Here is a 227,957-nt window from a genome sequence, read left to right as displayed (position 1 = left end):
ATGTCGTCGTTCCTCATCGTGACGACCCTCGTCATGAACTGGATCGCCATCGCATACGGAGACGCATTGCTGGCGGCGATGGGCGTCGCCCTCCGCATCGTGCAGCTGCCGGAGATGATCTGCATGGGCGTGTTCATGGGAGCCATACCGCTGTTCGCCTACGCATACGGTGCCCGCAACCACGCCAGGCTGCGCGGCGCGATCGTCGGCAGCGCGGTGGCCATCGCCGGGATCACGCTCGTGTTCTCGTCCATCGTGTTCCTGTTCCGCGACCAGGTCTTCGCCCTGTTCAGCGCGGACCCGTCCGTGATCTCCGACGGCACGCTCATCCTCACCGCCATGCTCATCTCCACCCTGTTCAACGGGTTCACCGGTCTGGTGATCGCAGTGTTCCAGGCGACGGAGCAGATCAGGAACGCGACGATCATGGCCGTGTCGCAGGGCATCCTGTTCATCCCGGTGGTGCTGGTCGGCAATGCGGTCTTCGGGCTGAACGGCGTGATCTGGGCGATGACGGCGACCGAACTGCTCACGTTCGCGCTCGGCGCCGTGCTGTTCCTCGGGTCGCGGAAGGCGCTGGCTTCCGCGCCGTCGCAGGATGCGGTGGCCGCGGCGAGCGCTGCGGTGGCGGAGGAGGGCGCGGCGGTGACGGCGTAACCGTGTACCGCCTGATTGCCTGACCGCGACGGGCCGCCTGGACATCCGGGCGGCCCGTCGCTAGTGTGGACGGACCACATGGTCTGACCACACGAGGGAGAGCGCGATGACCACCGAGCCCCGCGCCTGGGAGGGCGTGCTCGCCTCCATCGAAGCTCGGCTCGTCGACGGCGAGCTGCGCGTCGGCGACCACCTCCCGCCCGAGCGCACCCTCGCGGCCGAGCTGGGCGTGGCCAGGTCGAGCGTGCGCGAGGCGATCCGCGTCCTCGAAGCGATGGGACTGGTCCGCACCCAGACCGGCTCCGGTCCGAGCTCCGGCGCGATCATCGTCGCGCGTCCCGTCGGCGGGATGCAGGCCCTCATGCGGCTGCAGGTCGCCGCGAGCAACTTCCCCGTCGCCGACGTGGTGCGCACCCGTCTCCTGCTGGAGACGGCCGTGGCGGTCGACCTCGCCGAGCGGCCGTCCGGCATCCGGCTCGACGATGCAGAGCAGCTGCTGGATGCGATGGACGACCCGACGCTCACGCCCGAGGAGTTCCTGGCGCTCGACGCGCAGTTCCACCTGGCGCTCGCCGACGCATCCGGAAACTCCGTGGTCGCCGCGATGATGGCCGGGCTGCGCACCTCCATCGAGAGCTACGTCGTCTCCGGGCTCGGCCGCATCCAGGACTGGGAGGCGATGGCCGCCCGGCTGCGCGGCGAGCACCGCGCGATCGTGGATGCGATCACCTCCGGCGACAGGGCCGGTGCGCAGTCCAGGATCCACGACCACATCAGCGGCTACTACCGCGACGCCTCCTCCGTTCTCCCCGTTCCCGTCCACCACGAACCCCGTTAGGCAGCATCATGGTCACTCGCCAGGTCCCCAAACCCGCCGAGCTTCTGGAGCTCATGAAGTTCAAGAAGCCGGAACTCGACGCGAAGAAGCGCCGCCTGCAGGGCGCGCTCACCATCGGCGATCTGCGCACGATCGCCAAGCGCCGTACCCCGAAGGCCGCGTTCGACTACACCGAGGGCGCTGCGGAAGGGGAGCTCTCGCTCGCCCGTGCGCGCCAGGCGTTCGAGGACATCGAGTTCCACCCGTCGATCCTCCGCGACGTGTCGACGGTCGACACGTCGTGCACGATCTGGGGCGGCCCGTCGTCGCTGCCGTTCGGCATCGCCCCGACCGGCTTCACCCGGCTGATGCAGACGGAGGGCGAGACGGCCGGGGCGGGGGCAGCTGCCGCCGCCGGGATCCCGTTCACGCTGTCGACGCTGGGCACCACCTCGATCGAGGACGTGAAGGCCGCCAACCCGCACGGCCGCAACTGGTTCCAGCTGTATGTGATGCGCGACCGCGAGATCTCCTACGAACTCGTCCGCCGCGCGGCCGCGAGCGATTTCGACACCCTGTTCTTCACCGTCGACACGCCGGTCGCCGGCGCCCGCCTCCGCGACAAGCGCAACGGCTTCTCCATCCCGCCGCAGCTGACGCTCGGCACGATCGTCAACGCGATCCCGCGCCCCTGGTGGTGGTACGACTTCCTCACCACGCCGAAACTCGAATTCGCCTCGCTCTCCGCGACGGGCGGCACGGTCGGCGACCTCCTCAACGCGGCGATGGACCCCTCCATCAGCTTCGACGACCTCGCGATCATCCGCGACCTGTTCCCGGGCAAAATCGTCATCAAGGGCGTCCAGAACGTCGAAGACTCCCGCCGCCTGGTCGACCTCGGCGTCGACGGCATCGTGCTCTCCAACCACGGAGGCCGCCAGCTCGACCGAGCGCCCATCCCGTTCCACCTGCTCCCCCAGGTGGTGCGCGAGGTCGGAGCAGACACCGAGATCGCGATCGACACCGGCATCATGAACGGTGCGGACATCGTGGCGGCCTACGCGCTCGGCGCGAAATTCACCCTGATCGGCCGCGCATACCTCTACGGCCTGATGGCCGGAGGCCGCGGCGGCGTCGATCGCACCATCGAGATCCTGCGCGACCAGATCGTGCGCACGATGCAGCTCCTCGAAGTGGCGAGCCTGGACGAGCTGAGCCCGAAGCACGTGACTCAGCTGCGACGCCTGGTGCCGGTCGCGGCGCCGGATGCGGGGGTGCGGGCGGAGGGGTAGGGCTACCGCTTCGAGGCCTGCTCCTCCTGGGCGGCCTCGACACCTTCGAAACGGGCGACGAAGTCCGGTCAGAACGCGTGGTTGTCGAGGGTGGTGGTCGCCTGGCGCAGGACGCGGATCGCCGTGGCGATCTCCGCGGGGTCGATGCCGTCGAGGGCGACGGCGCGGACGTCGGCGAACGGGTCAGGCACGGTGTTCCACAGGTCGTGCCCTGCGGCGGTCAGGGTGAGGAGTCTCTGGCGCTGGTCACGGGGGGAAGGGGACTGCTCGACGAGACCTTTGCGGACGAGCGTTGTGACGATTCCACTGAGGCTCGCGCGCTCCAGGTGCAGGGCGCGGCCGAGTTCGCTCTGAGCCATGGTGCCGTTGCCGGCGAGTTCGTAGAGCACCGCCCACTGGGTGGAGCCGATCCCGTGAGTGCGCAGTACCGCGTCTACGGCCGCCCGGTTGGCGTAGTAGTAGCGTTTGGCCCACGAGCCGAGCGTCGGCTCCCCGGTATCCGTCATGGGCCCAGTATTCACCAGGGGATGGGCGTGTTCTCCCAGCGGGTGAATGTGCCGCTCGGCCCGTCAGGACCGAGCAGACACACGCGGACCACCTCGCGCGAGCCGTCTTCGAGCGATTCCGTGCCCGCGAACCCGTTGAGATTGGTCGCCGTGAAGGCCGGCGAGACGAGGTTGATCTTGATGTCGGTGGACTCGAGCTCGACCATCATCGCCAGCGTGATCGCGTTCTCTGCTGCCTTCGATGCGGGATAGACCGGGCCGAACATGGAGTGATACGGGTAGGAGGGATCGGCGTTCGCGGTCAGTGACCCCACCCCGCTCGAGACGTTCACGATGCGTGCATCCTGCGACTTCCGCAGGAGCGGCAGCATGGCCTGATACACGGCGAGCGTGCCGAAGACGTTGGTCTCCCACACCGTCCTGATCTCTGCCAGCGATGCGGTGCTCGCCCTGTTCCTGGTCTCGTAGTCCGCCAGGAAGTCGCCTTCGGTCTGGACGGCGCGGGAGATCCCGGCGTTGTTGACGAGCAGGTCCAGCCGCCCGAACTCGTCCTCGACCCAGCGCGCCGCCGCCGCGATGGAGTCGGTGTCGGTCACGTCGATCTGGACGGGGATCGCGCCGTCGCCGATCTGAGCTGCGGCGGCCTGCCCGCGCGCGAGGTCCCGCGACCCCAGCAGGACCGTGACCCCTGCGGCGACCAGTTCTTTCGCAACCTGGAATCCGACGCCCTGATTGGCGCCGGTGATGAGCGCGATGCGTTCGTGTGACATGCCTGCTCCCGTCTGTTCGGTACCGTACTATTTTCATTCGGTACCAAACGTCTGTCAAGCAATCTTCGCCCGAATGCCTGGTCGGGCGCCGTCCCGGGGTCGCCACCACGGCCCGTGCAGCGAGCCCTACCGCCGCAGCGCCTCCGGCCGCGGCAGGCCCAGCTCTTCGAGCAGGTCGCCGAGCATCCTGTCGAGTTCGAAGCCCGCCTGGGTGATCTTGTTGTTGCCGAGGCTGACCAGCTGCGAGCTGGGCTGGTCGACGGTGAGGATGGTTCCTCCGTCGCGGCCGGCGTGCAGTTCGAGTCTGGTCGGCGTGTAGAGCATCGCGGCCGGGTCGTGCCGGAAGACTCTGGATGCCGTGATGTAGTCGCCGATCAGGTAGACGGCACTCGGGATGTCCGCACCGCCCACGCGCATGATCGGCGTCGGGTAGTTGCGCCAGAACGCGACGAACCGGTGGATGCCCGCGCCTTCCGCCTCCTGCGCGAACCGTTTCCACTCCGCCCCGGATGCGACGAGCTGCTCGAACCGGGCGGCGTCGACGAGCGGCACCTCGGCCTCGAACGCGTGGCGCAGCGTCTCGAACGGGATGTGCGCCGTGATCTCGATGCGGTTCACCGTGACGGGCACCACCCGATCGGAGGCGTGGAAGGTCATGCCTCTATTGTGTGTCCCCCGGCCGGAAGCGATGGGCCACAGCGGACCTAGCCCGCGAGCACCACCCTGCGCACCCGCTGGCGCTGCGTTCCGAGCCCGTCGATCGTCAGCTCCATCGTGTCCTCGTCTGCGAGGTACGGGAAGCGTCCGGAGAGCGCGACGCCCTGCGGGGTTCCCGTGTTGATGATGTCGCCCGGGTCGAGGACCATGAACTGGCTGAGGTGCCAGATCAGGTGCTCGACGCCGAAGATCATGTCGGCCGTCGTCGAGTCCTGCCTGGGCGACCCGTTCACCGAGGAGCGGAGGCGGAGTGCGCGGTGGTCGACCTCGTCCGGGGTGACCAGTTCCGGGCCGAACGGGTTGAACGTCTCGCTCGACTTGCCCTTGGACCACTGGCCGCCGGAGACGTCGAGCTGGTATTCGCGCTCCGACACGTCGTTGGAAACGGCGAAGCCGGCGATGTGGTCGAGCGCATCGGCGGGAGAGGAGAGGTAGCGCGCCCTGCGGCCGATGACGACGGCGAGCTCCACCTCCCAGTCCGCGCGCTGGGCGCCCGGCGGCAGCAGCACGTCGTCGTCGGGGCCGACGAGCGTGTTGGGGTGCTTGAAGAAGACGATGGGATGCTCGGGCGGCTCGGCCCCGGACTCTGCGGCGTGCGCCGCGTAGTTCTGGCCGATGCAGACGATCGCCGCCGGGCGGGCGACGGGCGCGCCGACGCGGAGATCCTGCCAGCCGGTCGCGACGGGGAGCTCCCCGGCCTGCAGCGCGGCGCGGGCACGGGCGACGCCGTCCGCGGCGAAGAACGCAGGGTCGATGTCGTCGGTCACGCCGCTCAGGTCGTACACGGTGCCGTCCGTGTCACGCAGGTGGGGGCGTTCGGCGCCGTGGTCTCCGAGTCGCAGGAAGCGCATCCGGTTGTCTCCTCGTTCGAGCGGGTCTGGCGGGCGTTCAGCGCACCGGCTGCGCGGCCGCCGCGTTCACGACGGCGGGCACAGGACGGCCTGCCCAGTGGTCGATGATGTTGTTCGCTGCGTGCACCGGCAGGTCGGCGAGCGCCTGAGGAGAGTACCAGGCGGCGTGTGGGGTGAGCAGCACGTTGTCGAGCATCCTGAGCCTGCTGCTGGACGGGAGCGGTTCCGTCGCGAAGACGTCGATGGCCGCCCCGGCGAGCCTGCCAGCTTCGAGCGCGTCGGCCAGGGCCTCCTCGTCGATGAGCGGGCCGCGGCAGGTGTTGACGATGACGCTTCCCTGCTTCATCGACGAGAGCGCCGTCTGGCCGATCAGGTGGTGCGTCGCGGCGGTGAGCGGGGCGTGCAGCGTGAGCACGTCGGCCTGGGCTACGGCGTCGGCGAGGGTGACGGGCTCCAGTCCGTCCGCCAGGATGCGCGCGGCAGGGACGACCGGGTCCGCCACGATCACCCGGAACCCGAGCGCCCGGCAGCGGAGGGCGACGAGGGAGCCGATGCGGCCGTAGCCGACCACGGCGACGGTGGTCGCCGACGGGCGCATGGCCATCGGGGATGCGGCGACGGCCGACCATTCGCCGCTGCGCACGGCGCGGTCGTAGCCGACCAGGCCGCGGCCGAGCGTGAGGATCATCGCGATGGTGTGCGTCGCGACCTCGTCGATGCAGTACGCCGGGGTGTTGGCGACGAGCACGCCGCGCTCGCTCGCCGCTGCAACGTCGATCATGTCGTAGCCGATGCCCAGCCTGCTGATGAAGCGCACGGAGGGGAGGCGGTCGAGCAGGTCGGCGGTGACCGGCGCCCACTGCACGATCAGGGCGGATGCGTCCTCTGCCGCGGCGACGATGTCGTCGGCGGAGGCGGAGGCGGCCCGGCGCGCTGTCAGGCCCGCGGCGCGCAGCGTGTCGTCCGCAGCGCTGCCCGGCAGGTCGTAGTCGGTGATCACGACAAGGTCGGAAGTCATGTCAAAACGCTATAGCATCTAGCGTTTTATCGCCACATCCCCACGCTCTTCGCGGCAGATCCGGACGAAATGCTATAGCGTTCTGGGTATGAATCCTCGCCGTACACTCGTCACAGGGGCCAGCTCCGGAATCGGCGCGGCGACCGCCGTGCAACTCGCCACCGACGGCAACGCCGTCTGGCTCACGTACACCTCGGGAGAGGCGGCAGCGCTCCGCGTCGCCGAGCTCTGCACCGCGGCGGGCGCACCGGAGGTGCACGTCAGCAGGCTCGACCTCCGCTCCCCCGCATCCATCGACGCGCTCGTGGCGGAGGTCGCGGAGGCGTGGGGAGACCTGCACGTCCTCGTCAACAACGGAGGCGTCTGCCCGTACCGCCACTTCGACGACATCGACATCGACGAGTGGGATGCGGTCATGGAGACCAACGGCCGAGGCACCTTCCTGCTCACCAGGGCTGCCCTCCCCCTGCTGCGCGCGGCCGAGGGCGACCGCTCCGTCATCAACCTCTCCTCCATCGCCGGCCAGGTCGGCGCGCTGCAGACCGGGATGCACTACGCGGCGAGCAAGGGCGCCATCCTGGCGATCACGCGCAGCTTCGCCAGGCACCTCTCCGCCGAGGGCATCCGCGTCAACGCCGTCACCCCCGGACCCGTGACGAGCGCGATCACCGACCAGCTCTCGGACGACGGGCACGACGCGCTCGAATCCTCCATCCCGCTCGGCCGCTTCGGCGCGCCGAACGACGTGGCCTGGATCATCGGCACCCTCGCTTCACCGAAGGCGGGCTTCGTGACCGGCGCGACCTACGACGTCAACGGCGGCGTCCGCATCGACTGACCGACAGCCGACGACCGCGCGACCCGCACACAGAAGGAGACACCGGATGACGGCACTCGCCGCGCTTCAGACCGTGACAGCACAGGTGGATGCGTTCAACGCGCACGACCTCGAGGCCTTCGTCGCCACGTACGCCGACGATGCGGTGGTGACCGGCGTCGCCGACGCGCCGCTGGTGGGCAGGGAGGCCATCCGCGCGTTCTACGCCGGACGCCTCGACAACCCGCTGCTGAGCTGCAGCATCGACGCGACGGCCCTGTTCGGCGACCGCTGGGTGGTGGCCAGGGAGAACGTGGTCAACGACGGCGTCGGCACGGAGACCATCGCGACATTCGACGTGCACGGCGGTCTGATCCGCCGCGCCTCCATGCTCAAGGCCTGAGCCCGAACCGTTCCGCGATGGCGGCGTCGGCCTGCGGTGCGCCGAACGCCGCCGTCCAGGCGCCGTCCACCGCGATCGACTGGCCGCTGAGATACGACGCCTCGTCTCCGAGCAGGAACGCGGCGAGCGCCGCGACCTCCTCGACGGTGGCGATCCTGCGCATCGGCGGCCCGTCTGCGAGGGCGCGCTCCTCGGCGGCCGGGTCGGCGGCCGCGGCGATCTGCGCATCCAGGTGGGGCGTGCGCACACCGCCGGGAGCGACGGTGTTCGCACGGATCCCGTACGGCCCGTAGGTCACGGCGACGCTACGGGTCAGGGCGTCGATGCCACCCTTGGTGAACTCGTACGCCGCGTGGTCGACGAAGCTCGCGCGGCCGTGGATGGAGCCGACGTTGACGATGGCGCCCGGCGTGCCCTGGTCGACGAATGCGGAGACCGCGGCCGAGCATCCCCACAGGTAGCCGAGGCCGTTGATGTCGACGAGCTCGCGCACGGCGGCCTCGTCCAGGTCGTGCAGCGGGGTGCGGCGGGTGATCCCGGCGTTGTTGACCCAGCCGCCGAGCGGCGCGAGAGCTCTCGCTTCGTCGGCCGCGCGCAGGTGGGTGGCCCTGTCCGCGCTGTCTCCGATCACGACGGCAGCGCAGACGCCGTCCTCCACCGATCGGGACGCGCTCCGCTCGACCCCCACGACGGTCCAGCCGTCCGCGGTGAGCCGTTCCGCGATCCCTCTGCCGATGCCTTTGCCGCTCCCGGTGACGACGACGCTGCGATTCATGCGTTCCTCCCGAAGTCGAAGGTACCCGGCGCGAAGGAGAACCCGAGGCCGGGCTCCGCCGTCGGCCGCGCCGTGCCGTCCGCGAAGACCGGACCGCCGACCACCAGCTGCGGCGACGGGTCGTACGGGTTGCCGCCTAGCCCGCGCCCGAACGTCTCGACGCCGACGCCGTGGCCGAGGTGCACGCTCGTCTCCGGGCTGATGTGACAGGACACCGGGAGCCCCCTGTCCTCCGCCCACGCGGCGAACTCGAGCGCAGGGGTGATCCCGCCGATGGCGACGACGTCGAGCCGCGCCAGGTCGATGGCGCCGCCATCGGCGAGAGCTTTGAGGACGCCGGGGTCCGTGACCTCGTCACCGACTCCGACGCGGAGGCCGGTCGCGCTGCGCAGGCGCGCACATCCGGTCACGTCCTCCGGCAGCAGGGGGTCTTCCAGCCAGGCGAGTTCCGGGTCGCCCCACTCGGCGACCTCGGCGATGGCCGTGTCGGCGTCCGGCCAGCCGAAGCCGACGTCCACGACGATGCCGGTGGTCGCCGGCAGTTCCCTGCGCAGCGTGGAGAGCAACTCGCGCATCAGCGCCGTGTCCGGCGAGCGCGACAGCTTGACGAGCGGCCAGCCGTCGGCGGACTGCGAGACGACCTCGTCCACGAGGTCGTTCACAGTGCGCCCCGGTGTCGGGTACGCGGCGACCAGCATCGCCTGGCGCGGGCTGTCGTCTGCGCCGACGAGTTGCCAGACCGGGCGTCCGCTGCGGCGTCCGAGCAGATCCCAGAGCGCGATGTCCACGAGGCCGATCGCCCGGCGCACGAGTCCGACGCGACCCACGATGGCGCTCCCCCGCAGTGCGCGGTCCCAGAGCGCCGGCACATCCAGCTCTCCGCCGACGACGTGCTGCGCGATCAGCCGTTCGACCAGCTCGGCCATCGGAGCCTCGCGGGTGAGCCCGTACGCGATCCCGGTGCTGCCCTCGCCGTCGGAGATCCGCACGGCGGCGTACTCGCGCCGGGTGACGGTCATCGCGCCGAGGTGCAGGGGCCGGGCGAGCGGCAGGGAGACGGTGGAGGTGCGGAGGTCGCGCACCACCGCATCCGGTGCGGAGGAGACGACGGTGCTCACGGCTTCGGCACCGAGGCCAGCGGCACCCCGTAGTCGACCATGAAGCCGCCGTCCACGTAGATGGTCTGGCCGTTCATGTACGACGCCTGATCGGAGACGAGGAACGACACCGCCGCCGCGATCTCCTCGGCCTGGGCGAGACGGCCGGCCGGGATGCGCGCGAGGATCGTCTGCTCGTTCAGGGTGCCAGCTGCCACCCCCTGGCGGAAGACGCCGGTGTCCACGTAGCCGGGCGCCACCGCGTTCACCCGGACTCCGCGCGCCGCCCACTCGGCGCCTGCCGTGGCCGTGAGGCCGATCACCGCCGCCTTCGTCGCCGCGTACGGCGCGCGCCCGGCCGAGCCGCGCGACGAGATCGAGGAGATGTTGACGATGCGTCCGCCTCCCGCCGCGAGCATGTGCCGTCCGGCCGCCTGCAGGCTGAGGAAGACGCCGTGCAGGTTCACGTCGACCACCGCGCGCCACTCGTCCCAGGCCAGGTCTTCGATCGCACGGTGACGCTGGATGCCCGCGTTGTTCACGACCACGTCGATCCTGCCGAACTCGGCCGCGATCCCGTCGAAGACTGCTGCGACGTCCTCCGGGTCGGTCACGTCGAGCCTGCGGTGCACGATCCCGTCGACCGGCGCAGACTCGGTGAAGCCGGGCACCAGGTCGCCGGCGACCACCGTGTATCCGTCCGCTGCCAGGCGGCGGCCGATCTCCCAGCCGATCCCGGCCGCCCCTCCGGTGACGACGGCGACGGGGGTGGATGCGGGGGTTGCGGTCATGGTGATCCTTTCTGGTGGAGCTGATGTGCTGGTGCGTGCCGTGCTGGAGCCGGTGCCGGTCAGACGGAGATGTTGCCCGCGGTGATGACCCGGTCCGAGTCGTCGGGGAAGCCGACGCGCTTCACCGATGTCTCGACGTTCGCCGTATGCAGGAGGGTCGATCCCGACCCGAAGCCTGCGGCGGACAACTCGAGCTTGCCACCGTCGAAGCGGCAACCGGATGCGCGGTAGTGGTTCGTCCCTCCGGTCAGCGACACGTGGGCACCCCCGTTGTCCGAGCGGGCGAAGGTGCTGTCGGCGAAGAGCACGGTGACCGCTGCGCTGCCGCCGCGGCCGATGCCCGTCCCTCCCGCACCGGACACGCGGCTCCCGCCGACGACCTCGACGGTCTGGGCGGCGGTTCCGGCGGCGAGCACGGAGACTCCGTCGAGCACGGTGCCCTCGAAACGGGTGTTCGCGGAGGAGGTCTGCAGGGCGTCGGCACCGGCCGCCGCGCCGAGCCTGCTGTCGCGGAAGGTGATGTCGCCCGCGCCGAGGATCTTCACGCCGCCCACGTTCTCGAGCGTCGTCGCGTCGAACAGGACGGGAGCCTTCACGCTGGCGTCGGTGAGGTTGCCCGGCGCCGCGAACCGGAACCAGGAGTCCCGGATCACGGTGGGCCGCGACGACGCGGACGACGACTGCGTGATCACCAGCGTGCTGTCCGCCGTGCATCCGGTGAGCTGGGCGCCGTCTGCGTTGATCCAGAGCATCCCGGATCCCGCGAGCGACGGTTTGCCGATGACCTTGACGTCTTCGAGGGTGAGGTCGGTGATGCGGACCCTCGCGACGAACCAGGAGCAGACGTGCTTGCGCACCGTGATGCGCTTGGCCGCCGAGCCCCAGGCCGCTCCCGAGTTGGCGAACGTCATCAGCCCGGAGTTGCCCGTGTACGTGAGGTCGTGCTCGTACTGGCCGTGGGTGACGAACGGGCCCTGGTCGTCTCCGTCGCCGTGGCAGTTCTCGACCATCGAGTACGCGCTCGCGGTGAAGTCGTTGAGGTGCCTGGCGTTGGAGGTGTGGCAGTTGGCGACGTAGCCGTAGAGGCAGTAGATCTGCTGGGTCAGGTAGCCCGCCCCGCCGTACGTCACGGATGTGGGGTTCGAGAGGGTGCACTCGATGGTCGAGTAGAAGGTGTTCCAGCGCCGCATGATCAGCGGCCAGAAGGTGAGGGAGCCGACCACCCTCTCCACGTCGCAGCGCACCGCGTACTCGAACGCGATCGGGTGCGAGCCGGTGTACTGGTCGGTGCCCTTGCCCCGGAAGACGAGGTTGCTGATCCGGATGTTCTGCACGGGCTCGACGCGGGTCCAGGTGATGGTGCGGCCCTCGGCGAGCGGCCAGCCGTTCTTGTAGTTCACCCGGATGTGGGTCTGGTCGACGATCTGAGTCACCTGGACGAGCTTCTGCAGCTCTTTCTCCCAGCGCCCGCTGAGCGCGTTCACGTCGGCGGCGTACCAGGAGTCCACGGCGAACCAGCTGGCGTCGGCGACCGGGAAGATGTCGCCGAGATCGGGCACGGCCTCGGCGAGAGTGGCCACCTGGACGTCCTTGGTCACCACCCCGGAGAAGAACATCACGGCGCCGAACGGGTTGTCGTACGTGTTGGCGGCGATGCCCTCCGTGGTCATCAAGTGATCGCCGAAATCGAGTTCGAGTCCGGAGCGGGTGAAGATGTGCCTGCGCACGAAGTTCAGGTCGGTGTGCGCCTCGATGCGCGAGACGGCCGGGTCGCCGACCATCGCATCCAGAGCGTCGTCGGCGGGCTTGTCCGGCCCGAAGACGCCGAACTGCCGGAAGTCGACGGTGCCGGAGTGCTGCAGCAGCCAGACCGTGCCGTTCTTGCCCGCGATGACGGTGCCGCCGTTGGGCTTGCCGTCGAAGCGCGACGCTCCGCGGTAGACGAGATCGCCCGCGTCCCCCGGCACGCTGTACCCGGCGACCGCGATCAGCTCGCCGTCGGACGCCTTGACGCCGGCGAGGTCGCGCACGAGCCGCACCTGGCGGATCGAGCCGGAGCCGCTGCTCTTCGCCGCGACGGCCGCGTCGGCCGGGGTGGCGGCACCGATCGCGGTCGCGCCGCCGAGCACGACGGCGCCGAGGCCGACGATCAGGCCGCGTCTCGTGCCGGACGCCGGGGCCCCTGCGGTGGATGCTGCATCGGTGGTGGTGCCCTGAACACTGTTCATCCGTGGATTCCTTTTCGTGTCAGTCGGCGACGATGCTGTCGCCGACGATGATGCGTTTCGTCTGTTCGGGAACTGTTCGCTCCACGCCGCGCTCGATCGCCGCGTCGTAGAGCAGGGTGGATGGTGCCGCGAAGCCGGCGTCCGGCAAGTGGAGGCGTCCCCCGCCGAACTGGGAGCCGACGATTCTGGCGTGGTTCACGCCGGACTCGATCGCGAGGTGCGGGGTGCCCGTCGGCGCTGAGGAGGTCACGCCGTCGATCCGCCAGGTGACCACGCCGGCCCCCGCCGCCCTGCTCAGCGTCGCACCGCCGGTGCGGTCTGTGCTCAGCCGGGCGCCGTCGACGGTGACGACCTGATCCTTCGCCGCCGTCGCGACCAGCGCGACCCCGGTGAGCGTCCCTCCGCGCACGGTCACCTCCGCTCCCGCGAGCTGGAACGGGTCGCCCTTCGCCGGGCCGCTCAGGTCGCAGTCGTGGAAGCGGACGGCCCCGCTCCCCCTGGCGACGGTGCCGTCGATACCGTCGATGCGGCAGCGCACGAACGAGACGGTCGCCGTCACGGGCGTCTGCACCAGCACCTGCCCCTTCGGCAGCGAGAACGTGCAGTCCTCGATCACCGTCGGGCGGGTGGAGCGCGCGCTGCGCTGGCCGACGGCGAAAAGCCCTGCCGTGCATCCACGCAGCTGGGCGCCGTCCGCGTTGATCGTGAGCGTCGCCTGGGGGTCGAAAGTGGACCGCCCGATGACCCGCACGTTCTCGAGGGTCAGGTCGGTGATCTTGGTACCGGCGACGAACCAGGAGCAGACATGGTCGCGCACCGTGATGCGTTTCGCCGACGTGCCCCACTGCGCTCCGGAGTTGGCGATGTCCATCAGCCCCGAGCATCCGATGAACGTGAGGTCGTGCTCGTACTGGCCGTGCGTGGTGAACGGGTTGCCGCCCTGGTCGTCGCCGTCGCCGTGGCAGTTCTCCACCATGCAGTATGCACTCGCGGTGAGGTCGTTGAGGTGCCTGGCGTTCGAGGACGTGCAGTCGCGGACGTGCCCGTAGAGGCAGTAGATCTGCTGGGTGAGGTAGCCGGCGCCGCCGTAGAAGACGGTCGGCGGGTTCTCGATCGAGCAGCGTTCCGTGACGAAGTGGGTGTTCCAGCGGCGCATCACCACCGGCCACCAGGTGTGCGTCGCGTGGATGTCGGACACGTCGCAGTGCACGGCGTACTCGAAGGCCGTCGGGTGCGATCCGGTGAGTTCGCGGGCGTCGGGGAGCGAGCCGTCCGTCGGCCCGGTGTACGGCCCCGACCCCACGAAGCGCATGTTGCGCACCCGCACGCGCTCCACCGGCGCGACCTTGCGCCAGCTGAGGCTGCGGCCGGCTTCGAGTGGCCAGCCGTTCAGGTAGTCGACCCGGATGTGCGTGGCGTCGAGCTGCTGTGTCACGCGGACGAAGCGCTGCAGCTCCCGCTCGTCCCCTCCTCCGCCCGCGACGGGTGCGCACTGCACCGCCCACCAGCTGTCGACGGGGAACACCGAGGCGTCCGGCACGGAGACCGCGTCCGTCAGCTCCGGCCACGCCTCCGCCAGCGTGTACTGCACGGCAGCACCCTCCGGCGTTCCCGTGAAGAAGAGGACGGCACCGAACGGGTTGTCGTGGCTGTTCGCCGCGATGCCCTCCGTGGTGATGAGATGGCCGCCGAAGTCGAGTTCGATGCGGGAGCGGGTGAAGACGTGACGCCGCACGAAGTTGAGGTCGGTGTGCGCCTCGATCCGCTCGACGGTGGGGTCGCCGACCATCGCGTCGAGCGCGTCGTCCGCCGCCCGGCCCGGCCCGTCGATGCCGAAGACGCGGAAGTCGAGGGTGCCGTCGTGCTGCAGCACCCAGACGGTCCCGTTCTTGCCGGGGACGACGGTGCCGCCGTTGACCTTCGTGCCCTTCGCGCTGGCGCCCCGGTAGATCAGCCGTCCTGCGTCGCCAGGCGTGCGGTATCCGGCCGCGATGGCGAGCTGGCCGTCCTTCGCCTGGATCCTGCCGAGGTCGGCGACGGTCCTCGCCTGCTGCACCTCCCCGGACGCGCCCGGCTTCTGCGGTGCGGTCGCCTCCGCCGGAGCGGCGGCGTTGAGCACGCCGACGCCGCCGAGCGCAGCGGCGCTCAGACCGACGATCAGCCCACGACGCGTGCTTGCGGGGGTGCGAGGTGGAACGGGTGACGCTGTCATTGCTGCTCCTCGATGATCGTGCGGATGGCGGACACGGCTGCCTCCTCGAGCCTGTCGAGGGAGCCGGGGGCGAGCGGGGTCTGCCAGGCCTGGTACGCGCCGCGCTCGTACGCGTCGCGCGTTGGGAGGTAGACGAAGCCCGGCCCGTTGGTGAGGTTCATCACGACGACGGGGCGGCCGGGGAACGCGGAGCGGAGCGTGCGCTGCAGCCGCGAGTACGCCTCTCCGGGATGCGCGACGACCACAGCGTCTCCGAGCAGCCACGTCCACACCGGATGCTCGACCCGGTCGCCCAGGACGTAGCCGTCGCGCAGGTTGCGCGCCCTGCCGAGCCGTTCGGCCCTGCTGCGCGGGTCGATGTCCGCCCACCGCTCTTCCAGTTCCTCGATGGTGGGGAGGGGCGCGAGGTCGAGGAGCACCGCATCCCTGCTGGTCGCGATGGCGTCGCTCCGGGTTTGCCTGGTCTCTGTCCACATCGCGAGCGGGGCGCCGGACTCGACCACCGCGGACAGTTCGAGTTCGTGCGCAGGCGCAGGGAGGAGGTCGAGGGCGGAGAGCACCGCGTGCCCGAGCGCCCTGCCGTGCCGGTCGGCGACGCCGAGGTCTCCCGTGTACTGCTCGCGCGGGGCCAGCTCGCCGGATGCGCCCTGCAGGAAGAGGCAGGCCGCCCCGGTCTGCTCTTCGACGAGTTCGCGCATCGCGCCGACATAGTCCGGAGACACCAGCCTGTTCTGCCAGGCCAGCGTGGTCGGGTGGCAGGCGTAGTTGACGATGGTCGCGAGCGCCGTGCCGTCCGCCGCGCTGACCCTGCCCACCAGCACCGTGTCGTCAGCGGTCTCCGCGTCGGGGTTGAACCCGACGAGCGCGCGTCCGTCGAGGTCGAGTTCGCGGTCGGCCGCGAGCGAGCACCGTCCGGTGGTCCAGTCGATGCTGGCGGGCTCCGCGGACTGCAGCGCCTCGCGGCCGGCGTCCGTGGCGGCCTCGGCGAGCCCGTCCAAATAGCCGGGGATGAGGTCGCCGCCGTCGAGGTCGGCGTCTGCAGAGCAGAGCACCGGACCGGCGTGCGTGTGCGACAGGGCGATCATCAGCTGGTCGTCGCGGAGCCCCAGCGCGTCGAGCACCCGCGAGCGCACCGACCATTCGTCGTCGACCCTGCGCCACCACGTCCCGTCGACCGCGATCAGCAGCACGGGCTCTGCGTCGCCCACGGCGAGCGCCGTCAGCGTCATCGGACGGTGCGCTCCCTCCGAGCGCTCCCAGTCCGCCGGTCCCCAGTTCTTCGCCCTGATCCCGGCCGGGGGCGTGATGTCGCGCCGGGCGATGCCGATCGCGGCGTCCGTGTGCGGCACAGCCTGCCGTGCTCCGAGTGCTGTCACAGGTAGTCTCCCGTCCAGTGGTGGGCCGATGGATGCTCGGCCGTGGCGAGCGCGTCGGCGAGCGTCCCGTCGAGCGGGTGGATCATGCCGGTCCCGTCCGGCTGCCAGACGGCGTCGCCGCTGACCGCATCCACGAGGGCGTCGAACGGCTGGCCGCCCGGCAGGTCGAACTCGATGGTCGCGACTCCTCCGGCCGCCGCGAGATCGGAGCGCACCGTGCGGCCGATCGCGGAGAGGGCCTCGACGCTGCCGCCCGCTTCGAGCACGGCAGCGTCGGCGCCGCCGTGCTGTGTGCCCGCCGTGCGGACGATCGCGTACGCCGCCTCCCTGGCGTCGCGTCCGGTCGCGAGGTAGACGTCGGCGCCCGCATACCAGCCGTATGCGCGCCGCCAGCCGAGTTCGTCGCGCACCGCACTGAGCGGCAGCGCCGCCGTCGCCGCGTCATGGATGGTGGAGAGGCGTTCCGGCGCGAGGCCGGAGATGGGCCGTCTGCCGATCCCGCCCGGGCGCCCGCCGTCGCCATCCGGGGATGCGAGCGACCCGATCCGGCGCCTGCGCTGCTGGAAGACCACGAACCCCGCACCGCGATAGACGTGCGGAGTCCCGGTGAAGAGGAGCGCCCAGTCGTAGCCGGTGCGCCGGCCGTACGCCACGGCCTCGTCGGTCAGCATCCGCGCGACGCCCCTGCCGCGTGCCCGCGTGGCGACGGCGACATTCGCGAGCCCGAGCACGCGCGCGATCCGTCCGCCCGCGCTGCGCAGGCCGTGATCGAGCAGATACACGCTCCCGATCACCCCGCTGCCGTCCTCGGCGACGATGGTGGAGGCGTGCCTGTTCGGATCGAGCTCCCACTGGGCGAGCATCCCCGGCTCCGCGAAGGCCTCCGCCCAGAGCGCAGCGATCGCCGCGTCGTCCGACGTGGATGCGGTCCGCAGCGTCACCGTGCCCGTCATGCCCGCGCTCCCACGGTCTCCGGCAGCGCGCCGCGTGCGACGGCGGCCGCCAGGAGGGCGGTGCGGTACACGGCGAGCGTGCGCTCCCGGACGACCGGCGTATCCCCGCCCGCCGCGAACCGGACCACCGCCGCGGCGAGCGCCGCGTACCCGAGGTCGGACGCGTCGCCGAGCGCGAGCGTGTGCACACCGCTCTCCGCCACGATCCGCACGCTGTACTCGTCCGGGCCCGGCACACCGCTCACCGAGACGGTCACCGGCACACCGCCCGACGTGCGCGCCCAGACCAGGCCGGCCGACTCGGAGCGCGTGTCGAGCGCGCCGCGCTCCACCGTGCCGCCCACGATCTCGATGCCGTCGCCGCCGGTCACCAGGTCGAGCAGTTCGAACGCGTGGATGCCGATGTTGAGCAGGGTGCCGCCCGCGCCGTCGTGTTCGTCCTGCCAGCGACGCTCCGGCGTCAGGAACCCGCCGATGTCGTGCTGCGCGGCGACCTGGATGGACAGCGGGCGCTCTGCGCGCATCCGGTAGCCGAACGCGACGGCCTCCGGCGCGAACCGGAGCACGGAGGAACTGGCCCAGCGCGCGGCGCCTCGCAGCTCCTCGAACCTGCGAAGGCCGGCCGCCGAGGTCGCGATGGTCTTGTTCAGGAAGACCGGCACCCCGGCGGCCGCGCAGGCGCTCGCCACGTCGGCCGCGCGGGCGGTGCGCGGGGTCGCGACGACCACGTCAGGGCGGAGGGAGAGCAGCGCGTCGAGGTCGGCGACGACGGGCGCGCGGAAGCGCTCGGCGAACGCGGAGAGCCGGTCGGCGTCGTCCGCGTCCCAGACCCCGGCGACCTCGGCGCCCAGGGCGGTGAGGTTCGCCGCATCCGTGAAGGGATGCGAGTGCGCGACTCCGGCGAATGCGACGCTCACGCTCACGCCCGTTCCCTCGCCTGCGCCCACGCCCTCACCGCCGCCGCTCACGCTCACGCTCACGCCATCCGTTCCAGGTCGGCGGCGGAGACCGCGTGCAGCAGGCTCTCCCCCGCGCAGAACCGGCCGACCTCGTCGACCACGATCCGTCCCTGGCGCAGCCGCCCTTCGACTGTCCCCGCCGCCTTGTGCGGTACGAGCAGCACGTTCGGAAGCGTTCGCAGTTCGTGGCCGGCGGGCAGCGGCTCGTCGTCGAACACGTCGAGGGCGGCATCGATCCTGCCCGAGCGCAGTTCGGCGATCATGGCGTTCTCGTCGACCAGCCACGACCTGGCCGTGTTGACCAGTGCTGCGCCATCCGGCATCGTCGCGAGCTCCGTCGCGCCGATCATCCCCCTGGTCTCGGGGAGCGACGGGGCGTGCAGCGCGACGATCCTGCTCTCCGCGAGCAGCGTGGACAGGGGAACGAGGGTCGCGCCGAGCGCCTCCGCCTCTGCATCGTCGATGGTCGGGTCGGCCAGCAGCACGCGGGCGCCGAGCGCCCGCAGCATCCCGAGGTAGGCACGCCCGGTGCGCGATGCCCCCACCACGCCGACCGGCGCATCCAGCAGCTCGTGCCTGGCCGGCGCGTCCTCGGCGTCCGCCCACTCTGCGCCGGCGTGCAGCGCGTGGTCGAACCGCGGGATGCGATGCAGCAGCGCGAGCGTGAACGCCAGCGAGACCTCGGCGACCGACCTGGCCATGCCCGCGCCGGCCTGCGTCACGGCCACGCCGCGCTCGAAGCACGCCTCGGACACGAACGGCTTCACGCTCGCGCCGGTGTGCGCGATCAGCCGCAGCGACGGCAGCCGGTCGAGCAGTCCGTCGTCGAAGCGCGGTGCGCCCCAGGCGATGACGACCACCTGCACGGCGGCCAGGTCGAACCGGGCTGCGGCGTCCTCGACGGACTCGGCGACCGCGAGACCGTCGCCGGCCAGACCTGCCGCGGCCGCACCGAGCAGTGCGAGGTCGTCCTCCGTGAAGAACTCGGCGCGGAGCCCGGAGGGCACGGCCACGATGACGGACGGGGATGCGGTCATCAGCGCAGCCACTCGTCGCGGTGCTCCGCGATGAACGCGTCGTCGTTGAGGTGCGGGTACTGCCGCCGCACCCGTTCGATCTCCTCCGCCTGCCCCGGCGACAGCGTCTCGTGCTCGTCGAGGCACCAGATGCCGTCGAGCAGCCCCTGCTGGCGCAGCATCTCGTGCACCCCGGCGATCACTCCGGCGAACCCGTTGGCCGGGTCGAACACGGCGGAGTTGAGGTCGGTGAGGTCGGCGGCGAGGCCGCTGAGCTCCGCTCCGGCCTCGCGGTCGCCGTCCGCCGCCCGGTGGGCGAGCGCCAGCACCTGCGTCGCCGCACGCGTGCCAACCGCCCACTGCCCGAGCAGCCCTCCGACGAAGCGCGCCTCGCGCATCCCGGACGGCGTCTCGACGTGGTGGACGGCGGTGAGGTCGGCGACGATCGCGTCGTCGTTGCCGGTGTAGAGGCTCACGGCGTCCGCACGGTCGGACTCCGAGACGCCGCGCACGAGTTCGGCGGTGCGGTACCGGTCGAACGGAGCGGCCTTGACGGCCACCACCGACGGCAGATCGGCGAATCTGCGCCAGAACGAGCGCGAGAGCACCGGCCCTCCGATGGCCTCCTGCAGGTAGAAGCCGACCACCGGCAGCACCTCGCCCACGGCGCGCGCGCGTTCGATCAGCGCGTCGTCGTCCGCCCCGGCGACCCGGGGGCTGAGCAGCACGGCGTGGTAGCCGAGCCCGGCGGCGAGCTGCGCCTCCCGCACCGCCTGGGCGGTGTCGCCGACAACTCCGGCGATCCTGACCAGCGGGCGGTCCGCCTCCCTGTCGAGCACGTCGGCGGTGAGGGCGAGCACCGGTTCGAGCAGTCCGCGCTCCGGTTCGTGGATCTCGAACTGCGTCGTGTGCACGGCGATGGCGATGCCGCCCGCTCCGGCAGCGAGATAGTAGCGGGTGAGCGCGCGCTGGCGGCGCTCGTCGAGCCTGCGGTGCGCATCCAGAGCCAGTGGATGCGCGGGGACGACCGTGCCGCGCGCGAGCAGCGCCGCGATCTCCTCCGGGAGGGCGGGAGCGGTGAGCGGAGTGGACAGCACCTCAGAACCTCCCGTCCCTGACGGCCCACTTGGTGGGTTTGCCGGAGGTGGGGAGCCCGCGGGAGAGCCAGTCAGCCTGCCACTCGACGAGTGTGCCGGCCGGAACGGACGGGTAGCCGAACAGCTCGAAGCACCTGCCGGCGTTGTTGAGCAGTGCTGTCGGCGCCTCCGTGCCGTCGAACTGCACCTCGCGGTCGAACAGCTCCCCGAAGCGCTGCGCGACCGCCCGCACGGAGAGCTGCTCCGGCCCGGTCAGGTTGACGGTGAACACCGACTCGCTCGCGTGCCGCATCGACCGGAGGACCACCTCGTTGGCGTAGCCCTGCCACACCACGTTCGCCGTTCCCGTCGTCAGCGACACCGGCTCCCCGGCGAGCACGGTCGACGCGATGTCCGCCAGCACCCCGTAGCGGAGGTCGATGGCGTAGTTGAGCCGCACGACGGAGACCGGCGTCGCGCGGGTGAGCGCGGCGAACTCGAACACGCGCTCCCTGCCAAGGCACGACATGGCGTACTCGCCGACGGGAGCTGGCGCATCGGTCTCGACCGACCCTCCGCTCGCCGGCGACACGAACGGATAGACGTTGCCGGTGGACATCGCGGTGATCGCGCTGTCCCTGTACCGCCTGGCCACCCGGTCGGGAAGCGCGGCGTTGACCGCCCACGCCCAGGATGCGTTGGTCGCCGCCCCGAACTTTGCACCGACCATGAACACCACGTTCTGCGCATCCGGCAGCGCAGCGAAGTCGTCGTCGGAGAGCAGGTCGAACGGCACCGTCGTCACCCCCTTCTCCTCCAGGCCGCTGCGCGCCTCCTGGTTCGAGAACCGGGAGACGGCGTAGACGATGTCGGACGAGCGGCCGGCCTGGTCGAGGGCGTTGCGGGCGAGCCTGGACAGGCTCGGGCCCATCTTGCCGCCGGCGCCGAGGATGACGATGTCGCCGGACGACTCCGCCAGGTCGGCGACCAGCTCGGGGCGCGGGGTGGCGAGGGCGTCTTCGAGCTCGATCTCTGAGGTGAACATGGCTGCCTTTCCTGCTGGACGGCCGGTCATCCCTTGATGCCCGCCGATGTGACGCCTTCCTGCACGTAGCGCTGAGCCACGGCATAGGCGAAGAAGATGGGGACGAGGGCGACGACCGAGCCGGCGAGCATCACGCTGAGCGGGACGTTCTGCTGCTGCAGCGACGCGACGCCGACGGTGAGCGTCCACATGTCGGAGCTCTTGGCCATGATCAGCGGCCAGAGGAAGTCGTTCCAGTGCCAGAGGAAGATGAAGACGCCGAGGGTGGCGAGCACCGGCTTGCAGAGCGGGAGCACGATGGTGAGGAAGATCCGGAACTCGCCTGCGCCGTCGATCCTCGCCGCCTCGAACAGCTCGTCCGGGAGACCCTGGATGAACTGTCGCATCAGGAACACCGCCTGCGCGTTCGCGAGCGTCGGCAGGATCAGGCCCCAGTACGTGTCCACGCCGCCGAGCTTCGCCAGCACGATGAACGTGGGGATGAGGGTCACGTGGAACGGCACCATCACCATGGCGAGGAACGACCAGAACATCGTCTCCTTGCCCCGGAACCGCTTCTTCGCGAACGCGTAGCCCGCCATCGCGGACAGCAGCAGCACGGCGACGACGCTGACCAGGGCGTAGATCAGCGTGTTGCCCACCCAGACTAGGATGTTCTGCCCGCCGAGCACCTGCTCGTACGACGCGGTCGACAGGTTCCACGGCATCAGGCTCGCGGGGAAGTCGACGGCGAGGCCGGGCTTCAGGCTGAGGATCACCATCGCGTAGAACGGGAAGAAGCACACGACGGCGGCGATCGTCAGCCAGATGTAGCGCACGACGAGGCCCATCCTGCTCGGCTCGAGCGCCCGGTACGCACGCCTGGTGCGCGGGATGCGTTGGGTCGCGGCGGTCATTTCTGCCTCCCGATCACGCGGCGCTGGATGAGCGCGACGACGAGTGTCATGACGAACAGGGCGACGCCGATGGCGGCGGCGTACCCGTAGTCGGTGTACTTGAAGCCCTGGTCGTAGAGCATGTAGACGAGCGAGTAGCTGCCGTGCGCCGGTCCGCCCTGGGTCATCACGTAGACCAGGTCGAACACCTGGAACGACGCCGTCGTCTCGATGACGGCGAGGAAGAACACGGTGGGCTTGAGGTACGGGAGCACGATGAACCTGAACCGCGCCCACGCGCTCGCCCCGTCCATCAGCGCCGCCTCCTCCAGCTCTCTCGGCACGTCCTGGAGCGCGGCGATGACGATGAGCATCCCGTAGCCGAACCGGGACCACACGCCCACGATCACCAGCGCGGGGATGACCAGGACGGTCGAGTTCAGCCACGAGCCGCCGAGACCGAGCGGCGTCATCAGCGTCGACCACGGGCCGTCGCTGGAGAAGATCCACTTGAAGATGGCCCCCGCGAGCACCAGCGAGGTGATCACCGGGAGGAAGAACACCGAGCGGAAGATCCGCGAGCCGCGGAACGCCCTCCGAACACCGAGCGCCATCGCGATCGACAGGGCCACCGAGATCGGCACGGCCAGCACGGAGTAGATCAGCGTGACCCGCAGCGCCTGCCAGAACACCGGGTCGGCGAACATCCGCTGGAAGTTGCCGACGCCCTTCCAGTCGAGCTCTCCGGAGATGTCGTAGTCGAAGAAGCTCAGGCCGACGCCGGCCAGCGCCGGTCCGAAGCGGAACGCCAGGAACAGCAGGAACGCGGGAAGCACGAAGAAGAGACCGATGCGGGCCTCACGCCTGGCCAGGATGCGCTTGGTCAGGCCTGGCGGTCGCCCGGCGTCTCTGCGCTGCTCACGCTGCTCGCGCTGCTCCGGGGGTCTGGACGCCGCCGGGGCCGGTCTGGTCGTTGTCACGGGGATTCCTCCTCCTTCTCGGGGCGGGGATCGCTCCCCGCCCCGAGCAAAGGGCTTGTTACTTGATGAGGGGCTGGGCGGCGGCTGCCGCATCCTTCAGCGCCTGCTTCGGCGTCTTGGTGCCGAGGAGCGCCGCCTGGATCTCCGGTGCGAGAACACCCATCACCGCACGAGCACTCGGCTGCAGTTCGCCGACCCTGCTGGTCGGGATGGTCTTCTCGATGGCGCTCTGGATGGGGTCGTCCGCGTAGAGCTCGCCCGTGGACTTCAGCGGGGAGAAGAAGTTGGACGCCAGGTCGAACTTCTTGGAGTTCTCCGCGTCGGTCGCGTACGCGGCGAACTCGCCGGCCGCATCCTTTGACGTCGCGCCCTTCAGCATCGCCAGGGAGCCGACGGTGCCGTACGAGACCGACTCCTTGTCGGTGAGCGGCGGGAGGATCTTGATCGCGTCCTCACCCCAGAACGAGGTGACGTCCGCCGGGCCGGACTGCCAGGTGCACGCGACCTTGTTGCTCGCCAGCGCGGTCTGCTCGAGGCTCGGCATCGTGGAGATGAGGTCCTTCTCGATGTAGCCGTCCTTGGCGAAGCCGGAGATCAGGCTGAGCGCCTTCTCGCCCGCCGCGCTGTCGAAGGCGACCTTGCTTCCGTCCTTGTTGTAGACGGAGCCTCCCGCCTGCCAGAGCAGCGGGTAGAAGGTCATGTTGAGGGTCACATCCGGCGAGCCGAAGTAGTTGGTGACGTAGATGCCCTTCTCCTTGAACTTCGGGGCGAGGGCTTCGAGGTCGTCCCAGGTCTTGGGGTACTCCGTGATGCCTGCGGCGTCGAACGCCTTGGCGTCGCACATCAGCGCGTTGGCACTGGTGAGGATCGGCGCCCCCATCAGCTTGCCGTCGATGGTGATCGACTTCGTGACGTTGTCGAGGATGTCCTTCTTCTGTGCGGAGGGAAGGTACGCGTCCATCGGCTCGATCGACTTCTGGTACGTGGAGAGCTGGTCCGGGATGAGATACACCAGGTCGGGCCCCTTGCCTGCCGCGATCGCCGTCGCCAGTGACTCGTCGCGGTTGGCCCAGGGGTAGATCTCGTACTTGACGGTGATGTTCTTGTGCTCGGCCTCGAACGCCTTGATCGTCGAGTCCCAGAAGGTCTTGTGCGCCTTCTCGTCGGCGATGACCGGGTAGATCCACATCGTGACGGTCTTCTTGGAGGTGTCGGACTCGCCGGACCCTCCGCTGCAGCCCGCCAGAGCGATCGCTGCCGTCGCTGCCACGGCGGTCGCCGTGATCATTTTCTTGTACCGCATGCTGCTCCTTCTCGGTGGCGCGACACGGATGTCGCTCGGGTGGGGTGGAACGCTGTCAGGCTCGGGGAACGGACTCCACGGTGCCGTGGTGCCGTGACCGCTCTGCGGCGAAGACGGCGAGATGGCTGTCGAGCGACTCGCGCGGTCCTGACCGGATGTACGACGGGTCGCCGGTGGCGACCGCTGCGACGAAGGCGTTCATGACGCCGCCGTCTCCTCCGCCGTGGTCTCCCCCGGCGTTGGCCGCACCCGTCGGCGCCGTCTCGTAGACGGCGGACTCTCCGGTGCGGAAGTCTGTGACGGTGACCCGCTCCCCGTCGCCGTCGAGCATCCCGTGCGAGCCGAAGAGCTGGGTCTTCCGGTGCTCCTGCTCGCTGAACGCGGTCATGACGAAGGTGCCGGCTGTTCCGTCCTCGAACTGCAGGGCGACGACCTGGTTGTCGACGACCGTGTTGTCCGCGGCGTAGACGCAGACGCCGTACGGACCGGTCCTGAGTGCCTCGATCACTCCGGCCTCCGTCGCGTCGTCGGTGATGACGGTCACCGGCCAGACCGCTCCCTCGTCGCGCACGACCGGGAGGTAGAGCTTCTGCGCCGCATACGGGCAGCTGTTCTGGAGCGGGCAGTCGAGGCACCGGTCCGCCGCTTCCGCCGGACGGTTCTCGTGGCGGAAGTGGTGGCGGGAGCCGAAGCTCGCGACGCCGGCGATGCGCTTGCCGGTGACGTACCTGATCCAGTCGAGGTCGTGGCTGGACTTCGCCAGCAGCATCGGGGCCGCCAGGTCCTCCCTGCGCCACGGTCCGCGCACGTACGAGTGGGCCATGTGCCACCAGCCGACGGGCTCGAGGTGCTGCACGTTGATGATGTCCCCGAGCACCCCGGTGTCCACGATGCTCTTCACCAGATCGGTGTACGGCATGTACCGCATCACGTGACAGACGCCGAACAGCACTCCGCTCGCATCGACGGCATCGACGATGCGCCTGCTCTCCTCCTCGGTGGGGGCGAGCGGCTTCTCCATCAGGATCGCGTAACCGCGCTCGGCGCAGGCGATGGCCGGTTCGACGTGCTGCCTGTCCTGGGTGGCGATGATGACCGCGTCCGCGATCCGCTCCGGCAGAGCGAGCAGCTCACGCCAGTCGTCGAACTGCCGGATGCCCTCATTCCCCTGCGAGACGAGCTCGCGCTGGAACGCCCGCGGGTCTGCGACGGCGACGAGCTGCGCCCTCTCGGGGTTGGCGTGGATCCAGCGCGTGTACGACTGCCCCCTGTTGCCGGCGCCGATCAGTGCGATGCGCACCGGTCGTGTGCTCTCTGGGGTGTTTTCCATCGCTCCTAGGCCTTCTCTTCATCGCTGCGGCTGTGCCCGGGAGGGTTCGCCGTCGAACGCTCCCACGATAGCATTATTGCTATAGCATGTAGCAAATGAAAAGGTCGGGAAGCAAGATTTACCCGCTCGAAACATTGAGAAGGCGCAGAGAGAGATGGCGCGAATCCATCCTCGCGTCCTATAGCTTGTAGCAAAGCATAATCACGGTGGTTCGCAGGAACAGGCCGTCGGCCGGCGTCCGCCAACGGAGGAGAACGATGACACTCGGGAGCGTTTCCGACAGGAACATCTCGGCGAAGGTGGCCGACGAACTGCGCGAGGCCATTCAGAACGGCACGTTCGAACCCGGCGAGAGACTGGTCGAACGCAAGCTGGCCGACCGGCTCGGCGTCAGCCACATCCCGGTCAGGGAAGCCCTCGCGAAGCTCGCCGAGGAGGGACTGATCGAACGGACGCCCCGCCGGGGAGCCCGCGTCGCGCTGCTCACGGACAAGGAGCTCGCCGAGATCTCCAGCCTCCGCATCGTGCTCGAACAGTACGTCGCCCAGCGCGTGCAGCAGACCTGGACCCCGAAGACGGAAGCGCAGCTGCGCAAGGTCGTCGATTCGATGGTCGCCGCCGCGGAGCGCAAGAACATCGACACGATGTTCGCCCTCGACCGCCGCTTCCACGAGACGCTCTGGGAGATGGCGGACAACCGCACGCTCCTCACCATCGCCTCCCAGCTCCGCAGCAGGATCAACGGGTTCCTCCGCGCGGCGAACGCCAGCCTCGCCCCTGACGAGCTCGTGGCCCACGCCCGCTCGCACGACGCCCTCGTGGATGCGCTGGCGAGCGGCGACACCGACCGTGCGGCCCAGGCGATGGCCGACCACGTCGAGATCGCCGCGCGACGCATCACGACGAGCGTGGTGGACGACGAGGGAAATCCGGCGAGCTAACCGTGGGCCGGCCGGCGCCGCTTGCGCGCCGTGCGCGACTTCCGCAGCGCCTCGATGTCTGAGCGCAGCGCATCCATCCGCTGCTGCCGCCCACGCTCGTCGCCGCCGACCGACTGCACGCGCACCGTCTCCTCCACCACAGACGACAACTCCCGCCAGGCGTCCTGGCGGGAGTGCTCGACGATGTCTGCGAGGTAGTCGGGGTCCGCTGCGCGTGAGCGGAGGGCCCGCGCCGTCGCCTTCGCGAGGGCTTCGCGCCTGCGGAGGTTGAGCGAGTCCGCCGTGCGGTAGTCGTGGGTGTGCTCCGCACGGCCGTCCTGCACCTCCGCCCACGCCTGCTCGCGCACGATCCTGGCCTCGGAGGCGTCCGCCTCCTCCGCCAGCCGCAGCACGGCCTCCGCTGCGACCTCACGGTAGTGCTCGGCGTCGAAGGCGCGGTCGGTGGTGAGGAGTTCGGTCATCATCCGGTTGCGGACGGCCATGCGCACCGCGTAGTCGGCGATGAGCAGCCCCTCCTCGAGCGCGTGCTCCAGGGTGGTGGGCCGCGGCGATTCGATGGCTGCCGCATCGAACGGCCGCATGTCCACCCGGCGGCCCCGGCGGAAGATGCCCATCGGAACCCCCTTTATCGCTGCATCCAGTGTGGCACCGGATGCGCGACCGGCGTCAGGCCGCCGGGACGAGCTCCTGCTCCTGCTCGGGTGCGTGCTGCGCCGACCCCGGGATCCCCTGCGCCGGCTCCCCGGCGATCGGCGCGGCAACCGCCGCGTGATCACCGACGGCCGCCGCGATCCGCGATGCCCGCATCAGCACGATCGCCACCACGGTCACCACGAGCGCCCCGGCGGACAGCAGCCCGGCCACGACGAAGCCGTCGCTGTACCCGGCCTCGGTCGGCAGTCCGTCCGCCGCCGTCGACCCGGTGACCAGCGCGGTCATCACGGCAGCGCCGATGGCGGAGCCGACCGTGCGCAGGTTGGCGTTCATCCCGCTGGCCACCCCGGTCTGGGTCGCAGGGACGCTCTGCACGACCACGCTGGTGATCGCCGCGTAGACGAGCCCGAGTCCGATGCCGAACACTCCGGATGCGACGGCCACCTCGGCCAGGCTGCTGTGCAGCAGGCCGAGCGACACCGCGGCCACGGCCATCAGCCCGGCGGCGATCACGATCTGGGCGCGGAAGCCCACCCACCGGGCGAGCGGTCCGCTGAGGAACCCGGTGACGGCCATCGTGACGAGCATCGGGAGCATGAGCATCCCGGATTCGGCGACGGATGCGCCGAGCCCGTACCCGGTCGAGACCGGCGTCTGCACGAAGCGCGGGAAGAAGGCGAACACTGCGAACATCGATGCACCGACGAAGACGGCTGCCGCGTTCATCGTCCACACCCCGTGCTCGCGCATCAGGCGCATGTCGACGAGCGGCGTGCGGGAGCGCAGCTCCACGAGGATCCAGGCGGCGAGCAGCACGGCGGCGAGCACGAGCAGGCCGATCACGGCCGGCGATCCCCAGCCCCACTGCGCTCCCGTGCTGAGCGGGAGCAGGAGGGCGACGAGCCAGCCGGACAGCAGCACGGCCGACCACGGGTTGACCCCTCCCGCTGCGCGGGTGGGCGATTCGGGGATGAACAGCATGGCGAGCACGGCGCCCGCGACGGTGAACACCGCGGGGACCAGGAACAGCCCGCGCCAGCTCAGGACGTCGGCGAGCGGCCCGGCGAGGACGGTGCCGAGCCCGCTGCCGATGGCGATGATGGAGGCGATCGCGCCGATGGCGGACGGCAGCCGGTGTGCGGGGAACTCGTCGCGGATGATGCCGAAGGCGAGCGGGAACATGGCGCCGCCGAGGCCCTGGATGATGCGGGCGCCGATCAGCACGCCGATGGTCGGCGCGACGGCGGCGACCACGCTTCCGAGCGCGACGGCCAGGAGGGCGAGGACGAGGATGCGGCGCTTGCCGACCATGTCTCCCACCCGGCCGAGCAGCGGGGTGGCGACGGCGGCGGAGATGAGCCAGGCGGTCATCGTCCAGGTGACGCCGGAGGTGGTGGTGCCGAGGTCGGTCTGGATGACGGGCAGCACGGGGACGACGAGGGATTGCAGAGTGGCGAAGGAGCCTGCGCTCAGCGCCAGCACGGCGAAAGTGAGGCTGGGGCGGGTTCGAGACATTGAGTTCTTCCGTTCTCGAGGGATGTGCCGAGATATCGGCTAGAATGGAGGCTGGCTCCGATCGGAGGCAACCTCCGCTTTAAGACATTAGCGGAGGGCCCCTCCACTTTGCAACCCTCCCGGAGGAGAAATTGGCCAGCACCACCCCGACCGCCGTGTCGAACCGCCCGCTCAGGGCCGACGCGCGCCGCAACTTCGACGCGCTGCTCGCCGCCGCGCGTGAGGCGTTCGCGGCGAACGGCACCAGCGCATCCCTCGAAGACATCGCGCGCAGGGCCGGGGTCGGCATCGGCACCCTCTACCGCAACTTCCCCACCCGCGACGCCCTCGTCGAGGCCGTCTACGTCGACGAAGTGGATGCGGTCGTCGCCGCGGCGGAGGCCACCACCTCCCTCGAACCGTGGGCGGCCGTCGAGACCTGGGTGCGCAGGTTCGTCAGCTACATCGGCACCAAGAAGGCCCTGGTCGACGGCCTGAACAAGGACTCCCCCGTGCTGCTCACCTGCCGCACGTCCCTGTACGACGCCGGCGAGCCGCTCCTCGAACGCGCCAAGCAGGCCGGCGAGATGCGCGACGACGCGCAGATCCAAGATGTGGTCCGCATGCTCTCCGGGATCGCGAGCGTCGCGTTCGACGACGACGAGCAGCGCGACCGCGTGATCGCCATCGCGATGGACGGCCTCCGACCCCGCTGACCCCCTCCGCGGGCCGTCGGCCGCTGAGGTGACCCTCTAGGATTGGATATATGGAACTCGGCTTCTACGCGGTCATTGCCATCTCAGTGATCGTCGGTGTCGCCGCCTTCGCCAGAAAGCTCGGCGTCGCCGCGCCGATCATCCTGGTCCTGGTGGGTGTCGGGCTCTCCTACCTGCCCGGGGTGCCGGAGATCGAGGTCCCGCACGAGATCATCCTCGACGGACTGCTGCCGCCCATCCTCTACGCGGCGGCGATCAGCGTGCCGCTCACCGATTTCCGGCGCAACCTCGCGCCGATCGCCGGGCTCTCCGTGATCCTGGTGATCATCACGGCGTTCGCCTCCGGCTTCCTCCTCTACACGATGCTGCCCGACCTCAACCTCGCCGCCGCCGTGGCGCTTGGTGCGATCATCAGCCCTCCGGATGCGGTGGCCGCGACCTCGATCGGACGCAAGCTCGGGCTCCCTCCCCGCCTCCTCACCGTGCTCGAAGGCGAGGGACTGGTCAACGACGCGACGGCCCTGGTGCTGCTCCGCACCGCCATCGCCGCGGCAGTCGGCGCACTGGCGACGCCCTGGGCCGGTGTCTTCGACTTCTTCTACGCCGTGGTGGTGGCCCTCGTGATCGGCCTCGTCGCCGGAATCGTCTCGGTCTGGGTGCGCTCCAAGCTGAACGACCCCGTGCTCGACACGGCGCTGTCGATCGCCGTGCCGTTCGCGGCGTTCATGCCCACGGAGGCCGCGCACGGCTCCGGCGTCCTCGCCGTGGTGATCGCCGGCCTGTACACCGGCCACTCCGCACCGAAGCACTTCACCGCCCAGGCCAGGATCACCGACCGCATCAACTGGCGCACCATCCAGTTCCTGCTGGAGAACGGCGTCTTCCTGCTCATCGGCCTCGAGATCCGCACCCTCGTCGCCGACGTCGAGCACCCCGAGATCCTCAGCGTCTGGGATGCGGTGGGCATCGGCCTGCTCGCCACGCTCGCCCTCGTGATCATCCGGTACATCCTGATCGGTCCCCTCGTGCTCGCGCTCCGGCAACGCGCACGGCTGGCGGAGAACGCCACCTTCCGGGAGTGGCTGATGATCAGCTACTTCCGCGACCATCCGGTGCGCACCAGGCGCGAAGCCTTCCGCAAGCAGCGCCTCGAAGCCCGGTACGCGCGACGCCGCGCCGACCTGGAACAGCTCAGACAGGAGGACATCGACTGGCGAGGCGGTGTCGTGCTCGGCTGGTCCGGGATGCGCGGAGTGGTCACCCTGGCCGCTGCGCAGTCCCTGCCGGACGACGGCAGCATCCCGTACCGACCCCAGCTCATCCTGATCGCGTTCACAGTCGCGGTGGTCAGCCTCGTGGTGCAGGGCGGGACGCTGCCCTGGCTGATCCGCCTGCTCAAGATCGAGGGCATCGACACCAAGTCGGACCGCCAGCAGCTCGCCCGTCTGCTCGACGACCTCAGCAACGACGGCCTCGCGGTGCTCGACGACCCGGAGGGCGCCGCCGGCGTCGCAGACCCGATCGACCCCGAGGTGGTCGAACGCGTGCGCCAGTCCTCCTACCTCCGTGCGGAGTCGGCCTGGGAGCGCATCCTGATCAACGACGTCCCGGCAGACAGCCGCCCGCACCAGCTCTACCGCACCCTGCGCCTCGCCGTGGTCAACGCCGAACGCGACAGGCTGCTCGAAGAGCGGACGCGCGGCGCATACCCCTCGCGCATCCTGGAGGAGGCAGAGTCGATGCTCGACCTGGAGGAGACCAGGCTGCAATCCCGCAATGTGCGCCACTGACACGCGCGACAGGCGCGCCCAAGCTCTCGTCACGGTAAACGGTAAAGCTCGCACTAGGGAAACGGGAAACGATTTCCTCGGTAAAAGGGAAGCTATTTATTCGGTAAACGGTAAACTAAAGACTCGGTGAACGGTAAAGTAGAAGCAGTGAGGAGGTGCGGGATGGCGTACGCACGGCGAATCATCGACGACGAGCTGGACGAACTCTTCCCCCACCTCGCGGCCATCGCCATCGAAGGCCCGAAAGCTATCGGCAAGACGGCGACGGCGAGTCAACGCGCCGCCACCACCCTCCGGGTCGACGATCCGGCCGTGCGCGACCTGCTCCGTGCATCCCTCAGCGGGCTCGACCAGTTGCCGACGCCGATACTCCTCGACGAGTGGCAGAACGCACCGGAACTGTGGAATCACGTCAAGCGCCTAGTCGACGCCGACGCGACGGGCGGGCGATATCTCCTCACCGGGAGCGCTGCCGCCACGGGCGGCATCGACCTGCATTCGGGCGCCGGCCGGATCGACATCAGAAGGATGCGCCCGCTCGCGTTCTCCGAGCGCGGCATCCAGGCGCCGACGGTCAGACTCGGCGACCTCCTGGCCGGCACGGCCGAGCCGGACGGCGTCACGGACGTCGACACGGTGACGTACGTGGAGGAGATCCTCGCGTCCGGCTTTCCCGCCATCCGCGAGCTCGCACCTCGCGCGCGCAGATCACAGCTCGATTCCTATCTCACTCGGGCCATCTCCACGGATTACCCCGAGCAGGAAGGAACGGCGCTGCGCCGGCCGGAGGCGCTTCGGCACTGGATGACTGCCTACGCCGCCGCGACCGCCACGACGTCCTCGATGAACCAGATCGCGAGAGCCTCCCAGCCGGGCGAACCTGCATTACCTTCCCGCCCGACGATCGCCCGCTACCGCGACATCCTCGCCGAGCTGTGGATTCTCGATCCCGTTCCCGCGTGGCTGCCGAACCACAATGCGTTCAAGCGTCTCGCCCAGGCCGAGAAGCACTTCCTCGCAGACCCGGCCCTGGCCGCGCGGCTCCTGAAGCTGAATCAGGCCAGACTCCTCGATCTGTCAAGCCCGGCGGAACTGCGCCCCCATGACGGCACGGCCATCGGCGCCCTCTTCGAAGGGCTCGTCGCGCTCAGCCTCCGCACGTACGCTCAAGCGAACGACGCGGAGGTGTTCCACTACAGATCACCCAACGGCGACCGCGAGATCGACTTCATCGTCGTGGACGACAACGGCGCGCACGTCGCGATCGAAGTGAAGCTCGCACGAACGGTCGAGCCGAGACACGTCAAACACCTGCTCTGGCTGAAGCAGCAGCTCGGCGACGATCTTGCGGACATGGTCGTGCTCAACACGGGGCCGTACGCATATCGGCGCGACGACGGCGTCGCCGTCGTCCCGCTGGCGCTCCTCGGCCACTGACCTGCGCGGCACTGACACGCGCGACAAATGCCAACATTTTTTGAATCATTCAAAACAGGCTAGGCTCGTCCGCATGGACACGGCACAGCTCGAGAGCGCACTGCGCGCCTCTGGGCTCCGGGTCACGGCGGGCCGCGTCGCGGTTCTCGGGACCCTTGCCACTCACCCCCACGCGAACGCCGATACGGTCTTCCGCAGCGTGCTCGACGCGCTGCCGGGGACGTCGATCCAGAACGTGCACAACGTTTTGGGCGACCTGACCGAAGCCGGACTCGTGCGGCGCATCGAGCCCGCCGGCTCGCCGGCGCTGTACGAGCGGCGCATCGGCGACAACCACCATCACGTCGTCTGCACCTCGTGCGGAGCCGTCGCCGATGTGGACTGCGTCGTCGGCCACGCGCCGTGCCTCACCCCGTCGGATGCGTCCGGCTTCGCGGTGAGCACGGCCGAGGTGACGTTCTGGGGACTGTGCCCGTCCTGCCAGGAGCGCGCGGCGAAAGCCCCGTCGCGCGTCGAGTGACGAAGGAGATTGCATGTCGGAGAACTACACGACCACCCAGACCGGTACCCCGGTCGGCAGCGACGCACACTCGCTGACCGCAGGAGAGAACGGCGTCACCGCGCTGCATGACCGCTACCTGGTGGAGAAGCTCGCGCAGTTCAACCGGGAGCGCATCCCGGAGCGCATCGTCCACGCCAAGGGCGGCGGAGCGTTCGGCACCTTCGTGGTCACCGGGAACGTGTCGCAGTACACCAAGGCCGCCGTGTTCCAGCCCGGCACCACCACGGAGACCGTGCAGCGGTTCTCGTCGGTCGCCGGCGAGCAGGGCTCCCCGGACACCTGGCGCGACGTCCGCGGCTTCTCGGTGAAGTTCTACACCTCCGAGGGCAACTACGACATCGTCGGCAACAACACCCCCGTGTTCTTCATCCGCGACGGCATCAAGTTCCCCGACTTCATCCACTCGCAGAAGCGCCTTCCGGGCTCCGGGCTGCGGGATGCGGACATGCAGTGGGACTTCTGGACCCTCTCCCCCGAGTCCGCGCACCAGGTGACCTACCTGATGGGCGACCGCGGCATCCCGCGCTCGTGGCGGCACATGCCCGGCTACGGCTCGCACACCTACCAGTGGATCAACGCGGCCGGTGAGCGCTTCTGGGTCAAGTACCACTTCCACGCCATGCAGGGCAACGAGGAGATGCACGGTGCGGAGGCCGAGGCCATCGCCGGCGCGGACGCCGACTACTACCGCCGCGACCTCTACGAGGCGATCGAGCGCGGCGAGTTCCCCGCGTGGAAGGTGTCCGTGCAGGTCATGCCGTTCGAGGACGCGAAGACCTACCGATTCAACCCATTCGACCTCACCAAGGTGTGGCCGCACAGCGACTACCCGCTGATCGAGGTGGGCGTTCACACGCTCAACAAGAACCCGGAGAACTTCTTCGCCCAGATCGAGCAGGCGGCGTTCTCGCCGGCCAACACGGTGCCCGGCATCGACATCAGCCCGGACAAGATGCTGATGGCTCGCGTGTTCTCCTACCCGGACGCCCAGCGATACCGGGTCGGCACCAACTACAACGAGCTGCCGGTCAACGCCCCGGTCGCCCCCGTGCACAACTACTCACAGGACGGCGCGGGCCGTCACGGCTTCAAGGCCGCGTCCGCCCCGGTGTACGCGCCCAACTCGAAGGGCGGACCCGTCGCCGACGCGGACCGCGCCGGTGAGGGCTCGTGGGAGTCGGACGGCGCCCTGGTGCGTGCGGCGGCGACCCTGCACGCCGAGGACTCCGACTTCGGCCAGGCGGGAACCCTCTACCGCGATGTCTACGACGCCGCGGCCAAGGAGCGCTTCCTCGAGACCATCACGGGAGCGGTCGGCGGCGTGAAGAGCGCCGAGATCCGCGAGCGCGCCATCCAGTACTGGACCAACGTGGATGCGACGCTCGGCGCCGCCCTCCGCGCCAACCTGGAGAACGGCGGCACGACCCCGGACGAGTCCGCGGAGTACGTCGGCGTCGCCGGCTAGTCCAGCGCATCCAGCGCCTCCAGCGCCTCCAGCGCCTCCACCGGAACGGCCCCGGATCGCCTCCACGGCGGTCCGGGGCCGTTCCCGTCTGCGGCCGGTGCGGCTAGGAGGGCACGACGTCGGCGAGCGCCCCGGATTCGAGCGCGACCCACACGGTGCCGTCCGCTGCGACGGCCAGGCCGTGCGGCTCGGAGTCCGCGGTCGGCAGGTCGTGCAGCGTCAGCTCGCCCGCCGCCGTGACGTACGCGAGCTGGTTCGCTCCCCAGAGCGTCGCCCACACGCCGCCGTCGCTGTCCGCTGCCACCGCGTGCGGCTTCGCGCCCTGCGCCAGCTGCACCGTGCTCAGTTCTCCCCGGTGGATGCGCGCCAGTGCGTCCCCGAGAATCAGCGCCACCCACACGCCGCCGTCCGAGGCGACCGCGATCCCGACGGGACCGGACGGGTCGCCCGGCAGCTCGGTGAACGCGATCGCCGCATCCCCTCCGCGCACGTGGCCGACCAGCCCGGCGGCGTTGAGGGTGAACCAGAGGCTGTCCCCCGTCGTCGCGATCATCGACACGAACGAGCCTTCCCGCCCCACCGGGAACTCCTCCACCCTGCCGAGGATGTCGATGCGGCCGAGGGCGTCGGCGCCAAGCTCGGTGAACCAGGCCGTGCCGTCGTCGAGCGCGACCACGCCGAACGGCTGAGCATCCGGAGTCGGCACGGCGACCTCGCCGATCAGCTCGACGCGCGCATCCCGCACCCCGAGGTGCACCAGGCGGTTGCCCGTGCTGTCGGTCACCCACACCGTCGACTCGGTGGCGGCGGCCAGCAGCGACGGCTGCGACCCGTCGCCGAGCGACAGGTACGCGACCGTGCCGTCCGGGGACAGCCTCCCCACCCTGCCGCCGTGCACGAGCGTGAACCACACGCCACCGTCGCGGGTGACGGCGACGCCGTACGGGCCGTCACCCGGCTCGCCGACCGGATGCTCGATCACGCGCACCGCCGAAACCTCCGCCGTCACAGCGTCGCGGTGATCGTGCGGTCGTACACCGTGCGGCCGCCGACGCCGATGCGGTCGTCGCCCTCGATGGCGGTGACCAGCTCGGAGCCCTCGCCCTGGCTGATGTGCAGGTCGCGGCCGAGCCGCGCCGTCAGTGCGATGGCGGCGGCGCCGGTGGCCTCATCCTCGATGATGCCCATCGCCGGGGCGAACATGCGCGAGCGCAGGTGGGCGACCGACTCGTCGATCCAGGCGTACGCGTAGTGCTTGCCCTCGGTGAACGCGTACGCGTCGAGCGCATCCACGTCGGCCGGGGACTCCAGCGGCAGCCACTCGAACGTCGGCGCCCACTCCGCCTCCGCCGTGATCCAGGTGGGCTCGTCCTCCGAGCCGTACGTCACATCCACGATCCCGGCGGGCTCGCGCAGCATCGTGATCGGCGTGCCCTGCTCGGAGAGCCACCAGGCGGTGCCCACGCTCGGGTGACCGGCGAACGGCAGCTCGGCGGCCGGGGTGAAGATGCGGATGGTCGCGACGCGGCCGAGTTCGCCGTCCTCGCTCAGCGCATCCAGGAACACCGTCTCGCTGAAACCGAGCGCAGAGGCGATCGCCTGCTCCCGCCCGGCCGTCGCCGTCGAACTGCGCACGATGCCCAGCTCGTTGCCGTTCGCGCCACGATCGTCCGTGAAGACGCGCACCACCACTACCTCGATCGATTCGTCCATGCAGCCAGCCTCCCACGAACGCGGCGCGTGCGGATGCTCCTGCGTATAGTGGGGGTGCTCGAAGCAGTGAGGAAGCGCATACATGGGCCGGAATCCGACCGTCTACGATGTTGCGACGCACGCCGGTGTGTCCATCGCGACGGTGTCGCGCGTGTTCAGCCGCCCGGACACCGTGAAGCAGGAGACGCGCGAACGCGTGCAGGCCTCCGTGGATGCCCTCGGCTACGTCCCGAGCGGAGCCGCCCGTGGACTCGCCGCCCGCAAGACCGGCGTGCTCGGCCTGTTCTTCCCCGGCCTCGACGCGATGGACGACATCTCCGACGTGCCCATCGACGGCGAGGACGACGACGCCAGCCGCACCACGATCATCCGGGATGTCGGCGGCGTCGCGGACACCAGGCCGCTGAACCTGTACTTCGACGAAGTGCTCCGCGGAAGCGAGCTGGAGGCGTGGCGCAACGGCTTCGTGCTGCTCGTCGGCGTCGGCCGCGGCACCACGTCGGCCGAGACGGTCAGGGAGATGGCCGGCCGGGTCGACGGGCTGGTGGTGCTGGCGGGGAGCGCGAGCGAGGACGAGCTGGCGCAGCTGGCCAGGCGCATCCCGGTCGTCGTGATGGCGGGGGCCCGCGGCGGCGACACGTTCGACCACGTCTCCGTCAGCAACAGCGAGGGGATGCGCGCCCTCGTCGGCCATCTCGTCGACGATCTCGGTGTGCACGATCTCGTGTACGTCGCGGGAAGCATCGACTCGCCGGACGACGCGGAGCGCTGGGGCGGCTACCGGTCGGCCCTCGCTGAGCGCGGGATGCCTGCGCCGGACGCCCCGCTGCTCCGCGGCGACTTCACCCGCGACGGCGGCCGCAGGGTCGGCCGCGAACTGCTCGCCTCCGGCACGCTGCCGCGCGCTGTGGTGTGCGCCAACGACCAGATGGCGCTCGGCGTCATCGACGCTGCGCGCATCGGCGGCGTGGAGGTGCCGGCCGACCTCATCGTGACCGGTTTCGACGGCATCGACGCCGGCCGGCTCTCCACGCCGCGCCTCACCACGGTGAAGCAGCCGATGGAGCTGCTCGGCCGCGCGGCCGTGCAGCTCCTGGTGCGGCGGCTCGCCGACCCCACGCGCCCTGCGGGCTCCGTCCGTCTCCCCGTCGAGGTCTACCTCCGCGAGAGCTCCGAGCCCGCCTGACGCCCAGTGACAGCGGGTCAGGCGGCGAGGACGACGCTTTCGAGGAGGAGGTCGGTGACGGTGTGCGGGGTGCGGCCGCCGACGCAGACGAAGAAGACGAAGTCTTCCTGCGCGTCGACCGTGATGACCGCATCCACCGCGTGCCAGACGTCCTCGGGCAGGGCGGCGAGGCTGAGCATCTCGAACGAGCGCCGTTCGGCGTCGCGCGCGGTGCCCTGCACCGTGTAGAACGCGTCGACGCTGGCGTCGTCGCTCGGGTCGGCGAGCCAGCCGACGAGCGGCGTGGCCGTCGCGGCGCTGATCGGGAGGACGAGGAACAGTGCGGCCGTCAGCCGTTCGATCGAGACGCCGCTCGCGAGCCCGGCGCCGCGGGAGGCGTCGAGCGACGAGATGGCGATCCACCGGCCGGGGGCGACGTCGTCGATCACGGACAGGAGGGGTGCGGGCATAGGGGTGTCAGAGATTGTGGACATGGAAGTTCGGGTACTTTCCATTGAATTCACGCCGATTGATGGGTCACGGAGACGCTTCCCTAGCACGTTCCCCCATGCACCGCATCGAACAGACGAAGCGGGTAAACGCTCTCGACGGTGCCGAGAGGACTCCACCGGCTTTTCGGGAAGCCGATGACGTACCCCGACTATAGCGGTCTGTCCTCCATTGTGCGGACCCCCATTCGGGGGCATCTTGCAAAACTTAATGTATGCGCTTACAGTGGTCCGCGTACCAACAAGGATGGTGGCAATGACGCACACGAAACAAACCGGCGCCCGGCGCCGGGGACTCGCGATGCTCGCGACGCTGGCCGCGGCCGCGCTGGCCCTCTCGGGCTGCAGCATCAAGATCCAGAGCCAGCAGGACCCGTCGATCCCGGCGGACACCATGCTGCTGGCCGCAGACAAAGGCACTCCGATGATGGAGCGCAACTTCAACCCGTACCTCGTCAACAAGAGGGCGGCATCGAGCTACATCTACGAGCCCCTCGTGGTCATCAACGTGCTCGACGGCAAAGGAACGCCCTGGCTGGCCTCGAAGATCGAGCTCCCCGACCCGCAGACGATCGACTACACCATCCGGAGCGGTGCGACCTGGTCGGACGGCACACCGTTCACCGTCCAGGATGTGAAGTTCACTCTCGACCTCATCAAGAAGTTCCCGACGCTCGACCTCAAGGGCGCGTGGCAGCACATCAAGAGCCTGGAGGTGAAGGGCGATCACCTGATCGTGCACCTCAAGGAGGCGGACGCCCCGGCATCCGACATCATCTCCCAGACGCTCATCGTGCCCCAGCACATCTGGAAGGACGTCAAGAACCCGGACACCTGGCGCGACCCGAACCCGGTCGGCACCGGCCCGTACACGCTCGGCAACTTCTCCTCGCAGCAGTACACGATGGACAAGAACGAGTCGTACTGGCAGGCGGACAAGGTCGAGGTGAAGCACCTCGTGCTCCCCTCCGCCACCAGCGAGCTCGACATCGCCACCAAGGGCTTCGACTGGGCGTACGCCTTCATGAGCGACGTGCAGGGCACCTGGGTCTCCGCCAACAAGAACAACAAGTACTGGTTCCCGCCGGGCGGTGTCATCAGCCTGATGCCCAACCTCACGGTGAAGCCGTTCGACAACCTGGATGTGCGCCGCGGCATCGCGCTCGCCCTCGACAGGGACAAGATCGCCGACTCCGCCACCGAGGGCTACATGAAGGCGGCGGGACAGACCGGGCTCATGCTGCCCAACCAGCAGGCGGAGCTCGACCCGAGCATCCCGGACCAGGGGATCATGTCCCAGAACACCCAGGCGGCGCTGGAGGCGTTCGCGAAGGCCGGATACACCAAGCAGGGCGACAAGCTGGTGGATGCGAACGGCAAGCAGTTCTCGTTCTCCATCACCACCGCGAACGGATACTCCGACTGGCTGCGTGCCGTGCAGGAGGTCCGCAAAGAGCTCGGCGCCATCGGCATCGACGTCTCGATCAAGCAGCCGCAGCCGCCGGGATATCAGGCGGCCATCCAGAACGGCGACTTCCAGGTGGCGATGGGCGGCATGGGAGGCGGCATCATCTTCCAGGCGTTCAACGGCCTGCTTTCCAGCGAGTTCGCCACCCCGATGGGGAAGGCGACCGCCAGCAACTTCGGCAGGTACAGCAACCCGGCGACCGACCAGCTGCTCCAGGAGTACAAGGTCACCACCGACGAGACCGCCCGCCTGCAGCTCAGCCACGAACTGCAGCGCGTCGTCTACGACCAGCTGCCCGTGATCGGCCTCTACTACGGCGGCCTCTGGGGGCTGTACAACGACGCCAAGTTCACCGGCTGGCCGGATGCGAAGAACCCCTACGCTCCGCCGCAGACCTACGACCAGACCCCGCTGCTCGTGTTCACCCATCTGAAGCTCCGGAAGGACGGTGAGTAGGCCGATGGCGTACGCGCTCCGCAAGCTCGGCCTGTTCGTCCTCACCCTGTGGGCGGCGGTCACGCTGAACTTCATCCTGCCGAGGCTCATGCCCGGCTCCCCCACCGACGCCGCCATCGCGAAGCTCTCGCAGAACGGCCCTGTCACCGCCGCCACCCGCGCGGCCATCGAAGCCCAGCTCGGTGTCCCGGGCGGCAACCTCTGGGACCAGTACGTGAGCTACCTGCACCAGGTGGTCACGTTCGACTTCGGCGTCTCGTACACGTTCTATCCGCAGAGCGTGTCCGAGCTCGTCGGCCAGGCGTTCCCGTACACGATCGTGCTGCTCGGCATCGTGACCATCGTGGCCTTCGTGCTCGGCACCCTGCTCGGCGTGCTCGCCGCCTGGCGCCGCAACACCTGGCTCGATTCGCTGCCGACCCTGACCGGCACGTTCGCCAGCACGTTCCCGTACTTCTGGACGGCGCTGCTCCTGCTGTTCTTCCTCGGCTACGTGCTGCACTGGTTCCCCACCTCCGGGGCGTTCGGCCCGACGGCGACGCCGGCGTGGAGCTGGGACTTCATCGTCGATGTGGCGTACCACGCCGTGCTTCCCGCGATCACCATCCTGATCACGTCGATCGGCGGCTGGATCCTCGGGATGCGCAACGCCATGATCAACACCCTCGGCGACGACTACGTGACGTTCGCGGAGGCCAACGGTCTCAAGGGCCGCACGGTCGCCATGAAGTACGCGGCCCGCAACGCGATCCTGCCGAACCTCACCGGGTTCGGGCTGGCCCTCGGCGGCGTGGTCGGCGGCTCCATCCTGGTGGAGCAGGTGTTCGGATACCCGGGCATCGGCTTCCTGCTGTTCAACGCGGTGATCGGGCAGGACTACCCGCTCATGCAGGCGCTGTTCCTCCTCATCACCGTCAGCGTTCTCGTCGCCAACTTCCTCGTCGACATTCTGTACGGCGTACTCGACCCAAGGACCCGCCGATGACCACGACACAGAGTTTCAAGTCCATTTCCACGGACGCGGCCTCCGCATCCGGAGGGTCGAAGCCGCCGCACAGGCTCGCATTCATCGGGCGGGCGGCGTCGACGCTCTGGTCGAACTGGAAGTCCAGGCTCGGCCTCATCATCCTGGCGTTCTTCGTGCTCGTCGCGATCTTCGCCCCGCTGCTCGCACCGTACGGCGCGACGCAGGACGGCTTCCCCCGCAACGCGGACTCGAGCCCCGAGCACTGGTTCGGCACCACCGCCGCCGGAGAGGACGTGCTCAGCCAGCTCATCTACGGCGCTCGGGTGAGCGTGGCCGTCGGGTTCATCGCCGGCTTCCTCTCCACGGTCGTCGCCGTGCTGATCGGACTCAGCTGGGGCTACATCCGGGGCTTCGGCGCCGAGGTGGTCAACTTCTTCGTCAACCTCTTCCTCGTGATCCCCGGCCTGCCGCTGATGATCGTGATCGCCGCATACCTGCAGAACGGCGGCCTGTTCATGATCGTGACGGTGATCGTGATCACCGGATGGGCGTGGGGCGCCCGAGTGCTGCGCAGCCAGACGCAATCCTTGCGGTCGCGCGACTTCGTCACCGCCGCCCGGTTCTCCGGCGACCGGCCGTTCCGGATCGTGTTCAACGAGATCCTGCCCAACATGACCTCGCTCATCACCGGCAGCTTCTTCGGAGCGGCGACGGCGGCGATCCTGGCGGAGGCCGGTCTGGAGTTCCTCGGACTCGGAGACTCCTCGATCGTCAGCTGGGGCACCATCCTCTACTGGGCGCAGAACTCCAACGCCCTCCTCACCGGCCAGTGGATCCTGCTGTTCGCCCCCGGTCTCTGCATCGCGCTGCTCGCGATGAGCCTCACGCTCATCAACTTCGGCGTCGACGCCATCAGCAACCCGCGCCTCCGCGAAGGCCGCCCCGCGAAAGAAAAGAGCGCACGATGAGCGAGCTTCTCGAGGTCCGCGACCTCTCCGTCATCTACGAGTCGGCCGGGCAGACGCCCGTGCAGGCTGTCGACCACGTCTCGTTCACCGTCGGTGCCGGCGAGTTCATCGGCCTGGTCGGCGAGTCCGGCTCCGGCAAGTCGACGCTGGGCTTCGCGCTCACCCGGCTGCAGAAGCCGCCGGCGCGCACGAACGGCGGCGAGATCCTATTCGGCGGGCAGGACATCCGGGAGCTCGACGCCGAGCAGCTGCGCCGCCAGCGCCAGGGCGGTTTCGCGATGGTGCTGCAGTCCGGCATGAACGCCCTCAACCCGGTCCGCACGATCCGCAAGCACTTCGCCGACATCTTCCGCGCCCACGGCCACGTGCCGAAGGAGCGGTGGGACGCCAGGATGCGCGAACTCGTGGGCAAGGTCGGGCTGACAGAGCAGGTGCTCGCCCGTTTCCCCGGCGAACTCTCCGGCGGGATGCGCCAGCGCGTCTCGATCGCGCTCGCCCTGTCGCTCGAACCCCGCCTGATGGTGTTCGACGAGCCGACCACCGCGCTCGACGTGCTCGTGCAGCACGCGATCATGGACACGATCACCGAACTGCAGCAGTCGGAGGGCTTCACCGCCATCCTGATCAGCCACGACCTGGGCGTCGTGCTCGAAGCGACGCAGCGCGTGCTCGTGATGCACGACGGGCGCATCGTGGAGGACGCGTCGAGCAGACAGATCCTCGAGGCACCGCAGCACGAGTACACGCGGATGCTGCTGAGCCACTACGCCGACCCGCGGGCCGAGGTGGTGGAGCTGCCAGGGTTCCCCGCGAGGCGCGAGGGTGCTGGCGCGACCGGTGCCGGCGCATCCGATGCAGGCGCGACCACCGCGGTGCGCGAGCGCGACGGCCGTGCCGCGCAGGCGGCCATCGTGGTCGACGGGGTCTCCAAGGTCTACCCGGCTCCCCGCCGCGGCGAGAGCGAGGTGACCGCGGTCGACAACGTCTCGTTCACCCTCGAACCCGGCCAGTCGCTCGCGCTCGTCGGCGCATCCGGCTCCGGCAAGTCGACCATCGCCAAGCTGCTCACCGGCGTCGAGAAGCCGACCTCCGGCGCCGTCACCTTCGGTGACGCGGATGTGGCGAAGCTCGGCCGCCGCGGCGTGCGCGACCTGCACAAGAACGTGCAGATGGTGTTCCAGGATCCGTATGCGGCCCTCAACCCGCTGCACACCGTCGAGTACGCCCTGACGCGTCCGGTGGTCAACTTCACCGGTCTGCACGGCTCTGCCGCCCGCGCCCGCGTGCTCGAACTGCTCGAGACGGTCGGCCTCACGCCGGTCGAGCAGTTCGCCTCCAAGTTGCCGCACCAGCTCTCCGGCGGGCAGCGGCAGCGCGTCGTCATCGCGCGCGCTCTGGCCAGCGACCCGCAGGTGCTGATCGCCGACGAGCCCGTCTCCATGCTGGACGTGACGCTGCGCGCCGGAGTGCTCGCCCTGCTCGAAGACCTCAGGGAGCGGTGGGGCGTCTCGCTGCTCTACATCACGCACGACCTGCTCTCCGCGCGGCTCGTCACCGACGACATCATGGTGCTCAACGCCGGTCGCGTCGTCGAGCGGGGCAGGACGGCGGACGTGCTGCGGCACCCGTCGGATCCGTACACGGTCGAGCTGCTCGACGCCGTCCCGAACCCGGCCCGCGCCAGGGAGGCGCTCGCATGACCGCCGCCCGGTTCTCGCCGATCCCCGCGTTCGGTGCGCTGCCCATCCCGGACGGCGTCGAGGTGGTCGGCATCCCCGCCGCGGTCGGCACGCTCACGGCGCTGCACGCTCCGGCACGGGATGCGCGGGGCACGGTGCTCTTCGTCCCCGGCTTCACGGGGTCGAAAGAGGACTTCCGCACCTTCCTCCCGCTGCTCGCCGCGCAGGGCTGGGACGTCTGGGCGTACAGCCAGCGGGGCCAGGCGGACTCCGCCGCCCCCTCCGGCATCGACAGCTACCGGCTCGACGCCCTCGCCGCCGACACCGTCGAGGTGGCGCGCCTGATCGCCGACGGCCGCCCCGTCCACCTGATCGGCCACAGCCTCGGCGGCGTCGTCGGACGCGAGGCGGTCATCGCCGCACCGGAGGCGTTCGCCTCGTACACCATGCTCTGCTCCGGCCCCACCGGCTGGCCCGGCCGCCACCAGGAGACGACGGACACCGTCACCGCCTCCGGTTCGATCGGGATGTGGAACCGCGACAACCCGCACACCGTCGGGCAGCCGGACTCCGCCCTCACCGCCGACGAGGCCTTCCTCCGCCTGCGTGCGGAGCGCACGTCGAGCGAGAACCTGCTCGCCGGGGCCGAGATCCTGCGGGCGGACCGCGACACGACGGACGCGCTGCGCGCATCCGGAGTCCCCGTCCTCGTCGCCCACGGCGAGTTCGACGACGCGTGGCCCATCCCGATGCAGCAGCACATGGCGGAACGGCTCGGTGCGAGCTACGCCGTGATCCCCGGCGGCCACCACTCCCCCCAGCTCGAAGCGCCGGAGGCCACCGTCTCCGCGCTGGACGCTTTCCTCTCGACCATCCACTGAAACAGGAGAACTGTGCTCACCTTCCCCGACGGATTCCTCTGGGGCGCTGCGACCGCTGCGCACCAGATCGAAGGCAACAACATCAACAGCAATTGGTGGGTGCTCGAGCACACACCGGGCACGACCATCGTGGAACCGTCGGGAGACGCGATGGACAGCTACCACCGCTACCGCGAAGACATGAAGCTGCTGGCGGACGCCGGACTGAACACCTACCGGTTCAGCGTCGAGTGGGCGCGCATCGAACCTGAGCGCGGCTTCGTCTCCCGCGCGGAGATCGACCACTACCGCCGCATGGTGGACACCGCCCACGAGTTCGGCCTGAAGCCGGTGGTGACGCTCATGCACTTCACCGTGCCGCGCTGGTTCGACCGCGACGGCTTCTGGCGGGCACCGGATGCGGCGGACCTGTTCGCGAGGTACACCGAGCTCGCGCTCCCCATCGTCTCCGACGGCGTCGAATACGTCTGCACCATCAACGAGCCGAACATCGCGGCGATGCTCGCGGGTGGAGAGGACGCGGCCAACCTGGTCGCGTACGGCCTGCCGAACCCGGACCTCGGGGTCGCGGATGCGCTGCTCGCGTCCCACAAACGCTCCAGGGAGGTGCTGTCGCAGGTTTCCGGGCTGAAGTCGGGCTGGACCATCGCGACCCAGGCGTTCCGCTCCAACGGAGAACCCGGCTCGGAGGAGATGCTGCGCGAGTACGGCTACCCGCGCGACGACTGGTACCTGGAGCAGTCGGCCGGCGACGACTTCGTCGGAGTGCAGGCGTACACGCGCACGTTCATCGGCCCGAACGGACCGCTGCCGGTGGCCGACGACGTCGAGACCACGCTGACCGGCTGGGAGTTCTACCCGCCCGCCGCCGCAGAGGGCGTGCGGAGCGCGTGGGAGCTGTCCGGCGGCGTCCCGGTGATGATCACCGAGAACGGGATCGCGACCAGCGACGACGAGCGCAGGATCGCGTACACGGACGCCGCGCTGCGGGAGCTGCACGCCACCATCGAGGACGGCATCCAGCTGGAGGGCTACCTGCACTGGAGTGCCCTCGACAACTACGAGTGGGCGAGCGGCTTCCGGCCGACCTTCGGCCTGATCGCCGTCGACCGCGAGACCTTCGTCCGCACCCCCAAGCCGTCGCTGGCCTGGCTCGGCTCCGTCGCCCGCGCCAACGCCCTCTGACCCCACCCCTCCACAACAATCGAGTCCGGACTTATGCACGCGACACGCCGAGCGTGACCGTGCATGAGTCCGGACTCGTTTGCGTCTAGCTGGCCGGGATGAGGGTGTACTTCGTCGAGAGGTACTCGTGGATGCCCTCCGCGCCGCCCTCACGGCCGAGGCCGGACTGCTTGATGCCGCCGAAGGGGGCCGCCGCGTTGGAGACGAGGCCCGTGTTGAGCCCCATCATGCCGGTGGCGATGGCGTCGATCATGCGCTGACCGCGCGCCAGGTCCTCGGTGAAGACGTAGCCGACCAGGCCGTACTCGGTCTCGTTGGCGCGGGCGACGCCCTCCTCCTCGGTGGCGAACGTGGTGATCGCGAGCACCGGCCCGAAGATCTCCTCGCTCAGGATGGTGCTGCCCGGCTGCACGTCGGTGATCACCGTCGGCTCGAAGAAGTGCCCGTCGCCCTCCGGCGCGTTTCCTCCGGTGAGCACGCGGGCGCCGCGGGAGACCGCATCCCTCACCAGCTCCTGCATGGATGCGACGGCCTTGGCGTCGATGAGCGGCCCGATGGTCACGCCGTCCTCCGTGCCTCGGCCGAGCCGCAGGGCGTTCACCTTGGCGGTGACCTTCTGCGCGAACTCGTCGGCGACGGACTCGTGCACGATGAACCGGTTGGCCGCGGTGCAGGCCTGGCCGATGTTGCGGAACTTCGCGAGCATCGCGCCCTCGACGGCCTTGTCGACGTCGGCGTCGTCGAACACGACGAACGGCGCGTTGCCGCCCAGCTCCATCGAGGTGCGCAGCACGTTCTGCGCCGCCTGCGCGATCAGTCGCTGGCCGACCGGGGTCGAGCCGGTGAACGACAGCTTCCGGAGGCGCGGGTCGGCGATGATCGGACCGGACACCGTGCTCGACGTGCTCGTCTGCACGACGTTCACGACACCGGCCGGCACGCCGGCGTCTTCGAGCAGCTGCGCGAAGAACAGGGTGGTCAGCGGGGTGAGTTCCGCCGGCTTGACCACGACCGTGCATCCCGCGGCCAGCGCAGGCGCGATCTTGCGGGTGGCCATCGCCAGCGGGAAGTTCCACGGCGTGATCAGGAAGCACGGCCCGACCGGGCGCTGCGAGACGACCATCGTGCCCGTGCCCTCCGGGTTCTGCCCGTAGCGACCGCCGATGCGCACGGCCTCCTCGCTGAACCAGCGCAGGAACTCGCCGCCGTACGTGACCTCGCCGTTGGCCTCCGCCAGCGGCTTGCCCATCTCGAGTGTCATCAGCAGGGCGAAGTCGTCACGGCGCTCCTGCAGGAGGTCGAACGCCTTCCGCAGGATCTCTGCGCGGGTGCGGGGCGGGGTCGCCGCCCACGCCTCCGCGGCCGCGTCCGCCGCATCCAGCGCCCGGATGCCGTCCTCCGGCGTCGCGTTCGCAATGCGCTTGATCACGCGTCCGGTGGCCGGGTCGCTGACCTCGATGGGGTCGCGCGTCCCCTGCTCCCAGCGCCCGTCGATGTACAGGCCGTCCGGCACGCGCGAGAGCAGGTCGCTCTCCCGCTCGGACAGGGTGGATGCTGTGGTCTGCTCTGCGATGCTCATGCGTTCTCCAATGCTTCCGCGACGATGTCGAGTCCTTCGATGAGGAGGTGGTCCGGGATGCTCAGCGGCGGAAGGAACCGGATGACGTTCCCGTAGGTTCCGCAGGTGAGCAGCACGACGCCGACGGCGTGGACGGCGGCCGCGACGGCGGAGGTGAGTGCCGCATCCGGTTCGCCGTTCTCGTCGACCAGCTCGATGGCGACCATCGCGCCGAGGCCGCGCACCTCTGCGACGCGCGGGTCGGCATCGCGCAACGCGCCGAGCTTCTCGAACAGGATGGCGCCGATCTCGCGGGCGCGCGCGGCGAGGTCGTCCGTCTCGTACGTCTCGATCGCGGCGAGCGCCGCGACGCAGGCGAGCGGGTTGCCTCCGTACGTTCCGCCGAGGCCGCCGACGTGCGGGGCGTCCATGATCTCGGCGCGGCCGGTCACGGCGGACAGCGGAAGGCCGCCCGCGATGCCCTTGGCGGTGACGATCAGGTCGGGCACGATGCCGAACTGCTCGGAGGCGAACATCGTGCCCGTGCGGGCGAACCCGGTCTGCACCTCGTCGGCGATGAAGACCACGCCGTTCGCGGCAGCCCACTCCGCGAGCGCGGGGAGGAAGCCGTCCGCCGGCACAATGAAGCCGCCCTCGCCCTGGATCGGCTCGATGATGATGGCGGCGAGGTTGGAGGCGCCCACCTGCTTCTCGATCATGGTGATGGCACGCTTCGCAGCCTCCGCCCCGGTCAGGCCGCCGTCGCGCAGCGGGTAGCTGAGCGGAGCGCGGTAGATCTCGGGCGCGAACGGGCCGAAGCCGTTCTTGTACGGCTGGTTCTTGGCGGTCAGCCCCATCGTGAGGTTGGTGCGGCCGTGATACGCGTGGTCGAACGCGACGACGGCCTGCTTGCCGGTGTGGTGCCTGGCGATCTTGACCGCGTTCTCCACGGCTTCGGCGCCGGAGTTGAACAGGGCGCTGCGCTTGGCGTGGTCGCCGGGCGTCAGCCGGTTGAGCGCCTCCGCCACCTCGACGTACGAGTCGTACGGGGTGATGGTGAAGCAGGTGTGGGTGAACTGGGCGACCTGCGCGGTGACGGCCTCCACGACGCGCGGCGCCGAGTTGCCGACGCCGGTCACGGCGATGCCCGAGCCGAAGTCGATCAGCGAGTTCCCGTCGACGTCGACGAGCACACCTCCGCCGGCGGCGACCGTGTACACCGGCAGCGTGGTGCCGACGCCTGCCGCGACGGCCTGGGCTTTGCGCTCGGCGCGCTTGCGCGACTCCGGACCGGGGATGGACGTGACGAGCCTGCGCTCCTGAGGGAGCGATGGCCCGCCGAGGACGGCGGAAGGGGACTCGACGATGCTCATGCTGGAATCGTAAGGACGCGCCCGACGCAGGCCATCAGCCACGTTGTACAATCGCCTCGCCGGTTTTATACAGACTGGCGGATCGGAGTCGCTCGTGCCCGCCACCGTCGCCCAGCTGCTCGCCCGGCAGGATCTCGGGCTGCGGCTGCTCACCCCGAGCGGGGCCGCCGAGCTGGATGCGCGCATCCACTGGGCGCACAGCTCCGACCTCGAAGACCCGACGCCGTTCCTCGCGCCCGGCCAGGTGCTCCTGATCACGGGGGCGCCGGACGACGTCGAGCCGTACGTGTCCCGCCTGGTCGCGCACGGCATCGCCGGCCTCGGCTTCGGCACGGAGGTGGTGCGCGCCGGGACGCCGGACGCCTTGGTCGACGCCTGCACCCGCCACGGCCTGCCGCTGTTCGAGGTGCCGTACCGCACGCCGTTCATCGCCATCGCGCGGTTCGTCGCCGATCGGGTGGCGGCGGACACCTACGCCCGCAACACCTGGGCGCTCCGCGCATCCAGGGCCATCTCGCTGGCGGCGCTCCGACCGGATGCGCTCGGCGCGGTGCTCGCGGAACTCGCCAGGCAGATCGACCGCCCTGTCGCCCTCGTCGGCGCGGACGGCGAACTGGACAGGGCGTATCCGCCCGGCGGACTGTCCACGCAGGATCGCGCGGCGATCACGACGGCGGCCGAGCCGCTGCTGCGGGCGCGCCGCCGCGCGGCGGGGACGACGGGTGGTGGCGCAGGTGGTGGCGCAGGGGCGGGAGACGACGACGCCGACGACGGCGCGAGCGCGAGCGCGACGTTCGCCCTGCAGACCCTCGGCGCCGCCGGGCGGCTGCGCGGGGTGCTCGCCGTCGGGTCAGCGGCGCTGGACCAGGCCGCGCAGCAGGTGGTCACCGGCGTCGTTGCACTGGCCGGTCTCGCTCTCGAACAGAGCAGGGCGACGGATGCGGCGCGGACCCGCCTGCGCACCGCGGTGTGGCGGGCGCTGCTCGCCGGAGACAGGGCGCTCGCGGAGACGGTGGCGGAGCCGGTGCTCGGCGCGCTCCCCTCCGGCCCCGTGCGCGTGGCCGTGCTCGGCGGCACGGCCATCGCGTCCGCCGCCGACATCCTCGAGTCCCGGCCAGGACTGTTCTTCGCCCGCGACGGGCACGACCTGATGGTGCTCGAAGAGGATGCCGCCCCGTCCGGCCTGCCGGAGCTCGCCGCCCGCTTCGACCTCCGCGGCGGCATCTCGGCGGCCGGACCGCTCACCGAGCTCGCGTCGGCGCTCGCGCAGGCCTCCGCCGCGCGCGACCGGGCGGACGCCGACCGGCCCCTCCGCGGCTTCGACGACATCGCGGGCGGCGGGATGCTCGCCCTGCTGGACACTCCGGACGCCCGCGCCGTCGCCACGGCGGCCATCGCCCCGCTCGGCTCGGCCGACGCCGACCTCCCCCGCGTGCTCCTCGTCTGGCTGGACCACAACGGCGTCTACGACGTGGCCGCCCGCGAGCTCGGGATGCACAGGCACACCCTCCGCACGCGCGTGGCGGAGGCAGAACGCATCCTCGGCGTCGACCTCGGCAGCTTCGCCGCCCGCGCCGACCTCTTCGCGGCGCTCCGCGCCGCGCACGCCTGACCGGCCCGACCAGCCTCCCCAGCCCGACCTTCCGGACGCACGACTGAGCGGGGTGGACGGCTCAACGTCCACCCCGCTCAGGGTCATGCTCGGTGTCGCGGGATCAGCGCGTTCCGTATGCCTTCCTGATGCGAGACTCGTGGCTGCGGGTGTACGCGGCACGCGCCCGTACAACAGAATGGACGGATGACTACTCCCCTCTCCGGAACGCATTTCGGCCTGACCGCCGGCGACTACCACGCCACGATCGCCTCCGTCGGTGCATCGCTGCGCACGCTCGAGTACAAGGGGCGGCCGCTCGTCGTGCCCTTCGACGCGGACGAGGTGCGCCCGGCATACCGCGGGGCGACGCTCGCGCCGTGGCCGAACCGCGTGGTCGACGGGAAGTACACGTTCGCCGGGGTCGAGCAGCAGCTGCCACTCACGGAGCCGAACCGCGGTCATGCGCTGCACGGTCTCGCGACCTGGCTCGACTTCGCCGCCGTCGACCGCTCGGCGAGCAGCGTAACCTTCACCGCCACCATCGAGGCACAGGCCGGCTACCCGCACCGCGTCGACGTCGTGGTGGCCTTCGAACTCGACGAGGACGGCCTGCATACCGCGGTCACCGCGACGAACACCGGACACGACGACGCCCCCTGGGGCACCGGACCGCATCCATACCTGGTGGCGGGCGACGGACGCGTCGACGAGTGGACCCTGACCCTTCCCGCGGCCACCGTCCTCACTGTCACGGAGGATCGCCTGATCCCGGTCGGCCTCGCCGACGTGGCGGCAGAGGGAGACGGCGTCTTCGACTTCCGCGAACCGCGGCCGATCGGCGACACCTTCATCGACCACGCCTTCACCGGGCTGCAGCGCGACGAGACGGACACGGCGACGGTCTGGCTGCGCGCCGCGGACGGAAGCGGAGTCGCGATGAGCTGGGACGACGCCTGCCCGTGGGTGCAAGTCCACACGGCAGACACGGACGACGAGGCGACGAACCGCATCGGCCTCGCCGTCGAGCCGATGACCTGCCCGCCGGACGCCTTCAACTCCGGCACCGACCTCGTCGTCCTCGCCCCCGGCGCCTCCACGACCGCCGGATGGACCATCCGCGGGATCTGACGCAGACATCTGACGCAGGCATCTGACGCAGGCATCTGGCGCAGGCATCTGGCGCAAACGAAGGGATGCCCCCAGCTGAACCCGAAACAGCTGGGGGCACCGACGCGGCGCTAGGACGCTCGCGCAATCCGGACGGTGCCCGTACCCGTTCAGGCGATCCGTCCGTTCGAGGTCCGGATTACTCACGGTCTCGTTTAGTCCATCCTACATGCCGGATGCCAAATTTTACGACCGTGTCCGCGCTATGAAGGCGTTTCAGGTCATCAATGCCCGAAGTCGTCACGCCCTGCCAGGCGCGCGCGCAGCGATCCGAGGAGGAGTTCGACCCCGAGGTCGAAGGCGCGATCGGCCCGCACGTCGCCCGGCTCGCCGTTCTCGACGAGGCGGGCGAGGGCCGTTCCCTGCCGCGCCCGCCACACCTGCGGAGGGGCGGACAGGTCGAGCCCTGATCCGAGCGCGAACGCATCCAGGATCGCCACGATCACCAGCACGTCGCCCTCGGGGAAACCGGCGTCGAGCAGCGCCTCGGCGAGCGCTTCGTAGTAGCCGAGCACGGTCGCATCGGTGACCGGCTTGCCGACCAGCAGCGGCAGTACGAGTGGATGCGCGGAGAACATCGCGCGCTGCTCCCGCACCACGTACTCCACCACCGCATCCCAGGCCAGGCCGTCCGGCACCACGATGGCGGCGCGCTCCGCCAGCCGCCCGCGCATCAGCTCGACGATCGCATCCCGCCCGTCCACGTGGTTGTAGAGCGACGACGGCGTGACGCCGAGCTGCCGGGCGAGCGCGTTCACACCGAACGGCTTGCCGGCGTCGACGAGCTCGATGGCGGCGTCCGCGATGCGGTCGGGGCTCAGGATGGGCGATGACGGCCGTGGCATCTCTGCTCCCCCTCTTCCGTCGGTGACGTCTCCTGTGCATAATAAACGAACACTATTCGTTTTAGCACGTTCCTCGAACGGGATGGCCCAGATGACTTTCGCACTCGTCCGCGCGACGACCCCGCCCACCTCCCTCGCCCGCGTCGCAGGCAGCCGCGACGACGCCGCTCCCCTGCGCATCGGCGTCGTGCAGCACGCCTGGCAGCCGGACATCGCGGCCCTCACCGCCGAGCTGGACGAGGCCGTCGCCCTCGCGGCCGCGGAGGGAGCGCAGATCGTCTTCCTCCCCGAGCTGACGCTCTCCCGCTACCCGGCGGACACCCTGCCGGACGGCCGTGCGGACGTGCTCGCCGAAGACCTCGAGACCGGCCCGACCCGCGCGTGGGCGGCAGCGGCCGCTGCGGCGAACGACGTCTTCGTGCACGCGTCCCTCTACGAGCGCACCGGGGACGACGACGGACGCGGCCTCAACACGGCCATCGTCGTCGCTCCGACCGGTGAGATCGTGGCGAAGACCCACAAGCTCCACATCCCGGTCACCGCCGGATACTACGAGGACAAGTACTTCCGCGCCGGACCGGCAGAGACGCCGTATCCCGTGCACAGCATCCCGGGCATCCCGGCCAAGCTCGGGCTGCCGACCTGCTGGGACGAGTGGTTCCCCGAGGTCGCACGCGCGTACAGCCTGCAGGGAGCGGACGTGCTGGTGTACCCGACGGCCATCGGGTCGGAGCCCGACCATCCCGAGTTCGACACGCAGCCGCTGTGGCGCCAGGTGATCGTCGGGAACGGCATCGCCAACGGCACCTTCATGGTCGTCCCGAACCGGACGGGCTCGGAGACGCGCCCGGACGGCACGCCGGGCAACACCTTCTACGGTTCGTCGTTCGTGAGCGACCCGTACGGCCGCATCCTCGCCGAGGCCCCGCGGGACGAGAAGGCCGTGCTCGTGGTCGACCTCGACCTGCCGCAGCGTTCCGACTGGCTGGAGCTGTTCCCGTTCCTGTCGACCCGCCGCCCGGACACGTACGGCGTGCTCGGCGCCGACGGCACCGGCTCCGCGACCGTGGCCGCGGGGACCGCCCGATGAGCTGGCGGATGCCGCACGAGGGCGCCCGGCACGAACGCACCTGGCTCGCCTTCCCGACCGCGGGATACACGCTCGGCGACACGGCCGAGGACGCCGAGGAGGCGCGCAGCACCTGGGCGGCCGTCGCGAACGCGATTGCCGAGTTCGAGCCGGTGTCCGTCGTGATCGACCCGCGCGACCGCGCCATCGCCCCGCGCTACCTCTCCGGGGACATCGAGCTGCACGAGGCGCCGCTCAACGACGCGTGGATGCGCGACATGGGCCCGACGTTCGTGTTCGGCGACGACGGAGAGCTCGGCGCCGTCGACTGGGTCTTCAACGGCTGGGGCGCCCAGGACTGGGCGCAGTGGGACCTGGATGCGCGCATCGGCAGCGTAGTCGGCTCGCTGGCCGGAGCATCCATCGTGTCGAGCGCCCTGGTGAACGAGGGCGGAGGCATCCACGTCGACGGCGAGGGAACCGTGCTCGCCACCGAGACCGTCCAGCTCGATCCCGGACGCAACCCCGGCATCACCCGCGCGGAGGTCGAGGCGGAGTTCGCGCGCACCATCGGCGCGACCACCACCGTCTGGCTGCCGCGCGGCCTCACCCGCGACTCCGAGTGCTTCGGCACCCGCGGTCACGTGGACATCGTCGCGGCGTTCGCCCGGCCGGGCGTCGTGCTGCTGCACACCCAGCGCGACAGCGAGCATCCCGACCACGCGGTGACGCGCGAGATCCGGGAGACCCTGGAGGCGGCACGGGATGCGGCGGGCAGGCCGTTCGAGATCGTCGAGGTGCCCGCGCCCGCGACCCTCCGCGACGACGACGGCTGGACCGACTACAGCTACATCAACCACCTGCTCGTCAACGACGGCGTGATCGCGTGCAGCTTCGGCGACGACAACGACGAGGAGGCGGCCGGCATCCTCGCCGACGCATACCCCGGCCGTCGCGTGGTGACCGTGGATGCGCGCCCGCTGTTCGCCCGCGGCGGCGGCATCCACTGCATCACGCAGCAGCAGCCAGCCCGCTAGCAGAGCCGGGCTACGCGCGGGCGACGATGGCCGCCGCCGTCTCCCGACCCACCCGGATCGCGCCGTCGACGTGCTGGTATCCCTTGCCTGCCATGTCGCTGCAGGAGAAGTGGATGGGCCCGACCGGCGTGCGCAGATCGGCGCCGTAGCGCGCCAGCCCGCCCATGTCGAAGCTCGCGGCGTACGCGCCGCGTGTCCACTCCTCGCTGCCCCAGTCGCTCTCGTAGTAGACCACCGTGTCGAGCGCCTTCGGACCGTAGTAGTGCGACAGCGACTCCAGGATGCGCGCCTTCCGCTCCTCCGGAGACAGGCGGAACACCGCATCCGCCGCCTCGTCGGACACGAAGCCGACGAGGGTGCCGCGCTGGTCGCCGTCGTAGCAGTTGTCGTACGCCTCGTGGACGAGCTCGTACGGGCTGAACGCGGTGCCCGAGTATCCGTCCTCGCGCCAGAACGGCGTCTCGTAGACCGCGTGCACCTTGATGACGAAGCCCATCGAGAGATGCTGGTGGAGCTGCTGCTGGAGGCGCGGCAGCGGCGGCTCGTAGGAGATGCGGCTGATCAGCACGGGCGGAAGGGCGAGGATCGCGAACCGTGCCTTCACCTCGACGCCGTCCGCGATGGCGGTCACGCCCTCCTCGTTCCAGCGCATCGTGCGCACGGGCGCGTTGAGGTGCAGGTCGTCTCCGAGGCGCTCCGCGAGCAGCAGCGGAACCTGCTGCAGGCCGCCCTTCACCCGCTTGTCCAGGATGAAGTCGGCGTCGACCAGGTGCGAGAAGCTGCCGGCGGAGGCGGCCATCAGCAGCGCCTGCAGCGCGGAGAACGCGTGGGCGGGCTTGGTGAGCATGGCGCCGGCGATGAACATGCCGATGTTGAGGCGGGCCTCCTCGTCGTCGGTCTGGGTCTCCAGCCAGCGACGGAACGAGATCTCGTCCAGCTCCTCCGCCTGCGGGTGCTCCCAAGGCCGGTCTGGGTCGATCTCCGCCACCAGCGCGTCGAGCTTGTCGATCAGGCTGACGATCTCGTGCTCGGTCTTCGGGGGCACGGGGAAGATCTCGCCGTCGAAGGTGCGGCGCTCTCCGGTGGGGCTGATGTAGATGTTGGTGCCGTCGCGGTAGCGCTCGTACGTCTCGAGGCCGAGCTCGTCCAGGGTGGCGATCAGCGCATCCTGGTCGGGTGAGACCCACTGGCCGCCGATCTCGAGGGTGGCGCCGTCGACGTCGTCCGTCCACAGCCGTCCGCCGACGCGGTCGCGCGCTTCGAGGACCGCGACGCTGAGCCCGGCCTTCCTCAGCTCGGTGGCCGCCGTCAGCCCGGATGCTCCTGCTCCGACGATCACGACGTCGCGTTCGATGCTGCTCATGGTGTGTCTCTCGTTCACCGGGCGCGGCGCCCATCCACTGGCCTGGCCGATGGATGAGCGCCGCGACGTTCGTGGACTCAGCCGCCGATGCGGATGAGCTTCTTGTTGACGAACTCGTCGGCGCCGAACCGGCCGAGCTCACGGCCGGAACCGGAGCGCTTGACGCCGCCGAACGGCAGCTCGGCGCCGTCGGCGAGGACGACGTTCACGAACACCATCCCGGCCTCGATGCGGTCGGCCACCCTGTCCGCCTGGGCGGGGTCGGTCGTGTACAGGTAGGAGCCGAGCCCGAACGGGGTGTCGTTGGCGATGCGCACGGCGTCGTCCTCGTCCACAGCGCGGAACACCTGCGCGACCGGTCCGAAGAACTCCTCCTTGGAAGCCGGGTTGTCCTCGGACACGTCGGTGAGGACCGTGGTCTCGAAGAAGGCGCCGTTGCGGCCTCCACCGCGCACCAGGGTCGCGCCGTTCTCCACGGCCCGCTTGACCTGCTCGTCGAGGTTCTCCGCCGCGCGGAGCGACGAGAGCGGCCCGAGCGCCGAGTCGTCGCTGGTCGGGTCGGTGGCCTCGACCTCGGCGAGCTTCTCGGTGAACTTGGTGAGGAACGCGTCGTACAGCTCGTCGGCCACGACGAACCGCTTGGCGGCGTTGCAGGACTGGCCGCTGTTGTCCAGCCGCGCGTCGACGGCGTTCTGCACGGTCGCATCCAGGTCGTCGGTGGACAGCAGGATGAACGGGTCGGAGCCGCCCAGCTCCAGCACGACCTTCTTCAGGTTGCGTCCGGCGATCTCGGCGACCTTCGCGCCGGCACGCTCCGAACCGGTGAGGGAGACGCCCTGGACGCGCGGGTCGGCGATGACCTGCTCGATCTGGTCGTGACCGGCGTAGATGTTCACGTACGCGCCCTCGGGGAAGCCGGCATCGAGCATCATCTGCTCGATCGCTGCGGCGGACTCCGGGCACTGCTCCGCGTGCTTCAGCAGGATGGTGTTGCCGATGATAAGGTTGGGCGCTGCGAAGCGGGCCACCTGGTAGTACGGGAAGTTCCACGGCATGATCCCGAGCAGCACGCCGAGACCGGAGCGGCGGATGACCGCGGAGCCGTCCCCGTCGAGCAGCGTGATCGGCTCGTCCTTCAGGAACTCGGCGGCGTGGTCGGCGTAGTACTCGTAGATGGCGCCGGCGAAGTCGACCTCGCCCAGCGCCTGCTCGATCGGCTTACCCATCTCGCGCACGATGATCTCGGCGAGTTCCTGCCTGCGCTCGACGTGCAGCTCACCGACGCGACGCACGAGGACAGCCCTGTCCTCGACGGTCGTGCTCTTGGCCCAGGTGCGGTATGCGTTGTCGGCCGCCGCGATGGCCGCCTGCAGGTCGGCATCGCTGATGGTGTCGTAGGTCTTGACCGTCTCACCGGTGGCGGGATTGGTCACGGCATAGCTCATAGCGTTCCTCGTTCTCGTGTGGTGGTGCATGGTCGACAGAGACGACACTAGATGCGCGCCGCCGGATGCGCACCTGTCACCCTGGATTGCCGGCGGCCGGGATCAGCGCTTCGCAGCCGCCACGACCGCATCCACGGCGGCTTCCGCTGTCACCGTCTTGGCCTGTGCTTGGGCGTCGGTCGTCTGGTCTGTCGCGATCGTGGTGGCCGAGATCAGCAGGTTGCCCCACACGGCCTGGACGACGGTGCTCACCGCGGACAGGTTCTGCCCTGCAGCCTCGATGGACATCGTCTGGCGCAGTCCGACGGTGGTATCCGCGGTGGTCGTGGCGGTGGCCTTCGCCGTCGTGACCTTCGCGGAGACCGACTTGCCCGCGACCTCGAACGACAGCGACACCGTGCCGCACTGGTCGAGCACGCTGTCGACGGTGGTGGTCCACGACGCCTTCTGCGCGGAGGTCAGCGGTTTGCCGGCGAAGGATGCGGCCGTCGCCGCGCCCGTGGAGGTGCGGAACTGCGCGGCGATCGCATCCTCGGGCACCCCGCCCTGCATCGCCGTCGCCAGTAGGTCGCCGCACGCCTGCGGAGAGTACGTGACGTTCGACCCGCCGAGCAGCTGGGCGAGTCCGGCGGCCCCGCCCACCTTCGCGGCTGCGTCCTTCAGCTCGCTGTCGGTGACAAGGGTGCCGTCGACGCCGAGCGCGGTGCCCGCCCTGTCCAGGATGTTCGCGAGATCGCGGGCGGAGTATGTGCGCTCCGAGGCGCTCGCGCCCGCGCTCGGGCCGGTGCTTGCGCCTGGGTCTGTTCCCGCTGTGCGCCCCGTCGCGGAACATCCGGCGAGGAATGACGCCCCCACCGCCAGCACGCACACAACGAAAACGGACCGACGACGTGTCTTCACCAGATTCTCCCCCGCGAGACGAGCGCCGCCGGGTCGCGGCGCACGGACACCTCCACGCTACCCGAGATGCCCGGCGGGGCCCTGTATCGTGATTCTCCCCATCGCCACTGATCTGGAGAACGAGTGACCTTTCGTACCGTGCCCGCGTTCCTCCTCGCCGCCGCGGCGCTCGTCCTCACCGGCTGTGCTGCGTCCGGAGAGGGCGAAGCAGCGACCTCAGCGCATCCGGCCCCTGCGCATCCGGCCGTTGCACTGCCCGCAGCCGGCGCCCGGTTCGACTACCAGCTGGGCGGTGCGTACACGCCGCCCGAGGGGGTGACCGTCGTCGAGCGCGACCGCACATCCGAACCGTCGGGTGCCGGCTACGACATCTGCTATGTCAACGGGTTCCAGACGCAGCCGGACGCGTCGAAGGCGTTCGCGGCCGAGCATCCCGAGCTGGTCGTGCAGACACCGGATGGTCCGCTCGTCGACGAAGGATGGCCGGACGAGTACATCTTCGACACCTCGACAGAGGACAAACGAGAGTCGCTCGCCGCGATCGTCGGGACGTGGATCCGCGGGTGTGCGGACAGCGGCTTCTCCGCTGTCGAGATCGACAACCTCGACTCGTACACGCGCTCCGACGGCGCCCTTTCGGTCAAGGACAACCTCGCTCTCGCCGCCGACTACGCCCGGATCGCCCACGACGCCGGCCTGGCGATCGCGCAGAAGAACACGGCAGATCAGTCGGTCGAGCTGAAGGCCGCCGGGTACGACTTCGCGGTGACGGAGTCGTGCTTCCAGTTCTCCGAGTGCGAGTCGTACACCGACGTCTACCCCGTGGTGCTGGACATCGAGTACACCGACGAACTCGGCGAGGATGCGTTCGGTCGCGCGTGCTCGAGTTCGGAGCGACCGCAGACCATGATTCTGCGGGACCATTCGCTCGTCACCCCCGACGACGACGGGTACGTGTACCGCAGCTGCTGAGTCGGGGCGGGAGCGTCAGGACCGCGCGAGGAACGGGTCGATCGCCGCCCACGTCGCTGCGGGCGCTTCCAGGTGGGGAAGGTGCCCAGCTGCGGGGATCTCGGCGAACTGCGCACCGGGAATCGCGTGGGCGACCGCCCGTCCGTATGCCGGGGTCACGATCCGGTCGCTCTCGCCCCACACCATCAGGGTGGGCACCCGGATGCCGCCGAGCCGGCCGAGCAGGGCAGGGTCGCTCATCCCGGCGCCCGCGATGGCGGCCATCGTGCGACCGTTCGACTGCTGCACGGCGCGCTGCGCGTCTGTCGTCAGAGCGGGATCCCGGTAGCCGCGCTCCGGATCGTGCCAGGCGAGCTCGGCGAGGCCGCGGGCGTCGAGGGCGAAGAAGTCCGCGACCGGCTCGCCGTCCACCATCGCCCCGACACCGTCGATATCGACCACGGCGCCGATCAGGCCGGCGTACCGCTCGTCCGCGGCGGCCTGCACCGCCATCTCGAGGGCGAGCCAGCCGCCGATGGAGGAGCCGATCAGCACGACGTCCCGCTCACCGCCGGCGAGCAGGCGCCCGAGGTAGTCGGAGGCGAGGTCGGCGACGGAGGCGATGGATGCGGGAAGCGGCGTCCCTTCCCACCCCGGGTGCGTCGGGGCGACAGCGTGCATGGTCGGCGCGAGGTGCCCGACGATCGGAGCGACGGTCTGCGGTCCGCCCCCGCCGTGGAGCACGAGCGCCGTGCGCGACGCGGGGTCGCCGGCCTGGACGAGAGGGAGGTCTTCGAACGGGGAAATGCTCATCATGCTCCTAAATCAACATGTTTATTTACGGATGTTGATACGCTAGCACTGTGACGACGAACCTGGAAGTGCTCGGCCAGACGATCAAGCGCGCGCAGTACCGCAACCACCGCACGATGGACGCCGCCCTGCGCGACGTCGGGATCAGCCTCGTGCAATGGGACGCGCTGCGCGCCATCGAGCGCATGCCCCACGCATCCGGGCACGACCTGGCCCTTGCGACCTTCCAGAGCGACCAGTCCTTCGGCACCCTGGCGACCCGCCTCGTCTCCCGCGGCCTCATCGCCCGAACGGCAGGCAGGGGCCGCCGCATCGAGCACGCCCTGACCGACGCGGGCCGCGCGGCGCTGGCGGACGGCTACCGCGTGGCCTCCGGGGTGCTCGACGACCTCTTCGCGCCGCTCGACGAGGATCAGCGGGCGACGCTGCTCGCGGTGCTGCAGGTGCTGACGGCGGAAGGGGAGGAGTCTCCGGGGCCGATTCTCACGCGTCGGTGATCAGCCCTCCGGGGCCGCGAACAGCGCATCCGGTTCGAACTCGGTGGGCGCTGCCGGACGACGAAGACGAGCAGGATGGCGCGGTAGAGGCCGGTGCGTCAAGCGAGGGCCGCCGCCAGGTACGGGGCAGAAGCGCTGGCGGCCGCACCGGCGACCTCCTGGGGTGTCCCAACGGCGACGACCGTCCCGCCGAGCTCTCCGGCGCCGGGGCCGAGGTCGACGACGTGGTCGGCGGTGGCGACGACGCGCATGTCGAGTTCGACCACGACCACCGTGTTTCCCGCATCCACCAGGCTCTGCAGGTGTTCGATCAGGCGGTCGGCGTCTGCGCAGTGGAGGCCGGAGGTCGGTTCGTCGAGCACGTACAGGGTGTCTGCGCGCTGGGCACGCTGCAGCTCGGAGGCGAGCTTAACCCGTTGCGCCTCTCCGCCGGACAGTTCGGTCGCCGGTTGCCCCAGCCTCAGGTAGCCGAGTCCGACATCCATGAGCGCCGTCAGGGAGCGCATGATCTCGGTCTCGCCGCCGAAGAAGTCGTGGGCCTGCTCCACCGACAGCGCGAGGATCTCGGCGATGTTACGGTCACGCCAGGTGATCTCGAGCGTGTCGTCGTTGTACCGGGCGCCGTGGCATTCGGGGCAGACCGTGTACACCGATGGCAGGAACAGCAGCTCGACCATCACCGCCCCCTCGCCTTCGCAGGTCGGGCAGCGGCCCCCGGCCACGTTGAAGGAGAACCGGCCGGGCCGGTAGCCTCGCGTGCGCGCCTCCGGGGTCTCGGCGAAACGACGCCGGACATGGTCGAACAGGCCCGTGTATGTCGCGACGTTGGAGCGCGGGGTGCGGCCGATGGGCTTCTGGTCGATGTTGACCACCCGGCGGACGCCACGAAGGTCGCCGGACACGGTGCCTTCGAGCAGTTCAGGGCCGTCGGCGAGGAGGAGGTCGTCGGATTCCGGAGCACTGTCGGCCAGGTCTACCGGGCGGCCGAGGTGGTCCCCGAGCAGCGCGGGCAGCACCTGGCTGACCAGGCTGGACTTTCCCGACCCGGACACTCCCGTCACCGCAGTGAACGCCCCGAGTGGGATTGAGACCGACACGTCGCGCAGGTTGTTGCGGGTGATCTGCTCCAGCTTCAGCCACCCTGTCGCCGCGCGCGGAGTCCGTGGAGCGAGCCCGCGCCGGCCGAACAGGTAGTCCCTGGTCACCGACTCCTCGACGTCCACCAGGCCATCCGGTGCTCCGCTGTAGAGGACACGACCGCCCCGCTCGCCCGCTCCTGGACCGATGTCCACCAGCCAATCCGCGTGCCGCATCACGTCGACGGAGTGTTCGACGACGAACAGGCTGTTGCCTCGTTTCTTCAGCCCCTCGAGGATGCCCAGCAGGGCGTTCACATCCTGCGGGTGGAGGCCGGCCGACGGCTCGTCGAGCACATACACGACCCCGAACAGCTCGGAACTCAGCTGGGTGGCGAGCCGCAGTCGTTGCAGCTCCCCTCCGGACAGGGTCGGCGTCGTGCGGTGCAACGACAGATACCCCAGACCGAGGTCGATGATGGGGCGCAGGCGCTCCAGCAGCTCGGCGGCGAGGCGGGCAGCCGCCGCGCGCTTCTCCACCGCCTGGTTCGGGTTCCGCACCAGGTCTGCGAGCCGGACGGAGAGCTCGCGCAGCGGAAGCCGGGAGAACTCGGCGATGTCGAGACCTTCGAACGTCACGGAGAGCGCCTCCGGCTTGAGCCGCTTGCCGTGACACACCGGGCACACGGCGGAGGTGAGATATTCCGCGACCCGCCTCTTCATCGACGCGCTCTTGGTCGTGGCGAACGTGTCGAGCACGTAGCGGCGGGCGCCCACGAAGGTTCCCTGATAACTCGGCTCCATCCCCGCGGAGATCGCCCTCCGCGTCTGCTCGGGAGTGAACCCCGCGTAGACCGGGGCGGTCGGCCGTTCCTCGGTGAAGAGGATCCAGTCGCGATCCTCGCGCGGCAGGTCGCGCCAGGGCGTGTCGACGTCGTAGCCCAGGGACACCAGGATGTCTCGCTGGTTCTGCCCGTGCCACGCCGTCGGCCAGGACGCGATCGCCCGCTCCCGGATGGTGAGCGAGGGATCGGGGACCATCTGCTGCTCGGTGACGGCGTACACCCGGCCGATGCCGTGGCATTCCGGGCAGGCGCCCTGCACGGTGTTGGCCGAGAAGTCCTCCGCGTAGAGCATCGGCTGACCGTCCGGGTAGTCCCCGGCCCGCGAGTACAGCATCCGCACGAGACTGGACAGCGTCGTGATGCTGCCCACCGTCGAGCGGGGGCTGCGCCCACCGCGCTGCTGCTGGAGCGCCACCGCCGGCGGCATTCCGGTGATCGAGTCGACGTCCGGGACACCGGCCTGGTCGATCAGACGCCGGGCGTACGGGGCGACCGACTCCAGGTACCTGCGCTGCGACTCCGCGAAGAGCGTCCCGAAGGCCAGGGACGACTTCCCCGACCCGGACACCCCGGTGAACACGACCATCGCATCGCGCGGGACGGTGAGGTCCACGTTCTGCAGGTTGTGCTCGCGGGCGCCTCGCACCTGAACATCCGGCTGAATCACGGACGGGTCTTCATTCGTCATGGTCTCCCGACCCCTCCTTCACCGCCGGATGCTCACAGCGTCGACGCCCGAGAAGGTGCGCAAGCCGATCCACCCATACTCCCCGGGAGGGCGACGAATCGGTAGGGGGAGACCCCAGACCCACGGGGATGCGACCCGGCGGGCACAAAAAAGCCCCGAGATGGCGAGATCTCGGGGCCAGTAGCGGGAGCGGGACTCGAACCCGCGACACCACGATTATGAGCCGTGTGCTCTAACCACCTGAGCTACCCCGCCGCTGCCTCCCGCTGTCGTGCCGGGAGGAGGGAGCCCCCTGTGGGAATCGGACCCACTACCTCTTCCTTACCAAGGAAGTGCTCTACCAATGAGCTAAGGGGGCGAAGCCTGCGCAGCTTCCGCTTCGCGTTTTTGGCAACCGTACGAGGATACCATCTGCGCGAGGGTGGTTTGTACACGCGCACGCCCCCGGCCCGGAGCGGCGACCACCCCGAGCCGGATGCCGTGGGTCAGGCCGCGTCGCGCTGCTCGGAGGCGCCGGACAGCGCATCCAGTTCGTCATCGGTGAGGTCGAGCGTCACCGACGCGAGGAGGTCGGGGAGCTGGTCGAGGGTGCGCGCGCTCGCGATCGGGGCGACGACGGTGGGCTGTGCCGCCAGCCAGGCGAGGGCGACGGATGCGACGGACACGTCGTGGGCGGCCGCCACGCTGTCGAGGGCATCGAGGACGGCGCGGCCGCGGTCGTCGAGGTACTTCGACGCCCCGGCGGCGCGGGCGCTGTCGACCGTGACGCCGTCGCGGTACTTGCCGGTGAGGAAGCCTGCGGCGAGCGCGAAGTAGGGAACGACGCCGAGGTTCTCGCGCTCGGCCAGCGCGCGGTACTTCTGCTCGAAGTCGCGCTCGACCAGGTTGTAGTGCGGCTGCAGGGCGACCGCGCGGTGCAGGCCCTCCGCCTCGGTGATCCTGAACCACTCCTCGATGCGCTCCGGGGAGTAGTTGGAGATGCCGATGTAGCGCACCTTGCCGGCGTCGACCAGGCTCGACAGCGCGGCGACGGTCTCCTCCAGCGGAACCGTCTCGTCGTCGAAGTGCGCGTAGTAGAGGTCGATGTGGTCGGAGCCGAGGCGTTCGAGCGATGCGTCCGCCGCGCGCAGGATGTTGTCGCCCGCGAGTCCCTTGAAGTCGGGGTGCTGGCTGACCTTGGTGGCGAGCACCACGTCGTCGCGGTTGCCGCGCGCCTGGAACCACTGGCCCAGGATGCGCTCGCTGTCTCCTCCTGTGTTGCCGGGCACCCACGCCGAGTATCCGTCCGCCGTGTCGACGAAGTTGCCACCCGCAGCCACGTAGCCGTCGAGGACGGCGAACGACGTGTCCCGATCGGCCGTCCATCCGAAGACGTTGCCCCCGAGCGAGAGGGGGAAGACCGAGAGGTCGGACGATCCGATGGTGCGGCGTGGTGCTGTCATTCGTATTTCTCCTTCGATGGCGTCGATTGACGGTGCTCTCACGCTAACGCGGAGTGCTGACGGCTATTCCGGGATCGTCTGAAGATGTGGAGAAGTTACGGCGGATGCCTACTGTGGAGAGATGCAGATCTCCGCGCGCCCCGATCGCGCCGACCTGACCGCCGATTGCGCGCGGTGCGTCGGCCTCTGCTGCGTCGCCCTCGCGTTCGCCCGCTCCTCCGAGTTCGCGTTCGACAAGGCGGAAGGCGAACCGTGCGTCAACCTCGACGACGGCCACCGTTGCCGCATCCACCCGGAGCTGCGCGAGCGCGGCTTCTCCGGATGCACGGTCTTCGACTGCTTCGGGGCCGGCCAGCAGGTCACCCAGCACACCTTCGGCGGAGGCGACTGGCGCGAGCGCCCGGAGCTGCGCGGCGAGATGTTCGCCGTTTTTCCGATCATGCGCCAGCTGCACGAGCTGCTCTGGTACCTCGACGAGGCCATCCTGATGCCCGCGGCGACCCCGCTGCGACAGCGACTGGATGCGGCACGCACCGAGGTCGCGCTGGTCGCCGACTCTCCCGCCCACCGCATCCTGAGCGTCGAGGTGGACGACCTGCGGGCGCCCGTCGCCGAGCTGCTGCGGGCCGCGAGCCGTCTCACCCGCGAGGCGAACGTCGCCGCTGCACCGCGCGATCAGCGCATCGCCCCCGGCGCCGATCTTGTCGGGGCGAACCTCGCCGGACGCGACCTGCGCGGCGCCGAACTCCGCGGCGCCCTCCTGATCGCCGCCGACCTGAGCGGGTCCGACCTGTCGTACGCCGAGCTGATCGGCGCCGACCTGCGCGACGCGAACCTCCGCGGCGCCGACCTGCGCACGGCGATCTACGTCACCCAGGTGCAGGTCAACGCGGCAAAAGGGGATGCGCGCACGCTGCTCCCCGCAGGGCTCGTCGCCCCGTCGCACTGGGCGGTCTAGAGCGCGCCGACCCCCGGCAGCGTCCACGCCGTGAACGCCGGTCCGCTGGAGGTGAACCGGATGCCTTCCTCTCCGCCGGAGACGATCGCATCCCCGACCAGCGGCGTCGCGGCGGCCACTCCACCGAGAGCGGCAGCATCCACCGTGAACGACACGTCGGCCCGCGCTGCCAGCACCAGCACCGACTCGTCCTCCGCCTCGCGCACGAAGACGAGCGCGTCGTCTCCGACGTGCAGCCACCGCATCCCGCCGCTATTGAGTGCCGGGTGCGCGCGCCGCAGGCCGATGAGCGTCGCGTAGAGGTCGACCGACGCTGCGGCGGTGGTGTGCTCCGTTCCCCACGGCAGCGGCGTCCGCGACGCCTCCCCGTCGATCCCGGTCAGCCCGAACTCGTCGCCGGCGAACACCACGGGGATGCCGGGCAGCGTCACCGAGAGGCCGAGCGCGACAGGCACGGTGCCCGGCCGGGCGTTGGTCAGGAAGCGCGGGGTGTCGTGGGTGTCCAGCGCGTTCATCGTCCCGAGCCTGGTGCGCCACGGGAATCCGGCCGTGAACTGGCGGTGCGCTGCGAACACCTGACCGCCCGTATACGTCGGGATGGTGCCGAACGGCAGCCCGAAGTAACTGGATGCGCTGCCCTCCTCCGACAGCCAGCCCCAGACCGGCCTGGTGAAGTTCGCGTACGTCATGGCGCCGTGCCAGGCGTCGCCCTGGAAGTCGCTCGACGCGTCGTTGGTCGACTCGCCCAGCAGGATCGTGTCCGGGTTGACGGCGAGCATCGTGGCGCGGATCATCCGGCGGACGGACTCGTTGAGGTCCTGATCCCCGTACCGCCCCGTCATATTGGCGACGTCGATGCGCCAGCCGTCGAGGCCGTACGGTTCCTGCAGCCAGCGGCCGACCACCGAGTCCGGTCCCTCGATGAAGCGGCGGCGCAGCTCGTTCGAGTTCCAGTTCAGCTTGGGCAGGCTGGGGACGCCGAGCCAGGAGACGTACTGCGTGTGCTCCTCGTTCAGCCAGAGGAAGAACTCGCTCTCCGGCGCATCCGGGTTGCCGTACGCAGCCGTGAACCACTCGTGGCCGACGCCGCAGTGGTTGGAGGTGAGGTCGCCGATCACGCGCAGGCCGCGCTCGTGGGCGGCGGCGGTCAGACGCGCGAGCGCCTCGTTGCCGCCGAGCAGCGGGTCGACCATCGCGAAGCTGGAGGCGTCGTAGCGGTGGTTCGAGCTTCCCGGGAAGATCGGCGTGAGGTAGATGGTGCTGATGCCGAGGCGTTCCAGGTGGTCGAGGTGCTCGATCACACCGTCGAGGTCTCCGCCGTAGAACTGCTGCGAGCGGCCAGGCGGCACGTCGTCGACCGGGTCGGACCAGGCCGCGGGGATGGCCCACGCCGGCGCAGGCCGGGAGTCCGCGGCGGCCGAGCGCGCGAAGCGGTCGGGGAACACCTGGTAGAGCACTGTCTCCTTGACCCACGCCGGCGGAGCGGAGAACGCGACGAGCTTGAAGTCCTCGGAGTCGAGCGTCTCGATGTCGTGCACGCCGGTGGCGTTCACCCACACCTTGCCGCCGTCTGCGCGGGAGATGAGGAACCGGTAGCCGTGCACCGGGTTCTCGACGATGACCGGAGCCTCCCACCAGTCCCAGCCGTCCGCGGACGCGACGAGCTGCGCGTCGGAGAACCGCGGCTCGTGGTCGGGGTTGGAGCGGGTGCGCACTGCATCCACTGCTCCCCAGCTGTGCGGGATACGGAGGCGCACCTGCACGTGGTCGCCGAGCGACGGCTCCTGGGTCGACACGTAGAGCGGCGAGCCGTCGTGGTGGGGCAGGTGGAACGAGGTGGTCATTTGACGCTCCCGGCCGTGAGTCCGCCGACGATGTATTTCTGCAGGAAGAGGAAGAGCGCCATCACCGGAAGCGCGGCGAGGACCGCGCCAGCAGCGAAGATACCGTAGTTCTCGGAGAACTGCTGCGACACGAACTGGAACAGCCCGACCGCCAGCGTCTGCTTCTCCGGCGTGATCAGCACGGTGCTCGCGATGACGAACTCGTTGGTCGTGCCGAGGAACGACAGCAGCGCCACCACGGCCAGGATGGGCGCCACCAGTCGCAGGATGATCGTGAAGAAGATGCGCGCGTGCCCGGCGCCGTCGAGCTTGGCCGCCTCGTCGATGGAGGTGGGCACCGTGTTGAAGAACCCGTACATCAGGTAGGTGTTCACCCCGAGCGCTCCGCCGAGGTAGACCATGATGAGGCCGAGCTGGCTGTCCAGGCCGAGCGCGGGGAACACGTTGCCGATGCCGTCGAGCAGCAGGAAGATCGCGACCATCGCGAGCAGCTGCGGGAACATCTGCACGAGGAGCAGCGTCAGCAGGCCGATGCGCCGTCCGCGGAACCGCATCCGGGAGAAGGAGTACGCGGCGAGCGCCCCGAGGAACACGGAGCCGACGGAGGTCGCGATGCCGATGACGAGAGTGTTGCCGAACCACGCGGCGTACGGCTGCTGCGGCAGCTGGAACAGGGTGACGTAGTTGGCCGGGTCGATCACCGAGAACGGCGCGTTCGCGGTCATCAGCGTGCCGCCGGGGCGCAGGGATGCGGAGAGCACGTAGACCAGCGGGAACGCGGAGAAGATCACCATGACCACGCCGACCACGTGCCGCCACCCTGTGGCGCGGAACCATTTCCCGAACGTCGGCCGACGGGATGCTGTCAGTGCTGGTGCGGTCATCAGGTCAGCTCCTCGAGGGCTTTGGTCTGGCGGAAACTGATCGCGGAGATGACGGCCACCACGATGAAGATGATGATCGACAGCGCGCTGGCGAGGCCGTAGTCGCGGTTGGCGCCGACGAAGGCCACCTTGTAGACCATCGAGATGAGGATGTCCGTCGCCCCGACGTTGATGCCGGCGCTCGCATCCTGCGGTCCGCCGTTGGTCAGCATGTAGATCAGGTTGAAGTTGTTGAAGTTGAACGCGAACGAGCTGATCAGCAGCGGCGCGAGCGAGACGAGCAGCAGCGGGAACTTGATCAGCCGGAACGACGCCCAGGCGCTCGCGCCGTCGACGCGTGCCGCCTCCTGGAACTCGTCCGGGATCGACTGCAGCGCCCCGGTGCAGACCAGGAACATGTACGGGAAGCCCATCCACAGGTTCACGAACAGGATGCTCGCCTTCGCCAGCCACTCGTTCGTCAGCCACGGGATCTCCGCCCCGCCGAACAGCACCTGGTTGACGAACCCGAACTGCGGGTTGAGCATCCCGGCCCAGACCAGGGCGGAGAGGAAGGCGGGGAACGCGTACGGCAGGATCATGGCGATCCGGTAGAACTTGCGGCCGCGCATCCGCATGTCGTTGAAGACGATCGCGAGGAACAGGCCGAGCACGAACGTGGTCGCGACGGAGAGGATGGCGAACGCGAACGTCCACAGGGTCACTCCGAGGAGCGGTCCGCGGATGGACTCGGTGGTGAATGCGCGCACGAAGTTGTCGAAGCCGACCGTGATCTGCCAGCCGGGCATCAGCTGCTTGCCGTTCGGCGCCGTGAAGGCGCCCTGCCCGGTGTCCGAGTAGACGGTGCCGGTCTTGCTGTCCGTCATGGTCCCCGCCGCGGCGTCGTAGCTCAGCGTCGACCGGTAGAGGTAGGCGCTGCTGCCGTCCGACGTGCGCAGTGCTCCGTTGTTGGGGTCGCTGCTGACGGCGACGCTCAGCTTCGCGATCTCGTCCTGCTTGTCGATCACCTGCGCGAAGTTCAGGGTGCGGTAGCCGGGAGCGGCCACCGCCGTCCCCTCATCGTCGAGCGTTGCACCGGACACCTTCTCGAGCGGACTGTCCGCCGTGCCGACCTCGACGGAGCCGTCCGGATCCGTCACGAGGAACCCGAGCTGCCCTGCGCGCTCGACGACGCTCAGGCGGTAGGTGGGCGAGTCAGGAACCCTGGCCTGCGCGGACTGCAGGAGGGCGGTGACCGCGTCCTCCTTGGTGCTGTTGTGCCCTGTGCCGTAGTTGGTGAACGCGATGTAGCCGGAGTAACCGATCACGAACACCTGGAACACGAGCAGGAAGATCACGCCGGGGGTGAGGTATTTCGCCGGAAGCTTGCGCTTGCCGAAGTAGATCCAGTTGACGACGAGCGTCACCGCGAGCACGATGCCGAACGGCAGCCAGCTCTTGTTGGCGAAGAGGACGAACAGCGCGTAGAGGCTGGTCGCGTCCACGATGCCGAGCAGCAGGATCTTCAGGATCAGCGTCTTCACGCCGACCGACGCCTCCTCCGCGACCCGCGCAGCGCGCAGGGAGCGCTTCGAGCGGGGAGTGGGGTCGTCTCCGCCGTCCGGACGCGACCGCTCGTCACTGTCCGGTGCTGTTCGCTGGGTTGTCGTCATCGCGCGGCCCTCCTCGACCACGGCGGCGTCCCGGCCGGTCTGCTGACCGGCCGGGACGCGCATCCGGTTACTGGGCGATCGCCGTCTGGATGTCGGTGGTCATCTTCTGCCAGAGCGCAGCCGGGTCGCCCTTGCCGTCGATGATGGCGGCCTGGGTCACGCCCCAGAACTGCCACACCTTGCCCATCGCCGGGATGTTCGGCATCGGCTCTCCGGAGGCGCCGACCTTGCCGAAGCCCTCGATGATGGGGTCGCTGGCTGCCTTGTCGAACGCCGCGGTCAGCGCCGGCGGGCGAGCGCCCACCTTGTAGAGCGCGGTCTGCACCTTCTCGGTGCCGATGTAGTTGGTGAGGAAGTCGTTGGCGGCGAGCTTGTTCTTCGTCTTGGAGCTGACGAAGAAGCCCTGCACGCCCACGAACGGTGCGGAGGGGGCGCTGCCGACCGACGGGATGGGGTCGACGGCCAGCTTGATGCCCGCCTTCTCCGCGTCTGCGACGTTCCACGGACCGGTGAGGAAGTACGGCGCCTTGCCGGAGTTGAACTTCTCCTTGGCGATGTCGCCGGTCACCGACGTGCTGAGCACCCCGGCCTTGCCCTGCTCGGCGAGCCAGGCGGCGAAAGCATCACCGGATGCTCCACCGATGGTGAGCTTTTTCGGGTCGTAGCTGCCGTCGGCGGCCGTGCCGAAGACGGGGGCGCCGAACGAGGCCTGGAACGGGTACAGGTGGTACGGGTCGGACTGCGGCCCGACCTGCACCACGAAGCCCTTGGAGACCATGTCGGCGTACGACGACGCCGGCTCAGGGGCCAGCGCGGTGTTGCGCAGGATCGCGATGTTCTCGATCGAGTACGGCAGGCCGTACGTCTTGCCCTCGTAGGTCATCGCGCTGACGGCGACCTTCTCGAAGCCGGCGGCCTTGTCGCCGAGCTCGATGGGCTGGACGACGCCGTTGGTGACGAAGTTGCCCGTCCAGTCGTTCGCGCCGATGGTGATGTCCGGGCCCTTGCCGGTGGGGACCTGGGCGACGAACTGGTCCTGGATCTTGGCGAAGTCCTTCTGCACGAGAGTGACCTTCACGCCGGTCTCCTTGGTGAAGGAGGCCGCTGCGTCCTTCATCACCTTGGCCCGGTCCGCGTCGACCCAGACGGTCAACGGGGTCTTGCTCTCAGAGCCGGACGTCGAGGAGGAGCCGGCTCCTCCCGAGCATCCGGCGAGCGCGAGCGCCGCCGTGATGGCGACCGCGCCTGCGGTCAGAAGGGTGCGGGGTTTCACCGTCATTGGTGTGCCTTTCGTTGGAATGCTGCAAGCGTTTTCATTGTTACCCGACTTCCGCGCGGTTTGCAAGCGCAGAGAATACGTGGATGTTACGGGTCTCCCGAGTTTGCGCGGGCGATGCTGCACGCATAGGATCGCTCGATCATGGAAACGCTTGCACGATCCTCGCACACCCGGTCCCGGGCGCCGCTAGGATCATCAGCGACCGAAGGCGAGGAGAACATGGCGGGCATCGAAGACGTCGCGCGTCTCGCCGGAGTCTCCACCGCGACCGTCTCCCGGGCGCTCAGCGGGAACGCGCACGTCTCGGATGCGACGCGGGCGCGGGTGGCTGAGGCTGCATCCACGCTGGGCTACGTGGTCTCCTCGTACGCGTCGAGCCTCGCATCCGGTCGCACCAAGAACGTCGGCGCCGTGGTTCCGCACCTCAACCGGTGGTTCTTCTGCTCGGTCATCGAGGGTGCGGAACGCGCGCTGCTGCGCCGCGGATACGACCTCACGCTCTACAACCTGAGCGGCAGCGGCGACGAGCGGCGCACGGTGTTCGAGAACCATCTGCTGCGGCAACGCGTGGATGCGGTCATCGCCGTCTCCCTCGAACTCACCGACGACGAGGTGGGCCGCCTGCTGCGCATCGGCAAGCCGCTCGTCGGCGTCGGAGGGCCGCTGCGCGGGGTGCCGTCGCTCACGATCGACGACGTCGCCGTCGCGGAGCTCGCCACGGCGCACCTGATCGCGCTCGGCCACCGCCGCATCGGCCACATCGGCGGCAGCCACGAGTTCGACCTCGACTTCCACATCCCGACCAACCGGAGGCTCGGCTACGAGCGGGCTCTCGCCTCGGCGGGCATCCCGGCCGAGGACGCCCTCTACCGCAAGGCCGATTTCACCATCGCGGGCGGATACGGCGCGGCGAAGCAGCTGCTCGGAGCCCCGCACGACCGGCCGACGGCGATCTTCGCCGCGTCGGACGAGATGGCCATCGGCAGCATCCTCGCGGCCCGCGACCTGGGGCTCACCGTGCCGAGCGACGTGTCGGTGATCGGCATCGACGACCACGACCTGTCCGACTTCTTCGGCCTCAGCACGGTCGCGCAGTTCCCCGACCGCCAGGGCGAGCAGGCGGTGGAGCTACTGATGCGGTCGCTGCAGCCCTCGGCGCAGCCCTCATCGTCCACAGAGGCGGAGGCGGCTACCATGTCCGTGAGCGCCGACGATGCCGCCACGATTCCGGTCCCATACGAGTTGATCGTCAGAAGCAGCACGGCCGTCCCGCCCGCACACTGAGCGGAACCGCCCTGTCGATCGGCCCGTTCCCAGCGCCGCCATCGCCCGAAACCACCCCATCCCCCTTCCGAGACAGGTGATCGTCATCACGTCCCCAGCATCGTCGCGCGAGCAGCGCACATCCCTCCCCGCAGCATCCACGGGCGCCGCACCCGGCACCGCCCTCGCGCCGAGCAGCCCCGGCAGGGAGTGGTGGCGCTCCGCCGTCATCTACCAGGTGTACCCGCGCTCGTTCGCCGACGCGAACGGCGACGGCATGGGCGACCTGCCCGGCATCACGCACCGCCTCCCCGCGCTCCGCAGCCTCGGCGTGGATGCGGTCTGGCTGTCCCCGTTCTTCACCTCGCCGCAGAACGACGGCGGATACGACGTCGCCGACTACTGCGACGTCGACCCGCTGTTCGGCACCCTCGCCGACTTCGACACGATGCTCGAGCGCGCGCACAGCCTGGGCCTGCGGGTCATCATCGACATCGTCCCCAACCACAGCTCAAGCGCGCACGCCTGGTTCCAGGCCGCGCTGGCCTCCGCTCCCAGCAGCGAGGAGCGCGCGCGGTACATGTTCCGCGACGGCAAGGGCGAGAACGGCGACCTCCCGCCGAACAACTGGGAGTCGATCTTCGGCGGCCCGGCCTGGACGCGCATCACCGAGCCGGACGGCACCCCCGGCCAGTGGTACCTGCACCTGTTCGACAAGTCCCAGCCCGACCTCGACTGGGAGAACCCGTGGGTGTGGGAGCAGTTCCGCGGCATCCTGCGGTTCTGGCTCGACCGCGGCGTCGACGGCTTCCGCGTGGATGTGGCGCACGGCATGGTCAAGGAGGCCGGCCTCCCCGACTACACGCCTCCCGCGAACGCCGGCAGCATGGGCGGCGTCGCCCTCGAACCCGAGATCGGCGCTCACGCGTCCAGCGAGCCGCCCACTCCCCCGTACTTCGCTCAGGACGGGGTGCACGCCATCTACCGCGACTGGCACAAGGTCCTCGAGGAGTACGAGGGCGACCGCGTGCTCTGTGGCGAGGCCTGGGTCGAGCCGCTGGAGAAGCTGGCCCGCTGGGTGCGCCCGGACGAGATGCAGCAGACCTTCAACTTCGGCTACCTGGAGACCCCGTGGGACGCGGCGGCGCTCCGCACGGTGATCGACCGCTCGATCTCCGTCTTCGCAAGCGTCGGCGCGCCGAGCACCTGGGTGCTGTCCAACCACGACGTCGTCCGCCACGCCACCCGCCTCGCCCTGGAGGGCGAGAACCTGCAGGGCCACGGCATCGGGCCGAAGTCCACGGGCATCCCGGACACGGCGTTCGCGCTGCGCCGCGCCCGTGCTGCGACCGCGCTGATGCTGGCGCTTCCCGGCTCGGCCTACCTGTACCAGGGCGAGGAGCTCGGCCTTCCCGAGGCGATCGACCTGCCGGACTCCGCACGCCAGGACCCGACGTGGTTCCGCACCAACGGCGAGCGATACGGCCGCGACGGCTGCCGTGTGCCCCTGCCATGGGAGGGCACGGAGCCGTCCTACGGCTTCGGGCCCGGCGCGGCCAGCTGGCTGCCGCAGCCCGCATCCTGGGCGTCGTACACGCGCGACACCCAGGAGGGCGTCGCCGGCTCGACGCTGACGATGTATCAGGATGCCCTCGCGGCGCGCCGCGAGCACGACCTCGCCTTCGGCACGCTCGAGTGGGCCGACCTGGGCGAGGATGTGCTCGCATTCCGTTCCGGGAATGTGTTCGTGGTGGCCAACGTGGGCTCCGCGCCGGTGGCGCTCCCCGACGGCGAGGTGCTCCTCGCGAGCGCCCCGCTCAGCGGCCGCACGCTCCCCCAGGACACCACGGTCTGGTTGCGCGCCTAATTACACGAGATGCCAGTAACTGCGCCGCCTCCCGGGCGTTTCGCGACAGTTGCTGGCATCTCGCCGTTAGCCGCGCCTGCCTGTGGAGGACGCTAGGAGGCGTTGGCGGTGAGCCAGGCGTACGGGTCGACCTGACGGGTGCCGTCGAGCAGGATCTCGAAGTGCAGGTGCGCGCCGGTGGAGACCCCGGTGTTGCCGACGAGGCCGACAGTCTCCGCCACCTTAACCTGCTGACCGACGCTCACGCGCACCGACCCGGACTGCATGTGGCAGTACTTGCTGCTCACCAGCTGACCGCCGATCATGTGGTCGATGGTCACGTTCACGCCGCATCCGCCGTTGTCGCCGGTGACCACCTCGCGCACGACGCCGTCGGCCATGATCTGGATGGGCACCCCGGACCCCGGCGTGAAGTCGATGCCCATGTGGTTCGTGGATGCGCCCTCGGTCGGTGCCGCGCGCGGCCCGAACCAGTCGGAGATCGGCACCCCGAGCGGGAACGGCCACTGCACGGCCCCCGCCGGGTTGTTGGTGAACGTGTCGGCGATGCGCATGGAACGCAGCCCGGCCACCTTCTCGCGCGAACTCACCTGCATGCCGTCGCGGACGATGGATGCGACGCCCTGCTGGGCGGGAGCCGCGAACCCCTGGACCCCGTCCGACGGGGCGGCGGGGGCGACCTGCTGCGCCTGGATGGCCTGGGCGCGCACATCCTCCTCGGTGAGCAGCGCCATGGCAGGGACGGACGTGGCGACGCCGATCGCGACGGCGAAGGTCAGGGCGACGGCGCTGAGGCCCCTGCGGGAGCGGGAGGTGGGTGAGGTGCGCGCAGCGGGCGTCGCGCGCGTCGGCCCCGCCGCCCCACGGCGTCCGGCTTCCAGCATCCGCTCGCGCTCGCGCAACGCGCGCCGGGTGAGCGGAACCGCATCCGGAGTCGCCGACACGTCGACCGGGCGCTGGGGCACCGGGGAGTTCAGGCGGTCGGGAGTCAACGGTATAGTCGGCTTTCGATCTTTCTCAGACGTTCACAGGGGATTACTCTTGCGCGGCGGCAAGACAACCCTCCCAATGTAACGAATGTGTAACCGACTTCCCAAGCCATTCAGCAAAAATGATGCGAACACATGGGTATTTCAGCGCCAGGCCGAGTAGTAATCCTGAACCAGTGGATTGAGCTTCTGGTACAGCGCGGGCGGTGCGGCCACCAGCAGCTCCGCTCCGGCCTGCAGGTCCCCGAGGCCGCCGACGACCGCCCCCGCCTCCCGCGCGATGAGCGCCCCCGCCGCGTGATCCCACGGGTTCAGGCCGCGCTCGAAGTACGCATCCAGTCGCCCGGACGCCACATTGCAGAGGTCGAGGGATGCGGTGCCGATGCGCCGAACATCCCGCACCTTGCCGATCAGTTGCGCGACGAACGCCGCCTGGCGCTCCCTGATCGTGGCGTCGTAGCCGAACCCCGTGCCGACCAGCGCCAGTTCGAGCGGAACATCCCCGTTGACGTGCAGCTCCCTGCCGTTCAGCCGCGCTCCCCCGCCCGCCGACGCCGTGAACGCCTCGCCGCTGACCGGGTTGACCACGGCGCCCGCGAGGGTGGTCCAGGTCTGCGGGTCCGCGTCGCCCTCGACCACGGCGATGCTCACGGCATAGGCGGGGATGCCATAGAAGTAGTTGACGGTCCCGTCGATGGGGTCGACCACCCAGGTCAGCCCGCTCGTCCCTTCACCGCCGCCCGATTCCTCCCCGAGGAACCCGTCCCGCGGCCGAGACGCGGCGATCGCCTCCCGCACCAGGTGCTCCACCTCACGGTCGGCACGCGTCACGATGTCGGTCAGCGACGACTTGGATGCGGCGATCTCCACCCCCTCCGACCGCCGCAGGTGGGCGAGGTCGGCAGCGCGACGCGCGACAGTGAGTGCGATATCCCGGAGTTCGGCGTTGGAAGGCATGAGGACAGCCTGACAGACGTGGGGTGCCGGATGGGCACGCCACGATCAGATGGCCGGTCGCACCGGATCCGCGTCGTCGGGGAACCCCTGCAGCGTCACCGGCCGGAGGAACCGGTCGATCGCCGCTGTGCCGACTGACGTGCTCGCCGCCGCCGTACTGGCCGGATACGGCCCTCCGTGCGTCATCGCCGGGGAGACGGCGACGCCGGTCGGCCACCCGTTCCAGACCAGCCTGCCGCTGTGGCGGATGGCCTCGGCGACAAGGCCGTCCAGCCCGTCGTCGCCGGCCGACTCGGCCTGGAAGGTCGACGTGAGCGTGCCTCCGACCGCGCGCGCGATGGTGGTGAGCTCGCCAGGGTCTCGGTAGCCGACGATCAGCGCGCTCGGGCCGAAACGCTCGGCGCCGAGCTCGTCGATGCCGGCGAGGAACACATCGGCGGTTGTCGCATACAGGCTCGGCTCGATGGCGTCTCCGTCCGCGCCGCCCCTCCGCACCACCCGCACGCCCTGGTGGTCGTCGTAGCGCGGAGCGAGCGATTCGTACCCGTCGCGGATGCGCTCGTTCAGCATCGCCGCCGGAGCGACGTCGCCGAGGGCGGCAGCAGCCGCGGCGGCGAACGCGTCGGCGTCCGGCACGAACACCAGACCGGGCTTCGTGCAGAACTGGCCGGCACCGAGAGTGAACGAACCGACGAATCCCTGCGCGATGTCTGCCAGTCGTGCCCGCGCTGCTTCGGCGGTCACGTAGACGGGATTGACCGAGCCGAGCTCGCCGTAGAACGGGATGGGAGCGGGTCGGGCCGCTGCCAGCTCGAAGAGCGCCCGTCCGCCCTCCGTCGACCCCGTGAATCCGACGGCGGCGATCACCGGATGCTGCACGAGCGCGGGTCCCGTCTCCCACCCGTCCACCAGGCCGAACACGCCCGACGGTAATCCAGCAGCATCGACAGCAGCCGCGATGTGCGCCGCCGTCGCCATCGACAGTGCAGGGTGCCCCGGATGCGCCTTCACGACCACGGGGCACCCGGCGGCGAGCGCGGAAGCCGTGTCCCCACCGGCGACACTGAACGCGAACGGGAAGTTGCTCGCGGCGAACACGGCGACCGGCCCGAGCGCCACCAGATAGCGCCGCAGCTCGGGGAAGCCGTCCGGATGGTCCACCACGACCGGCGCGGGAGCGCCGAGCAGCCGCGCGAAGGAGCGCAGCTGCCCCGTGGTCCTCGCCACCTCGCCGGTGAGCCGGGCGGCGCTCAGGTGGGTCTCCTCCTCGGCCAGCGCGACCAGGGCGGCGCTGTCGGCGTCCAGCCGGTCGGCGATGTCGCTCAGCAGAGCGGCTCGCACGCCGGGGGACGTCGCCGCGTACGGCGCCGCCGCCGCGGCAGCCGCCTCGCAGGTGCGGTCGAGTTCGTCCGTCGCTGTCATCGTCTCTCCAAGTAGGTCCACGCCGCCCGTCCGGTGGCGACAGGATTCGTCGTCGTCCCGACGCCGTCGACCGTCACGGTCACCACGTCGCCCTCGCGCAGGGTGAAGTCGTCGGGCGGCACGATCCCGGTCCCCGTGGACAGCCAGACGCCGTCCGGGAAGTTCTCCGCACGGAAGAGCCACTCCACCAGCTCCTCCGGCGTGCGGGCGAGGTTCGCCGTCGATGTCTCCTCCGCGAACGCGGTGGCGCCATCCCGTTCGATCGACAGCCGGACGGCGAGATCCGTCGCGTCGACCTCCCACGCCGGACGGATCGTCGCCGCCACGGCGCACGCGCCGGCGAACACCTTGGCCTGCGGCAGGTAGAGCGGGTTCTCGCCCTCCAGCGAGCGCGAGCTCATGTCGTTGCAGACGCCGTATCCGACGATCTCGCCGAATCGGTTGGCGATGACCGCCAGCTCCGGCTCAGGAACGTCCCACGTCGAGTCCCCGCGGATCGCCACCGGCTCCCCGTCGACGACGACACGCCAGGCCGCCGACTTGAAGAACAGCTCTGGGCGTTCCGCCTCGTACACCCTGTCGTAGATGTCCGGGTCGGAGGACTCCTCCATGCGCGCGGTGCGCGACCGGTGGTAGGTCACCCCGCTCGCCCAGACCTCGGTGCGCCCGTCGATCGGCGCGCACGGTTCGAGGTCCGCTCGCGAGCCGTCGTGGTCCGTTGCGTCATCGACCAACCGGCGGATCTCCTCCACCGGGCGGCTGAGCAGGTCGGCGAACGACGAGACGGCGACCGTCGCGACCACCCCGTCCCGTTCCGTCATGACACGACCGTCCGCCGTTCGAAACAGCTGCATGGTGTTCCCTTCGTCAGACCGCCGGTACGCGGTCGAGGTTGAAATAGCTGCGTGCATCCGCCGGCCGGATGTCGGCGACGGCGTCGTCGAAGATCCTCATGGGATGCGGCGAGTACGGATGCTCGGCGATGGCATCCAGATTCAGGTCGATGCCGAATCCCGGCCGGTCGGGGATCAGGATGTCGCCCTCCGGGGTGAGCTGCACGGCCTCGTTCGAGATGTCGCTGCGCCACGGGACGTCGACCGCCATGATCTCCAGGTAGCGGAAGTTGGGCATGGCCGCCCCGAGCTGGAGCGTCGCGGCGGTGCTGAGCGGCCCGGACGGGTTGTGCGGGGCGAATGGCACGTAGTGCGCGGCGGCGAGCGTGGAGATGAAACTGAGCTCGAGCAGACCGCCCGCGTGGGTGACGTCGGGCTGGATGAAGTCCACCGCACCCCTCTGCAGCACGGGCAGGAAGGCGTTCCGGCCGAACCAGCGCTCGCCCGCCGCGATCGGCACAGGCGACTTCGACCGGATCTCGACCAGGGCGTCGATGCTGTCCGGCGGGCTCGGCTCCTCGAAGAACACCGGCTGGAACTGCTCCAGCTCCCTGGCGACCCGGATGGCCGTCGGCACGTCGAACCGCCCGTGGCCCTCGATGAACAGCTCGACGTCGTCGCCGACGGCAGCGCGCACGGCGGCGACCGGCTCGAGCATCCGCTCCAGGTCCAGCCGCCCGACCGTGAGGTCCACCGCCTCGAACGGGTCCCACTTCAGCCCCCGGAAGCCCTGGGCGACCGTGGCCACCGCCGCAGCAGCGAACTCGTCCGGGGTACGTGCGCTGGAGAACCAGCCGTTGGCGTAGGCGCGCACCCTGTCTCTGGTCTGGCCGCCGAGCATCCGGTGCACCGGCACGCCGAGAGCGCGGGCGGAGACGTCCCAGAGTGCGAGCTCGATCGCGCTGAGCGCGGTCATCGAGACCGGGCCGCCGCGCCAGTACGAGTCGCGGTTGAGCTCGTACACGATCTGCTGGATCCGCGTCGGATCCCTCCCGATCAGGCGGTCGGCGAGCTGCCGCACAGCGCCGACGACGGCGAGCTCCTGGCCCTCCAGGGTCGCCTCGGAGACGCCGGTGATCCCTTCGTCGGTGTGCAGCAGCACGAGCACCAGATTGGTGCGGTAGAAATCGACGAGGACGGTGTCGATCGCGGTGATTCTCATCGGGCGGTCATCCCTTCACGGCGCCGGCGGTCATACCGCTGACGACGTAGCGTTGTGCGAACAGATAGAAGGCCACGGCGGGCAGCGTGAACAGGAGCGCGACCGCCATGATGCTCTGGATCGAGGTGTCCTGCTCGCCGATGAACCCCGCGACGCCGACGGACGCGGGCTGAAGACCCTTGTCGAAGACGAAGGTCACGGCGAAGACGTACTCGTTCCACGCGCTGAAGAACGCGATGACGGCGGCGGCGGCGATCGCGGGTGCGATCAGCGGCAGGATGATGCGGAACAGGATGGTCGGCGGTCGGCCGCCATCCACCCGCACCGCCTCGTCGAGTTCCCGCGGAACCCCGTCGATGGCGCCCTTCAGGATGAGCGCGACCACCGGAAGCGCGAAGGCGGTGTCGGCGAGGATCAGGCCGTGCAGGGAGTTCAGCAGCTCGAACCGCCGGAAGATGGAGAACAGCGGCACCACCAGCAGCGCCTCCGGCAGCATCTGGGTGAAGAGCAGCAGCAGCCCGATCAGGACCTTCCCCCGGAAGCCGAACCGCGAGAGCGCGTATCCGAGCGGGATGCCGAGGCCGATCGCGAGCACGGTCGTGCCTGCGGCGACGATCAGGCTGTTGAGGAGCCAGCCGAGCACCTCGCCGTTCTCGAGGACGTCGGCGAACACCCCGAGCCTCGACAGGTCGGGCAGCAGGTTCGTGCCGGAACCGAACAGCTCGCTGTCCGGCGTCAGCGCGGTGACGAACATCCAGTAGATGGGGAAGATCGCCAGACCGAGCACGATCAGCACGGCGAGCATCCTGGCGGTGACGCCGAATCGCGTGGTGCGCATCATGACTCCTTTCCTGCCGCGCGCACGACCAGCCGGCCGCCGACGATGACGATGAGCGCGATCACGATGCCGACCATGCCGATGGCGGCGGCGGTGCCGAGCTGCTTGGACTCGAACGCCTGTGAGTAGAGGTCGATCACCAGGGTGCGGGTGGACCCGAGCGGGCCTCCCCTGGTCATCAGCCAGATGAGCTCGAACCGGCGCAGCGACCAGATCGTCATCAGAACCACGAGCAGGCCGATGGTCGGCTTGAGCACCTGCCAGGTGACGACGCGGAACACGGTCCAGCGCCCTGCTCCGTCGACGGATGCGGCCTCCACGAGTTCCTGCGGCACGGATTGCATCGCGGACAGCAGCACAACGGCGACGAACGGGACGAGCTGCCAGATCGTCGTGATCAGGATCGCCGTGAGCGCCATGTGCGAGTTGTCGAGCACGCCGCTCGGTCCAGGATCGATCCCGATGGCGCGCAGCAGCTTGGTGAGGATGCCGTACTGGGGGTTGAGCATCCACGTGGCGATGAGCGCGACGGCGATGCCGGGCGCCGCCCACGGGACGGTCACGAGCGAGCGGGCGACGGCGCGGCCGGGGAACCGTCCGTTGAGGAGCAGCGCCACGAGCAGGCCGAGCCCCACGGCGCCGACGACGCACGCGATCACGTAGATCGCGGTGGTCAGCAGCGTCTGACGGAAGTCGGGGTCGGCGAAGACCGACAGGTAGTTCGCGAGCCCCACCCACACGCTCGCGGTGGGATTGAGCAGCGTCGTCCTGGTGAAGCTCAGCCAGACCTCCTGGCCGAGCGGGACCAGCTGGAAGAGCAGGATGTACGCGGCGGCGGGCGCCAGGAAGATGTAGGGGGTCCACGGGCTGCCGACCACTCGCCTGCGACGGCGGCGGCTCGGCGACGCGGAGGATGGGGGCGGTGCCGTGGGGTGCGGCGCGGCCCCGGGGACCGCGCGCTCACGCGCGGTCCCAGAGGTCGTGCCACTCACTTGCCGACCAGCTCCTCCGCCTGCTTCTGGGCGTCGCGCATCGCGGTCTTCATGTCCTTCTCACCCTTGAGCGCGGTGAGCACCTGCGTGACGATGATGTGTCGCAGGTCCGGAGTCTGAGCGCCGAACCCGACGACGATCTGCGGAACACCGGTGTCGGTCAGGCTGTCGAGCACCGGCAGGAACGGGTACTTCTCGAGGCTCGCCGCACTTCGTTCGGTGGGCGTGGCGACGCTGCTCGCGCCGAGGACCTCCTGCAGCTTGACCTGCTGGGCCGGCTTCAGAAGCCAGTGGATGAAGTCCAGGGCGGCGTCCTTGTGCTTGCTGTTCGCGTTGACCACGATCGGGGCGATGAGGGCGCCCTGCTTCTTCACCGGGAACGGGATGGGCGCAACGGAGAAGTTGAGGTCGGGGTTCGCCGCCGTCGTCGCGGTGACGTACCCGCCGTTGTTGAGCTCCATGCCCACCTTGCCGTTGGCGAACATCTTGCGGAACGTCGCGGCGTCAGCGCCCTTCGGGATCACGTTGTCGTCGTAGAGCTTCTGGTACGCCTCGAGACCTTCGACCACCTTCGGCGAGTCGATCGTGAGCTTCTTGCCGTCCGACCAGTTGCCGCCGAACCCGAGCACGTAGTTGAAGATGTCCTGCCAGACACCGGCCTCCTCGGCCTGGGTCTGCCGGAAGGCGAGCCCGTACGTGTCGCCGGCCGTCAGCTTCTTGGCCGTCTGCACGAACTCGTCGAACGTCTTCGGTGCCTCGGGGATGAGGTCGGCGTTGTAGAACATCGCGTAGTTCGCGTCCTCGAACACGACGCCATAGCGGTGATCGTCCACCGTCAGGTACTTGTCCGGCGCCGCGATGAGGTCCAGCTTCTTCGCGTCGATCTGGTCGTCCAGGGGTTCGAGCAGCTGCGATCCCGCTGCCGCCTCGAACTCGGGCATGTCGAAGCGCACCAGGTCGGGGCCTTCGCCGCCGCCCATCTGGGTGAGCACCGTCTGCCCGAAGGTGGGATACGGAACGGAGGCCGGCTTGATGGTGACGATATCTTGGCTGGAGTTGTACTCGTCGAGCAGTTTCTGCAGCCCTGGACCGCGTCCGGGGTCGCCGAGTGTCGATGCCGCGAAGGTGATCGTCGCCGGGCTCGGCTTCCCGGAGGAGCCGGACGGCTCTCCCGACGAGGACGAGCATCCCGCGAGAGCGAGGGCGCTCGCGCTGATGCCGGCGACCAGGGCGATCATCCGTGCGCTGCGTCGTGAACGTGCGTGCATGGTCTACTCCTTCGTAAACGGTGCGATTGGCGGGTTGGTGTGCAATTAGTAATAATACTAACAATAGGTCTAAACGCAAATAAGCCTCAGAACGCAGTCAGGGGCGGATAGGGTCGCACTCATGGCTGATCTGCACGCCCAACTCGTCGAGAAGCTCGGGTTGAGAATCGTCCGTGGCGACTACCCACCCGGGACGCGCATCGATCTCGATGCGCTGGAGCCCGAACTCGGCGTGAGCAAGACGGCCATCCGGGAGGCATTGCGGGTGATCAGGGAGAAGGGGCTCATCGACTCCTGGCCGCGGCGCGGCACGATCGTCAACAATCGCGACTCCTGGAAGCTGCTCGACGGCGACGTCATCATGTGGAGGCGGGCCGCCCGCCGTGACGACGACCGGCTGCTCTCCGAGCTGTCACAGCTGCGCGACGTCATCGAACCGGCAGCAGCGCGCCTGGCCGCCGAGTACAGGGACGACGACGACATCGCCGCGCTCCGCACCTCGTTCGCCGAGTTCGAGGCGGCCGGCCACGATGTGGAACGTCTGGCAGCCGCCGACCTGGACTTCCACCTCCGCCTGCTGCGCTCCACCCACAACGAACTCCTGATGCGGCTCGACACGGTGGTCGTCCACGCTCTGGATGCCCGCAACCGCATCCAGCACCATCCGGGAGCAGGATGGCTCGACCCCGTGCCAGACCACCGTCGCGTGCTCGACGCTGTCGAGGCGGGCGACACCGTCGGCGCCGAGGCCGCGATGCGTCACGCGATCCGCGAGTCGGACGAAGACCTCCGCAGCGGAGAGCCGCCGTTCGAGACCCCGGCCTGATCGGTTTGTGGTCCCAAATCTTCTGGTCCCGCCGGGTGGAGCGCCTCAGATCATTTTGCGCGCGACGCGTATGCCTCTAAGACTTCGCTTGGAATGCGTCCGCGAGGAGCGACGCTCAGTCCATTCGCTGCCGCCCATGCGCGAACTAGCGCTCGCGCGCGCGGCGACTTGAGCTCTTCACGCAAGTCTTGGAGCTGAGTCTGCAAGTCAGCCCGCCGGGCGACTGCTATGTAGGGGGCCATTGCCGCCGCGAATACTCGTTCGTTCTCATTCGTGAGATCGATTTCGTAGGTAATTCCCGCGTACATGAATCTGATGGTTTTCCCTTCGCCGTCGGCGATGGGTTGTTTGGTCAGATCATCAAATAAAAGATCGACAGTTTGGCGTGACATAGCCTGCTTCCGGGCAAAAATAGGCAAACTCATGCTTCGAACACATCGGGAAGTCGAAGCACAACTGGTCGGATCGCGTAATCCGCAATGCAATTAATACCATCCGGCCACATTGACTTCCAGTGGCCGAAGCGCAATTGCCAGCATTGACGCAACTCGTGCCTATTGACTCGTGGCTATTTCGCCCTATCGCCCGCGAGTCCTCCTGTATTCGCGCGCCATTCTCGTATATTCCTTATCTTTATCTCGTCGGGCGGGCAACGCCTTTGCGTTATTGAACGCCGACTCGCGCTGCAATTGTTGGTAACTTTCTAGTCTGCGCCGATCGATAGTTCCCGTCTCAACCGCAGCGGAAATAGCGCAACCCGGTTCGTCGGCATGGTTACAGTCGTTGAACCTACATGCGTTCGAGAGTGTGTCGATTTCGTTGAAAACGTCGTCAATGACACCATCGGCTACTGCGAGACCGAACTCTCTCAGCCCAGGCGTATCAATCAGTGTTGATTGCGTGCCAGGAATCTCGAAAAGTTGGCGGGAAGTCGTCGTGTGGCGACCTTTGGCATCTCGCTCGCGCACGCGGCCGAGACGCTGCTGGTCTTCACCCGTGATTGCGTTTATCAGCGCTGATTTTCCTACACCCGAGTGTCCGATGAGCGCTGATGTTGAGGGTTCGGCAAATAATGTCGCGAGTTCGCCTATACCGCCGCTTCCCATCGTGACGGTAGTGGTGCAGAACACGTCGATACCGGCAGAAACGTCCCGAACGGACCGGCGCGCCAACGTGGCCGACTCAGCAGACAGAAGGTCTGTCTTCGTTATGACGAATACCGGTGTCGCACCTGAATCCCAGCCAATGGCGGCAAGGCGCTCCACAAGCCGACTGCGGACCGCTTCGTCGATCGTGACGCATAACCATACATAGTCGATGTTGGCGACCAAGGTGCGCACTCCTTTACGGCCCGCGCGCGTGATCTCGGATAGCCGAGGCACATGTGCTCGTGCCGCCATACTCTCTGCCGGTGGGCACCACATCCAGTCACCCGTCACTGGAGGAAAGCTCCGCCAGTCGCTGTCGACAACGACAGTCGATCCGTCGAGGTAGGAGAGGACCAATTGGGTGGCGTCAACGCGCGAGACGCGCGCTAGGACGTGCTCGGCGGAAGGGCGGAATTCTTCGCAGTGCGCCAACTGGGTGGCGTTGAGGCCAAGAGGCATTCTCTATCGTCTTTCGTTCTCGCTACGGGCCCTTGGAGCGCCGATGACGACCGTACAGTGTCCCGAATCAAGGATCTTCGCGGCGACAACCGCGAGGTCGTCGGCAGAGACCCCAGCAACCTTTTCGAGGGTCACTCGCGAATGGGCGCAGTGTGTCCCCAGCAGTTCAGACAGCCCGATCGAACGCGCCACCCGAGAGTTGTCGTCCCTCGAGACAATCGTGCCTGAGTAGAGGTAGTGCTTGGCACGGTCCAGATCGCTGTCGCTGAATCTTCCGTTCGCGATGTCATGCATGGATTGAAGAAGATTTTCGGCGACTTCTTCCCGGTTGGAGTGTGCGATACGCGCGTAGAGAATGAGAGAGCCGGCGTTCGAATGACGAGAATAGGTGGAGTCGGTGGAGTACGCGATCGCCCGCTGAAGTCTGAGGGTTCTATGCAAGTGAGACCCGTGGCCGCCACTGAGCAAGCAGTCGAGGACTCTGACAACATCGGTCTCCGATGACCGCGCAGGCGGGGCATGAAACCCAACAACGACCGTTGATACATCAGACCCGGAAGTCATCTCGATCGATTTGCTTGCGAACGTTTTGGACTTCTCTCGCTGAGCAGGCAACGCAGCGCGCGGAGCCAGCCCTTGAAGGCGCATTTCAACCGCGTCAGCGATGGCCGAATGATTGACGCGTCCGGACGCGGCGATGATCATGTTGCTCGCCACGAGCGCCCTGGACCGATAGGCGTTGAGATTGCTGAGGTCGAGGGATTTGATGTCCTCTCGGGTGCCGCCCGCCGGCCGAGCGAACGCAGTCGAGGCGAAAATCGATGCCTCGGTCGCCAGCACTGCACGCGCGATGTCGTTTCCGCTCATCTGCGCGAGCTCCAAATCGACCGCCGCACGCTCAGCGTCGAAGACCGTGCCCTGTGTTGCGGGCGTTGACATCATCTCGAGCAGCGAGCCCACGCCGAAATCACTCGCTTCAAATGGGACCGTGGCGGCCAGGCGGATGTGTTCTTTGAACGTGTGCGCGGTGGGGTGGGAAGCCATCCGGTCAAAAGCATCCGCGCGGGAGGCGGCAGCGGATCCGGTGCCACGCATCATGATGTGTTCGAGAAGATGCGCGGCACCATACTCGCCGTGAGTTTCGGCAGCGGATCCCGCACGCAGAATCACTTCAATGGAGACGCTAGACGACATCGGCATGTCGCGCGTGAGGAGTGTTGCCCCGTTGTTAAAGCGAGTGCGGCGCACCGTGAATCTGTCCGCTTCGGTTCTAGTAAAGGTCAAGGGTAGCGCGCTTCCTTGCGAGCGACTCGAGTACTTTCATCCCTACGAGCGCGAGGAGGAGCCAACCAACACCGACAACGAATTCCAAGAGAGTTGACGCCCATGCGGAACCCGCTCCCACGCCAACGGCAAGGCTTCGAGCTGCGTCGATGGCGTGCGCTTGGGGGAGGACGCCACCGAGCAGCTGAACCCAGCCGGGAAGGTCTTGCCTGAGAAAGTTCGCGCCGGAGACAATGAGCAAGAGCAGATAAGCCGCGCCTGCGATCTGGTAAATGTCCCGATAGAGCAGGCCCAAGGCGCTCAGAAAGAGCCCAAGCGCAGTACAGCTGAACGCTGCGACGGCGAGGACGAGTGCGAACAGCAACAGGTGATCAGGTGGAATGGGACTCCCTGTCAACGAAAAGCCCAAAACGGCCGTGAGAGCTGAAACGAGGAAGCCCAGGACGACACCCGGCAGCGTACGACCGATAAAAACTGTTGTCGAACTGCTTGGGGATCCGATGATCGATGACAGAGTTCCGATTTGACGTTCGTCCGCGATGACGCTGACCATGCCGGAGATTCCGGCGGCGGCAGCGACTTGAACCGCGTTTCCGATTACAAAGAACGACGCGTTTTGATAGTCGAAGGCGGCACCGAGAGTTACGAAGAAGAGAACCTGCATGACGGGCGTAACGACCAGTGTCGCAACGAACAACCCCGGTGAGTTCCATGCGAACAGCGCACGGAATCCGAAGAGACCTGAAAGATACACGAGCCTAATTGTGTGCGTCATCGAAGTCGTAGAGTGCCTTTCACACGAGCGCGTAGGTCGACAATACGAAGTAGCCACACCGCAACGATTGAATAGAGGAGCGCGAGCGTTAGGGCCACGCACAGGTCGGGTATCGGGTCCTGGGATGCGAATACACGATCGAGTGCCTGGGTGCTCCAACCCAGAGGCAGCAGCTTGCCGACCCATTGCACGGGACTCCAGAGCGTTGTCGCCGGCGCGAGAACTCCACAGGCTATCCAAATGGGAAATTCAAGTACGTTGGTGACCTCAATTGCCTGCCGGAGCACGACATACAGGGCGGCCAGCAGCATACCGATCGCGGTCAGACCCACAAAGGACGCTAGGAGCGTCACCACCAAGAGGATCGGCTCGTCGACTCGGACGTTCACATGAAAGAAGAGAGCGCACCATGCACCACTGGCGATCAACGAATAGAGTCCGAGCGTCACCGTGGCGGCAGAGAATCCAACTACAGGAGCGACGAGACTTCGCGGGGCGCCGATGAGGAACTCAAGTGTTCCGCTGAACCGCTGCATGAATAGCGCCTCGGCTGCGCCGTAGAGCGTCGTTGACCAGGCGCCGAGTAGCCCCGCACCAAGAACCACCCTCAGCCCATCGTCGGGGCGCGGGCCTGCCATAAAGAACGCTAATGTTCCATATGCAATGGGGGTCAGAATGGCCATGCTGACGAAGAATGGCGATCTTGAGAGCATCTTGAGTTGCAGCGCCCAGGCCTGACCGGCAAGTCTCACTGGGCCGACTCAACAATCGAGATGTAGGCATCTTCGAGAGTGGGGCCCCGGTCTACCAGCGTTCCAACCCGATCACCTTCCAGCATCGGAAGAAAGTCCGCTACCCGCAGCGTGCTGTGCTTCTCCAGTCGGATAACTATCCGACTGAATTGCCCCTGCTCGTCGACTCCAACGAATGCAACCCCGTCAATTCCTCGTATGTGATCTATGACACCGGAGAGGTCACCAGCCACCTCGATCTCAACGATGTTTCCAACCTGCACGGAGCGCTTGATCTCATCTGGGGAACCTATCCTCACAACGCGTCCACCCGAGACGATAGCGACCCTGTCGCACAACTCGTCTGCTTCGAACATCTGATGGGTCGTGAGGACGACCGTCGTACCATCCCTACGAAGCGTCGCCACGAGATCCCGGAGCGATCGAGCGGCAATTGGATCGAGGCCTGTGGAGGGTTCGTCTAAGAAGAGGACCGAAGGCCGATGGACAAGCGCTCGGGCGATGTGCAATCTCTGCTTCATTCCTCGGGAAAAGGTCTCGACGCGCGACTTCTCCTTGTCAGCGAGCCCAACGAGATCAAGGAGCTCGGCAACACGCCTCGCCTGCCCACGACGATCGACTTTGTACAGTTCGCACGCGAATCGGAGGTTGTCCGCCGCTGTCAGTCGGTCGTATAGCCCGCGTTCACCGCCGAAGGCGACGCCTATCGACTGGCGGACAACGGCTGCGTTCGAGACGACGTCCCTGCCATCGATCAGCACCTTTCCAGCTGTAGGAGTCAGAAGGGTGGAGAGGATGCGGACGAGGGTTGTCTTCCCCGCACCGTTCGGGCCCAGCACTCCAAACAGCTCCCCGCCCGCAATCGACAGGCTCACGTCCCGCAGAGCGGCCACATCCGGGGCCCCTTTGCTTCCTCGATATGTGCGCGAAAGATGCTCGATCTCGATCACGGTTCGTACCTTTCGACGGCTCTCGTGCTTCGCCAGAAAAAAGAGGAATCTGCAGCAACCCGTTTTGCCGATGCTTCCGCACCCAGCATCGAATAAGTGGCAAAGAGCATTTTCCTCACCTGGCGCACCACGTTCGGATCATATTCGACGGCTAGTAGATCTAGCGATTCCAGCAGGAGGGGTCTCGCTTCGGCCGCATTCCCCGACTTGAGGTAGGTCAAAGCCAGCGCAGATAGCGTCGTGTGGACCGCAGACGGATCGTATTCGCGAGCGTAGATAAGGAGCGCATCGAGCTGAGCTCGTGCGCCGTCATAGTCTCCGCTTAGAAGGGGCAACTGTGCTCGATTGAGCTTCGCCATCCACGCATACCTGGCCGCTTCGTCGCGAGGAAGGAGCGATGCGTGAGAGGGGTCATCACCGAATTTATCGATCGCGCGATCGACCAGCTGATGCGCGCTCTCAACGTCGCTGTTCCTCAGCGCGAGGAGCGCTTGAAAGTTGTAAGCCATCCCCTGCATTACGTTGCGATCGTAGGAATCTGGAATTTGAGTCTCCATGCGCGCCAACGCCCGATGCGCAATCTGACTCGCTGTGTCCAACCGGCCTCGACGCTTGGCTTCAATGGATGCCCAGCGCAGTCCCCAGAAGAAAGCCTCGCTCGGCAGGGGATGGCCGGTGACGGCTTCCTCGAAGAGGCCGTCGTAGCCATCGGCATTGTTTAGCCCGAGAACGGTCGCCGTCAGCCCGAGAAGCGAAAACCTGCGACCATCGGCGGCGAAGCGCGAAGTGTTCTCGCGAACGTCCTTCGCCACATCGACAGCATCCTCCCAACTGCCAAACACATCGACGTACTTGGCCATAGCTACGCAGTAATCCGGTACCTCCGCAGTGAAGGACAGTGCCGCCCCCGCGGCCCAGGCGGACCCGCGAACGCCTCCTGCCCAAGACACAAGTTCGCCGGCGAGATGGTCCCTCTGCTCGGCGCCAGGCAGTGAACAGAGGACGTCAGCTACCTTCGAGCCCGCTTCACGCATCGCTTCCAAGTTAAGAAGGAGCATTGCCTTCGAGCTCTCATCCTTACGCAATCGCAAGTCTGTCAGCGGGGCGTGACTCCGCTCCGACGCAGATAGGTATTCCATCGGCTCAAGCTGGCTATGAAACATCAAGTCGTTGAAGACGGGGTGGGTCGTACCGCTCGGAACAGTCGCTATTTCGTCAAGGATGGCTTTCGCAGCGCGCGTGGCTGTGAGGTGCATGGCGCCTTTCAAGTTCAGAGGCCAGGCCGACTCGAGCCATCGAGCCGGCCCGGGGTCGAGCTACATCTTCATGGCGTGTGCCCACGAAGCGAAGAGCGTTGCGACGAAGCCCTGCCCGTCATTCATTTCCTTGCTGATGGAGTCAAGGTCAAATTCGGTCATTTGTATCTCCTTTCTCGACTATTCATCGTCTTTATAGACGACTTAGGAGATTACCTGATTAATGCAGATGGTCGCTATATCTGGGTTTTGATTGCTCCAATATTCGCGTAAAGATTTGGCCAAGAGACGGGCGACCGTGAGCAATTCGGTCGATCCGTCGAGGTTGCCGACCCGCGACTCGAATTCTTGACCGCCACTGGAAGGGTGCGGCAGCCACGACGGCACACAACGCGGTCGAGCGAAGACGCATGCTTGCGTTGGAGCGTCTACAGCAGCTACGTCCTTGCCGTCGCCCACGAGCTTCGCTCGCCCTCGGTGAGGTCAGCGACCATCAGCCTGTCCTCTGATAGGGCTTCCGCCAGGACTATGCATCTGCCTGACCAGCGACCGTCCACACCGTCCACAAAGTCCACTCGGCCAACGCTCCCGATGCACCGCCCATGCATGTGCAGGCAGGCGCTTCCCGCAAGCGCGTCCCTTCGACCGGAGGCAGGCGCCCCGGCGGGGTTCGCCTAGTCAACCGGCTGAGACGAGAAGGGCCCGGATACCGAGCGTCCTCAGTGTTTCCGGGCCATTCTCTTTCGGTGGCGAGTGAGGGATTCGAACCCCCGAAGGCTACGCCGGCTGATTTACAGTCAGATCCCTTTGGCCGCTTGGGTAACTCGCCGTTGGCGCTCCCGACCACCAGTGTTCTCGTGATCGAAGGCGCTCGACAAGAATACTGTTCCAACGCCCGCAGACGAAATCAGCGCACGCCCAGCCGGTTCCCGGGCGTGGCAGGGTCGGTGCCCACCTCTGCCGTCGGCAGATTCGCGCCGGGCAGAAACGCTCGCGCTCGATGGCCATCCCTTCGCAGGATGGGCGCATGAGCACCATGACGGACAACACACCGGACCAACTGATCTTCAAACGTCTTCTCGAAGAGCGGATCGTCTTCCTCGGCAGCGAGGTCACCGACGACTCGGCCAACGAGATCTGCGCCCAGCTCCTGATCCTCAACTCGATCGAGCCGGAGCGGGACATCTACCTCTACATCAACTCGCCGGGCGGCTCGATCACCGCGGCGTTCGCGATCTACGACACCATGAACTTCGTGCAGGCCGATGTCGCGACGGTCGCGCTGGGCTTCGCCGCGTCAGCCGGGCAGTTCCTGCTGTCCTCCGGCGCGGAGGGCAAACGGTATGCGCTGCCGAACGCGAGCGTGGTGATGCACCAGCCGCACGGTGGTTTCGGGGGGACGTCGGCGGACATCCAGACCCAGGCGAAGCAGATCCTGTACTTCAAGAAGCGCATGGCCGAACTCACGAGCGTCCAGACGGGCAAGCCGATCGAGCAGATCCTCGAAGACGGCGACAGGGACCGCTGGTTCACGGCCGACGAGGCGCTGGCCTACGGGTTCGTCGACCACGTCGTCGGGTCGACCCGCGCGCTGCCGAGAGGCTGAGCCGTGCTGCACGTCGAGGTGGAGGACGAGACGGCGGCGCAGCACCGACCGGTGGATGCGCGGGATGCGCGGGATGCGCGGCGTATGCGGGGTGCGTCAGGCGGCCAGCAGCACCGCGCTGGCGGGCCCGTCCTGCGGGGGCTCGGCGATGCGGAGGTCGGCGGGCTGCGCGTCGAGCAGGTCGGCGAGGCGGAGGTCGACGGAGATGCCGGGCCCGAAGGCGCCCGCGCTGCCGCTGCTGCTGCCGCTTCCCGCGGGAGCGAGCTCGCGGACCGGCGCTGCCGTGCGGGTCTCGACGGGGCGAAGACCGACGCGGTCGGCGGTGGCGAACTCGGCGGCGACCCTGGTGAGCAGCTCGCCCTCGCTGATGTCGAAGACGCGACACAGCGTGGCGAGGATCTCCGAGGAGGCCTCCTTGCGACCGCGCTCGATCTCCGACAGATACGGGATGGAGACGCTCGCCGTCTCGGACAGCTGACGCAGTGTCTCACCGCGTTCCAGCCTCAGCCGCCGGAGCACGGCCCCGATCGCATGTCTGAGCAGCATGTCCCCTCCTCGTCCGTCGACGTGTCCGCCAGCCTAGGCGCGCACCCCCCGACGCGCCCGCACCTCCGCACGATTCTGCTCAGGGCAGAATCCGCGACCCGGGCGCCGCCGCCGCACGCGCAAGCGCGAGCGCGCCGACCACGAGCGCGCATCCGGTGACCCACCCGGCCACCATCGCCCCGGCCAGCAGGACGACGAGCACCCCGCCTGCTCCGCACGCCACAGAAAGCGCCACCAGCCCGGGATGCGCGGCGACCCCCGGCCGCAGCGCCGCACGTTCCGCGCCACCCCCAGCCGTCGCGCGCCCCGCCGTTCCACGCCGCCCACCACCACGCCCCGCCTCCGCGCGCCCAGCCACCGCGACCAGCGCGGCCACCGCGACGCCCGCCGCCGCCAGCCACATCCCGCGGGTCGCCCACCAGTCCGGCGTCAGCGGCTGCGGCAGCGAGACCCCGGACAGCAGGAGCAGCCCGGCGAGCGCGATCAGCGCGAGCATGTGCCAGGAGTAGATCGTCATCGCGCGGACGTTGACGGCTTGCACGACGGCGGAGAGGATCCGGTTGCCCGCGAGCCTGCGCAGGGTGGGCGTTGCCAGGGAGAACAGTGCCAGCTGGGAGACACCGAGGAGCACCAGGGCGAACGTGGGCGGGTTGAGGTTGGCGAGCAGGTCGAAGGAGTACACCCCGGTCGCCGCGAGCACAAACAGCGTGGCCGTCGCCCCTGCGGCGAGCGCGACGAGCGTGCGGCGCTGCAGGCCGGAGACGGTGCCGTCCGCGAGCCAGAATCCCAGCTGCTGCACCAGCAGCCAGACGAAGAGGAGGTTCGCGAAGCCGACAACCGTGACGCCAGTGGATGCGCGGACCACGTCGACACCGACCGCCAGCGCCGCCAGCACGGCCACCGTCGCAACGGGGAACCGTCTGTGTGCGGCGACCAGCGCCGGCACGGCCGCCGTGCACAGCACGTACACGCCGAGGAACCAGAGCGGCTGGCTCAGCCGGAACCCGGCGACGGCGATCAGCTCCGGCGGAACACCGCACAGCGTCAGCACCGCCAGGACCACGGCCGAGGCGGCGATGGCGGCGGCCGCGGGAAGAAGGAGGCGGCGCATCCGGCCGGCGATGTAGGCGGCGGGCGTGGTGCCGCCGGCGCGCATCCCGGACCAGTGCAGGAAGCTGGAGAACCCGCCGAGCACGAAGAAGAGGGGCATGACCTGCGCCAGCCAGGTGAGCGCGGGGAGGCCTGCCCAGCCGTCGAGGGCGTTCTCGAGCACGGGTGCGCCGTCCTGCACGCTCACGCCGACCATCAGGGCGTGCAGCAGGACCACGACCACGAGGCAGGCGGCCCTGGCGAGGTCGACCGCAGCATCCCGCGCACCCGCACGAGCACCCGCACGGCCACCCGCGGCCGCACCCGCCCGACTCCGCGCTGTGCCGCTCGCGGCATCCCGCACCGCCTCCGGCGCGAACGAGACCGACATAGGTTTCCCCTTCCGTCCGGCCCCCTGTGGGCCGTCTCCGGAAGGTTCTCAGCGGGCTCGGCCGGCGGTCGTCCGCCCGGGGAGCCAACCCGTCCCCCTACCGCGGTAGGGGTCCAGCGGCAGGGTCCCCCGCCGTTACGGCGCCGGTTCCACCAGCCCGGCGTCGAACGCCAGGATCACCGCGTGCACGCGGTCCCGCAGCCCGAGCTTGCTGAAGATGCGGCTCACGTGCGTCTTCACCGTCTGCTCCGCGATGAACAGGTCCGCCGCGATCTCGCCGTTGGACTTGCCTCGTCCGATCAGCACCAGGATCTCGCGCTCCCGCTCGGTGAGGTCGGCGAGTTGCAGCGCGTGCCTGCTTCCGGCCGGGCGCTGGGCGGCGAAGCGTTCCAGGAGCCGTTTGGTCACGCGCGGGGCGAGCAGCGCATCCCCTGCCGCCACGATGCGGACCGCCTGCACCAGGTCGCCGGGGGTCGCGTCTTTCAGGAGGAAGCCGCTGGCGCCGGCCGAGAGGGCCTCGTGTACGTAGTCGTCGGCGTCGAACGTGGTCAGGACGAGCACGAGCGGCTGGTGCGGCTCGCCCCTGCCCGTCGGGTGGATGAGCTCGCGGGTGGCGTCGATGCCGTTCATCCCCGGCATCCTGACGTCCATGAGTACGAGGTCGGGCTTCAGCCGCCGGGCGAGCGTGACCGCCTCCTCGCCGTCCGCCGCCTGACCGACCACCGTGATGTCGTCCTGGGCGTCGAGGATGGCGGCGAACCCTGCCCGCACCATCGCCTGATCGTCGGCGATGAGCACGGTGATGGTCATACTGTTCCTCTCGACACGACGGGGATGCGCGCGTGGACGACAAAACCGCCGTCGTCCGTGCGCTCCGCCTCCAGACTGCCACCCAGCAGCGCGGCGCGCTCGCGCATCCCCCGGATGCCGTGTCCTCCGGTGTCCGGAGCCGGTGCGGAGGCCGGTCGCCCCGGCGCGCGCTCATTGCGCACAGACACGTCGAGGGCGTCCCCACTGCGGTCGAGCGTCACGACCGTGGATGCGCCCGTCGCGTGCCTGGCCACGTTGCTGAGGGCCTCCTGCACGATGCGGTACACCGTCAGCGACACGGCGGGGTCGAGGGCGGCGACGTCCTGTGCGGCCACCCGGTCGTCCAGGCGCACGGCCCCACCGGCTCGGGATGCGCGCGCCACCAGCCCGGCGATCTCGCCGACCCCCGGCTGCGGCGCCGTCTCCACCACCGTGTCCTCGCTGCGGAGCACACCGAGCAGCGTGCGCATCTCGCCCATCGCCGCACGCGCGGTGGCCGCGAGGTCGTCGAATTCCTCCGCGGCCTCCTCGCTCAGCGACGGGATGCGGTACCTGGCACTCGACGCCTGCACCTGGATGGCCGACATGCCGTGGGCGACCACGTCGTGCAGTTCCCTGGCGATGCGGGTGCGTTCCTCCGCGATCTCGCGGCGCGTCAGCTCGGAGGCGGAGATCTGCTGCTCCCTGAGCAGCTGGCGGCGCACATCCTGCCAGTTCACGACCAGCGTCGCGCCCAGCATCGCGGCGGCGGTGATCGACCAGAAGACGATGAGGTCGGCTGTGATCGCGCCGGAGGTCGCAGGCGGCCGGGCTGCGACCAGGGCGACCAGGATGCTGCCGAGGGCGCCGCCCGCCCAGCCGACCAGGCCGACGCGCCAGTCGGAGCGCAGCGTCGCGATCACCAGCACCAGCGCGCTGGCGACGATCGTCGGCACCGCGACGGGCCACGGGCTCGCGCCGTCCGGCACGGAGGCGAATCCGGCCGCCACCAGGGTCACCACCGAGATCACGACGGCAAGGCGCGGCGAGACGATCGCCAGCACGATCGACGCCGCCTGAGCGACACCGAGGCCGAGAGCGATGACCACCGGGATGCCGTACAGCGTCGAACCCAGCGACGAGGTCAGCGCCAGGATCGCCACGGCGGCGGTCGAGCCGATCCCCCAGAGGAGGACGAGCATCCCGTCGAGCCTGGTGCGCAGCGGTGGGTGTTCGGCCGTCATCGTCATCTCCTTGGTCCGTCCGCGCACACCAGCACTCCATCCGGCCGCGTCTCCGCGGCGTCGACCTCATCCAGCACCGCGGCAGGCGCGGCCGCCGCAGCATGCTTCGCGCGCCGCCGGGCTGCGAACCGCATCCCCGCGTCGAGCAGCACACCGGTCAGGAGTCCCATCGCGATGCCCGCGAGCATCCCGAGCAGCGGGTTGCCGTGCAGCCAGTGCCCGGCGAGCAGTCCCACCGTAACGCTGTACGCCGCCCAGGACAGACCGGCGAGGACCGACAGCCCGAAGAACCGGCGGCGCGAGAACCCGGATGCTCCCGCGACGAGGTTCACGGCGACCCGTCCGACCGGGATGTAGCGCGCGGTCAACAGCAGCACGGCGGCACGGCGGTCGAGGCCGTCGCGGGCCCAGCCGAGGGCCGCCTGCATCCTGGGCCTCCGCATCCAGCGGAACCGGGTGAGCCCGACACCGCGACCGATCGCGAACGTGACATTGTCGCCGACGATCGCACCGATGGCGGCGCAGGCGACGATGATGGCGATGTTCGGCTGGCCGAGCGTGATGCTCGCCGCCGCTGCCGCGATCACCACCGACTCGCTGGGCACCGGAGGGAAGAACGCGTCGACGAAGACGACGGCGGCGACCAGCAGGTAGATCCACGGCGACGACACCGCCTGCGCGATCAGTTCGTTCAGTGCGTCCATCCCGTGCTCCCCTCGGATACGGGCGGAGATTTCCGCCCGTATCCGACGTTAGGGAGACGGGATGCCGCAGCGCGTCACCCGGGGGTACCCCCGGCACCCCTACCGGAGGGGGATATCTCCGGATGCCACGGCCTGCGCCGGAGCGAGCGGCGCCGTCTGCTCTGGCGCTGCTGCGGCGGGCTGCGCGGCCGGGCGTCCCGGCAGCAGAGCGGACAGCCCGATCGCCAGCACGGTGAACCCGACCGCCCACCAGAACGCCTGGTCGAACGCGTCCGCGATTCCGTCCAGCGACGTGGCGCCCACCGCTGCGCCCTGCAGGATCACGGCCAGAAGCGCGACACCGAACGAACCGCCGAGCTGCGAGGTGATCCTGGTCAGGATGCTTGCGTGCGGCACCTCGCTGCGTTCCAGTCCGATGAATGCGACCGCCATCAACGGGATGGTGACAGCTCCGAGCCCGAAACCGCGCACGAAGAGAGCGGCCATGAGCATCCACTCGTTCGTGGTGGGGGTGGTGAAGGCGAACGGCACGGTCGCGATACCGACGATCGCGAAGCCCGCCATCGACACCCAGCGTGCGCCGAGGCGGTCGGTGAGTCGTCCGGCCGTCGTGCGGCTGAGCAGGGTGCCGATGCCCTGAGGCACCAGGAGCAGACCAGCTCCGAGCGCATCCGCTCCCCTGACCTCCTGGAAGTAGAGGGGAAGGAGCAGCATCGCGCCGTAGAGCGAAGCGCCGGACAGGAAGAGCAGCGTGGAGGCGGAGGCCACGGGGCGGTGCCGGAACAGCCGCACGTCGACGAGCCCTCCCTCCCCGCGCCGCAGCGCCCAGAGCACGAAGGCCGCGAGCAGCAAGGCTCCGGCGATGAGGGGCACGAGCACGTCGCCGCGGCCGAAGCCGCCGTCCTTGCTCACATTGGACAGACCGTAGAGCAGGCCGACCACCGCCGGCGACAGCAGCACCAGCCCCACCCAGTCCAGTCTCGGCCGGGGGCCGAGGGTGTCGCGGGGCAGCATCCGGATGGCGAGCACGATGCCGACGACGCAGAACGGGACGTTGACCCAGAACAGCCAGCGCCAGTCGAAGTAGCTGAGGATAAGGCCGCCGAGCACCGGGCCGAGGATGGGGCCGAGCACGGCGGGGAGGCTCACCGCAGACATGATGCGGCCGAGGTTCTGGCCGTGCGCCGCCTGCATCACAAGAGTGGACATGAGCGGGAGCATGATGCCGCCGCCGATGCCCTGCACGACGCGGAAGGCGATGAGGCTGGGCGCATCCCACGCCAGGCTGCAGAGCACGGAGCCGAGCAGGAAGATCGCGAGGGCGATGATCCAGAGCCGCTTGCCGCCGATCCGTTGCTGCGCCCAGCCGACGATCGGGATGGTCACGCCGAGCGCCAGCAGATACCCGGTGCTGACCCACTGGATGGTGTCGACCGAGGTGTGCAGGTCGGTGGCGAGCGTGTGCAGGGCGACGCTCACGATGGTCGTGTCGAAGATCACGGCGAGCGCGCCGACGATCACGACGACGGCGATGCGAACGACCCCCGGGTCGAGCTTGGACTTCTCGGTCACCATGTCTCCTTAAGGTACGCGACTGTATCTTATTGGGATCATAGGTCGACGCGATAAGATACGCAAATGGATCTTGTTGAGCAGCCGACCCCGGAGGCGGACGCACCCGCCCGGCGACGCCGAGGGGCCGAGCTGGAGAACGCGATCCTCGATGCAGCCTGGGACCAGCTCGTCGAGCACGGCTATGCGGCCTTCACCATCGACGCGGTCGCGGCGCGCGCCGAGACCAGCCGCCCGGTCGTCTACCGTCGCTGGCCGACCAGGCAGGAACTGGTCAGGGCGGCCGTCGCACGCGCAGGGTTGCGCGACCAGCCGGCGACGCCGGACACGGGCAGCCTCCGCGGCGACCTGATCGCCCTCCTCACCACGGCCAACGAGACCAGGATCGGCTTTGCCGCCGCCATGAGCGTCCACCTCGGCGGCTACTTCGCCGAGACGGGAACGAGCCTCTCCGACCTCCGCGACGTGCTCATCGGCGGAAGGACGACCAGAGTGGACACCGTCATCCAGCGCGGCATCGACCGCGGAGAGATCGACCCTGCACGCCTCACCCCGCGCATCGCGACGTTGCCGTTCGACCTCTTCCGGCACGACGCCATCATGACCCTGCGGCCGGTGCCGGCGGAGACGATCGAGGAGATCGTCGACACCATCTTCCTGCCGCTGGTGCGACCAGTGGATGCGGGTGGTGCTGGGGCGCGCTAGTGCTCGTCGCTTGGTGCTATGCGCTACGCGCTACGCGCTTGGCGCCCTGCGCCCTGCGCTCGCCGCTACGCGCGGCTCGACCGCTCCGCGGCCGCGAGCACGTCCGGCCGCAGCACGAGGTGCGCCCCGAGCACCTCGAACCCGACGAGGAACCCCGCCGCGTCGAACTCCGCATCGATGTGAGCGCCAGCGGCAGGAGCATCCGGGACGGCCGAACGGTCGGGCAGGGACGGATCGGTCGGGACGTCGAGGCGGAAGTGCGCGACGTCGAGCTCCGGGTCGTAGGTGAGTCGCATGACTCCGAGCCTAGGAACCGCGCGGCGGCGTGTCGTCGGACCGTCGTACCACCTCCCGTTCGACCGCAGGAGGAGAAGTCTTCGGCGGCGTCGGCCGATCCGCGACACCCCGCATCCACTGCCCGCTATGTCGGTGGTGCGGCGCAGAATCGTCGGCATGAGAACGTTGGAGATTTGCGAACGGTGCGACGGAACCGGCGCCGACCCGTTCCAGCACGATGAAGAGATCACAGTGTGCGTGGAGTGCAGCGGCGACGGCTGCCACGTGACCTACCTGGCCGAACTGCAGCAGACGGCGTAGCAGCCGCGCCTGCGACCTGTTTGAATTGTCTGGTGCCGCACGGCACCCGTAGTTCTCTCAGGAAGGTGGCGACGAATGGCAGACTCATCGTTCGACGTGGTCAGCAAGGTCGACAAGATGGAGGCCGACAACGCCCTCAACCAGGCTCGCAAAGAGGTGGAGCAGCGTTACGACTTCAAGAACGTCGGCGCATCCATCGAGTGGAGCGGCGAAAAGGTTCTGATGAAGGCCAACACCGAGGAGCGCGTCAAAGCGGTCCTCGAGGTGTTCGAGTCGAAGCTCATCAAGCGGGGCATCTCGCTGCGCTCGCTCGACACCGGTGAGCCGTACCCGTCCGGCAAGGAGTTCCGCATCGAGGCCAGCATCAAGAACGGCATCGAGCAGGATGCGGCGAAGAAGATCAACAAGCTCATCCGCGACGAAGCGCCGAAGAGCGTGAAGTCGCAGATCCAGGGCGACGAACTCCGCGTCACGTCGAAGAGCCGTGACGACCTGCAGGCCACCATGAACCTGCTCAAGGGCGCCGACCTCGACGTCGCGCTGCAGTTCGTCAACTTCCGCTAGACGACCCGGGATGCGCGGTCGCCGGAGACGCGGCGGCCGCGCATCCGGCGCATCCCGCGCATCCGCAGCACCCCGCGCTCAGCGCAGGTAGCCGCGCAGCCACCGCCGCACTTCGGCGTACGCCGCCTGCCGCACCGGCTCGCGCGACAGGAAGATGTCGTGGATCGCCCCGTCGATGCGCGAGACCGTGACCGTCGGCGCCAGCTTGAGCGCGCGCTGAGCGATCTCATCCACGACCAGAACGATGTCCGAGCTCATCATGTCCGGCGTCCACCGCGGGAGGATCGTCGACCGCGCAGAAACCATCGTCAGCACCGGGACGTCGATGTGCAGGCCGGCCGCCACGCGCGCATGCCCCGCCATCACCGCCGTCAGCCACGCCGGCAGCACCGCGAAGCCTCGCACGGGCCGCCAGTCGAGGTTGTAGTCCCACTCGCCCTCCATCGTCGACGACACCGTCCTGGTGTAGAAGCCGAGGTCGACGTTCGGCAGCGGGGCTTTCGGGTCGACGCGCGCCTGCAGGCCGATCAGCGGCGCCAACGCGGCCCGCCCCGCCGAGTGCGCCTGGAACTCGAGCCACGGGCTGTTCAGCACCAGCGCATCCGCTTTTCCGGGATGGCGGTCGGCCCAGAGGCTGAGCGTGAGGCCGCCCGTCGAGTGGCCGAGCAGGATGAGCTTGCGGTCCTTCTGCGCGCTCTCGCGGATGACCGAGATGGCCGCATCCAGTTCCTCGTCGTACGTCGCGAGGTCGTCGACGAAGCCCGGCGTCTGCCACGGACGCAGGCTGCGGCCGTACTTGCGCAGGTCGATGGCGAAGAAGCGCGCCCCGTTCTCGTGCCAGAACCGGGCGAGCTCCTTCTGGAAGAAGTAGTCGGACCAGCCGTGCACGTAGAGCACGTCCGCGTCGGCCGCGACGGCGCGGAGCAGGCGCAGGTCGGCGAGGTGCGGTGGGGGCGCATAGCGGACGAGGGTCGCGACGACCTCGCCCTCCGCATCCGGTTTCAGCGGCAGCGTGAGCTGCTCGAACGGCTCCCCCAGCACATCCGGCGACCACTCCTGCGCGCGCGTCATGACCCCAGCGTGGCAGGCGCGGCGGGTTCGCGCGAGCGTCAGCTCTCGGTGGACGCCTCGACCGGGGTGGCGTTCGACACCCGGACCATCTCGTCGCGCGGGACGACCTTGACGCGGGCACGGCCGCGTTCGGCGCCGAGTGCCTGCTCGTGCGTGTCGAGATTGTGCCAGCCGTCGAGGTTCGTGTACTCCACACCCCGCTCGCGCAGCAGGTTCTCCACAGATTCCTCGGAGGGGTCGGTGGGCGACCACCAGTTCCCTTGATCATTGATCACATGCTTGATCGTTTCCATGGCGTCCGACTTGGTGTGGCCGATGAGACCCACCGGTCCACGCTTGATCCACCCGGTGGCGTACACGCCGTACATGCGCTCGTTGTCGCCCTTGCGCAGCACCTGGCCCTCGTGGTTCGGGATCACGCCGTGCTTCTTGTCGAACGGGATGCCGGGAAGCGGCGACCCGAAGTAGCCGACAGCGCGGTAGATGGCCTGGATGGGCACCTCGCGGATCTCGCCGGTCCCGCGCACGCCGCCCTCGCCGTCCGACTCGGTGCGCTCGTACCGGAACGCGGCCACGTGACCGTTCCCGTCGTCGACGACCTCGAGCGGCTTGGCGTAGAAGTGCAGGTGCAGGCGACGGGATGCGTTCCCCACCTCGCGCTGACGCCACTGCTGCAGCACGCGGTCGATCACCATGACCTGCTTGTTGCTCGCGATGGCGGCCTTCGACTGCTCGTCGTAGTCGAAGTCCTCGTCGTAGAGGATCATGTCGACGTCGCGCAGTTCGCCCAGCTCGCGGAGCTCCAGCGGGGTGAACTTCACCTGGGCCGGCCCGCGGCGGCCGAAGACGTGCACGTCGGTGACGGGAGAGTTCTTGAGGATCTCGTAGACGTTGTCCGGGATCTCGGTGGGCAGCAGGTCGTCGGCGTGCTTGGCCAGGATGCGCGAGACGTCGAGGGCGACGTTTCCGTTGCCGATGACGGCGACGGACTCGGCCTCCAGCGGCCAGGTGCGCGGCACATCCGGGTGACCGTCGAACCAGCTGACGAAGTCGGCGGCACCGTACGAGCCCTCCAGCTCGATGCCGGGGATGTCCAGCTCGGCGTCGTGCACGGCCCCGGTCGCGAAGATCACGGCGTTGTAGTGGCGCTTGAGGTCGTCGAGGGTGATGTCCTCGCCGTACGTGACGTTGCCGAAGATGCGGATGTCCCCGCGGTCGAGCACCTCACGCAGAGCCGTGATGATGCCCTTGATGCGCGGGTGGTCGGGGGCGACCCCGTAACGCACGAGACCGTACGGGGCGGGAAGCTGCTCGAACAGGTCGATGGAGACGTCGAAGGCGCGCTCCGCCTTGAGGAGGATGTCCGCGGCGTAAATGCCGGCGGGGCCTGCACCGACGATGGCCAGTCGCAATTTGGTCATTCGTTGTGTCTTTCTTGCTCAGCTGGAACGTTCGACGATGGTGTCCGCGAAGCGGATCAGCGCCTTCTTGACGGGACCGGTCGGCAGCGGTTCGAGCGCTTCGACGGCCTCGCGGGCCCAGCGGTGGGCTTCCTGCAGGGTGTGGGCGGTCACTTCGTGGTCGCGGAGCGCTGCGATGGCGGCAGTCGCCTCCGGGGTGATCTCGCCCTCCTCCGCGGTGCCGATCACATCGCGTTCGAGCCGATCGAGCAGCTTGCGCGCACCCTGGTCCGTCTCAGCGAGCTCGCGCAGCCGCAGCACGGGAAGGGTGGCGACACCGGCGCGGAGGTCGTTGCCCGGCGTCTTGCCTGTCTCCTTGACGCCCTTCGACGACAGGTCGATCACGTCGTCGATGATCTGGAAGGCGACGCCGATCTTCTCGCCGAACGTCACGACGGGCTGCTCGTACTCTTCCGGAGCCTTCGCGAACACCACGCCCATCTGCGCAGCGACGGCGATCAGCGAGCCGGTCTTGTCCTCGAGCACGCGGATGTAGTGCTCGACCGGGTCTTCGCCGTCCTGGGGTCCGATGGTCTCGTGCAGTTGCCCGAGGCACAGCCGCTCGAAGGTGTCTGCCTGCAACTGGATGGCGCGCTCGCCCAGCGAAGACACCATCTTGCTCGCCCGGGCGAACAGCAGGTCTCCGGTCAGCACGGCGACGGAGTTCCCCCACACGAACTGCGCGCTCGGAACCCCGCGCCGCATCTGCGAGTCGTCCATGACGTCGTCGTGGTAGAGAGATGCGAGGTGCGTGATCTCCACGGCCTCCGCCGCCTGCAGCACCTCGGGGGTGTTCCCCAGCCCGAGCTGCGCGGTGAGCAGCGTCAGCATGGGGCGCACCCGCTTGCCACCGGCTTCGAGCAGGTAGCGGGCGGTGACGTCGGCGAGGTTGTCCGCGAACCGCATCTCTGCGTGCAGGCCCTCTTCCACGAGCGCGAGCCCGGCATCGACGGCGGCGGCGAGCTCCCTGTCCTGACCGGATGCGAAAATCCGCTCGGTCAGACCGATCTGGCTGGACAGCGACGCGGTACGCCGCACAGCGGGGACGCTTGGTGGCACTACTCCCCCTCGGGTGGGACGCCGGAAGCCGACGCCCCCGTGGTGCCCGTCGCTCGGTCGGAGCCGGCGGGCTTGGTGGTTGTGGGCTTGGCGGTGGCGGGCTTGGCGACCGCAGGTTTGGCGGCGGCGGGCTTGGTGGCCGCGGGCTTGGTGGCTGCGGGCTTGGCCGCCGCGGGCTTGGCCGTCGCGGGCTTGGCCGCCGCGGGCTTGGTGGGCTTCGCGGGTGCGGGCTTCGCAGTCGTGGGCTTCGCCTTGGCGGTTGCGGGTTTCGCGGTCGTCGGCTTGGCCGTCGCGGCCTTCGCTGTCGTGGGCTTCGTCGTTGCAGCCTTCGTCGTGGCGGGCTTCTCCGTCGCAGGCTTGACGGCTGCGGGCTTCCCCGCTGCGCTCTTTTCGGCGGGCTTCTCTGCCGCAGGCTTCTCTTGGACCGCGACCGTGGCGGGAGCGGCGACCTCCGCCGCGCGCGCTCCACCCGCATCCCGCGGCTTGTAGCCACGGTGCAGGGCGACGATCCCGGCGGTCAGGTTGCGGTATGCGACGTGCTCGAACCCGGCCTCGCGCAGCCAGTCGGCGAGCACGGGCTGGGACGGCCACGCCTCGATGGAGTCCATCAGGTATTCGTATGCGGCGGGGTTGGAGCTCGCCAGCTTGGCCAGCACGGGCATCCCGAACCGCAGGTATGCGGAGTATCCGGTGCGCACGATGGATGCCGGCGGCTGGGAGAACTCGCAGATCACGACGCGTCCGCCCGGCTTGGTCACGCGGTAGAACTCGGCGAGCGCCTTCTTCGGGTCGACGATGTTGCGGAGGCCGAAGGAGATGGTGACGGCGTCGAACTCGTCGTCGTCGAACGGAAGCTGGGTGGCGTCGGCCTGCACGAAGCGGACGAACGGATTGTCGGCCTGACGGCGCCGCCCCACCTCGATCATCCCTTCGGAGAAGTCGGCCGCGACGACGGTCGCACCGTTCTTCGCGAGGGACGCGCTGGAGGTGCCGGTGCCCGCCGCGACATCGAGGATGGTCTCGCCGGCGCGCGGGCCGACGGCTTTGGTCGTCGCCACACGCCAGAGTGCCGCGTTGCCCATCGAGAGGACGTTGTTGGTCCTGTCGTAGTGCGTCGACACCTGATCGAACATGGCGGCGACCTGGGCGGGCTGCTTGCTGAGGTCGGCCTTACTCACCCCCCTAGCTTAGGCGGCACCGCTGCGCCACGCATTCCAGCTCCCTGTGAGGCGGCAGTGACAGCTGCAGCGGCCCCAGCCGCGGGTGCGCGCAGCCCCGGCACGGATGCCACGCCGCCCCCCAGACACGGCGACCCGCAATGCCCAAGATGGCACCACAGCCCCCGACAACCCCCAGCCCGCGCGCATCCGGCGCCCAGCATCCCGGGCGTAGGCTGATCGGGTGACAGCAACAGCGACCACGCCCCGGACATCGAGCGCAACGGCACTCCTGGTCGAGACCACCCCCATCGACGACGTTCGTCAGCTCATCCCTTTCCTCGACGCCAGGCACCCGCTGCTGTGGCTCCGCAAGGGAGAAGGAATGGCGGGCATCGGCGAGGCGCTGCGGCTCGAATTCTCCGGCAACGACCGGATGCGCGCTGCCGCCGCCGCGTGGAGAGAGGTCGTCTCGCAGGCGTCCGTCACCGACGCCGTCGGCAAGCCGGGCACCGGGCTGGTCGCGTTCGGCACGTTCGCCTTCGCCGATGACAGCACGGCGACGAGCGTGCTGATCGTGCCCGAATTCGTGATCGGCCGCCGTGACGGGCGCAGCTGGATCACGCGCATCCGTCCGGCAGACGACGCAGACGGCGACGGCACCGGCACCGGCGCACAGGGCGCTGGCGCAGCTGCGTCGCGCCTCCCCCGCCCCACTCCGTTCGGTGACGAGTACCGCCTCACCCTGCTTCCCGGTTCGCTCGGCAAGGAGGGCTACCGCGCCGCCGTGCAGGCTGCCGTCGACCGCATCCGGCACGGCGACCTGCGCAAGGTCGTGCTCGCCCGCGACCTCACCGGCCACCTCCCGCACGAGTCCGACGTGCGCCGCGCGCTGGTCGAGCTGGCCCTCGGCTACCCGGAGTGCTGGACGTTCGCTGTCGACGGCCTCGTCGGCTCCTCTCCGGAGACCCTGGTGCGCGTCGACCACGGCACCGTCAGCGCACGCGTGCTCGCCGGCACCATCTCCCGCGGGGCCGACAGCGTCAGCGACCACGACGCCGCCGTCACCCTGGCCAGCAGCACCAAAGACCAGGACGAGCACCGGTACGCGGTCTCGAGCGTCGTCGACGCCCTGCGTGAGCACAGCGCTGACCTCGCGGCGAGCGACCTGCCGTTCACGCTGAAGCTGCCGAACCTCTGGCATCTCGCGACCGACGTTCAGGGCACCCTGAGCGACGGGTCGAGTTCGCTCGACCTGGTCGACGCCCTGCACCCGACCGCCGCCGTCGCCGGCACCCCGACACGGGATGCGATGGACGTCATCCACGAACTCGAACCGTTCGACCGCGGCCGGTACGCCGGCCCCGTCGGCTGGGTCGGCGGAGACGGAGACGGCGAGTGGGCCATCGCGCTGCGCTGCGCTCAGGTCTCCGAATCCGGCGACATCACGGCATATGCCGGCGCCGGTATCGTCGCGGACTCCGTCCCGGAACGGGAGCTGGTCGAGACGACGATGAAGTTCCGCCCGGTGGTCGAAGCGTTCGGCTGATCGGCGTCAGGACGCCGCGAGCCTCCTCTTCTCCTCCTCCACGTCGTATTCGGGCGCTGGCCAGTCGAGGTTCATGCCTTCCAGGGCATCGATGAGCAGGTGTTGCACCGCCAGCCGGGCATACCATTTGCGATCGGCGGGAACCACGTACCACGGAGCGCCCTCCGTCGAGGTGCGGTCGAAGACCACCTGGTACGCCGCCTGATACTCGTCCCAGAGTTGCCGCTCGTCCACGTCGCCCGGGTTGTACTTCCAGTGCTTCTCCGGCCGCTCCAGCCGGTCGGCCAGGCGGGCGCGCTGCTCGTCCTTGCTGAGGTGCAGCATCACCTTCACGATCGTGGTCCCGCTCTCCCGCAGCTCCTCCTCGAAGCCGTTGATCGCGCCGTAGCGCCGCTCGATCTCGTCGGCGGGGGCCAGTTGCCGCACCCGCCCGATCAGCACGTCCTCGTAGTGCGAGCGGTCGAAGACCCCGAGCTGGCCCGCGGACGGCACCTCGCGGTCCACGCGCCAGAGGAAGTCGTGCGCCAGCTCTTCCGGCGTCGGCTTCTTGAACCCGGCGTACCGCACCCCGCCGGGGTTGACCGCCCCGACGACGTGGGAGACGATGCCGCCCTTGCCCGCCGTATCCATCGCCTGCAGGACGAGCAGCAGGCTGCGCTTGTCGCCGACGGTGCCCGCCGCGTACAGCCGCTCCTGGAGGTCGGCGAGGATCCCGGCCCCCTCGGCGAGCGCCAACTCCCCGTCGGACTTGTGCCCGTCGAACCCGGGCTTCGCCGCCGCATCCTGAGCGTCCAGCCGGAAACCGGGACCGACGCGCAACGCGTCCTTCGGGTCCGTCGTCCAGTACCCTTCACGACCCACGGTGACCTCCTCGTTCGCGTGGGCCTCATCCTACGACCAGGTCAGCGACGGGATGCGTCCACGACAGGGTCGAACGCCGAGGGAGGGTAGAACACGACCGTCGGCGCCGCTCCGCCGGGGAACGCATCCTCGAACTCCGCCTCTGCAGCAGCGTCGTCGAACGAGACGTCGAGGATCTCCCTCCACTGCCCGTCCGCCATCTGCTGCACCGTAGCCTCCCAGGTGACCCCCGGCGTCTCCTTCGCCTGCAGCCGGAAGTGGATGCCCACCGCCCTGCGGCGCTTCAGGAGCGACAGCAGGCCGCGGTAGACGGCGAACCGCTCCACCGTGGTGAACCACGGCTTCAGGCTGCGCACGAGCACGTCGGCGTTCCAGAGGATCGTCGTGGCGAACCCCGCCCGCGACTGGTAGACGTCGACGGCGATAACACCCGGGATGCGCCGGAGGGTCTGGCGAAGCGTCCCGCGCGTGATCCCCTCCTGCACCGTGCTGTGCAGGTAGAACGGCACGGACGGCTGCGGACCGAGGCCGCCCGTGCGCAGCATGGCGTGGTCGACGACGGTTTGGCCCTGGCCGAAGTACACCGCGAGCTCGTCGAGCATGGACGCGACGAGCGCATCCGGTGACTGCTCCTCGATGGCTTTCGCCGTATCCGCGTACGCCGTCGACTGGTGCAGCGCGCCGAGCCGGAAGCCGACGGGGAGCAGCGGGCCGGCCTTCACCGTGACGAAGCGGTCCGTCCCCTGCGCGGAGAGCGGCGGGCGCACCGGGTTCTCCCTGCCGTCGATGCGCGGGACGATGTCGAGCACGTGCTCGATGGCGAGCACCCGAACACCGTCCGGGATGTGCACCCGCCCGAGCGGGGTGCCCGCCACCACGAGATGCGCCACGGTGAGGCCGGCGCGGGTCGCACGGTCGGCAACCTGCGCCGCCACCATGCCACCGAGGCTGAACCCGGCGAGCAACACGGGCTCGCCCGGTCGGATGCCCGCATGCAGCATCGTCGCGATGGCGGCGCGGGTGGCGGTCGGCTCCTGCTCTGCGCCGATCACGAGATCGGCGGTGAGGTCGTTGGGGGCGGCGCCGGCACGCGGGTGCCAGGACTTGGTGCTCGGGAACTGGACGATCCAGTGCCGCAGCCCGTGCGCATCCACCCGGCTCGCCACACGGATGAGGCCCACGTCCGCCCGGTCGTCGAGGTCGGGGTCGCAGAGGTCGTCGATCTCACGCTGGCTGAGGAACACCTCGCGCAGACTCCGGATGCTGTGGCGGCGGAGCGCGCCGGCGGCCAGCCCCGGATAGCCGAGCGGGTCGGGATACGGCTGGAGGTCGAGGCCGAGGAGTCCCGCCGGCACATCCACCAGCCCCGGAGACGGCGTGTACTCGCGGGGCGCCTGCGGGTCGCGCCACCAGTCGAGGAAGTCCAGGATGTGCGGGAACGCCCCCGAGAGGAAGGCGTCGTAGCGGAGGATGTCCGCGTCGTGGCCGTCGCGCAGCAGCCCGCGTCTGCGCCCCAGATTCACCACCTTGCGCAGCACGGCGGGAAGCGTGAACACCGCGAGGTACGGGCGGGCACGCCAGCGCGCGGAGAACAGCCCGGCGATGCTCGTCGCCAGCAGCAGCGGTCCGAACAGCACCCCGGCGAGACGCGCGACGCCGCCGACGAGCCGCGGAGCGAGCTGCAGGTAGAGCGAGCTGCCCGCGAGCCGACGCGACCGGCGGGTCTTCGGCGGCAGCAGCCGGAACGGGTACGGGATGCGCTCCGCAAGCACGATCGCGAACCACACCCACGCGATCCCCGCCCAGAGCAGCCAGACGACCAGCGCGACCACGGCGACCGCCACACCGAGCACCAGTAGCACGAGCCCGGCGGCCACGGCCACCGGCACCCCGACCACCAGCCAGAGGACGAACAGCGCTGTCGCAGCAGCGCTCCTGCCGCGCCACGTGTGCGGTGGGATCTGCGGCAGCATGGCGTCAGCCTAACCCGCTGCCTCCGACAGACGGTGTCCGCAATGTATGCATTGGACCGGAATTGCTAGCGCCGTGCCCGACGCGAGCACTAGCGTGTGCTCAGATGCCGCATCGGGCGGCACGTCGGAAGGGCAATCAGACCATGTGGAACAACTTCTGGAACGTCATTTGGCTCATCTTCTGGGCCTTCGCGTTCATCGCATACCTGTTCGCACTGTTCGCGATCATCGGTGACCTGTTCCGCGACCGCGCGCTGAACGGCTGGTGGAAAGCGCTCTGGGTCATCTTCCTGATCTTCCTGCCCTTCCTCACGGCGCTCGTCTACCTGATCGCGCGCGGCCGCGGCATGGCGGAGCGCCAGGCACGGGACGTGCAGCAGACTCAGTCGCAGGCGGACGACTACATCCGGCAGGTCGCCTCCGCCTCCCCCGCCGACGACATCGCCAAGGCCAAGCAGCTGCTCGACCAGGGCGTCATCAGCGCCGGAGAGTTCGACGCGCTCAAAGCGAAGGCGCTCGGCAACAAGTTCTGATCGGCACGCTTCGAGTCCATCCGGGCGCGACGTCCAGCACGTCTGGACGCCGCGCCCGTCGTGCGTTCGCGCCTCCGTATGCTATACTCATATTTGACATGGGAGACTTCACGGTGTGAACTTCCCGCATCCATCACCACAGCGATCTGCATCCCAGACGCTCCGATCCCACATCCGCGACATTCGTTCTCGCAATGGCTTGAATTCGAACTCGGCGGATGTAATATTCATGTATGCCTGTACCCATTACCGAGACCGTCAGCCCACGACGGCTCATCAGAGACGAAGTTTTCCTTCGCCTGCTCGACGCGATCGTCGACGGCGATCTCACCCCCGGCGAGCAGCTCTACGACGCTGAGATCGAGAAGTGGGTCGGGGTGTCCCGCACTCCGGTGCGCGAGGCGCTGAACCAGCTCGCGTCCATGGGCCTCGTCGAGATCATGCCGCAGAAGCGCACGCGCGTCACCCCGATCGACACCGTCCGCCTGCGCGGGCTCATCGAAACGGTCGGCACGCTCCTCCACGGCGTCGTCCGCGACTCCACCGCCCTCCTCACCGACGACGACAAGGCCACGCTGCGCGACTTCGCCGCCAGGGCCACCAGCGGAGACGACCTCGGGGCGCTCATCCGGGACAAGTCGTTCGCCGACGACTTCATCAACGTCTACGTGCGCAGGCTCGACAACAAGACCGTCGCCCGCCTGCTCAACCGTCACCTTCCCGAGATCCGCCGGGCGCTCATCGCGGCCCCGAGCACCAGCGCCTTCGAGGCGAGCCTGCCGTACCTCACCACGATCGTGGAGGCGTCCGTCGCCGGCAACGCCGACAAAGCGGCCACCGCCGTGGACGGCTACTGGTCCGAAGCACTCGCTCAGCTCGTCGACGAGTTCGCCGCGCTCGAGAAGAAGGAGAACTGATGCCGCTCCCCGTCAAAGACACCGCGCCGGTCGAGCGTCAGCTCCTCCGCGATGTCGTGTACAACCGTCTCTACGACGGCATCCTCGACGGCACCCTGGAACCGGGTGAGACCCTCCTCGACGAGAAGCTGACCGCCTGGCTCGGCGTCTCCCGCACCCCGATCCGCGAAGCGCTGATGAAGCTCGCCGAGATCGGACTCGTCGAGATGGCCCCGAACCGGTACACCCGCGTCGCGCCGATCGACATGCGCGCAATCGACGAGGCCGTCTACATCTCCGGGCTCCTGCACGAGCGTGCGGCGCGCAACGCGGTCCCCGCGCTCGACAACGCGGCGGTCTCACGGCTCGACAAGCTGGCCAAGGAGGCGAAGAAGCTCGCCAAGTCCGGCGACCTCCCCGCACTCGGGCACGCGCTCAACGAGTTCTTCCTCGAATTCGAGCGGAACACCGGCAACGATGTCCTGGTGAGCGTGAGCGAGGGCCTCAGCCCGCAGCTGCTGCGCTACATCAGCGTCTGGCAGCGCCCGTTCGACACCGACGACCTCCCCGCGCGCATCGCGGAGATCGCGGCGGCGGCGAAGGAGCGCGACGGCGAGAAGGCCGGCGACCTGGTCAAGGCCCTCTACGCCCCGTCGCACGCCCAGTTCCTCGCGGACTACCGCCGCACGGACGCCGAGATCGACGACACCCCCATCGTCTAGCTCCGGCTCCGGCTCCGGCTCCGGCTCCGAATAATCGAGTCCGGACTTTTGCACGCGACACCCCGTGTCAGCCGTGCATAAGTCCGGACTCGATTGTGTTTCGGCCGAGGCCAGGGGTCAGACGAGGAAGTCGACGGCGGAACGACCGCCGACCACCGACCGGATGAACGCGGCGACCCGCTGGTGATCCGGGTGGTCGACGTAGCGCTGCAGTGCATCCTCGTCGGCGAAGTCGCTGATCAGCACGACGTCGAAGTTGTCCGCGCTCAGCGCGTTCACCCCGACTTCCAGCGCGAGGATCTCCGGGATGGTCGCGGGCAGCGACTCCAGGCCGGCCTTCACGGCCGCGGCCTGCTCTGCGCGCTCGGAATCATCCGAGGTGGCGAGCTTCCACGAGACGACATGGCGAATGGTCATCGGACCTCCAGGAGTGCGGTGCGGAGACGCGCAGGATCGACGCGCCAATAGGTGTGGACCCTGCCATCGACGAGCACCACGGGGATGTCCTCGACGTACTGCGCGTGCAGCTCGGGCTCCTCCAGGATGTTCCGCTCGTCCACCACGACGGTCGGTGCTCCGGGAGGCAGGTCGCCGATCACGGCGCCGATCACCTCACGGGCGTCATCGCAGAGGTGGCACCCCGGCTTGCCGATCAGGGTGAGGGAGACGCTGGACACGCATCCAGCCTATCCGGATGCGGGCAGCCCGGCTCCGGGCAGCAAAAAGCGTCGGTCCCGAGGGGCCGACGCCTGAGCTGCAGACCGAGGTCTACTTCTTGTTGCGACGCTGGTGGCGCGTCTTGCGAAGAAGCTTGCGGTGCTTCTTCTTCGCCATACGCTTGCGACGCTTTTTGATAACGGAACCCACGTAGACCTCACAAAGTTAGGGGGCTGGCCGCGGAATGCGCGGCGACACAAGCCAACAGTCTACCCGACGTCACGCTGTGTCGGCGACGTGATTCTCAAGAGCCTGTGTTACGGCCGATTCCGGCACCCGGAAGGAGCGCCCGAAACGGATGGCGGGGAGTTCCCCCGAGTGCACGAGGCGGTACACGGTCATGCGGGAGACGCGCATCATGTCGGCCACCTCGGCGACCGTCAGGAAGCGCACATCCGAGAGATCGCGTGCCATCTGCCAAGTCCTTCTTCTGCTGTCATGGTACTCGTGTGACACGAGTGGTGACACGAACTCTAGAACCCGCCGGGGCTCGCAGACAAGTGGAGGTCGTGCAGCGGTCAGTCGCGACGCCATTTGCGGGGCGTCACGCGCTCCACGGCGGTGGTCACCCGGTGGCCGGTGTCGGCGAGCACCTTGCCGACCGTGCTCGCGAACTCACGCGTCTCGTCGGCCAGCTGGTCTTCGATCGCCGCGAGGTCGACATCGGATGCCGTGAACGGAATGACCCAGTCCTCGACGGCCTCCAGGGGTGCAGCATCCAGCCGGTAGTAGCGGTGCTGACCCTCCTCGCGAACCGAGACGAGCCCGGCCTCGCGCAGCACCTTGAGGTGCTTGGAGACCGTCGGCTGGCTCAATTCCAGTGTCGACACGATCTCGGAGACCGATATCTCTCCGGAGGAATGGACATCGTCGGCATGGCGGTCGAGAAGCACTCGCAGGATGTCGCGCCGCGTCGCATCCGCGATCACGTCAAAGATGTCGGCCATCACCCCAGGCTAGTCACTCGCCCAGCGGAGTACCATGTCCCAAGCTGTCGGCGGGAGGAACGGTCATGCGAGCGACACAGACGTCCGGGCGGATGAGCCTGACGCCGGCCGGTCGGATGCGCGACGGCATCAACGGTTTCGCGAGCAGGAGCCCTTCGCGGTTCGCGATCCTCGTCTTCACCCTGTTGATCCTGGTCTTCACGCTGCTCTTCTCGCTGCCGATCGCCACCACAGCCCGGTCGACCACCCCGCTCGCCGACGCGCTCTTCACCGCGGTCAGCGTCATCTGCGTGACCGGCCTCTCCACCGTGGACATGGCGACGCACTGGAGCGTCTTCGGCCACCTGCTGGTGTTCTTCGGCGTGCAGATCGGCGCGGTCGGCGTGCTGACGATGGCGAGCATCCTGGGCCTGGTGGTCTCGCGCAAGCTGGGGCTGCGCGCCAAGCTGATGGCCGCGAGCGACAGCAACCCGCTGCGCATCCACGCCGGCCCGGTGGCAGAAGGACAGGCCGTGCGGCTGGGCGAGGTGGGCAAGCTGCTCATCACGGTGGCCCTCAGCATGGTGGTGATCGAGGGCGTCGTCGGGTTGCTGCTCCTGCCCAGGATGCTGATCGCCGGGATCCCGTTCGGTACAGCGCTCTGGGAGAGCATCTACTACGCGGCGATGGCGTTCACGAACACCGGGTTCACGCCGAACGCGGAAGGTCTCGCGCCGTTCGCCGAGGACTTCTGGTTCCTCGGCGCGCTGATGATCGGCGTCTTCCTCGGGGCGATCGGCTTCCCGGTGATCCTCGCCATCGCGACGAACCTGCGCAAGCGTCGCCGCCGCTGGTCCATCCACGTGAAGCTGACCCTGGTGACCTCGGTCATCCTGCTGGTCGCCGGCGCCGTGCTCTACATCGTCCTCGAGGCGGACAACCCGAAGACGTTCGGCCACCTGGATGCCGGCCACACCGTCTTCCAGTCGCTGTTCCTGTCGACGATGGCCAGGTCGGGCGGGTTCTCCACGGTGCCGATCGACGACCTGCACGGCTCGAGCCTGCTGGTGACCGACATGCTGATGTTCATCGGCGGCGGGTCCGCATCCACGGCCGGCGGCATCAAAGTGACGACCCTCGCGGTGCTGTTCCTCGCGGCGTTCGCGGAGGCGCGCGGGGTGGAGTCGATGGATGCGTTCCGTCGCCGCATCCCGATCGACGTGCTGCGGCTGTCGGTGGCTGTGGCGCTGTGGGGTGCCACGATCGTGGCGGTGTCGAGCATCCTGATCCTGCAGATCACCAAGGCGCCGCTCGACCACGTGCTGTTCGACGTGATCTCCGCGTTCGCCACATGCGGCCTGTCGACCGGCCTGACGGAAAAGCTGCCGGATGCGGGAGTGTACGTGATGGCGGCCACGATGTTCTGCGGGCGCGTTGGTACAGTGACACTCGCCGCGGCGCTCGCCCAGAGCCAGCGCAAGCAGCTGTACCAGAACCCTGAGGAGAGGCCGCTCGTTGGTTGACCGGATCAAGCACAACGCTCCCGTCCTGGTGATCGGGCTCGGCCGCTTCGGCGCAGCGACGGCGGGAGAGCTCGACCGGCTGGACCGCGAGGTGCTCGCCATCGACACGGACGCCGGGCTGGTGCAGAAGTGGGCGGACAGGGTGACGCACACGGTGCAGGCCGACGCCCGCTCGATCGAGACGCTGCGCCAGATCGGGGCGGAGGATTTCTCCATCGCGGTCGTCGCTGTGGGCTCGTCGATCGAGGCGAGCGTGCTCATCACCGCCAACCTGGTCGACCTCAAGGTGCCGCAGATCTGGGCCAAAGCCATCTCGCAGTCGCACGGCAAGATCCTGGAACGCATCGGCGCCAACCACGTCATCTACCCGGAGGCGGAGGCCGGCGAGCGCGTCGCCCACCTGGTCTCCGGCCGGATGCTCGACTTCATCGAATTCGACGACGACTTCGCCCTGGTCAAGATGTACCCGCCGAAGCCGATCCGCGGCATCAACCTCACCGAGTCCGGCGTGCGCACGAAGTACCACATCACCGTCGTCGGCGTGAAGAGCCCCGGCAAGCCGTTCACCTACGCGACGGCGGACACCGTGGTCTCCAACCACGACCTCATCATCGTCTCCGGCTCCTCCTCCGACATCGAGCGCTTCGCCGCCCTCGACTCCTGACCGGCGCCGCGCCCCTCGCCCCTCCGCCCCAACCCCGCGCCGCTCGGCCCTGCTCGGCTCCGGTGCCGAAGCCATCGAGCCGGGATTTGTGTACGCGACACACCGGCGCTAGGTGTGCATAAGTCCCGGCTCGATGGCTGGGTTGTGGACAACCTCAGGTGGGGGCCGAAGCGTCGGCAAAGTGGGGGGATGGAACGCGGAACAGACCGAACAGCCAGAACAGCGGGACTAGGCGAAACAGCGGAACTCGGCGGAGAACTCGACGCAGCGGGGTTCACGTACGCGAGGGCCAGAGCGGCAGGATACAGTCGGCGCCGGGTAGACCATCCTGATCTCCAGCGGCCGTTCCGCGGGGTCCGGACAGTGGATGCCGACCCCGACGACCACATCGAGAAGTGCCGGGCCTATGCGGCGCAGCAGCGGCACGGCCACTACTTCAGTCACGAGTCCGCGGCACTGATCCACCGGATGCCGCTGCCGTATCGCCATCACCCGAGTCGCGTGCACGTCGCCGTGTTCGCACCTCACTGGCCACCACGGATGAACGGGGTTGTTCCACACGAGTTGAAGAGTTCCGGCCATCGCGTCGTGACTGTCGACGATCTGGCGTGCGTCTCCCCCGAAGACACCTGGGCTCAGCTTTCGGGGCGGCTCGATGTGGCGGAGCTCGTCGCGATCGGTGATTTCCTGATCACGGGCGACGAGCCGTATTCCGGTCGACCCAGCCCGCTGGGGCGCGCCGAGTTGGAAAGGGCTGTTCGGCACCACGGGCGGCGGCGCGGCGTGCATTCGCTCCGCGTCGCTGTCGAGCTGGTCCGCTACGGCTCTCTGTCGCCGCAGGAGTCCGTCCTGCGAGTCGCGCTGGTCCGCGCTGCACTTCCGGAGCCGGAGCTCAACTTCCGCGTGACCCACGGCGGCCGACTTGTCGCGATGGTCGACCTCGCGTATCCGGAGGCGCGGACGGCCATCGAGTACCTCGGCGACCATCACCGTACGGACGCCGACCTCTACCGGGCAGACATCCACCGGCGCGAGCGTCTCGCATCCATCGGCTGGAACACCGTCTTCATCACGGCTGCCGACCTCGCTGGGCCGGTCCCCCGCGCCGTCCCCCTCATCCGCGCGGCTCTCAAGCGATCGAGCCGGGACTTATGCACGCCCGCGCCCGGCGTGTCGCGTGCATAAGTCCCGGCTCGATGGCTGCGGCCGCAGGTCAGGAGGCGGCGAGCTCGCGGGAGCGGGCGAGGGCGGCGTCGGTGGCGCGCGTGAAGAGGGAGGCAAGGTCGGCGTCGGCGAGGACGGCGATGGCGCGCTCTGTCGTGCCGCCCGGGCTCGTGACGCGGCGGCGGAGCTCTGCGGGGTCCTCGCCGGAGGAGACGAGGAGCTCGGAGGCGCCGAGGAAGGTGCCGTTGACCAGGGTCGCCGCCTGCTCGGGTGTGAAGCCTTTGGCGACGGCGGCGGCGGTCAGCTGCTCGATCAGGAAGAACACGTATGCGGGGCCGGAACCGGAGATGGTGCCGAGCGCATCCAGCTGGGACTCGGGGACCTCGACCACCTCGCCCACCGTCTCGAAGAGCGTGCGCACCAGCGCGAGGTCGTCCGGTCGCGTGCGGTTGCCTCCGCTGATGCCGGTGACCGCCTTGCCGACCACCGCTGGGGTGTTCGGCATCGACCGCACCACGGTCACGGTCTGCGGCAGCAGAGACTCGAACGTCGCCGTCGTCACACCGGCCGCGACGCTCACGACCACGGCGCCGGGGGTGAGGGATGCGCCGATCTCGCGCAGCAGGTCCGGCACCATCGCCGGTTTCACGGCCACGATGACGATTTCGGCGCCGTCCACGGCGAGGCGGTTCGCGTCGGCCTTCGTCTCGGTGGCGTACGCGGTCACCCCTGCTGTGCCGGAGAGTTCCGCGGCGCGCGCCGCCGAGCGGTTGGTCACCCGGATGCCGCCCTGGACGGTGACACCGGGCGCGAGGAGGCCGCTGAGGATGGCGCGGCCCATGGCGCCTGCTCCGAGCATGGCGATCGTCGGGAGCGTGACGTTCTGCGTGTCGGTCATGCTCGCCATCCTAGGATGTTGCCATGAGCGCATCGGGTGGAACCAGGGCAATCGTCGCGGCCTTCGCCGCCAACCTCGGGATCGCCATCACGAAGTTCATCGCGTGGGCCTTCTCCGGCTCGTCGTCGATGCTCGCGGAGGGCGTCCACTCGGTAGCGGACTCCGGTAATCAGCTGCTCCTGCTGCTCGGCGGACGCCAGGCGAAGAAGAAGGCGGACAAGGAGCATCCCTTCGGCTACGGCCGCGAGCGCTACGTCTACGCGTTCGTCGTCTCGATCATCCTGTTCTCCGTCGGTGGCGTGTTCTCCCTGTACGAGGGCATCGAGAAGCTGACGCACCCGCATCCACTCGAGAACTGGTGGCTTCCGCTGCTGGTGCTGGTCATCGCGATCGGCCTGGAGTCGTTCTCGCTCCGCACGGCGGTGCACGAGTCCCGCCCGCACAAGAAGAGCATGTCGTGGCCGCAGTTCATCCGCCGCGCCAAGGCCCCCGAGCTGCCGGTCGTGCTGCTCGAAGACGTCGCGGCGCTCACCGGTCTGGTGTTCGCGCTGCTGGGCGTCGGCCTCACGATCATCACGCACAACGGGGTGTGGGATGCGATCGGCACGCTCCTCATCGGCGCGCTGCTGATCACCGTGGCCGTCATCCTGGGCATGGAGACGAAGAGCCTGCTGGTGGGCGAGGGCGCGAGCGACGAAGACGTCGCGGCCATCGAGAAGGCGATCCTCGACGGCGACGAGGCCGAGCGCATCATCCACATGAAGACGCTGTACCTCGGGCCGGACGAGCTGCTGGTGGGCGTGAAGCTCGCGATCTACGGCGAGCGCAGGCTCTCCGAGGTCGCTGCGGCCATCGACAGCGTCGAGCGCCGCATCCGTGCCGCCGTGCCGTCCGCGCGCGTCATCTACATCGAACCGGATGTGTGGATCGACCCCAACGAGAAGCACCCGGCCACGGACGCCATCGTCATCAAGGGCCTCGAGTGACCCGCCGCGCCGTCGTGCTGCAGCACGACCCCACCATCCACCTCGGCAACATCGGGCCGGTCCTGGCCGAGCACGGCTACGAGGTCAGCGTGGTCGACGCGACGACCGAGGATCTGACGGCAGTGGATGCGGAGACGGCCGACCTCCTCGTCATCCTCGGCGGAGAGATGGGCGCATACCAAACGCGCGAGTTCCCGCACCTGGCGCACGAGCAGGCCCTCATCAGGCAGAGACTCGACACCGAGCTCCCGACGCTCGGGGTGTGCCTCGGCGCGCAGCTCATGGCCGGCGCCCTCGGCGAGCGTGTCTACAAGGGCGGCACGATGCAGATCGGCTTCCGCAGGGTCGAGCCGACGGCGGCGGGAGCGGAGTCGCCGATCAGGCACTTCGACGGCGTCCCCGTCGTGGAGTGGCACGGCGACACGTTCGACCTGCCGGAGCGCGCGACGCTGCTGGCATCCTCGAGCGACTACTCCAACGAGGCGTTCGCCATCGGGGACTTCGCCCTCGCCGTGCAGTTCCACCCGGAAGTGACCGACGAGATGCACGAGCGCTGGGTGTCCGACGGGTACAACGAGCTGGACGAGCATGCGATCGACCCCGACGCCATGCGCCGCGACCGCGAGCAGTACTCGGCGGCGATGCAGGCCGCATCCCGTGCCGCGTTCTCGGAGTGGCTGGCGCAGCTGCCGTAGCGCGCCGCCGGCTGCGTCCGTGCCGCGCGCGCCGCCGCCGCGCCCTCAGCGCTTCGCGCGGAAGAAGTCCAGCAGCAGGTCGGCGCAGTCCTCGGCCAGCACGCCCGCGTACACCTCGACCCGGTGATTCAGCCTGCGGTCGCGCAGCACGTCGTACACCGACCCCGCCGCCCCAGCCTTCTCGTCCCAGGCGCCGAACACCACGCGCGGCACCCGGGCGGCCAGCACGGCGCCCGCGCACATCACGCACGGTTCGAGGGTGACGACGAGCGTGCATCCCTCCAGGTGCCAGTCGTCCCGGGATGCTGCTGCCTCGCGCAGCGCGAGCACCTCCGCGTGGGCGGTCGGGTCGTTGTGCAGCTCGCGCTCGTTGCGGCCGGTCCCGATGACCTCACCCTGCTCGTCGACGACCAGCGCGGCGACCGGGACGTCGCCGGTGTCGAAGGCGAGCCGCGCGTCGGCGATGGCGCGGCGCATCCACTGCTCGTAGTCGTCGGGGACGGCCAGACTCACGCGGGCTCCTCACGGGGGAAACGTCGGTTAGCCTTGAGCCTATGCGAGTGCACGTTGCCGACCACCCCCTCATCACCCACAAGCTGACGGTGTTGCGCAACAAGCACACCCCGTCTCCGGTGTTCCGCGCGCTCACCGAGGAACTCGTGACACTGCTCGCGTACGAAGCGACCCGCGCCGTCAAGGTCGAGCCGGTCGAGATCGAGACGCCGGTCACCACCACCACGGGCGTCACCCTCAGCGAGCCGCGTCCACTGGTCGTCCCCATCCTGCGTGCCGGACTCGGGATGCTCGAGGGCATGGTCCGCCTGATGCCGACCGCCGAGGTCGGCTTCCTCGGTATGGCGCGCAACGAGGTGACGTTCGAGCCGACCACGTACGCGGAGCGCCTGCCGGACGACCTCTCCGACCGCCAGTGCTTCGTGCTCGACCCGATGCTCGCGACGGGAGGCTCGCTCGGCGCCGCCATCGAGTTCCTCTTCAAGCGCGGAGCTGTCGACGTCACCGCCATCTGCATCCTCGCCGCCCCGGAGGGCATCGCCGCCCTGGAGAAGGCGACGGAGGGCCGCGACGTGACCATCGTGCTCGGCGCCCTCGACGAGCGCCTCAACGAGAACGGCTACATCGTGCCCGGCCTCGGCGACGCCGGTGACCGCCTCTACGGCACGGTCTGACCCGTCCACCCCTGCTGACGGCAGCCACGAATGTGACAGAGACGTCGCAACATTCCGTAATGATTTGACACGGGCCGTCACGGGACGCTTTACTTCAATGCATGACTGACAACTCGCGTACCCTGACCTCCTTCGAGGCCCCTGGGGATGCCGGCATGATGATGCCCGGCCGCGACTCGGTCATGTGTTGCCGAATGTGTCGCTAATCTGACGACCCTTCGCCGAGCCAGCCGCCCGCCGACCCACTGAGTCGGGACAGGGCTACCAGCTCCCCGGATGCGCCACACTCACGCATCCGCACACCGGCCGCTCTCAGGCCCAACACACACTCGCGAATCCTCGCACCCCGCCACCTACCTGTACACGTCGAACGTTTCGACGCCACCGGGGACGCCGTATCCGGCAGGGGATTCACCGCATCATCGCAAAGGACCCATCCCATGTCTCTGGCAACCATCGACACCGCTTACTCCCCCAGCCGTCACCTCGCGGCAGCCCCGGCTCCCGCAGCAGCGGTTCCGACGCCGGCCGCCGCCCCCGCCGTCCCCGCCACCCAGATCCGCGCCGTGCCGAACGGCACCGAGGCCCGCGGATTCGTCCTCTACGTCGGCATCGACGAGGCCAAGGCCGCTGCAGCCGGCACCGACCTCGGCCGCATCGTCGAAGCCCTGAAGCGCCTCACCGCCGAGATCGCACCGTCCGCAGAGACGTACGCCGCCGTCGCACTCGCTCCAGAAGGAGCCGGTGGACGCGACGTGGATGTCGTCCGCCTCGCCCTGCAGGACCCCTCCGCCATCGCCAAGCACCGCCACCAGGTGACGCCGGACGAGGACGAGGACCGCGCATCCGGTGGCGTCGTCGTCGACATCTCGCGCAAGCGCCTCCTCCTCGACAACCAGACCGCCGCGCTCACGTACAAGGAGTTCGAGCTCCTGCAGTACCTGGTGCTGCGCGAGGGCCGCACCATCGAGCGCGCCGAGCTGATCTCGTCGCTGTGGGGCTCCGCGGACGACGAGGTGCCGAACGAGCGCACCATCGACGTCCACGTGCGCCGCCTGCGCTCGAAGCTCGGACGGTACGAGGACATCGTCCGCACCGTCCGCGGCGTCGGCTACCGCTTCGACCGTCACGCCGACGTGTCCATCCGGCACGCGTCCGCCCCCTCCCCCGACCTGTTCTAAGCCACCACGCCATCGAGTCCGAAGTTCTTCACGGTGCCACTCGGCGTGGCGCGTGAATAACTTCGGACTCGATTGTTCGGGTCAGGCGGAACGCTGGTAGGCGCGGAAGGCCGAGGTGGCGAGAGCGGCCATCACGACGGTGAGCGCGGCGAGCAGGCCGACGTGCAGCCAGAGCGACGGCCAGTCGGGATGCGCGGAGAGCGCCTGACGGCCGACGATCACCGCCCACTCGAACGGGTTGTACGCCGCGACGTTCTGCACCCACTCCGGGGAGAGCTTCGTGTTCATGATCGCGGAGCTGAGGAACATCAGAGGCAGCGTGATCAGCTGTGAGATGCCGATCAGCGCCGTCTGCTCCTTCGCCAGCAGCGCGACCGCGTTCGAGAGCGAGCAGAACACCGCCGTCAGCAGCACGACCGCGAGCAGCAGCAGCACGATCCCGGTGAACCCGCCCTCGAACCGTGCCCCGGCCCAGAACGCGATCCCGAGCACGACGAGCGACTGCACCACGGCCAGGATCGACTGGTAGACGAGGGTGGACACGATCATCGCCGGACGGCTGGTCGGCGACGTGAGGAACCTGTCCATCACACCGCGCTGCATGTCCTGGATGTAGACCGTGCCCGACCACGCGCTGCCGAACAGCGCCATCATCATCACGATCCCGGGCGTCAGGAACTCCAGATAGCTCTGCCCGTTGCCGAAGCCCGGGATCTGCACGACAGCCTTGAACAGCTGCCCGAACAGCAGCAGCCAGATGATCGGCTGCACCAGGTTCATCACGAGGAACACCGGCATCCGCCAGGCAGCGCGCAGCAAGCGCGCGGTCAGCACGGCGGTGTGGGTGAAGAACGACGGCCCGGACGCCGTGCGCTCCGAGTGGATCCTGGTGGGGGCGATGGCGGTCATGATGCGTTCTCCAATGCTGCGTCCTGCGCGGTCTCCTGAGCTTTCGTGAGGGTGCGGCCGGTGTGCCGCAGGTAGACGTCGTCGAGGCTCGGCCGAGCGACGGTCGCGGACGCGACGGCGATGCCTGCTGCCTCGAGCGCTGCGAGCGCGAGCGGGAGCGTGGCGGCCCCGCTGTCTGCGCGGGCGCGCAGGGTGCGGCCGTCGCCGCCGACCTCGCTCAGCGCATCCACTCGTCCGAGGGCGGTCAGGGCGGCGAACGGGTCGCCGTCCGCGGTGAGCTCGACGATCACGGCGTCGCCGCGGAGGTCGTTCTTCAGCTCCTCCGGGGTCCCGGCCGTCACGACCGTTCCCCTGTCGACGATGGCGAGCCGTTTGGCGAGCCTGTCCGCCTCCTCCAGGTAGTGCGTGGTGAGCAGCACGGTCATGTTCTCGAACGCGGTCATCCGCTCGATCTCCGCCCACAGTTCCGCCCGCGCCTCCGGGTCGAGGCCGGTGGTCGGCTCGTCCAGGAACAGCACGGCCGGTCGGTGCATCAGGCCGATGGCGACGTCGAGCTTGCGGGACATGCCGCCCGAGTACGTCTTCACCTGGCGGGTGGCGTGCTCCGCCAGACCGAACCGGCTGAGCAACTCTGCGGCCCGTGCGCGCGCATCCCGACCGGACAGGCCCTGCAGCCTGCCGGCGAGCACCAGGTTCTCTGCGCCGGTGTCCGTCGGATCCGCGACGGACTTCTGCGCCACGAACCCGATCGAACAGCGCACCCTGCCCGGATGCCTGGCCACGTCGATGCCCGCGACGATCGCGCGGCCGGAGTCCGCACGGGCGAGCGTCGAGAGGATCTTGATGGTGGTGGACTTGCCTGCGCCGTTGGGGCCGAGCAGCCCGAAGATGGTGCCGGTCTCAGCGGTGAAGCTGAGGCCGTCGACGGCGCGCACGGGCGGCTTGCCCCTGCCGGCCGGGTAGGACTTTCTGAGATCGTCGGCGATGAGCGCCGACGGATATTCGGTTGTCACGATGGCTTCCTTTCGAGTGAAGCCGTTCGTGAGAGACCCGCGCGATACCATTGGAAATGGACCCTCGGTGACTGTTGACGCAGGTTCCTCACGGAACGACTGGGGTTTGGATGGCCGGAGAGTTGCCGCTCTCCGGCCATCGGTTCGTTTTCTAGCCCAGCAGGTCGGCCACCTCCTGCCCGAAGTCGCCCGCCGACACCCTCTGCTGGATGTCGGCCATGCTGAGTCCTTCGCGGAGGAGCGCGTGCAGCCCCTCCCACATCTGCAGGCCGCCGATCGACCCGTCCCGGATGCGCGATGCGAGCCCCGCGATGTACGCGCGCTCCGCATCCAGCACCGCCTGGCGGTAGTGGAATTCGACCATGAACAGCTCGGGGAGGCTGTCGCCGATCTCGTCGAGCTGGCGGTGCCGGGAGGCGATCTCGTCGTCGAGCCGCTCCACCCGCTTCTCCAGGAGTTCGAGCGCAGTCTGCGGCGGGAGCATCGGGAGGAGGGAGAGGCCGGTCTCGATGGCCGGGTACTCCTTGACGGGGGTGTCGATGAGCTCGCTCAGCCACTCGTCGGCCTCGCGACGGCCCGCGTCGGTGATCTCGTAGACCACGCGCTCCGGGCGGTTGCCCTCCCGCTCGGTCTGGGTGGCGACGATGAAGCCGTGCTTCTCCAGCGACTTGATGACCGCGTAGAGGGATCCGAAGTTGAGGCGGATACTGTCTTCCTTGCCGCGCTCGCGCATGGACGTGGTCATCTCGTACGGGTACATCGGCCGCTCCCACAGGCAGGACAGCACCGCGAGGGCCAGCGGGTTCGAGATCGCGCGTTTGGACATGTTCACCTCCGAATACTTTGTTTAGAGTATTCGCTTTCGAGTGCTCTGTCCAGCATGCCCGGGAACACGAAGAGCGGGCCTCCCCCGCGACCGTGGTCGCCGGGGAGGCCCGCTCTGTTCGTATGGTGCGTTCAGGCCCTGCTGTTGCGTCGGATGAATCCGACGATCGCGGTGATCACGAAGAAGACGAGACCGAGGATCGCGAGCCACAGGAGTCCCTTGATGGCGAAGCCGAGGACGGCCAGGATGGCCCAGACGACGAGCAGGACGATGATGAGGGCGAGCATTTCGAGGTGATTCCTTCTAGTTGGGGACGGTCGGGAGGTCTAAGAGAGCTAGTGGGCGGCCGAGCCGCGGAACGTCCAGCCGGCGCGCGGTGCAGCATCCGGCGTCGACCAGGTGCGGTAGACCGCGAGCTGAGCGTCGGCGAGGGTGGCGAAGACGCCCAGGTCGCGGCCCGTACTGCTGGTGGCGACGAACCCGTCACGGCTGTGGTCGACCATCCCGAGGTAGGCGGATGGAGTCTCGGCGACCCAGAGTCCCGCCGTGGGGATGCGCCAGGTCACGCACTCCGTGCCTCCCGCCGGCTGGGTGGTGCCTGCGGCGCCTGCTGCGTCCAGAGAGGGTGCCGTCATCGGCGCCGGTGCGTCTCTCGCGATCGTCATGGTGTGCCCTTTCGAGCTTCTCGGTGATGGATAACTAGATTCTCTAGATAGTCCGACGCTGAGACAAATTTGGGCAGGGGGGTTGATTCACGGCTCCGGATACGCTAGTAGCTACAGCAATGAATATTCCCGAACATGCGTAGCTAGACGATCTAGTAATACGCTATCCTCGTGTTGTCGCCATGATGGGCGCACGACGAGATGGGGAGCGTGTCATGGGTGTGCTGGTGTACGACGGCGAAGGATTCGAGTTCGAGGATCGGGTCCTCGCCCATATCCAAGCGGTTATCACGGTCAAACTGCGGCGCAGGGAGCCCTTCCTGTTGAGCTGGACCACGGAGCATTCGACGCCGGGCAGGCACTCGGTCTGGATCGACAACGCCATCCCGCTGCGCTACGAGTTCAGCCGGGACTCGGCCGACCGCCTCAACGACGCCTGGCTCGAGCTGATGATGGAGATGGCCAGCAGGTCGGCCGGAGTCGTCGTTCCTCCGGAGCCCGTCGAGGTCACCTCGCTGTCCAAGCGCAGGCAGCGCACCCCCGCAGCCGCGCTGACGAACGCGTCGGCGATGGCCACGCCGGTGGCGGTCTAGCGGGCATCGCTAGATTGACTAGCTTGTAGTTGGTCTATCATCTAGTGCATGACGACGAACAAACAGGGTTCGACGCCTCATTACTGGTACGGACCGGAGGCGGAACGGGAGAGAGCCGTGGCCGTCCTCGAAGCCATGCGAGCGTACGGAGCCGCTGACGCGGCCATGCAGCGACGCTCGGAGCAGGCGATGCGGATGAGCGAGAACGACATCTCGGCGCTCCGCTACCTCCTCCGGGCGAACGAGCGCGGCGTCAACGTCGGGCCGAAGGAGCTCGCCGACTACCTCGGCGTGCAGAGCTCCTCCATCACGATCCTCCTGGACAGGCTCGAGAAGGCCGGGCACGTCCGGCGCGAGCCGAGCCCGTTCGACAGGCGCGCGCTCATCATCGTGCCCACCGTTCCGACGGACGAGCTGCACAAGGCCATTCTCGGCGACATCCGCGAAGAGCTGGTCGAGGTCGCAGCCTCCCTCTCCGACGAGGACGCGGACACGATCGTGGACTTCATCGACCGCCTGCGCGACGCCGTCGACCACATCGACAGCGCGCGCCCGGCCACGGACCGAGCGGGCGACAGGACCGCCGACAGGGCGAAGCACTGACGTCGCGACACGCCGGGTAAACTGGCGGTCGTATGCCCGAACACCCTTGGTTTGAAACGGCGCCTGCCAGCACGGTGCGCGTCCTCCGCTCGCTGCGCACCTACCGCGCGGTCGAACAGGCGATGCGCAGACGCACCCGCGAGTCCATGAAGATGGGCGAGGCCGATCTGCGCGCACTGCGCTTCCTGCTCCGCGCCGAAGAAGAGGGCCGGCTGGCCACGCCCGCCGATCTCGCTGCCCTGCTCGGCATGAAGTCGTCGTCGATCACGATCATGCTCGACCGGCTCAGCGCATCCGGGCACATCCAGCGGGCGCCGCACCCGAACGACCGGCGAAGCATCGTCATCACCGCCACCCCCGGCGCCGACGTAGAGGTCAGAGAGACCCTCGGGCAGATGCACGACAGACTGTTGGCCGTCGCCGCGTCGCTCGACGAGGATCAGGCGCGCGTCGTCAGCGCGTTCCTCGGGCGCCTCACCGAGACCCTCGACCACCTGAACGAGGACGCTGAGCCGGCTCGAAAGCGCACATAGAAAATTCGCAGCAAAAATAACGAACAGATAACTAGATCCCGTTACCTCTTCGTTATATAGTTCAAGAGCGTTAGTTGTTTGCTGTGGCAGCCAACGCGGAATGTGATTGCAGGACACTCTTGGTGCAAGGGAGAGGGCCGGCCGCTAGCCTCTGCGGCCGGCCCTCAATCTGTTAACGCCGGTCCCGCCACATCCAGGATCCCGTGCTGGCACGGATGGAACTGTCACCGGTTGGTGGAAGGATGCGAATGCATCGAGCATTCGTCCCACCCGAGGAGGCAGCAGCATCATGCGTACAGAGGCGCAAGCGAGCACCGGCGAGCGAACCGGCACGCACGCCGGAACCGGCGAGCGGACGGGCGACGCGCGGCGCGCGGCTGCGCGCGTCAACGCCGTGTCGGCGTGGGAGTCGCTGTTCCGCGCCCAGGTCGCCGTGATGCGCACCCTCGCCGCCGAGTTCCCGACCAGGGACATCTCGTTCAACGAGTACGACGTGCTGTTCAACCTCTCCAGGCAGCCCGACCGCTCGCTCCGCCTGCGCGATCTCAACAAGCACGTGCTGCTCACGCAGCCCAGCGTGAGCAGGCTGGTCGACAGGCTGGTCGCCCGCGGACTCGTCGCGAAATGCCCGGAGCCGTCGGATGCGCGCGGCACGGTGATCCGGATGACGGACTCCGGCTTCGAGATGTTCCGGCGGGTCGCCGTCGAGCACATGCGGACGATCACCGAACGCGTCGGCGGACGGCTCGACCCCGCTGAGCTCGACCGCCTGGCCGAGCTCTGCGACAAGCTCCGGGCCGAGTGACACGGTCCATCCACATCCCGTGCTTCTCCCCAACCTGACGGGTGTCCCGGTGAAACCGCCAACCTCGCCGCGTATCATGACGCCATGAAATCTTCGGGTCGCAGCAAATGGGGATGGGCGCCCGCGCTCCTGGGGTTCGTGGCGCTCAGCGCCGTCGCGGGGGTGCTCGGCGCCGCCGCCGTCACGCCGGCCGTCGCGCTGACCGGGTCGGCAGCCGACTCGACAATCGGCGTCTTCGACGGCCTCCCCGAGTACATCAAAGTCGAGCCGCTCGCGCAGGCATCGACGATGTACGCGAAGTCCGGGGGCAAAGACGTGCCCATCGCGACCTTCTATTCGCAGAACCGCGTGGAGGTCGGCTGGGACGACATCTCGCAGAACCTCAAAGACGCCGCCATCGCCACGGAGGACCCGCGGTTCTACGAGCACGGCGGCGTCGACGTCACGGGCACGATCCGCGGCGCGATGCTCACGGCCCTCCACAAAGACGTGCAGGGCGGTTCGTCGATCACGCAGCAGTACGTCAAGAACATCCTGGTGCAGCGCTGCGAGAACAAGCAGCCGGATGTGACGGCCACGGCCGCCGTGCAGAAGAAGCAGCTCACGGCATACGAGTCCTGCTACAACGACGCCACAGAGGTCGACCCGGTGCGCAAGCTCAAGGAGATGCGCTACGCAATCGGTCTCGAGAAGGAATACACCAAGAACCAGATCCTGCAGAGCTACCTCAACATCGCTCTGTTCGGCGGCCGCACCTACGGCGTTCAGCAGGCGGCCGAATACTACTTCGGCGTCTCTGCGAAAGCTCTCAACCTGCAGCAGGCCGCCACGCTCATCGCCATCCTGAACAACCCGGACAACCTGCGCATCGACAAGCCCACCAGCAAGGAGAACGGCGCGGCCGACGGATACAAGGAGACGCTCGACCGCCGCAACTACGTGCTCGACCGGATGCTCGCCAACGGCAAGATCACCACGGCGGAGCACGACGCGGCGAAGGCGACCAAGGTCGAGCCCAAGATCACTCCGGTGCAGAACGGCTGCATGACGGCCCAGCAGTTCAACGCGGCATTCTTCTGCGACTACGTCGAGCGCCAGATCGAGAACAACGCGATCTTCGGCAAGACGAGCGACGACCGCTCCGGCTTCCTCAACCGCGGCGGCCTGAAGATCTACACCACCCTCAACCTCGACCTGCAGGGGGCGGCCCAGGCATCCATCGCCGCGTACATCCCGCCCGCGAGCCCGTACCTCGACCTCGGCTCCTCCAACGTGTCGGTGGAAGTGGGAACGGGACGCGTCGTGACGATGGTGCAGAACCGGCCGTACGACAACACCGCGGCCCCTGCTCCGGCGACCACGGCCGTCAACTACAACACCGACTACGTGGATGGCGGGTCGGAAGGCTTCCAGACCGGTTCGGCGTACAAGGCGTTCGACCTCCTCGAATGGCTGCAGGAGGGTCATTCGCTGTACGAGTCCGTCAACGGCACGCAACACCTGTTCCCGCAGTCGTCGTTCCACTCCAGCGATCCGTGCCAGGACATCGGCGGAGCGCCGTGGCCGGTCTCGAACGACGAGGGCGAATCGGTCAGCAGCACCACCGTGATGAACGCCACGGCGCAGTCGATCAACACGATCTTCGCCCAGATGGCCACCAAGCTCGACCTGTGCGGCATCAAGCAGCGCGCGCAGGATCTGCTCGTCCACGGCGCGGACGAAGAGGCCAACCGTTTCATGGCCAACCCCTCCTCCGTGCTCGGCACCAACTACATCGCCCCGATCACGATGGCCACCGCGTACGCGGGCATCGCCAACAATGGCGTCGCCTGCAGCCCGATCGCCATCGACAAGATCCTGAACGCTGACGGCACGGAGCACGCCGTTCCGAAGACGCAGTGCTCGACCACACCGATCGATCCCGGTGTCGCGGCGGCCGCGATCTTCGCACTGCAGGGCGTGCTCCGCGGAGGAACGGCCACCTCGGCCAACCCGAACGACGGCATCCCGATCTTCGGCAAGACCGGCACGACGGACGACTCGCTGGAGAACTGGCTCGTCACCTCCACCACCAAGGTCGCCCAGGCCACCTGGGTCGGCAACGTGGAAGGCGCGGTCGCGCTGCGCAGCCAGTCGTTCAACGGCATCGGAGGCGGCAATGTGAAGTTCGCCATCGCCAAGCCGATCCTGGCCGCGCTCAACGCCGTCTACGGCGGGACGGCGTTCCCCGGGCCGGATGCGAAGTTCACGAAGGCTCCGCCTGCGCCGAAGCCGCCGACGCCGACCGCACCCACCGCTCCCGCTCCCCCCGCGGGCGGCGGCAACGGCGGCCAGGGCAACGGCGGCGGTCCGGGCAACGGCGGTCCGGGCAACGGCGGCGGCAACCCTCCAGGACGCGGCTGACGCGGCCCCGAAAGCGATATTGGGATTCCGGTTTTTATACCCTGATTTGCCTTCCTTCGTGAGCGGCGGCTCGCTTATGGTTATCGCGTGGGACGTACACCAGACCCCAGTCGAAAGCCAGAGCTTTTGGGCCGCATCATGGAACATGTTGCGACCGAGCCTCTGTCGCGGATGACCTTTCGCAGTCTGGCGAGCTCCCTCGGGGTCAGCACGTACTCCTTCGTCTACCATTTCGGCTCGCGTCAGGGCATGATCGACGCCATCCTCGAGGAGGGTGTGCGCCAGCAGTCCGAGGCGGCCGTCGGCGTCGACATCGCCGGTTTCGACCGTCAGCAGTTCGCGGACTGGTACAGCGAGGCCTTCCGCCACTCGCTCCGCGAGGGCAACCGCACCGGCCTGCGCCTGCAGTTCGAGGCCGGCGCGCTCGAACCGATCGACCCGGAGATCGGCACACGCATCACCACGTCGTTCACCGACTGGCTCGCGGTCGTGCAGCGCTGGCTCACCAGCAATGGCGTCGAGAAGCGGCGCGCCGCAGTGCTCGCCCACTGGCTCGCCGACACCGCGGCCGGTCTCCACTTCGGCTATCTGCTCACCGGCGACAAGGAGAAGACGGTGTCCGCGTTCGACGTGTTCATCGGCGCGTACCTGAACGAGGCGATCACGGCTTAGAAGCTGCGCGCTCCGCGACCGCCTTCACGCCGGCGAGCATCGTCGTCCAGTTCTCCCGGGAGTGCTCCGCCGCCTCCGCTGTCGGGTTGTTGTCCTGGTCGAGCGTGACGTGAGTACCGGTCGGCGTCTCATCCAGCTCGAACCGCAACGAGTGGTAGTTCTCCGGGACGTCGTCCGACCCGCTCAGCGGGCTGAAGTGCGTGAGCACGATCCTGCTCGGCTCCTGCAACTCGATCACGCGCCCGTGATCCTCGAACGTCTTCCCGTTCCACTCGCCGCGCCAGACGATGCGGCTCCCGATGCGCCAGTCCGACTGCACGTCGGCGCCGAACATGATCTCCGGATGCGCACCGTTGGACGTGAGCACCCGCCACACCGCCGAACGCGGCGCGCGCACATCCACTTCGGCCCGTGCGACGTAGCTGCCCATGACCGCCTCCCCGGCTCTGCCCCGCAGAGCTTCCCTGGGGCTCATCAGACACCCGCCCGCCTCTGGTGGCAAGCGGTGCCTGACTTTTCGGCTCAGGCGTCGTCGCGGGAGAGCACGAGGGCCTGCCACGGCGCGAGCGTCCCGGTGACCCCGCCCCGCGCATCCGGGAGGTTGCTCAGTACGGTCGGCGCACCCGCCCAGGCCTCCGCATCCGGAAGCTCGTAGTCCGCCTGCTCTCCGGTGAGGTTGACGAGCACGAGTAGTTGGCGCGCACCGAGCGTCCTCGTGTACGCGAACACCTGGGGGTGCTCGGGGAGCACCATCTCGAGCGTTCCGCTGGAGACGCGCTCGTCGTGATGCCGCAGGTCGATGAGGCTGCGGTAGTACGCGAACACCGAGTCAGGGTCGCGCCGTTCCGCCGCCGCGTTGACCTCGCGGAAGTTCGGGTTCACCGGGATCCACGGCGTGCCCGTCGTGAACCCGGCGTTCGGCGCATCCGACCACTGCACCGGAGTGCGGGCATTGTCCCTGCTCGTGGTGCGCAGCGCGGCCAGCACCTCCTCGGCCGGGGCGCCGAGCACGTCGACGGCCTCCGCGTAGTGGTTGAGGGTCTCGATGTCACGGAAGTCCTCGATGCCGCGGAACGGCACGTTCGTCATCCCGAGCTCCTCACCCTGGTAGACGTACGGCGTGCCCCGCTGCAGGTGCAGCACGGTGGCGAGCGCCTTCGCCGACGGGATGCGCGCATCCCCGTCGTCGCCGAACCGGCTGACCACGCGCGGCTGGTCGTGGTTGTTCCAGTACAGGCTGTTCCAGCCGCGCTCGGCGAGGCCGTCCTGCCACTTCGCGAACGACCGCTTGAGGTCGAGCACCGACGCCGGGCGGTGATCCCACTTGCCGCCGGGCCCGTGGTCGAGGTCGACGTGCTCGAACTGGAACACCATGTCCAGCTCGCCGCGCGCCGGATCGGTGAACAGCTGAGCCTGGTCGACGGTGACGCCGGGCATCTCTCCTACCGTGAGATACCGGTCGTCGCGCCCCGCGAAAACACGCTCATGCATCTCGTGCAGGAACTCGTGGATGCGCGGCCCCTGCCCGTAGAACGGGTAGCCGTCCCCGTAGAGCGCGCCGGGAGGAACGACGCCGTCCGGCAGGTCCTGCACCTTCGAGATGAGGTTGATGACGTCCATCCGGAACCCGTCGACGCCGCGGTCGAGCCACCAGTTCATCATCTCGTAGACCGCATCCCGCACCTCCGGGTTCTCCCAGTTGAGGTCGGGCTGCTTGCGGGAGAACAGGTGCAGGTAGTACTCGCCGCTCGCCTGATCGAGCTGCCAGGCCGACCCGGAGAAGAACGACCCCCAGTTGTTCGGCTCCGCACCGCTCTCGCCCGGAGCCTTGCCGTCGCGCGGCGGACGCCACCAGTACCAGTCGCGCTTCGGGCTGTCCGGCCCTGCGGACGACTCGACGAACCACGCGTGCTCGTCGGAGGTGTGATTGACGACCAGATCCATCACGAGCTTCATGCCGCGCGCGTGCAGCTCCTGCAACAGCTCGTCGAAGTCGTCGAAGGTGCCGAACGCGGGGTCGATGGCGCGATAGTCGCTGATGTCGTAGCCGTTGTCATCGTGCGGCGACGCATAGATCGGCGAGAGCCAGACCACATCGACGCCGAGCGCATCCAGGTGGTCGAGATGGTCGATGACACCACGCAGATCGCCGATGCCGTCACCGTTGCTGTCCGCGAAACTCCGGGGATACACCTGGTAGACGACGGCGGACTGCCACCATTTCTCGCTCATCTGTTCAGAGTAGCCGGTGGGGTGTGGCGGGCCGGGGCGGGTCGTGGCGGAACGCCGGGCGGGTGAGAAAATGCACCCATGCATCCCGTGGCCCGCGCCGGGCTCTCCGCCCTGATCTCCGTCGCGGCCGCCGCGGGGGCGTGCGCGACTATGTGGTGGATCGCGGTCGCTGTCGGTGGCGGGTACGGCACCGCTGTGCTTGCGACCGTGGTGGCCCTGACGCTGTCGCGGAGGACGTTCGCATCGCGGGGTGAGTTCGCGCGGTCGGCGGCGCTGCTTCCCGTTATCGGGCTGGTGGCGGCGGGAGTCGGGTGGCTGCTCGTCGCGGCGCCGGTGGTCGGCGCGGTCGCGTTCGTGGCCGGGATGAGCGTGCCGATCTGGATGCGGCGTTTCGGCGGGAGGATTGCGCGGCTGGGGGCGTTGGTCACGCTGCCGTTCACAGCGATCCTCGTCGCCCCGGGGGCGGGTGCGCAGACCGGGCGGTGGTGGCTGGATCTGGTGCTGCTGGTCGGCGCGTCCGTGGTGGCTGTTGCGTGGGTGGCGGTCGCCAGGGAGGTTGGGGTGCTGGCGGGGGTTGCTGTTGTGGGTGAGGTTGCTGGGGCGGGCGAGGGTGCACGAGCGGGCGAGGGTGCCGGGGCGGCCGCCGCTGCCGTCCCTGCGCCCCGCCGCCTCCCGGCGAGCACCCGCATGGCGCTGCAGATGGCGGCGGCCCTCGCCGCGGCGTTCGTCGCTGGGTGGCTGCTGTTCCCCGACCATGCGATGTGGACCGTGCTGACCGCGTTCATCGTCAATTCCGGCAACCGGGGGCGCGGGGATGTGGTGCACAAGAGCGCGCTGCGGGTGGCGGGGGCGCTCGGCGGCACGATCGTCGCCGTGGCGTTCACGTTCGTGGCGGAGCCGACCGGGATGCTCGCGGTCGTCGTCATCTTCGCGGCCCTGTTCGTCGGCACCTGGCTACGCGGATACAGTTACGCGTTCTGGGCGCTGGCCGTGACGCTCGCCGTCGCGCTGCTCCAGGGACTGCTCGGCGTCGCGCCGACGGGAGCGTCGCTCTGGGCGGTGCTCGGCGAGCGGGTGCTCGCGATCGTGACCGGTGCGGTGATCGGGATCGCGGCGGCGTGGTTCGTGCTGCCCGTCCGCTCCGACGATGTGGTGCGCAAGCGACTGTCGGAGATGCTGGTGGCGCTCGGTGCGGTGTTCGCCCCGGCCGACCCCGCTGTGCCGCAGGACGAGCGGGTCGAGGCGTTCCGCGCATCCTTGGCCCGCGTCGAACAGCTGGCGCCGGTGCACCGGGCGCGGCGCGCCGTGGGCGGGCGGAAGACGATCAGGGCGATCGACTGCATCGAGGCGGCGCTCGCGCTGGGGCCCGCAGTGGATGCGCGGCTCGCGGGTGATGGCGTGGGAGGCGACGCCACCACTGGGCGGCTGCGGCGCGCGGTCGGGGCGGCGCGGAAGAGCCTCGCGGCGCCGGTCGACTTCGCGCGCATCCACTCGACTCTGCTGGCGCTCGGGGCCGAGCTCGACGGGCGCGGGCGGGATGGCGGACGGTAGCCTGATGGAATGCTCACGCCGCCGATCACGCCGAAGAAGCCGACAGAACGCATCCATCACGGGGACGTGTACATCGACCAGTACGAGTGGCTGCGCGACAAGGACGACCCGGCCGTCGTCGCCCACCTGCACGAGGAGAACGCGTACACCAACGCCCGCACCGAGAACCTGGCGCTGCTGCGCGAGCAGATCTTCGAAGAGATCAAAGGGCGCACCCGCGAGACCGATCTGAGCGTCCCCACCCGCGAAGGCGACTGGTGGTATTACACGCGGACGGTCGAGGGGAAGCAGTACGGCATCCACTGCCGCGCACCCATCGCCGGCGCTGACGACTGGGAGCCGCCGGCGCTCGACGAGGAGGCGCAGCGCAACGGGCTGCCGGGTGAGCAGATCCTGCTCGACGACAACGCCGAGGCGGAGGGGCACGAGTTCTACGCGCTCGGCAGCTTCGACGTGAGCGCCGACGGCACGCGGCTGCTGTGGGCGGTCGACACCGAAGGCGACGAGCGGTACACGATCCGGGTGCGGTCGCTGGTGGACGACGGGGTGGAGTTCCCCGACGAGATCGAGGACACCGCATCCGGTGCGCTGTTCGATCAGGGCGGCGAGTACATCTTCTACACGACCGTCGACGACGCCTGGCGTCCGGACACGGTGTGGCGGCACAGGGTCGGGGACGGCGCACCCGGCACCGACGTGCAGGTGTTCCACGAGCCGGACGAGCGCTACTGGATCGGCGTCGGGCTCACCCGCAGCCGCGACTTCCTGGTCATCGAGGCCGGGTCGAACATCACCAGCGAGGCGTGGCTGCTGCGGTCGAGCGACCCGACCGGCGAGTTCGCCGTTGTCTGGCCGCGCAAGGAGGGCGTCGAGTACGACGTCGAGCACGCCGTGGTCGGCGGGCGCGACCGGCTGCTGATCGTGCACAACGACGACGCCGTCAACTTCGAGCTGGTGAGCGTGGCCGCCGACGACCCGCAGGGCGCCAGGCGCGTGCTGCTCCCCCACAACCCCGACGTCCGGCTCGAAGGGGTGGATGCGTTCCGCGACTTCGTCGCCGTCGAATACCGCAGGGAGGGGCTCACCCGCGTGGCCGTCGCGTGCGTGCCGGAAGACGGAGGCGCCGCCGACGACACCCTGCACGAGCTGCACTTCGACGAAGAACTCTTCACCGTCGGCGCCGGCGGCAACCCCGAATGGACCCAGCCGACCCTGCGCCTCGGCTACGGCAGCTTCGTCACCCCCTCCACCGTGTACGACTACGACGTGCGCACCCGCGAGCTCCGGATGCGCAAACAGCAGGCCGTGCTCGGAGAGTTCGACCCTGCGCTGTTCGCCCAGAAGCGCGAGTGGGCGACCGCGAAGGACGGCACGCGCATCCCGATCTCACTGGTGTACCGGCGCGACCTGGTCACGCCGGGCGAGCCCGCGCCGCTCGTGCTCTACGGGTACGGGTCGTACGAGGCGAGCATGGACCCGTCGTTCGGCATCCCCCGGCTCAGCCTGCTCGACCGAGGCATCGTGTTCGCCATCGCGCACGTGCGCGGCGGCGGCGAGCTGGGACGGCTCTGGTACGAGCACGGCAAGAAGCTGCACAAGAAGAACACGTTCACCGACTTCGTGGACAGCGCGCGACACCTGATCGACACCGGATGGACGGCTCCGGACCGGCTCGCGGCGCAGGGCGGCAGCGCGGGCGGCCTGCTGATGGGCGCCGTCGCGAACCTGGCGCCGAAATACTTCTCGGGGATTTTGGCGGAGGTGCCGTTCGTCGACCCGCTCACGAGCATCCTGGACCCGTCGCTTCCGCTGACGGTGATCGAGTGGGACGAGTGGGGCGACCCGCTGCACGACGAGGAGGTGTACGCGTACATGAAGTCGTACTCCCCGGTCGAGAACGTGCACGACACCCACTACCCGCGCATCCTGGCCGTGACCAGCCTCAACGACACCCGCGTGCTGTACGTGGAACCCGCGAAATGGGTGGCGCGGCTGCGCGAGGTGGGAGCCGACGCGCTGCTGAAGATCGAGATGGCTGCCGGGCACGGCGGGGTGTCCGGCCGGTATTCGGCGTGGCGGGAGCGGGCGTTCGCCTACGCCTGGCTCGTCGACGCGGTCGGCGCGCACCCGACCGGCGAGTAGCGCAGGGCGCGGCGGCGCCGGGGCGGGCGTCAGCCGAGGTCGTCGGGGTCGCGGCCGGTGCGCTCGCCGGACTCGAGGGTGGCGATGGTGGCGAGGTCGTCGGCGTCGAGCTCGAACGAGAAGACGTCGAGGTTCTGGCGGATGCGGTCGGGGGTGACCGACTTCGGGATGACGACGTTGCCGAGCTGAAGCTGCCAGCGGATCACGACCTGCGCCGGCGTCACGCCGTGTTTCGCTGCGATGCGCGCGAGCGGTTCGTTCCCGAGGATGCGGCCGCGAGCGAGCGGCGACCACGCCTCGGTGACGATGCCGTGCTCCGCGCCGTACGCGCGCACCTCCGCCTGCGGAAGCCACGGGTGCAGCTCCACCTGGTTGACGGCGGGCACCGTGTCCGTCTCTCGCGCGAGCCGCTCCAGGTGATGGATGTGGAAGTTGGCGACGCCGATCGACCTGGCTCGCCCCTCATCCCGGATCGTCTCCAGCGCACGCCAGGTGTCGACGTACTTGTCGTGCTTCGGCGCAGGCCAGTGGATGAGGAACAGGTCGACGCTGTCGAAGCCGAGCCGATCGAGGCTTTCGTCGAACGAGCGGAGGGTGCTGTCGTAGCCGTTCTGGTTCCACCACACCTTGGTGGTCACGAACACTTCGTCGCGGTCGAGGCCGCTCTGGCGGATGCCCTCGCCCACCCCGCGCTCGTTCTCGTAGAACGCAGCCGTGTCGATGTGCCGGTACCCGGCGTCGATGGCGGTGAGCACCGCATCCGGGGTCTCCGCATCCGGGATCTTGTACACGCCGAAGCCCAGCTGCGGGATGCGGTTGCCGTCGTTGAGAAGAAGCTCCGGGATGTGCGTCATGGGTTCATTCTGCCGCGTCACAGGCGTACAGGTGGATGGGAGAGAAGGAGAGAAAATGGCACTCAACGGCAAGAAGGTCGCGTTCCTGGTGGCGGAGGAAGGCATCGAACAGGCAGAGCTCGTGGAGCCGTGGAAAGCGGTCGCCGACGAAGGCGGAACGCCGGTCCTGGTCTCCGAGAAGGCGGGAGAGGTGCAGGCGTTCAACCACCTGACCCCGGCCGACACGTTCCCGGTCGACGTGACCCTGGCCGACGCGACGGCCGACGACTACGACGCACTGATGCTCCCCGGCGGGGTGGCGAACGGCGACTTCGTGCGCACGCAACCGGATGCGGTGGCTCTGGTGTCGGCGTTCGCTGCGGCCGGCAAACCGATCGGCGTGATCTGCCACGGCGGGTGGGTGCTGATCGAAGCAGGGGTGGTTGCCGACCGCGCGCTGACGAGCTGGCCGAGCCTGCAGACGGACTACCGCAACGCCGGAGCCCGCTGGGTGGACGAGGAGGTCGTGCTGGACGAGGGACCGTTCGTGCTCGTGTCGTCGCGGAAACCCGACGACCTGCCCGCGTTCAACCGTGAATTCGTGGCGGTCGTCGGGGCTTGACGCGCGGGGCGGCTTTGCTGCGCGACGGCTAGGAGGGGTCGGCCTCCGGGGTCGGTGACGGCGGAGTGGAGCTCGCGGGAGCGGTTGGGGTGGTCGGCTGGAACTGTTTCCAGGCGACCAGCCAGGTCGCGGCGATCGGGCCGAGCAGGAGGCCGAGCACGAACCAGGTCCAGCCGGAACGGCCCTTGGCCTGCGCGAGTCCGCCCGTCATGATGGCGAGCCACAACCAGATGACCGGTATGAGAGAGTCCATTGGTCGAGCCTAGAGGGGGCCGCAGGTGAGTGTTCCCTGGCAATGACGGCGATTCCCCTTGCAGGGTCGCGGCCGGTGCGGGAGCGTAGGCGACTCCTGGAAACAAACGGAAAGGAGAGCACCATGCTCACCCTGACAGAGAACGCCAGCACGATCGTCAAGACGCTCACCGAGCAGGCCCCGCAGGACGAGGCCGGACTGCGCATCAGCAGCAACAACCCTCAGAACACGTCCTTCGCGGCGGCGGTCACCCCCGCGCCGGAGCCCGCCGACCAGGTGGTCGAGTCCGGCGGAGCACGCCTGTTCCTCGAAGAGGGCGCCGCGGTCGCCCTCGACGACAAGATCCTCGACGCCCAGGTGGACGACCAGGGCGCAGTCAGCTTCGCGATCGGCGCACTCGCGTAACGACGCGAACGCCCCGCGCGACGAACGGCCCCCGATGCTCCGGCATCGGGGGCCGTTCTGCGTGCGGTAGCGGTCAGGGCGCGGGTGGGGCCGGTGGGGCTGGCGGCGCGGGCGGCTGCGTCGGCGGCGCGGGCGGCTGGGTCGGCGGAGCGGCAGGCGGTGCGACAGGTGGCTGGGGCGACGATGGTGCCGGCGGCGCGGACGGCGGCGCGGCGGGCTGCGGGGTCTGCGGGGAGGCGTAGAGGGGCTGGCCGCCCGCGGGGCTCGCGTAGGGAAGCGGGGACTCGGGCCAGCCGTAGTCGCGGGGAGGGAGGGCGGCGCCGGGGACGACCGGGACGTAGCCGGGGACCTCGGAGTCCGGGCGGTCGAAGCGGGCGCCTGCCGGGTTCGGCGGGAGGAGCGTCATCACGAAGATGGCGATGCCGCCGAGGCTCGGGATGAGGACGAGGAGGATCAGCCAGCCGCTCAGGTTCACGTCGTGGAGTCGTCGCGCGGTCAGCGCGATGCCCGGGACGATGGTGGCCAGACCCCAGAGGACGAGCAGGACGATGCCGACGGCGAAGCCGGGGCCCGGAACCGAGCGGCCGCTGTCGTCGGTGGTGGCGCCGGAGAGGCCGAGGACCAGCAAGAGGATGTACAGCACCAGGCCGACGATCGCGTTGACGAAGAACCACCACCAGTATTCGCTGCGGCTGGCCCGGCCGTCGAAGCGTGCGTACTTCTTCCAGAACCGCACGAATGCGGCACCGAGCGGTGCACCGTAGTACGGCGCCCAGAGCGGAACGATCGGATTCACGGCATCCCCCTTTGTGCGCCCGGGGCGCCCACGGCCCCGGACGCACACAGCTTAGCTCGCGGGCGTGCTGCCGTCCCCTGCCGGATCGGACACAGCCTCAACGGACACAGTCTCGGCCGACTCAGCCGCAGCCGCCCCACCGAACGCACCCGACTCGACGCCGGGCGGCACGGCGGCCGCTTCGAGGAGCTCGGCCTCCGCCTCCGCGTCTTCGCCACGGAACTGCGTCATGTAGAGGTCGTAGTACGCGCCGCGGCGGCCGAGGAGGGTTTCGTGGTTGCCCTGCTCCACGATGGCGCCGTTCTCCATGACCAGGATGGTGTGCGCATCCCGGATCGTGGACAGGCGGTGGGCGATCACGAACGAGGTGCGGTCGGTGCGGAGGGCCGCCATCGCCTGCTGCACCAGCAGCTCGGTGCGGGTGTCGACGGAGGAGGTGGCCTCGTCGAGGATGAGCAGGGACGGGTTGGCGATGAACGCGCGCGCGATGGTGATGAGCTGGCGCTCACCGGCCGAGACGCTTCCGCCGTCCGCGTCGAGGACCGTGTCGTAGCCGTCCGGCAGCTGACGCACGAACCGGTCGACCATCGTGGCCTTCGCCGCGTCGACCACCTCCTCGTCGGTGGCGTCGAGGCGGCCGTAGCGGATGTTCTCGCGGATCGTGCCGCCGAACAGCCAGGCGTCCTGCAGCACCATGCCGACCTGCTCGCGCAGTTCGGCCCTCGCCAGTTCGGTGATGTCGATGCCGTCGAGCAGGATGCGGCCGGAGTTCAGCTCGTAGAAGCGCATCACGAGGTTGACCAGGGTGGTCTTGCCCGCGCCGGTCGGGCCGACGATCGCGACCGTGTGCCCCGGCTCGACCGAGAACGAGAGATCTTCGATGAGCGGCGTGGCCGGCGAGTAGCTGAACGAGACGTTCTCGAACTCGACGTGACCGTCCGTGCGCTCCGGGAGCTCCGCCTTGACGTCGTCCGGGTCTTGCTCGTCGGCGTCGAGGAACTCGAACGTGCGCTCCGCGGAGGCGACACCGGACTGCAGCATGTTCGCGATGCCGGCCACCTGGGTGATCGGCTGCGTGAACTCGCGCGAGTACTGGATGAACGCCGTCGCGTCTCCGAGCGTCATCTGCCCTGTCGCGACGCGGAGGCCGCCGACGACGGCGATCAGCACGTAGGACAGGTAGGACACGAACGTCATCGCCGGCATGATCGTGCCGGACACGAACTGCGCGCCGAAGGATGCCCGGTAGAGCTTCTCGTTGCGCTCGTCGAACTCGGCGAGCATGACCTCGTCGCGGCCGAAGGCGCGGACCAGCTCGAGCCCGGAGTACGACTCCTCGATGTGACCGTTGAGCGAGCCGGTGTTCTTCCACTGCGCCGCGAACAGCTTCTGCGAGCGCGAGCCGATCACGCCGGCGATGATGCCGGACAGCGGCAGCGCGATCAGGGCGATGAGGGCGAGCTGCCACGAGACGATGAACATCATGATCGTGATGCCGAGCACGGTGAGCACCGACTGGACCAGCTGCGAGAACGCCTGCTGCAGCGCGGCCTGGATGTTGTCGACGTCGTTCGTGACGCGCGACATCAGGTCACCGCGCTGGCGGGTGTCGAAGTAGCTGAGCGGCAGCCTGTTGAGCTTGGTCTCGACGTCGGCGCGCAGACGGTAGACGACGCGCATGACGAGGGCGTTGAGCACGTAGCCCTGCGCCCACATCAGGAACGAGGCCACCAGGTAGATGGCGAGCACGATGAAGATGAGACGGCTCAGCTCGACGAAGTCGATGCCGACGCCCGGGATGGGTTGGGTCTTGGCGAGCATGTCGGCGAACTGGTCGTTGCCCGCCGCGCGTGCCTGCTCGATCTGCTGGTCGAGCGACTGGCCGGCGGGGAGCCCCTTGCCGATCACGCCGCGGTAGATCACATCCATCGCCGAACCGAGGATCTTCGGCGCGATGACGGTGAGGATCACCGAGATGACGACGAGCCCGACCACGAACGAGAACTGCACGCGCTCCGGACGGAGCAGGCCGAGCAGCCTGCGCAGAGACGGCCAGAAGTTCTGCGCCTTCTTGGCCGGGGCTCCGCCGAACATGTCGCCGTCTGCCTCGGTGGGGGTGAACTCGTAGTCTTCGACCTCGGGGGCCGTGACGTCGTCGCGTTCGAGGACGTCGTCCGCACGCTTGCGTGCCATCTCAGGCCACCTCCAGGCTCAGCTGCGATTCGACGATCTCGCGGTAGGTCTCGCTCGTCTCGAGGAGTTCGTCATGGGTTCCGCGACCGACGATGCGGCCGTCGTCGAGGACGATGATGGTGTCCGCCTCGCGGATGGTCGACACGCGCTGTGCGACCACGATCACCGCTGCGTCTCTCGTCGCGTCGGCGAGGGCCGCGCGAAGGCGGGCGTCCGTCGCGACGTCGAGGGCCGAGAACGAGTCGTCGAAGAGGTACACCTGCGGCTGCGAGACCAGCGCCCTGGCGATGCAGAGTCGCTGGCGCTGACCGCCGGAGACGTTGGTGCCGCCCTGGGAGATGCGCGCGTCGAGCCCGCCCTCCTTGGCCAGCACGAAGTCTTCGGCCTGGGCGACGCGGAGCGCCTCCCACAGCTCCTCGTCCGTGGCGTCGGGCCGGCCGAACCGGAGGTTCGATGCGATCGTGCCGGAGAAGAGGTACGGACGCTGCGGGACGAGCCCGAGCACGCCGGCGAGCTGCGCCCTGGTGAGCGAGTCGACCCGCACCCCTCCGATGGTGACGGTGCCCTGCTGCGCCGTGTAGAGGTTGGGCACGAGGTTGACCAGCGTGGTCTTGCCTGCGCCGGTCGATCCGACGATGGCCGTCATCTTGCCCTGCTCGGCGACGAAGTCGATGTCGCTCAGCACCGGCTTTTCCGCACCGGGGTATCCGAAGGTGACACCCCGGAACTCGACCCTGCCGGAGGACGGCAGCGGCGCATCCCCTGCTCGCCCGGCGTCGGACGCCTCGGTCGACAGCACCTCGTCGATGCGCCCGGCGCAGACGACGGCGCGCGGGATCATCATCACCATGAACACGCCCATCATGACCGCGGTGAGGATCATCAGCAGGTATTGCAGGAACGCGGTGAGCGAGCCCACCTGCATCTGACCGGCATCCACGCGCTGTCCGCCGAACCAGAGGACGGCGGCCGTCGCGAGGTGCAGGATGACCATGATGACGGGGAACATCAGGACGAAGATGTTGCCGACCCGCACCGACACCTTGGTGAGTGCCAGGTTGGCCTCCGCGTAGCGCTCCGACTCGAACGGCTCGCGGACGAACGCCCGGATGACGCGGATGCCGACGATCTGCTCGCGCAGCACGCCGTTGACCTTGTCGATGCGCTCCTGCATCTCGCGGAACAGCGGAAGCAGGAGCACGACCAGGATGCCCACCACGACGAACAGGACAGGAACGGACACCCAGACCAGCCAGGACAGCCCGATGTCTTCGCGCAGGGCCATGATGATGCCGCCGATGCACATGATCGGCGTTGACACCATGAAGTTGAGCGTCATCAGCACGAGCATCTGCACCTGCTGCACGTCGTTCGTGTTGCGGGTGATGAGCGTCGCCGTGCCCCAGCGGCCGACGTCGAGGGCGTCGAGGGAATCGACCTTGCGGTAGACCTCACGACGCAGGTCGCGGCCGACCGCCATCGACACCTTGGCGCCGAAATAGATGCCGCCGACGGCGGTCAGCACCTGCGCGAGGCAGACGACGAGCATCGTCATGCCGGTGTTCCAGATGAAGTCGGTGTCTCCGGTGACGACGCCCTTGTCGACGATCTGGGCGTTGAGACTGGGCAGGTAGAGCGCGGCGATCGTGGACAGCAGTTGCAGGACCACGACCCCCACGATCCCCCACACATATGGGCGCGCGTGACGCAGGGTAAGACGGAGCAGGATCAAGGATTCCCCCAGGGGTGGCTTTCGGTACCTGAAGATTGTGGCAGAAGCCTCCGACATTCGTGACACCGCACCTGAAATTTGCGGCGTCGCATTTTTCCCGCTCCTATTGCACGCGAACGGAGGCTTCGCTAGGCGATGCCTCCACCGTCCACGACGAGCGCGGAACCGGTCACGTACGAGGACTCGTCGGAGGCGAGCCACACGACGGCAGCGGCGATCTCCTGCGGCTCCCCCATGCGCTGCAGCGGGCGGTCGGCGGCTTCCGCGAGGAACGACCCGGCCTCCTGGCCGAGCTGGCGGGCCTCGTCGCGGAGCATCCCGGTGTTGACGTCCCCAGGGTTCACCGAGTTGACGCGGATGCCCTGCGGGCCGTGGTCGATGGCGAGCGCGCGGGTCATGTTGACGACCGCACCCTTGGATGCGCAGTACGAGATGGCCTGCGCTCCTCCCTTGAGCCCCCATCCGGAGCCGGTGTTGACGATGGATCCTCCGCCGTTGGCCGCCATGACGGGCACGACGTGCTTGCACATCAGGAAGATGCCTTTGACGTTGACGCCGAAGACGCGGTCCCACTCGTCGGCCGTGGTCTCGACCGCAGTGGTGCGGCGGATGATGCCCGCGTTGTTGAAGACGACGTCGACGCCCCCGAACACGGAGACGGTGTCCGCGACGACCCGCTCGATGTCCGACTCGTTCGACACGTCTGCTGTGAGGGCGATGGCTGTGCCTCCCGCCGCGCGGATCTCCTCCGCGACTTTCTCCGCCGCGCCGGGCGCGACATCCACGACGGCGACGCGCGCGCCCTCCGCCGCGAAGGCGAGGGAGGTGGCGCGACCGATGCCGCCGGCTCCTCCGGTGACGATGGCGGACTTGTCGGCTAGACGCATGTGTGCGCTCCTTCGGTGGTGGCCGCACTGGCGGCACTGACAGGGTAGATGCTCGACGACGACGGACCGGTGGTCACCCGGAGGTGACCGGCGAGGCGTGCGTCGAGGCTGGTGTCGCCGGTGTCGACCAGGAGCGGTCGTCCGGCGAGGTCGATGAGTTTCTGTTCGGTCGCGACAACCATCAGGGGGCCGGCGAGCAGAGGGTCGGAGCCGATGGCGTCGAGCACGGCGGGCGAGAGCTGCTGATTGCCGCGCCCGAGGAGGAAGCCCTGGCCGCCGATCACGGTCACGACGGCCTGCGCGGGGTGTCCGGCAATGGATGCGATGGCCTGCTGCTCCGACACGTCGCGTGCGACGAGCATTCCGTCCTGCACGATGTCGACGCCGAGCGGGGTGGCCGGCACGCCCAGTTCGCGCGACACCGCGGCGAGCGTTCCTCCGGGCCCGAGCAGGTAGCGCACGCCCGGCCGCATGGCGGCGACGGCGCCCGCCGCTGCCCGGCGGACGGCGTCGGCCTCGCTGGTGGGGGTGGGCGCTTTGCGTGCCTGGGTGCGCTCGCGGGCGACGGGGACGCGGACGAGCGCGAACAGGCGAGGGTCCGGCCGGCCGGCGCGCAGGAGCTCCTCGTCAAGGTCGAGGACTTCCGCCTCGCGCGTCGGCAGGCCGCCGGCGGTCAGCCACTCCGCGGCGATCGCGCCCGCTGCGGCGGGAGCGACGGCGAAGCAGCCGGAGTACATCTTGACCCCGGCCGGGATGCCGAGCAGCGCGGTGTGCGCCGGGGCGCCTCGTGCCGCATCCCGTGCCGTGCCGTCTCCACCCGCGAACAGCACGAGGGTGGCGCCATCGGCCACGAAGGCCGCGACGGCACGCGCGGTGTCGTCGCCCGTGGTGCCGTCGCCCGCTAGGCCGACGCCCACGAGGCCGTCGCCCGTTTGGCCGCGCCGCGCATCCGGAGCGTAGACGACGCGCGGGAGGAGACCGGCGGCGCGCACCGCATCCTCGCCGAGCGGCCCGGACGCCGTCAGCACCTCCAGCCCGGGATGCGCGCCCGCCAGCACCGCGAGGGCCGCGGCAGCGCGCTCGGCGGCACGGGCGTGCGAACCGCGCGCGGCGGCCTCGCGCTGCACCGCCTCGCCGTCGCTGCCGACGAGGCCGGCCGGTCCCCCGATCCCGGCGACGGGGTTCACGACCACCCCGATCGCCGGGCGGAGCTGACGGAGGGAGGACATCTACGCAGCAGCCTCGTCGGAGGAGGAGGCCGACGCAGCGCCAGCGGCAGCACCAGTCGCAGGACCAGCGCCAGCCGCCTCGGACGACGGAGCGGAGAACGGCGCGAACGCACCCTCTCCCGCCCCGGCGTACTTCCGCTGGTACGCCCGCCAGGTCACCGCCCAGCGATCCGGGTCGTCCAGGTCGTCGTGGTGGGTGTGGTGCACGGTCTGGTTGTGCGGCGCCGAGCGCACCACCTCCGGCGTCTCGCGGGCCTCGCGGGCGACCTCGGCGAGCACGTTGGCGTACTCGTCCAGTTCGGCCATCGAGTACGACTCCGTCGGTTCGAGCGTGAACGGCTGCGGAACGATGTACGGGTGGTGGCTGGTCCAGTAGTGCATGCCGAAGTCGGAGGCGCGGACGCCGATCTCCTCGGAGCTGATGCCCGTCTCCTCGAACAGCTCCTGCCAGGAGTACCGCACCTGCTCGATGCGGCGGCGGCCGGTCGCGTACGGCGCGCTGGCCCCGGGGATCGCGAGGATGCGCTTCATCAGGTAGTTGTTGTTCAGCACCGCCGTCTCGGCCACGGCGCGCAGGCCCTCCGCGCCGAGCGCGCTGATCCAGGCGTACGTGCGCACGATGTTCGGGGTGACGCCGTAGAACGGGGCGACGGAGCCGATCGACTGCGGCCGGTCGGCATCCAGGACGTAGCGGTCGCCGACGCGCTCGACCACCGGGCCGGGCAGGAACGGCGCGAGCGCCTCGGAGACGGCGTTCGCTCCCGAGCCGGGGCCGCCGCAGCCGTGCGGCGTTCCGAACGTCTTGTGCAGGTTGAAGTGGCACACGTCGAATCCGGCGTCGCGGGCGCGGGTGATGCCGAGGATGCCGTTGGCGTTGGCCTGGTCGTACGAGGCGAGCGCGCCGACACCGTGCGCGAGCTCCACCCACTCCCGGATGCGCGGGTTGTAGATGCCCGTGTCCTCCGGGTTGGTGACCATGATCGCCGCGGTGCGCGGGGAGAGCGCGGTGCGGAGGGCGTCGATGTCGGGGTAGCCGTCCGCATCCGGGTGGATGGTGATGACCCGGTATCCCGCCGCCTTGGCCGCCGCCGCGTTGGACGGGTGGGAGAAGATCGTGGTGATGACCTCATCCCGCTGCTCGGCCTCGCCGCGGGAGGCGTGGTAGGCGCGGATCATCGAGATGTTGGCCCAGATCGCCTCCGATCCTCCGCTGGTCTGCAGGGAGACGCGGCTCATTCCCGAGATCTCGGCGAGCATCCGCTCGGTGCGCCAGACGATCTCGAGGATGCCCTGCGCGCTCGCCGGATCCTGCAGCGGGTGCAGCTCGGTGAGGTCGGGGGTCCGGATGATCGCCTCGTTGACCTTCGGCGCGTACTTCATGGTGCAGGTGCCCTGGCCGACGTCGACGTTGAGGTCGGCGCCGAGGTTCTCCTGGCTGAGGCGCAGGTAGTGCTTGAGCACCCGCATCTGCCCGATCTCCGGCAGCGCGGGCGGTGCACTGCGCCGGAGGGATGCGGGAAGCGCCGCGACGACGTCGCCGACGGCCTCGCGCACGCCGGCCTCCGGGCGGGAGACGAGCACTCCGCGCTCGCCCGGCGTGTGCAGTTCGAACACGACGGGCTCGTCCCAGCGCGCCTGGTGGAAACGCCGCACGGGCGGTTTGGGGGCGATGGGGAGGCTCATGCGCTCTGCTCCTTCTTCTGTGCGCCAGCCGCAGCACCGGCGCCGAGGGCGTCGGAGAGCACGGCGGCGAGGTCGTCGATGTCTGACTGGGTGTTCTGCTCTGTGACGCACACCAGGAGGTGCGTCTCGTCGATGGCGTGGCCTGGCTCGAATCCGGATGCGCGACCTGCGGCGACCAGTTCCGGTGCGGTGAGCGCCGCATCCCGGAGGTCGATGACGAACTCGCGGAAGTGCGTCGCCCCGTCGGCGAGCGCCACGCCGGGAAGGGCGGCGAGGGCGCGGGAGGCGTACGCCGTGCGGGCGAGGACGGTCTCTCCGACCTCCGCCATGCCCTTCGGGCCCATCAGGGAGAGGTAGACGCCCGCCGCGATGCCCCAGAGCGCTGCGGCGGTGCCGACCCACTCCTTCCCTTCCTCGCGGAGGGCGAAGGAGGTGCGGTCGTATGCGACGTCGCCGAAGCCGTACTCGCCCGGCACGTCGGTGGAGGCGAGGCCGAACAGGCGCGACGGCAGCTCCATCACGAAGCGGGGATCGTCGTGCACGGCGATGAAACCGGCGTGCGCTCCGCCGAACCAGGGGTGCAGCCCGAGGGACTGGATGTCGCCGTGGACGATGTCCGCGCCCTGATCGGCGGGCGGGGTGAGGATGCCGAGACCGATCGGGTCGGTGCCGACGATGACGACGGCTCCGACCGCGTGGGCGGCGTCGGAGAGTTCGGCGACGGCGGTCTCGAGTGCTCCGGTGTAGCTCGGGGTCTCGATCCAAATCGCTGCCGTCGCGTCGTCGAGCATCCCGGTGGCCGCGGCGACGTCGGCGACGCCGTCGACGGTGGGGACCAGGACGAGGTCGATGGTCGGTGCGATGTAGTCGCGCACCTTGGACAGCTTGTCCGGATGCGCGTCGCTCACCAGCAGCACGGTGCGGCGGCCGGTGATGCGGCCCGCCATCGCGAGAGAGGTCGCCGCGGCCTGGAAGCCGTCGTACGTCGGCACGTTGACCACATCCTGGTTGAGCAGCTCGCCCATCAGCGACTGGTACTGGAACAGCGCCTGGAACCGGCCGTGGTCCTCGTACGGCTCTCCGGCGTACGCGGTGAGGAACTCGCTGCGGTTGATGACCTCGTCCACCACGGCGGGCACGGCGTGCTGGTACGTGCCGGCGCCGAGGAACAGCCGGCCGGGCTCCACCGCGCGGTTGCGGCGCAGCAGGCCGCCGACGTGACGCACCAGGTCCTGCTCGGCGACGAGCGGCTCCGGCAGGTCGAGCGGGCCGGCCAGGCGCAGGTCGGCGGGCACGTCGGCGTAGAACTCCTCGACGGACTCCGCGCCGACGGCGTCGAGCATCGCCTGACGGGATGCCGGCGCCGTGTTCGGCACGTACGGGTGGACGAATGGTTGGGTCATGGTGGCCTCGCGGTCGGTGGTGGGTGGGGACGATGGCTGCGGCGTCATGCGCCGGCCGGTTCTGTGCGGGTGGGGTGGGCGATGACGGCGACGCCGAAGGGCCCGAGCCGCAGCCCGTCGGCGGCATCGGCGTCGGCGTCGGTGAGGAGGTCGCGGCCGCCCGGGATGCGCGGAGCGGTGAGCGTGCGGCGCCCGTGGTTGAGGACGAACGTGTAGTCGGTGACGCCGTCGGTGCGGGTGACGACCTCGAGGTCGGTGTCGCGCTCGGTGGAGGCGGGGACGGGCACGCCCGCGGCGGCGAACACCCCGGAGAGCACGGCGCGCATCCCGTCGCTGTCGAGACCGGCGCTCAGGTACCAGGCGGCGCCGGCACCGGATGCGCGGCGCGTGACGGCCGGACGCCCGGCGAGGTCGCCGTCGCTGTAGTGGGCGAGCACCTCTGTGCCGTCCGCCGCATCGATCCACTCGCTCCAGACGCGGACGCCGTGGCGCTCGCCTCCGAACGCGACGGACGCCGTCTGCCCGTCCGCCAGCGGCCACCACTCGTCCACCTCGACGCCCAGCAGGTCGCGCAGCGGGCCGGGGGCGCCTCCGTCGTGCACCTGCTCGCTGTGGTCGACGACGCCGGAGAACGGTCCGACGACCAGCTGGCCTCCCTCCGCGACGAACGCCGAGAGCGCATCCGCCTGCTCGGGGGTGGTTGCGTAGAGGTTGGGGACGAGCAGCACGCGGTGCTCTCCGTACGGACCGGCGGCGCGGGCGACATCCACCGGCTGGCCGAGCGCGTACGCGGCGGCGTGCCAGGCCCGCGCCTCCTTCAGCCAGTCGAGGCGCACGGACGGCAGGGACTCCGGTTCGCTGACGCCCCACCAGGAGTCCCAGTCCGCGACGAGGGCGATGGATGCGCGCACGCGGGTGCCCTTGATCGGCGCAAGCTTCTTCAGTTCGGCCCCGAGCGCCTTGGTCTCCTGGAAGGTGCGGCTGCGCTCTCGGCGGTGGCCGAGCATCGCGGAGTGGAACTTCTCCGGACCGAACTTCGCCTGCCGCCACTGGAAGAACAGCACGCCGTCCGAGCCGTGGGCGAGCGCCTGCATGCTGCCGACGCGCATCTGACCCGGCGCCTTCGGCACGTTGACCTCGCGCCAGCTCACCGCGCTCGGCGCCTGTTCGAGCAGCAGCCACGGGCGGCCGTCTTTGAGGGAACGCATGAGGCCGTAGTTGAGGGCGGCGCCGATGTGCGCATCCGGATCGGCGGGGTCGGGGTAGGCGTCGTCGGTGACGATGTCCTCCGCGTCCGCGAAGTCCCAGTAGTCGAGCTCGCGGAACAGGCTCATGAAGTTGGTGGTGACCGCGATGTCGGGGGTGACCTCGCGCAGCACGTCGATCTCGGACTGGAAGAGTTCGAGCAGCGCGTCGGAGGAGAAGCGCTCGAAGTCGAGGAGCTGGGCAGGGTTGATCGGGCCGGTGGCCGTGCGCGGCGGCTCGATCTGGTCGAAGTCGAGGTAGTGCTGCCCCCAGCAGCTGGTGCCCCAGGCCGCGTTGAGGCCGTCGATCGTCTCGTAGCGGTCGCGCAGCCAGCGGCGGAAGTGGCGAGCTGACTCCGGGCACCAGCAGCGGGAGACGTGGTCGCCGTACTCGTTCGACACGTGCCAGAGCGCGAGTGCCGGATGATCGCCGTAGCGTTCGGCGAGGGTGCGCGTGAGGCGGAGGGCCGCATCCCGGAACACCGGAGAGCTGGGGCAGTACGTCTGCCGCGAGCCGAACTCGAGCCGGACGCCGTCGGCGTTCCAGGGCAGCACCTCCGGATGCTCGCGGACCAGCCAGGCGGGAGGTGTGGCGGTCGCTGTGGCCAGGTCGATGCTGATGCCGTGCTCCCAGAGCAGGTCGATCACGCGGTCGAGGCCGGCGAAGTCGTACTCGCCCTCACGCGGTTCGAGCAGCGGCCAGGAGAAGACGGGAAGGGTGACCAGGTTGACCCCGGCCTCGGCCATGAGGCGTGCATCCTCTGCCCAGACGCTCTCCGGCCACTGGTCGGGGTTGTAGTCGCCGCCGTATGCGAGGGCGTCGAGGCGGATGGTCCGCGGCGAGGTGGTCGTCACTGGTCTCCTTGCGGCTGTGCTGGGGCTGTTCTGGGGTGGCGCTGGGCGCGGCGACGGCGTGGTGCTTTACACCGGGCAACCGTCGACTGTATTCTGTATACAGTAACGCTAAAGCGATTCCCGCGGTGGGTCAAGCCCTAAGCTGGCGACGCCGGCCGGCCGGGAGGCCACGCACGAACCGACCAGGAGGTCACAGTGATCGAGCGCAAGAACCTGCGGTCCCAGGTGCGCGAAGAACTCATCGCGAGAATGCGCGCCGGCGACGTGCGCCCCGGCGAGAGCATCAACGAGGTGCAGCTCGCCGCCGAGCTCGGCGTGTCGCGCACGCCGCTGCGGGAGGCCCTGATCGCGCTCGAAAGCGAAGGGCAGATCGAGTCGGAGAACGGCAAAGGCTTCCGGTTCGTGCCGCTGAGCGCCCGGGAGTTCGAAGAACTGTGCCCCATCATCGTGGCGCTGGAAAGCCTCGCGCTCGACCTCAGCCCGGCCGACGAGCTGGCCGGAATCGGCACACAGCTCGCCGCCCTCGCCGCCGAGTTCAACGACGACGTCGCGCAGCACGCGCTGGTCAACCGCCGCGACGACGAGTGGCACAACCTGATGCTGAGCGCCTGCCCCAACCAGCGGCTGCTCGACGAGATCGCCGGCGTGCGCCGCGCCATCCACCGCTACGAGTCGCTGCTGGTGTCCGACGACGTGATGGTCGAACGCAGCGCGATCGAACACGCAGACATCGCGCGCTACTTGGTCGCCGGCGACCTGCCGGCGGCGAAAGAGGCGCTGGCCGCCAACTGGACCAATGGGATGCGCCGTCTGCTCGCGGACGCGGGCATCTCGTGGGAGCGGCTGGGCTGACCGGCGGGGCGATCCGGCCGTCAGCCCGAAGCGCGCACCGCGAGGTCGACGCACAGCGCGGCCGACCAGCCGAACGACGTCGTCGCCGTCTTGGCCCTCCTTCCGATGAGCGGGTTGAAGTACTCGTGCGGTCCACCGGCGTGCTGCACCAGGCGCAGCGTCGCCTCGACCAGCTCGCGGGAGCGGTCCGCGTGGCCGGAGACGGCCAGCCCCTCGGCGATGAGGGCGTTGATGTTGACCCATACCGGGCCGCGCCACATCCGCTCTGCGGAGAAGTCGGCATCCCTGGCGGCGACCGTGGGGATCGCCCACGGCGTCGCGAACCGGTCCGGGTCGTCGAGAGCTTCGAGCATCCTGGACACGATGCGCCCGGGCAGGCGGCCGGTGAGCAGCGGGAGCAGGCTGACGGCGGTCTCCGCGGAGAGCGGTGTGCCCGCTCCGCGGGAGCGGAAGAACCCGGCGGCGTCGTCCCACATCGCCTCGAGCAGCGCGAGGGTGCGCTCGGCTCGTGCGGCGTGGCGCTCGGCTGCCGCAGTGTCCCCCACCGATCTGGCCCGGGATGCGAGCAGGTCGTCCTGCAGGATCAGGTACGCCGCGAGGTCCGGTGACGCGACGGGAAGCTCTCCGTCGAACACTGGGCTGTCGTCGAGGCCGGAGGAGTACGGGTGGCCGTACTCGGGCATCCCGTCTCCGTCGAGGTCGGAATGCGCGAACCACCACTCCTGGCTGCGCGCGACCGTCTCCCACGCCTCGTCGAACCAGGCGGGGTCGTCGATCAGGCCTTCGAGCGAGCGCAGCGCCCAGGCCGCGAGCGGCGGCTTGGTGAGCGGGATCGGCGCCGACGGGTCGGCGATGGAGGAGCCTGCGCGACGCAGCGTGTCCCTGTCGCCGGGCGGGAGGTCGTCGCTCGACGCCAGCACGCCGTCGTCGTGAACGACGTCGGGCAGCTGGCCGTCCGGTGTCGGGAAGCCGAACGCGAGGGCGAGCTGCTCGCGTGCGAGCTCCGGGGCGCCGTGGCGGAGGCCGGCCGCGATGAAGTACGCGTCCCACTGCCAGAGGCCGACGTAGCCGATCTTCGACGGGACGACGGCGCGCGCGTCGCCGCGACCGGGCAGGGTGACGATGTTGGCGCCGAGCACCCACCAGCAGAACGCCGTGAGGTCGGCGAGGTCGGCACGCACCCGCGGTGTGCGGGCGAACCAGTCCGCCCAGACGGATGTGGTGGCTGCGAGGGCGGAGGCGTGCGGGGCACCCGAAGCGTGCGAAGCCTCCGCGTTCTCCGCCGTGGATGCGCCCAGTGCGATCCGCAGTTGCGAGCCGTCTCCGCCGGGGAACGAGAGCCGCACGACGGTGTCCCCGCCCACCTCCCGCATCAGCAGGTCGTCCGCGCCGGTCGCCGTCCAGGACGCCTCGCCGGCCGGCGGCAGCCCGGGCGCCCAGGCACCGGATGCGTCGCCTGCCTGAGCGGCGTCGAGCGCACCGACCGCGCCCGGCACGGTCAGCTCGACCGTCCACCGCGAGCCGCCGCCGAGGCTCAGCGCCCGCTGGCCGTCGAAGGTCAGGGTCGCTCCCCCGTCGAACGCGATGCTCTCCGGGCGCACGTCCGCGATCTCCGCGACGCGCCCGTCCGCACCGAACACCCGCAGCGCCCGCACCACGACGCAGTCGTCGAGCCTGCGCTCGTACTCGGCCAGCCGCACGGTCACGCCGCCGTCCGTCCGCTGCACCAGGATGCGCGACCCCGGCAGAGTGAACGGCGCGTTCTCCAGGTCGAGGAACCGAGCGGCACGGTCGGCCGCATCCTGTGCCGCAGCATCCAGCGCCGCCGCATCCTGTGCCGCCGCGCCCCGCGCATCCCGCGTCGTCGCCGCCGCGCTCATCGGCCGCCCAGTCCGGACGCCGCCATGCTGTTCAGGATGCGACGCTGGCCGATGACGAACGCGATCAGCATCGGGATGGTCGCCACAGCCGACGCCGCCATGATGAGCCCATAGTTGATCGAGCCGAACTGGCCGCGGAAGCTCTGCAGCAGCAGCGGAACCGTGAAGAGATCCTGACTGTTCAGCAGCACCAGGGGAAGCAGGAAGTTGTTCCAGGTGCTGAGCGCCACGATGATCGCGAGCGCTCCGAGGCCCGGGCGCAGGTTCGGGAGGATGATGCTCCAGAAGATGCGCCACCGTCCTGCGCCGTCGACCAGCGCGGCCTCCTCCAGCTCCTTCGGCAGCGACAGCACGAACTGGCGCATCAGGAACACCGCGAACGGGTTCGCCAGGGCGGCGGGGATGATCAGCGACAGGTGCGAGTCCACCCAGCCCAGCTTCGCCATCAGGAAGTAGAACGGGATGAGCGTGACCTGCATCGGGATCATCTGCGTCGCCAGGAACACCACGAACAGCACGCGGCTGCCGCGGAACCGGATGCGCGCGAACGCGTACCCGGCCATGGCGGCGGTGATGAGCGTGCCGATGACGACCAGCACGGCGATGTAAATGCTGTTGACGTACGCCTGCGCGAACGGGGCGTCGTTCCACGCATCCACGTAGTTCTGGAACGTGAACGGGGTGGGGAGGAAGCTGAGCGGGTCGTTCAGGAGCTGGGGCAGCGTCTTGAACGAGGTGATGAGCATCCAGATGAACGGGAACACCATCGCGATGCCGCCGATGGCGAGCACCACATGGAGGAGCGTCTTGCGGACGCGGGAGCCTGCGCGGCCCTCGCGGGCTGACCCGGATACGGCGGTCATGCTGCACCATCCTCGTAGTGGACGAACTTCTTCTGCGCCGTGAACTGGATGCCTGTGATGACGAGCGTGATCAGCAGCAGGATCACCGACGCAGCGCTGGCCGGACCGAACTGGAACTTCCCGAAGCCGAGATCGTAGATGTGGTAGACGATCGTGCGGGTCGCGTTGTCCGGGCCGGCGTTCGCCGTGAGGATGAACACAGTGTCGAACGTCTGCAGCGAACTGATGAACGCGATCACCGACGAGAAGAACATGATCGGCGACAGCAACGGCATCCGGATGCGGAAGAACAGCGTCAGCGCCCCCGCCCCGTCGATGCGCGCCGCCTCGATCACGGCGGGAGAGATGTTCTGCAGGCCGGCCAGGAAGATGATCACGTTGAGGCCGAGCGACGACCAGATGGAGACGATGCAGACCGCGATGAGCGCGAGGTGCGGATCGCCCAGCCAGTCCGGGGCGGGCACGTGGAAGACGCTGGCGATGAAGCCGCTGATCACGCCGTCTTTGCGGAACAGCTGCTGCCAGATCATCGCAACCGCCACCGACGAGGTGACCACAGGCGCGAAGAACAGGATCAGGTACAGCGTCTTCGTCTTCAGCTTCTCCAGCGCCACCGCGATCACGACGGCGAGGCCGAGGCCGACCGGAACCGTGATCACGGCGATCAGCAGGGTGTTGAGGATGGCCCTGCCGAACAGCGGGTCGGAGAGCTGGTTGCGGAAGTTGTCGAAGCCCACCCAGCTGAGGTCGTTGAGACCGTCCCACTGGGCGAAGGCGAGCACCAGGCTCGCCGCGAACGGCAGCACGACGAACAGTGCCATGCCGATCAGCTGCGGGCCGACGAACACATAGCCCCAGCGCCGGTCGCGCCGCCGCCAGGCGGACTCCCCTCGGAGTCCGCCCGGCGCGGTGCCTGCGGGTTTCGCCGTCGCCGCCTGGTCGGGGGCTTCGGTCAGCGACCCTCGGATTGCACTCACGCGTCGATCCCTACTTGCCCGTCTTGTCTTCGATCATCTTCGCGACATCGTCGAGGGTCGCCTTGGTGGACGCCTTGCCCTCGTAGAGCGCGAGCATCTTGTCGCTGATGTCGCTGGAGAGGCCGGGGACGGATGCTTCCGTCGCGTAGTCCTCGAACCCGATGTCGCGCATGTCGAGCAGCGTCTGGGCGTGCTCCGGGTATCCGTCGAGGACGACCTTGTCCGCGCCCTTGATCGACGGGACGGCGTTGCCTCCGCCCTTCAGCCGCTCGGTCTGGCCGGCTGCCGACAGGTAGTTGGTCCAGAACTCGAACGCTGCGGCCTTGTTCTTGGTCTTGGCGTTGATGGCGAGGTAGCTCACGGCCGTGCCCGTCGGCGCGGCCTTGCCGTCCGGGGTCGGCCACGGCGCGACGTCGTAGTTCTCCGGGTCGCCCGCCGACTTCACGGTGCCGATCGTGTAGCGGCCCTGCACGAAGAAGCCCGCCTTGTGGGTGACGAAGACGCTGTCGGCTCCCGCCCCCTGCGGGAGGGTGTCCGCGACGACGAAGGTGCCGTTCTGGAAGTTCTTGGCCAGCACATCCATCGCCTTGACGCTGGTCTGGTCGGTGTTGGCGACGAACTTCCCCGACTCGTCGAACGCCTTGCCGCCCTGCGCCGAGATCCAGCTGTAGTGGGTGGACCAGTAGTTCCAGAACATGGATCCGGTGAGCCCGGCCTTCTTGAGCTTCTCGTTCATGTCGAGGTATGCCTCTGTCGTCCACTTGCCCTCGGCGGCGAGGGTGGCCGGGTCATCGGTGACGCCGGCCTTCTTCAGCGCGACCTTGTCGTACCAGAGCGCATCCGGGTTGGAGTCGTTGGGCGCCGCGTAGATCTGGTCGCCCTTCTTGGTGGCGCCGAACAGGCCCTGCGCGAAGTCCTCCGGCTTGGTCTTGCTCGCGCTGGAGTTCATCAGGTCGGTGAGAGGCAGCAGCGCCTTCGAGTTGACGAACTGGCCGATCTTGTCGTCGCCGATGTAGAACACATCCGATGCTGTGCCGGACGCGAGCTGGGCGAGGAGCTTCGTGTGGTAGTCGCCGTAGTCGGCGACCGGCTGCAGCACCACCTTGATGTCGGGGTGCTCTTTCATGAACTGGTTGTCGAAGTCCTTGTAGCGGGCGATCTCCTCCGGAGTGCCCCAGGTGGACCAGACGACAGTCTTGGAGCCCGAACCCCCCGATCCCGATCCTGAACACGCGGCCATACTGAGTGCCAACGCGACGGCCGCCCCCACAGCCACCAGCCTTCTCATCTTCGAGTCGACGCGAGACATGCCTACCTCATTCCTTGAAGTGTCTCTTGCAATTCGGGGGCCACGGGTACGGGGCCGCTCCTGGTCTGTATTCTGTATACAGTAGGCAGGCGCGTTATGCAAGTGTCCGCGAACCACCAGCAACTGCGGCGCTTCCCGGGCGTTTCGCGACAGTTACTGGTGTTTCGGTCGTAGTAGCGGCGGCGGGGCCGGTGGGCGTATGGTCGCCGCATGGTCACCGACGACCCGCTCGACACCGATCCGGACAACTATCACCTGCTCTGGGAGAACGAGTACGTGCGCGTGCTCGAATACCTGGATGCGCCCGGCCTCCGCACGAACGAACACGACCATCCGAACAGCGTGCTCGTGGCGCTGAGCGAATTCGACCGGCACCTGCGCACACCGGACAAGGAACGCACGGTGCACCTCGATGCGGGCGAAGCCGTGTGGCTGCCCGCGCAGCGGCACTCGGGCGAGAACGTGGGCACGACACCGACGCACACGCTGCTGATCGAGCTCAAGGGGGATGCGGCGGGAGACGCGGGGACCGCGGGCGCGGGGACCGCGGCGGTGGGGCCGAGCACGGCGGAGTGACCGCCGGATCCCCGCCCTGCACCGCCGCGGTCGGCCCGCAGTCACGCCCGCGGGCTGAGGCTCACGCCGCGTCCCACGCCACCGCCACGTCGAGCACCCAGACGACACCGAAGCTGTCGGCGAGCATCCCGTACGCGGGCGAGAACGCGGACGGCCCGAGGTCTTCGATGATGGTCGAGCCCTCGGCCAGCCTTCCCCAGAGCTCGGCGATCTCGTCGGCGGTCTCGCCGCGCACCGAGACGAAGAACGCCGTGTCGCCCTGGTCGTAGCCGACGCTGGCCGGCACGTCGTATGCCATGACCTGGAACCCGTTCGCGCCGATGACCTGGCCGAACTTCACCTGGTCGGCCTCGTCCGGGGTCTCCGCGGCGTGGGCTTCGGCGTTCGTGACGACGACGAGCTGCCCGCCGAAGACGGAGTGGTAGAACTCCAGCGCCGCCCTGGCGTCGCCGCGGAAGTTGAGGTGGGGTGTGGTGGTGACGGACATTGTCTGCTCCTCGCTGACGTTCCGCCCGGACGTTCCGGACGGTCGACGCCCACTCTCACAGCAGTAGAGGACAGCTTCGGTCCTCTACCCGATCTACGCTGGCAGCATGACCTCGACCACCTCCCGGCTGCTCGTGCTGCTCTCCCTGCTGCAGGCGCGGAGGGACTGGCCGGGCGGCCTGCTCGCCGAACGCCTGGACATCAGCCACCGCACGGTGCGCCGCGACATCGACCGGCTGCGCGCGATGGGCTACCGCATCCAGGCGACGAAAGGCCCGGATGGCGGGTACCGGCTGGATGCGGGCGCCGAGCTCCCCCCGCTGCTCTTCGACGACGACCAGGCCGTCGCGCTCGCGGTCGCCCTCCAGGCCGCCGCGGTCAGCGGCGCCGGGCTGGAGGAGGCGGCGGTGCGCGCGCTCACCACGGTGCGCCAGGTGATGCCGTCCCGTCTGCGCCACCGACTGGATGCGCTCGCGTTCGCCACCATCCCGAACGGCCGGAACGCGGCGGTGCAGCCGGTGGATCCGGGCGTCCTGCTCGCCGTGTCCGCTGCCGCGCGCGGGCGGGAGACCCTCCGGTTCGACTACGGGGACCACGACGACCGCCCTCCCCGCCGGGCAGAACCGCACCACCTCGTGGTCGCCGCGGAACGCTGGTACCTGGTCGCCTGGGACCTTGATCGCGACGACTGGCGCACCTTCCGCGTCGACCGGATGCGCCCCCGCACCCCGAACGGCCGCCGCTTCGAACCGCGCCCGGTGCCGGGAGGCGACGTGCGCGCATACGTGTCCGCCCGCTTCAAGGGCTCGGCCGACGCCGACGACTGGCCCTGCCACGGCAGCGCGATCCTGCACCTGCCGGCCTCCGAGGTGCTGCCCTTCGCGGGCGACGCCGTGGTGGACGACCTCGGGGACGGGCGCTGCCGCATCCACGTCGGCTCGTGGTCGTGGGTGGCGCTGGCGGCGTCGCTCGGGCGATTCGACGCGGCGCTGGAGGATGTGGAACCGGCCCAACTGCGGGAGGCGTTCGGGATGCTGGCCGGGCGTTATGCCGCGGCCGGCCGGTAGCCTCCCGCCGGGCTCAGCGCCGAGAGAGCAGTGAGGTGACCCGCAGCTTCTCGCTGTGGATCCACACGTCGGAGTACTCGACCGGACGGTCGTCGGCCAGGTAGGTGACCTGCTGCAGGTATTGGACGGGTGCGCCGATCGGCAGTTCGAGGGCGGAGGCGGCGTCGCCGGATGCCGCCTCGGCGGAGAAGGTGCGGCGGGCGCTGCCGATCTTCAGATGGTAGGTGCCTTCGAGCGTCCCGAAGAGGCTGGTGGTGCGGAAGTCGGTCTTCTCGATGCCGGGCGCGAGGTCGGCGCGGACGTAGTTCACCAGTAGGGCCACCGGGCCGCGGTCCGTGCTGCGCAAACGGACCAGCTTGAGCACCCGTGCTCCTGGCGACACGTCGAGCAGTGCGGCGACCGGCCGGGGCGGCTCGATCAGGCGGCACTCGATCACGTCCGTCTCGGTCACGATCCCCTGGTTGGCGAAATCCTCCGACAGCGTGCTGAGCTTCTGCGCGATGGCCGGCTCGATCGTCGTCGACGTGACGAACGTTCCCTTGCCCCTGACCTGCCGGAGCAGCCCCTCCTCGATCAGGGTGGTGAGGGCCCTGCGCAGCGTCCCCCGGCTCACGCCGAGGTCGTGCGCCAACTCCGGTTCGCTCTTCAGCCGGTAGTGCGCCGGCCACTCACCGGCGGCGATCCTGGTCCGGATGCGCTCGGAAATCTGGCTGTGCAGAGCGACGGGTGCGTCTCTGTCGAGGTCGTCGGTCACTTTCCCCCTCTTTCACTGGCACCCGCCGTCCCGACACTACGGCAGTCGGGACGGCGGCGCTCGTCAGTAGCTGGTCGTGTTCTCGTCGCCGGAGTCGGTGATGATCGACAGGCCGGCGCTCGTCCCGAGCAGGCTGGCTCCCGCGCGCAGCAGGCCGAGCGCCTGCGGGTAGCTCTTGATCGAGCCGGACGCCTTCACCAGCACGCCGGGACGAGCCAGGTCGACCAGGTAGCGGACGCTCTCCGGGCTGGCCGTCTCGATCTGCCCGCTCGACGCGTTCTTCAGGAAGGCAACGCCAGCATCCATCGACAGTTCGACGGCCGCGCGACGCTCGTCCGGGGTGAGCAGCGGGAGCTCGAGCATGACCTTGACCGGGATGCCCGCCGCCTGCACGACACCGGCGATGTCGTCGCGGAACGCGTCGTACATCCCGCTCTTCAGCCAGCCGATCTGCACACCGATGTCCAGCTGGGTGGCGCCGAGCTTGGCGATCGACTCCGCCTCGGCGGCCTTGCCCGCGCTCGTGGTCACCCCGACGGTCGGGAAGTCGAGCGCCGTCGCGATGCCGACGCCCGTGCCCGCGAGTTCTGCGGCGACCACGTCGACCCAGGATGCGGGCACCATCGCGGCGTTGAAGCCGTGCTCGACGGTCTCCTTGGCGTGGGCGACGATCTCGTCGCGGGTGAGGCCGACCTCGATCTTGGTGTGCTGGATGTACGGTGCGAGTTGCGCCGGAGCCAGAATCAGCTCGGTGGTCGAAGTGTCAGTCACGGTTTCTGTTTCCTTTCGCGGGCACCGCGGTCGCGGTGCTTGTGGTGTGGTGCAGGTCTGGGGATGCGCGACCGGGTCAGAGCCGGTCTGCGTAATAGTCGGGCGCGATCACGCCGTCGCCGCCGAACCAGCGCGGAACGTCGACGCCGCAGACGAGGCCGATGTTGCCCCACGGCTCGAAGGCGCCCGTTCGCACGATGACCTTCGCCTGGGCTGCGACATCGCCCAGCATCTCGGCGTGGGTGCGCGTGCTGAACTCGGCCTCGGCGAAGGTGGACTGCAGCCACTCGTCGAGCCGGGGGTTGTTGCTGACGACGTCGTCCGCCCGGACGACGCCCTCGACCACCAATTCGCCGGCGATGAGGCCGAGCACGGTGCGCAGGTCGGGCAGGTTCTCCGCCAGCGCGAGGTCGATGCGGTGGGCGTCGCGCGGGATGGGGAAACCGGCGTCGACGACGAGGATCAGATCGGTGTGGCCGAGCGTCGCGAGTGCGCCGCTCAGTTCGGCGTTCAGGATGCCGTGCTTCTTCATGGTCGGGTCCTTTCCCTGGTGGTCATGCGGCGGAGGAGGCCGACGCGTTCGCGCCGGTGGCGGCGGACATGATCGACTCCTCGGTGGCGTCCGCCGAGTCGAGCACGGCGACGATGCGGCCCTCTGCCATGACGGCGATCCTGTCGGTGATCGTCAGGAGCTCCGGCAGGTCGGACGACGAGCAGACGATCGCGACCCCGCGGGCGGTGAGGGCGTACAGCTGCTCGTAGATCTCGGCGCGAGCACCGACATCCACCCCTCGTGTCGGCTCGTCGAGAACGAGGACGTCGGGCTGGATGGCCATCCAGCGGCCGAGCATCGCCTTCTGCTGGTTGCCTCCGGAGAGGTTCACGATGGGGGTGTCGAGCGACGCGGTCTTCACCGTCATCGCTGCGGAGAAGGCCGCGGCGTCCCGGTCGAACTGGCGGCGGCGCACGAGCCCGAACCTGGTGAGCCTGCGCACCTCGAGCACGCCGATGTTCTCGCCGACGCTCATCGTGCTCAGCAGCCCTTGCGCCCTGCGCTCACCCGGCACGAACGCCAGCTTGCGCCGGACAGACTCCGCGGGCGACCGCTGCTGATACGGCGAGCCGAGCAGGTCGACGCTTCCGCCCGTTCCCCTGTCCGCTCCGAACAGGTTGCGCAGCATCTCGACGCGGCCGCTGTCCGGAAGCCCGGCGAAACCGAGGATCTCGCCCGGGCGCACCTCGAACGTCACGTCCTGATGGGCACGGCCGGCGAGCCCGGTCACGGCGAGCACTGGGGGCGCATCCCGCCAGGCCGACGCGTCCGTCGTGTCCGCACGCCTGCTGAGGTTGCCGAGCTCCCGGCCGACCATCGCGGCCACGGCCTGTTCCGGCGTGGTCTCCGACCGGCGCCAGGAGGCCACGTGCCTGCCGTCGCGCAGCACCTCGATCTGGTCGGCGAGCCGGAACACCTCCGGCATCCTGTGCGACACGTAGACGATGGTGGCGCCCTGCGCTTTGAGCGTCGCCATGAGCGCGAACAAGCGCTCCGACTCCGCGGGCGTCAGCACCGAGGTGGGTTCGTCCAGGATCAGGATGCGGCAGCCGCGGGCGATCGAGCGCGCCACCACGATCAGCTGCTGCGTCGCGAGGTCGAGCGTTCCGACCGGCGCTGCCGGGTCGAGCCTGAGGTCGAGCTGGGCGAGCAGTTCGGTGGCGCGGGCGGTCATCCTGCGACGGGAGGGGAACCAGCGGCTGCCGGGCTCCACCCCGACCAGGATGTTCTCGGCCACGGTCCGCTCCGGCAGCAGCGACAACTCCTGCGGCACGATGGCGACGCCGTGCTCGGTGAGCATGGTGTGCGGGTCGTAGCGCGTCACCGGCGCGTCGCCGACGGTGACGGTCCCGTCGCTCGGCGGCTGCAGCCCCGCGAGGACCTTCAGCAGTGTCGACTTGCCTGCGCCGTTCTCACCGAGCAGGGCCGTCACCTCGCCTTCCGGCACCTCGAAGGTCACATCCTCCAACGCGCGCACCGGGCCGAACCGGCGGCTGAGCCCGGTGATGCGGATGGCGGGGCGCGGCTTCACGGCCGCACCGTCGCCGGACGACGGGAACGTCATGGCCTAGCCCTCCACCGTTGCTTCGGACAGGTTGTCCTTGGTGATGATCTGCGCGCCGGTGTCGACGCCGGAGATCTTGGTGCCCTTCTTCAGGAAGTCGACGAGCACCTTCACCGCCTGGTATCCCTGCTCGGACGGGTTCTGGCTGATGGTGAACGTCATCACGCCGTCCTTGATGAACTCGGCGGTCTGCGGAAGGAGGTCGAATCCGACCGTGGTGATCTTTCCCGCGTTGCCGGACTGCTGCACCCACTTGGCGGATGCGGTGGTGCTGCAGCAGTCGAGGCCGGCGATGGCCACGACCCCGGACTGGCCGGACATGGTCGAGTCGACCACGTTGTACGCGGCGTTCGGCTCGTTGCCGACGTTCACCGGGCCGACGACCTCCAGCGTGGAGCCGCTCATCCCCTCCTTGAATCCGCCGAACCGGTCGTTCGACCAGCCGGCCCCGGTGTCGAGCGAGAAGACGACGACCTTGCCCGTGGCGGTGTCGCCGAGCGCCTTGCGCAGCTCCTCCGCCTCGGACTTCCCCGACGCCTTCAGGTCCTGGCCGACGAAGCCCATCTGCTTGGAGTCCGGGTTGTCGGTGTTGAACGAGATGATCGGGATGCCCGCGTTGTACGCCTCGGCGATCACCGGCTTGAGCGCGTCCGAGCTGGCGGACGAGACGGCCAGACCGTCGACCGACTTCTGCTGGATGAGGGTCTGCAGCTCAGCGACCTGCTTCGCAGCGTCGCCGCCGGTCGGGCCGATGAGCTGGACGTCTGCGCCGAGCTCGGAGCCCGCCCGCTCCATCCCCTGGCCGATCGGCGTGGCGAAGGCGAGCGACGGGTCGTGGTAGCTGAGCTTGATGCGCAGCTTCTCTCCCCCATCCACGCGCTTCTGGATGTAGTCGGCGAGCTGGAAGCCGCCTCCCGAGGTCGAGTCTGCTGTTGCGTTGGTGATCGCGCCGCAGCCGGTGATGGCGATGGCCAGGGCGGCTGTCATGGCTCCCGCCGCGAGGACGCGGCGCGAAATGGTGCGGAATGACATCAATACTCCTTCGTGTGTGATGACGTGCTGCTGGATGGTGCTGATCCGGATGCGTCTGCATCGGCGCATCCGGGTGTCACGCGCGGGTTTTGCGTTTGCGCTGCCAGGTGTCCGCCGCGACCGCGGCGACGATGACGAGACCGGTGACGACGGTCTGCCAGAACGACGAGATGCCGTTGATGTTCAGGATGTTCTGAAGCACTCCGATGAAGACCACGCCGATGACGGTGCCCCACATGGTGCCCGAGCCTCCGAACAGGGCGGCCCCGCCGATGATGACGGCCGAGATGACGGTGAGTTCGAGTCCGCTGCCCGTGACGCCCTGCACGTAGGACAGGAACGAGAGGCCGAGCACACCGGCGACGGCCGCGGTGAATCCGGAGAGCACGAACGCCGCGACCTTCACGCCCGAGACGTTGATGCCCACCAGGCGAGCGGCCTCCTTGTTGCCGCCCACCGCGTACGTGTTGAATCCGAGCCGCGAGCGGGAGAGGAGAACGACCCCGAGCGCGACGATCACGATGAAGAACAGCAACTGCATCGGGATGACGCCGAACAGCCTGCCCTGACCGAGCAGGTTGAATTCGGCGACACCGGGGTTCGACGCGCTGAGCGAGATGGGGGCGCCGTCGGAGATGAGCAGGGCCACGCCGCGGAAGACGCTGAGGCTTCCGAGCGTCACGATGAACGACGGGACGCCGAGCAGCACCACCGCGAGTCCGTTGAGGAGACCGGCGACGACGCCGACGAGCAGGCCGATGACGATCGCGAGCGGCCAGGCGACCCCGGCGGCGATGGCCATGCCCGTGCTGATCGCAGACAGGGCGTAGATGGAGCCGACGGAGAGATCGATCTCGCCGTTGACGATGACGAACGTCGCCCCGACGGCCATGATCCCGATCTGCGAGACCTGCTGGCCGACGGACAGCAGGTTCCCGCCCTGCAGGAAGCTGGGCGAGAGCACGGTTCCGAGGACGAAGAGCAGCACCAGCGCTGCGAACACTCCGGCCTCACGGGCGTGCAGGATCTTGCGGAAGTCGATCGCGCTCCGTTGCGGCGCTGAGGTGGTGGCGGTCATCGAGTCGGTCCATTCGTCTGGGTGAGCTGAGCGCGGGTGGGAAGGGCGGGGATGACCCCGGGGATCGACACCGTGTGGGCGCCGGCGAGCGCGGCGAACCGTGCGGCGTCTGCAAGGGTCTTGCCCTCGGCGATCGCGACGGCGAGCGCGGCGGTGAAGGAGTCGCCTGCCCCGGTGGTGTCCACGACGCGCACGGGGACGGCGGGCGGGATGGCCACGATGGTGTCTGCAGGGTTGTCGGCGCCGGCGTCGGCGTCGGCGTCGGCGTCGGCGTCGCTGTCGCTGAGCAGGGCACCATCGGATCCGCGGGTCAGGATGACCCCGCCGTCGAGCCGTTCGCGGAGCGCCTCGACCAGTTCCCGCTCGCTGCGTCCGTGATCCGGTCCGAGCCCGAGGAGCACGGGCGCCTCGGTCTGGTTGGGGGTGATGATGTCGATGAGCGCCCAGGCGTCGTCCGGCAGAGCTTTCGCGGGCGCGGGGTTGAGCAGGGTGCGAGTGCCTTCCTCCCTGGCGATCCGCAGGGCGGCGGCGACCGCATCCATCGGGATCTCCATCGAGACGACCAGGATGTCGGCGGCGGCGATCTCGTCGCGGAACGTCTCGACGGCGGCCTCCCCCAGCTCATCCAGTGCACCGGGCGCGATCGCGATGCGGTTCTCCCCGGACGGTTCGACCAGGATGAAGCCGACCATCGTCGCGCCAGCGCCGGTCACGACCTTGGATGCGTCGACACCTTCCGCCCGCCACAACTCGCGCGCCGCTCGCCCGAAGTCGTCGTCTCCGACGGCGGTGAGCAGGGAGACGTCCGCGCCGAGCCGCGCGGCGGCGACGGCCTGGTTCGACCCCTTGCCGCCTGGCCCACTGTCGAACGTGCCTCCAGACACGGTCTCGCCGGCTTCGGGCGCCAAGGGAACACGCATGGTGAGGCCGGCTCCGTAGCTACCGACAACGGCAATCTTCATTGATTCGGGTACTTCCTTGTACGTGGACAACTATGAACATGAGCGAGTCTATGTACATAGTTGTCCACGCGTCAAGCCGACGCGTGGAAGCGTGTGCGTCCGGTGCCGCGCGCTACCCGCGCCGCAGGCGCAGCGACGAGTTCAGGTACGCGGCCGCGACCGCCAGCGAGAAGGCGATGGCCACGACGTACAGCGGCGCGTACGCGTCGGCGTTCGCTGCGCTGACGCCGGTCGAGACGGCCTGGAGGGCGAAGAACCCGGCCAGCACGAATCCGGCGGCCGGCTTCGCGGTCATGCGCCAGAGGGGTCGCGGCGCCATAGCGTCCTCGTCCTCGCCCCGGAAGACCCGCGCCCCGAACACGATGACGGCCCCGAGGACCGCGCAGTACAGGACGAGGCCACCCGTCACGCTGAGCGCCAGCGCCCCGAACACGGCGGCGACGACCGCGGCGGCGCACCCGAGGACGACGAACGTCGCTTTGGCCTGCGGGGATGTGATGCGCGGCATCGGGAGCTCCTCGGTGGGGGACGTCGGAGTCCAGCCTGGCAGATCGCCTACCCCCGCCAACGACAAAACCCCCGCCGAAGCGGGGGCCGTGTCTACTGTCTCAACCAGTGTGCGCCCGGAGGGATTCGAACCCCCAACCTTCTGATCCGTAGTCAGATGCTCTATCCGTTGAGCTACGGGCGCAATGCCTTCGAACATTGCTGCTCACGGGCCGGATTAGAGCTTACATGACACCGTCGAGTACCGCCAATTGGCGCTTCAACGCCACCTGGCGGTAGGAGGTTTCGATCAGTTCGGCGACCTCTTTCCAGGTGGCGTCGTCGGCGGCCTGGTCGATGTCGATGCCCAGCCAGCCGGATGCTCCCCAGTATTTGGGCACGAAAAAGCGAGGGTCCTCGTGGAAGGCTTTCGCCTCGTCCGGGTCCGGCTTGAAGACCAGGGAGTATGGGCGCGCGAGGCCGCTTCCGGCGAGGGCGAAGACTTTCTTGCCTGCGCGGAAGGTGGGGCGTCCCCAGGTCTGGACCTCGACGGCGTCGGGGAAGCGGAGGCAGATGGCGCGCATCCGTTCGACGAACGGGTCGCCGTTTTCGAACAGTTCCGGGTGATCCATCTGGCGAGGGTACCGCTCAGGCGAACACCTCGTCGAGGAAACAGACCATCGCCCGCCAGCTGCGCGCGTCCGCCGTCGGGCGGTACCTGTCCGTTCCGGGGATCGTGAACGCGTGCGGCGCACCGGAGTATGTGGTCACCTGCCAGTCGACGTGCGGGGCGGTGCGCAGCTCGTTCTCGAACGCGACCACCGCATCCGGGGGCACCACGGGGTCGTCGCCGCCGGTCAGCACCAGGAGGGAGGCGGCGATCGCCGCAGCGTCGGACGGATCGTGCGCGATCAGCCCGCCGTGGAACGACACGACACCGCGGGCGGGCGCTCCCGTGCGCGCGAACTCGATCGCGGCCGTACCGCCGAAGCAGTAGCCGATGACCGCGAGCCTGGCCGGGTCGACGGTGGGATGCTGCTGCAGCACCGTGAAGCCGGCGGCGACCCTGGTGCGCAGCAGCGCCAGGTCGTTGTAGTACTTCGCCGCCTCCGCGGGCGCCGCGTCACCCTGCGGTCGCACGCCGACGCCGTAGAGGTCGGCCGCGAACGCCACATAGCCGAGGCGGGCGAGCATCTGGGCGCGCATCCTGACCGTGTCGCCGACGCCGTGCCAGTCGTGCAGCAGGAGGACGGCCGGGCGGCGCTCGTCGGCCTGCGCATCCCTCGCCAGGTAGCCCTCGAGGGCCACCCCTTCGTGCTCGTAGCCGAGCGTCTCGGTCTCGATCACCGCCCTGTCGCGGATCGGCACCTGCGCGAGCAGCGCCTCATGGGCGGGCGAGAGGGGCGACGGGGAATCGAACGTCACAACAGCTCCAGAGTCTTCGGTGCACACGCGACGGATGTCGCCTGCGGCCTGGCCTGCTGTGGCTCGAACGCGGAAAGCGCGCGGAAGCCCGATCGGGTGCGGGTCGGGTTCCCACGGCGTCAGCCTACCTCGGGTTCCGTTCGTGCGCGACGGACGTACGATGGGCGCATGGCCACGGAGTTCAGCAATGAAACGGATGCGAAACGGTACGCCATGCACATCGACGGCGAGCTGGTCGGCGTGCTGGACTACAGCATCCTGGGCGGTTCGATCTCGCTGACGAGGGCGTTCACCACCCCCGCGAAACGCGGGAAAGGGTATGCGGCGCAGCTGGTCGAATACGCCGTGAACGACATCGAGGCGAACACCGAGCTGCGGATCGTCCCGATGTGCTGGTACGTCGCCGACTGGTTCGAGGCGCACCAGGAGCGGTCGGGGCTGCTCGCCCGCAGGGCCGGCTGAACCGTGCCGGAGCGCACAGCGGCGCGGATCACCGCGTTCGGCGACGCCGACGTCGTCCAGCTCGTCGACGAGGAGGTGCGCGCACCGCGCGGCACCGAGGTGGTCGTGCGGGTCACCCACGCGTCCGTCGGATCGACGGACGTGCTCGCGCGCCGCGGGGGTTACGTCTTCCACCCGTTCCCCGGGTTCGTCCCCGGATACGACTTCGTCGGCGTGCTCGAGACCGAGTCGGCCGTCTCGGCCGTGCTGGGGCTGCGCGCCGGAGCGCGCGTTGCCGGGGTGCTCCCCGGAATGGGCGCGCACGCCACCCGACTGGTCATCCCCGCCTCGCTCCTCGCCCCCGTTCCGGACGGACTCGACTGCGCGGTCGCCGCGACGGCGCCGCTCGACCTGGTGACCGCATCCCACGCCCTCCGGCTGGCGGAGGTGGATGCAGGCGGCAGCGTTCTCGTCCAGGGCGTCACCGGTCCAGTCGGTTCGTACGCCGCGCAGCTGGCCACGCGCGAGGGGCTGACGGTGTTCGGCAGCGCATCCACCCGGTCGAGGGAAGCCGCGGAGGCACTGGGCGTGACGTTCGTGGACTACACCGACCCGCTCTGGGCGGCGCGCGTCAAGAACGCGACGGACGGCGGGGCCGACGCCGCCATCGACCACACCGGGTCACCGGAGGTGCTGACCGCCCTCTCGCCGCGCGGCACCTGGGTGCACACCGCGTTCGTCGGGCGCAGAGGACACGAGCGCGGCGACTCGCTGCGCGGCTCGCTCACCGCCGCAGCACACCGCTTCGGAGCGCAGCGGCAGCGGGTGTGCTCGGTGCCGGGGCTGGTCGCGACGAGACGCAACGACTACCGCCGCGACCTCACGGCACTGCTCGGGATGCTCGCCGCCGGCGAACTGACCGCCCCCGCCGTGGATGCGGTGCCGTTCGAGCGCATCCGGGATGCGCACCGCGCGGCAGACCGTGCGCAGCGCGGCCGCAAGGTCGTCGTGACGATGCCGGAGTGACCACGGACGGTCGTCGACCCCGCCCGGCGTGTGTGGGAGAGAACGCTCCCTCCCACACACGCAGCGGGTAAGTAGCCGGCGCGGTCGAAAGGGCCCCTGGATCCCAGCGTCTGCGCCAGCCGACCCCTTAAGCAAACCTCTTTGCATACCGGTCGGTCAACACGGACCCCTTCTTCTGGGGCGCTCGCCGCGTCAGGGCTGCGTCAGGCAGCGGGCGGAGCAGGCGGTGCGGGCGGTGTCGGCGCGGCGGGCGCTGCGGCGGCAGGTGCCGGCGCAGACGGCGCTGCATGAGCCCCACCGGCCGGCGTTCCGTCGTGCGCGAGGGCGCGGGCCTTCAGGTGCGCGAACTCCTCCTGGGTGATGACACCCTGGTCGAGGAGCTGCTTGGCCTTGGCGATCTCGTCGGCCGGGCTCGTGCTCGCGACGGTCCGGATGTACTGGTCGGTCGCGCTCTGCACCTGACGCGCTTCCTTCTGGCTGCGCTCCGCCATGCCAGGCCCGCGTGCGATCAGGTAGACCAGCGCGGTGAGGAACGGCACGAAGATCAGGAAGATGATCCACAGCGCCTTCCACCAGCCGTTGAGCTTGTGGTCGCGGAACAGGTCGCCCACGATCGAGAACAGCGCAAACAAGTACGCGATGAACGCGAAGCTCCAGAAGAAGAGCCAGATGATGTTCCAGAAGTTATCCCACATGATTTCCCCACCCTCCGTGACCCCGGCCGAGGCGGGCCTGGGTATGCGCTGAGAGTAGCGCGGGAGGTTCGGCCCGTCTAGACCGCGTTACGACCGGTGTCCTGCAGCGGCGGAACGGTCAGCGACCGGACTCCCGGGCGTCGCGCGCCGCGCTGAGGTCGGCGTACGCGCGCTCCGTCTCGCGGTCGACGCGCATCCCGCGCGCCCGCAGTGCTGCCGGAAGCCACTCGCTCAACACGAACCGCCGACGACGCGGGATGCGGTCGATCGCACTCTCGGCGCCGGTCGCGTGGCCGATCCAGCCGTGTTCCATACCCTGTACGAAGATTCCCTGTGCCATGACATGAACGTTACGGAAGAAAACATTCGGCCACGAGATGGCTTTGGGTCTTCCTTCGCAAAGATTCGGCCAGTATGCTGACGGGCATGATCCGCTCTGTCGCAGTGCCGCTCATCGACGACTTCGCCATGTTCGAATTCGGCGTGGTCTGCGAGGTCTTCGGCCTCGACCGCAGCTACGCCGGCATCGAGCCGTTCGACTTCCGGGTGTGCGCGATCGAGCCCGGCGTCCCCATCCCGAACCCGACAGGAGCGCCGATCATCGCGCCGTACGGGCTGGAGGCGATGGACGACGCCGACCTGATCGCCGTGCCGGCCGCGCGCATCAGGGACGAGTACCCGCCCGAGTTGATCGACGCTCTGCGCCGCGCGGCCGACCGCGGCGCGATCCTGCTCAGCGTGTGCTCCGGCGCGTTCATCCTCGGCGCGGCCGGGCTGCTCGACGGCCGCAAGGTCACGACGCACTGGCGCTACGCCGACGCGCTCGCCCGGCGCTTCCCCGCCGCGGACGTCGACGCCGATGTGCTGTTCGTCGACGACGGCAACCTGATCACGAGCGCCGGCACCTCCGCCGGGGTGGATGCGAGCCTGCACCTGGTGCGCAGGGAGCTCGGCAGCGCGACGGCCAACTCCATCGCACGCAACATGGTCGTCCCCCCGCAGCGCGACGGCGGCCAGCGGCAGTACATCGAACGGCCGGTGCCGGACTGCGCCGACGACACCTTCACCGAACTGCTCGCCCACCTCACGGAGAACCTCGACGAGAACCACACGGTCAGCGGGCTCGCCGACCGCGTGCACATGTCGACCCGCAGCTTCTCCCGCCGCTTCGTCGCCGAGACCGGGGTGTCGCCGATGCAGTGGCTGACCACCCAGCGCATCCTGCACGCGCGGCTGCTGCTGGAGACGACCGACCTGCCGGTGGATGAAGTGGCTCGCCAGTGCGGGTTCGCCAGCGCGACCTTGCTGCGCCACCACTTCGACGCGGAGGTCGGCGTCGCGCCGACGCGCTACCGCGCCGCGTTCGCCCGCCGCGAGCCCGCGCTCACCTCCCCCTGAAAATCGAGTCCGGACTTATGCACGCCCCACCCCGGCGTGTCGCGTGCATAAGTGCGGACTCGATAGTTTCGGGGTGGGGTTGGGGACGCGGCGAGAGGAGCGGTGATGGGGCAGCGGGTGCAGTACGAGCGGTTCGGCGGGCCGGAGGTGCTCGAAGTGGTGGACGTTCCGCCTCTGACGGCGCCGGCGGGCGGCGTGGTGGTCGACGTGCGGGCGGCGGGAGTGAACCCGATCGACGGGAAGATCCGGTCTGCGCTGCGGCCGAGCGGTCCGATCACCGGGCCGCGCGGGCTCGGTTCCGACGCTGCCGGCGTCGTGTCCGAGGTCGGCGACGGCGTCGCGGACTGGGCGGTGGGCGATGAGGTGGTGGTGCGCGGGGCGCACGGTGCATACGCGAGCCAGCTCACCGCATCCACGGCCCAGCTGGTGCGGAAGCCGGGAGCGGTGACCTGGGAGCAGGCCGCCGCGATCGGGGTTCCGGTGAGCACTGCGTACCAGGCGCTGCGTTCGCTGGGCGTCGGGAAGGGGATGACGCTGCTCATCCACGGAGGCTCCGGCAGCGTGGGACGCGCGGCGATCCAGTTCGCGACACGTGACGGCGCCACCGTGGTGGCCACGGCGAGCGCGGGCAACCACGACGCCCTGCTCGCCCTCGGTGCGATCCCGGTGGAATACGGACCGGGGCTGGTCGATCGTCTGCGCGCCGCAGCGCCGCAGGGCTACGACCGCATCCTGGATGCGGTTGGCACCGACGAAGCGCTGGAGGCGTCCTTCGAACTGGTCGACGACCGCTCGCGGATCGGCACCATCGTGATGGGCGCACGCGCCGCCGAGTGGGGCATCCAGGCGTGGGCGGGTGGCAGTCCCGTTCCCCTCACACCGCAGGAGCAGGCGTGGCGGGAGGAGGCGTACGGAGCTGCGCTCGACCTGATCGCACGCGGCGAGTTCGTGGTCGAGATCGCGCGGACGTTCCCGCTGGGCAAGGCGGCGGATGCGCAGCGGCTGGTGGAGTCCGGTCACCCCGGCGGGAAGGTCATCCTGTTGCCGTGACGAGGGGGCGCAGCGGAGAAGAGGCGCCGGCGGGTGCGCCATAACCCCCGTGACGGCGTCGACCAACACCGGCGCCTCGTGCCCAAAATACTAGCATTAACCGGTCGTACGGTTTTTCGCTCCAGCCCTCGCCAGCGGGAGGTCGTCGCCCCGGTAATGACGGATCCTGCGCCAGTTCCGGAGGGCCAGCTGGACGCAGATCGCGACGGTGAGAACACCGCACACGATCACTCCCCAGGCCCGCGGATTCTCGCCCTGCGTCGGGATGGCCACGGCGAGCGCACCGGTCGCGATCGCCGCCAGAACGGCGAACGACAGCCCGATACCCACTCCGCGCCAGGCCTTGGCGCGCTCCACACGGTCGCCCATTCTCCGGAACTTACTCCCGCGGAGCGGTGAACACCAGATGAACGCGCGGTGAAGAGTCTGTGCACCGAGAAACGGCCGCACCCCATTCCGGGGTACGGCCGTTTCTCGTCGTTCGTGGACTATTCCTTGAACGCGTCCTTGACCTTCTCGCCGGCGTTCTTCAGGTCGGCCTTGGTCTGGTCCGCCTTGCCCTCAGCTTCGAGGCGCTCGTTGCCGGTGGCCTTGCCAGCCGCTTCCTTGGCCTTGCCCCCTGCGTTCTCAGCAGCGTTGTGGATCTTGTCGTCGAGTCCCATGACGATCCTCCCTTTCTCACGCATTCGCGTCGGCTGTCCGCCGACCTGTGAACGACGCTCCCACTCCCCGCCCGTCGCTTCTACCCCCTTGCCAGGAACTTCGGAGAATGCGGGCCTTCCCAGCGGGGGCGGACGCGAAGAGGATGACAAACGTGAGCACCAGTAGCTATCGAATCCAGATCACCCCCGAATTCACCCTGCGCGACGCCGCACAACTTCTCGGCTATCTGCGGAGGCTCGGCGCCGGCTGGGTGTACCTCTCCCCTCTGCTGGAGGCGGAGCCGGGCTCAGCACACGGCTACGACGTGATAGACCACTCCCGCGTCGACCCGGCCCGCGGAGGAGAGGATGCGCTGCGCGCGTTCTCCGACGCCGCCCACCGCCGCGGACTGCGGGTGCTCGTCGACATCGTGCCCAACCACGTCGGCATCGCGACCCCGCGCCTGAACGCCTGGTGGTGGGATCTGCTCACGCACGGTCAGGACTCCGCGTACGCCGGCCACTTCGACATCGACTGGGCGGCAGGAGGAGGCCGGGTACGCATCCCGGTGCTCGGCAGCGACGACGACACCGCAGAGCTGCAGCTCGTCGACGGCGAGCTGCGCTACTACGAGCACCGCTTCCCCATCGCCCCGGGCACGGAGGGCGGAAGCCCCGCCGAGGTGCACGACCGCCAGCACTACGAGCTGGTCTCCTGGCGGCGCGCGGACCACGACCTCAACTACCGCCGGTTCTTCGCGGTGAACACGCTCGCGGGCATCCGGGTGGAGGACGAGAAGGTCTTCGACGACTCCCACGTCGAGATCGGCAGGTGGATGCGCGACGGCCTCGTCGACGGGCTCAGGGTCGACCACCCGGACGGCCTCGCCGACCCCGGAGGCTACCTGGAGCGCCTGGCCGCGCTCGCCGACGGCAAGCCGGTGTGGGTGGAGAAGATCATCGAGGGCGACGAGCGCATCCCGGACTGGCCGGTCAGCGGCACGACGGGGTATGACGCGCTGGCGCTGATCGACCGCGTCTTCGTCGACCAGGCGGGCGAGCAGGAACTCACTGAGCTCGCGGGCGACGCGGAGACGGACTGGGCGACGCTCGTGCACGACCGCAAGCGCGCCGTGGCCGACGGCATCCTGAACTCGGAGGTGCGCAGAATCGCCCGCCAGCTGGACGGCGGAGAGGCCGGGGAGGACACGGTCGACGCCATCGCCGAGCTCGCCGCCTGCTTCCCCGTCTACCGCAGCTACCTCCCGTTCGGTCTCGAACACCTCCACACCGCACGGGATGCCGCGCTCGCCTCCCGGCCGGACATCGCCGACGCCATCGGCCGCGTCTCCGAGCGCCTGTCCGACCCTGCCGACCCCGCAGCCGTCCGGTTCCAGCAGACCAGCGGGATGATCATGGCCAAGGGCGTCGAGGACAACGCCTTCTACCGGTACACGCGGCTCATCACGCTCACCGAGGTGGGCGCGGAGCCCGCGGAGTTCGCCGTGTCCGTCGCCACGTTCCACGAGCGGCAGGCCGACCGGCTGGCCCGTCTGCCCGAGTCGCTGACCACGCTGAGCACCCACGACACCAAGCGCGGCGAGGACACCCGCGCCCGCGTCTCCGAGCTCGCGGAGGTGCCGGGGGCGTGGGCGCGGTTCCTGCGGGAGGTGGGCGCCCGCGCATCCATCGGCGACCCGTCGCTGGAGGACGGACTGTGGCAGGCCGCGGTCGGCGCGTGGCCGATCTCGCGTGAGCGGTTGCGCGAATATGCGCTCAAGGCCGCCCGCGAGGCGGGGACGCGCACGTCGTGGACGGACGGGGACGCAGACTTCGAGGAGCGTCTGCTCGGCCTGGTCGACGCGGCATACGACGACGACATCGTGCGCGGGGAGATCGAGGCGATCGTCGCGCGGATCGACGCGGCGGGAGCATCCAACGGCCTCGGCGCCAAGCTGCTGCAGCTGCTCTCCCCCGGGATGCCGGACGTCTATCAGGGCAGCGAGCGCTGGGAGCAGTCGCTGGTCGACCCGGACAACCGGCGCCCGGTCGGCTTCGAGGTGGCGGATGCGCTGCTCGCCAGGATCGACGACGGCTGGCTGCCGGAGATCGACTCCTCCGGGGCCGCGAAGGTGCTCGTCACCTCGCGCGCTCTGCGCCTGCGCCGCGACCGGCCCGACCTGTTCACGACGTACCGGCCGGTGCTCGCGGAGGGCGCTCAGGCCGACCACCTCGTCGGCTTCGACCGCGGCGGCGCCATCGCGCTCGCGACCAGGCTCCCCATCGGCCTCTCCGCTACGGGAGGCTGGGGAGACACCACCATCGACCTCGGAGGACAACGGATGCGCGACGAACTGACCGGTGCGGAGCACACGGGGGTCACCCCGCTGGCCAGGATCTTCGAGCGCTACCCCGTCGCGCTGCTGGTGGCGCTGTGAACCGGCGGTTCCCGGTGTGGGCGCCCGGCGCATCCACCGTCTCCCTGGTGATCGGCGGCGGAGACAGCGGCGCAGAGCACGTCCTGACGCGCACGGACGGCGGCTGGTGGCAGCTCGACGCGCCGCTGCCGGGCGACGCCCCGCTCGACTACGGCTTCGTGGTCGACGGAGACGGGCCGCATCCCGACCCCCGGTCGCTGCGGCAGCCGCACGGCGTGCACGAGCTGAGCCGCGAGTTCGACCCGTCCGCGCACGAGTGGGCGGACGGGGCGTGGCGCGGCAGGGAGCTGACCGGCGCCGTGATCTACGAACTGCACATCGGCACCTTCACCCCCATCGGAACCCTCGACTCCGCCATCGCCCGGCTCGACCACCTCGTCGAGCTGGGGGTGGATGCGGTCGAGCTGCTGCCGGTCAACGCGTTCAACGGCGAGCACGGCTGGGGCTACGACGGCGTGCTCTGGTACGCGGTGCACGAGCCGTACGGCGGCCCCGCCGCATACCAGCGGTTCGTCGACGCCTGCCACGCCCGCGGCCTCGCGGTGATCCAGGACGTGGTCTACAACCATCTCGGCCCGAGCGGCAACTACCTGCCGGTCTACGGCCCGTATCTGGGCGACGGCCACAGCACCTGGGGAGCGTCGGTCAACCTCGACGGGCCGCAGTCCGACGAGGTGCGGCAGTACATCGTCGACAACGCCCTGTACTGGTTGCGCGAGCTGCACGTCGACGGGCTGCGACTGGATGCCGTCCATGCCCTGCACGACGAACGCGCCGTGCACATCCTGGAGGAGCTGGCGACCAGGGTGGACGCGGCGAGCGCCGAGCTCGGCCGCCCGCTCACGCTGATCGCCGAGAGCGACCTCAACGACCCGCGCATCATCCGTGACCGCGCGCGCACCGGCTACGGCATCGGCGCCCAGTGGGACGACGACGTGCACCACGCCATCCACGCGAACCTCACCGGCGAGACCACCGGGTACTACGCCGACTTCGCGGGCGTGGCGTCGCTGGCGAAGGTGTTCGACCGCGGCTTCTTCCACGACGGCACCTGGTCGAGCTTCCGGGAACGCCATCACGGACGGCCACTGGATGCGGACATCCCCCACACCAGGCTCGTCGCGTTCAGCCAGGATCACGACCAGATCGGAAACAGGGCGGTCGGCGACCGGCTCACCGCCACGCTCACCCAGGAGCAGCTGGCGGCCGCCGCGACGCTCACGCTGCTCGGGCCGTTCACGCCCATGCTGTTCATGGGTGAGGAGTGGGGCGCGACGACACCGTGGCAGTTCTTCACCTCGCACCCGGAGAAGGAGCTCGGCGAGGCGACGGCCCGCGGCCGGATCGCCGAGTTCGCGAAGATGGGCTGGGATCCCGACGTTGTCCCCGACCCGCAGAATCCGGAGACGTTCGAGCGTTCGCACCTCGACTGGTCCGAGCCGGAGCAGCAGGAGCACGCGCGGCTGCTCGCGTTCTACCGCGACCTCATCGCGCTGCGCCGCACCGTCCCCGCCGATGCGCGGGCGACGGACATCGTCGCAGACGGCGACGTGTTCTCGTTCACCAGAGGTGGGATGCGCGTGCTGGTGAACCTGCGCGGGAACCGCCTGCCGGAAAGTGCGGGTTCGACCCCGGATGCGCTGCTCCGGTTCGGCGACGCTGTGCGGGTCGCGCCCGCGGGCTAGCGGACGCCCCCGCGCCTGTCAACGGGTGGCGGCAGGCGACGATGTCTAGATAATCTAACGATTCACCACGAGGCGAGGCTGGCATGAACACAACGGAATATCGAGCGGGACGCGCATGACCGAGCAGGCATCCCGTCGGTATCCGCTGGGGGTCACCCTGGTCGATGGCGGCGCCAACGTGGCGGTCTACAGCGAGCACGCGGACGCCGTGTACGTCTGCGTCTTCGCCGACGACGGCACCGAGACCAGGACCGAGCTGACCAAGCGCACGGCGCACGTCTTCCACGGCATCGTGCCGGGGCTCACGCCGGGCACGAAGTACGGGCTGCGGGTCTCCGGCCCGTGGGACCCGGAGAACGGGCTCCGCTTCAACGACAAGAAGGTGCTGCTCGACCCGCACGCCCGCGCGGTCACCGGCGCGTTCGACACCGGTCAGGCGGTGTTCGGGCACAGCCTCGACGACCCGGACCAGCTCGACGAGACCGACGGAGCGGGGCACGTCGCCCTGTCCGTCGTCATCGACCCGAACTCGTTCGACTGGGGAGACGACCGGCCGCCGGCGACACCGCTCTCCGAGACGGTCGTCTACGAGACGCACGTGAAGGGCTTCACCAAGCTGCTCGACGAGGTGCCGGAGGAGGCGCGCGGCACGTACGCCGGACTGGCGCATCCCGCCGCCATCGACAAGCTGACCTCGCTCGGCGTCACCGCCGTCGAACTGATGCCCGTGCACCAGTTCCTGCAGGATGCGCACCTCCAGGAGAAGGGGCTGCGCAACTACTGGGGATACAACACGATCGGGTTCTTCGCCCCGCACGGCGAGTACGCCGCCTCCGGCGACGCCGGCCAGCAGGTGGACGAGTTCAAGGGCATGGTCAAGGCGCTGCACGCTGCCGGCCTCGAAGTGATCCTCGATGTGGTCTACAACCACACCGCCGAGGGCAACGACCTCGGCCCGACCCTCAGCTTCAAAGGCATCGACAACCCCGCGTATTACCGGCTCGTCGAAGACGACGCTGCGCACTACTTCGACACGACGGGCACCGGCAACAGCGTCAACGTCAGCCACCCCGCCGCGCTGCAGCTGATCATGGACTCGCTGCGCTACTGGGTCACCGAGATGCACGTCGACGGGTTCCGCTTCGACCTCGCGACCACCCTCACCCGGCAGGGTGGAGACGCCAGCCTGCACAGCGCGTTCCTCACCCTCGTGCAGCAGGACCCCACCCTCGCGACGGTCAAGCTGATCGCGGAGCCGTGGGACACCGCCGGATACCAGGTGGGCGGGTTCCCCGCCGGCTGGTCGGAGTGGAACGGGAAGTTCCGCGACGACGTGCGCGATTACTGGCGCGGCACGGACGGGATGCTCGCGACGCTCTCGCAGCGCGTGCTCGGCAGCCCGGACGTCTACGAGGACTCCCGCCGCTCCCCGCTGTCCAGCGTCAACTTCGTCACCGCCCACGATGGCTTCACCCTTGCCGACCTCACCAGCTACGACGAGAAGCACAACGAGGCGAACGGCGAGGACAACGCCGACGGCGAATCCGACAACCGCTCATGCAACAACGGCGTCGAGGGCCCGACGGACGACCCGGAGATCACCGCGAGGCGCACACGCCAGCGGAAGAACTTCCTCGCCACCGTGCTGCTCTCCGCCGGCGTGCCGATGGTCCTCGGCGGCGACGAGCTGGGGCGCACCCAGCAGGGCAACAACAACGCGTACTGCCAGGACAACGAGATCTCCTGGTTCCACTGGGACGACGCGGACACCGAGCTGCGCGACTTCACCACCGCGCTCATCCGGTTGCGCAGGGCGGAGCCGGCTCTGCGTCCTGACTGGTACCGGCAGGCGCCGGAGACGGGCGCGACGGACACTGTGCACATCGTGCGTGCCGACGGCGAGCCGTTCTCCGACGAGGACTGGGAGGACGCGGACGCCAAGTCGATCGCGTTCGAGCTGCGCCACGCCGGGTCGGACAGCTTCCTGCTGCTGCTCAACGCGTCGGAGAACGGCGTCGACTTCGCCCTCCCGGCGACCGACGGAGGGGCATGGGAGCTGGAACTGTCGAGCGACCTCGAGCTCGCGGTCGAGCATCCAGAGTCCCTGATCGTGGGCGAGACCTCGTTCGCGCTGCTGCGTTCGCGGGCCGGCTGATGTCCGAGCACGAAGTGCCCGCGCTCCTCGGCCGGTACCGGCCGCACACCCTCATCGGCAGGGGCGGGGAGGCACGGGTGTTCCGCGCGACGGACGAGCTCCTCGACCGCGAGGTCGCCATCAAGGTCTACCGCTCCGGTGGCGAGGAGGAGATGCTGCAGTACCGCAGGGAGCAGGCGGCGCTCGCGCGGCTCAGCCACCACGGCATCGTGTCCCTGATCGACGCCGGCGTCGACTACTCGGCGCTCGACGACCCCCGGCCGTTCCTGGTGATGGAGCTGGTGTCGGGGACCGACCTGCAGACCGCGATCGTGGAGCGCACCCTCGCCGAGCGGGAGATCGCCGAGATCGCCTACGACGTGTCGGAGGCGCTCGAATACGTGCACGCCAACGGGGTGGTGCACCGCGACATCAAACCGTCGAACATCATGCTGGTGTCCTACGGCACCACGACGTTCCGCGCACGGGCGCGCATCACCGACTTCGGCATCGCCAGCGGGATCGTCGGGCCGGAGCCGGACGAGAACGGCACGACGACCGGCACGGCCGCCTACCTGAGCCCGGAGCAGGCGTCGCGGGAGCACGCCACCCCGGCCAGCGACGTGTACTCGCTCGGCCTCGTGCTGCTGGAGTGCTTCACGCGCACGGTCACCTTCCCCGGCTCCGCCGTGGAGTCCGCCCTGGCACGGCTGCGGGCCGACCCGCCCATCCCGGGCGACCTGCCCGGCCAGTGGACGGCGCTGCTGACGGCCATGACCGCGCGCGACCCTCTCGCCCGGCCGCCGTTCGCCACGCTCACCGCCGCGTTCCGCGACGCGGTCATCGAGTCCGACGGCGTTCACGCCTCCGCCGGGGTTTCGCGCGACTAGCCTCAGACCCGGTTCTGCAGCAGGGCGCGAATGGTGTGGGGCACGGTCTCGTCCTGGAGGGACGTGGTGTCACCGAGAGGGCGTCCGTCGAAGAGGTCGACGAGGAGCCTGCGCATGATCTTGCCCGAGCGGGTCTTGGGGAGGTCGGGGACGATGACGATGTGACGCGGCTTCGCGATGGCGCCGATCTCCCGCGTCACCTGATCGCGCAGCACCTGCTCGCTGGGCGGCTGCCCGGTGGACGCCTGGCCGCTCGGCACGACGAACGCGGCGACGGCCTGGCCGGTGGTCGCGTCGTCGACGCCGACGACGGCGGCCTCTCCGACCTGGGGATGCGCGACCAGCGCCGACTCGATCTCGATCGTCGACAGGCGGTGCCCCGACACGTTGATGACGTCGTCCAGGCGGCCGAGCAGCCAGATGTAGCCGTCCTCGTCCACGGCGGCGCCGTCACCGGCGAGGAAGTAGCCGCGGTCGGCGAACGTCGCCCAGTACGAGTCCCGGTAGCGCTCCGGGTTGCCCCACACCGTGCGCGCCATCGACGGCCAGGTGCCGTCGATCACGATGGAGCCGCCGGAGCCGCGCGGGACGTCCACGCCGTTCTCGTCCACGACACGCACCGTCACGCCGGGCACGGCCGTGGTCGCCGATCCGGGTTTCAGCGCGGTCACCCCGGGCAGCGGCGCGACGATGGCGGAACCGGACTCCGACTGCCACCAGGTGTCGACCACGGGAGCGCTTCCCGCACCGAGCTGCTCCCTGAACCACACCCACGCCTCCGGGTTGATGGCCTCGCCGACCGTGCCGAGCAGCCGGATGCTCGACAGCTCCCACCCGTCGCCCAGGCCATGCGGGAACCAGGTCATGAACGTCCGGATGAGCGTCGGCGCCGTGTAGTACGTGGTGACCCCGTAGCGCTCGATGATCTCGAAGTGCCTCCCGGGATGCGGGGTGTTCGGCGTCCCCTCGTAGATGACGGAGGTGGCGCCGTTGGAGAACGGACCGTAGAGCACGTAGGTGTGCGCCGTCACCCAGGCGAGGTCGGCCGTGCACCAGTACACGTCGGACTCCTTGGCGTCGAACAGCGCCCAGTGGCTCCACGACGCTTGGGTGAGGTAGCCGCCCGTCGTGTGCACGACGCCCTTCGGCGTGCCGGTCGTGCCGGAGGTGTAGATGATGAACAGCGGCGTCTCCGCGTCGAAGAACTCCGGCTCGTGGGTGTCCGGCGCCGCATCCACGATGTCGTGCCACCAGACATCGCGGCCCTCCTGCCACGGGATGTCCGGGGTCAGGTCGCCGGTGCGGCGCACCACGAGCACGTGCTCGATGGCGTTGTCCCCCGCGACGGCCGCGTCGGCGTTGGCCTTCACCGGAACCGCGGTGCCGCGCCGGAACTGGCCGTCGGACGTGACGAGCAGCTTCGCGCCGGTGTCCTCCACCCGGAAGCGCAGCGCCTCCGCCGAGAACCCGCCGAACACGAGCGAGTGGATGGCGCCGACGCGCGCGATGGCGAGCGTGATGACGATGGTCTCCGGGATCACCGGCAGGTAGACGACCACCCGGTCGCCCTGCCCGATGCCGAGGGCCGTGAGCGCGTTGGCCGCCTTCGCGACCCGGCGCTGCAGCTCGCCGTATGTGATGGTCTCCGTGTCGCCCGGCTCCCCGACGAAGTGGATGGCGACCCTGTCTCCGTTGCCGGCGTCCACGTGCCGGTCGACGCAGTTGACGGCGGCGTTCAGCCGGCCGCCCGCGAACCACTCGGCGCGCGGGATGCTCAGCTCGCCGTCCGTGCCGGCGGTCGCGGGCTCCCAGGTGTGAGCGGTGTGCCACGGCTCCGCCCAGTCCAGCCGCGCGGCCTGACGCTCCCAGAACGCGACGGGATCGCTGGCGTCGTCGAACGCATCCGCCCCCACGTTCGCCTGCGCCGCGAACGCGTCGGTCGGCGGATAGAGGCGGGTCTCGCGGCCGAGGTTCTCGATGGTGGAGCTCACCCTCCGACGCTAGCGGCGGGGGCCGCGGCCGGGCGCTGGGCGGCGTAAGGGGACGTAACGCTTGACCGCGCGCAAAGAGTGAGTGTACAGTCACTCACATGTCTTCCTCCTCGCGCTCCACCCTCTCGACCGCCGAAGAACGGCGCGAGACTGTGATCGCCAGCGCCATCGACGTGTTCGGGGCGTCCGGCTACCTCGGCACCCCGATCTCGGCGGTCGCCGAGCACGCCCGGATCTCCCCCGCCTACGTGTTCAAGCTGTTCCCCGGCAAGGAGAAGCTGTTCGTGGCCGCCCTGGATCGCTGCTTCGACCGCATCGAGGACGCCCTCGACACGGGCGCGGCGGCGAGCGCGAGCCAGTCGCCCTCCGACATCCTCTACACGATGGGGGACGCATACGCGGAGCTCATCGCGGACCGCTCGCTGCTCATGCTCCAGGTACACGCCCAGTCGGCAGCGGCAGAACCGGAGATCGGTGCTGCCCTGCGGCGGGGCATGGCCAGGATCACCCGCTTCACCAAGACGCGCTCCGGCGCGACGGACGACGAGGTGCAGCGCTTCATCGCCTTCGGGCAGCTGTGCCACCTCATCGTGACCGCCGGGATCGAGAGCGACTCGTCCGACTGGGCCCGCATCCTCACCGCGGGCATCCGGCACCCGTAGCCGTCCCTGCCCCGCTCCCCTCCTTCTCACACTTCTCGTCGCACCATCCGTTTTCCACACCCTCAAGAGTGACTGATCAGTCACTCACTACCGGAAGGAATCGCTCATGTCCCTCGAATCCACCACTGTCGGCGCCCCGGCCGTCACCCGCAGCGCGCATCGCTGGTGGGCGCTCGGCGTGCTCGCCCTCGCCCAGTTCCTCGTCGTGCTCGACGCCTCCATCGTGAACATCGCCCTCCCGGCGCTCGGCACGCAGCTCCACCTCGACACCGCCGCGCTCGCCTGGGTCATCACCGCATACGTGCTGCCCTTCGGCGGACTCCTCCTGCTCGGCGGGCGACTCGCCGACCGCTACGGCCACCGCCGCGTCTTCCTGATCGGCGTCGCCGGCTTCGTGGTGGCGTCCGCCATCGCCGGGCTCTCGGTGAGCGGCGGGATGCTGCTCGCGGCCCGCGCCGTCCAGGGCGCATCCGCCGCTCTGCTCGCGCCGGCCTCCCTCGCGCTGGTCACCCAGCTGTTCGTCACCGGACGGGACCGCGCGAAGGCTCTCGGCGTCTGGGGCGCCGTCGCCGGGATCGGGAGCGCGGCCGGCGTGCTCCTCGGCGGCGTGCTCACCGCGCTGCTCGGCTGGCAGGCCGTGTTCTTCGTGAACGTGCCGGTGGGCGTCGTGGTGCTCGTCGCCATCCCGTTCCTGGTCGGTCGCGATCCTGCCGGCGACCGCCAGCGCATGGACATCGCGGGGGCGGCCACGATCACCGCAGGGCTCACCGCGCTCGTCGCCGCTCTCAGCTTCGCCGGTCAGCTCGGCTGGGCGAGCCCGGTCACCCTCGGCACGTCGGCCGCCGCGCTCGCCCTCCTGGCCGCGTTCGTGCTGGTCGAACGGCGCGCTGCGCATCCGCTGGTGCCGTTCGCGTTCTTCCGCAACAGGGACGCAGCCACCGGAAACATCGTCATGCTCCTCGCCGGCGGCGCGACGACAGCGCTCTTCTTCGCCCTCTCCGTTTACCTGCAGGAGGTGCTCGGCTACGACGCCCTCACCGCGGGAATCAGCCAGCTCCCCCTCGCCGGGTCGCTCGTGGTGATCGCCGCCGTCGTGCCGGCCCTGATCGCCAAGCTCGGACTGCGGCCGACCCTCGTGGCCGCCCTCGTGGTCTTCGCCGGCGGGATGCTCTGGCTCGCCGCCGCAGGACCGCACGCCTCGTTCGTGGGCGGGCTGCTCGGCCCGAGCATCCTGATCGGCGCCGGGCTGGGAGCAGGCTTCATCACGGCCACGCAGCTCGCGGTCGACGGCGCAACCGCCCAGGACTCCGGACTCGCGAGCGGGCTCGTCAACACCAGCCAGCAGATCGGAGGGGCGCTCGGACTGGCGGTCCTCGGCAGCGTGGCGGCCGCCCGCACCACGGCGGGACTCAGCGCCGGCGACCCTGCTGCCACCGCGGTCTCCGACGGCTTCTCCCTGCTGTTCGTCGGAACCGCCGTCCTCGCGATCATCGGCGCGGTCGTCGTCGTCCTGCTGCGTCAGCGCCGAACGGGAGCATGATGGTCTCCATGGATGCTGTCGACGCCCTGAACGAGATCGCCTTCTGGCTGGAACGGGAACTCGCCCCCACGTTCAAAGTGCAGGCCTTCCGGAGGGCGGCGGGCACCATCGCCCCGCTCAGCGCCGACGAGCTGCGGGAGCGCGTGGCGGACGGGCGGCTGAAGCGCACGAAGGGCATCGGCGACCGCACCTTCCAGGTGATCTCGCAGGCGGTGGACGGACAGGTGCCGGACTACCTGGCCGATCTGCGCGAGAAGAACGCGCATCCACTGGCCGAGGGCGGCGACGAGTTGCGGGCGGCGCTGCGCGGAGACCTGCACGCGCACACCGAGTGGTCGGACGGCACGACGCCGATCGAGGCGATGGCCGCGGCGGCCGCGACGCTCGGCCGCGAGTACCAGGCGATCACCGACCACTCGCCCAACCTCACCGTCGCCAACGGGCTGAGCGCCGAACGTCTCGCCGAACAGCTCGACGTGATCGCGGCGCTCGACACCGGGAGCGTGCAACTGCTCACCGGGATCGAGGTGGACATCCTGGAGAGCGGAGAGCTCGACCAGACGCCCGAGCTGCTCGGCAGGCTCGACGTGGTGGTCGCGAGCGTGCACTCCAAGCTGCGCTCGGACAAGGCCACGATGACCGCCAGGATGCTCGGCGGCATCCGCGACCAGCACACCAACGTGCTCGGGCACTGCACGGGACGGCTGGTCTCCGGTTCGCGCGGCACCCGGCCGCCGTCGGAGTTCGACGCGGAGCGGGTGTTCGCCGCGTGCGCGGAGAACGATGTCGCGGTGGAGATCAACTCGCGGCCGGAACGGCAGGACCCGCCGGACGACCTCATCCAGCTGGCCCTGGCGGCCGGATGCGTGTTCAGCATCGACACCGACGCCCACGCTCCCGGCCAGCTCGACTTCCTCGCGTACGGTGCGGCCCGTGCCGCCGCCAACGGCGTCCCCGCCGACCGCATCGTCACCACCTGGCCGCTCCCCCGCCTCCGCGCCTGGCTGGCCCCCAAATAATCGAGCCGGGACTTGTGCACGCGACACGCCGGTCTGGAGCGTACACAAGTCCCGGCTCGATGGCTGCGGGACGGGGCTGAGGAAGGAGCCGGGGTCAGTTGCCCCAGGCGGAGGCGGGCGCCTTGACCAGCTGCACGGGGGCGGTGCTCCAGTGGGAGCCGTTGCCGTAATGGCTGGTGGCCCACGGAGACGCCCAGATGGCCGCGGCGGTCGCGTCGGCGGAGGTGCCGGCCGTGAGGCCCGCGACGATGCCCGGGTAGCCGCGCTGCAGGTTCTTCGCCGCGTACTCGGCGGCGGTGGTGAGGTCCGGATAGCTGCCGAGACCCGCCCCTCCGCCGGAGCCGTAGCCGTTGTTCAGCGGGTTGTTGCGGTTCCACCAGTCGGGAGGACCGTTCTCCTGGCGCATCCAGCGCAGCATCACCTGCACGTTCGCGTCGGTCTGCGGCCACCCGCCGAACATCAGGACGAGCTTCGCCCAGTCGGCGTTCGTGCCGTTGTTGCTGAGGGTCTGCACGCCGTCGGTCGCCGAGAGCTGGTCGCGGGCGACGACCGGGGCGGCGATGGTCGCATCCACGTCGATGCGCTGCGCGGGGGTGTGCTCCGGCGCATCCGTGCCGGGGGCGACGGTGCTGACCGGGGCGGCCAGAGTCGCCGCGAGGGCGGCATCCGTCGGCACGATCGAGAAGCCGGTGATGAGCGCCAGGACGGCCAGCGTCACGCCGATCCTGTGGTGCACGGGCACCCTCGGCCCCGGCGTGCGCAGGGCAGCACGGCGTTCCGCCGAGCGGCGGCCATGACTGCGGGGGCTGGTGGATGCGGACTGCATACCCGTTCGAGGGTAGCAAAGGCCCGCGGAAAGGTCACCGGGATCCGCGGATTCGGTGCACCGCGCGCCTGAGCGTGCGTACATTCTGGGAAGGACCGCTCACGAGCTGTCGAATCGGCCGCACCCCGTTCGACGTGAAGGAGACAGGGCCGATAAGGAGACGACGATGAAGTATCTGCTGACGATCTACAACACCGACGAGTTCGTGACCAGGATGGAGACAGACCTCAAGGACGAATTCGAGAGGGCGCACCAGGGGCTCCAGCGCGAGCTGACGGCGAGCGGCGAGCTGGTCGATACCCAAGAGCTCAGCGTGACGGACGCGCGTGTCGTGAGGACCGACGCCCACGGCGTGCACGTCACCGACGGGCCGTTCACCGAGAGCAAGGAGTTCGTCGGCGGCTACTACCTGGTCGACGTCTCCGGCATCGACAGGGCGGTCGAGCTGGCGGCGCGGTTCGTCGAAGCGCGCTTCGCGCCGGTCGAGGTGCGGGCGCTCGGGGCGTAGCCGCATCCGGGGACGAGATCGGCGGCGGCGCTCGCTACCCGAAAGCTCGCGCCGCCGCCACAAACCGGGAGTGCAGTTCTGCCGTCCGTCCCGAATACGGTCCGGCCTGCCATCCGGCGATCACTCCATACGGTAGACCGCTCTGTGCAGAGCGCATGTCCACTCTTCGGGGGACAGCCGCGAAGGCGTCAGCGCGTCAGCGCATCGAGGCGGCGGCCGGGCAGTCGAACGGGTCGCGCGCGGACAGGCCGACACGGTTGAGGTATTCGATGACGATGCCGTACGAGTTCATCAGCGACGTCTCGGTGTACGGGATGTTCTCGGTCTGGCAGTGCTCGCGCACGATGGCGGCGGCCTTGCGCAGGTGCGGCCTGGCCATGCTCGGGAACAGGTGGTGCTCGACCTGGTAGTTCAGGCCGCCCAGCAGACCGGTCATGCCGAAGCCGACCACGTTGCGCGAGGTGAGCACCTGGCGGCTGAGGAAGTCGACCTTCACGCCGGGGGCGATCAGCGGCATGCCCTTGTGGTTCGGGGCGAAGCTTGCACCCATGTACAGGCCGAAGACGGCGAGCTGCACGCCGATGAAGGCGAACGCCATCCCGAGCGGCAGCAGCCAGAAGATGGCGCCGAAGTAGAGGCTGAAACGGATCGCGAGGAACGCGAACTCCTTGCCGCGCCCATCCACCTTGCCGCGCTGGAACAGGGTGCCGAACGAGCGGCCGTGCAGGTTGAAGCCCTCGAGCAGCAGCAGCGGGAAGAACAGGTAGCCCTGCTTCCTGGTGATGAAGGCGAGGAACCCGGTGCGCTTCGCGGCGTCCTCCTCGACGAACGAGATGGTGTCGACCTCGATGTCCGGGTCTTTGCCGATGGTGTTGGGGTTGGCGTGGTGACGGGTGTGCTTCGTCATCCACCACGAGTAGCTGATGCCGACGACCAGCGTGGCGAGCATCCTGCCGAGGCGGTCGTTCGTGGGGCCGGATGCGGCGATCTGGCGGTGCGACGCCTCGTGGGCGAGGAACGCGAACTGCGTGAAGATCAGGCCGAGGGCTGCGGCGATGAGCAGCTGGAACCAGCTGTCACCGAGCAGGATCATCCCGGCGACCGCGCCGCCGAGGGCGAGGACGAGAGCGCCGGCGACGAGAGCGTAGAACAGCTTCGCCCTGCGGAGCAGGCCCTGGTCGCGGACGGTGTTCAGCAGGATCTTGAAGCTCTGGGTGACCGGGGGCGCCGCTTCGATGCGGGGGCCGGTGCGGCGAATCGGGCCGAGCGTGGATGCCCGGGGTGCGGCGGTAGGGGCGAGCGAAACCATATGCGGGCCGTTCGGTTGGATCGACTTCCCAGCCAATATGGGGGTGGGCTGCTCGCCCGGATGGCCCCACCATATCCCGCACTCCCTGGGAGCCCGGCGCGACCCGGGCAAATCCCCAGCCTCGGTTTTCGCGAGATGCCGGCAACTGTCGCAAAACGCCGGGGATACGCGACAGTTACGGGTATCTCGCGGCGGTGTTCCGCAGGAACAGGATGATCCAGCTGAAGATGAGGATGGCCGCCACGAGCTCGACCGCGGTGAGATTGTAGTAGCCGACGGCGAAGAACACGGCGAGCACCACCACCACGCCCACGTAGACGTAGCCGAGCAGCAGGAACACGCGCGGCATCGCGGGCACCCACCAGCGCAACCCGACCACGAGGGCGGCGAACACCACGGCCATCCCGGATGCGACGGTGTTGTGCAGCACGAAGAACCGGTCGACGGGGAACACGCCGACGCAGCCGAGGAACACCCCGATCAGCACGAACGCCCACCGCACGAGGTCGCGGCCCCTGCGACTCGCGTGATCCGGGGTCGGGATGCCCGCCGTCGCCACCCGCGCGATGATCACGACGATCGCTCCGGCCACGATCAGCGTCAGGTTGAACGCGAAGGCGGAGAGATCGTCCGTCATCCCGAGCGCCGACAGGTTCTTCTGCCACCAGAGCGGGTCGGACGAACTCAGCATGCTCGTGAACACGCCGACCACCAGGAAGACGGCGAGCACGAGCGAGAGCAGCATCGACGTCAGCTGCACGGCGGTCAGGAACACGACGTAGGCGGTGAGCGCCAGCGAGACCCCGGCCAGCACAGCGCCCGGCAGTGTGAACACCACGGCGCCCTGGAAGCTGCGCTCCACCACGTCCGAAATGGCCGTCCAGGCGAGCAGCGCGATCAGCCCGACCGCCACGGCGAGCGCCACCACGTCGAACACGGCCAGGCGCAGCGATGGGCGCGCTCCCGCATCCCGGTGCGGAACCACGTCGATCAGGATGCGCCCGAGCGCGAACACCACAGCGGCGGTCACGGCGCCGCCGATCGCGGCGAACTCGCCGATCGAGCCGCGGCCGGAGATGGGCAGGTCCCTGTCCCAGAACACGAACAGCGCGACGATGCCGCCGACGACGAAGACCGCGGCTCCGATGACAAGCGCAGACGACTCGACGGACTCGACGCTGCCCACCGGCCTTCGCAGCACACGGGACAGTGGATGCGCACCCCGCGTCGGCGCCTCGGCGGTCACTTCCTGGGTCGTCACGGTTCCCCGACCCTAGCCGGCCGGATTCCGCAGGGGCACGCGCACGTCGGCGCCGCCCTCCTCCGTGAGCCTGTCCCGCACCTTAACGAGCATCGGCGCCGGCGCGAATCCCCCGGCCAGCAGCGCCTCGCCCTGCCGGAAGCTGGGCGCGTGCGCGAGCAGCGACGGCGGCGCGAAGCCGAAGATCGTGCCGAGCTCCTCCAGGTCGAGCGGTGAGCTCATCCGCATCAGGGCGAGGTTGTCGCACTGGGAGACGATGTTCGGGTGCACCTTCGACGGCCGCTGCGTCGACAGCAGCAGCCACAGGCCGAATTTGCGTCCCTCGGCCGCGATCTGGATGATCCGTTCGCGCACCGCGCGCTGCAGCGGCCGGTCGTCGTCTGGCGAGCAGAGGTTGTGCGCCTCGTCGATGACGATGAGGAGCGGTCGCCGCGACTCCCGTTTGGCCCAGAGGTCGTCGAGCACGGCGAGGGCAACGACCAGATGCTCGTCCGGGTAGGCGAACCCGCCCAGGTCGAGCACGGTCGCATCCGGCCGGTCGTCGAGGATGTCGGTGACCGCCTCCCGCCCTTCGGCCCAGACCTCCCAGTCGATCAGGCGCAGGTTCTCGATGCGGCGGGCGAGGGCTTCCGCCGCCGGGTCGCCCGAGGCGAGCAGCGCCGGGACAATCCCGTCGGGGCGCCTGGCTTCCTCGCGCACGTCGAGGTGGACGAGGGCGTTGTACTCCGCCCTGTCCTCGATCGGGTCGAGCCGCAGCACCGCCGCCTTCGACCGCATCGGGAAGTCGATGAACCGCGCGAGCAGCGGGTTCTCACTGTCGCCGGGCCGCAGCACCCGGATGTCCTTCCCGGCGAGCGTGCGCTCCGCCTCCGTGTCGACGACGGTGCGCAGCTCGCGAAGCCGCACGAAGTCGCCGTTCGGGTCGAAGATCACCATCGGCAGCTCGGTGTCGACGAGCAGCTGTTCGAGCAGCACGCCGAGCGCGTACGTCTTGCCCGACCCGCTCTGGCCGCACCAGAAGGTGTGCCGGTTGAACCGGTGGGTGAGCAGCCTGGCCCGCACGTTGTCGACGCCGATCAGCGATCCGACGTCGAGGGTGGCCCTCGCCGCGCGGAAGACGAGCTCGACCGCCTCGTCGTCCGCCGCATCCACGGCCGCCCAGGCGAAGGGATGCGTCGCCCCGGTGTCGAGGCTGCCGTCCGCTCTGCGCTCCCCCAGCAGCTTTCCGGTGCCCGCGAGCGTGTCGTCGCCGTCGAAGTCGAGATCGTCGACCTGCCCGAGCTGTTCGCGGGCCTCTGCCGCGCCGCCCGCGGCGCCTCCGTCGCGGAGGGTGACGAACCCGCCGGGCACGAACGGCGTCTCGACGGGGGTCCTGAACCGGAACTGTCTTCCGTCGAGCGACGTTGCAACACCATCGGGCGCCGAGGTCACGTGGTCAGGGTATGACCGCGGGTGCGCCCGCGGCAAGGGCCGAATCTCAGTACTAGACAGCCCCCGATGGCCCGGAGGATAGTCGGGCGTGATGGCCCGCCGTCGGGTGGGACCGCGAGCGAAGGGGACTGGAGATGGACCAGAAGCCGCCGACACCGACCGTCGAAGCCGCACATCGCGAACTCCTCGACTCACTGCCGTTCGACGATACGGACGACTTCGCGGACGCCGACCGCGGTTTCGTCGCCGCCCTCGAACCCGGGGTCGTGAAAGCGCAGGACGGGCGGGTGGTGTGGGACAACGACAGCTACTCCTTCCTCGCCGGCGACGCGCCCACCAGCGTCAACCCGAGCCTGTGGCGGCAGTCGCAGCTCGTCGCCCGCCAGGGCCTCTACGAGGTGACGGACGGCATCTACCAGGTGCGCGGGCTCGACCTGTCAAACATCACGTTCGTGGAGGGCGACACCGGCGTGATCGTGATCGACCCGCTCATCTCCACCGAGACCGCCGCTGCCGCCCTCGGCCTGTACCGGGCCAATCGCGGAGACCGCCCTGTCGTCGCCGTCATCTTCTCGCACAGCCATGTCGACCACTTCGGCGGGGTATTCGGGGTGGCGTCGGTGGAGGATGTGGAGGCCGGGCGCATCCAGGTGATCGCCCCGGAAGGGTTCGTGGAGCACGCCGTTGCGGAGAACGTCTACGCCGGAACGGCGATGAGCCGCAGGGCGGGGTACATGTACGGCGCTGTGCTCGCGCGCGGGCCGCTCGGGCAGGTGGGGGCCGGGCTCGGGCAGACCACGTCGTCCGGTGAGGTCGGGATGATCGTGCCGACGCTGTTCATCACGGAGACCGGGGAGAAGCACACGGTCGACGGGGTCGAGATCGAGTTCCAGATGGCGCCGGGCACCGAGGCACCGTCGGAGATGCACTTCTACTTCCCGCAGCGCCGGGCGCTCTGCATGGCCGAGAACGCCACACACAACCTGCACAACCTGCTGACGCTGCGCGGAGCTTTGGTGCGCGACCCGCACGTCTGGTCCGAATACCTCACGGAGGCCGTCGACACGTTCGGAGACCGCACCGACGTGGCGTTCGCCTCCCACCACTGGCCCACCTGGGGCACGGAGAACGTGATCCGGTTCCTTTCCACCCAGCGCGACCTCTACGCCTACCTGCACGATCAGACGCTCCGGATGATCAACCACGGATACACCGGGGCGGAGATCGCCGAGACGATCCAGTTGCCGCCTGCGCTCGAGAAGGCGTGGAACACGCACGGCTACTACGGCTCGGTCAGCCACAACGTGAAGGCGATCTACCAGCGATACATGGGCTGGTTCGACGGCAACCCCGCGAGGCTGTGGCCGCATCCCCCTGTCGAGCAGGCGAAACGCTACGTGGATGCGCTGGGCGGCGTCGACAGGGTCGTCGCGCTCGCGCAGGAGGCGTTCGACTCCGGCGACTTCCGCTGGGCGGCGACCCTGCTCGACCACGCCGTGTTCACGGACGCCGAGCACGCCGCGGCGCGCGCCCTCTACGCCGACACGCTGGAACAGCTGGCGTACGGCGCGGAGAACGGCACCTGGCGCAACTTCTTCCTGTCCGGGGCGACGGAGCTGCGCGAGGGCGCCTTCGGCACGCCCACGGAGACGTCGGCGCCCGCGATCGTGGCCCAGCTCACCGCCGAGCAGCTGCTCGACTCGATCGCGCTCTCCGTCGACGGTCCGAAGGCTTGGGACCTCGACCTGGCGTTCGACATCACGTTCACCGACCTCGACGCCACCTACCGCGTGACGCTCAAGAACGGCGTGCTCGTCTACCGGAAGCGGCCGGCGGACGGCACCGCCCCCACGACGCTCACCGTCACGAAGGCGCGACTGATCGGGTTGCTCGGAGGGGACAGCGTCTCACCCGGCGTCACCGTGAGCGGAGACGCCGGGACGCTGCCTGCCCTCCTCGCGGTCCTGTCGACAGGAGACCCGGACTTCGCCATCGTCACCCCGTGAGAGTCGGCGTGCGGGCGTCGGCGATCAGATGGTGCGCGGCGCCTTGGCGAGGTTGGCTTCGAGCTCCTCGCGGTTCTGGCGGACGACATACGCCGGGCGGTCGCGCTCGACCCGCCAGCTCTCCGACAGCGGTCCGACGTTGACCGTGTCGTAGCCGAACTCGTCGTAGATCGAGGTGACGAGAGCGGCCGCGTCGTCGAAGTCGCTCGCGGTGGCGAGAGCGCGACGGTTCGGCGTGCCGGCGGGCGAGCCGCTGCCCTGGATGTCGCGGGCGCCGATGTGGTTGAACCCCTTGGCGACCCTGGACTCCGGGAGGTGCTCCTGCAGCATCCCGGACACGGTGGCCGTGCCGTCGTCGAGGGCCGGGATGTGGCCGTCGCGCTCGAAGTAGTAGTTGTTCGTGTCGATGACGATCTTGCCCGCGAGCGGCTCGACCGGGATGTCCGCGAGCGCCTTGAGCGGCACGGTCACCACCACGAAGTCCCCGGCGGCACCGGCCTCTGCGGCGGTCGCGGCTGTGGCGGACGGGCCGAGGTCGGCGACGAGCTCTGCGAGCGTCTCCGGCCCGCGCGAGTTCGCGATGGTGACGGTGTACCCGTGCTCAATGAACGTGCGTGCGAGTGCGGTGCCGATGTGCCCGGCCCCGATGATTCCTACGTTGGTCATGCCGCGTACAACGTCACCGGGGCCGGGGAATTCCTACTTGTAGAAGATGGCGACGCCACCGTGATGCGAGCACGCTCCCTGGTGATGCGCGGCGTAGGAGTACGTGCCGTCATTGCACAGGGCGGTGGCTCCGGCGGGAGGCGCGGGAGGCGCAGGCGGCACCGGAGGCGCCGGCGGCGCGGGAGGCGCGGGCGGCGGCGCGCAGACGGTTCCTGCGCCGACCGCGTTGCTCAGTGCGTTCGGGCCGCCGAGCAGCACCCGGCCGACCGCTCCGTATGTCGCGACCGTCGCGGCCGTGCTCGGCGGAAGGCATCCGGACGGCACCACGAACAGCGGGGAGCCGTCGCGCCCGGCCAGCGCTGCACCGGCGAGCGCGTCGGCGAAGTTCGTTCCCGTCGCGAAGTACACCCGGGATGCGGACGGGAACCGCGCCTGGTTGATCGCGTTCGACGTCTCGTAGCGGTCGCCGCCGGACAGCCTGGTCACCGACCCCACCGAGCCGAGCGACGACGCGATCCCTCCGCTCACCGCGCTCGTGCCGCCCGCGAGGACGATGGAGGTCACGTGCATCCCGCGCAGCAGCGAGACGGTCGCCGCGTCCGCCGCTCCGGCAGCGCCGTCGACGAGCACCACCGGCGATCCGGATGCGCCTGCCGCTGCTGCAGCGGAGAGCGCGTCGGGGAAGTTGCGGCCGGTCGCGATGAAGGCGGTCGCCGCGCTCGGGAACGCCGCGGCGCTGACCGCCCGCGAGGTGGCGAAGCGGTCGTCTCCCGCGATCCTGTCCACCTGCGGCGCGTAGCTGTGCGCCTGCCGCTCGACCGCCGCAGACACCACCGATGTCCCGCCGACGATCACGATGCGCGCCGGCTTCAGCCTGGCGAGTTCGGAGGCCACCGAGGCGGGGAGGCCGCCCGGCGTGGTCAGCAGCAGCGGCCCGCCCTGCGCGGCAGCGGCCGGAGCAGCGGAGAGGGCGTCCGCGTAGTTCGTGCCCGTGGCAAGGTATGCGACCCCTGCACCGGTCGGGAACCCGCTCTGCGAGATCGCGACGGAGGTGCCGAACCGGTCGGAGCCCGCGATGCGCTGCACGCCCGCACCGCTGGACGTGGTCACCGTGGCGGGCAGGGTGAGCGGCTGCGCACCGCATCCACCTGTCGTGAAGATCGAGGCCAGCTTCGCCTGCTCGGCGGGGTCGATCGCCAGACCCCACTTGTACTTCACCAGCACCCAGTCCTGCGCGTACTGGCAGGCGACGGCAGCCACGGGAGGCATCCACGCCGCCGGGTCCTTGTCGCTCTTCGACTGGTTGACGTTGTCCGTCACCGCCTGCAGCGCGTACGGGATGCTCAGATCGTTGGCGTAGTCCTGCCGCTGCGCGGTCGTCCACGCCCAGGCGCCGGAGATCCACGCTTCTTTCAGCGGAACCAGGTGGTCGATGTCGACATCGGAGGCGAGCGTCCAGGTCTGGGCGTCGTACCAGGAGTTCCAGCTGCCGGTGGCGACCGTGCATCCGGTGGCCGTCGTGAACGTGACCGCGACCGTGGTCTGCGCCTGCAGCACTTCGGAGCGCGTGTCGCAGCCGTCGTGGTCGGCGTCGACCCAGGTGGGGAACAGGCTCCGGTTGTACGTGGTGGTCTGCACGGGCGCGGCGACCGGCAGGCCGGCGAGCACGGCGCTGCCGGTGGCGGACGCGGCGGTCGCCGGCAGAGCGACGACGACGGAACCGCAGACGGAGGCGACGACGGCCAGCACGGCCGCCGCGAGGATCGAGCGTCTCACAGCTTTCCTTCGGGTGGAGGCGAGTCGCGATGACTCGGTTCGGGTACGCCACACGCTATCGACGGCCACCGACCATCGCATCACCCCAGTCGTGGGGATCGACGGGCGCTAGGCTCCGTGCTGTGACCCCCAGCTCCTCCCTCACCGACGCCGCATGATGGACGGCGAGGTGCTGGCGATCCTGCTGCTGATCGCGCACGGCGTGCTGGTGATCCTCGCCGCCGTGGTGGTGTCGGCGAACCGGCGGCCGTCCGCGGCCATCGCCTGGCTGCTTGCGGTCGTGTTCCTGCCGGTGCTGGCGCTGATCGCGTTCCTGCTGGTCGGGCGCACCACGCTGCCTGCCCGGCGAAGGGCCGACCAGGCGTTCGTCACCGCCAGGATGCGCGAGCGCGTCCCCAGCCTGGCTGCGGTTGGTCACCGCGACGAGTGGCCGGACTGGCTTCCCGGCATCGTCGCCATGACGGAGCGGCTCGGCGCCCTGCCGATGGTCGGAGGCAACACCGTCGACCTCATCGAGGACTACGTCGGATCGTTCGACGCCATGATCGCCGAGATCGACACGGCGCAGCGGTTCGTGCACGTCGAGTTCTACATCCTCGTGCTCGACGACACCACCCGGCCGTTCTTCGACGCACTCGCCCGCGCTGCCGAGCGGGGCGTCGACGTGCGCGTGCTCTCCGACCACCTCGCCGGGTTCATGAACCCGGGCAGGAAGGCGACCATGCGGTTCCTCGCCGCGCACCGCATCCACTGGCACGGGATGCTCCCCCTCCGCCCTCTGCGCGGCCAGTGGCAGCGCCCCGACCTTCGCAACCACCGCAAGCTGGTCGTGGTGGATGGGCTGGTCGGCTTCACCGGGTCGCAGAACCTCGTCGACGCCTCGTACAACAAGCGCAAGAACGTCTCCCGCGGACTGCACTGGCTGGAGCTGATGGTCAGGATCGACGGGCCCGCCGTGCGGGAGCTGGACGCGGTGTTCGTCACCGACTGGTTCAGCGAGAGCAGGGAACTGCTGCCGATCGACGAGACGCCCGTGACGCTCGGCGGGGCGGCGGTCGGCCGGCGTTTCGACGTGCAGGTGCTGCCGAGCGGACCGAGCTTCGACGCGGAGAACAACCTGAAACTGTTCGCGGCGCTGCTGCACAAAGCGGAGCGGCGCATCAGCATCACCAGCCCGTACTTCGTGCCGGAGGAGTCGATCATGCTCGCGCTCGCCACAGCGGCGGCGCGTGGCGTGGAGGTGGAGCTGTTCGCGTCCGAGGTGGGCGACCAGGCGCTCGTCTACCACGCGCAGCGTTCGTACTACGAGGCGCTGCTGCGCTCCGGCGTGCGCGTCTTCCTGTACCGGTCGCCGACGGTGCTGCACTCCAAGCACTTCTCGATCGACGACGACGTGGCCATCATCGGGTCGAGCAACATGGACATCCGGTCGTTCAGCCTCAACATGGAGGTGTCCGTGCTGGTGCACGGCCGGGAGGCGGTCGACAGGCTGCGCGCCGTCGAGGACCACTACCGGGCGCAGAGCAGCGAGCTGTCCCTGGCAGAGTGGCGCGCCCGCCCGGTGCTCGGCCGCATCGCGGACAACGCCGCCCGGCTCACCTCGGCTCTGCAGTAGCCGAAGAGAGGCGTACCCTTGCGAGTGCCGCGCGCACGCGCGCAGGAGGAAAGTGGGAGGACCGGCATGGCGACACTCGAGGAGACACGAGACACGTTGCATCGCCTCATCTCTTCGGAGACCGGGCTGGATGCGATACTCGCCGCCCGCCCGAACTGGTACGGCCGGCTCCTCACCGGCCTCACCCTCGCCATCGGCGACGACCCGATCGTCTACCTCGGCGCCGCCCTCGAACAGTCGGAGCTGGGCTTCACGTTCCGGGTCGGAGCGTTCACGCCGGAGACGATCGCCATCGGCGAGGCCCGCGGCGGCGCTGTCGGCGAGGCGTCGGTGTCGACCAAGCTGCAGCGGAGGGGCGACCTCGTGCGTCTCGACATCAGCGGCGGCATCCCGGCATTCGACCCCGCCTCGTACACCGAGTGGCCGGGCAAGTTCCGGATGAAGGCGACGTACGGCTCCGGCCTGGAGGTGACCATCCCGTCCAGTGTTGTCGACACCGCGCAGAAGCGGGCGTCGCTCGACCACATCCTGGATGGGCTGCGCAACGACCTGAAGCACTGACCGGCCCCGCCGTTCGGCGACAATGGACTGTGCACAATCTCGGACTCCTCTTCGACGTCGACGGCCCCATCGCCAGCCCGATCACCCGGACCATCAACATCCGGAGCATCGTCACCGACCTGGTCGCGATGACAGCGGCCGGCGTGCCGATCGCGTTCATCACGGGCCGCTCGGGCGACTTCATCCGCAACCAGGTGGTCACCCCGCTGTGCGACGCCGGCCTGCGCGACGCACTCGACGAGCATGGCGCCCGGATGTTCGGCGTGTTCGAGAAGGGCGGAGCCTGGGCGCCGATCACCGGGGATGGGATGGGCGAGGTGACCGTCGACGAGACGGTGGCGTTCGGCGCTGAGGCGGTCGACGGCATCCGGAACCTGGTGCGCGAGCGCTACGCGGACACGATGTTCTTCGACGAGACCAAGCGCGCGATGATCTCCGTCGAGCAGCGCACCGACGTGGACGCTGACACGTACGCCGCGGCGCAGGCGCGTTTCCAGGACGACGCCTTCACGCTGCTGACGGCGCAGGGCGTCGGGCTGCGCTACGGCGACCGCACGGCACCGGATGCGAACGGCGAGCTGCCGTTCCGCATCGACCAGACGATCATCTCCACCGACATCGAATCGGTGCTGCTCGACAAGGACCGCGGCGCCCAGCGCGCCCTCGACTACTTCGCCAAACTCGGCCCGCTCCCCCGCCGCTGGCGCTCCATCGGCGACTCCCGCAGCGACTACAAGATGGCCGACTACGTCCACAGCGCCGGCTTCGACGTCGCCCACGTGGACGTGCGGCCGAGCGACGGCATCCTGGAGAAGCCGTACGAGGTGATCACGATCGGCGACGCGATCCACGACGACGCCGGGGCGGAGTTCCTGGCGCACTGGCGGCAGGAGCTGGGGCTGGCTACGTCGTAGCGCGGGCGCTACTCCCCCTGCCGCCGGCGGAACGCGACCATGTTCATCCGGTTGCCACAGCGCACGCTGCAGAACCGCTTGGAGCCGTTGCGGGACAGGTCGAGGAGCAGGCCGGTGCAGTCGTCGGCGGCACAGACGCGGAGGCGGCCGGTTTCGCCGGAGCGGATGACGTCGACCAGGGCGAGGGCGACCTCCACCCGGATGCGCTCGGCGAGGGGCGCATCCTGGGCTGTCGCGTGCAGGTGCCAGTCGAAGCCGTCGTGACGCATCAGGTACGGCCGCGCGTTGGCGTCGGCGAGCATGGCGTTGACCTCGACGGCCGCGTCGTCGCGGGAGAGGGACCAGGTGCGGCGCAGGCGCTCGCGGGTCTCGTGCACCTCGCGCAGTTCGGTAGCGTCGCGGTCGATGCGGCCGGAGTACTTCTGGGCGATCACGAAGTCGGCCACCTGGTCGGCTGTCGCGAGCTCGTCCTCTCCGCTCCTGGATGCGCTGGGCACGGTGTTGCAGAGGGCGACGGCGAAGACCAGGGCATCCTCGGTGTCAGGGGCAAAATGCAAGTTGACTCCTTATCCGTGACAAGACTAGCGTCAGGACCATCATCCACCTTGACCCTGACCAGGATTCGCCATGAAGCGCAGCCACACCACCCTCGGACTCCTCATCGCCGTCGTCTCCGCGGCCACCTTCGGCCTGTCCGGCGCCTTCGTGAAACCGCTGCTCGAATCCGGCTGGAGCCCGGCCGCCGCCGTCACTGTGCGCGCGTTCACCGGCGGCATCGTGCTCGCCCCCGTCGCGATCCTGCTGCTGCGCGGCCGCTGGTCGGCCCTGTGGCGCGGACGCTGGCGCGTGCTCGGGATGGGGCTGGTCGGCGTGGCGGCGACCCAGCTGCTCTACTTCGCCGCCATCCAGCGCATCCCGGTCAGCACGGCCATCCTGATCGAGTACATCGCACCGCTGCTGCTGGTCGCGATCGCCTGGGCGCGCACCCGGCGTCCACCGAAGGCGGTGGTGATCATCGGCTCTGTGGTCGCGGTCAGCGGGCTCGTCATGGTGGTCTCCCCGGACGGCTCCGGCGGCATCGACCCACTGGGACTCGCCCTGGCCATCGCGGCAATGGTCGGCTGCGCGGCGTTCTACCTGATCGCGGCGCGGCCGAGCGACGGGCTGCCGCCGGTGGCGCTGGCGTCGTCGGGGCTGCTGGTGGGCGGCGTGGCCCTTGCGCTGGTGGGTGCAACGGGACTCGTGCCGTTCCAGGTCAGCTTCGCGCCGGTGAACCTGTTCGGCGGCCAGACGCCGTGGTGGGTGCCGATCCTGGTGATCGGGGTGTTCGCGACCGCCATCGCATACGCGGCGAGCATCACCGCCACGGAGATGCTCGGTTCGCGGCTGGCGTCGTTCACGGGACTGCTCGAAGTGGTGGCGGCGACCTTCTACGCGTGGCTGCTGCTCGGCGAAAACCTGGGGCTGCTGCAGTTCGTCGGCGGTGCGCTGATTTTGGTGGGGATCGGGTTCGTGCGGTCGGAGAAAGGGGAGGTGGAGGTTGTGGGCCGCGACGTCGAGGCTCTCGCGAAGACGTAGGATGCATCCATGGCGGGCATAACCGACCCAGGGGTTGTCGATCTTATCTCGCGCAGGGCCGACGGCACGTATGCTCTGATCGTCGCCTCCGCGGACCGGCGCATCGAGACGAAGAAGGACCTCCGCCTGCTCGACAGCAAGCTGCGGAATTATGCCGCCTTCGTGACCAGCGGTGGCCTCCATGCCTTTCTCGGCACAACGGAAGATCTCCGCGCGGTCGTGCAGGTCGACGTCGGCTCAGAGCCCTCGGACCGCTTGCTCACGTTCCTCGCTTCGGCGTCCGATCGGCTCGAGCACAGTGGGCTGAGCCTCTCGTACACGGTGATCCCGATCAAGGATGACGCAGCTGCGATCTAGGCGCGGCCTCTTCCGCTGAGAACCCGCTCCTAGGTCTTCACGGTTCTCGTGCGCTCCGCGTCTGCCTGCGCCCCAGCACCCCGCCGTACCACCAGCCACACCACATCCCGCCCGAACGACTCCACCAGCAGCCCCAGCGCCACCACAACCCCCAGCACACCCGCGGCCCCCAGCTCCACCCCCGGCGCGGTCCCCGCCACAGCCAGCGCCAGCGCGATGCCGGCCACCGCCGTCACCACCTTGCGCCAGTAGCGGTACGGCAGCTGGGCGCGGAACCACGGCAGCGCCCAGCCGACCGCCACGAACAGATACCGCAGCGCGCCGATGGCGAGCACCCAGGCGCCCAGGTCGGCGGCGACATATGCGCTGAGCACGAGCAGGAGGAACGCATCCACCTCCATGTCGTAGCGGGCGCCGAGGTCGCTGGCCGATCCTGTGCGGCGGGCGACCCAGCCGTCGACGGCGTCGAGGGCGAGGGCAGGGACGATCAGGGCCACGAGCATCCAGGCCGGGATGGGGGCGGTGAAGGATGCGACGACCAGGCCGGTGATCGCGCCGACCAGGGATGAGCGGAGCGAGGTGACCACGTTGGCCTGGCCGAAGCGGGTGGTGGCGCGACGCCGCAGACCGGTGGCGAGGAGGGCGTGCGCGACGGCCAGGTAGACGGCGGCGGCAGCCCATCCGGCCGGGGGTGGGGGTGATGCCGCGTAGACGAGCGCCACCAGTAGCGCGCCGCCGATCGCCCATCCTGCTGCTGCGAGTTGAACCCTTTTCACGTGCGCCTCGTGTCTCCCGTGTATGGCACCTGTCCGTTAACACGCCACGCGCGCACCGATGGTTCACCGAGGAGGGGACGTGGTCGAGGCAACCGCATTCTGGATCGACGGTCCTGGCACCGGATCGTTGCGCTCGGCACCGCTGACGGCGCCCGGCGACGGCGAGCTGCTCGTGCGCACGCTCCACACCGGCGTCAGCAGGGGCACGGAGACGACCGTGCTCGGCGGGCGCGTGCCGCAGAGCGAGCACGACAGGATGCGCGCCCCGTTCCAGGAGGGCGACTTCCCGTGGCCGGTGAAATACGGCTACCTCAACGTCGGCGTCGTCGAGGACGGACCGTCCGCGCTGCGTGGGCGCACCGTCTTCACCCTGTTCCCGCACCAGTCGGCGTTCGTCGTCCCCGTGGATGCTGTCGTGCCCGTCCCGGATGCCGTGCCGGCCAGGCGGGCGGTGCTGGCGGGCGCGGTCGAGACGGCCGTCACCGTGCTGTGGGATGCTGCCCCGCTGCTGGGCGACCGGCTCACAGTGGTCGGCGCCGGGATGATCGGGTGCAGCGTCGCCCGGCTCGCGGCCGGGATCCCGGGTGTGGAGGTGGTGCTGGTGGACACCGACCCGTCGAAGCGCAAGGTCGCCGCGCGGCTCGGGGTCGGGTTCGCCCTGCCGGAGGATGCTCCGCTCGACAGGGACATCGTCGTCAACGCGAGCGGCGCGGAGGCCGGGCTGCGGCTCGCCCTCGAAACCGTCGTCACCGAGGGTGAGGTGATCGAGGCCAGCTGGTACGGGGATCGGCCGGTCAGCCTGCCGCTCGGGGCCGACTTCCACGCCAGGCGCCTCACCATCCGGGCCAGCCAGGTGGGCTCGGTACCCCCGCGGCGGCGGGGCAGCCGCACCACCCGCGATCGCCTCGCGCTCGCCGTCGACCTGCTGCGCGACCCGGCGTTCGACGCGCTGCTGACCGGCGAGTCGTCGTGGCGCGACCTGCCGCGGGTGATGGCCGCGCTCGCCGACGGACGCACGGCCGACCTCTGCCACACGATCGATTGGACGGATGCCTGATGCCATACACCGTGACGGTGCGCGACCACCTGATGATCGCCCACAGCTTCAGCGGCGACCTCTTCGGCCCCGCCCAGCGACTGCACGGCGCCACGTTCATCGTCGATGCCACCTTCGGCGCCGACGACGTGGATGCGGACGGCGTCGTGATCGACATCGGCCGGGCCGGCGCTGCCCTCGCGGAGATCACCGGTTCGCTGACCTACCGCAACCTGGACGACGATCCCGCGTTCGCGGGGATCAACACGACCACCGAAGTGCTCTGCCGGGTGGTGGCCGACCGGCTCGCTGCACGGGTGGCGGAGCGCGAGCTCGGCGGAAACAGCGTCACCACGATCTCCGTCACCATGCACGAGTCGCACATCGCGTGGGCGAGCTACTCGAGGTCGCTGTGAGCGGGCGGCCGGTGTTCTTCCTCGTGCCAGAGGCGGTGGACGACCCAGCACGGGTGAGCGGCGGAAATGTCTACGACCTGCACCTCCGCGACGGGCTGCTGGCCGACGGCTGCGACCTCCGGATGCTCGCGGTCGCCGACGGCGGAGGGCACGCAGGGCGCATCCTGAGCGGGCTGCCCCACGGTGCGCTCGTCCTCATCGACGGCCTGCTCGTCGCGCAGCACCCGGATGCGGTGGCCGACCAGTCCGGACGCCTCCACGTCGTCGTGCTGGCGCACATGGTCGCGCCCGAGCAGGACGACCGCGAACGCGACGCCCTGCGCTCGGCGGAGCTGATCGTCGCCACCAGCGCCTGGACGCGTTCCGAGCTGATCGCGCGCGATGCCGCAGACCCGCGCAGCATCGTGGTCGCGCATCCGGGGGTGGATGCGGCGCCGCCGTCCGAACCGTCCGCAACCGGTGGTCGCCTGCTCTGCGTGGCCGCCGTCGCGCCGCACAAAGGGCAGGACCTGCTGGTGTCGGCGCTCGCCGGGCTGGCGGACATCGACGGCTGGTCGTGCACGTTCGTCGGCTCGCTGGCGACGACACCGGAGTTCGCTGCGGCGCTCACCGCGCGCGCAGCAGCGTCCGGGATCGCAGAGCGGGTCACGTTCACCGGGGTGCTCGCCGGCCGCGCGCTCGACGAGGCGTACGGGCAGGCCGACCTCGTGGTCGTGCCGTCGCGCGTCGAGAGCTACGGGATGGTCGCCGCCGAAGCCATCGCGCGCGGCATCCCGGTGCTCGCCACGGGCGTCGGCGGCATCGTGGAGGCGGTCGGCGACGGGAGGGCGGCGATGATCGTGCCGCCCGGCGACCCATGGGCGCTGCGCGTCGCGCTGCGGCAGTGGTGGAAGGACCCGGCCCGGCGACACCAGCTGCGCGCGGCGGCGATGGATGCGCGGGGCGCCTCCACGACGTGGGCGTCGACCGCGCAGGTGGTCGCCGCTGCGCTCGCCCGGGTGCCGGATGCGGCGAGTGCGGAAACAGCGGTGCGATCGTGAGCGACATCCTGGAGGTCAGCAGCGACTGGCTGGCGCTCCGCGAGGGCGAGGACGCCACGGCGCGTTCCGGCGACCTGGCGGCGCACATCCCTCCACTGCTGCCGCACGGCCGCCACACCGTGCACGATCTCGGCAGCGGGACGGGCTCGATGATGCGCTGGCTCGCTCCCCTGCTGCCCGGGCCGCAGACGTGGGTGCTGCACGACTGGAACGAAGCGCTCACCGCCCGGGCCTTCGACGGGCCGCGTCCGCTCGATACCGACGGCGCGCCCATCGCGCTCCGCACCTCCGTCGGCGAACTCGACCGGCTCACCGCCGCCGACCTGGGCGGAGCATCCCTGGTCACGGCGTCCGCGCTGCTCGACGTGCTCACCGCGGCCGAGGCGCACGCCATCGTGGACGCGTGCGTGCTGGCGGGCGCCCCCGCCTTCCTCTCGCTGAGCGTGACGGGCGAGGTCGAGCTGCGGCCGTGGGATGCGCGCGACAAGGCCGTCGGCGACGCATTCAACGCGCACCAGCGGCGGGAGGTCGGCGGTCGGCGGCTGCTCGGGCGGTATGCCGGACCGATCGTGCGCGGGCTGTTCGAGCAGGCGGGCTGGCGGGTGCGCCAGGCCCGCACCAGCTGGCATCTCGGCGACCACGAACCGCGCCTGCTGCGCGAGTGGTTCGACGGGTGGGTGGGCGCCGCCGAGGAACAGGAGCCCGAACTGGTCGAAACGCTCGGCGGCTACCGGGAGCTGCGCGGCCGCCACCTCGACCGCGGGGAGCTCTCCGCCGTGGTCTACCACCTCGACGTGCTGGCCTGGCCGCGCTGATGCGTGCGATCGTGCGGTCCAGCTGGTTCGGCGTCGCCGTCCGGGTGATCGTCGGCGGGGGCATCCTCGTGGCGGTCGCGCTGCACGTCGGCACCGGCCCGTTCCTGCACGGGCTGCAGAGCATAGACCCGCCGGTGATCGGTGCGTCGATCCTGCTCACCGCCACCGCGACGGCAGCCGCCGCCTGGCGGTGGAACGTCATCGCCGGACGGCTGGGCGTGGGGATGCCCTGGCCGCGCGCGGTCGGGATGTACTACCGGTCGCAGTTCATCAACAGCGTGCTGCCGGGCGGGGTGGTGGGCGACGTGCACCGCGCCGTCGACCACGGCCGCCGTGCGCAGAGCCTCGCGATGGCCGCGCGGGCGGTCGCGGTGGAGCGCACGGTCGGACAGCTGGTGCAGCTCGTGCTCACCGTGATCGTCCTGGCGGTCGCCGGCGCCGGGTTCGGCGGCGTACTCCTGCCCGTCGCCGGGGCGGGCGTCGTGCTCGTCGTCGCGGTGGTGGCCGTCGCCGCCCTGGCGAGCGCGCGGGTGCGCACCGTGCTCCGGCGCGAGGCGGCTGCGGTGCGGCTGGGCCTCGGCTCCGCGACGGTCGCCGTGCGCGTGGTGGGCGCATCCATCGTCGTCGTCGCCTGCCACCTCGCCACCTTCGCCATTGCAACGGCGGCGGTCGGCGCGAGCGTGCCTCCGCTCCGGATGCTCGCCATCGCCGTGGTCGTGCTGCTCGCCGCATCCATCCCCGTCAACCTCGGTGGATGGGGTCCCCGCGAGGGAGCGGCGGGGTGGGCGTTCGCCGTGGCGGGCTTCGGCACCGCGGCCGGCATCTCCGCCGCCACCCTGTTCGGCGTGCTCGCCATCCTGTCCCTCCTACCGGGAGTGATCGCGGCGGCACTCGCATCCATCGTCCACAGAAGGAGCCATCATGGCCGACTCCCCGTACGTGACCATCAGCTGCGCCGTCTCACTCGACGGCTACCTCGACACGGCACGCCCGCCGAGGCTGGCGCTCTCGAACCCGGCGGACTTCGACAGGGTCGATGAGGTCAGGGCGGCGAGCGACGCCATCATGGTCGGCGCGCGCACGATCCGGCTCGACAACCCGCGGCTGCTCGTGCACAGCAAGGAACGGCAGGGCCGCCGCGCGGAGACGGGACGCGGGCGCTCGCCCTGGAAGGTCACCGTGACCGCCTCCGGCGACCTCGACCCCCGGTCGGCGTTCTTCGCCGAAGACGACACCGAGAAGCTCGTCTACTGTCCGCGCGGTGCGGAGCGGCGCATCCGGCGGCGGCTGGGCGGCACGGCGACGGTGGTGCAGCTCGGGGACGACGTGCGGATGGCCGACCTGCTCTCCGACCTCGGCGACCGCGGCGTGCGGCGGCTCATGGTCGAGGGCGGAGGGACGACGCTGACCCAGTTCCTCGCCGACGACATCGTGGACGAGCTGCAGCTGGCGGTCGCCCCGCTGTTCGTCGGGGACAGGAGGGCGCCGCGGTTCGTGGGCGACGCGCTGTTCCCGTGGACGGGCGAGCGGAGGGCGACGCTGGCCGAGGCGCGCACGATCGGGGATGTGGTGCTGCTGCGGTATGCGCTGTCCGGGCGGTTCGCCGAGGGTGTGGGCGCGGCGGGGACGGGAATGGCGGCGAGCGTGGCGGCGAGGCGGCTCTGATGGCGTCGCGCCCCCGCCCTTCTGGCCCCCGCCGCCCTCGCCGCCCCCGGCTCAGGGCCGCCACCGCGACCGTCCTCTCCGCGGTCACCCTGTTCGTCGCCTCCCTCGCGCCCGGCATCGTCGCATCCTGGTCGACGCTCGCCCTCCTGCGCGTCCCGCTCGACGCGGTCGTCGCGCTCGTGCTGCTCGTATTCCTGCCGTGGGCCGCCGCGCGCCGCGTCGTCGCGATCCTGTTCGCGGTGCTCATCGTGCTCGTCACCCTGGGCGCAGCGCTCGACCGCGCGTTCACCGAGACCGTCGGGCGCACCTTCGACGTGCTGACCGGCTGGCCGGAGCTCGCCGACGGCTACGGCGTGGTCAGCGACTCCACCGGCCCGCTGCTCGCCGTGCTCATCCTGGTGCTGCTCGCCGTGGCCGTGGTCGGCGCGACCGCCGCGGTCGCCGCCTCCCTGCTGCACCTGGCCGCCGTCCTCGGCCACCGCAGGGCGCCCACCGTGATCGGCGCATCGGCGGTCACCGCTGGCTGGCTCGCCCTGGCCATCGTCGGGGTGCAGCTCGTGCCCGGCGAGCCGGTGGCCGCGGCGGACGCCGTCACCGTCACCGTGGCGAAGGCCGACCAGGCCGTCGCGGCCGCCCGCGATCAGGCCGCATTCGACCGAGCAGGAGCCGAAGACCCGTATGCGCAGCTGCCTCCGACCGACCTCCTCACCGGACTGAAGGGCAAAGACGTCATCGTCGCGTTCGTCGAGAGCTACGGCCAGACCGCCGTGCAGGGCTCCTCGTTCTCCCCCGGCGTGGATGCCGTGCTCCGCGACGGGGATGCGCAACTCGCGGCCCACGGATACTCCGAGCGCAGTGCCTTCCTCACCTCTCCGACCTTCGGTGGCGTCAGCTGGCTCGCGCACTCGACCCTGCAGACCGGCCTCTGGATCGACTCGCAGCAGAAGTACGACCAGGTCACCTCCGGTCAGCGGCTCACCCTCAGCGACGCCTTCCGGCGTGCGGGCTGGCGGACCATCAGCGACGTGCCGTCCGACACCAAACCGTGGCCGGTGGGGCGCTCGTTCTACCATTTCGACAGCCAGCTCAACGCGAAGAACGTCGGCTACCGAGGCCCGAAATTCAGTTATGCCAGAGTGCCGGATCAGTACACGCTCTCCTCCTTCCAACAGCACGAGCTCGCGAAGCCGCACGCACCGCTGATGGCCGAGATCGACTTCGTCTCGTCGCACACCCCGTGGACGCCGCTGCCGCATCCCGTGCCCTGGTCGGCGGTCGGAGACGGCTCGATCTTCGACGGGCAGCCGGAGCAGGGTCTGCCGCCGAGCGTCGTCTGGCAGGACCCCTCTCACGTCCAGCAGCTCTACGGGCAGTCGATCCAGTACACGATGGGCTCCCTGTTCTCGTTCCTCACCACGTTCGACGACCCGAACCTGGTGCTCGTCGTGCTCGGCGACCACCAGCCTGCGCGCGTTGTCAGCGGCGCGGACGCGACCCACGATGTCCCGATCAGCATCATCGCCAAAGACCCGGCGGTGATGCAGCGCATCTCCTCCTGGGGCTGGCAGCCCGGGATGCTGCCATCACCCACGGCGCCGGTGTGGCGGATGGATGCGTTCCGCGACCGATTCCTCTCGGCATACGGAAACTGACACCGACCGGCCCGTCGGCGCCCTCGTGAACCTCTCGCGCATCCATCTCGTGTTCTCCCTGTGGTCCCCATCCACTCGATCTCCCCGGAAGCAGGTACACCACTCATGAACGACAGCGGCTCGGCCCTCAGGGTCCTTCGCATCATCAGCGCGATCGTGCTCCTCGTGATCGCCGGAATCCACATCTTCCTTCTCTTCGACGGCGTCGGCGGCCTGCTCGGCGTGCTCTTCGTGCTCAACGGCATCGCGGGCATCGTGCTGGCCATCGGGATGCTCGCCCTCCGCGGCCGGTTCCTCGCCATCGCGACGGTGCTGAGCCTGCTGTTCGTCATCGCGAGCCTGGCCTCCCTGCTTCTGGCGCTCACCGTCGGCCTGTTCGGCATCACCGAGTCCTGGAACTTCACCTTGGTGCCGGAGACCGTGATCGTTGAGGCGATCGGCGTGGTGGTGCTCGCGATCACGACCACCGTCGCCCTGCGGCGTCCGCGTGGCGTGCGGGCGGCGTGACGTTGGGCAGATAGGTCGACACCCTGCCCGCTACGCCTTCACCGCGCCATCCAGGTACGCCGTCAGGATGCGGCGGAGGCGCGGTTCGAGGTCGATCAGCGCGTGTCCGAGGCGCGGGTCGGAGCGGTAGAGCTCGGCGATCGGCGGGGGCGGCGTGGAGATCTGCCAGAACGTTCCGGCGAGCGACGTGGCCGTGGCCACGAGGTCGACGGCGGCCGGGCGGGTGAGGCCGGGAAGCGTCGCGGTCGTCGCGTCGACGAGCTGGTCGAGGGAGGCGCCTGTCGTGAGCTTGAACGCGCGGACGGCATCGACGGACACGTTGCGTTCCAGGTTCATGGGGGCCTGGGCGAGCAGGTCGCAGAAGGTGCCGCGCTCGGCGAGGGTCGCGGCGAAGGCAGCGGCGACGCCGGACGTCGACGATGCGGCCAGGATGCGCTCACAGACCGCCGGGGTCCACTCGCGCCAGCCGTCGGCGGTGAGGCGCAGGAAGATCTCCTCGCGGGTCTCGAAGTAGCGCAGCATGGCCGATTTGTGCATCCCGACCTCGTCGGCGATGTCGGTGAGGGTGACCTCGCGGATGCCGCGGCGCGTGGCGAGCGCGCGTGCCGCATCCAGGATCGCCTGCTCTCTGGCGGCCTTCGCCTCGGGGGAACGGGCGCGCTGGAACGCGGTGTCTGCTTGCTCGGTCGGCGTCACGGGACGAGTTTAGCGCAACGAGGTTGCATTAGTTAAAGAAACAGTGTTTTATTAACTGCATGACACAGACATGGTTCATCACCGGCTCATCCCGCGGCTTCGGCCGCGCACTCACCGTCGCCGCCCTCGAGGCGGGCGACAGCGTCGCGGCCACGGCCCGCCGCCCCGAACAGCTCGACGACCTCGTCGCCTCGTACGGCGACCGCATCCTCCCGCTGCAGCTCGACGTCACAGACCCCGCCCAGGCCGGGGATGCGCTCGGCGCCGCCCGCGACAGGTTCGGCTCGGTCGACGTCATCGTCAACAACGCCGGCTACGCGAACGTGTCGCCGATCGAGTCGACGGACGACGACGACTTCCGCACCCAGTTCGAGACCAATTTCTGGGGCGTGTACAACGTCTCCAAGGCGGCGATCCCGCTGCTGCGGGCGCAGGGCGGCGGTCTGGTCATCCAGTTCTCGTCCGTCGGCGGCCGCGTCGGCGGCTCCCCCGGCATCGCGTCGTACCAGGCGGCGAAGTTCGCCATCGACGGGTTCAGCCGCGTGCTCCGCGTGGAGACGGCGCCCTTCGGCGTGAAGGTACTCGTCGTGGAGCCGAGTGGCTTCGCAACGGACTGGGCCGGCTCGTCAATGGAGGTCCGCGATGTACCAGAGCAGTACGAGCAGACGGTCGGCGCGATGAACAGGCGGATGCGCCAGAACACGGACGGCCCGGCAGGAGACCCGGCACGCGCCGCAGGGATCCTGGTGGCCGTGGCCAAGCGCAGCAGCATCCCCGAGCACCTCCCGCTCGGCGTGAACGCCACCGAGATGAGCGTCGCCCAGGACCGTCGCCTGCTCGCCGACGACCTCGCCTGGGCGCCCGTCAGCCGCTCGGCCGACTTCGCGGAGCCCTACCCCGCAGAGTTCCCGCCGGACGCCGCCTGAGGCAGGATCTCCGCGAGGAGGCGCTGCACCCGCTGCTTGATCTCGTCCCTGATCGGGCGCACCTCCTCGGCGGGGCGCCCGGCGGGGTCGGTGAGCTCCCAGTCCTCGTAGCGCTTGCCGGGGAAGATCGGGCAGGTGTCTCCGCAGCCCATCGTGATCACCACGTCGGAGTCCGCCACCGCCTCCGTGGTGAGGATCTTCGGCACCTGATTCGCGATGTCGATCCCCTCCTCCGCCATCACCTGCACGGCCACCGGGTTCAGGTCGGCTTTGGGCTCCGAGCCGGCAGAGAGCACGTCGACCGCCCCGCCGGACAGTTCCCGCAGGAAGCCGGCGGCCATCTGGGAGCGGCCCGCGTTGTGGACGCAGACGAAGAGCACGGTGGGCTTGTCGGACATGGGGTTCCTTCCGGGTCGGGAGCGGAGTCTACGCGGCGGCGGTGAACGGCGGCGTCAGCTGACCACGGGATGCAGTGAAACCGGCGGATCACAACCCGGTTGACTGCATCCGGGGTTGGGGTCACGGTCGGAGCATGACTGCACCGATAACCCCGCGCGGACCCGTCAGCGCGCAGCTGCTCGCCGCGCTCTCCGAGCCGGCGGACCGCGACTCCGCCGCGATGACGCGCGCACTCGACCTCGCCACCGAAGCACTCGCGGGCGAGCCGGACCTCCTCACCGACGACGACCTCCAGCTCACCCTGCTGCTCAGCTACGGACTCTCCTATGGCGGCGTCGTCGACACCGACGACCGCTGGGAGTGGCACCCCACCCAAGTGACCATGCGCACCTCCATCGAGGACCTGTTCGAGCGGCAGCTGCGCGAGCGCATCGACCTCGGCGAGCTTCCCGCCGCAGACGCGGAGGCCGTCGCGTCGTACCTGTTCGCCGTCACCGGCGAGGACTCCGGACCCAGCCTGTCCCGCTACCTGGCGAAGAAGGCCACGAAGGAGCAGGCGATCGAGTTCGTCATGCAGCGCTCCATCTACACGCTCAAGGAGGCGGACCCGCACTCCTGGGCGATCCCCCGCCTCACCGGACGGGCGAAGGCCGCACTGGTCGAGGTGCAGTCCGACGAGTACGGCGGAGGCGACCCCGACCGGATGCACTCCGCCATCTTCGCGAAGACGGTCCGCGGCGTCGGCCTGGACGACACGTACGGCGCATACATCGACAGCGTTCCGGCCGTGACGCTCGCCTCGTTCACCATGATGTCGATGTTCGGCATCAACCGTCGCCTCCGCGGCGCCATCGCCGGGCACCTGGCCGCGTTCGAGATGACGTCCTCCATCCCCAACAGGATGTACGGCAACGGCTTCCGCCGCCTCGGCTTCGGCGACGACGTAACCGACTACTTCGACGAGCACGTCGAGGCGGACGCCGTGCACGAGCAGATCGCGGGGCGCGACCTCGCCGGCGGGCTCGCGGAGGAGCATCCGGAGCTGCTGCCGGACATCGTCTTCGGCGCACGTGCGTGCCTCTATGTCGACGGCCTGGTCGGCGCGCACATGATCGAGTGCTGGCAGGCGGGCCGCAGCTCGCTGCGCGACAGGGAGCCGGTGCTCGCGTGACCGCCGCAGAGCGTCAGCCGACCATCGTCGCCTGCACGGACGGCCCGCTGCTCGTGCGCGGCGAGGTGACGATCCTCGGCTCCGACGGCGAGCCCATCCCGCAGCATCGGCGCACGGTGGCGCTGTGCCGCTGCGGGGTGTCGACCATCAAGCCGTACTGCGACGGGACGCACAAGCTGGTCGGCTTCAAGACCGACCCGCAGCTGGAGGGGTGACGCCGGATGCGGGGGTGGCCTGTACGGCGCCCCCCGCATCCCTCACGTCAGCGACCTCAGCGCTTCCGCGGGCGCAGCTTCCTGCTCAGCCGTCCTGCGGTCACCAGCAGTGCCCCTCCGGTCAGTGCGAGCAGCGCCAGCCACAGCGGAGCCAGCAGGTCGGAACCGGTGGCCGCGAGGCCGGATCCGGTGCCCGAGCCGGTCGATGCCGCTGGAGGGTCGGTCACCGTCGCACAGGCCACTCCCGCGGCGCCACAGGTGCCGGATGCGCTGGACGGATCCCACGGTCCGGTCGGCGTCTCGACACTGGCGCGGTTCGTGGTGGTCACCGGCGCGATCAGCTTCGCGGTCACCGTGACCGTCGCGGACGCGCCGCGAGCGATCGCGGGGATCGTCCAGGCGAGCACACCGTCCTTCGCCGTCGCCGCCGGGGAGGTCGAGACGACGCTCAGGCCCTTCGGCATCGTGTCCGTGACAGCGACGCCCTTCGCGTCGAGCTGGCCGTCGTTGGTGACGACGATCGTGTAGACGATGGTGTCGCCGACCGTGGCCGTCGGCCGGTTCGCGCTCTTCTGGATGCTCAGGTGACCGACGTCGAAGCGGTTGGTGACCGTCACGGTCACCGCAGCGCCGTCGGCGATGGTCACGATGCCATCCGCCGGATCGAGCGTCGTGGACGTGGCGAGCCCGGCGTCCGTCTCCTCGATGGAGCAGGATGCCCCGGCGATGAGGTCGTCGATGGTCGCCGTGTATCCATTGGCCGCGTCGAGCACCACTTTCGAGCGCGCGCCGAGGTCGATCGGCGTGGTGACCCCGTCGACCCGGTACGTGCAGGTCACCTCGACGGTGAACGGTCCGTCGCCGAACTGCTTGACGCCGTCACCGATCCGCTTCTTGTCGATGACGAGGGATCCCGTGTCGAAGGTGTTGGTGATGGTCACCTCCGCAGGTGTGCCCGCCGGAACGGTGACGCCCGCTGCCGGTGCGACGGTGACGGCGGACGCGCCGCCCGTCGCCGACTCCACGGTGTCGCAGTGCGCACCCTGGATCAGCCCGCTGACGGTGGCCGTGTATCCGTTGGCCTTGTCGAGCACGACCTTCCCTCCGGCGGGAAGCGGGATGGTGGAGGTCACGCCGTCCTTCACCCAGGTGCAGGTGAGCTGAGCGGTGAACGGACCATCGCCGTAGGTCGCCGCCCCGTCGCCTGTCCGCTTCTTGGTGATGGTGACAGCACCGGCGGAGAACGTGTTGGTCACATTGACGGTGACGACCGGCACCGTGCCGTCCGCCGCGCCGGGGATCACGACGGTCGGGGTATCGACCGTGCTCGCCGTCGCGCCACCGTCCACGGTCTCGACCACGGAGCACTCCGTGCCCGCGGGGAACACGCCCGGCACGGGCAGCGTCTGCCCGCCGAGGATGGAGAGGTCCCCGTCGAAGAGCGTCTGCGCACCGTCGTAGACGCACTGCACGTGGATGGTGAACGGTCCGTCGCCGTAGCCGGCCGCCGCATCCCCGTCGACCGTCTTGGTGACGGCCAGCGTTCCCGCAGCGTAGTGGTTGGTCACCAGCACGGTGTCGCCGCCCACGGCTCCCGCCAGGGTGACGGTCGCGGTGTCGCCCGCCGTCTCCGCGGCGCCGTCGAACGCGATGCCGACGTGGTTGGGGCTCGTCGCCGCGCCGTCGCTGTCGGTCTCCGTGATAGCGCACTTCGCGCCGATCGGGAGATCGGCGATGGTGCGGGATGCGCCGTCGGCGAGGGTGAACGCCTCGTCTCCGGCGGCCAGCGGGATCGCCGCGCCGAGCGCGCTCGTGCAGGTCAGTGCGAAGGCGAACGGCCCGAACGAGGCGCCCGTCGCCGCGGTGTCGACCTTCTTGGTGACGGTCAGCTGCGTGGTCGCGTAGTCGTTGACGATCGCCACCGACTGCCCGGCCGGCACCGGCTGGCTCGCGTCCGCTGCCGCCGCGATGGTCACGGCCGACGGTGTCACCGTGCGGGTCGACTCCCCGTACGATCCGGGAGCGCCATGCTCGGTCACCGCACAGGATGCGCCGACCGGGATGCCGTCGATGCGCGCGGTGTACGCGTTCGCGTCGCTGAGCGTCACCGTCTTCGCCGCGCCGAGGTCCACGTTCGCGCCGGCGACCGTGCAGGCCACGTCGGCGTCGAAGCTCGTCGGGGCGTACGCCGCGGCTGCCCCGGTGACCGACTTCGTGATCTGCAGGGGGCCGCCGGTCAGGATGACGCCCGCCTTGATCGGCTCCTGCGGTCCGGCCGGCTGCGTTCCCGTCGCGTACGTCGGGTAGAAGCCGAACGAGTTCCAGGCCCGCACACCGGTGACAGGGGCATTCACCGGTGCCCGGTGGTCACCGGATGCGGTGGTCGGGATGTTGGTCGTCGAGTACGTGACCTTCACGCCCGCCCCCGCAGGAAGCACCGCGCCAGGGGCGCCGCTGAAGTCGAACACCATCTTGATGCCGGTCACGTCGGCCGCGTCGACGGACGAACCGACCGCCGAGGACGGCAGCCACGCGCCCGCCGGGCAGGCGCCGGCACCCGGCGAGATCTCCTTGGCGCACGGCAGGGCCGCTGTGGTGACGAACCAGTCCATCCTGGCTCCCGCGGTGCCGCCGGTCGCCTGGAACGCGACGTCGCCGTTGAACCGCGGAGTGAACACCGAGCCGCGCGGGGACGGGTCGACGACGCCGACGTCACCGGGGTACGGGAACACATCCACCGCCGTCAGGTTCTTCGCAGCGACGTTGCCGCCGTTGACCATCTCGAGTTTCCAGTGGTCGGTGTCGCCGATGGCGCTGACCGCCGCGCACGGGTAGCGATAGAAGCCGTCCGTGTCCGCCGTGCACGGGATCGCCGCGTTGTTGACGTTCTGAGCGATGCCGCTGTCGGAGGCGACGCCCTTGGATGCGGTGAACGAGCCCTGCGAGAGAGTGGTCACGACGTTCGTGGTCGAGCAGGTGTTGGCAGCGAACGAAGCACCACGACCGTTTCCGGGGTTGAGCGCCGTGCACGCGGGAGCCGTGAGCGTGCGCCCGGTGCTGACGCCGAAGGTGTTGACGGCGGAGCTGGCCGGGGCGAGCCCCGGCTTGATCTGCAGCGCGATGGTGATGCTGTACGTCTCCCCCGGCGCGAGCTGCGAACCGGCCGGCCAGGTGAACCGGATGGTTCCCGTCGCCGGGTCGAAGGCGCGCGTCACCGTGGCGGGGTCGGTCGGCAACTTTCCACCGGTCGACGTCGAGTAGATCGGCACGTTGGTCGGGACGAACAGCAACGAGCCGTCCGCCGGAAGCGTGTCGACGACGACCGGATCGGGGAGGAGGCCGGTGCCGGTGTTCTTGAACCGCAGCGTCCAGTTGACCTCCTTGCCCGCAGCCGCCTGGCCGGGGCTGGTCTTCTCCACGGCAATGGCTGCGGTTCCCGGGCTCACCGTGAAGGTGGCCGTCGCCTGCGCCCTGGTGGCGTGGACGTCGTTGTACGCGGCGTCGGCGAACACGGTGTTCGTGACCGCGCCTGCCGCGGTCTCACCCGGCATCGGGGTCGGCGAGACCGTGGAGGTGACCGGCCCGGAGCCGTCGCGCAGCGCGGAGCGCAGGCTGACATTCACCCGGAGGTTGTCGACGTTGTTGCTGGCGGCGAAGCTGGCGCCGTCCGCCCTGGTGAAGGTGACGCGCACGCCTGTCACGTCCGCCGCTGACACCCCGGACGGGAGTGCAGCACTGCCGACAGTGGATGCGGTTCCAGCGTGCCAGGTGGCCGTCGAGCCCTGGCCGGTCTGCGCATCCACTGTCACCCGGTCGGCGCCGGTGGGAACGGCCAGGATGCTGAAGCTGCTGAATGTGAACGCGTTCCAGAAGGTCGGAGCAGAGTCCTCGATCGTGACCGACTTCGGCGAGAGGGTCCCCGTCGACCGAGCGCGCAGGTTGACCTGGATCGGGTTGACCGGGTTGGCCTGCAGGGTGCTCGCCGGGTTGAAGGTCTTCGCCGTCGTGACCTGGAGGTTGCCGTTGGCGAGCGTCACTCCGGCCGACTGCGTGTCAGCGGCCACGACCGCCGGGTAGACGTCGTCGTGCAGCGTGCCGAACACGGTGTTGTTGAACATCCCGGCGGCAGGGGCGGTGCCGGCCTCGCGGCTGGCCGGGAGCAGCTGACCGGTCAGGGTGACGGTGGCCTTCTGTCCCGGGGCGATGGTGGCGCCGCTGCCGTCCGTGCCCTGCGCGTTCGTGCCGCGCAGCAGCACGCTCACGCCCACCACATCGGCGAGCTGTGCGGCGGTGAGCGCGGTGGCCTGCGCGACGGTCTTCGTGTCAGTGCTGAGCGTGCCGTCGGAGGCGCGGTGCAGCAGCGATACGACGCTCTGCGACGTCTGCACGCCGGCGGCGGCGCTCAGGTCGACGGCGATCTTGGTCAGGGCCAGCTTGTCGAACGGGTTCGCCGCTGGATCGTACGGCCCGAAGACGCACGGAGCGGTGCTGGCGGCGTTCGTGCAGTCGACCGGGTCGCTGATCCTGAGCTGCCAGGTGTTGCTCGTCGAGGAGTTCGCGATGGTGGTCGTGTACGTGGTCGACGGGTACGACGCGGCGGGCACATCCAGCTGCGGGATCACGAGCGTGGTCGGGTTGGCCGTCTTGGTCACCTTGGTGGTGAAGGTCGGGTCGATGATCGTCACGTGGTCGTCCGCGGTGCGCTGGAACGGCGCCCCGGTGAACGGGATGCCACCGACGAGCACGCTGTTGTCGACCGCGCCGGGCGAGCCGGCCATGTTGTACTCGCGGGTGCCGGTGACCCAGTCGGTCGCCGCCCCTCCGCGCACCGTGTTCCGGATGCGGAGGTCCAGGTGCATCGTGCGCGCCGAGGTGCTGGCACCGGGGAATGCACCGGCCGACGCGCTGGCGACGCCGCTTCCGACGCTCGGGGCTGTCGGGTCGCCGGTGGACGCGATCGCCGCTGCGCGATTCGGGCTCTCGATCACGGTCAGCCGCACACCCTGAGTGCTCGCGCGCTCGGCCGTGCTCAGGGTGTATCCGGGGAAGGTGCCGTCGCAGCTGTTCGCCGACGGGCAGGCCTTGGCCGTGATGTCGTTCCAGCTGGAGCCGTCGAACAGTTCGACCTTCGAGACCTTGTCGTAGCGGATCAGCGGGTCGAACGTCGCGCCGCCGGTCGACGTGGGGGTGATGGCGTCGATCCTCACCAGGTCGAACGCCTGGAAGACGCTGCCGGACACCGGGGAGGGCGTCGCGGAGTCCTGGATCGTCATCGACTGGACGCCCGTCGTCTGGGTGCCCCAGCCGAGGGTGACGCCGGTGGTGGTGCCGGACTGGGCCTGCAGGACCTTGGTGCCGTCCCACGACTTGCTCGCGATCAGCGGGCCAGGGCCGCCGGCGGTCGCCTGCACGTTCGCGGTGGCGCAGTCGACGGCGGGACGGCTCGTGATGGCGGTGCCGCCGTTGACGGTGCCGCTCGCCGTGCTCAGCGCACAGTTCTCGTACGGTGTGGTGGCCGGGTATGCACCGGGGTTCGTCGGCCCGGAGTTGTCGCGCAGCGTTCCGCGGGCGACGAAGACGATGGCGGGGCGCACGTTGGTGGCCTGGCCGAAGCCGTCGGCGTCGGCGAAGGTGAACCGGAGGCCGCGCACGTCGGTGTGCGTGGTCCCGTTCGGGAGCTCGGTGTCGAGCACGGCGGAGTACGTCTTCGCGCTGGAGGTGGCGTCGACGGTGTCGAGGGTCTTCCAGGTCGTTCCGTCGGTCGTGTACTCGACCGTCAGCGTCGAGCCCTCCGGCACGGAGGTCGGGGCGATGGCCGTGGCGTCGAACGCGTTCCAATACGGAGCGGAAGCGGTGTCCTGCGGTTCGGTGACGACGATCGAGGTCGGTCGCACCGAACTCGTGCCGGCAGGAGTCTGCGCGGAGAGCTGCACCAGGCTGGCGCCGCCGGGGATGACCGTCGCGGGGGTGATGGTCTTGTCGAGCGCGAGGTCGACCTCGGGGAAGTACACGTCGAGGTTCGCGGAGGCCGTGTCGCTCGCGCTGCCCGCCGCGTTGCTTCCTGTCACGGTCGCCACGTTCGGGTATGTCGTGAATCCGGAACCGGCCGGCCCGGCCGCCGTCGTGGTGTTCACCGTGACGGGGAGCTTCGCGGTCGCGCCGGTCGCGATGGAGCCGGTGTATGTCACCGTGAACGCGGAGATGTACTGGCCACCGGACAGCGTCGGTGGCGCCGGCAGGCCGGACGCTTCCGTGAACGACGAGTCGGCAGGGGCCGTGCCGGTGTTGACCGACCACTTCACGACCGCTGCCGTCGCGCCCTCCGGCCACGCAGCGCCGGAGCCGAAGCCGCCGAACACGATCGTGTTCGAGAAGAACGTCCCGCTTCCCGGCTCCTGAATCGACAGCGAGCTCAGACGTCCCGTCGAGGTGTTCTTGGCTGTCAGCGTGGCGGTGGTGGACTGACCGGCTGGCAGCTGCTGGATGCTGAAGCTCTTGTCGGCGGAGACGCTGACGGTCAGCGGCGCCACCACCTGGGAGGCCGTGGCGACCGAGGAGGTCGCGTCGCCTCCCCCGGTGCTGACACTCGCGGTGACCCCGTTGACGCGCGTGCCGCCCGTCACGAGCGGGGAGGCGTCCCTGCGGTTCGCTGCGCGCTGCGCGAACGTGACGTCGACGGAGCCGGAGGCGGCCGGCGTGATCGCCGAGCCGCTGCTCGAACTGAACACGAGCTTCAGGCCGATCACGTCTCCCGCGTTCACGGACGAGGGAAGGACGGCGGTCGTGCCGACAGGACCTGGCACCGTTCCGCCGGCCGTGATCGCCACGACCTGCACCCGGTCGGCGCCGTCGGGGAAGTCCACTGCTCCGAATCCGGCGACGTCGTAGAAGTCGAAGACGCCGCCGACGGCCGTCGGGTCGGCCGGCTCGGCGATGGTCATGGTGGTCGCGCCGATGTTGGAGGCGTTGACAGCGGTGATGGTCGCGGTCGACTGCTCGCCGGGCGTGTACTGGGTGGACGACGGTGTCCAGGTCTTCGACGCGGTCGCTCCGATGACGTCGGGCACGTGCAGGGTGACAGGCGTAGATGCGTTCACCGTCGTCGCGTTGGACGCGGTGAAGCCGGCGGTGTTGGTCAGGACCTGTCCGTCGAACGATTTGGCCAGCGCATCCGGCACCTTCACCTGGATCTGCACGGTGCCCGTCGCGCCCGCCGCCAGTCCGGTGCTCGCCGGGGTGGTGTTGGGGACGGGGTCGTTGAAGACGGCCTTCACCGTGCCGCCCGTGACGGTGACGACCGCGCCTCCGCCGACGACGGTGGGGGTGCCGACGACGGTCAGCGGGGCGGGGACCGGGTCGGTGATCGTGGCGTCCACGCATCCGGTCGTAGTCGACGAGCAGCCGAAGTTGAGCGTGTAGATGAACTGCGTGCCCTGGTCGGCGTCGGCCACCGTGGACGTCTTCGACAGGTTGAGGACGCCCGATCCGAGGTCGTCGGCGTTGGCCGCCGGCGCGCCGATGGCAACGGCCCCGACGAGGGCGATGACGACACCGACCGCGACGGACGCCGGAGCGCGAAGTGTACGACGTGCGGCGTGCCGTCCTGCCGCGCGAGCGGACAGACGGGTGGACAGAATGGAGCGAAGGCGCGTGAGCAAGCGTGTCCCCCAAGAACACAGAAGGGATGGGCACGGCGCCGACGATGTCGGGCGAGATCGTCGGCAACGGAGGCCGAGCCAACCTCAGGAATATCAACCGCCGCGACCGCGCGGGACGGTTTTCACCCCGCGATCACCTTCCGCGAGCGCACAGCGCCCGAACATCCCGCCCGTCCACCCCCGAAGGAGGTGCGAACGCGCGTCAGGCCGAGATGCCGGCGCGCGCGAGCCGCGCGGCCAGCACGCGCGAGAGCAGCGACGCGGCCAGCTGCCCGGCGACCCTCGCCACCAGCGTGACGACGAGGATCGACGGGATCAGGTCGCCCGGCGAGAAGACCGGGAGCGACACGAGGAACAGCACGACACCGGATGCGGCCGCCGCGACCGCCCACCGCCACTCGCCCGGTCGCCGGTCACGCCGGATCCGGTTCAGAAGGCTGACGACGAGGTCGAAGGTCAGGCTTCCTGCCACCAGAGGGACGAGCACGAGGAAGCCGATGGAGCTGAAGGCACCGGTGAGAAGCCCGGCGAAGAACGACACGAACGTCGCAGCGAACGGGAAGCCGAGCATCCGCCTGGCCAGGAACGGCAGCACGCTGTTGACGGCGACCACCAGGGCGTAGAGCGGCGGCGAGAACGCGGCGAGCGGTCCCCCGACCGGGATGAGGGCCAGCAGCACGAGGGCGGTGAGTGCACCCAGCGAAGCCAGCACCAGCAGGATGCGCGTCGACGGCGTCAATCCTCCTCCCTGGGCACGACGAGGTGGCGCTCCAGCGCGATCGCGATCGCCTCGTCGCGGCTGGAGACCCCGAGCTTGCGGTAGATGCTGCGGAGCTGCGTCTTGACGGTGTTCGTCGAGACGACGAGCTGCGCGGCGATGACGGAGATCGTCGGCGTATCGACCAGCGCGCGCAGGACGGCCAGCTCACGTTCGCTCAGCACGCTCTCCCTGTCGATCTCGGGCAGCAGGGAGCGGAACGGCATCCCGTCGAACAGGTGCCCGAAGCCGGCCTCGTCGAGCGCGGCGACGAGGCGCTCGACGTCGCGCGGGGGCAGCAGGGCGACCACGAGCCGCTGACCCGTCCTGTCGAGCAGTGCACCGAGCTGCTCGACGGCCGCGCGTGCGCGCATCCTCTCGGAGAACCGCAGCAGTGCTGCCGCTTCGAGCGTGGTGGCGGCGGCAGAGAGGCGCGGGGTGGGCGTCGCGCCCGCCACGTGGCGAAGCTCCTGGAGCGCTGCTCCGTGACGACCGAGCGCGAGCTCCACCCGCGCACGGCCGATGTGGCGTTCGACGCCGGCGCTCAGATCGCGGCGGAGGATCACATCCGCCGCATCCGGGTTGCCGAGGGCGAGTTGGAGGAGGGCGCGCGTCGGCGCGAGTGCGGCCCTGGCGGACGACGAACGACCTTCCGCTGCGCGCATCGCAGCGAAGCCGTCGAGCTCCGCGAGGGCAACGGCGGCGCGGCCGGCGACGAGTTCGGTCATCGCCTCCGTGGTGGCGATGGCGAGCCAGTGTTCGATCGTGCGCCGGTCGTGCACCATCGCGCCCAGCTGCTCGCGCGCCTCAGCTGCATCGAACCGTTCGAGGGCGACGGTCGCCTCGGCGATCCGGTAGAAGGTCCCCGGATACCAGGACCGCTGCATCTCGGTCCATTCGCCGGTCCTCGCGAGTTCGATGTACGCCTCCGACTCGAGCAGGTCGCCCTGCAGAGCACGGATACCGGCCAGCATCGCGAGGTTCCCGAACCCGGGTGAGTACCCCGTCTCGGGCGACTCGGCGAGACCCTTCTCGAAGGTCTCCAGCGCCTCGTCCACCTGACCGGCGTAGTACTGCGTCGTGCCGACGTGGGCGTAGACCCTGCTGAGAGCCTGCACCGACCGGCGCTCCTGTTCCGGGAGGCCGTCGAGTGCCGCCACGGCCGCCCTCGCGGGACCGATGCCCAGAGTCGGCCGGCCGATCAAGCGGTACGCGGCGCTCTCGCTGGCGAGGATCAGCGCGCGGTCCACCTGGTCGACGTCGCGACGGGATGCGCGGGCCGCCCGGGCGGCGGCGGCGAAGTACCGAAGACCCCTCACCCTGCGGTGCGGGACCACGTTGTAGATGATCCCGGCCAGCATCATCAGCAGCGGCCACTCCCTCAGCACCGACGCCGGGATACGGTCGATGATGCCGCCGAGCTCCTCGTCGACGCTCATCAGCAGATCGAACCAGTTCTCACGGACCAGCTCGGACGCCGCCGGGTACGCCCCCGCGGCGATGAGCGCGATCAGTTTCGGCCGCATGGTCCGGTCGACGTGCAGCCGGATGTCGTCGGGGTCCGACGTCTCTTCCGGCGATGGGTCGCGCCCGTCCTGGAACGAGCGCCGCGGATCGGGCGCGCTGAAGGTCACGTGTCAACTCTCGGAGGTTGGTGTTTCCCAGACGAGGCAGCGGCTGGCGTTCCGGCGAGCGGGTAAGGCCGGAATCGCTGCGGTGCCCCATCGGCAACCTAGCACGGGTCGTGGAGGCGCATCCAGCATCCGGAGTCGCGCATGCGGTGTCCGGCATCCGATATCCCGGTGGACACTGTCCCCTACACCGCATCCCCCGCGCAGCGGAACCCGATGTGCGTCGTCGCCGAGTCCTCCGACTCCGGCGAGCGCGCCGCCGGGCGGTAGCGGAGGCAGTAGTCCGGCGAGCACAGGTGGGAGCCGCCCTTGAGCACCCGGCGCGGGATGCGGGAGCCGGGTTCCGCGCTGCCGGGGGCGAGGAGGCTGGGGCGGGAGCCTGCGTCGATGGGGGTGGCAGCATCCGGGGGCACATGGCGGGGCGCGTAGTAGTCGGTGGTCCATTCCCAGACGTTGCCCGTCACGTCGTAGAGGCCGTAGCCGTTGGCGGGGAACGTCTGCACCGGGGTGGTTCCTTCGTAGCCGGCCGCGCCCGTGTTGCGGTACGGGAAGCTGCCCTGCCAGCGGTTGACCATCAGCGTGCCGTCCGGGCGCTCGTCGTCGCCCCAGGCGAAGCGGGCGCCGTCGAGGCCGCCGCGGGCGGCGTACTCGAACTCGACCTCGGTCGGCAGGCGGCGGCCGGCCCAGGATGCGTAGGCGGACGCGTCCTCGAAGCTCACCTGGACCACCGGATGCGTCGGGCGCTCCGCGAGAGCGTCGAACGACTCCGGGCCGAACGGGAAGCGCCAGTACGCGCCCGCTCCCCAGCGCCACCACTGCCGCCAGTCGCGCAGGTCCACGGGCCCTGCGGTGGGCGTGAACACCATCCCGCCAGGCACGAGGTCCGCTGGGTCAGCGCCAGGGAAGTCGGCAGGGTCGAGCGGACGCTCCGCCACCGTGACGTACCCGGTGGCGGAGACGAACGCGGCGAACTGCTCGTTCGTCACCGGATGCGCGTCGATGAGGAACGCATCCACCGTCCGGACGTGCACGGGCTGCTCGTCCGGGTAGAACTCGGCGGAGCCCATGCTGAACGAACCGGCGGGGACAGGAACCTGGCTGGTCAGGGGTGCACTCACCCTTGAAGGGTACTCAGTCGCGGGCCATCGCCGCCGCGTAGTGCGCCTCCACATCCACGTATGCGTCGTCGGCGATGTCGAACACCACCTTGTCGATGGTGCCTCCCTCGAATTCGAACCGGGAGCCGGTGTACTGGCTGGACACCGCATCCCCGCTGTCGTAGCCGATGCAGAGGCCCTCTCCGCAGAGCGAGAAGTGCCCGAGGACCGTGCGGATCTCTTTCTCGCCGACCTTCTGGTCGTCGATGTAGAGCGCCAGCGGGCCGATGCCCTCCCGGTACTCGCCCATCCTCTCCTTGGTGAACTCCACGCCGATGATGTGCTTGCCCGGGCCGGGGACGGGTGCTGAGATGACGTCTTCCGGCGGGATGCCGAGGAAGTTGTACACGTAGTTCACCTGCCCGTCCTTGATGAACAGGGCGTGACCGCCGAAGCGGGAGCCGTGCGCAAAGACGACGCCCTGGCTGTCGGCCGTCAGGTCGAGCTCGGCGAGCACCTTGTACGAGACGCCGTGGGTGTTCGCCGCCGACCGTTCGGGGACCTCGGACGTGCCCGGGTAGTAGGTGTACTGGCCGCTCGGCGGCACAGGCACCTTGAACTCCATGCCGAGGAACGTCTCGTAGTCTTTCGGGTTGCCGATGATCTGCAGATCGTTCAGCGGCAGCACGAGGTTGCGCTTCGCCTCCTCCATCCAGAGCGCCTTCAGCTCCTCCAGCCTGGCCGGGTCGTCTGCGGCGAGGTCGTGCGCCTCCGACCGGTCGACATCGGTGTGGAAGAGCTGCCAGGTGTCGTTCGCGAAACCGCTCATGCCGCTCACCGGCCCGTGCTCGGCGACGGCCTTCCAGCCGTTGTGCCAGATGCCCCGGCTGCCGAGCATCTCGTAGTACTGCGTCTCCTTCGTGGTCGGCCCGTCCGGGTCGGCGTCGAAGGTGTACGTCATCGGCACGCCGTCCAGCGGGCGCTGCTCCACGCCGGCATACGTGTCCGGCATCTCCACGCCGCAGACATCCAGGATGGTCGCGACGATGTCGGTGGAGTGGTGGTACTGGTTGCGCACCTCCCCCGCACTCCGGATGCCCGCCGGCCAGTGGATCACCAGCGGGTCGCAGACGCCGCCCTGGTACGTGTACCGCTTGAACATCCGGTACGGGGTGGAGAACGCGACCGCCCATCCCGTCGGGTAGTGGTTGTACGTGTTCGGCGAGCCGAGCTCGTCCACCATCGTCAGATTCTGCTTCTCGTCGTCCGGGTACCCTCCGAAGACCTTGCCTTCGTTCACGGAGCCGTTGGGGCTGCCCTCACCGGATGCGCCGTTGTCCGCGCAGTAGATGATGAGCGTGTTGTCGAGCTGGCCCGACTCCTCCAGGTGGTCGACGATGCGGCCGACCTGGGCGTCCGTGTACTCGGAGAATCCGGCGAAGACCTCGGCCATCCGGGAGAACATCGCCTTCTCCTCGTCGGTGAGCTCCGCCCACGGGCGCACGGCGTCGGTCTGGGTGAACGTCCCCGGCGGCATCGGGTTGATGGCGGTCAGCTCCGTTCCCTCCGGCAGCAGCCCGCGCTCGATCATCCGGGGCAGCACCCACTCGCGGTACGCCTCGTAGCCGTCGTCGAACGCGCCCTTGTACTTGTCGATGTACTCCTGAGGGGCGTGGTGCGGCGCGTGGTTGGCTCCCGGGCAGAACCACAGGTACCAGGGCTTGTCCGGCTCTGTCTGCTTCACATCCCGCAGCATCCTCAGCGCCTGGTCCGCCAGGTCTTTGGACAGGTGGTACCCCTGCTCGGGGAGGTACGGCTGGTCGATGTAATGGTTGTCCTCCGCGAGCGACGGGAACCAGTTGTTCGTCTCGCCGCCGACGAAACCGTAGAAGCGGTCGAAGCCCTGCGCGAGCGGCCAGTTCTTCTTCGACGCCCCCGCCGTCCACTCGTCGATCGGCACGTTGTGGTTCTTGCCGACCCAGAACGTGGCCCAGCCGGCGTCCCGCAGCACGTTCGCCATCGTCGCGTTCGCCGGGGGGATGTGCGAGTTGTACCCGGGGAACCCGGTGCTCGACTCCGAGATGGTCGCGAACCCGTTGGCGTGGTGGTTGCGGCCGGTCAGCAGCGTCGAGCGTGTGGGAGAGCACAGGGCCGTCGTGTGCCACTGGCTGTACGTGAGCCCCCCGGCCGCCAGCCTGTCCATCGTCGGCATCTGGATGCGCCCGCCGTACGGCGACCACGCCGCCTGGCCCGTGTCGTCGAACAGCACGAGGAGGACGTTCGGCGCCCCCTCGGGAGCTTTCGGCGGGAGGAAGGCGTCCCAGTCCGCCGCCGAGTCCCGCACATCGAGTTCGATCTTGCCTTGGAATTCTCGCGTCACAGCCGGTTCCCCACGTCTCTGCGTACCCCATCACCACACAGGCGGCGCACGACCGTGTGCGCCCTCGGCGTCGGGAAATGCGCATCCGGCGCTGTCGTTCAGACGATTCCGACTTGAACGTAACCCGCGACGCTCCGTCTCGTCTAGGGCCCACGTGCCCCCCCTAGACGCGGGCCCCGGCACTGACTAGCCTTCCTTCACAGTCGCGGTTCCGAGGCAATCGGAGGGGATCGACATGTCAGCACGCCCGCTCGCCGGGCTCACCGGACGCAACGCGGTGCGCGAGATCGTGTCGGGTGTCACTCTGCTGGCCATCGCCGTTCCGTTGAACATCGGATACGCGCAGATCGCCGGCCTGCCGCCGACGGCCGGCCTGTACGCGCTGGTGCTTCCAGGGATCGTGTGGGCGCTGCTTGTCTCGTCCCGCCAGCTGGTGGCGTCCCCGGATGCGGCTGCCGCTGCCCTCGTCGCCTCGTCGCTCGGCGGCCTCGCCGTCGCGGGCAGCGCCGACTACATCACGCTCGCGCTCGCCCAGGCGCTGATCTGCGGCGTCCTCTTCCTGCTCTGCTCGTTCTTCAAGCTCGGGTTCCTCGCCAACTTCCTGTCCAAGCCCATCCTGATCGGCTTCGTCGGCGGCCTGGCGCTCGACATCCTGGTGTCCCAGGTCGCCAAGATGCTGGGGGTGAAGATCGACTCCGGCGGCGAGTTCACCGACAAACTGGCCGGGCTGGTCACCGGCCTCGGCCACCTCAACGTGTGGTCGCTGCTCATCTCCGTGGGCGCGCTGATCATCCTGCTGGTCGGCCGGGTGCTGGCGCGCGCGGTGCCGTGGGCGCTCGTGGTGCTCGTGGTGGCGACCATCGTGGTGGTCCTGAGCGGTGCGGAGAAGGCGGGCGTCTCCGTGCTCGGCGCCGTCGAGGCCGGGCCGCCGAAACTGACCTGGCCGGTGATCGACTGGTCGCTGTGGCTCGCGCTCATCCCGTCCGCCATCGCGCTGACGATCGTGTCGATGGGCGAGGGGCTGCTCGTCTCCCGCTCATACGGGGAGAAACGCGGCTACCCGACGAAGCCCAACAGGGAGCTGCTCGCCTTCGGCGCAGCCAACCTCGCGGCCGGGGTGTCCGGCGGCTTCTCGGTCGGGTCGTCCACCTCCCGCACGGCCGCGATGGACCAGGCGGGATCGCGGACGCAGCTGCCGACCATCGTCACCGCCATCGGCACGCTCGCGCTGCTGATCTTCGGCACGGCGCTGCTCGAGCACATCCCGTCGCCCGCCATCGGCGCGATCGTCGCCGTCGCCGTGGTGCCGCTGCTCGGGATCGCCGACTTCGCCGCCCTGTGGCGCCAGGACAGGTTCGAGTTCGCCATCGGCGCCGTGTGCTTCCTGGTGACGCTGTTCGTCGGATCCATCGCCGGAATCGTCGTGGCCTTCGTGCTCGCCGTCGTCAACGTGACGCGGCGGGCGGCGAACCCGGCGATCGACACGCTCGCAGCCGACGGGGACCCGCAGAGCTCCCTCCTCGACACCGCGCAGCCCGGCGAGCCGACAGCGCCGGGCGTCGTGGTCGTGCGGCTCGCAGCCCCGCTGTTCTTCGCGAACAGCGTCACCTTCGGGCAGGCGGTGCAGCGCGCGGTGACCTCCGCGGACGGCGTCCGGCACGTCGTGCTCGACCTGGAGGCGGTCACGGACGTGGACGTGACCGGCGCAGAGGGCTTTCGCAGCGTGCACGAGTGGCTGACCGACCGGCACGTCGACCTCGGACTGAGCAGGATGCGCCCCGGCCTCCGCGACCGGATGCAGCGCCTCGGCCTGCTCGACGGCGTCACCGTCTACGACACGAACCGGGATGCGCTCGCCCGGCTGACCGACCCCCGACCGCCGGGGAGCACCAGCCGTGCCGGAGCCTGAGAGACGAAGGAGACCACCATGCCTCAAGTGATCGGAGCGATCCTCCCGCTGGCGATCGGTGTCGCCATCAGCCCCATCCCGATCATCGCGGCGATCCTCATGCTGCTGTCGCCGCGGGCGAGGAGCACGGGCGTCGGCTTCCTCCTCGGCTGGCTCGTCGGCGTGATCGTCGCCGTCACCGTCTTCACCCTGCTCGCCGCCGTGCTGCCGGAGAACGACCCGGATGCGTCGAAGCCGATCGCCGGGACCATCCAGCTCATCCTCGGCATCCTGCTGCTCCTGCTGGCGGTGCGGCAGTGGCGGTCGCGGCCGAAGCACGGAGAGGAGCCTGCCCTGCCGAAGTGGATGAGCGCCATCGACTCGATGACCACCGGCCGCGGTCTCCTGCTCGGCTTCGTCCTCGCCGCCGTCAACCCCAAGAACCTGCTGCTCGCGGCGAGCGCGGGCATCGTCATCGGTTCCGCCGGTCTGTCCGTGGGATCGGAGATCCTCGCCATCGCGGTCTTCACGGTGATCGCCGTCATCTCGGTCGCCGCTCCCGTCATCGCCTACCTCGTGGCCGCCGACCGGATGCGCGGCCCGCTCGACGCACTGCGCGGCTGGCTGGTCCACAACAACGCGACCGTGATGGCCGTCCTGCTGCTCGTCATCGGCGTCTCGGTGATCGGCAAAGGCATCGGAAGCTTCTAGCCGGACCCCATGACGACGCAGAACGGCACGCAGAGACCCCCGCGGAATCCCTGGCTGCTGCCGACCCTGTCCGGCTACCACCGGTCGTGGATCGGCCGCGACGTGCTCGCGGGCCTCTCGGCGGGAGCGGTGGTCGTGCCGCAGGCGATGGCGTACGCCACCATCGCGAACCTCCCCGTGCAGGCCGGGCTGTACACCTGCATCGTTCCGATGATCGTCTACGCGTTGCTCGGCGGCTCCCGGGCGATGAGCGTGTCGACCACCTCCACGATCGCCACGCTCACCGCCACCACGTTCGTGTCGGCCGGGGTCGTCTCCGGCTCGGACGACATCCCGCGCGACCTGGTCACGCTGACGCTGCTGGTCGGCGCGATCCTCGCCGTCGCCCGGCTGCTCCGGCTGGGCTCGCTCGTGGAGATCATCAACAAGCCGACGCTGCTCGGCATCCAGGTGGGCGTTGGTGCGACGGTGGCGCTCGGCCAGCTGCCCAAGCTGCTCGGGGTCTCCCAGACGACGACGGGCAGCGGCTTCATCCGCTCGTTCGTCGCCGTGGTGGAGGCCGTGCCGCACGCCAACCTCGCCACGGTGCTGCTGTCCGTCGGCTCCGTCGCCGTGCTGTTCCTGCTCAAGCGCTTCGCCCCGCGCGTGCCCGGCCCGCTGATCGTGGTGGCGGCGGGCATCCTGCTGAGCGCGTTCGCGGGGCTGCCGGAGGCGGGCGTCGACCGCATCGCCCCGGTGCCCGGCGGTTTCCCGCTGCCGGCCCTCCCCTCTTTCGAGCACATCGTCGCCCTCCTGCCCGGCGCGTTCGCCATCGCGGTGATGGCCTTCCTCGAGACGACGGCGGTCGCCCGAGGCCTCCGCGGCACCGGCGACCGGACGATCGACAACAACCAGGAACTCCTCGCTGACGCGGCGGCCAACCTGGTCGGCGGCATCTTCCAGACCCTCCCGGCGGCGGGCGGCTTCTCGCAGAGCGCGGTCAACCGGGATGCGGGCGCCCGCTCCCAGCTGAGCGCCCTGGTCACGGCGGGGCTGGCCGTGCTGGTCGGGCTGTGGCTCGGA

General features: G+C 69.4%; 213 protein-coding genes and 4 tRNA genes (2 of these 217 cut by a window edge). 88 read left to right on the top strand and 129 right to left on the bottom strand.

The genetic code is table 11. The features are described from left to right. The 3 genes from HF024_RS03370 to HF024_RS03360 form a co-directional block, all read left to right on the top strand. A protein-coding gene (locus tag HF024_RS03370) for an MATE family efflux transporter (RefSeq protein WP_168688642.1) crosses the window boundary here: on the top strand, positions 1–657 show its 3' portion. 780 nt of this gene lie to the left of the window's left edge; 657 of the gene's 1,437 nt are visible here — the last part of the coding sequence; its start codon lies beyond the left edge, outside the window; the stop codon is at positions 655–657. A 106-nt stretch (positions 658–763) separates the two neighbouring features. Beyond that, complete coding sequence (locus HF024_RS03365; RefSeq protein ID WP_168688641.1) at positions 764–1,495, top strand: FCD domain-containing protein; 732 nt, start codon at positions 764–766, stop codon at positions 1,493–1,495. Between the two features lie 8 nt (positions 1,496–1,503). Further along, positions 1,504–2,766: an alpha-hydroxy acid oxidase gene (locus HF024_RS03360; RefSeq protein WP_168688640.1), complete on the top strand. Its 1,263-nt coding sequence runs from the start codon at positions 1,504–1,506 to the stop codon at positions 2,764–2,766. Between the two features lie 68 nt (positions 2,767–2,834). On the opposite strand, the gene HF024_RS03355 is transcribed toward HF024_RS03360, so the two are convergent. From HF024_RS03355 to HF024_RS03335, 5 genes are all read right to left on the bottom strand, one after another. Next, complete coding sequence (locus tag HF024_RS03355; protein WP_085368652.1) at positions 2,835–3,272, bottom strand: MarR family transcriptional regulator; 438 nt, start codon at positions 3,270–3,272, stop codon at positions 2,835–2,837. A gap of 11 nt (positions 3,273–3,283) precedes the next feature. Beyond that, entirely contained in the window at positions 3,284–4,042 is a 759-nt protein-coding gene (locus tag HF024_RS03350; protein ID WP_168688639.1) for an SDR family NAD(P)-dependent oxidoreductase, read from the bottom strand. Between the two features lie 126 nt (positions 4,043–4,168). Further along, positions 4,169–4,699, bottom strand: a complete 531-nt coding sequence (locus tag HF024_RS03345; RefSeq protein WP_168688638.1) for a hypothetical protein — start codon at positions 4,697–4,699, stop codon at positions 4,169–4,171. Between the two features lie 47 nt (positions 4,700–4,746). Beyond that, positions 4,747–5,610, bottom strand: a complete 864-nt coding sequence (locus tag HF024_RS03340) for a fumarylacetoacetate hydrolase family protein (RefSeq protein WP_168688637.1) — start codon at positions 5,608–5,610, stop codon at positions 4,747–4,749. Positions 5,611–5,647: 37 nt separating this feature from the next. Next, complete coding sequence (locus HF024_RS03335) at positions 5,648–6,628, bottom strand: C-terminal binding protein (RefSeq protein WP_168688636.1); 981 nt, start codon at positions 6,626–6,628, stop codon at positions 5,648–5,650. Positions 6,629–6,716: 88 nt separating this feature from the next. Here HF024_RS03335 and HF024_RS03330 point away from each other — a divergent pair, with 88 nt between their 5' ends. Then, positions 6,717–7,466 carry an SDR family oxidoreductase gene (locus HF024_RS03330; RefSeq protein ID WP_168688635.1) on the top strand — a complete coding sequence of 250 codons (750 nt, stop codon included), beginning with the start codon at positions 6,717–6,719 and terminating at the stop codon, positions 7,464–7,466. Positions 7,467–7,512: 46 nt separating this feature from the next. After that, on the top strand, positions 7,513–7,848 hold the full coding sequence (locus HF024_RS03325; protein ID WP_085368658.1) for a nuclear transport factor 2 family protein: 336 nt from the start codon (positions 7,513–7,515) through the stop codon (positions 7,846–7,848). Here the strand turns inward: HF024_RS03325 and HF024_RS03320 are convergent. The 15 genes from HF024_RS03320 to HF024_RS03250 are packed head-to-tail and all read right to left on the bottom strand — an operon-like array spanning position 7,838 to position 25,864. Then, complete coding sequence (locus tag HF024_RS03320) at positions 7,838–8,623, bottom strand: SDR family oxidoreductase (RefSeq protein WP_085368659.1); 786 nt, start codon at positions 8,621–8,623, stop codon at positions 7,838–7,840. The two genes, HF024_RS03325 and HF024_RS03320, sit on opposite strands and share 11 nt — an antisense overlap. Further along, the gene (locus HF024_RS03315; RefSeq protein ID WP_247597283.1) at positions 8,620–9,741 is read right to left on the bottom strand and encodes an enolase C-terminal domain-like protein; all 1,122 of its coding nucleotides are present in this window, start codon (positions 9,739–9,741) and stop codon (positions 8,620–8,622) included. Before HF024_RS03315 ends, HF024_RS03320 begins: the two co-directional genes overlap by 4 nt. Beyond that, on the bottom strand, positions 9,738–10,511 hold the full coding sequence (locus HF024_RS03310; RefSeq protein ID WP_168688634.1) for an SDR family oxidoreductase: 774 nt from the start codon (positions 10,509–10,511) through the stop codon (positions 9,738–9,740). The genes HF024_RS03315 and HF024_RS03310 overlap by 4 nt, the downstream gene beginning before the upstream one ends. Positions 10,512–10,570: 59 nt before the next feature. Next, positions 10,571–12,739 (bottom strand): peptidase C14, encoded by a 2,169-nt coding sequence (locus tag HF024_RS03305; RefSeq protein WP_247597282.1) that lies wholly within the window; start codon positions 12,737–12,739, stop codon positions 10,571–10,573. A 19-nt stretch (positions 12,740–12,758) separates the two neighbouring features. Next, on the bottom strand, positions 12,759–14,951 hold the full coding sequence (locus HF024_RS03300) for a peptidase C14 (RefSeq protein ID WP_168688633.1): 2,193 nt from the start codon (positions 14,949–14,951) through the stop codon (positions 12,759–12,761). Continuing rightward, positions 14,948–16,327 (bottom strand): hypothetical protein, encoded by a 1,380-nt coding sequence (locus HF024_RS03295; RefSeq protein ID WP_168688632.1) that lies wholly within the window; start codon positions 16,325–16,327, stop codon positions 14,948–14,950. Before HF024_RS03295 ends, HF024_RS03300 begins: the two co-directional genes overlap by 4 nt. Next, on the bottom strand, positions 16,324–17,280 hold the full coding sequence (locus tag HF024_RS03290) for a GNAT family N-acetyltransferase (protein WP_168688631.1): 957 nt from the start codon (positions 17,278–17,280) through the stop codon (positions 16,324–16,326). The genes HF024_RS03295 and HF024_RS03290 overlap by 4 nt, the downstream gene beginning before the upstream one ends. Continuing rightward, entirely contained in the window at positions 17,277–18,197 is a 921-nt protein-coding gene (locus tag HF024_RS03285) for a Gfo/Idh/MocA family oxidoreductase (protein ID WP_210724014.1), read from the bottom strand. Before HF024_RS03285 ends, HF024_RS03290 begins: the two co-directional genes overlap by 4 nt. A 59-nt stretch (positions 18,198–18,256) precedes the next feature. Then, the gene (locus HF024_RS03280; protein WP_168688629.1) at positions 18,257–19,276 is read right to left on the bottom strand and encodes a hydroxyacid dehydrogenase; all 1,020 of its coding nucleotides are present in this window, start codon (positions 19,274–19,276) and stop codon (positions 18,257–18,259) included. Continuing rightward, on the bottom strand, positions 19,276–20,352 hold the full coding sequence (locus HF024_RS03275) for a dihydrodipicolinate synthase family protein (protein WP_210724013.1): 1,077 nt from the start codon (positions 20,350–20,352) through the stop codon (positions 19,276–19,278). The genes HF024_RS03280 and HF024_RS03275 overlap by 1 nt, the downstream gene beginning before the upstream one ends. A 1-nt stretch (position 20,353) precedes the next feature. Then, positions 20,354–21,376, bottom strand: coding sequence for an epimerase (locus HF024_RS03270; protein ID WP_168688628.1), 1,023 nt, complete (start codon positions 21,374–21,376; stop codon positions 20,354–20,356). Between the two features lie 26 nt (positions 21,377–21,402). Further along, on the bottom strand, positions 21,403–22,272 hold the full coding sequence (locus HF024_RS03265) for a carbohydrate ABC transporter permease (protein ID WP_085368666.1): 870 nt from the start codon (positions 22,270–22,272) through the stop codon (positions 21,403–21,405). Continuing rightward, complete coding sequence (locus HF024_RS03260) at positions 22,269–23,231, bottom strand: sugar ABC transporter permease (protein ID WP_247597281.1); 963 nt, start codon at positions 23,229–23,231, stop codon at positions 22,269–22,271. Before HF024_RS03260 ends, HF024_RS03265 begins: the two co-directional genes overlap by 4 nt. A gap of 58 nt (positions 23,232–23,289) precedes the next feature. Beyond that, entirely contained in the window at positions 23,290–24,534 is a 1,245-nt protein-coding gene (locus tag HF024_RS03255; RefSeq protein ID WP_168688626.1) for an extracellular solute-binding protein, read from the bottom strand. Positions 24,535–24,589: 55 nt separating this feature from the next. Further along, complete coding sequence (locus HF024_RS03250; RefSeq protein WP_168688625.1) at positions 24,590–25,864, bottom strand: Gfo/Idh/MocA family oxidoreductase; 1,275 nt, start codon at positions 25,862–25,864, stop codon at positions 24,590–24,592. A gap of 257 nt (positions 25,865–26,121) precedes the next feature. On the opposite strand from HF024_RS03250, the gene HF024_RS03245 reads away from it, so the two are divergent. Beyond that, a complete protein-coding gene (locus tag HF024_RS03245) occupies positions 26,122–26,805 on the top strand; it encodes a GntR family transcriptional regulator (RefSeq protein ID WP_168688624.1) in 684 nt (227 codons plus the stop codon). On the opposite strand, the gene HF024_RS03240 is transcribed toward HF024_RS03245, so the two are convergent. Together HF024_RS03240 and HF024_RS03235 are read right to left on the bottom strand one after the other, a co-directional pair. After that, positions 26,802–27,419: a hypothetical protein gene (locus tag HF024_RS03240; RefSeq protein WP_168688623.1), complete on the bottom strand. Its 618-nt coding sequence runs from the start codon at positions 27,417–27,419 to the stop codon at positions 26,802–26,804. The two genes, HF024_RS03245 and HF024_RS03240, sit on opposite strands and share 4 nt — an antisense overlap. A 52-nt stretch (positions 27,420–27,471) precedes the next feature. Next, positions 27,472–28,974 (bottom strand): MFS transporter, encoded by a 1,503-nt coding sequence (locus HF024_RS03235; RefSeq protein ID WP_168688622.1) that lies wholly within the window; start codon positions 28,972–28,974, stop codon positions 27,472–27,474. Between the two features lie 131 nt (positions 28,975–29,105). Here HF024_RS03235 and HF024_RS03230 point away from each other — a divergent pair, with 131 nt between their 5' ends. From HF024_RS03230 to HF024_RS03210, 5 genes are all read left to right on the top strand, one after another. Then, positions 29,106–29,669, top strand: coding sequence for a TetR/AcrR family transcriptional regulator (locus tag HF024_RS03230; protein WP_168688621.1), 564 nt, complete (start codon positions 29,106–29,108; stop codon positions 29,667–29,669). Between the two features lie 50 nt (positions 29,670–29,719). After that, positions 29,720–31,459, top strand: a complete 1,740-nt coding sequence (locus HF024_RS03225; RefSeq protein WP_085368674.1) for a sodium:proton antiporter — start codon at positions 29,720–29,722, stop codon at positions 31,457–31,459. A gap of 162 nt (positions 31,460–31,621) precedes the next feature. After that, the gene (locus HF024_RS03220; RefSeq protein ID WP_168688620.1) at positions 31,622–32,896 is read left to right on the top strand and encodes a DUF4143 domain-containing protein; all 1,275 of its coding nucleotides are present in this window, start codon (positions 31,622–31,624) and stop codon (positions 32,894–32,896) included. A 73-nt stretch (positions 32,897–32,969) separates the two neighbouring features. Further along, a complete protein-coding gene (locus tag HF024_RS03215; protein ID WP_085368676.1) occupies positions 32,970–33,416 on the top strand; it encodes a Fur family transcriptional regulator in 447 nt (148 codons plus the stop codon). A gap of 13 nt (positions 33,417–33,429) precedes the next feature. Then, on the top strand, positions 33,430–34,923 hold the full coding sequence (locus tag HF024_RS03210; RefSeq protein ID WP_168688619.1) for a catalase: 1,494 nt from the start codon (positions 33,430–33,432) through the stop codon (positions 34,921–34,923). A gap of 103 nt (positions 34,924–35,026) precedes the next feature. On the opposite strand, the gene HF024_RS03205 is transcribed toward HF024_RS03210, so the two are convergent. Then, positions 35,027–35,932: a virginiamycin B lyase gene (locus tag HF024_RS03205; RefSeq protein WP_168688618.1), complete on the bottom strand. Its 906-nt coding sequence runs from the start codon at positions 35,930–35,932 to the stop codon at positions 35,027–35,029. Further along, positions 35,929–36,636, bottom strand: a complete 708-nt coding sequence (locus HF024_RS03200) for a PhzF family phenazine biosynthesis protein (protein WP_085368679.1) — start codon at positions 36,634–36,636, stop codon at positions 35,929–35,931. The genes HF024_RS03205 and HF024_RS03200 overlap by 4 nt, the downstream gene beginning before the upstream one ends. 82 nt (positions 36,637–36,718) lie before the next feature. Between HF024_RS03200 and HF024_RS03195 the strand changes: the two genes are divergently transcribed. Further along, the gene (locus HF024_RS03195) at positions 36,719–37,822 is read left to right on the top strand and encodes a LacI family DNA-binding transcriptional regulator (protein ID WP_168688617.1); all 1,104 of its coding nucleotides are present in this window, start codon (positions 36,719–36,721) and stop codon (positions 37,820–37,822) included. A 17-nt stretch (positions 37,823–37,839) separates the two neighbouring features. Here the strand turns inward: HF024_RS03195 and HF024_RS03190 are convergent, their stop codons facing one another. Next, positions 37,840–38,271, bottom strand: coding sequence for a hypothetical protein (locus HF024_RS03190; RefSeq protein WP_247597280.1), 432 nt, complete (start codon positions 38,269–38,271; stop codon positions 37,840–37,842). Between the two features lie 295 nt (positions 38,272–38,566). Between HF024_RS03190 and HF024_RS03185 the strand changes: the two genes are divergently transcribed. From HF024_RS03185 to HF024_RS03160, 6 genes are read left to right on the top strand one after another with little or no spacing between them, the layout of a single operon-like run. Beyond that, positions 38,567–40,234 (top strand): ABC transporter substrate-binding protein, encoded by a 1,668-nt coding sequence (locus HF024_RS03185; RefSeq protein WP_168688615.1) that lies wholly within the window; start codon positions 38,567–38,569, stop codon positions 40,232–40,234. A 4-nt stretch (positions 40,235–40,238) separates the two neighbouring features. Continuing rightward, positions 40,239–41,219 carry an ABC transporter permease gene (locus tag HF024_RS03180; protein ID WP_085368683.1) on the top strand — a complete coding sequence of 327 codons (981 nt, stop codon included), beginning with the start codon at positions 40,239–40,241 and terminating at the stop codon, positions 41,217–41,219. Beyond that, positions 41,216–42,169: an ABC transporter permease gene (locus HF024_RS03175; RefSeq protein WP_168688614.1), complete on the top strand. Its 954-nt coding sequence runs from the start codon at positions 41,216–41,218 to the stop codon at positions 42,167–42,169. Before HF024_RS03180 ends, HF024_RS03175 begins: the two co-directional genes overlap by 4 nt. After that, complete coding sequence (locus HF024_RS03170; protein ID WP_168688613.1) at positions 42,166–43,869, top strand: ABC transporter ATP-binding protein; 1,704 nt, start codon at positions 42,166–42,168, stop codon at positions 43,867–43,869. Before HF024_RS03175 ends, HF024_RS03170 begins: the two co-directional genes overlap by 4 nt. After that, positions 43,866–44,729 carry an alpha/beta hydrolase gene (locus HF024_RS03165; RefSeq protein ID WP_168688612.1) on the top strand — a complete coding sequence of 288 codons (864 nt, stop codon included), beginning with the start codon at positions 43,866–43,868 and terminating at the stop codon, positions 44,727–44,729. Before HF024_RS03170 ends, HF024_RS03165 begins: the two co-directional genes overlap by 4 nt. Before the next feature lie 12 nt (positions 44,730–44,741). Continuing rightward, positions 44,742–45,914: a family 1 glycosylhydrolase gene (locus tag HF024_RS03160; RefSeq protein ID WP_168688611.1), complete on the top strand. Its 1,173-nt coding sequence runs from the start codon at positions 44,742–44,744 to the stop codon at positions 45,912–45,914. Positions 45,915–45,999: 85 nt separating this feature from the next. On the opposite strand, the gene HF024_RS03155 is transcribed toward HF024_RS03160, so the two are convergent. Together HF024_RS03155 and gabT are read right to left on the bottom strand one after the other, a co-directional pair. Then, positions 46,000–47,493 (bottom strand): NAD-dependent succinate-semialdehyde dehydrogenase, encoded by a 1,494-nt coding sequence (locus HF024_RS03155; protein ID WP_168688610.1) that lies wholly within the window; start codon positions 47,491–47,493, stop codon positions 46,000–46,002. Beyond that, positions 47,490–48,845: a 4-aminobutyrate--2-oxoglutarate transaminase gene (gabT, locus tag HF024_RS03150; RefSeq protein WP_168688609.1), complete on the bottom strand. Its 1,356-nt coding sequence runs from the start codon at positions 48,843–48,845 to the stop codon at positions 47,490–47,492. Before gabT ends, HF024_RS03155 begins: the two co-directional genes overlap by 4 nt. A gap of 94 nt (positions 48,846–48,939) precedes the next feature. Between gabT and HF024_RS03145 the strand changes: the two genes are divergently transcribed. Together HF024_RS03145 and HF024_RS03140 are read left to right on the top strand one after the other, a co-directional pair. Next, positions 48,940–50,457 (top strand): PucR family transcriptional regulator, encoded by a 1,518-nt coding sequence (locus HF024_RS03145; protein ID WP_168688608.1) that lies wholly within the window; start codon positions 48,940–48,942, stop codon positions 50,455–50,457. 186 nt (positions 50,458–50,643) lie between these two features. Beyond that, positions 50,644–51,567, top strand: coding sequence for an aldose 1-epimerase family protein (locus HF024_RS03140; protein WP_168688607.1), 924 nt, complete (start codon positions 50,644–50,646; stop codon positions 51,565–51,567). A 263-nt stretch (positions 51,568–51,830) separates the two neighbouring features. Here HF024_RS03140 and HF024_RS03135 read toward each other — a convergent pair whose 3' ends face one another. After that, the gene (locus HF024_RS03135; RefSeq protein ID WP_168688606.1) at positions 51,831–52,451 is read right to left on the bottom strand and encodes a TetR/AcrR family transcriptional regulator C-terminal domain-containing protein; all 621 of its coding nucleotides are present in this window, start codon (positions 52,449–52,451) and stop codon (positions 51,831–51,833) included. A 91-nt stretch (positions 52,452–52,542) separates the two neighbouring features. Between HF024_RS03135 and HF024_RS03130 the strand changes: the two genes are divergently transcribed. Both HF024_RS03130 and HF024_RS03125 read left to right on the top strand, forming a co-directional pair. Beyond that, the gene (locus HF024_RS03130; protein WP_168688605.1) at positions 52,543–53,541 is read left to right on the top strand and encodes a nitrilase-related carbon-nitrogen hydrolase; all 999 of its coding nucleotides are present in this window, start codon (positions 52,543–52,545) and stop codon (positions 53,539–53,541) included. Positions 53,542–53,549: 8 nt separating this feature from the next. Next, positions 53,550–54,557 (top strand): agmatine deiminase family protein, encoded by a 1,008-nt coding sequence (locus HF024_RS03125; RefSeq protein WP_210724012.1) that lies wholly within the window; start codon positions 53,550–53,552, stop codon positions 54,555–54,557. Positions 54,558–54,567: 10 nt separating this feature from the next. On the opposite strand, the gene HF024_RS03120 is transcribed toward HF024_RS03125, so the two are convergent. The 3 genes from HF024_RS03120 to HF024_RS03110 form a co-directional block, all read right to left on the bottom strand. After that, a complete protein-coding gene (locus tag HF024_RS03120) occupies positions 54,568–55,920 on the bottom strand; it encodes an NAD(P)/FAD-dependent oxidoreductase (RefSeq protein ID WP_168688603.1) in 1,353 nt (450 codons plus the stop codon). Between the two features lie 77 nt (positions 55,921–55,997). Next, positions 55,998–57,365, bottom strand: coding sequence for an NAD-dependent succinate-semialdehyde dehydrogenase (locus HF024_RS03115; RefSeq protein ID WP_168688602.1), 1,368 nt, complete (start codon positions 57,363–57,365; stop codon positions 55,998–56,000). A gap of 102 nt (positions 57,366–57,467) precedes the next feature. Continuing rightward, positions 57,468–58,265, bottom strand: coding sequence for a hypothetical protein (locus tag HF024_RS03110; RefSeq protein ID WP_168688601.1), 798 nt, complete (start codon positions 58,263–58,265; stop codon positions 57,468–57,470). A 123-nt stretch (positions 58,266–58,388) separates the two neighbouring features. Here HF024_RS03110 and HF024_RS03105 point away from each other — a divergent pair, with 123 nt between their 5' ends. After that, complete coding sequence (locus HF024_RS03105; protein ID WP_247597279.1) at positions 58,389–59,237, top strand: endo alpha-1,4 polygalactosaminidase; 849 nt, start codon at positions 58,389–58,391, stop codon at positions 59,235–59,237. Between the two features lie 15 nt (positions 59,238–59,252). Here HF024_RS03105 and HF024_RS03100 read toward each other — a convergent pair whose 3' ends face one another. Then, positions 59,253–60,029, bottom strand: coding sequence for an alpha/beta fold hydrolase (locus HF024_RS03100; protein WP_168688600.1), 777 nt, complete (start codon positions 60,027–60,029; stop codon positions 59,253–59,255). A 50-nt stretch (positions 60,030–60,079) separates the two neighbouring features. On the opposite strand from HF024_RS03100, the gene HF024_RS03095 reads away from it, so the two are divergent. Continuing rightward, positions 60,080–60,526, top strand: a complete 447-nt coding sequence (locus tag HF024_RS03095) for a MarR family transcriptional regulator (protein WP_168688599.1) — start codon at positions 60,080–60,082, stop codon at positions 60,524–60,526. A gap of 98 nt (positions 60,527–60,624) precedes the next feature. Here HF024_RS03095 and uvrA read toward each other — a convergent pair whose 3' ends face one another. The 4 genes from uvrA to HF024_RS03075 form a co-directional block, all read right to left on the bottom strand. Further along, a complete protein-coding gene (gene uvrA, locus HF024_RS03090) occupies positions 60,625–63,135 on the bottom strand; it encodes an excinuclease ABC subunit UvrA (RefSeq protein WP_168688598.1) in 2,511 nt (836 codons plus the stop codon). Between the two features lie 181 nt (positions 63,136–63,316). Continuing rightward, positions 63,317–63,390 (bottom strand) — tRNA-Met (locus HF024_RS03085). A gap of 31 nt (positions 63,391–63,421) precedes the next feature. Continuing rightward, a tRNA-Thr gene (locus HF024_RS03080) sits at positions 63,422–63,493 on the bottom strand. Between the two features lie 127 nt (positions 63,494–63,620). Then, positions 63,621–64,577 (bottom strand): aldo/keto reductase, encoded by a 957-nt coding sequence (locus tag HF024_RS03075; RefSeq protein WP_168688597.1) that lies wholly within the window; start codon positions 64,575–64,577, stop codon positions 63,621–63,623. A gap of 121 nt (positions 64,578–64,698) precedes the next feature. Here HF024_RS03075 and HF024_RS03070 point away from each other — a divergent pair, with 121 nt between their 5' ends. Beyond that, positions 64,699–65,535: a pentapeptide repeat-containing protein gene (locus HF024_RS03070; RefSeq protein ID WP_168688596.1), complete on the top strand. Its 837-nt coding sequence runs from the start codon at positions 64,699–64,701 to the stop codon at positions 65,533–65,535. Here HF024_RS03070 and HF024_RS03065 read toward each other — a convergent pair. From HF024_RS03065 to HF024_RS03050, 4 genes are read right to left on the bottom strand one after another with little or no spacing between them, the layout of a single operon-like run. Continuing rightward, positions 65,532–67,379, bottom strand: coding sequence for a glycoside hydrolase family 13 protein (locus tag HF024_RS03065; RefSeq protein ID WP_168688595.1), 1,848 nt, complete (start codon positions 67,377–67,379; stop codon positions 65,532–65,534). The genes HF024_RS03070 and HF024_RS03065 overlap by 4 nt on opposite strands. Beyond that, complete coding sequence (locus HF024_RS03060; RefSeq protein ID WP_085368705.1) at positions 67,376–68,263, bottom strand: sugar ABC transporter permease; 888 nt, start codon at positions 68,261–68,263, stop codon at positions 67,376–67,378. Before HF024_RS03060 ends, HF024_RS03065 begins: the two co-directional genes overlap by 4 nt. Beyond that, positions 68,263–69,978, bottom strand: coding sequence for an ABC transporter permease subunit (locus HF024_RS03055; RefSeq protein ID WP_247597278.1), 1,716 nt, complete (start codon positions 69,976–69,978; stop codon positions 68,263–68,265). The genes HF024_RS03060 and HF024_RS03055 overlap by 1 nt, the downstream gene beginning before the upstream one ends. A 4-nt stretch (positions 69,979–69,982) precedes the next feature. Continuing rightward, positions 69,983–71,194 (bottom strand): maltose ABC transporter substrate-binding protein, encoded by a 1,212-nt coding sequence (locus HF024_RS03050; RefSeq protein WP_168688594.1) that lies wholly within the window; start codon positions 71,192–71,194, stop codon positions 69,983–69,985. A gap of 219 nt (positions 71,195–71,413) precedes the next feature. Between HF024_RS03050 and HF024_RS03045 the strand changes: the two genes are divergently transcribed. Beyond that, complete coding sequence (locus tag HF024_RS03045) at positions 71,414–72,478, top strand: LacI family DNA-binding transcriptional regulator (RefSeq protein WP_168688593.1); 1,065 nt, start codon at positions 71,414–71,416, stop codon at positions 72,476–72,478. 208 nt (positions 72,479–72,686) lie between these two features. Continuing rightward, the gene (locus HF024_RS03040) at positions 72,687–74,324 is read left to right on the top strand and encodes a glycoside hydrolase family 13 protein (protein WP_247597403.1); all 1,638 of its coding nucleotides are present in this window, start codon (positions 72,687–72,689) and stop codon (positions 74,322–74,324) included. A 92-nt stretch (positions 74,325–74,416) separates the two neighbouring features. Here the strand turns inward: HF024_RS03040 and HF024_RS03035 are convergent, their stop codons facing one another. The 8 genes from HF024_RS03035 to HF024_RS03000 all read right to left on the bottom strand — a co-directional run bounded on the left by HF024_RS03035 (position 74,417) and on the right by HF024_RS03000 (position 82,845). Further along, a complete protein-coding gene (locus HF024_RS03035; RefSeq protein ID WP_168688592.1) occupies positions 74,417–75,316 on the bottom strand; it encodes a M23 family metallopeptidase in 900 nt (299 codons plus the stop codon). Between the two features lie 141 nt (positions 75,317–75,457). After that, a complete protein-coding gene (locus HF024_RS03030; protein WP_168688591.1) occupies positions 75,458–76,270 on the bottom strand; it encodes an inositol monophosphatase family protein in 813 nt (270 codons plus the stop codon). A 45-nt stretch (positions 76,271–76,315) separates the two neighbouring features. Continuing rightward, the gene (locus HF024_RS03025) at positions 76,316–77,692 is read right to left on the bottom strand and encodes an aldehyde dehydrogenase (NADP(+)) (protein ID WP_168688590.1); all 1,377 of its coding nucleotides are present in this window, start codon (positions 77,690–77,692) and stop codon (positions 76,316–76,318) included. Continuing rightward, positions 77,689–78,513, bottom strand: a complete 825-nt coding sequence (locus tag HF024_RS03020; RefSeq protein ID WP_247597277.1) for a fumarylacetoacetate hydrolase family protein — start codon at positions 78,511–78,513, stop codon at positions 77,689–77,691. The genes HF024_RS03025 and HF024_RS03020 overlap by 4 nt, the downstream gene beginning before the upstream one ends. Positions 78,514–78,559: 46 nt before the next feature. Next, entirely contained in the window at positions 78,560–79,747 is a 1,188-nt protein-coding gene (locus HF024_RS03015) for a mandelate racemase/muconate lactonizing enzyme family protein (RefSeq protein WP_085368712.1), read from the bottom strand. Between the two features lie 7 nt (positions 79,748–79,754). Further along, positions 79,755–80,588, bottom strand: a complete 834-nt coding sequence (locus tag HF024_RS03010; RefSeq protein ID WP_210724011.1) for a carbohydrate ABC transporter permease — start codon at positions 80,586–80,588, stop codon at positions 79,755–79,757. Continuing rightward, positions 80,585–81,463, bottom strand: coding sequence for a sugar ABC transporter permease (locus tag HF024_RS03005; RefSeq protein ID WP_085368714.1), 879 nt, complete (start codon positions 81,461–81,463; stop codon positions 80,585–80,587). The genes HF024_RS03010 and HF024_RS03005 overlap by 4 nt, the downstream gene beginning before the upstream one ends. Before the next feature lie 110 nt (positions 81,464–81,573). Next, on the bottom strand, positions 81,574–82,845 hold the full coding sequence (locus HF024_RS03000) for a sugar ABC transporter substrate-binding protein (RefSeq protein WP_168688588.1): 1,272 nt from the start codon (positions 82,843–82,845) through the stop codon (positions 81,574–81,576). Between the two features lie 121 nt (positions 82,846–82,966). Between HF024_RS03000 and HF024_RS02995 the strand changes: the two genes are divergently transcribed. Next, positions 82,967–83,671 carry a FadR/GntR family transcriptional regulator gene (locus tag HF024_RS02995; RefSeq protein WP_168688587.1) on the top strand — a complete coding sequence of 235 codons (705 nt, stop codon included), beginning with the start codon at positions 82,967–82,969 and terminating at the stop codon, positions 83,669–83,671. A 50-nt stretch (positions 83,672–83,721) separates the two neighbouring features. On the opposite strand, the gene HF024_RS02990 is transcribed toward HF024_RS02995, so the two are convergent. The 8 genes from HF024_RS02990 to HF024_RS02955 form a co-directional block, all read right to left on the bottom strand. Continuing rightward, positions 83,722–84,096: an Lsr2 family protein gene (locus HF024_RS02990; protein WP_168688586.1), complete on the bottom strand. Its 375-nt coding sequence runs from the start codon at positions 84,094–84,096 to the stop codon at positions 83,722–83,724. Between the two features lie 153 nt (positions 84,097–84,249). Next, positions 84,250–85,071, bottom strand: coding sequence for a ribosome small subunit-dependent GTPase A (rsgA, locus tag HF024_RS02985; RefSeq protein WP_247597402.1), 822 nt, complete (start codon positions 85,069–85,071; stop codon positions 84,250–84,252). Positions 85,072–85,281: 210 nt separating this feature from the next. Further along, positions 85,282–86,526, bottom strand: coding sequence for a pitrilysin family protein (locus HF024_RS02980; RefSeq protein ID WP_168688584.1), 1,245 nt, complete (start codon positions 86,524–86,526; stop codon positions 85,282–85,284). A gap of 22 nt (positions 86,527–86,548) precedes the next feature. Further along, entirely contained in the window at positions 86,549–87,316 is a 768-nt protein-coding gene (locus tag HF024_RS02975) for an ABC transporter permease (protein WP_168688583.1), read from the bottom strand. Positions 87,317–87,333: 17 nt separating this feature from the next. After that, on the bottom strand, positions 87,334–88,050 hold the full coding sequence (locus HF024_RS02970) for an ABC transporter permease (protein WP_281727833.1): 717 nt from the start codon (positions 88,048–88,050) through the stop codon (positions 87,334–87,336). A 35-nt stretch (positions 88,051–88,085) separates the two neighbouring features. Next, positions 88,086–89,039 (bottom strand): ABC transporter ATP-binding protein, encoded by a 954-nt coding sequence (locus tag HF024_RS02965; protein ID WP_210724010.1) that lies wholly within the window; start codon positions 89,037–89,039, stop codon positions 88,086–88,088. Next, a complete protein-coding gene (locus HF024_RS02960) occupies positions 89,036–89,899 on the bottom strand; it encodes a hypothetical protein (RefSeq protein WP_168688581.1) in 864 nt (287 codons plus the stop codon). The genes HF024_RS02965 and HF024_RS02960 overlap by 4 nt, the downstream gene beginning before the upstream one ends. Positions 89,900–91,042: 1,143 nt before the next feature. Further along, positions 91,043–91,124: transfer RNA gene (locus HF024_RS02955), tRNA-Tyr, on the bottom strand. Between the two features lie 171 nt (positions 91,125–91,295). Between HF024_RS02955 and HF024_RS02950 the strand changes: the two genes are divergently transcribed. Continuing rightward, positions 91,296–91,901 carry an ATP-dependent Clp protease proteolytic subunit gene (locus tag HF024_RS02950; RefSeq protein ID WP_168688580.1) on the top strand — a complete coding sequence of 202 codons (606 nt, stop codon included), beginning with the start codon at positions 91,296–91,298 and terminating at the stop codon, positions 91,899–91,901. Positions 91,902–91,997: 96 nt separating this feature from the next. Here HF024_RS02950 and HF024_RS19745 read toward each other — a convergent pair whose 3' ends face one another. The 6 genes from HF024_RS19745 to HF024_RS02920 all read right to left on the bottom strand — a co-directional run bounded on the left by HF024_RS19745 (position 91,998) and on the right by HF024_RS02920 (position 98,236). Then, positions 91,998–92,447, bottom strand: coding sequence for a helix-turn-helix transcriptional regulator (locus HF024_RS19745; RefSeq protein WP_168688579.1), 450 nt, complete (start codon positions 92,445–92,447; stop codon positions 91,998–92,000). Between the two features lie 79 nt (positions 92,448–92,526). Beyond that, positions 92,527–93,927: an acyltransferase family protein gene (locus HF024_RS02940; protein ID WP_168688578.1), complete on the bottom strand. Its 1,401-nt coding sequence runs from the start codon at positions 93,925–93,927 to the stop codon at positions 92,527–92,529. A gap of 135 nt (positions 93,928–94,062) precedes the next feature. Then, a complete protein-coding gene (locus tag HF024_RS02935; RefSeq protein ID WP_085368732.1) occupies positions 94,063–94,737 on the bottom strand; it encodes a response regulator transcription factor in 675 nt (224 codons plus the stop codon). Beyond that, entirely contained in the window at positions 94,734–95,960 is a 1,227-nt protein-coding gene (locus tag HF024_RS02930) for a sensor histidine kinase (protein WP_168688577.1), read from the bottom strand. Before HF024_RS02930 ends, HF024_RS02935 begins: the two co-directional genes overlap by 4 nt. A 2-nt stretch (positions 95,961–95,962) precedes the next feature. Continuing rightward, entirely contained in the window at positions 95,963–96,664 is a 702-nt protein-coding gene (locus HF024_RS02925; protein WP_168688576.1) for a VTT domain-containing protein, read from the bottom strand. Positions 96,665–96,763: 99 nt separating this feature from the next. Then, complete coding sequence (locus tag HF024_RS02920) at positions 96,764–98,236, bottom strand: MDR family MFS transporter (RefSeq protein ID WP_247597275.1); 1,473 nt, start codon at positions 98,234–98,236, stop codon at positions 96,764–96,766. Between the two features lie 66 nt (positions 98,237–98,302). On the opposite strand from HF024_RS02920, the gene HF024_RS02915 reads away from it, so the two are divergent. Further along, positions 98,303–98,941 (top strand): TetR/AcrR family transcriptional regulator, encoded by a 639-nt coding sequence (locus HF024_RS02915; RefSeq protein WP_085368736.1) that lies wholly within the window; start codon positions 98,303–98,305, stop codon positions 98,939–98,941. Positions 98,942–99,006: 65 nt separating this feature from the next. Here HF024_RS02915 and HF024_RS02910 read toward each other — a convergent pair whose 3' ends face one another. Then, positions 99,007–99,237, bottom strand: a complete 231-nt coding sequence (locus HF024_RS02910) for a DUF2283 domain-containing protein (protein WP_168688574.1) — start codon at positions 99,235–99,237, stop codon at positions 99,007–99,009. Between the two features lie 157 nt (positions 99,238–99,394). Here HF024_RS02910 and HF024_RS02905 point away from each other — a divergent pair, with 157 nt between their 5' ends. Beyond that, positions 99,395–99,538 (top strand): hypothetical protein, encoded by a 144-nt coding sequence (locus tag HF024_RS02905; RefSeq protein WP_168688225.1) that lies wholly within the window; start codon positions 99,395–99,397, stop codon positions 99,536–99,538. Between the two features lie 75 nt (positions 99,539–99,613). Next, the gene (locus HF024_RS02900) at positions 99,614–100,102 is read left to right on the top strand and encodes a YajQ family cyclic di-GMP-binding protein (protein WP_168688573.1); all 489 of its coding nucleotides are present in this window, start codon (positions 99,614–99,616) and stop codon (positions 100,100–100,102) included. Positions 100,103–100,180: 78 nt separating this feature from the next. On the opposite strand, the gene HF024_RS02895 is transcribed toward HF024_RS02900, so the two are convergent. The 4 genes from HF024_RS02895 to ubiE are packed head-to-tail and all read right to left on the bottom strand — an operon-like array spanning position 100,181 to position 104,870. Next, positions 100,181–101,173: an alpha/beta hydrolase gene (locus tag HF024_RS02895; protein ID WP_085368740.1), complete on the bottom strand. Its 993-nt coding sequence runs from the start codon at positions 101,171–101,173 to the stop codon at positions 100,181–100,183. A gap of 38 nt (positions 101,174–101,211) precedes the next feature. Then, positions 101,212–102,594 carry an FAD-dependent oxidoreductase gene (locus tag HF024_RS02890; RefSeq protein ID WP_168688572.1) on the bottom strand — a complete coding sequence of 461 codons (1,383 nt, stop codon included), beginning with the start codon at positions 102,592–102,594 and terminating at the stop codon, positions 101,212–101,214. Positions 102,595–102,612: 18 nt separating this feature from the next. Beyond that, entirely contained in the window at positions 102,613–103,692 is a 1,080-nt protein-coding gene (locus tag HF024_RS02885; protein ID WP_168688571.1) for a polyprenyl synthetase family protein, read from the bottom strand. Continuing rightward, a complete protein-coding gene (ubiE, locus tag HF024_RS02880; protein WP_168688570.1) occupies positions 103,692–104,870 on the bottom strand; it encodes a bifunctional demethylmenaquinone methyltransferase/2-methoxy-6-polyprenyl-1,4-benzoquinol methylase UbiE in 1,179 nt (392 codons plus the stop codon). The genes HF024_RS02885 and ubiE overlap by 1 nt, the downstream gene beginning before the upstream one ends. A 223-nt stretch (positions 104,871–105,093) precedes the next feature. Between ubiE and HF024_RS02875 the strand changes: the two genes are divergently transcribed. After that, positions 105,094–106,398, top strand: a complete 1,305-nt coding sequence (locus HF024_RS02875) for a chorismate-binding protein (protein WP_247597274.1) — start codon at positions 105,094–105,096, stop codon at positions 106,396–106,398. Between the two features lie 6 nt (positions 106,399–106,404). Here the strand turns inward: HF024_RS02875 and HF024_RS02870 are convergent, their stop codons facing one another. Beyond that, complete coding sequence (locus HF024_RS02870; RefSeq protein WP_168688569.1) at positions 106,405–107,259, bottom strand: polyphosphate kinase 2 family protein; 855 nt, start codon at positions 107,257–107,259, stop codon at positions 106,405–106,407. A gap of 41 nt (positions 107,260–107,300) precedes the next feature. Continuing rightward, positions 107,301–109,232 carry a thioesterase domain-containing protein gene (locus HF024_RS02865; protein WP_168688568.1) on the bottom strand — a complete coding sequence of 644 codons (1,932 nt, stop codon included), beginning with the start codon at positions 109,230–109,232 and terminating at the stop codon, positions 107,301–107,303. A gap of 143 nt (positions 109,233–109,375) precedes the next feature. Here HF024_RS02865 and HF024_RS02860 point away from each other — a divergent pair, with 143 nt between their 5' ends. The 3 genes from HF024_RS02860 (at position 109,376) to HF024_RS02850 (ending at position 111,383) form a co-directional block, all read left to right on the top strand. Beyond that, a complete protein-coding gene (locus HF024_RS02860; protein ID WP_168688567.1) occupies positions 109,376–109,765 on the top strand; it encodes an SHOCT domain-containing protein in 390 nt (129 codons plus the stop codon). A 233-nt stretch (positions 109,766–109,998) separates the two neighbouring features. Next, entirely contained in the window at positions 109,999–110,682 is a 684-nt protein-coding gene (locus HF024_RS02855; protein WP_168688566.1) for a GntR family transcriptional regulator, read from the top strand. After that, on the top strand, positions 110,682–111,383 hold the full coding sequence (locus HF024_RS02850) for a GntR family transcriptional regulator (RefSeq protein ID WP_085368759.1): 702 nt from the start codon (positions 110,682–110,684) through the stop codon (positions 111,381–111,383). The genes HF024_RS02855 and HF024_RS02850 overlap by 1 nt, the downstream gene beginning before the upstream one ends. A 117-nt stretch (positions 111,384–111,500) precedes the next feature. Here the strand turns inward: HF024_RS02850 and HF024_RS02845 are convergent, their stop codons facing one another. From HF024_RS02845 to HF024_RS02825, 5 genes are all read right to left on the bottom strand, one after another. Continuing rightward, entirely contained in the window at positions 111,501–111,800 is a 300-nt protein-coding gene (locus HF024_RS02845) for a Dabb family protein (RefSeq protein WP_168688565.1), read from the bottom strand. Further along, on the bottom strand, positions 111,797–112,060 hold the full coding sequence (locus tag HF024_RS02840) for a glutaredoxin family protein (protein ID WP_085368761.1): 264 nt from the start codon (positions 112,058–112,060) through the stop codon (positions 111,797–111,799). The genes HF024_RS02845 and HF024_RS02840 overlap by 4 nt, the downstream gene beginning before the upstream one ends. 91 nt (positions 112,061–112,151) lie before the next feature. Then, complete coding sequence (locus tag HF024_RS02835) at positions 112,152–112,250, bottom strand: AURKAIP1/COX24 domain-containing protein (RefSeq protein WP_003792170.1); 99 nt, start codon at positions 112,248–112,250, stop codon at positions 112,152–112,154. Between the two features lie 69 nt (positions 112,251–112,319). Beyond that, complete coding sequence (locus HF024_RS02830) at positions 112,320–112,514, bottom strand: helix-turn-helix domain-containing protein (protein ID WP_085368762.1); 195 nt, start codon at positions 112,512–112,514, stop codon at positions 112,320–112,322. 104 nt (positions 112,515–112,618) lie between these two features. After that, positions 112,619–113,047, bottom strand: a complete 429-nt coding sequence (locus HF024_RS02825; protein ID WP_085368763.1) for a metalloregulator ArsR/SmtB family transcription factor — start codon at positions 113,045–113,047, stop codon at positions 112,619–112,621. Between the two features lie 65 nt (positions 113,048–113,112). Between HF024_RS02825 and HF024_RS02820 the strand changes: the two genes are divergently transcribed. The 3 genes from HF024_RS02820 to HF024_RS02810 all read left to right on the top strand — a co-directional run bounded on the left by HF024_RS02820 (position 113,113) and on the right by HF024_RS02810 (position 116,398). Beyond that, positions 113,113–114,549 carry a potassium transporter TrkG gene (locus HF024_RS02820; protein WP_085368764.1) on the top strand — a complete coding sequence of 479 codons (1,437 nt, stop codon included), beginning with the start codon at positions 113,113–113,115 and terminating at the stop codon, positions 114,547–114,549. Then, positions 114,542–115,213, top strand: a complete 672-nt coding sequence (locus tag HF024_RS02815) for a TrkA family potassium uptake protein (protein WP_085368765.1) — start codon at positions 114,542–114,544, stop codon at positions 115,211–115,213. The genes HF024_RS02820 and HF024_RS02815 overlap by 8 nt, the downstream gene beginning before the upstream one ends. A gap of 363 nt (positions 115,214–115,576) precedes the next feature. Continuing rightward, positions 115,577–116,398 carry a hypothetical protein gene (locus tag HF024_RS02810; protein WP_210724009.1) on the top strand — a complete coding sequence of 274 codons (822 nt, stop codon included), beginning with the start codon at positions 115,577–115,579 and terminating at the stop codon, positions 116,396–116,398. Between the two features lie 28 nt (positions 116,399–116,426). Here the strand turns inward: HF024_RS02810 and proC are convergent, their stop codons facing one another. Continuing rightward, entirely contained in the window at positions 116,427–117,275 is an 849-nt protein-coding gene (proC, locus tag HF024_RS02805) for a pyrroline-5-carboxylate reductase (protein WP_168688564.1), read from the bottom strand. 23 nt (positions 117,276–117,298) lie between these two features. On the opposite strand from proC, the gene HF024_RS02800 reads away from it, so the two are divergent. Then, on the top strand, positions 117,299–118,261 hold the full coding sequence (locus HF024_RS02800) for a cation diffusion facilitator family transporter (protein WP_168688563.1): 963 nt from the start codon (positions 117,299–117,301) through the stop codon (positions 118,259–118,261). Further along, positions 118,258–118,956: a glutamine amidotransferase gene (locus HF024_RS02795; RefSeq protein ID WP_085368772.1), complete on the top strand. Its 699-nt coding sequence runs from the start codon at positions 118,258–118,260 to the stop codon at positions 118,954–118,956. Before HF024_RS02800 ends, HF024_RS02795 begins: the two co-directional genes overlap by 4 nt. Before the next feature lie 45 nt (positions 118,957–119,001). On the opposite strand, the gene tadA is transcribed toward HF024_RS02795, so the two are convergent. Next, positions 119,002–119,469, bottom strand: coding sequence for a tRNA adenosine(34) deaminase TadA (gene tadA / locus HF024_RS02790; RefSeq protein ID WP_168688562.1), 468 nt, complete (start codon positions 119,467–119,469; stop codon positions 119,002–119,004). 41 nt (positions 119,470–119,510) lie between these two features. Between tadA and upp the strand changes: the two genes are divergently transcribed. Both upp and HF024_RS02780 read left to right on the top strand, forming a co-directional pair. Beyond that, positions 119,511–120,143, top strand: a complete 633-nt coding sequence (gene upp, locus HF024_RS02785; RefSeq protein ID WP_168688561.1) for a uracil phosphoribosyltransferase — start codon at positions 119,511–119,513, stop codon at positions 120,141–120,143. A gap of 440 nt (positions 120,144–120,583) precedes the next feature. After that, positions 120,584–121,324 carry a winged helix-turn-helix domain-containing protein gene (locus HF024_RS02780; RefSeq protein WP_085368775.1) on the top strand — a complete coding sequence of 247 codons (741 nt, stop codon included), beginning with the start codon at positions 120,584–120,586 and terminating at the stop codon, positions 121,322–121,324. A gap of 81 nt (positions 121,325–121,405) precedes the next feature. On the opposite strand, the gene HF024_RS02775 is transcribed toward HF024_RS02780, so the two are convergent. From HF024_RS02775 to HF024_RS02755, 5 genes are all read right to left on the bottom strand, one after another. Continuing rightward, the gene (locus tag HF024_RS02775) at positions 121,406–122,233 is read right to left on the bottom strand and encodes an ABC transporter permease (RefSeq protein ID WP_168688560.1); all 828 of its coding nucleotides are present in this window, start codon (positions 122,231–122,233) and stop codon (positions 121,406–121,408) included. Beyond that, a complete protein-coding gene (locus tag HF024_RS02770) occupies positions 122,230–123,246 on the bottom strand; it encodes an ATP-binding cassette domain-containing protein (protein ID WP_168688559.1) in 1,017 nt (338 codons plus the stop codon). The genes HF024_RS02775 and HF024_RS02770 overlap by 4 nt, the downstream gene beginning before the upstream one ends. Before the next feature lie 151 nt (positions 123,247–123,397). After that, positions 123,398–124,072 (bottom strand): PadR family transcriptional regulator, encoded by a 675-nt coding sequence (locus HF024_RS02765; RefSeq protein WP_085368778.1) that lies wholly within the window; start codon positions 124,070–124,072, stop codon positions 123,398–123,400. Positions 124,073–124,203: 131 nt separating this feature from the next. Then, positions 124,204–124,359: a hypothetical protein gene (locus tag HF024_RS02760; RefSeq protein WP_168688558.1), complete on the bottom strand. Its 156-nt coding sequence runs from the start codon at positions 124,357–124,359 to the stop codon at positions 124,204–124,206. Positions 124,360–124,407: 48 nt separating this feature from the next. Then, a complete protein-coding gene (locus HF024_RS02755) occupies positions 124,408–124,737 on the bottom strand; it encodes a hypothetical protein (protein WP_210724007.1) in 330 nt (109 codons plus the stop codon). 215 nt (positions 124,738–124,952) lie between these two features. Between HF024_RS02755 and HF024_RS02750 the strand changes: the two genes are divergently transcribed. The 6 genes from HF024_RS02750 to HF024_RS02725 all read left to right on the top strand — a co-directional run bounded on the left by HF024_RS02750 (position 124,953) and on the right by HF024_RS02725 (position 130,346). Continuing rightward, positions 124,953–125,330, top strand: coding sequence for a hypothetical protein (locus tag HF024_RS02750; protein ID WP_210724006.1), 378 nt, complete (start codon positions 124,953–124,955; stop codon positions 125,328–125,330). A 48-nt stretch (positions 125,331–125,378) separates the two neighbouring features. Further along, complete coding sequence (locus tag HF024_RS02745; RefSeq protein WP_085368780.1) at positions 125,379–125,933, top strand: MarR family transcriptional regulator; 555 nt, start codon at positions 125,379–125,381, stop codon at positions 125,931–125,933. Positions 125,934–125,965: 32 nt separating this feature from the next. Further along, the gene (locus tag HF024_RS02740) at positions 125,966–126,466 is read left to right on the top strand and encodes a MarR family transcriptional regulator (protein WP_168688557.1); all 501 of its coding nucleotides are present in this window, start codon (positions 125,966–125,968) and stop codon (positions 126,464–126,466) included. Positions 126,467–126,902: 436 nt separating this feature from the next. After that, entirely contained in the window at positions 126,903–127,271 is a 369-nt protein-coding gene (locus HF024_RS02735) for a MarR family transcriptional regulator (RefSeq protein WP_247597401.1), read from the top strand. An 84-nt stretch (positions 127,272–127,355) separates the two neighbouring features. After that, positions 127,356–129,674 (top strand): transglycosylase domain-containing protein, encoded by a 2,319-nt coding sequence (locus tag HF024_RS02730; RefSeq protein ID WP_168688555.1) that lies wholly within the window; start codon positions 127,356–127,358, stop codon positions 129,672–129,674. Between the two features lie 171 nt (positions 129,675–129,845). Beyond that, positions 129,846–130,346, top strand: coding sequence for a TetR/AcrR family transcriptional regulator (locus tag HF024_RS02725; protein ID WP_247597273.1), 501 nt, complete (start codon positions 129,846–129,848; stop codon positions 130,344–130,346). On the opposite strand, the gene HF024_RS02720 is transcribed toward HF024_RS02725, so the two are convergent. Next, the gene (locus HF024_RS02720) at positions 130,336–130,821 is read right to left on the bottom strand and encodes an SRPBCC family protein (protein WP_247597272.1); all 486 of its coding nucleotides are present in this window, start codon (positions 130,819–130,821) and stop codon (positions 130,336–130,338) included. The genes HF024_RS02725 and HF024_RS02720 overlap by 11 nt on opposite strands. Before the next feature lie 47 nt (positions 130,822–130,868). After that, positions 130,869–132,578, bottom strand: a complete 1,710-nt coding sequence (locus HF024_RS02715; RefSeq protein WP_168688554.1) for an alpha-glucosidase — start codon at positions 132,576–132,578, stop codon at positions 130,869–130,871. Positions 132,579–132,656: 78 nt separating this feature from the next. On the opposite strand from HF024_RS02715, the gene HF024_RS02710 reads away from it, so the two are divergent. Further along, entirely contained in the window at positions 132,657–134,129 is a 1,473-nt protein-coding gene (locus HF024_RS02710) for an FUSC family protein (RefSeq protein ID WP_168688553.1), read from the top strand. A 9-nt stretch (positions 134,130–134,138) separates the two neighbouring features. Then, entirely contained in the window at positions 134,139–136,271 is a 2,133-nt protein-coding gene (locus tag HF024_RS02705) for a S9 family peptidase (RefSeq protein WP_168688552.1), read from the top strand. Between the two features lie 29 nt (positions 136,272–136,300). Here HF024_RS02705 and HF024_RS02700 read toward each other — a convergent pair whose 3' ends face one another. Beyond that, positions 136,301–137,125: an aldo/keto reductase gene (locus HF024_RS02700; RefSeq protein ID WP_168688551.1), complete on the bottom strand. Its 825-nt coding sequence runs from the start codon at positions 137,123–137,125 to the stop codon at positions 136,301–136,303. A 55-nt stretch (positions 137,126–137,180) separates the two neighbouring features. Between HF024_RS02700 and HF024_RS02695 the strand changes: the two genes are divergently transcribed. Next, positions 137,181–137,726, top strand: a complete 546-nt coding sequence (locus tag HF024_RS02695) for a type 1 glutamine amidotransferase domain-containing protein (protein ID WP_168688550.1) — start codon at positions 137,181–137,183, stop codon at positions 137,724–137,726. Between the two features lie 28 nt (positions 137,727–137,754). Here the strand turns inward: HF024_RS02695 and HF024_RS02690 are convergent, their stop codons facing one another. Beyond that, a complete protein-coding gene (locus HF024_RS02690; protein WP_168688549.1) occupies positions 137,755–137,979 on the bottom strand; it encodes a hypothetical protein in 225 nt (74 codons plus the stop codon). 123 nt (positions 137,980–138,102) lie between these two features. Between HF024_RS02690 and HF024_RS02685 the strand changes: the two genes are divergently transcribed. After that, positions 138,103–138,384, top strand: a complete 282-nt coding sequence (locus HF024_RS02685; RefSeq protein WP_085368791.1) for a Fe-S cluster assembly protein HesB — start codon at positions 138,103–138,105, stop codon at positions 138,382–138,384. Between the two features lie 73 nt (positions 138,385–138,457). On the opposite strand, the gene HF024_RS20015 is transcribed toward HF024_RS02685, so the two are convergent. From HF024_RS20015 to HF024_RS02645, 8 genes are all read right to left on the bottom strand, one after another. Next, positions 138,458–139,180 carry a DUF805 domain-containing protein gene (locus HF024_RS20015; protein ID WP_348770477.1) on the bottom strand — a complete coding sequence of 241 codons (723 nt, stop codon included), beginning with the start codon at positions 139,178–139,180 and terminating at the stop codon, positions 138,458–138,460. A 51-nt stretch (positions 139,181–139,231) separates the two neighbouring features. Then, positions 139,232–141,373 carry an ABC transporter ATP-binding protein gene (locus HF024_RS02675; RefSeq protein WP_168688547.1) on the bottom strand — a complete coding sequence of 714 codons (2,142 nt, stop codon included), beginning with the start codon at positions 141,371–141,373 and terminating at the stop codon, positions 139,232–139,234. Position 141,374: 1 nt separating this feature from the next. Next, complete coding sequence (locus HF024_RS02670; RefSeq protein WP_168688546.1) at positions 141,375–143,105, bottom strand: ABC transporter ATP-binding protein; 1,731 nt, start codon at positions 143,103–143,105, stop codon at positions 141,375–141,377. A 128-nt stretch (positions 143,106–143,233) separates the two neighbouring features. Then, positions 143,234–143,992, bottom strand: a complete 759-nt coding sequence (locus HF024_RS02665) for an SDR family oxidoreductase (RefSeq protein WP_168688545.1) — start codon at positions 143,990–143,992, stop codon at positions 143,234–143,236. Then, on the bottom strand, positions 143,983–145,221 hold the full coding sequence (locus HF024_RS02660) for an NAD(+)/NADH kinase (protein WP_168688544.1): 1,239 nt from the start codon (positions 145,219–145,221) through the stop codon (positions 143,983–143,985). The genes HF024_RS02665 and HF024_RS02660 overlap by 10 nt, the downstream gene beginning before the upstream one ends. After that, positions 145,222–146,904, bottom strand: a complete 1,683-nt coding sequence (gene gcvPB, locus HF024_RS02655) for an aminomethyl-transferring glycine dehydrogenase subunit GcvPB (protein ID WP_168688543.1) — start codon at positions 146,902–146,904, stop codon at positions 145,222–145,224. Then, complete coding sequence (gene gcvPA, locus HF024_RS02650) at positions 146,901–148,307, bottom strand: aminomethyl-transferring glycine dehydrogenase subunit GcvPA (protein ID WP_168688542.1); 1,407 nt, start codon at positions 148,305–148,307, stop codon at positions 146,901–146,903. Before gcvPA ends, gcvPB begins: the two co-directional genes overlap by 4 nt. Before the next feature lie 44 nt (positions 148,308–148,351). After that, entirely contained in the window at positions 148,352–150,406 is a 2,055-nt protein-coding gene (locus tag HF024_RS02645) for a beta-galactosidase (protein ID WP_247597271.1), read from the bottom strand. A 195-nt stretch (positions 150,407–150,601) separates the two neighbouring features. Between HF024_RS02645 and HF024_RS02640 the strand changes: the two genes are divergently transcribed. Further along, complete coding sequence (locus HF024_RS02640) at positions 150,602–151,258, top strand: GntR family transcriptional regulator (protein WP_247597270.1); 657 nt, start codon at positions 150,602–150,604, stop codon at positions 151,256–151,258. Between the two features lie 20 nt (positions 151,259–151,278). Here HF024_RS02640 and HF024_RS02635 read toward each other — a convergent pair whose 3' ends face one another. The 4 genes from HF024_RS02635 to HF024_RS02620 are packed head-to-tail and all read right to left on the bottom strand — an operon-like array spanning position 151,279 to position 156,287. Then, complete coding sequence (locus HF024_RS02635) at positions 151,279–153,138, bottom strand: glycogen debranching protein (RefSeq protein ID WP_168688541.1); 1,860 nt, start codon at positions 153,136–153,138, stop codon at positions 151,279–151,281. Next, positions 153,135–154,001 carry a carbohydrate ABC transporter permease gene (locus tag HF024_RS02630; RefSeq protein ID WP_168688540.1) on the bottom strand — a complete coding sequence of 289 codons (867 nt, stop codon included), beginning with the start codon at positions 153,999–154,001 and terminating at the stop codon, positions 153,135–153,137. The genes HF024_RS02635 and HF024_RS02630 overlap by 4 nt, the downstream gene beginning before the upstream one ends. Next, positions 153,998–154,978 (bottom strand): sugar ABC transporter permease, encoded by a 981-nt coding sequence (locus tag HF024_RS02625; RefSeq protein ID WP_247597269.1) that lies wholly within the window; start codon positions 154,976–154,978, stop codon positions 153,998–154,000. Before HF024_RS02625 ends, HF024_RS02630 begins: the two co-directional genes overlap by 4 nt. A 10-nt stretch (positions 154,979–154,988) precedes the next feature. Then, positions 154,989–156,287: a sugar ABC transporter substrate-binding protein gene (locus HF024_RS02620; protein ID WP_168688539.1), complete on the bottom strand. Its 1,299-nt coding sequence runs from the start codon at positions 156,285–156,287 to the stop codon at positions 154,989–154,991. A gap of 210 nt (positions 156,288–156,497) precedes the next feature. Between HF024_RS02620 and HF024_RS02615 the strand changes: the two genes are divergently transcribed. Next, complete coding sequence (locus tag HF024_RS02615; RefSeq protein WP_168688538.1) at positions 156,498–156,863, top strand: cytoplasmic protein; 366 nt, start codon at positions 156,498–156,500, stop codon at positions 156,861–156,863. 61 nt (positions 156,864–156,924) lie between these two features. On the opposite strand, the gene HF024_RS02610 is transcribed toward HF024_RS02615, so the two are convergent. After that, entirely contained in the window at positions 156,925–157,350 is a 426-nt protein-coding gene (locus HF024_RS02610; RefSeq protein WP_168688537.1) for a VOC family protein, read from the bottom strand. A gap of 106 nt (positions 157,351–157,456) precedes the next feature. On the opposite strand from HF024_RS02610, the gene HF024_RS02605 reads away from it, so the two are divergent. Then, on the top strand, positions 157,457–158,416 hold the full coding sequence (locus HF024_RS02605) for a WYL domain-containing protein (protein WP_168688536.1): 960 nt from the start codon (positions 157,457–157,459) through the stop codon (positions 158,414–158,416). 13 nt (positions 158,417–158,429) lie between these two features. Here HF024_RS02605 and HF024_RS02600 read toward each other — a convergent pair whose 3' ends face one another. The 11 genes from HF024_RS02600 to HF024_RS02550 all read right to left on the bottom strand — a co-directional run bounded on the left by HF024_RS02600 (position 158,430) and on the right by HF024_RS02550 (position 167,041). Next, a complete protein-coding gene (locus tag HF024_RS02600) occupies positions 158,430–159,170 on the bottom strand; it encodes a GntR family transcriptional regulator (RefSeq protein ID WP_085370654.1) in 741 nt (246 codons plus the stop codon). A gap of 63 nt (positions 159,171–159,233) precedes the next feature. Continuing rightward, complete coding sequence (gene deoC, locus HF024_RS02595) at positions 159,234–159,941, bottom strand: deoxyribose-phosphate aldolase (protein ID WP_168688535.1); 708 nt, start codon at positions 159,939–159,941, stop codon at positions 159,234–159,236. A gap of 76 nt (positions 159,942–160,017) precedes the next feature. Continuing rightward, entirely contained in the window at positions 160,018–160,473 is a 456-nt protein-coding gene (gene rbsD / locus HF024_RS02590) for a D-ribose pyranase (protein WP_085370656.1), read from the bottom strand. A 22-nt stretch (positions 160,474–160,495) separates the two neighbouring features. Next, positions 160,496–162,058, bottom strand: coding sequence for a sugar ABC transporter ATP-binding protein (locus tag HF024_RS02585; RefSeq protein ID WP_168688534.1), 1,563 nt, complete (start codon positions 162,056–162,058; stop codon positions 160,496–160,498). Between the two features lie 3 nt (positions 162,059–162,061). Further along, on the bottom strand, positions 162,062–163,090 hold the full coding sequence (locus HF024_RS02580; protein ID WP_085370658.1) for a substrate-binding domain-containing protein: 1,029 nt from the start codon (positions 163,088–163,090) through the stop codon (positions 162,062–162,064). A 76-nt stretch (positions 163,091–163,166) separates the two neighbouring features. Next, positions 163,167–164,168 (bottom strand): ABC transporter permease, encoded by a 1,002-nt coding sequence (locus HF024_RS02575; protein WP_168688533.1) that lies wholly within the window; start codon positions 164,166–164,168, stop codon positions 163,167–163,169. Next, on the bottom strand, positions 164,165–165,130 hold the full coding sequence (locus tag HF024_RS02570) for a ribokinase (RefSeq protein ID WP_168688532.1): 966 nt from the start codon (positions 165,128–165,130) through the stop codon (positions 164,165–164,167). The genes HF024_RS02575 and HF024_RS02570 overlap by 4 nt, the downstream gene beginning before the upstream one ends. A 112-nt stretch (positions 165,131–165,242) precedes the next feature. Further along, positions 165,243–165,638: a hypothetical protein gene (locus HF024_RS02565; protein ID WP_168688531.1), complete on the bottom strand. Its 396-nt coding sequence runs from the start codon at positions 165,636–165,638 to the stop codon at positions 165,243–165,245. Positions 165,639–165,748: 110 nt separating this feature from the next. Next, a tRNA-Arg gene (locus HF024_RS02560) sits at positions 165,749–165,821 on the bottom strand. A 40-nt stretch (positions 165,822–165,861) separates the two neighbouring features. Next, on the bottom strand, positions 165,862–166,248 hold the full coding sequence (locus HF024_RS02555; RefSeq protein ID WP_168688530.1) for an MmcQ/YjbR family DNA-binding protein: 387 nt from the start codon (positions 166,246–166,248) through the stop codon (positions 165,862–165,864). A gap of 16 nt (positions 166,249–166,264) precedes the next feature. Then, positions 166,265–167,041: a dienelactone hydrolase family protein gene (locus HF024_RS02550; protein WP_085370663.1), complete on the bottom strand. Its 777-nt coding sequence runs from the start codon at positions 167,039–167,041 to the stop codon at positions 166,265–166,267. Between the two features lie 168 nt (positions 167,042–167,209). Here HF024_RS02550 and HF024_RS02545 point away from each other — a divergent pair, with 168 nt between their 5' ends. Together HF024_RS02545 and HF024_RS02540 are read left to right on the top strand one after the other, a co-directional pair. After that, positions 167,210–167,503, top strand: a complete 294-nt coding sequence (locus tag HF024_RS02545) for a GNAT family N-acetyltransferase (protein WP_085370664.1) — start codon at positions 167,210–167,212, stop codon at positions 167,501–167,503. A gap of 3 nt (positions 167,504–167,506) precedes the next feature. Beyond that, positions 167,507–168,508 carry a zinc-binding dehydrogenase gene (locus HF024_RS02540; RefSeq protein ID WP_247597268.1) on the top strand — a complete coding sequence of 334 codons (1,002 nt, stop codon included), beginning with the start codon at positions 167,507–167,509 and terminating at the stop codon, positions 168,506–168,508. A 203-nt stretch (positions 168,509–168,711) separates the two neighbouring features. Here the strand turns inward: HF024_RS02540 and HF024_RS02535 are convergent, their stop codons facing one another. Further along, entirely contained in the window at positions 168,712–169,203 is a 492-nt protein-coding gene (locus HF024_RS02535) for an SHOCT domain-containing protein (RefSeq protein ID WP_168688529.1), read from the bottom strand. Positions 169,204–169,321: 118 nt separating this feature from the next. After that, positions 169,322–169,543 carry a hypothetical protein gene (locus HF024_RS02530; RefSeq protein WP_247597267.1) on the bottom strand — a complete coding sequence of 74 codons (222 nt, stop codon included), beginning with the start codon at positions 169,541–169,543 and terminating at the stop codon, positions 169,322–169,324. Positions 169,544–169,629: 86 nt separating this feature from the next. On the opposite strand from HF024_RS02530, the gene HF024_RS02525 reads away from it, so the two are divergent. Next, a complete protein-coding gene (locus tag HF024_RS02525; protein ID WP_168688528.1) occupies positions 169,630–170,601 on the top strand; it encodes a helix-turn-helix domain-containing protein in 972 nt (323 codons plus the stop codon). A 105-nt stretch (positions 170,602–170,706) separates the two neighbouring features. Further along, positions 170,707–171,651: an NADP-dependent oxidoreductase gene (locus HF024_RS02520; RefSeq protein ID WP_168688527.1), complete on the top strand. Its 945-nt coding sequence runs from the start codon at positions 170,707–170,709 to the stop codon at positions 171,649–171,651. Between the two features lie 96 nt (positions 171,652–171,747). On the opposite strand, the gene HF024_RS02515 is transcribed toward HF024_RS02520, so the two are convergent. After that, the gene (locus HF024_RS02515) at positions 171,748–172,020 is read right to left on the bottom strand and encodes a hypothetical protein (RefSeq protein WP_085370668.1); all 273 of its coding nucleotides are present in this window, start codon (positions 172,018–172,020) and stop codon (positions 171,748–171,750) included. Positions 172,021–172,139: 119 nt separating this feature from the next. Continuing rightward, positions 172,140–172,313, bottom strand: a complete 174-nt coding sequence (locus HF024_RS02510) for a CsbD family protein (protein WP_085370669.1) — start codon at positions 172,311–172,313, stop codon at positions 172,140–172,142. Positions 172,314–172,456: 143 nt separating this feature from the next. On the opposite strand from HF024_RS02510, the gene treY reads away from it, so the two are divergent. The 4 genes from treY to HF024_RS02490 all read left to right on the top strand — a co-directional run bounded on the left by treY (position 172,457) and on the right by HF024_RS02490 (position 179,439). Then, a complete protein-coding gene (treY, locus tag HF024_RS02505; RefSeq protein WP_085370696.1) occupies positions 172,457–174,730 on the top strand; it encodes a malto-oligosyltrehalose synthase in 2,274 nt (757 codons plus the stop codon). Next, positions 174,727–176,415: a malto-oligosyltrehalose trehalohydrolase gene (gene treZ / locus HF024_RS02500; RefSeq protein WP_168688526.1), complete on the top strand. Its 1,689-nt coding sequence runs from the start codon at positions 174,727–174,729 to the stop codon at positions 176,413–176,415. Before treY ends, treZ begins: the two co-directional genes overlap by 4 nt. A 115-nt stretch (positions 176,416–176,530) precedes the next feature. Beyond that, positions 176,531–178,570: a glycogen debranching protein GlgX gene (gene glgX / locus HF024_RS02495; RefSeq protein WP_168688525.1), complete on the top strand. Its 2,040-nt coding sequence runs from the start codon at positions 176,531–176,533 to the stop codon at positions 178,568–178,570. Further along, entirely contained in the window at positions 178,570–179,439 is an 870-nt protein-coding gene (locus tag HF024_RS02490) for a serine/threonine-protein kinase (protein ID WP_168688524.1), read from the top strand. Before glgX ends, HF024_RS02490 begins: the two co-directional genes overlap by 1 nt. 2 nt (positions 179,440–179,441) lie before the next feature. On the opposite strand, the gene acs is transcribed toward HF024_RS02490, so the two are convergent. Continuing rightward, positions 179,442–181,430 (bottom strand): acetate--CoA ligase, encoded by a 1,989-nt coding sequence (acs, locus tag HF024_RS02485; protein WP_168688523.1) that lies wholly within the window; start codon positions 181,428–181,430, stop codon positions 179,442–179,444. A 98-nt stretch (positions 181,431–181,528) separates the two neighbouring features. Here acs and HF024_RS02480 point away from each other — a divergent pair, with 98 nt between their 5' ends. The 3 genes from HF024_RS02480 to HF024_RS02470 all read left to right on the top strand — a co-directional run bounded on the left by HF024_RS02480 (position 181,529) and on the right by HF024_RS02470 (position 184,651). Further along, positions 181,529–182,092, top strand: a complete 564-nt coding sequence (locus HF024_RS02480; RefSeq protein WP_168688522.1) for a TetR family transcriptional regulator — start codon at positions 181,529–181,531, stop codon at positions 182,090–182,092. A gap of 106 nt (positions 182,093–182,198) precedes the next feature. Next, positions 182,199–183,632: an MFS transporter gene (locus tag HF024_RS02475; RefSeq protein ID WP_168688521.1), complete on the top strand. Its 1,434-nt coding sequence runs from the start codon at positions 182,199–182,201 to the stop codon at positions 183,630–183,632. A gap of 8 nt (positions 183,633–183,640) precedes the next feature. Continuing rightward, entirely contained in the window at positions 183,641–184,651 is a 1,011-nt protein-coding gene (locus tag HF024_RS02470; RefSeq protein ID WP_168688520.1) for a PHP domain-containing protein, read from the top strand. Between the two features lie 94 nt (positions 184,652–184,745). Here HF024_RS02470 and HF024_RS02465 read toward each other — a convergent pair whose 3' ends face one another. Next, complete coding sequence (locus HF024_RS02465; protein WP_247597266.1) at positions 184,746–185,477, bottom strand: hypothetical protein; 732 nt, start codon at positions 185,475–185,477, stop codon at positions 184,746–184,748. 166 nt (positions 185,478–185,643) lie between these two features. Here HF024_RS02465 and HF024_RS02460 point away from each other — a divergent pair, with 166 nt between their 5' ends. Beyond that, positions 185,644–185,985 (top strand): YciI family protein, encoded by a 342-nt coding sequence (locus HF024_RS02460; RefSeq protein ID WP_168688519.1) that lies wholly within the window; start codon positions 185,644–185,646, stop codon positions 185,983–185,985. Positions 185,986–186,181: 196 nt separating this feature from the next. On the opposite strand, the gene HF024_RS02455 is transcribed toward HF024_RS02460, so the two are convergent. The 3 genes from HF024_RS02455 to HF024_RS02445 all read right to left on the bottom strand — a co-directional run bounded on the left by HF024_RS02455 (position 186,182) and on the right by HF024_RS02445 (position 189,986). Continuing rightward, positions 186,182–187,294: an acyl-CoA desaturase gene (locus HF024_RS02455; protein WP_085370680.1), complete on the bottom strand. Its 1,113-nt coding sequence runs from the start codon at positions 187,292–187,294 to the stop codon at positions 186,182–186,184. Positions 187,295–187,469: 175 nt separating this feature from the next. Next, the gene (locus HF024_RS02450; protein ID WP_247597265.1) at positions 187,470–188,555 is read right to left on the bottom strand and encodes a hypothetical protein; all 1,086 of its coding nucleotides are present in this window, start codon (positions 188,553–188,555) and stop codon (positions 187,470–187,472) included. Positions 188,556–188,567: 12 nt separating this feature from the next. Further along, on the bottom strand, positions 188,568–189,986 hold the full coding sequence (locus HF024_RS02445) for an ATP-binding protein (protein ID WP_247597264.1): 1,419 nt from the start codon (positions 189,984–189,986) through the stop codon (positions 188,568–188,570). A 134-nt stretch (positions 189,987–190,120) separates the two neighbouring features. Between HF024_RS02445 and HF024_RS02440 the strand changes: the two genes are divergently transcribed. Then, positions 190,121–191,992 carry an alkyl sulfatase dimerization domain-containing protein gene (locus HF024_RS02440; protein ID WP_085370682.1) on the top strand — a complete coding sequence of 624 codons (1,872 nt, stop codon included), beginning with the start codon at positions 190,121–190,123 and terminating at the stop codon, positions 191,990–191,992. A gap of 24 nt (positions 191,993–192,016) precedes the next feature. On the opposite strand, the gene HF024_RS02435 is transcribed toward HF024_RS02440, so the two are convergent. After that, the gene (locus HF024_RS02435) at positions 192,017–192,658 is read right to left on the bottom strand and encodes an NAD(P)-binding domain-containing protein (protein WP_168688518.1); all 642 of its coding nucleotides are present in this window, start codon (positions 192,656–192,658) and stop codon (positions 192,017–192,019) included. Positions 192,659–192,691: 33 nt separating this feature from the next. Then, positions 192,692–194,434 (bottom strand): cell wall-binding repeat-containing protein, encoded by a 1,743-nt coding sequence (locus HF024_RS19645; protein WP_247597263.1) that lies wholly within the window; start codon positions 194,432–194,434, stop codon positions 192,692–192,694. A gap of 154 nt (positions 194,435–194,588) precedes the next feature. Here HF024_RS19645 and cls point away from each other — a divergent pair, with 154 nt between their 5' ends. The 3 genes from cls (at position 194,589) to HF024_RS02405 (ending at position 197,524) form a co-directional block, all read left to right on the top strand. Then, positions 194,589–196,049, top strand: a complete 1,461-nt coding sequence (gene cls, locus HF024_RS02415; protein WP_168688517.1) for a cardiolipin synthase — start codon at positions 194,589–194,591, stop codon at positions 196,047–196,049. A 66-nt stretch (positions 196,050–196,115) separates the two neighbouring features. Then, positions 196,116–196,610, top strand: coding sequence for a hypothetical protein (locus HF024_RS02410; RefSeq protein WP_168688516.1), 495 nt, complete (start codon positions 196,116–196,118; stop codon positions 196,608–196,610). A gap of 29 nt (positions 196,611–196,639) precedes the next feature. After that, positions 196,640–197,524 carry a hypothetical protein gene (locus HF024_RS02405; RefSeq protein WP_168688515.1) on the top strand — a complete coding sequence of 295 codons (885 nt, stop codon included), beginning with the start codon at positions 196,640–196,642 and terminating at the stop codon, positions 197,522–197,524. Positions 197,525–197,532: 8 nt separating this feature from the next. Here the strand turns inward: HF024_RS02405 and HF024_RS02400 are convergent, their stop codons facing one another. Beyond that, positions 197,533–198,081: a CGNR zinc finger domain-containing protein gene (locus HF024_RS02400; protein ID WP_168688514.1), complete on the bottom strand. Its 549-nt coding sequence runs from the start codon at positions 198,079–198,081 to the stop codon at positions 197,533–197,535. 70 nt (positions 198,082–198,151) lie between these two features. Between HF024_RS02400 and HF024_RS02395 the strand changes: the two genes are divergently transcribed. Together HF024_RS02395 and HF024_RS02390 are read left to right on the top strand one after the other, a co-directional pair. Beyond that, positions 198,152–199,102, top strand: coding sequence for a DMT family transporter (locus HF024_RS02395; protein WP_168688513.1), 951 nt, complete (start codon positions 198,152–198,154; stop codon positions 199,100–199,102). Positions 199,103–199,111: 9 nt separating this feature from the next. Further along, complete coding sequence (locus HF024_RS02390; protein ID WP_168688512.1) at positions 199,112–199,459, top strand: DUF6572 domain-containing protein; 348 nt, start codon at positions 199,112–199,114, stop codon at positions 199,457–199,459. Positions 199,460–199,488: 29 nt separating this feature from the next. Here HF024_RS02390 and HF024_RS02385 read toward each other — a convergent pair whose 3' ends face one another. Then, complete coding sequence (locus tag HF024_RS02385; RefSeq protein WP_168688511.1) at positions 199,489–200,235, bottom strand: CDP-alcohol phosphatidyltransferase family protein; 747 nt, start codon at positions 200,233–200,235, stop codon at positions 199,489–199,491. A gap of 79 nt (positions 200,236–200,314) precedes the next feature. Here HF024_RS02385 and HF024_RS02380 point away from each other — a divergent pair, with 79 nt between their 5' ends. The 8 genes from HF024_RS02380 to HF024_RS02345 all read left to right on the top strand — a co-directional run bounded on the left by HF024_RS02380 (position 200,315) and on the right by HF024_RS02345 (position 207,366). After that, entirely contained in the window at positions 200,315–201,292 is a 978-nt protein-coding gene (locus HF024_RS02380; RefSeq protein ID WP_247597262.1) for a zinc-binding alcohol dehydrogenase, read from the top strand. Then, positions 201,292–201,687: a 6-carboxytetrahydropterin synthase gene (locus HF024_RS02375; protein WP_143466107.1), complete on the top strand. Its 396-nt coding sequence runs from the start codon at positions 201,292–201,294 to the stop codon at positions 201,685–201,687. Before HF024_RS02380 ends, HF024_RS02375 begins: the two co-directional genes overlap by 1 nt. Then, on the top strand, positions 201,660–202,727 hold the full coding sequence (locus tag HF024_RS02370) for a glycosyltransferase family 4 protein (RefSeq protein ID WP_168688509.1): 1,068 nt from the start codon (positions 201,660–201,662) through the stop codon (positions 202,725–202,727). Before HF024_RS02375 ends, HF024_RS02370 begins: the two co-directional genes overlap by 28 nt. After that, positions 202,724–203,542 (top strand): SAM-dependent methyltransferase, encoded by an 819-nt coding sequence (locus HF024_RS02365; protein ID WP_210724004.1) that lies wholly within the window; start codon positions 202,724–202,726, stop codon positions 203,540–203,542. The genes HF024_RS02370 and HF024_RS02365 overlap by 4 nt, the downstream gene beginning before the upstream one ends. Further along, positions 203,542–204,582: a lysylphosphatidylglycerol synthase transmembrane domain-containing protein gene (locus HF024_RS02360; RefSeq protein WP_168688508.1), complete on the top strand. Its 1,041-nt coding sequence runs from the start codon at positions 203,542–203,544 to the stop codon at positions 204,580–204,582. Before HF024_RS02365 ends, HF024_RS02360 begins: the two co-directional genes overlap by 1 nt. Then, positions 204,464–205,207 carry a dihydrofolate reductase family protein gene (locus tag HF024_RS02355; protein WP_168688507.1) on the top strand — a complete coding sequence of 248 codons (744 nt, stop codon included), beginning with the start codon at positions 204,464–204,466 and terminating at the stop codon, positions 205,205–205,207. The genes HF024_RS02360 and HF024_RS02355 overlap by 119 nt, the downstream gene beginning before the upstream one ends. After that, a complete protein-coding gene (locus HF024_RS02350; RefSeq protein WP_168688506.1) occupies positions 205,207–206,859 on the top strand; it encodes a hypothetical protein in 1,653 nt (550 codons plus the stop codon). The genes HF024_RS02355 and HF024_RS02350 overlap by 1 nt, the downstream gene beginning before the upstream one ends. 105 nt (positions 206,860–206,964) lie before the next feature. Continuing rightward, positions 206,965–207,366, top strand: coding sequence for a hypothetical protein (locus tag HF024_RS02345; RefSeq protein ID WP_168688505.1), 402 nt, complete (start codon positions 206,965–206,967; stop codon positions 207,364–207,366). A gap of 30 nt (positions 207,367–207,396) precedes the next feature. On the opposite strand, the gene HF024_RS02340 is transcribed toward HF024_RS02345, so the two are convergent. After that, positions 207,397–208,062, bottom strand: a complete 666-nt coding sequence (locus tag HF024_RS02340) for a TetR family transcriptional regulator (RefSeq protein ID WP_168688504.1) — start codon at positions 208,060–208,062, stop codon at positions 207,397–207,399. 59 nt (positions 208,063–208,121) lie between these two features. Between HF024_RS02340 and HF024_RS02335 the strand changes: the two genes are divergently transcribed. Beyond that, the gene (locus tag HF024_RS02335; RefSeq protein ID WP_168688503.1) at positions 208,122–208,988 is read left to right on the top strand and encodes an SDR family NAD(P)-dependent oxidoreductase; all 867 of its coding nucleotides are present in this window, start codon (positions 208,122–208,124) and stop codon (positions 208,986–208,988) included. On the opposite strand, the gene HF024_RS02330 is transcribed toward HF024_RS02335, so the two are convergent. Further along, positions 208,955–209,386, bottom strand: a complete 432-nt coding sequence (locus HF024_RS02330) for an arsenate reductase ArsC (RefSeq protein ID WP_168688502.1) — start codon at positions 209,384–209,386, stop codon at positions 208,955–208,957. The genes HF024_RS02335 and HF024_RS02330 overlap by 34 nt on opposite strands. A 221-nt stretch (positions 209,387–209,607) precedes the next feature. On the opposite strand from HF024_RS02330, the gene HF024_RS02325 reads away from it, so the two are divergent. Together HF024_RS02325 and HF024_RS02320 are read left to right on the top strand one after the other, a co-directional pair. Continuing rightward, complete coding sequence (locus HF024_RS02325; protein ID WP_247597399.1) at positions 209,608–210,558, top strand: iron-containing redox enzyme family protein; 951 nt, start codon at positions 209,608–209,610, stop codon at positions 210,556–210,558. Further along, positions 210,555–210,773, top strand: coding sequence for a CDGSH iron-sulfur domain-containing protein (locus HF024_RS02320; RefSeq protein WP_168688500.1), 219 nt, complete (start codon positions 210,555–210,557; stop codon positions 210,771–210,773). The genes HF024_RS02325 and HF024_RS02320 overlap by 4 nt, the downstream gene beginning before the upstream one ends. A gap of 56 nt (positions 210,774–210,829) precedes the next feature. Here the strand turns inward: HF024_RS02320 and HF024_RS02315 are convergent, their stop codons facing one another. The 5 genes from HF024_RS02315 to HF024_RS02295 form a co-directional block, all read right to left on the bottom strand. Continuing rightward, complete coding sequence (locus HF024_RS02315) at positions 210,830–218,431, bottom strand: DUF5979 domain-containing protein (protein ID WP_247597261.1); 7,602 nt, start codon at positions 218,429–218,431, stop codon at positions 210,830–210,832. 202 nt (positions 218,432–218,633) lie between these two features. Then, on the bottom strand, positions 218,634–219,170 hold the full coding sequence (locus tag HF024_RS02310; protein WP_168688499.1) for a hypothetical protein: 537 nt from the start codon (positions 219,168–219,170) through the stop codon (positions 218,634–218,636). Beyond that, the gene (locus HF024_RS02305; protein ID WP_168688498.1) at positions 219,167–220,822 is read right to left on the bottom strand and encodes a LuxR C-terminal-related transcriptional regulator; all 1,656 of its coding nucleotides are present in this window, start codon (positions 220,820–220,822) and stop codon (positions 219,167–219,169) included. The genes HF024_RS02310 and HF024_RS02305 overlap by 4 nt, the downstream gene beginning before the upstream one ends. A 182-nt stretch (positions 220,823–221,004) precedes the next feature. Continuing rightward, a complete protein-coding gene (locus HF024_RS02300; RefSeq protein WP_281727829.1) occupies positions 221,005–221,937 on the bottom strand; it encodes a formylglycine-generating enzyme family protein in 933 nt (310 codons plus the stop codon). Positions 221,938–221,950: 13 nt separating this feature from the next. After that, positions 221,951–224,296, bottom strand: a complete 2,346-nt coding sequence (locus HF024_RS02295) for an arylsulfatase (protein ID WP_168688497.1) — start codon at positions 224,294–224,296, stop codon at positions 221,951–221,953. Between the two features lie 235 nt (positions 224,297–224,531). On the opposite strand from HF024_RS02295, the gene HF024_RS02290 reads away from it, so the two are divergent. The 3 genes in view from HF024_RS02290 to HF024_RS02280 are tightly spaced (at most 18 nt apart) and all read left to right on the top strand, a layout consistent with a single transcriptional unit that may run on beyond the window. Next, positions 224,532–226,205, top strand: coding sequence for a SulP family inorganic anion transporter (locus tag HF024_RS02290; protein ID WP_168688496.1), 1,674 nt, complete (start codon positions 224,532–224,534; stop codon positions 226,203–226,205). A gap of 18 nt (positions 226,206–226,223) precedes the next feature. Next, a complete protein-coding gene (locus HF024_RS02285) occupies positions 226,224–226,895 on the top strand; it encodes a GAP family protein (protein ID WP_168688495.1) in 672 nt (223 codons plus the stop codon). Between the two features lie 9 nt (positions 226,896–226,904). Beyond that, positions 226,905–227,957: the 5' portion of a SulP family inorganic anion transporter gene (locus HF024_RS02280; RefSeq protein WP_247597260.1), read on the top strand. 585 nt of this gene lie beyond the right edge of the window; only the first 1,053 of its 1,638 coding nucleotides appear in the window; its start codon is at positions 226,905–226,907; the stop codon falls past the right edge of the window.

Source organism: Leifsonia sp. PS1209, from assembly GCF_012317045.1.
In the GTDB taxonomy this organism is placed as follows: Bacteria; Actinomycetota; Actinomycetes; order Actinomycetales; family Microbacteriaceae; genus Leifsonia.
Note: the sequence above shows the minus strand (reverse complement) of the source record. Positions and strands in the feature narration are given on the sequence as shown.

Coding starts and splice junctions, on each gene's coding strand:
- HF024_RS03365 (WP_168688641.1), top strand. CDS start 764: ATGACCACCGAGCCCCGCGCCTGGGAGGGCGTGCTCGCCTCCATCGAA.
- HF024_RS03360 (WP_168688640.1), top strand. CDS start 1,504: ATGGTCACTCGCCAGGTCCCCAAACCCGCCGAGCTTCTGGAGCTCATG.
- HF024_RS03355 (WP_085368652.1), bottom strand. CDS start 3,272: ATGACGGATACCGGGGAGCCGACGCTCGGCTCGTGGGCCAAACGCTAC.
- HF024_RS03350 (WP_168688639.1), bottom strand. CDS start 4,042: ATGTCACACGAACGCATCGCGCTCATCACCGGCGCCAATCAGGGCGTC.
- HF024_RS03345 (WP_168688638.1), bottom strand. CDS start 4,699: ATGACCTTCCACGCCTCCGATCGGGTGGTGCCCGTCACGGTGAACCGC.
- HF024_RS03340 (WP_168688637.1), bottom strand. CDS start 5,610: ATGCGCTTCCTGCGACTCGGAGACCACGGCGCCGAACGCCCCCACCTG.
- HF024_RS03335 (WP_168688636.1), bottom strand. CDS start 6,628: ATGACTTCCGACCTTGTCGTGATCACCGACTACGACCTGCCGGGCAGC.
- HF024_RS03330 (WP_168688635.1), top strand. CDS start 6,717: ATGAATCCTCGCCGTACACTCGTCACAGGGGCCAGCTCCGGAATCGGC.
- HF024_RS03325 (WP_085368658.1), top strand. CDS start 7,513: ATGACGGCACTCGCCGCGCTTCAGACCGTGACAGCACAGGTGGATGCG.
- HF024_RS03320 (WP_085368659.1), bottom strand. CDS start 8,623: ATGAATCGCAGCGTCGTCGTCACCGGGAGCGGCAAAGGCATCGGCAGA.
- HF024_RS03310 (WP_168688634.1), bottom strand. CDS start 10,511: ATGACCGCAACCCCCGCATCCACCCCCGTCGCCGTCGTCACCGGAGGG.
- HF024_RS03305 (WP_247597282.1), bottom strand. CDS start 12,739: ATGAACAGTGTTCAGGGCACCACCACCGATGCAGCATCCACCGCAGGG.
- HF024_RS03300 (WP_168688633.1), bottom strand. CDS start 14,951: ATGACAGCGTCACCCGTTCCACCTCGCACCCCCGCAAGCACGCGTCGT.
- HF024_RS03290 (WP_168688631.1), bottom strand. CDS start 17,280: ATGACGGGCACGGTGACGCTGCGGACCGCATCCACGTCGGACGACGCG.
- HF024_RS03280 (WP_168688629.1), bottom strand. CDS start 19,276: ATGACCGCATCCCCGTCCGTCATCGTGGCCGTGCCCTCCGGGCTCCGC.
- HF024_RS03270 (WP_168688628.1), bottom strand. CDS start 21,376: ATGTTCACCTCAGAGATCGAGCTCGAAGACGCCCTCGCCACCCCGCGC.
- HF024_RS03265 (WP_085368666.1), bottom strand. CDS start 22,272: ATGACCGCCGCGACCCAACGCATCCCGCGCACCAGGCGTGCGTACCGG.
- HF024_RS03255 (WP_168688626.1), bottom strand. CDS start 24,534: ATGCGGTACAAGAAAATGATCACGGCGACCGCCGTGGCAGCGACGGCA.
- HF024_RS03250 (WP_168688625.1), bottom strand. CDS start 25,864: ATGGAAAACACCCCAGAGAGCACACGACCGGTGCGCATCGCACTGATC.
- HF024_RS03245 (WP_168688624.1), top strand. CDS start 26,122: ATGACACTCGGGAGCGTTTCCGACAGGAACATCTCGGCGAAGGTGGCC.
- HF024_RS03240 (WP_168688623.1), bottom strand. CDS start 27,419: ATGGGCATCTTCCGCCGGGGCCGCCGGGTGGACATGCGGCCGTTCGAT.
- HF024_RS03235 (WP_168688622.1), bottom strand. CDS start 28,974: ATGTCTCGAACCCGCCCCAGCCTCACTTTCGCCGTGCTGGCGCTGAGC.
- HF024_RS03225 (WP_085368674.1), top strand. CDS start 29,720: ATGGAACTCGGCTTCTACGCGGTCATTGCCATCTCAGTGATCGTCGGT.
- HF024_RS03220 (WP_168688620.1), top strand. CDS start 31,622: ATGGCGTACGCACGGCGAATCATCGACGACGAGCTGGACGAACTCTTC.
- HF024_RS03215 (WP_085368676.1), top strand. CDS start 32,970: ATGGACACGGCACAGCTCGAGAGCGCACTGCGCGCCTCTGGGCTCCGG.
- HF024_RS03210 (WP_168688619.1), top strand. CDS start 33,430: ATGTCGGAGAACTACACGACCACCCAGACCGGTACCCCGGTCGGCAGC.
- HF024_RS03200 (WP_085368679.1), bottom strand. CDS start 36,636: ATGGACGAATCGATCGAGGTAGTGGTGGTGCGCGTCTTCACGGACGAT.
- HF024_RS03195 (WP_168688617.1), top strand. CDS start 36,719: ATGGGCCGGAATCCGACCGTCTACGATGTTGCGACGCACGCCGGTGTG.
- HF024_RS03190 (WP_247597280.1), bottom strand. CDS start 38,271: ATGCCCGCACCCCTCCTGTCCGTGATCGACGACGTCGCCCCCGGCCGG.
- HF024_RS03185 (WP_168688615.1), top strand. CDS start 38,567: ATGACGCACACGAAACAAACCGGCGCCCGGCGCCGGGGACTCGCGATG.
- HF024_RS03180 (WP_085368683.1), top strand. CDS start 40,239: ATGGCGTACGCGCTCCGCAAGCTCGGCCTGTTCGTCCTCACCCTGTGG.
- HF024_RS03175 (WP_168688614.1), top strand. CDS start 41,216: ATGACCACGACACAGAGTTTCAAGTCCATTTCCACGGACGCGGCCTCC.
- HF024_RS03170 (WP_168688613.1), top strand. CDS start 42,166: ATGAGCGAGCTTCTCGAGGTCCGCGACCTCTCCGTCATCTACGAGTCG.
- HF024_RS03165 (WP_168688612.1), top strand. CDS start 43,866: ATGACCGCCGCCCGGTTCTCGCCGATCCCCGCGTTCGGTGCGCTGCCC.
- HF024_RS03155 (WP_168688610.1), bottom strand. CDS start 47,493: ATGAGCATCGCAGAGCAGACCACAGCATCCACCCTGTCCGAGCGGGAG.
- gabT (WP_168688609.1), bottom strand. CDS start 48,845: ATGAGCATCGTCGAGTCCCCTTCCGCCGTCCTCGGCGGGCCATCGCTC.
- HF024_RS03140 (WP_168688607.1), top strand. CDS start 50,644: ATGACTACTCCCCTCTCCGGAACGCATTTCGGCCTGACCGCCGGCGAC.
- HF024_RS03135 (WP_168688606.1), bottom strand. CDS start 52,451: ATGCCACGGCCGTCATCGCCCATCCTGAGCCCCGACCGCATCGCGGAC.
- HF024_RS03130 (WP_168688605.1), top strand. CDS start 52,543: ATGACTTTCGCACTCGTCCGCGCGACGACCCCGCCCACCTCCCTCGCC.
- HF024_RS03125 (WP_210724012.1), top strand. CDS start 53,550: ATGCCGCACGAGGGCGCCCGGCACGAACGCACCTGGCTCGCCTTCCCG.
- HF024_RS03120 (WP_168688603.1), bottom strand. CDS start 55,920: ATGAGCAGCATCGAACGCGACGTCGTGATCGTCGGAGCAGGAGCATCC.
- HF024_RS03115 (WP_168688602.1), bottom strand. CDS start 57,365: ATGAGCTATGCCGTGACCAATCCCGCCACCGGTGAGACGGTCAAGACC.
- HF024_RS03100 (WP_168688600.1), bottom strand. CDS start 60,029: ATGAGCATTTCCCCGTTCGAAGACCTCCCTCTCGTCCAGGCCGGCGAC.
- uvrA (WP_168688598.1), bottom strand. CDS start 63,135: ATGACGAATGAAGACCCGTCCGTGATTCAGCCGGATGTTCAGGTGCGA.
- HF024_RS03075 (WP_168688597.1), bottom strand. CDS start 64,577: ATGACAGCACCACGCCGCACCATCGGATCGTCCGACCTCTCGGTCTTC.
- HF024_RS03070 (WP_168688596.1), top strand. CDS start 64,699: ATGCAGATCTCCGCGCGCCCCGATCGCGCCGACCTGACCGCCGATTGC.
- HF024_RS03065 (WP_168688595.1), bottom strand. CDS start 67,379: ATGACCACCTCGTTCCACCTGCCCCACCACGACGGCTCGCCGCTCTAC.
- HF024_RS03060 (WP_085368705.1), bottom strand. CDS start 68,263: ATGACCGCACCAGCACTGACAGCATCCCGTCGGCCGACGTTCGGGAAA.
- HF024_RS03055 (WP_247597278.1), bottom strand. CDS start 69,978: ATGCGCGTCCCGGCCGGTCAGCAGACCGGCCGGGACGCCGCCGTGGTC.
- HF024_RS03050 (WP_168688594.1), bottom strand. CDS start 71,194: ATGACGGTGAAACCCCGCACCCTTCTGACCGCAGGCGCGGTCGCCATC.
- HF024_RS03045 (WP_168688593.1), top strand. CDS start 71,414: ATGGCGGGCATCGAAGACGTCGCGCGTCTCGCCGGAGTCTCCACCGCG.
- HF024_RS03030 (WP_168688591.1), bottom strand. CDS start 76,270: ATGCCTTCCAACGCCGAACTCCGGGATATCGCACTCACTGTCGCGCGT.
- HF024_RS03025 (WP_168688590.1), bottom strand. CDS start 77,692: ATGACAGCGACGGACGAACTCGACCGCACCTGCGAGGCGGCTGCCGCG.
- HF024_RS03020 (WP_247597277.1), bottom strand. CDS start 78,513: ATGACGGAACGGGACGGGGTGGTCGCGACGGTCGCCGTCTCGTCGTTC.
- HF024_RS03015 (WP_085368712.1), bottom strand. CDS start 79,747: ATGAGAATCACCGCGATCGACACCGTCCTCGTCGATTTCTACCGCACC.
- HF024_RS03010 (WP_210724011.1), bottom strand. CDS start 80,588: ATGATGCGCACCACGCGATTCGGCGTCACCGCCAGGATGCTCGCCGTG.
- HF024_RS03000 (WP_168688588.1), bottom strand. CDS start 82,845: ATGCACGCACGTTCACGACGCAGCGCACGGATGATCGCCCTGGTCGCC.
- HF024_RS02995 (WP_168688587.1), top strand. CDS start 82,967: ATGGCTGATCTGCACGCCCAACTCGTCGAGAAGCTCGGGTTGAGAATC.
- HF024_RS02990 (WP_168688586.1), bottom strand. CDS start 84,096: ATGAGTTTGCCTATTTTTGCCCGGAAGCAGGCTATGTCACGCCAAACT.
- rsgA (WP_247597402.1), bottom strand. CDS start 85,071: ATGGCGGCACGAGCACATGTGCCTCGGCTATCCGAGATCACGCGCGCG.
- HF024_RS02970 (WP_281727833.1), bottom strand. CDS start 88,050: ATGCTCTCAAGATCGCCATTCTTCGTCAGCATGGCCATTCTGACCCCC.
- HF024_RS02960 (WP_168688581.1), bottom strand. CDS start 89,899: ATGGCCAAGTACGTCGATGTGTTTGGCAGTTGGGAGGATGCTGTCGAT.
- HF024_RS02950 (WP_168688580.1), top strand. CDS start 91,296: ATGGCCATCCCTTCGCAGGATGGGCGCATGAGCACCATGACGGACAAC.
- HF024_RS19745 (WP_168688579.1), bottom strand. CDS start 92,447: ATGCTGCTCAGACATGCGATCGGGGCCGTGCTCCGGCGGCTGAGGCTG.
- HF024_RS02940 (WP_168688578.1), bottom strand. CDS start 93,927: ATGTCGGTCTCGTTCGCGCCGGAGGCGGTGCGGGATGCCGCGAGCGGC.
- HF024_RS02935 (WP_085368732.1), bottom strand. CDS start 94,737: ATGACCATCACCGTGCTCATCGCCGACGATCAGGCGATGGTGCGGGCA.
- HF024_RS02930 (WP_168688577.1), bottom strand. CDS start 95,960: ATGACGGCCGAACACCCACCGCTGCGCACCAGGCTCGACGGGATGCTC.
- HF024_RS02925 (WP_168688576.1), bottom strand. CDS start 96,664: ATGGACGCACTGAACGAACTGATCGCGCAGGCGGTGTCGTCGCCGTGG.
- HF024_RS02915 (WP_085368736.1), top strand. CDS start 98,303: ATGGATCTTGTTGAGCAGCCGACCCCGGAGGCGGACGCACCCGCCCGG.
- HF024_RS02910 (WP_168688574.1), bottom strand. CDS start 99,237: ATGCGACTCACCTACGACCCGGAGCTCGACGTCGCGCACTTCCGCCTC.
- HF024_RS02905 (WP_168688225.1), top strand. CDS start 99,395: ATGAGAACGTTGGAGATTTGCGAACGGTGCGACGGAACCGGCGCCGAC.
- HF024_RS02900 (WP_168688573.1), top strand. CDS start 99,614: ATGGCAGACTCATCGTTCGACGTGGTCAGCAAGGTCGACAAGATGGAG.
- HF024_RS02895 (WP_085368740.1), bottom strand. CDS start 101,173: ATGACGCGCGCGCAGGAGTGGTCGCCGGATGTGCTGGGGGAGCCGTTC.
- HF024_RS02890 (WP_168688572.1), bottom strand. CDS start 102,594: ATGACCAAATTGCGACTGGCCATCGTCGGTGCAGGCCCCGCCGGCATT.
- HF024_RS02865 (WP_168688568.1), bottom strand. CDS start 109,232: ATGCTGCCGCAGATCCCACCGCACACGTGGCGCGGCAGGAGCGCTGCT.
- HF024_RS02860 (WP_168688567.1), top strand. CDS start 109,376: ATGTGGAACAACTTCTGGAACGTCATTTGGCTCATCTTCTGGGCCTTC.
- HF024_RS02855 (WP_168688566.1), top strand. CDS start 109,999: ATGCCTGTACCCATTACCGAGACCGTCAGCCCACGACGGCTCATCAGA.
- HF024_RS02850 (WP_085368759.1), top strand. CDS start 110,682: ATGCCGCTCCCCGTCAAAGACACCGCGCCGGTCGAGCGTCAGCTCCTC.
- HF024_RS02845 (WP_168688565.1), bottom strand. CDS start 111,800: ATGACCATTCGCCATGTCGTCTCGTGGAAGCTCGCCACCTCGGATGAT.
- HF024_RS02830 (WP_085368762.1), bottom strand. CDS start 112,514: ATGGCACGCGATCTCTCGGATGTGCGCTTCCTGACGGTCGCCGAGGTG.
- HF024_RS02825 (WP_085368763.1), bottom strand. CDS start 113,047: ATGGCCGACATCTTTGACGTGATCGCGGATGCGACGCGGCGCGACATC.
- HF024_RS02820 (WP_085368764.1), top strand. CDS start 113,113: ATGCGAGCGACACAGACGTCCGGGCGGATGAGCCTGACGCCGGCCGGT.
- proC (WP_168688564.1), bottom strand. CDS start 117,275: ATGACCGACACGCAGAACGTCACGCTCCCGACGATCGCCATGCTCGGA.
- HF024_RS02800 (WP_168688563.1), top strand. CDS start 117,299: ATGAGCGCATCGGGTGGAACCAGGGCAATCGTCGCGGCCTTCGCCGCC.
- upp (WP_168688561.1), top strand. CDS start 119,511: ATGCGAGTGCACGTTGCCGACCACCCCCTCATCACCCACAAGCTGACG.
- HF024_RS02780 (WP_085368775.1), top strand. CDS start 120,584: ATGTCTCTGGCAACCATCGACACCGCTTACTCCCCCAGCCGTCACCTC.
- HF024_RS02775 (WP_168688560.1), bottom strand. CDS start 122,233: ATGACCGCCATCGCCCCCACCAGGATCCACTCGGAGCGCACGGCGTCC.
- HF024_RS02765 (WP_085368778.1), bottom strand. CDS start 124,072: ATGTCCAAACGCGCGATCTCGAACCCGCTGGCCCTCGCGGTGCTGTCC.
- HF024_RS02760 (WP_168688558.1), bottom strand. CDS start 124,359: ATGCTCGCCCTCATCATCGTCCTGCTCGTCGTCTGGGCCATCCTGGCC.
- HF024_RS02755 (WP_210724007.1), bottom strand. CDS start 124,737: ATGACGATCGCGAGAGACGCACCGGCGCCGATGACGGCACCCTCTCTG.
- HF024_RS02750 (WP_210724006.1), top strand. CDS start 124,953: ATGGGTGTGCTGGTGTACGACGGCGAAGGATTCGAGTTCGAGGATCGG.
- HF024_RS02745 (WP_085368780.1), top strand. CDS start 125,379: ATGACGACGAACAAACAGGGTTCGACGCCTCATTACTGGTACGGACCG.
- HF024_RS02740 (WP_168688557.1), top strand. CDS start 125,966: ATGCCCGAACACCCTTGGTTTGAAACGGCGCCTGCCAGCACGGTGCGC.
- HF024_RS02735 (WP_247597401.1), top strand. CDS start 126,903: ATGCGCACCCTCGCCGCCGAGTTCCCGACCAGGGACATCTCGTTCAAC.
- HF024_RS02730 (WP_168688555.1), top strand. CDS start 127,356: ATGAAATCTTCGGGTCGCAGCAAATGGGGATGGGCGCCCGCGCTCCTG.
- HF024_RS02725 (WP_247597273.1), top strand. CDS start 129,846: ATGACCTTTCGCAGTCTGGCGAGCTCCCTCGGGGTCAGCACGTACTCC.
- HF024_RS02720 (WP_247597272.1), bottom strand. CDS start 130,821: ATGAGCCCCAGGGAAGCTCTGCGGGGCAGAGCCGGGGAGGCGGTCATG.
- HF024_RS02715 (WP_168688554.1), bottom strand. CDS start 132,578: ATGAGCGAGAAATGGTGGCAGTCCGCCGTCGTCTACCAGGTGTATCCC.
- HF024_RS02710 (WP_168688553.1), top strand. CDS start 132,657: ATGCATCCCGTGGCCCGCGCCGGGCTCTCCGCCCTGATCTCCGTCGCG.
- HF024_RS02705 (WP_168688552.1), top strand. CDS start 134,139: ATGCTCACGCCGCCGATCACGCCGAAGAAGCCGACAGAACGCATCCAT.
- HF024_RS02700 (WP_168688551.1), bottom strand. CDS start 137,125: ATGACGCACATCCCGGAGCTTCTTCTCAACGACGGCAACCGCATCCCG.
- HF024_RS02695 (WP_168688550.1), top strand. CDS start 137,181: ATGGCACTCAACGGCAAGAAGGTCGCGTTCCTGGTGGCGGAGGAAGGC.
- HF024_RS02690 (WP_168688549.1), bottom strand. CDS start 137,979: ATGGACTCTCTCATACCGGTCATCTGGTTGTGGCTCGCCATCATGACG.
- HF024_RS02685 (WP_085368791.1), top strand. CDS start 138,103: ATGCTCACCCTGACAGAGAACGCCAGCACGATCGTCAAGACGCTCACC.
- HF024_RS02675 (WP_168688547.1), bottom strand. CDS start 141,373: ATGGCACGCAAGCGTGCGGACGACGTCCTCGAACGCGACGACGTCACG.
- HF024_RS02665 (WP_168688545.1), bottom strand. CDS start 143,992: ATGCGTCTAGCCGACAAGTCCGCCATCGTCACCGGAGGAGCCGGCGGC.
- HF024_RS02660 (WP_168688544.1), bottom strand. CDS start 145,221: ATGTCCTCCCTCCGTCAGCTCCGCCCGGCGATCGGGGTGGTCGTGAAC.
- gcvPB (WP_168688543.1), bottom strand. CDS start 146,904: ATGAGCCTCCCCATCGCCCCCAAACCGCCCGTGCGGCGTTTCCACCAG.
- gcvPA (WP_168688542.1), bottom strand. CDS start 148,307: ATGACCCAACCATTCGTCCACCCGTACGTGCCGAACACGGCGCCGGCA.
- HF024_RS02635 (WP_168688541.1), bottom strand. CDS start 153,138: ATGAGCGCGGCGGCGACGACGCGGGATGCGCGGGGCGCGGCGGCACAG.
- HF024_RS02630 (WP_168688540.1), bottom strand. CDS start 154,001: ATGACCGCCGTATCCGGGTCAGCCCGCGAGGGCCGCGCAGGCTCCCGC.
- HF024_RS02620 (WP_168688539.1), bottom strand. CDS start 156,287: ATGTCTCGCGTCGACTCGAAGATGAGAAGGCTGGTGGCTGTGGGGGCG.
- HF024_RS02615 (WP_168688538.1), top strand. CDS start 156,498: ATGGTCACCGACGACCCGCTCGACACCGATCCGGACAACTATCACCTG.
- HF024_RS02610 (WP_168688537.1), bottom strand. CDS start 157,350: ATGTCCGTCACCACCACACCCCACCTCAACTTCCGCGGCGACGCCAGG.
- HF024_RS02605 (WP_168688536.1), top strand. CDS start 157,457: ATGACCTCGACCACCTCCCGGCTGCTCGTGCTGCTCTCCCTGCTGCAG.
- rbsD (WP_085370656.1), bottom strand. CDS start 160,473: ATGAAGAAGCACGGCATCCTGAACGCCGAACTGAGCGGCGCACTCGCG.
- HF024_RS02585 (WP_168688534.1), bottom strand. CDS start 162,058: ATGACGTTCCCGTCGTCCGGCGACGGTGCGGCCGTGAAGCCGCGCCCC.
- HF024_RS02580 (WP_085370658.1), bottom strand. CDS start 163,090: ATGTCATTCCGCACCATTTCGCGCCGCGTCCTCGCGGCGGGAGCCATG.
- HF024_RS02575 (WP_168688533.1), bottom strand. CDS start 164,168: ATGACCGCCACCACCTCAGCGCCGCAACGGAGCGCGATCGACTTCCGC.
- HF024_RS02570 (WP_168688532.1), bottom strand. CDS start 165,130: ATGAAGATTGCCGTTGTCGGTAGCTACGGAGCCGGCCTCACCATGCGT.
- HF024_RS02565 (WP_168688531.1), bottom strand. CDS start 165,638: ATGCCGCGCATCACATCCCCGCAGGCCAAAGCGACGTTCGTCGTCCTC.
- HF024_RS02555 (WP_168688530.1), bottom strand. CDS start 166,248: ATGGATCACCCGGAACTGTTCGAAAACGGCGACCCGTTCGTCGAACGG.
- HF024_RS02545 (WP_085370664.1), top strand. CDS start 167,210: ATGGCCACGGAGTTCAGCAATGAAACGGATGCGAAACGGTACGCCATG.
- HF024_RS02535 (WP_168688529.1), bottom strand. CDS start 169,203: ATGTGGGATAACTTCTGGAACATCATCTGGCTCTTCTTCTGGAGCTTC.
- HF024_RS02530 (WP_247597267.1), bottom strand. CDS start 169,543: ATGGCACAGGGAATCTTCGTACAGGGTATGGAACACGGCTGGATCGGC.
- HF024_RS02525 (WP_168688528.1), top strand. CDS start 169,630: ATGATCCGCTCTGTCGCAGTGCCGCTCATCGACGACTTCGCCATGTTC.
- HF024_RS02520 (WP_168688527.1), top strand. CDS start 170,707: ATGGGGCAGCGGGTGCAGTACGAGCGGTTCGGCGGGCCGGAGGTGCTC.
- HF024_RS02515 (WP_085370668.1), bottom strand. CDS start 172,020: ATGGGCGACCGTGTGGAGCGCGCCAAGGCCTGGCGCGGAGTGGGTATC.
- HF024_RS02510 (WP_085370669.1), bottom strand. CDS start 172,313: ATGGGACTCGACGACAAGATCCACAACGCTGCTGAGAACGCAGGGGGC.
- treY (WP_085370696.1), top strand. CDS start 172,457: ATGACAAACGTGAGCACCAGTAGCTATCGAATCCAGATCACCCCCGAA.
- glgX (WP_168688525.1), top strand. CDS start 176,531: ATGACCGAGCAGGCATCCCGTCGGTATCCGCTGGGGGTCACCCTGGTC.
- HF024_RS02490 (WP_168688524.1), top strand. CDS start 178,570: ATGTCCGAGCACGAAGTGCCCGCGCTCCTCGGCCGGTACCGGCCGCAC.
- HF024_RS02480 (WP_168688522.1), top strand. CDS start 181,529: ATGTCTTCCTCCTCGCGCTCCACCCTCTCGACCGCCGAAGAACGGCGC.
- HF024_RS02475 (WP_168688521.1), top strand. CDS start 182,199: ATGTCCCTCGAATCCACCACTGTCGGCGCCCCGGCCGTCACCCGCAGC.
- HF024_RS02470 (WP_168688520.1), top strand. CDS start 183,641: ATGGATGCTGTCGACGCCCTGAACGAGATCGCCTTCTGGCTGGAACGG.
- HF024_RS02465 (WP_247597266.1), bottom strand. CDS start 185,477: ATGCAGTCCGCATCCACCAGCCCCCGCAGTCATGGCCGCCGCTCGGCG.
- HF024_RS02460 (WP_168688519.1), top strand. CDS start 185,644: ATGAAGTATCTGCTGACGATCTACAACACCGACGAGTTCGTGACCAGG.
- HF024_RS02455 (WP_085370680.1), bottom strand. CDS start 187,294: ATGGTTTCGCTCGCCCCTACCGCCGCACCCCGGGCATCCACGCTCGGC.
- HF024_RS02440 (WP_085370682.1), top strand. CDS start 190,121: ATGGACCAGAAGCCGCCGACACCGACCGTCGAAGCCGCACATCGCGAA.
- HF024_RS02435 (WP_168688518.1), bottom strand. CDS start 192,658: ATGACCAACGTAGGAATCATCGGGGCCGGGCACATCGGCACCGCACTC.
- cls (WP_168688517.1), top strand. CDS start 194,589: ATGATGGACGGCGAGGTGCTGGCGATCCTGCTGCTGATCGCGCACGGC.
- HF024_RS02410 (WP_168688516.1), top strand. CDS start 196,116: ATGGCGACACTCGAGGAGACACGAGACACGTTGCATCGCCTCATCTCT.
- HF024_RS02395 (WP_168688513.1), top strand. CDS start 198,152: ATGAAGCGCAGCCACACCACCCTCGGACTCCTCATCGCCGTCGTCTCC.
- HF024_RS02390 (WP_168688512.1), top strand. CDS start 199,112: ATGGCGGGCATAACCGACCCAGGGGTTGTCGATCTTATCTCGCGCAGG.
- HF024_RS02375 (WP_143466107.1), top strand. CDS start 201,292: ATGCCATACACCGTGACGGTGCGCGACCACCTGATGATCGCCCACAGC.
- HF024_RS02360 (WP_168688508.1), top strand. CDS start 203,542: ATGCGTGCGATCGTGCGGTCCAGCTGGTTCGGCGTCGCCGTCCGGGTG.
- HF024_RS02355 (WP_168688507.1), top strand. CDS start 204,464: ATGGCCGACTCCCCGTACGTGACCATCAGCTGCGCCGTCTCACTCGAC.
- HF024_RS02350 (WP_168688506.1), top strand. CDS start 205,207: ATGGCGTCGCGCCCCCGCCCTTCTGGCCCCCGCCGCCCTCGCCGCCCC.
- HF024_RS02345 (WP_168688505.1), top strand. CDS start 206,965: ATGAACGACAGCGGCTCGGCCCTCAGGGTCCTTCGCATCATCAGCGCG.
- HF024_RS02335 (WP_168688503.1), top strand. CDS start 208,122: ATGACACAGACATGGTTCATCACCGGCTCATCCCGCGGCTTCGGCCGC.
- HF024_RS02330 (WP_168688502.1), bottom strand. CDS start 209,386: ATGTCCGACAAGCCCACCGTGCTCTTCGTCTGCGTCCACAACGCGGGC.
- HF024_RS02325 (WP_247597399.1), top strand. CDS start 209,608: ATGACGCGCGCACTCGACCTCGCCACCGAAGCACTCGCGGGCGAGCCG.
- HF024_RS02290 (WP_168688496.1), top strand. CDS start 224,532: ATGTCAGCACGCCCGCTCGCCGGGCTCACCGGACGCAACGCGGTGCGC.
- HF024_RS02285 (WP_168688495.1), top strand. CDS start 226,224: ATGCCTCAAGTGATCGGAGCGATCCTCCCGCTGGCGATCGGTGTCGCC.